Origin of the sequence: Nesterenkonia sp. E16_10 (genome assembly GCF_017347085.1) — a bacterium.
In the GTDB taxonomy this organism is placed as follows: domain Bacteria; phylum Actinomycetota; class Actinomycetes; order Actinomycetales; family Micrococcaceae; genus Nesterenkonia.
This window is the reverse complement of sequence record NZ_JADPSA010000022.1, coordinates 56,270-286,955: the sequence shown is the minus strand read 5'-3', so window position 1 is coordinate 286,955 and position 230,686 is coordinate 56,270. Positions and strand designations below refer to the sequence as shown.

The window sequence follows — 230,686 nt, the reverse complement described above, 5'->3', positions numbered from 1 at the left end:
GGCCACCGAGCAGCTCGCCGACCGCGGCTTCATCCCGATGGTCTACACCTCCGACGATCCCGCCGTCGCGCTGCGCCTGGAACAGGCCGGCGCCGCCGCGGTGATGCCGCTGGGCGCCCCCATCGGCACCGGCCTGGGCATCCTGAACCGGCACAACATCGAGCTGATCACCTCCCGGGCCAGCATCCCGGTGGTCCTGGACGCCGGCATCGGCAGCGCCTCCGAGGCCGCCCTGGCCATGGAGCTCGGCTGCGACGCCGTGCTGGTCGCCTCCGCGGTGACTCGCGCCCAGCGCCCCAGCGAGATGGCCACCGCGATGCGGATGGCCGTGCACGCCGGCTACCTCTCCGCGCGGGCGGGCCGGATCCCACGGCGCGAACATGCCCAGGCCTCCTCCGCCTTTGACGGCCGGATCGCCCCGATCGACGAACTCACCTGAGGACCCTTCCCACCATGAATGATCTCTCCCAGTTCTCCCGCTCCCAGATGGAGCGGTTCCAGCGGCACTTCTCCCTGGACGGCTTCGGCATCGAGGCCCAGGCCAAGCTGCTGAACTCCCGCGTGGTGGTCATCGGCGCGGGCGGCCTGGGTGCCCCGATCCTGACCTACCTGGCCGCCGCCGGGGTGGGCACCATCGAGGTGATCGATCACGATGTGGTGGACCGCTCCAACCTGCACCGCCAGGTGATCCACTCCGAGGCCAGCATCGGGGAGCCCAAGACTGCCTCCGCCGCTGCGGTGATGCGCGGGCTGCACCCGGAGATCGTGATCCATGAGCACCGGGAGCCGATCACCGCCGCCAACGCGCTGGAGCTGATCCATGAGGCCGATGTCGTGGTGGACGGCTCGGACAACTTCACCACCCGCTACGTGGTCGCCGACGCCTGCGAGATCGCCGGCAAGCCGATGGTCTCCGGGTCGATCCTGCGCTTCGCCGGACAGGTCAGCCTCTTCTGGGCCGGCCAAGGCCCCGCCTACCGTGATCTCTACCCCGAGGCTCCCGACGCCGGGGAGGTCCCCACCTGCGCCCAGGCCGGGGTGCTCGGCGTGCTGCCCGGGGTGATCGGCTCGATCATGGCCACCGAGACGATCAAGTTCCTCACCGGCATCGGGCGGACCCTGCTGGGCCGGGTGCTGATCTATGACGCGCTGGAGGCCAGCTTCCGCGAGATCAGCCTGCAGCCGGACCCCGAGCGGGTGCCGGTGACCAGTATCGGCGCCGACGTCGCCGGACTCGGCGGGTTCAATCCCGAGGCGCCCGCCGCGGCGGCGGAGGCCCCCGACGATGCCCCCGCGACCGAGCCCGCCACTGGCCCGTCCTCCGCCGGATCAGACGCCGCCGGACCAGACGCAGGTGGACCAGACGCCGCCGAGCAGCCAGACGCCGCCGATGACCTCGACTTCAACCCCTTCACCGGGGACCCCAAGCTCGAGGACGAGCTCACCCCCAAGCAGCTGCGGGCACTGATGGAGTCCGGAGCGATCGGCGGGATCGTCGATGTCCGGGAGCCCTGGGAGCACCAGCTGGGCACCATCGAGGGTGCGGTGAACGTCCCACTGGGCGACCTCTGGCACGACGACGCCGGAGTCTCGGGTCTCGAGGGCGGCGCAGACAGGCCGGTGGTGCTCTACTGCAAGATCGGGGTCCGCTCCCGTCAGGCGCTGGAAGTGCTGCGCCAGCGTCACCCGCAGGCACAGCTGCGCAACCTCATCGGGGGCTACGAGCTTTACAGACAGCTCTAAGCCTTCCCCGGTGCGGTAGTTTAGTACCGTGAGTGCATACCTGGCGGTCATCGGAGAATGCCTGGTAGATGTCGTCCATTCGGAGACATCTGCCCCTAAAGCGCACGTCGGGGGCTCGCCGTTCAATGTCGCGGTGGGGCTCGCCCGGCTGGAGCACGACGTGGTCTTCGCCGGTCGTCGCGGCGATGACGACTACGGCCGGATGATCGCGCGCAGCCTGCGAGCCCAGGGCATCACCGCCCTGCTCGACGCCGACGCCTCCCCGACCTCGGTGGCGCGGGCCACCCTGGACCCCACCGGGCAGGCCAGCTACGAGTTCACCCTGGACTGGACGCTTCCCAGCGCCGGGGAGCTGGAGGACAAGTTCTGCGCCCTGGCTCGGGAGAGCAAGCCCGCCGCAGCAGACCCTGAGAACGCAGACCGTGAGAACGCAGACCTTCAACATGGTGACCCGGCCCAGCCCGGTCCGCTGGAGCACCTCCATGCCGGCTCGATCGGAGCGATGCTCCAGCCCGGCGCGGAGACGGTCAAGGGGGTGCTGGATCGGGCGCGCGCCGTCGCGACCATCTCCTATGACCCGAACTACCGCCCCACCCTGGTGCCCAACCGTGAAGAGGCCCGTCGGCAGGCCGAGGAGTTCATCGCCCGCGCCGACGTCATCCAGGCCTCCACCGATGATCTCGATCTGCTCTACCCCGAGCGCAGCCACCGCGAGACCATGGAGGCCTGGCTGCAGCTGGGACCCGCCCTGGTCACCGTCACCCGCGGGCCCTCCGGGGCGATGGGGCTGACCCGAGCCGGCTTCGCCGAGCAGGAGGCCTTCTCCATCGAGGTGGCCGACACCGTCGGCGCCGGGGACTCCTTCATGGCCGCCACGCTCTCCACGCTGCGCGGAATGCACCTGCTCGGCGCCTCCCGGCGGGCCGCGCTGCGTGAGATCAGCACCGATCAGCTGGCCACCGTGCTGCGCACCGCCGCCCGTGCCGCGGCGATCAACTCCTCCCGCTTCGGTGCCCAGCCGCCCACCGCGGATGAGCTTGCCCAGGCGCTCGAGAGCTGAGCCGATGACCGAGCTCTCCTTCCCCGCCTCCGTTCCGACGCTCACCGGCGGACCGGTGCACCTGATCGCCAGCGACATCGACGGGACCATCCTCAGCTACACCCACACCCACTCCGGCACGGTCTCGATGCGCACCGTCGAGGCGTTCCAGGCCGCCCAGTCGGCAGGGGTCCGGGTGGTGCTGGTCACCGGGCGCCCGGTGCGCTGGCTCAAGCACATCAGCCAGACCCTCGGGTCGCCGGGCACCGTGATCGCCTCCAACGGTGCGGTCATCTACGACCTCGCCACCGACCGGCTGATCCACGAGTCCGCCCTGGACGCCGAGGCGCTGTTCAGCGTCAAGGACATGATCAGCCAGATCGATCCCCGCGCCTCCTTCGCGGCCGAGACCCTCCAGCACCTGCACATGGAGGAGCCCTTCATCGCGGGCTCGCTGTTCTTCGAAGCCGACCGCCGACGCGCCGCCGGCGTCACCGAGGAAGACCTGCGACTCGGACCGCTGGACGAGACCCTGGAGCGCGATGGGCTCAGCAATGCGGCCCAGACCCCGGGAAGCGACGTCACCAGCGCCCACGTGACCGACCGGGTCGTGAAGCTGCTCTGCAAGACCGACACCATGGCCCCGGATGAATTCCTGGGCCGGGTCCAGGAGCGGGTCGGAAATCTGCTCACCGTCACTCATTCCGCTCCCGGGGTCAGCCTGCTGGAGCTCTCCGCCCCCGGGGTGAACAAGGCAGCCGGCCTGGCCCGCTACGCCGCCTCCCAGCGCATCGATCAGGAACGGGTCGTCGCCTTCGGGGACATGCCCAATGACATTGAGATGCTCCGCTGGGCCGGCACCTCGTGGGCCGTCGGATCGGCCCACCCGGAGGCCCGCTCCGCCGCGAACCACACCGCAGCCTCTTGCGACGAGGACGGCGTGGCGCAGGTGATCGAGAAGCTGCTCGCCGGAGAGCTCTAGATGCCCGAGCTCTACCGCCGGCCCGCCTACCGGGAGGTTCCCTACCTGCTGAACTCCCGGCCCGGCCCGCTGCAGCACCGGCCGCTGGCCTTCGCGCACCGCGGCGCCGATCCGCGCCGGGAGAACACCATGGGCGCGTTCCGCCAGGCGGTCGACCTCGGCTATCGCTACCTGGAGATCGACGTCCGCACGGCCGCCGACGGCACCCTGGTGGTCTTCCACGATGAGGAGCTGGACCGCGCCACCACCGGAAGCGGCCGGCTGAGCGAGAAGACCTGGGCGGAGCTCGCCGAGCTGCGCGTAGGCACCGGAGGCGACCCCGGCGAACCCCTGGTGCGCTTCGAGGAGCTGCTGGACGCCTGGGACGACGTCCACCTCAACGTCGACCTCAAGGACGCCGCGGCGGTCACCGAGTTCGTGCGTCTCGTGGAGGCGCACCAGGCCCACGACCGGGTGCTCGCCGCCAGCTTCAACGATTCCCGACGCCACCACGTCCGGCGTCGGCTGACCCGGCCGGTCGCCGCCTCCGGTGGCTGGGCAGCCACCGCACTGATCGTGCTGCTGGGCCCGCTGGGGCTGATCGGCCGGCTCGGCGGGCGCATCGCCGAGATCGACTGCGTCCAGGTCCCGGTCTCCCAGGGCCGGGTCCGGGTCGTGACCCCGCGCTTCGTGCAGCGCTGCCACCGGGCGGGCCTTCAGGTCCACGTCTGGGTCATCGATGACCCCGCCGAGATGCACGAACTCTTAGACATGGGCGTGGACGGTCTGATGACCGACGACGCCGAGGCGCTCGCCGCGGTCATGCGGGAACGCTCCGTCTGGCCGCAGCGCTAGATCAGGACGGACACAGCATTGGCCACCGGGGATGAGACGTCACGTCCGACGCAGCTGCTCGGGATCGGCAAGCTGCTGCTGGGCGGCCTCAGCGTGGGTTCGGTGCTGGAGCTCCTCGGCGTGCCGGCTGGAATGCTGATCGGCAGCGTGGTGGGCGCGGCACTGGTCAACCAGCCCTGGACCCGCCGGATGAAGCCCGCCAGCCTGCCGATCGTCCTGCGACAGATCGGGCTGACCACCGTCGGACTTGCCGCCGGAGTGCTGCTCACCCTGGATTCGCTCCTGAGCACCGCAGTGATCGCACTGCCCGTGGTCCTGGCCTACCTGGCCCTGACCGCGCTGAATCTGGTCTTCATCACGGTGCTGATGATCCGCTACCAGGTGGATCCGGTCACGGCGGTGCTCGCCGTGACACCCGGAGGTCTCGCCGAGGTGACCACGATCGCCATCGACAAGGGCGCCCAGGTCGGGGTGGTGCTCAGCGTCCACGCGGTCCGACTGTTCTCACTGGTGCTCGTGATCCTGCCGATCCTGCTGCTGGTGCTCTCGTGACGGCGGTGCGCCCATGACGCAGCTGCTTCTCCAGCTGCTGCCGCTGCTTGCGGTGATGGCGGGCTCCGCCGCGGCAGCCTTGATCTTCCGCCGGTGCCGGATCCCGCTGTGGCCGATCACCGGCGGCCTGGTGGGGGCCGCTGCGATCAACCTCGGCTTCGGCCTGGCGGTGCAGGTGCCGGATCTGATCGTTCTCCTCGCCCAGCTGCTGGTCGGCACCGCCATCGGCGCGACGATCGCCCCGGACACGTTCCGCCAGTTCAGGCGATTCCTCGCCCCCGGAACCCTGGCCGTGGGCGCAGTGCTGGGGGCGGGGCTGCTCTTCGGGTGGGCCTTCGCCGCCCTGGGGATCCTCGACCCCGCCGAGGCGATGCTCTCGCTGATGCCCGGCGGGGTGGGGGAGATGGTGACCGCCGGGGTCGCGCTGGGATTCGACGGCGCGGTCATCATCGGCGCCCATATGGTCCGGCTCTTCACGGTGCTGCTGAGCCTGCCCCTCGTCCTCTGGGCGGCGGTGAAGATCCGACAGCGCTGGATCGCCGAGCCGGACGACCCTGGACCCCGGTCCTGATGAGTCCGGTGGTTCCGGCCCCGCGGCCCCGCGGCCGCAGCCTCAGATGTCCTGTCGGCTCTTCTTCCGCACTGCGGCGCGCACCGTGAACGCCAGGACCAGGGCCAGCAGTCCGTAGATGAACCAGGTGATCGGGCTGTCGATCAGCGCCGCATAGTTGCCGTCGGAGGACAGCAGGGCGTCGCGGATCGAGGTCTCGGCCAGCGGACCGAGCACCATGCCGATCATCAGTGGAGCCAGCGGGTAGCCGTAGCGGCGCATCCCGAAGCCGACCAGGCCGATGCCCAGCAGCAGCAACAGGTCGAAGACCCGCCCGGAGGTGGCGAACACGCCGAGCCCGCAGAACAGCGCGATGCCGGCATAGAGGTAGGGCTGTGGGATCAGCAGCAGCTTGGACCACAGCTGCGCGAAGGGCAGGTTGATGATCAGCAGCACCACCATCGCGATGAAGAAGCTGGCGAGCAGCGCCCAGACCAGTTCGGGGTTGCGGTCGAAGAGCAGCGGTCCGGGCTGCAGGCCGTACTGGCGGAAGGCCGCCAGCATGATCGCAGCCGTCGCGGAGACCGGGAGACCCAGGGCGAGCAGCGCGCCCATCGCCATGCCGGTCGTGGAGTTGCCCGCCGCCTCCGGTGCAGCCAGGCCCCGGATGGCACCCTTGCCGAACTGCGGGAGGCGACGACGCCGATCCAGCCGGCGCTCCACGTCATAGGCCATGAACGTGGGCACCTCGGAACCGCCGACCGGGATCACGCCGAAGGGCAGCCCGATCACCGTGCCGCGGCCCCAGGCCGGAGCGGCTTCCTTGAACTCGGCCCACTTCAGCCAGGGACGTCCGGCGGAGCGGGTCTTCAGGTCGGGGTGATCGCGTCGAGCCCTCGAGGCCACATGGAAGACCTCGCCCAGGGCGAGGATCGCCACGGTGACGGTGATCAGTGAGATGCCCTCGAACAGCTGCGGCGCACCCAGGGTGAAGCGCTGGGTGCCGGTGACCGCGTCGATGCCGACCGTGGAGAGCCCCAGGCCCAGCATCAGCGAGGCCAGCCCCTTGGGCACCGACTCGGAGACCACCGAGGAGGTCGCGATGAATGCGAAGACCGCCAGCGCGAAGTACTCCGCAGGTCCGAAGTAGCGCGAGAGCTCCGCCAGCGTCGGGGCGAAGAACACCACGATGGTCGAGGCGATGATGCCACCGATGAACGCCCCGATGGCAGCCGTGGCCAGGGCCTGGGGCGCCCGTCCGTCCAGGGCCATGCGGTGACCCTCGAAGGTCGAGGCGATCGCGGACGCCTGGCCGGGGGTGTTCATCAGGATCGCCATGGTGGAGTCGCCGAAGAGGCCGCCGAAGTAGACCCCGGCGAAGAGGATGAACGCCGCCGTCGGGTCCAGGGCGAAGGTCATCGGCAGCAGCAGCGCCACCGCCATGGAGGAACCCAGGCCCGGCATCACGCCGACCGCGGTTCCCAGCAGACAGCCCACCACGACCCAGAGCAGGTTTGCAGGTGTCAGGGCTCCGGCGAAGCCCTCCATCAGGAGTGGAAGTGAGTCCATGTCAGAAACCGCCTCCGAGAATGCCCGAAGGCAGGTTCAGGCCCAGTGCCACGCTGAAGCCGAGATATGCGACGGAACTCATGAACAGGCCCACCAGGATGTCGAAGAGCGCACGACGGGACCCGAAGCCACGCGCCACGCACCAGAACAACAGCCCTCCGGCGAGGATCCAGCCCAACCAGGGAAGCAGCACGGCGAAGGCGAGGAACCCGCCCACCGTCCAGCCCAGCGCGTTGAAGTCAGAATGGAACCGCCAGGACTTCCCGGAGCTGTTCTCCGGGTGTTCGGGCTTCCGCAGGATCCCTGCGGCGATGATGCCGGCGAGCACCAGTCCGAGCACGCCCAGGATGCTGGGAAAGAACTGGGGTCCCGGGAAGTCGGCGTCCCCGACGTCCATCGTGGCGACGCCGAAGAGGATGTAGAGGCTGAATCCGGCGATGACCACGGGCATGATGAGCCCTGAGCGACCGTGCCAGAAGGTGCCCTCCCCGGCGGGAGCAGGCCCTGGATGGTCGGGCTGGTCCGGGCCGGAGGCGGAGCTGGCCGGCGGCGCGGGGTCTTCGTGCGCTGGAGGCGAGGGGTTCATCGGGGTGCTCACTGTCCCATCTCCTCGAACAGGCCGCCGATGCGTTCGGTCTCGTCGGCGATGTACTGATCCAGCTCTTCACCCTGCAAGGGCGCCTCACGCCAGTAGTTGCGCTCCACGGTCGCCGCCCATTCGGGTGTGGCCACCGCCTCGTCGACCAGTTCTCTCAACTCGGTGACCTCTTCCTCGGTGGCGCTGGGCGGGGCGAAGAGCGCCCGCCAATTGGTCAGGGTCACGTCGTAGCCCTCTTCGGCCAGGGTCGGGATGTCGTCCTCTCCTGCGAGCCGGTCCTCGGCGGCCACGCCGAGGACCCGCAGCCGTCCCGACTCGACCTGGGGGTACATATCGGCGAATCCGCCGGCCGCGGCGACGGCGGTGCCATTGAGCAGCGCCTGGATCGCCTCACCTCCACCGTCAGAGGGGATGTAGGTGGTCTCGCCTGGGCTGATGCCTGCGACCAATGCGATCTCGGTCATCACCAGCTGGTCGAAGGATCCACCCCCGGTCCAGGGGGTCCCGCTGGGATTCTCCTGCCACGCCTCGACGAGATCGTCCATGGTCTCGTGGGGTGAGTCGGCTGGCACCACGACGATGTCGTACTCCTCAAGGACCTTCGCGACCGGAGTGACGTCTTGAAGCCGGGAGGGGGTGCCGAACTGAATCTGGGCCGCGATCTGCCCGGTGCCACCGACCATCAGGTTGTTGGCCTCGGGCAGCTGGGCCACATTGCCGATGGCGATGGTTCCCCCGGCGCCGGGGACATTGATGACCTGAACGTTGTTCACGAGATCGTTGGTCTGCATGCTCTGCTGCAGCTCGCGCTGGAAGGTGTCCCACCCGCCGCCGGCCGCCGCCGGCGCGATCAGCGTCACGTTGTTGCGCACATCCGTGCCACCCGATGCGGCTTGGATGGAGAAGAACGAGGCAGCTGCCACGCAGCCCACCGCAACGACGGCGAAGCCGCCGGTGAGGATCCTCTTGCGGCGCGACGGCGAGGCGGAATCGGGTGTGGCCTGCTGGCTCATCAGTTCCCTTCGATGCCGATCGGCGTCACTGCGGATCGGACGTTGTCTGTGGTGCGGCGCAGCCCCGATCGTTCGTGATCGCAATCACGCCATAGGGCGGTATCCTACACAGATTGGCCTCGATGCTCGCAGTCCCGAGACCGGACATCCACTCCGTGGCCCTCGCCCCGGACACCTGACCCCTAGGAGCCCCCATGACCGTCCTCGTCGCTGGCACCGACACCGCCGAAGGGCGGGCCGCCTACGCCTTCGCACTCCAGGAGGCGGCGCGCCGCGGGGAGGATCTGCTCTACTTCGGGCTCGGCGGAGAGCGCCCCGCACCGGGCGCGGCCGAGGCGGCAGGGGTGCGGGAGGCTTACGCCGAGCCGGACGCTCGAGGCAAGGACGGTGTGGGGGATCTGCTGGACACCGCGGAGCGCATCGACCCCTCGGTGATCGTGATCGGCATTCGTCAGCGCACCCCGGCGAGCAAATTCATCATGGGCTCCTCGGCGCAGCAGATCATCCTGCAGGCCAACACCCCCGTCCTCTGCGTCAAGCCGGGGCAGGTCGACGCCTGAGCCTCACTCCCAGGTCGGATCGTGGGTGTCGATGCCCTCGATGACGGACTGGATCGCCTCCAGCTGCGCCTGGCTGCGCTCATGGCCCGGAAGCACCTGCGCCCAGCCGTCCACCGCGACGTCGCCGAAGTTGTGGCCGTGGCTGGGCGGCACCGCCTCGCTGACCAGCATGTCCGCCACCAGGTGCAGGAAGGTGACACCGGGGATCCAGCGCATCGAGTCGCTGACATCGGCCCCGCGCCCACCGGACGCCGCTGGCCCGCTCAGCCATTCCGGGGATCGGTAGATCACCGCGGGATCCAGCCAGGTGATCGGGTCGGTGGCGTGCTGAAGATAGCCCAGGCGAGGCTCTCGCCAGGAACCCTCCAGCGCGGCGAAGTCACCGGGCTTGGACTGCCAGCGCACCCGCTCTCCGTCCCGATAGATCGGCTGCCAGACGGGGCTCCCGGGATCGCGGTTCGCCTGCAGGCTGCGCCACGGCTCGGAGGTCGCCGGCGGACCGGTGAACAGCGCCGCGTCGGTGCGCTCCAGCAGGTCCTCCAGACTCTCGAAGCTGCCAGACATGCCCAGGGCACCCAGGCTCAGCCCGTAGACCACCAGCCGGGGCCGCTCCGCCTCGGGCAGCGCCTGCCACCGCGCATGGACCGCGTCAAACAGCGCCTGGCTCGAGTTCTTGGGAAGTTCTGGGTCGAACAGGAACGAGACCCAGCTGGGCTGCACCGAGTACTGCATGGACGCGGCCGCGGTGTCCCCGGCATAGAGGTACTCCAACGCCGCGATCGCCTGCGGCTCGAGCCAGCCGGAGCCCGTGGGCGTGGCGACGAGCAGCACCTCACGGTCGAACCCGCCGTGGCGCTCAAGCTCCTCGACGACCAGCTCCGCCCGGGCCTGCATGTCTGCCCCCTGCGACAGCCCGGCGTAGGCCCGGACCGGTTCCTCTGCGGCGGCGCCGGTGACCTGCTCGATCTGCGCCGCGCTGGGACCGCCACCGGTGAAGGCGCGACCCTGCCGGCCCAGCCCGTCCCAGTCCACGGCCGATCCAGGTCCGCCGGAGCGCCCGGGCAGCACCGGGGGCGAGCTGCCCTCAAGCGTGCCGGCATCGCGGTCCTGATAGATCCGCCCGACGACGCTGAGCCCACCGCCGATCAGCCCCAGGATCAGGGCGAGCACCGCGACGACTGCCGTGGCCCGCGAAGCCCAGCGGAGCCGCCGCGCGGAGCCGCCTCGGCCTGCCACCCAGCGTCCCGCCGCGTCGCCCAGCGCGGCGATCGCCTTGGCGATCCCGAAGAGCGCCAGCATCGTCACGGCCATGCTTGTCAGGAACGCGGCGTGCCCGGGGCCGTCGACCGGTTCCATCTCCACCAGTTCGCGGACCTCGTTCTGCCAGGACACCACCAGCGCCCCGTAGCCGATCACGTAGAGCAGCAGCCCCACGCCGATGGCAGCCGCGAGGCCCCCCGCGCGAACCGGTGAGCGCCTTCCCCGTCCGCCGGGGGTGGAGCCGGCAGGAACCTCCGGCCCGGCCACCGATCCGGATCTCCTGCCGGGGAGACGCCGGGCCAGAGCCCGGCCCGCGGCCCGCACCGCGAACCCGAGCTGAAAGCCGACCATGAACCACAGCCCCGCCATGACGCCCTGGAACACCGTGGGGCGGGGCACCAGAGAGGGTGTCAGCGCCAGGGATGCCAGCGCCAGGGCGCAGACCAGGTGGACCAGGTGCGCTCGCAGAAAGGCGGCGCCGCGTGCAGAGAGCCTCCCCATGCCGTCCACCTCTCGGTTCCCGATCCACCACGGCGCGGCCCTGAACCACGCTCTGCCGGCGCACCACGTCGATCCGTGAGCGAAGTCTAAGCGTGCCCGGGCCCATTGCGGCAGAGCTGATCCGAATCTGGCGAGGCCTCGCCCACCCGCGCTGATCTGGTCCCGCAGGAGGAGGCCCTGCCCAGGCGCGGCTTCTAGACTGAGACTGTGAATCCCTTCAGCTCCGCGGCAGCCCTCCGCCTCCTGACCGAGAGCAACCCCGTCTGGGCCTGGGCGATTGCGGTCACCGCAATAGGGCTGCTGGTGGCGGCACTGATGGTGATGGTGCAGGACTCGGAGAAGACCGGCAGACGCACCACGATCTGGGGCGCGGTGATCTTCCTGCTGCCGATCCTCGGGCCTGCGACCTACCTGGTCTCGGAGACCGTGCGCTACCGCCGCGAGCATGGCCGCCCGGAGAAGGGCATGGTGGAGAAGTACGCCCCCGAGGAGGTGGCGCAGCGCCGTGAGGAGGCCCGGCGAGCAGCCGGGCAGGAAGCAGCCGGGCAGAATGCAGATTCGCAGGAAGAAGCCGGGCCGGCGGAACGGGGCAGAGACCGCGATGCCGCTGCTGACTGACACTCAGGAGGCCAGGACCCGCACCCGGCAGCGCCTGATCGACGCGCTGGTCAAGGTTCTCCCGCTGCTGGTGCTGATGGTCTTCTCGTACTCCGGCGGCGCGCGCTCCTTCAGCGAGATCGGGCTCGAGGTCCCCTGGTATGCGGGGATCCTTCTCGAGATCCTGTGCATCCTTCCGCTCGCGTTCTCGCGCACCAACCCCGGGGCGGCCGCCGGGTTCATGGCGGTCTGCTGCGCCGGGCAGCTGGTGATCGGCGCCGCGCCGAGCGTCTCTGCACTGGCGGTCCCGTTGGTGGTCTATGCCTGCGCCAAATACGGCACCCCACGCGTCTCCTGGGGCTACCTGGCCGTGGCGCTGCTCGGGGCCGCGGCACTGGGCGCGTACTTCGTGTACCTGGATCTGCACTACCAGCAGCAGTACCAGGGGTACGGGAACTGGACCGAGGCGCTGGCAGGAGCCGGACTCACCGGCGGTTTCGCCGGTGCCGTAGCCCTGGTCTTCTGGCTCGCCGGGCACCTGGCCGGGCGTCGTCGTCGAGAGCTCGGGGCCATCTCCGAGCGCAACCAGCTGCTGATCCGTGAGCGCGACCAGGAGGCGCGGCTCGCCGTGGATGCCGAGCGGATGCGCATCGCCCGGGAGATGCATGACGTGATCTCGCATTCGATGTCGGTGATGATCGCCCAGGCCGATGGCGGTCGGTACGTCCTGCAGCAGAACCCCGAACGCGCCGAGGCCGCCTTTGCCACGATCAGCGACACCGGGCGCGAGGCGCTCACCGAGATGCGCCGGATGCTCGGAGTGCTGCGCGATGAGCACGGGGAGCTGCAGAAGCGACCGGCGCCGGGAGTCCAGGACCTGCCCCAGCTCATCGACGATGTCAGCGCCTCGGGACTTCAGGTCCGGCTGCACATGCTCAGCGACTCGATCCCGAGGCTGCCCGAGGGTGTCGGCCTCGCGGCCTACCGGATCGTCCAGGAGGCGCTGACCAACACGCTCAAGCACGGCGGCCCGCGGGCCCGTGCCGAGGTATGGGTCGCCACGGCCGCGGAGCCCGAGCCGGCACTGATGCTGGAGGTCCGTGATTCCGGCCTGGGCGCGTCCGCGGCCAACGACGGCGCCGGCTCCGGGCTGCTCGGCATGGCCGAACGGGCCCGGCTCTATGGCGGAACGGTGACGACCCGTGCCCACTCGGGCGGCTTCGACGTGCTGGCCCGCTTCCCGCTCTCCACCGCGGTAGCCGCATCGCCGGCAGGGCCCGGCGCTGAGGCAAATCCTTCGAACCATGGCCAGGAGAACTCATGATCACCGCTCAGAATGCCTCCTCGAACCCCGAGGAGAACCCCGGGCAGGGCACCGAGGCCGAGACCGGTTCGGCGAAGATCCGGATTCTGCTCGCCGATGATCAGGCGCTGTTGCGCGCGGGCTTCGCGATGGTGATCGACTCGCAGCCGGATCTGCAGGTGGTGGAGCAGGCCGGCAACGGGCAGGACGCGCTCGCCGCCGCCGGTGTGCACCATCCCGACGTGGTGCTCATGGACATCCGGATGCCGATCATGGACGGGCTCGAGGCCACCAGGCGGATCACCGCAGATCCGGCGCTGACGAAGACCCGGGTGATCGTGCTGACCACCTTCGACACCGACGAGTACGCCCTGGAGGCGCTGCGCGCCGGCGCCTCCGGCTTCCTGCTCAAGGACGTGAAGCCCGAGGCACTGCTGGACTCCATCCGCACGGTCACCACCGGCGGAGCCGTGATCGCCCCGACCACCACCCGCCGGCTCCTGGACTCCACGCTGCGGGAGGGTGGCCGACGCCGCAGCCCCGACGCCGGGCAGCAGCAGCGGCTGGATCGGCTGACCAATCGGGAGCGGGAGATCCTGCTGGAGCTCGCCACAGGAGACTCCAACACCGAGATCGCCGCCCGGCTGTTCGTCTCCGAGGCCACCGTGAAGACCCATGTGGGGCAGGTGCTCGCGAAGCTGGAGGTGCGCGACCGGGTCCAGGCCGTGGTCTTCGCCTATGAGACCGGACTCGTGGCCTGAAGCCATCCGTGCAGCGGCGTCGTCGTGGCTGCGCTCATCCTGCAGGATGAGGTCCAGACCGGCCTGTGGTCCGATGTGGGAGCATCCCCCTCGTTCGTAATGTGAAGTCCATGATCACCACACTGACTCCCGCCCTGCGCGCCAGGGCGCTGAACAAGACCTACGGCACCGAGGACGCGGCGGTCCACCCGCTGCGCGACCTCTCGATCGAGTTCCCTGCCGCGCGGTTCACCGCGGTGATGGGCCCCTCCGGCTCCGGGAAGTCCACGCTGCTCCATGTGCTCGCCGGATTGGACACCGCCGACGACGGCGAGGTGATCCTGTCCTCGGAGCGCGGAGAGACCACGCTGACCGGGCTCAGCGAGAAACAGCTGACCCGGGTCCGCCGCGAGAGCATCGGCTTCATCTTCCAGGCCTATAACCTGGTCCCGGCGATGACCGCCGAGGAGAACATCCTGCTGCCCACCAACCTGGGCGGCGGATCCGTGGACCAGGACTTCTACGCCCAGGTCATCGACCGGCTCGGGCTCGCCGACCGACTGGCGCACCGTCCCTTCGAGCTCTCCGGCGGGCAGCAGCAGCGCGTGGCGGTGGCGCGTGCCCTGGTGGGCAGGCCCGCGGTGATCTTCGCCGACGAGCCCACCGGCAACCTGGACCAGAGAACCGGCGCCGAGGTGCTGGGGCTGCTGCGCACCGCAGTGGACGAATTCGGTCAGACGGTCATCATGGTCACCCACGACGCCAACGCCGCCGCTCAGGCCGACCGCACCGTGCTGCTGGCGGACGGCCGCGTGGCAGGCACGCTGGAGAAGCCCACCGCGGAGCAGCTCGCCGCCGCGCTGATCGAGGCCGGCCGATGAGCCGCAACCCGGTGCTCCGGGTCAACCTGCGCTCGGCGGGGAAGAAGCTCGTCGCCGCCGGCGCGGCGGTAGCCATCTCGGTCGCCTTCATCGTGGCCGGAGTGCTGATGCTGGACTCCTTCACCCGCGGCCTCAACCAGCAGATCGAGGCCGACGCTGCTGGAAGCGAGCTGATCATCGATACGATGCGGCTCTCCGCCTGGGATGAGGACACCGAGGAGTATCTGCGCGACGACGTCGAACTGGCGGAAGCCATCCGAGAGCTGGACGGGGTCGCCGTCGCCGACGCCATCGGCTCCGGCTACCTCAGTGAGGTGTCCGCGGACGGAAGCTCAACCATCGGCTTTGAGGTGGGCGAGCAGTCAGAGACCCGGGTCGGGGAGATCAGTCAGGGACGTGAGGCCGAGGCTGATGACGAGCTCGTGGTCAGCTCCGCCGCCGTCGAGGGCAGGGGCCTGGAGCTCGGTGACACCTTGACCGCGCAGAACTTCGTCTACGAGGAGGACGCCGGAGAGGGCACAGAGCCGACCGTGGAGGAAGAGGACTACACGGTGGTGGGAGTGGTGGACACCCAGGGTGTCCCGCGCGGCTTCCTCACCGCCGAGGGGATGGACCGGATGCCCTCCGGCACAAGCCCCGCGGAGATCCGCGTGCAGCTTGATCCCGGAACCGATGCTGCCCAGGTGCAGGCCCAGATCCAGCGGCTCCTCCCCGAGCAGGCGGAGGGACTGGAGTCCCAGCGGGCCGCGGAGCTCACCGGTCTCGAGGTGCAGACCACCGAAGAGATCGTCGATGCCCGCATGGCCCAGCAGTCCGGAAGCGCGAACGTGCTGGCCTACCTCGCCATCGGCTTCGGCAGCATCTCGGTCTTCGTCTCCGGGCTGGTCATCTCCAACACCTTCCAGGTGCTCGTCGCCTCCCGGCAGCGGACCCTGGCGCTGCTGCGCGCCATCGGCGCCACCTCCACGCAGCTCAAGCGCGCGACCCTGCTCGAGGGCGCACTCCTGGGTCTGATCGGCGGCGCGGCCGGGGTCGTGCTGGGTGCCGGGGCGGCACTGGGCTTCTCGCTCATCGCCCGTGCCACGTTCGCACCTGCGCTCCCGCTGGCCACGCCCACCGTGCTCGCCGCTGTGATCGGACTCGGGCTTGGCCTGGTCGTCACGGTGCTCTCCGCGCTGCTCCCGGCGATCAAGGCCGGACGCGTCTCACCCATGGCCGCCCTGCGTCCGGTCGGGCTCAGTCCGGCGTCGGCTCGGCTCTCGAAGCCGCGCCTCGTGGTGGGACTTCTGCTGACCCTGGGCGGGTTCTCCGCGGTGCTCGCCGCCGCGCTGCTCGCGACTGCTCAGAACAACCCGCTCCTCCTGCCGGCGCCGCTGGTGGGCGTGGCCGGTGCGATGATCGGCTTCTCCGGGGTCCTGCTGCTGGCGCGCCTGGTCGTGCCGCCGCTGGCGGCGCGCGGGGGACGTCTGTTGGGAGCCCTGCCCGGGCTGCGGGTCAACGCTCCGCTTGCCGGTCAGAACGCCCGGCAGGTCCCTGGGCGCACGACGGCGACGGCGTCGGCTCTGCTGGTCGGGGTCACGCTGGTGGGCACCATGATGGTGGGCGCCTCGACCGCGCAGAAGGTGCTCTACGACGAGCTGGCCGAGCAATACCCGGTGGAGGCTTCGATCAGCGCCATGGACGAGGACCTCGACGCCGACCTCGATGCGAGCTCCCTGGTGGGAGCCCACTCCAGCGCACCCGGTGCGCCGGTGACCATCACCGGCAGCCGTGGAAGCACCGAGAGTCAGGCCGTGCTCGTCGATGAGGAGACCTTCGCCGAGGTGGCCCGCACCGAAGGACTGGCGCCCGGGCGGGACGAGGCGATCGTCTCGCCGCAGCTCAACGCCGAAGGAGCGGTCTTCGACGGCGAGCAGCCCGAGCTGGAGCTGACCCCGTATGGCACCTGGAGCTCCGGTGCCGAACATCAGGCCATCACCGTCCAGGGGACCGCGGTGTCCTGGCTGCCCGCCGGTATGGTGCTGATCTCTGCGGAATCGCTGCCGGAGGAGGCTCAGGTGCAGCCCCTGGCAGAGGGCGCCGGCCCGTGGACCTTCACTGCGGAGAACGGCATCACGCTGGTGCGCACCGCCGAGGGGATCAGCTCGGACGAGTCCTACGGGCTGACCACGCTCTTCCAGGATCACGCCGAGGAGTACAACGACATCGGGGCCGTGATGCGAGCAAGCTACGGCGAGACCATCGACATGGTGCTGTTGATCGTGCTGGTCCTGCTCGGCGCCTCGGTCCTGGTCGCCGTCATCGGGGTCAGCAACACGCTCTCGCTCTCGGTGCTGGAGCGTCGCCGGGAGGCGGCTCTGCTGCGGGCGGTGGGCATGAACCGCCGCTCGGTGGGGCAGATGATCACCATCGAGGCGGTGCTGCTGGCTTCAGCGGCGCTGCTGATCGGCACCGGGCTCGCCGTCTTCTTGGGCTGGGCCGGCGTGGCCTCGATGGTCGCGATGCCGGACTGGACCGTCGCGGTGGATGTGCCCTGGCTGCGGCTGGCGATGCTCTGGGGGATCACCCTGCTGGCCGCCGCACTCGCCGCGCTGCTGCCCGCCCGGGCGCTGTCCAAGGTGGAACCTGCCGCGGGGCTCAGCGAGGACTGATCAGCAAGGATCGAACCGCGCACCCGGCGCCGCCCCCTGCGGCGTCGGGAGTGCGCTGAGTGGTTCACCACACTTTTCTACATCGTGTAGAAGAACTCTTCTACACGACGTAGAATTCGAGTACAGCGGACGTCGCGACAGCGTGACAGCCTCCGTGGACGACCAGCGTCACCCGGGATCATGACCCGCTCCCGGGAGCAGGTCTGGCGCCCGGCAGCGGAGGCCCGCCCGTGCTGTTGAGGTGGGAATGCATGGAAGAGTTCTTCGATCCGCTGGCCCTGGCCCGCTGGCAGTTCGGCCTGACCACGCTGTATCACTTCATCTTCGTCCCGCTCACCATCGGCATGGCGCTGATGGCGGCGATCATGCAGACCGCATGGTTCCGCACCAAGGACCTCAAGTACCTCCGGCTGACCCGGCTCTTCGGCAAGATCTTCCTGATCAACTTCGCCATGGGCGTGGTCACCGGCATCGTGCAGGAGTTCCAGTTCGGAATGAACTGGTCGGAATACTCCCGCTTCGTCGGTGATGTCTTCGGAGCGCCGCTGGCCATTGAAGGACTCGCGGCCTTCTTCCTCGAGGCCACGTTCATCGGCCTGTGGATCTTCGGCTGGGACAAGCTCCCGCGGCTGGCTCATCTGCTCTGCATCTGGATGGTCTTCTTCGCCAGCGCGATGTCGGCCTACTTCATCCTGGCGGCCAATGCCTTCATGCAGAACCCGGTGGGCTACACCATGAACGCCGAGCGTGGCCGGGCGGAGCTGACCAGCCTCTGGGAGGTGCTCTCGAACCCGGTGGTGCTCGCGGCCTTCCCGCACACCATTCTGGCGGCAATCATGTTCGCCGCCACGGTGATGATCGCCGTCGCCGCCTGGCACCTGCGCCGCAATCAGCACCTCGAGACCATGCGCACGGCGCTGAAGGCCGGTCTCTGGACGAATGTGCTCGCCTTCATGGGCGTGGGCCTCTCCGGCGACCAGCTCTCCCTGGCGATGGTCGACGCCCAGCCGATGAAGATGGCGGCGGCCGAAGGCCTCTATGAGACCACCAGCGCCGCGAGCTTCTCGATCTTCACACTGGGCACACCCGATGGCGCCAGCGAGCTGTTCTCGATCCGGATCCCGCACCTGCTCTCGCTGCTCTCCACCCATACCCTGGACGGCGAGGTCGAAGGGATCAACAACCTCCAGGCGCAGTACGTCACCCAGTTCGGCCCCGGCGACTACTCACCCATCATCTGGATCACCTACTGGGCGTTCCGCTGGATGATCGGGCTCGGTGCCTTCTCTGCCCTCATCAGCCTGTTGATGCTCTGGTTGACCCGGAAGAACGCTCCCCAGCGCAGCGCTCTGGTCCAGGATCGGCTCTGGAGGGTGCTGATCTGGACCGCGCCGCTGCCCATGGCCGCCTCACTGGTGGGCTGGATCTTCACCGAGATGGGCCGCCAACCCTGGATCGTCTTCGGGCTGATGAAGACCGAGGCCGCGGTCTCCCCGAATGTTGCCGGATGGCAGGTGGCGGTCTCACTCGCGGCATTCACCGCCATCTACGGCATCCTCGCCGTCGTGGAGTTCAAGCTCATCGTCAAGGCGGCCCAAGAGGGACCACCGGAGATCACCCAGGGAGACGGTGAAGATGCGGAACCTGACTCGCTCGCCATCGTCTACTGAGTCGCCGCGCGCCGCGCAGGAAATGAGGATCTTCTGATGGACATCGAACAGATCTGGTTCGCCCTGGTGGCGTTCTTCTTCATCGGTTATTTCGTGCTCGACGGGTTCGACTTCGGAGTGGGCATGGCGCTGCCGCTGCTGGGACGCGATGACACCGACCGCCGCGTCATGATCAACACCATCGGTCCGGTCTGGGACCTCAACGAGACCTGGGTCATCGTGGCCGGTGCCGTGCTCTTCGCCGCGTTCCCCGAGTGGTACGCCAGTCTCTTCTCCGGCTTCTACCTGCCGCTGCTGCTGATCCTGCTCGCCCTGATCCTCCGCGGGGTCAGCTTCGAGTACCGGCATCAGCGCAAGCACCCCGAATGGGCCGCGCGGTTCGACCTGATGATCATCATCGGGTCCTTCCTGCCCGCCTTCCTCTGGGGCGTGGCCTTCGCCAATATCGTGCGCGGAGTCCCCATGGACGCAGACCACCAGGTCAGCATCTCGCTCTTCGGGCTGTTGAACCCCTACGGCCTGCTCGGCGGGGCGACCATGGTGCTGCTGTGCCTGGTGCACGGGATGATCTTCATCGCGCTGAAGACCGAAGGCGAGATCAGGGTCCGCGCCCGGTCGATGGTCCTGCGCTTCATGGTGCCCACCATCGCGGTGGCCGCCACGTTCCTGCTCTGGACCGTGGCCATGCACGTCGAGGTGGCGCACCTGGGCTGGATCATCGCGCTCGCGGGACTCGCGGCGTCCTCCCTGGTGGCCGCGGGACTCTTCAGCCTGGGCGGCCGCGAGGGATTCGCGTTCTTCGCCATGGCGCTGAGCATCGCCTCTGCTGTGGCGACGCTGTTCGTCTCGCTCTTCCCCAATGTCATGCCCTCGACGACGACGCCGGAGGGCACCCTGACCATCATCAACGCGAGCTCCTCGGAGTACACGCTGGGGGTCATGCTCTGGGTCGCGCTGATCACCACGCCGCTGGTCATCGGCTACCAGGCCTGGACCTATTGGGTCTTCCGTCGCCGGCTGGGTCGCGACCACATCCTGGCCGCCACCCACTAGCTCGGAAGGAGACGCGATGAAACCACTGGATCCGCGGCTGCTGCGCTACGCCGCCGCCTCTCGGAGCTTCCTGGTGGTCGCGGCGCTGCTCGGCCTGGCCCAGGTGGCGCTGGTGATCGCCTTCAGCTGGCTGTTGGCCTCGATCCTGGCCCGCGCCGCCGCGTGGGCCGGGATCCTCGGAGAGCAGCCCGGGCTCGGCGACGCTGCGCTGCTGCCCGAGCTGGTGCCCGCACTTCTCGGCCTGGCGATGGTGGTGCTGGGCCGCGCGGCGCTGGCCTGGGCCATGGAGTCTGTGGCCGCGCGGGCGGCGGTGAAGGTCAAGAGTCAGCTCCGGCTCGGCTCCGCCCGGGCGCTTGCCGAGGGTGTTGCCGCCGGTCAGGGTGATGCGCCCTCTCGAGGCAGCGCTCACGCCGTCACCGTGCTGGGTGCCGGGCTGGACGCACTGGACCCCTACTTCTCCCGCTATCTGCCGCAGCTGGTGCTCACGGCACTGGCCATCCCGCTGCACCTGAGCGTGCTCGCGACCCAGGATCTCACCACCGCGGTCATCGTCGCGCTCACGCTCCCGCTGATCCCGCTGTTCATGGTGCTGATCGGGTACACCACCCGGACGGCGCAGCAGCGCCAGTGGAGACGGCTCGATCATCTCTCGCGGACCTATCTGGATCTCGTGGAGGGTCTTGCCACGCTGAAGGTCTTCAACCGGCAGCATCATCAGCGGAAGAATCTGCGCGAGCTCTCCGAGGCGCAGCGCCACGGCACCATGAAGGTGCTGCGAGTCAGCTTCCTCTCCGGGTTCGTGCTGGACCTGGCCGCGAGCCTTTCGGTGGCCCTGGTGGCCGTCTCGGTGGGGATCCGACTGATCGACGGGCAGATGGACCTGGCGGTCGGTCTCTTCGTCCTGCTGATCGTGCCCGAGGCCTACGCGCCGCTGCGCCAGGTGGGCACGAACTATCACGCGGCCGCCGAAGGCGTGGCCGCCGCCGAGGACGTCTTCGAGATCCTCGACGCCGCTCCGGCTCGCGGCGAGGCGGTGGAGGTCCCGGACGCAGGAATCGGCGAGAACCGGATCGCCGGGCCCCGGGACCTGGTCATCAGCAGGCTCCGTGTGGAGCGCGGCGGCGTCGCAGTGTTCGAGGGGCTGGACCTGGCGGCCCCTGCCTCTGAGCTCACGGTGCTGGCTGGGCCCAGCGGCATCGGCAAGTCCACCCTCTTCGCGGCGATCCTGGGGTTCCTCGACTTTCGCGGAACGATCCTGCTTCCGGCCCAGGACGCGGGGGGAACGACGGCGCAGCTCAGCGGCGCGGGGCGACGCGAGCTCATCGCCTGGAGCGGCCAGCGCCACGGGCTGCGCAGCGGAACGATCCTGGAGAACATCCTCATGGACCACGGCGGGGACGGGGCTCGGGTCCGCGGCCGGACCCTGGGTTCCAGCGCCGGGAGCCAGCAGCTGGCCCGGGAGGCGCTGAGCGATGTGGGGATCACGGCGACCGATCCCCAGCTGAGCCTGGACCGGCACCTCGGGGTACGTGGGGCAGGACTCTCCGGTGGTCAGGCCCACCGGGTCGCCATCGCTCGAGCCCTGGTCCGGGCGCGCAGCCAGGACTCTCCGGTCCTGCTCCTGGACGAGCCCAGCGCGGCGCTCGACGATGCCGCGGAGGCCCGGCTGATCCGCACCCTCAAGTCTGAGGCGGCGGCCGGTCGGACCGTGGTGGTGATCAGCCACCGCCGGGCATTCCGGGAGGCGGCGGACCGAGTGATCGATCTCGCGACGACCTCATCTGAGGTGAGGGCATGACGGTGACGACCCAGGACAAGGCAGCGCTCCGGCAGGCGCGCAGCCTGCTCTCCGCCTCACGCCCGCCCTGGCGGCAGATGGCGCCAGGAGTGCTCTTCGGGATCCTCTCCGGGCTCAGTGCCGTGCTGCTGCTGGGAAGCTCGGCATACCTGATCACCCGTGCCGCCGAGCAGCCTCCCATCCTCTATCTGGGTCTGCTGGTCGTCGGGGTCCGGGCCTTCGCCCTGTCTCGTGGGTTCTTCCGCTACCTTGAGCGACTGAGCACTCACGACGCAGCCTTCCGCGCGCTCAGCGAGGTCAGGGTGGACGCCTTCTCCCGGTTGGAGCCGCTGGCCCCGGTGAAGCTCGGGCCGCGCCGTCGAGGGGATCTGCTCACGCGAGTGGTGCGTGACGTCGATGGCCTCACCGACCTGCCCACACGGGTGATCCAGCCCCTGGCATCCTCGGCGACCGTGGTGGTGGCGACCCTGGCGGCGGTCGCCTGGTTCTCCCCGGCAGTGGCTCTCACCCTGGCCGCGCTGCTGGTGGTGACGCTGCTGCTGGGCACGGTGGCTACCGAGGCGATGACGGTGCGCGCCGAACGCCGCACGGCGCAGCTGCGCGGCGCACTGGCCGATGAGGTGGTGGACCTCGTCGCTGAGCTCGATGTCCTGATCGCCTATGACGCGGTGGATGCCCAGCTGAGCAGGGTCCAGGAGGTTGACGCGCGACTGCGTCGTGAGGCTCTGCTCGGCGCCAGGGGCGCAGGGCTGGTGGCCGCCCTGCTCGCCGGTGGTCTGGGAGCGGCGGTGCTGGGAGCACTGCTGCTGGGGATTCCCGTCCTGCAGCCCGCGGTGCTGATGGGCCCCGAGATGACGTTGGGCTTCGCCGAGGTGGACCCCGCGGTCCTCGCCACGCTGGCGCTGATCCCGCTTGCAGTCTTCGAACTGGCAGCAAGCGTGCCGCTTGCCTGGAGCGCACGGCGCAGGGTCCTCACCCACGCCCGTCGTATCGCAGAGATCGCTCCCGAACCCGAACGCTCGGAGAAGGCCCCGGTCGGGCAGAAGGGGCGAAGCTCAGCCCCCGAGGATCTCGCGCTCGAGCTGCACGACTTCACCGTGCACTGGCCCGACGCCCCCTCGGCCGTCAGTCTGCCCGTCTCGGTGAGGCTCGCCCCTGGTGAGAATCTGCTGGTCACCGGCCCCAGCGGTGCTGGGAAGAGTGCACTCGCGCTGGGACTGACCGGATTTCTCGCCTATGAGGGCCGGTATCGGACCGCGGGAGGCGCCGCGGATGCGCTCAGCCCGGAACAACTCCGAAGCCAGGTGTGTCTGATCGAGCAGGATGCCCACATCTTCGACTCCACGCTGCGGGCGAATCTCGCGCTGGCTCATCCGCGTGGACCGGAGGAGGCCGGCGATGAGGAGCTCGAGGAGCTGCTGCGCGCCGTCGGACTCTGGGACTGGGCACAGTCGCAGCACGGGCTGGACACTCCGGTGGGCATGTTCGGCTCTCTGATCTCCGGAGGTCAGGCGCAGCGCATCGCGGTCGCGAGGGGCCTGCTCTCCGGCGCAGGGGTGCTGATCCTGGATGAGCCGACAGCCCACGTGGACGAGCAGATGGCGCAGCAGCTGCTCGAGGAGCTCCTCGGCGCGGCGGGTGGACGGCGAAGTGTGGTTCTGATGACCCACACGCAGGTGCCGAGCAGGCTGTACTCGCAGTCCCTCCGGATCGAGCCGGCGCCTCGGAGCGAGGGCCCGGCCGCCGGGTGAAGGTGCGCCAGAGGCGCGGACAGCGCGTTCTCGGCACAGCAAGAGGGCGGGATCCGAATACTCGGACCCCGCCCTCTCAGGTGTTGCTCGATTCAGCGGATCACGTCACCAGGATCACGATGATCACGATGAGCAGGATGCCGGTGAGGCTGATCGGAAGAATGCGTCCCATGTTATGTCTTGCCTTTCAATGATGAATTCGTCTGGTCGGTCATGCACTTCTCCTGCGTCACCGTCTCGTCACTGCCCTGATGATGAAGAGAACCCCCACCACCACCAGGATCGCGAGGACGATGTTGAAGAACAGGTTCACGACGATGCCAAACAGCCAGAGGGCGATCCGTAGGACCACCAGCACCAGCACAATGGAAATGACAATAGACATTGCTCTATTGGCCATGGACTCCACCTTACGGGGCTCTACCTGTACAGTTCCTGAGTACTCGGGCGTCGACCCCCGGCTTCAGAGCGGTCAATCCCTTGTGACCTGGGGCGATGCTGGACTCAAAATCAGTCCTCTGCGTCGGCCAGGGCCTCCACGTCGGAGAGTGAGGCGTGCGGAGTGTGCTCCGGGACATAGCCGTTGAGGCGCAGGCCGTTCTCGACGTCGAACAGGTGCACATGGTTCGGGTTCGGTTTGATCGTGACCCGCTCGCCGCGCATGGGGGGACGGCGTCCGTCCACCCGGACGATGAAGGGCTGGAAGGTGTTGATGCCGTCGGGGGTGCCGAAGATGTAGGCGTCGGCGCCCAGCTCCTCGACCAGGTCCACGGTCATCGGCAGGCCGGATCCGTCGCTGGTGAGCTCCATGTCTTCGGGACGCACGCCCAGGATGACCTGGTCGCCGTGGGCCTTGTCCAGGTGGCCGTCGGGGATGGGGATGACGTCCTGGCCCACGACGATGCCCTGGCCCTGGATCTTGACCTGGAACAGGTTCATCGCGGGGGAGCCGATGAAGCCGGCCACGAAGACGTTGGCGGGTGTGTCGTAGAGGTTGCGCGGGGAGTCGACCTGCTGCAGCACTCCGTCCTTGAGCACGCAGACTCGATCGCCCATGGTCATGGCCTCGACCTGGTCGTGGGTGACGTAGACGGTGGTGGTCTGCAGCTCGCGGGTCAGTGCGGCGATCTGCGTACGGGTCTGCACGCGCAGCTTGGCGTCCAGGTTCGACAGCGGCTCATCCATCAGGAAGACCTTGGGGGAGCGCACGATCGCGCGGCCCATGGCCACACGCTGACGCTGACCGCCGGAGAGCGCCTTGGGCTTGCGCTCCAGGTAGGGGACCAGGTCCAGAATCTCAGCGGCCTTCTTCACCCGCTCGGCCCGCTCCTCCTTGGAGACGCCCGCGATCTTCAGTGCGAAGCCCATGTTCTCGGCCACGGACATATGCGGGTAGAGCGCGTAGTTCTGGAAGACCATCGCGATGTCGCGATCCTTGGGCGAGACGTGGGAGACGTCCTCGCCGCCGATCATGATGGCTCCCTCGTTGACCTCTTCGAGGCCGGCGAGCATGCGCAGAGCGGTGGACTTGCCGCAGCCGGAGGGTCCCACCAGGACCAGGAACTCGCCGTCGGCGATCTCGAGCTGAAGCTGATTGATGGCCGGTCGCGCGCCCGGGGTATAGATCCGGCTGGCGGAGGCATAGGTCACAGAAGCCATGATGATATGTCCCTTTCACGGGCAGGTACGTGCCCGACGATCCGTAGTGAAGGTGATTGTGGTGACACAAGACTCACGTGTGATGGGTCACATGTCTTGTGCATCACATCACAGCTCCCGGCAGAAGTCCAAAAGCGGCTCTCCCCCTCCAGCCGTCCTGGCGGGCCCGCAGGGCGCCACGGCCTGCCAGCTGGATGACCCCAGACACGCACGACGGCGCCGGCCCACCCGATCCACGTCAGTTCTGCGTGGTTCAGGCGGGCCGGCGCCGTCGTGCGCTGCGACTCGGCGCAGCGAAGAGCTCAGCTGTTCAGCGGATCAGGCGTTGTCGTCCTCGAGGATCAGAGGGTAGACGCCGTTCTCATCGTGGACCTCGCGGCCGGTGACCGGGGGGTTGAAGACGCAGACCACGCGGATCTCCTCCTCCACCTCGACCCGGTGCTTCTCCTGGCCGTCGAGCATGTAGAGGAAGCCATCGGTGATGGTGTACTTCTCTCCGGTCTCCAGGTCGGTCAGCGTGCCCTTGCCGCCCACGCAGTAGACGGCCTCCACGTGGTTGGCGTACCAGAACTCATTGGTGGTGCCGGCGTAGAGCGTGGTCTCATGCAGCGAGAAGCCGACCTTCTCCTTGGCCAGGACCATGCGCCGGGAGCGCCAGTTCTCCTGCTGGATGTCGCGGTCGGTGCCGTTGAGGGCGTCGATGTTCAAGGTGTACACGCAGATCTCCGATCAGTGGCGGCTCAGGTTGCGGGGGCGAAGGGTTTTACCGGGGTGCTCGCAGGCGGGAAGGCTCTCCGAGGTTGCCGGTGGCCGCGAGAAGGGACTCCTCGATGATGGCCAGGCCCTTCTGCAGATCTTCGGACTCGATGTTCAACGCGGGCATCAGTTTGATGACCTCGTCCTGCGGTCCGGAGGTCTCCACCAGCAGATTACGCTTATACGCCTCGGCCGCGACCTTGCCGGCCGTGTCGGGGTTGGGGAAGTGGATGCCGGTGAGGAATCCGCGTCCCCGGATCGAGGAGCCGGGGACGTGTTCGGCGATCCGCTTCAGCCCCTCGTTGAGCTCGGCGATCCGCTCGGCGAGCTGGTTCTGGAAGCTGTCGTCGGCCCAGAAGAGCTCCAGCGCGCGGGCACCGGTGATGAAGGCGAGGTTGTTGCCGCGGAAGGTGCCGTTGTGCTCCCCGCCCTCCCAGACGTCGAGCTCGGGCTTGAACAGGGTCAGCGCCATGGCCAGGCCGTAGCCGGAGATCGACTTGGACACGCAGACGATGTCCGGGTAGAGGCCGGCCTCCTCGAAGGAGAAGAACTTTCCGGTGCGTCCGCAGCCTGCCTGGACGTCATCGACGATCAGCAGGATCTTGTGCCGGCGCAGCAGGTCGGCCAGCGATTTCAGCCAGTCCATCCGGGCGGCGTTGAGGCCGCCCTCGCCCTGGACCGTTTCCACGATCACCGCGGCGGGCTTGTCCACGCCGGAGCCGGAATCCTCGAGGATCTTCTCCAGCCACAGGAAGTCCGGCATATCGCCGTCGAAGTAGTCGTCATAGGGGATCTTCGAGGAGTTCGTCAGCGGGATGCCGGCGCCGCGGCGCTTCATCGAGTTGCCGGTCACCGAGAGCGCACCCAGGGTCATGCCGTGGAAGGCGTTGGTGAAGGACAGGATGTGCTGGCGTCCGGTGACCTTGCGGGCGAGCTTCAGCGCCGCCTCCACCGTGTTGGTGCCTGTCGGGCCGGGGAACATGACCTTGTAGTCCATGTTGCGCGGTTCCAGGATGACCCGCTCGAAGGTCTCCAGGAAGCGCCGCTTGGCCGGGGTCTTCATGTCCATGGAGTGGGTGACGCCGTCGTTGGCGACGTAGTCCACCACGAGGTCGCGCAGCTCGGGGTGGTTGTGCCCGTAGTTCAGGGCGCCGGCACCGGAGAAGAAGTCCAGGTAGCGGGTGCCGTCCTCGGTCCACTGGTAGGGGCCGGAGGCCTTGGCGAAGGTGGCGGGCCAGTTCATGCAGTAGCTGCGGACCTGGGATTCGCGTGTGTCAAAGATGTCTGTAGCCATGGTGCTCATCTGTCCTTACGTTCCGGGGAAGTCGGGCGGGATAGTCACTCGGAGCGACGGCGTGGCCGCCTGAGGCGGCGCAGCGAAGCGAGCGTGCTCAATAGAGGTCTGTCGGTCAGCCGGTCAGCTCAGCGGAGCCACCGTGTAGAGGTCCTCGGCGGCATGGACCTCGCCAGACTCGTCGGCTGAGGGGAAGTCGGCTTCGGTGAAGAGCGCAGCAGTGGTGATCTCGGCTCCCTTGTCTCGTGCGAGGCCGGTGAACAGCGCGATCGAGGCCGCGTTGTCGGAGGTGATGGTCGTCTCCAGTCGGCGCGGGGCGACCGAGTCCACCAGGGTGCCCAGCATCCGGGAGGCCAGTCGGCGGCCGCGAAAGCGGGAGTCGACGGCGACCTGCCAGATGAACAGGGTCTCTGGGTCGCTCGGACGTCGGAATCCGGAGATGAATCCCGCGGGCTCCCCGTCGACCTCGGCGATCACCGAGGTTTCGGCGAAGTCCCGCGCCCACAGGATGTAGGCGTAGGGAGTGTTCACATCCAGCACGCCGGTTCCGGCGGCGAGCCTCCACAGGGAGGTGCCGTCCGCCACGGTGGGCGTGCGAATCTCAACTCGTTCCGAGCCCGTGGAGGCGTCGGTGGAGTTCTGGGCAGGAGTATCTGCGGTCTCAGGCATCGACCTCAACAGTAGTGAGCCAACATTGAGATTCAACCGAGAACCTCGTGAATATGCGGTGAAATCCTCACCCAGAGGGCTCGGAGAAGTTTAGTGCGGGGGTTATCGGTGCCGTCGCATCCCAGTCGTACCAGGGGCACTGGCGTCTGGACGACTTCTTCGCGATGAAATACTGCGAATGTAATTATCATGTGATTCAACTTATGAATACCTAAAGACCGGAACGTGACGTGTCCCATGCTCAGGGCCTGCGCTGACGGTGCTCAGGTGAAGCTAAGGTGGCTGTGATGACTACGCAGAAGAAGAGCCGCCTGCCAGGTTTTGGCTGGACGCTCCACGGTGACGGCAAGACGGTCCGACCCGGCGCGGTGGTGACCCCCGACGAGCGGCTGGGCTGGCTGCAGACCACCGGCGTGGGCATGCAGCACGTGGTCGCAATGTTCGGGGCTACCTTCCTGGTGCCGCTGATCACCGGATTCCCGCCCTCGACCACGCTGTTCTTCTCCGGCGTCGGGACCGTGCTGTTCCTGATCATCACGGCCGGTCGCATCCCCAGCTACCTCGGCTCCTCCTTTGCCTTCCTCGCTCCGGTCGGTGCCGCCACGGCGCAGTATGGCATGTCAGGAGCTCTCGGCGGGATCTTCCTGACCGGACTCGGACTCACGATGGTGGGCCTGATCGTGCACTTCGCCGGCAGCCACTGGATCCAGCGACTGATGCCTCCGGTGGTCACCGGCGCGATCGTGGCGCTGATCGGGCTGAACCTGGCGCCTGCCGCCTGGAACAATGTCAACGAGGCGCCGGTGACCGCGACGATCACCATCGTGTCGATGCTGCTGGCCGGCGTGCTCTTTCGTGGGCTGCTGGGTCGGCTCTCCATCCTGCTCGGGGTGGTCATCGGCTACCTGGTGGCCGTGCTGCGGGGCGAGGTGGACTTCTCCGGCATCGGCTCCGCCGGCTGGGTCGGCCTGCCGGAGTTCACCACTCCAAGCTTTCACATCGGCGTGCTGGGCCTCTTCATCCCGGTGGTGCTGGTGCTGGTGGCGGAGAACGTCGGGCACGTGAAGTCCGTGGCGCTGATGACCAAGCGAGACCTCGATCCGGTCACCGGCCGCGCCCTGATGGCCGATGGCGCCGCGACCATGCTGGCCGGCACCGGCGGCGGTTCCGGGACCACGACCTACGCCGAGAACATCGGCGTGATGGCCTCCTCCCGGGTCTACTCCACCGCCGCCTACTGGGTGGCTGGTCTCTTCGCTATCGCCCTGGCCCTGCTGCCGAAGGTTGGCGCAGTCATCGCCACCGTGCCGGTCGGGGTGCTCGGCGGGGCCGGGACCGTGCTCTACGGCATGATCGGAGTGCTCGGGGTGCGTATCTGGGTGCAGAACCGGGTGGACTTCGCGAACCCGATCAACCTCGCCGTCGCCGGTGTGCCGCTGATCATCGCGATCGCGAACTTCACCATGGTCTTCGGCGAGATCGTCTTCGAGGGCATCGCGCTGGGCAGCTTCGCCGCCCTGGCCATCCATCATGTGATGAGCGCGATCGCCCGGTGGCGCGGCACCGACGTCGGCTTCGCCACGGAGGACGAGGATGCCCTGGCCACTCCTTTCAACGCCGAGGACCTTGCCTCCCAGACCGAGGCCGAGACTGATGCCGAGGCCGAGCGCCGCGCGCCCGCTGCCGAACCGGAGCGGCGCGACGACTAGGTGTCGACGCGGCATCGGTTGGCTGTGAATTCCCTGGAAAATTTCCCATCCGGGTGACAGCACTGAGCGCGGTCGGTAACGTGACCAGAGACCTGTCCGCCGATGAAGGGAGTCACCCATGGGACTCGATGACAAGACGAGCAACAAGACCGAAGAAGCTACCGGCTCCGCCAAAGAGGGCTTCGGCAAGCTGACCGGCGATCGGGAGACCGAGGCCGAAGGCAAGGGCCAGAAGAACCAGGCGAAGGCGAAGGATGTTGCTCAGGACGCGAAGGACAGCGTCAAGGGCTTCGCTGAAGGTCTGAAGAAGAACAACTGAATCTGACCTCACCGCTCCGCTCACCGCGGAGTTGAGAGATTCCCAGCGCCGGGTTCGATACATCGAACCCGGCGCTGTCGTCTGCGCGGCCGCCTCCGAGGGTCGGCCCTCGCCCGAAGTCCCTGGCCGCTCAGCCCTGCGTCATGGTGCCGGCCAGCGCCAGCAGCTGCTCTTCCGACCCGGTGCGTCCGATCAGCTGGATCGACCAGCTCAGCCCTTCGGCGTCGGTGTGGGTCGGGACGTTGATCGCCGGGAGACCCATCACGTTGACCACCGAGCTGTAGGGGGTGAACCGGCACTGCTCCCGGTAGTTCTCCTTCGGATCCAGGCTGGCGAACCATCCGATCTCCGGCGGCGCGTAGGCCAGCATTGGAGTGGCCAGAATGTCCCAGGGGCCCATGAAGGCCTCGGCGTCGGCGGAGAAGTGCTCCAGGGCGGCGATCGAGTCCCGGGTCTGCTTCTCCGGGCGATGCTTGGCGAGCTCGATGAAGTAGCGCGTCAGCGGGGCCATAGCCTCCAGCTGTTCCACCGGCGGATCCAGCTCCCCCAGCGGGGTGGTCCACAGCGCCTGGAAGTGCCGGTGGTAGTCCTCGGGCCAGAAGGCCTCCGCGCCGGTGCAGTGGCTGCTGCCCTCCACGATGTGTCCACGCTGCTCCAGGGCTGCCAGACCCTGTTCCAGGGCCAGGACTGCCGATTCGGCAAGGACGATGTCCAGGTCAGGGGAGAACGGCGATTCTGTGGTCACGCCGATGCTCAGCTGGTCCATCCCATGGTTCAGCGCGTGACGCACCTGGCGCAGCGCCGGGCCTGCGGGGAGGCCGTCCGCCTCGGAGGAGGGGTGGAAGCGGTGGCCGGCCATCACGTCGAAGAGCAGGGCCGCATCTTCTGCGGTGTGGGCGATCGGTCCGGACACCGCCAGGTTGCGCACGCTGCGGGCCTGTTTGTCATCCGGAAGCCGTCCGCGCCCGGGTTTCAGCCCGATCAGGCCGCAGGCGGCCGCGGGGATGCGGACGGAACCGCCGCCGTCGCTGCCGGGCGCCATCGGGAGCATGCCCGCGGCGACCGCGGCGGCGCCGCCTCCGGTGGATCCGCCCGCGGTGCGCTGCGGCGCCAGCGGGTTCCGTGCCGCCGGGGCGAGTTCATTCTCCGAATAGCAGGGCAGCCCGAACTCGGGGACCTGGGTCTTGCCGATGCTGATCGCCCCCGCGGCGTGGACCCGGCGGGGGAGGGGGTCGTCCTGGGCGGGGGTCCGCGCGGGAAGGGCCGCTGTGCCACGGGTGGTGGGCATCCCGGCCACGTCGAGGAGGTCCTTGAATGCGGTGGGCATCCCCAGGAGCGGCGCCCGCGCCGCAAGCTCCTGCCTGGCGGCGCTCCGGGCCGAACCTGACCGGGAGTCGAGCACGGTGCGGCGGACCTGATCGATCTCCGCGGCGCGCAGCAGCGCCGATTCCGGATCCAGGTGGAGGTAGGCGCCGAGCTGGTTCTGCGACGCGGCGGCGGTGATCGCTGTGCGGGTGAGCTCCACGGCGGAGACCTCACCGGCGACGAGGTCCCGGCGCCACGCGAGGGCGCTGGCGGCGCGGAAGTCGGTCAGCACGGGCGTGGGGCGCCGAGAGGGTGCTCGGCTGTGTGGGGCGGGATCGGCTGGATGCACCATGGGCTCACTCTATGCGGACGGAACTTGGCAGGGGCTAGTCTTGACAGCGCAGCAGAGAAGATCATTCCGCACTGGAGGAGGCCGCAGATGGCAGATTTCGAGACCGTCCGCGCCGCAGAGGTCCCCGCCGATGCCGCGCTGCTGGACGTGCGCGAGGACTACGAGTTCGCCGAGGGTCACGCCCCGGAGGCCCTTCACATGCCGGTCGATGAGGTCCCGGCACGGTTCGAGGCGGAGCTCGACCCGGATCAGGACTACTACGTCATCTGCCGCACCGGTGGGCGTGCGGTGCAGATCACAGCCTGGCTGACCGCTCAGGGCTATTCCGCGGTGTTCGTCGCCGACGGCATGGGAGGCTGGCTCGAGGCCGGGCGTCCGATGGAGTCCTCCACCGGCGAAGCGCCTCAGGTTCGATGAGCCGCTCCGCCGACCCGGCCGCGACCGTCGCCGCGCAGTCCGCGACCGGCGCGTCGAGGTACTCCTTCCTCGGGCCCGCGGGCACCTTCACCGAGGCCGCCCTGCTGCAGGTGCCCGGTGCGGACCAGGCGGAGCGCGTGCCCGCCGGCTCGGTGCTGACCGCTCTGAACCTCGTCGAATCCGGTGAGGTCGACGCCGCGATGGTGCCGATCGAGAACTCGGTGGAGGGCGGGGTCACGGCGACCCTGGATGCCATCTCGGTGGCCCACGAGCTGCATATCCTGCGCGAGGAGCTGGTCGAGATCAGCTTCGTGCTGGCGGCCCCAGCCCCGCTGGCCCTGGACCAGATCCGTAGCGTCTCCACCCATACTCATGGTTGGGCCCAGGTGCGGCGCTGGGCCGAGTCCGCGATCCCGGACGCCGAGTTCGTGCCCGCCTCCTCCACCGCCGCTGCGGCCCGTGGGCTGTTGGAAGAGACCCCCGTGGCCGACGCCGCGGTCTGTTCGCCGCTGGTGGCCGAGCAGTTGGGCCTGAGCGTGGTGCAGCGCGGCATCGAAGATGTGACCGGAGCGGTGACCAGGTTCGTACTGGTCTCCCGGCCCGGTGCCATCCCGCCGATGACCGGGGCGGACAAGACGACGATCATGATCCCGCTGCCACAGGACCGGGCGGGAGCCCTGATGGAGCTGCTCGAGCACTTCGCGACCCGGGGGGTGAACCTCTGCCGGATCGAGTCCAGACCCACCGGTGACGGTCTGGGGCAGTACTACTTCTCGATCGATCTCGAGGGTCATATCGAGGAGGCGCGCGTGGCCGACGCGCTGGCCGGGATCCATCGGATCGCGCCCGGAATCCGGTTCCTCGGGTCCTACCCCCGTGCGGATCGCAAGACCCAGCTGCTCACAGCAGAAGTCTCCGACGAAGCCTTCACCGCCGCGGCCGCGTGGATCAGCTCGCTGAGACACGCGTAAGCGAGCCCGGCGAGGGCCCCGCACTCGGCGCAGCCGAGGGTGGGAGCCGGGTGAGTGGGATCAGCTCGCTGAGACACGCGTAAGCGAGCCCGGCGCGGGCCCCGCACTCGGCGGAGCCGAGGGCGGGTGCCGGGTGAGTGGGATCAGTCGTCGTCGACATGTGCCAAAAGGTCTCCACTCCTGTCCAAATGCGGTGTGAGCGTTGACACAGCGCTGATGAATTTTTAGTCTTCTGGTAATACAAAATGGTGTCCTGGATCACAACCTGGCCCTCCGGTGGCGCATAAGTTCTGATCAGCGCCTCCCCAAGGATGGCTGTCTCGGGTCACCGTCTTGTATCGCGGCATACGCCGCCGTCCATGCACGTCAATGGCGACCACGAGGAGAATGCATGTTCACCCGATCGAACCGACGAACATTGACCGCCGCGGTGGTCTGTGCGGGCGCACTCGCGCTCGGCACGCCCACCATGGCCGGAGCTGTCCCAGCACAGCAGGCCACCACGCTGACTGCGGATGCAGGCGTCAGCGCCAAGGGCGCTGAGAAGGCAGGCCAGAAGTCCCAGGGGCGCCCCGATCACGCGGGCCAGTCCGGCAGGCCGGATCACGCGGGTCAGTCCGGCAGGCCGGACCATGCAGGTCAGTCCGGCAAGCCTGACCATGCAGGTCAGCCCGGGCCCCCGGATCACGCCAAGGGCAAGGGCAAGGGCAAGGGCAAGGGTCCCGGCCACGGCGGGGGAGAGGACTCGACCGGGCAGACCCAGTGTCAGTTCGCCCCGGAGGGCGGGGAAGCCGAAGGGTCCTGGGATCGCGACTCCCTGGCCGGTGTGGCCCCCGATGACCTGCGGATCGGCAACATCGCGGCGGGCGGCGGACACCACTCCGACGCCGACTACCCCGATCCGTTCCCCTCCGATCCGCCCTACCGAGATCACCTCGCCTCCGAGTATTCATCGGTGACCCATGAGAACTACCTGAAGTGGGAGTTCGTCCAGCCGGAGCAGGGGGTCTATGACTTCGAGCAGGCCGACGCCGTCGTCGCCTTTGCCGAGGCCAACGGCATGGACCTGCGCGGCCACGCCCTGTCCTGGCACTCGCAGAACCCGGACTGGCTCGAGGAGGGTGACTTCACCGAGGCTGAGCTGCGCGAGATCCTCGAAGACCATGTCCGCACCGTGGTCTCGCGCTATGCCGGCTGCATCGACCAGTGGGACGTGGCCAATGAGATCTTCCAGGACGACGAGGCTGCCAGCATCCGCGACAGCGAGAACATCTGGATCCGTGAGCTCGGCCCCGAGATCCTCGACGACGTCTTCACCTGGGCCCACGAAGAGGACCCGGAGGCGCTGCTGTTCTACAACGACTACAACGTCGATGGCCTCAACGCCAAGGCGGATGCCTACTACGACCTGATCCGCGAGCAGCTCGAGCGCGGTGTGCCGGTGCACGGCTTCGGTGCCCAGACCCACCTGTCCATGCAGTACGGATTCGACGACAGCTATCAGGAGAACCTGCAGCGCTTCGACGATCTGGGCATCCACACCGCGGTGACCGAGATCGACGTGCGCGGCGAGGTCGATGAGAACGACATGATGTCACCGGAGGACCGGGCTGGCGCCGCGGAGCGCTACGCCACGGTGCTGCAGGCCTGCCTGGAGGTGAGCCTGTGCAACTCCTTCACCATCTGGGGAACCCTGGATGCGCAGAGCTGGGTGCCCAACACCTTCCCCGGCGAGGGTGACGCCACGGTGCATGAAGGTGACTACGAGCGCAAGCCCACCTACTGCATCATCCAGCGCACGCTGGTCGAACATGTTGAAGGTGCGTCCGCCTGGGAGGATGACGCCAGCTTCGAGGAGTGCCGCGGCATCCTTGAATCAGCAGGCCTCTGATTCCTTCCGCTCAGCGGAGCTGAACGACCATCTGGTGCCCCGGGGAGCTGTTCAGGCTCCCTGGGGCGCCTTGGTGATCCGGCCCTTCGTGAGCTTCGGCTCATCGGCCTGATCCGGAGCCTCGTCTGACTCGGTGTCTTCGTCCGGGGCCTCCTCCTGGATGCCGCGGACGGAGACGCCGTTGACCACCAGGGCATGTGGGCGGACCCGCGCTGAGACGCTGATGACCTCACCCACGGCGTCACCGTCGATCTGGAACGGCATCGGCTCGTCCATCGTGACGGTGACGCGCTTGGCCTGCCGCACGGTCATCACTGGAATGTCCGCTGCGAAGCGGGTCACGGTCTTGGCCATGATCCTCGCCCAGTCCCACGCGTGGCGGGGGGTGAAGAGCACCGCATCCATGTGGCCGTCGTCGAACTTGGCCGAAGGCACCAGCAGCATGCCGGCCTGCAGGGAGCCGCAGTTGGCGAGCAGGACCGAACGCACCCGGTGAGGCTGCGCCTCGCCGTCGTCGACCGAGATGGTGATGCTGGAACGCGAACCCATGATGTGACGCAGCCCAGCCTCGCCGTAGGCCAGCCATCCGGCGCGCTGCTTCAGCGCATCGCGGGTGTCTCCCATGACCTCGGCATCCAGCCCGCCGCCGGCGATGACCAGCGAGTTCTCCTCCTCGGTGCTGCCGTCCGCCCGTTCCAGGCTCAGGTCAAGGGTGTCCACCCGGTGACTGCGGCCGTGGAGGGCTTCATCCACGCAGGCCCGCAGATCCTGGAAGGGCAGCCCGATATTGCGGGCGAAGAGGTTTCCGGTTCCGAGCGGCACGATGCCCAGCGTGGTCTCGGTGCCTGCCAGCTCGGCGGCCACGGCACGCACGGTGCCGTCGCCTCCGGCGGCGATGACGGTGACTGCGCCGGCCTTCAGGGCCCGCCGAGTCATCTCATGGCCGGGGTCCTCTGCGCTCGAGGCCATCACCAGCGGTGCCGGCATTCCGGCACGCGAGCAGGCCGAGTGGATCTGGCGCACCACGTCGTCGGCGGAGTCCTTGATGGTGTTCACGACCACCGCGACCAGGCGCCCCGCAGCATCGGACCCCTCGGAGGGCTTCACCTCGAGTTCCTGGGTGAGCTCTGCCGTGCGGCGGCGCAGCCGGTGATGGGTGACGCCCAGCCAGACCACGGCGACGAGCAGGATCGCGGCAAGGGCGAGCGTGGACCAGAGGAAGGCGCTGAGCGTGGCAGTAGTCATCAGCTGCAGTCTACTGCCGTGAGTTCCCGGGGGAGCTGGAGCTCAGTCCGGGGCTGCTGGGCTCCCGGCGGGCGGTGACGCAGCCCCGAGCATCCACCCGCCTCCGGTGGCGATAAGCTGGGGGACGTGATCGACATCAAGGACCTCATCGAGAATCCCGAGAAGTACCGGGCCAGCCAGCGCGCGCGTCAGGCGGACGACACCGCCGTGGATGCGCTGATCGCCGCGCAGCAGTCGCGCAGCGCCGCGATCACGCGCTTCGAGACCCTGCGCGCGGAGCAGAAGTCCTTCGGCAAGCGGGTCGCGCAGGCCTCCGGGGAGCAGAAGCAGCAGCTCCTCGCCGAGGTCAAGGAGCTCTCGAACCAGGTGAAGGCCGCCGAGGCGGAGTCCCAGGAGGCCGAGGAGCAGCTGCGCAGACTCCAGGGCGCCTTCCCGAACCTGATTCATCAGGGGGTCCCCGCCGGTGGAGAGGACGACTTCGTGGTGCTCCGCGAGGAGGGTGCCGCCCGCGACTTCACCGCAGAGGGCTTCACGCCCAAGGATCACCTGGAGCTCGCCGAGTCCTTTGCCGCATTGGACATGGAGCGCGGTGCGAAGGTCTCGGGCTCCCGGTTCTACTTCCTCAAGGGCATCGGCGCACGCCTTGAGCTGGCCATGATGCAGATGGGCATGGACCAGGCGGTCGAGGCCGGCTTCACCCCGATGATCACCCCCACCCTGGTCCGTCCGGAGACCATGGCCGGCACCGGGTTCGACGTGGAGCACGACGACGAGATCTACCGGCTCGAGCGCGATGACCTCTATCTGGTGGGCACCTCCGAGGTGGCCATCGCCGGATATCACTCCGATGAGATCCTCGACCTCGACAAGGGGTCGGAACGGATCGCCGGCTGGTCCACCTGTTACCGCCGCGAAGCCGGCTCCCACGGACGCGACACCCGCGGAATCCTGCGCGTGCATCAGTTCAACAAGCTGGAGATGTTCATCTTCTGCACCGCCGAGGAGTCCGCCGCGGAGCACGCCAAGCTCCTCGCCTGGGAAGAGCAGATGCTGCAGAAGATGGAGCTGCCCTACCGGGTGGTCGACATCGCCGCCGGAGACCTCGGCCTCTCGGCCGCGCGCAAATTCGACTGCGAGGCATGGGTGCCCTCACAGCAGACCTACCGCGAGCTGACGTCGACCTCCGACTGCACCACCTTCCAGGCCCGACGGCTCAACATCCGCGAACGCACGCTCAAGGAAGACGGATCCAAGGGGCCCACCAGGCCGCTGGCCACGCTGAATGGAACCCTGGCGACGACGCGCTGGCTGGTGGCCATCCTGGAGAACCACCAGCAGGCCGACGGCACGGTCCGGGTTCCCGAGGCGCTGCGCCGCTACCTCGGCGGCCTGGAGGTCATCGAGCCGGTGGCGTGAGCGAACTCAACTGAGGATAGGCTCATCTGCCTAGCCAGCGCTTTTCTGAATCATTAGTATCAAGAGGGTCGGCGCCGAACAGCGCCAATTGCCTCAACAGCACAAGGAGTGTCACATGACTCAGAAGTACTCCGACTACACCGCTCCAGGTCTCGCGCAGGAGAACGGCCACGAGATCGCCGGCCTGCTGCAGAGCCGCCTGTACGCCCTGAACGATCTTCACCTCGTGCTCAAGCACGTGCACTGGAACGTCGTGGGCCCGAACTTCATCTCGATCCACGAGATGCTCGACCCGCAGACCGAGGTCGTCCGTGGCTTCGCCGACGAGGTCGCAGAGCGCATCGCGACCCTCGGTGGCTCTCCCTCAGGCCTCAGCGGCGAGCTGGTCTCCAAGCGCCACTGGGAGGACTACCCGCTGTTCAAGGCCGACGGAGCCACTCACCTGGCCGAGCTCGAGAAGGTCTACGACGGCGTCATCGGCGATCACCGCGATGTGCTCAACAAGGTCGGCGAGCTCGACCCGATCACCGAAGACCTGCTCGTCGGGCAGGTCAGGGAGCTCGAGCTGTTCCAGTGGTTCATCCGCTCGCACCTGGACAAGGCAGGCACCGCCTCCTGATCGACTGATCCGGAGCCGCCTCGAAGGGCCCCTCGTCAACACCTCATCGGTGCCGACGGGGGGCTCTTCCGCGTTCGGAGCCCGAAGGGTGAACAGATGTATTTGACGTTTGTTCGGCGCCACGTAGCATGGAGTCAGAGCCCCGGCACCAGTGGAGGAGACACCATGAAGAGTCAGTTTCGTATCGTCATCGGCAGCGATGAGGCCGGTCACTCCTATAAGGAGGCGCTGAAGGCGGACCTCGAGGCCCATCCACGGGTCTCTGAAGTGGTCGATGTCGGCGTCGGCGACGCCTCCGACAAGACGGCCTACCCGAACATCGCCGTGGCCGCGGCAGAGCGGGTCGCCTCAGACCAGGCCGACCGCGCCGTGCTGATCTGCGGCACCGGACTCGGCGTGGCGATCTCCGCCAACAAGGTCAAGGGAGTGCGCGCCGTGACCGCCCACGACGCCTACTCGGTCGAGCGCGGCGTGCTCTCGAACAACGCACAGATCCTCTGCATGGGTGAACGTGTGATCGGCAAGGAGCTCGCCCGCAAGCTCGTGGACGAGTGGCTCAAGCATGACTTCGACCCCGCCAGCGCCTCGGCGGAGAAGGTCGGTGCGATCACCCGCTACGAGGACACCGGCAGCTGCAGCTAGAGCTGACGATCCACGGCGCGAGCCGTTGATTCATCGGTCACCAAGATGTTGAACCATCCGGCGCTGGCTGCGGCGATGATGCTCGGAGCCTTATGCGTGCCCACCGCTGCAGCGATCCGGGTCGGCACCGCGCGCAGCGTGGGACCCGGGACCCGGACCATGCGCTCGCTGCCCGGGAAGGTGACCTCATTGCCCTGCGGGTCGTAGAAGGCCAGGCAGACGTCGCCGATCGACCTCGCCAGGTTCGGGTGGTTCCTCGGCACCGACTGGGCGATGGAGTTTCGCGAGAGCGGTGCGGCTCCAATTCCTACCAGCGCCACCTTCGCCGAGTTCCAGTCGGCGACCACCTGGCGGTACCCAGGGTCGTCCTGCAGGGCCGAGAGCAGCGCCTCCGAGGGCATCGAAGGTGCGAAGAGGTAGTGCGGGTAGCCGCCTGAGGTGGCGGCGAAGGCGCGCACCACCTCATTGGTCTGGTGCCAGGGGTCCGGCTCGGCCTGCCCCCCGACGGTCGGCGCCACCACGACGCCGGAAAAGTTCCCCAGCCTCTGCTGGGCCAGCGCGTATGTGGTCTCTCCCGAGGCCAGCAACAGCACATCCCCGGCGCGCAGGTTCGTCTCGGCCAGGGCCTGGCGAGCCACCGGTCCCAGGCCCAGCCCCACGCGCTGGGACTGATCCCCCGGCGCCAGATGCACGCCGTCGAGGCCGAGCTTCAGCGCGAGCCGCTCACCCAGCTCATCCATGCCGGTCGAGGCGGGTCGATGCACCCGGATCTCCACGATCCCCTGGGCGCGCGCCTCGGCCAGCATGCGGCTCACCGAGGGGCGTGAGACCTTCAGCTGCTCGGCCACCTCAGCCTGCGTCGCGCCCTGCTCGTAGTAGAGCTGGGCGGCGCGGTACAGGCGCTCCAGCTCGGATGTGCCCGCGGCTGCCTCCTTCGTGACCTCAGTTGCCTCCATCGGGCCATCGTATCTGGGATGGCCCGCCGACTCTGCCGCAGAAGTGGTGCCGATCACGCCTCCTGCTCTAGTGTGGCCTCAGCACATATGTCAGAGAACATCTGTACTGCCGGTCTCGGGAGTGCAGATCCGGGACCCCGAGGACAGTCATGACCTACTTGCTCAACGACGCATCCGCATTCGCCCAGGAGGCCGTGCTCGGCTTCGCGGCGGCCAACCCCCAGTACGTGACGGCGGTCCACGGCGGTGTGGTCCGATCCACCGAGACCCCCGCCGGTCAGCCGGCACTGGTCATCGGCGGCGGCTCCGGACACTACCCGGCCTTCGCCGGCTGGGTGGGGCCCGGCATGGGACACGGAGCCCCCTGCGGCAACATCTTCTCCTCACCCTCGGCCTCCCAGGTCTACTCCGTGGCGCGCAACGCCGAGAACGGCGGCGGCGTGATCATGGGCTTCGGCAATTACGCCGGGGATGTCCTGCACTTCGGCGCCGCGGCGGAGAAGCTGCGCGCCGAGGGCGTGGACGTGCGGATCATCCGGGTCAGTGACGACATCGCCTCCAACACCCGGGAGAACCACCGAGACCGCCGAGGCATCGCCGGAGACCTGCCGGTGTTCAAGATCGCCGGGGCCGCCATCGAGGCCGGGGCTGGACTCGACGAGGCGGAGCGCATCGCCTGGAAGGCCAATGACGCGACCCGCTCCTTCGGAGTGGCCTTCGACGGCTGCACACTCCCGGGAGCCGAAGAGCCGCTGTTCCACGTGCCCGAAGCCTCCATGGGAGTGGGTCTGGGCATCCACGGCGAGCCCGGCATCCGCGACATCCCGATGGGAACCGCCCAAGAGGTCGCAGACCTGCTCTTCGAAGGCCTCATGGAAGAGGCGCCGGCGGACCGTTCCGGCCGCGTCGCCGTGCTGCTCAACGGACTCGGCCGGGTGAAGTACGAAGAGCTCTTCGTGGTCTACCACCGCGTGGCCGAGCGACTCTCCGAGGCCGGCCTCACCGCCGTCGCGCCCGAGGTCGGCGAGTTCGTCACCAGCCTGGACATGGCAGGACTCTCGCTGACCATGGTCTTCCTCGACGAGGAGCTCGAAGAGCACTGGACCGCCGCCGTGGACACCCCCGCCTACCGCCGCGGCGATCTGCGCAGCCTCGACGCCCACGCCGAGCGGGTGCCGCGCACCGAGTTCTACACCCCCGGCGAGGAGCGGGTGCCGGAGGCCTCCAGCGAGGCCCAGGCCGCCGCCGCCTCGGTCCAGGGGCTCCTGGAACGCTTCGCCGAGGTGTGCGCCACCCATGAGAACGAGCTTGGTCGTCTCGACGCCGTCGCCGGCGACGGCGACCACGGTCAGGGCATGGTGCTGGGCACCCGAGGAGCCGTGGAGGCAGGCCGCAGGGCCCTTGAGCGTGGAGCCGGCGCCCGCACGCTGCTGGTCCATGCCGGCACCGCCTGGGCCGAATCTGCCGGCGGCACCTCCGGCGCCCTGTGGGGCTCGGCGCTGACCGCCGCATCCCGGGCGCTCTCGGACACCTCCGCCCCCGAAGAGGCCGACGGGGTGACGGCGCTGCACAATGCCGTGGAGGCGGTGCAGCGGCTCGGCGGCGCCCAGCCCGGGGACAAGACCATGATCGACGCCGCCGCCCCCTTCGCGCGGGCGCTGCAGGACCGATTCCAGGCCGGGGAAGGCTTCTCCGCCGCCCTGGAGTCCGCCGCGGCAGTGGCCACCGAGGCCGCGGCCTCGACCGCCGAGCTCAAGGCCCGGCTCGGGCGCTCCCGCGTGCTGGGGGAGAAGTCCCTGGGAACCCCAGACCCGGGTGCCACCTCCTTCGCGCTGCTGATGACCGCGCTCGCCGAGCATCTGGGTCGGTGAGTCGATGACGCGCTGGATCGGCACGAGCTGGAAGATGAACAAGACGCTGCGCGAGGCGCGCGCCTTTGCCGCCGGCCTGAGCTCGGCCCTCCAGGAGCACCCCGAGCTGCTGCACGGGGTGCAGCCCTTCATCATCCCCCCGCACACCGCGCTCGCGGCGGTGGCCGAGGAGCTGGCGAAGCCGAGCGGGGCTGATGTGCCTGGGCGGGGCAGCGCCGTGCGGCTCGGGGCGCAGAACGCCCACTGGGAGGACGACGGCGCCTGGACCGGGGAGATCTCTGTGCCTCAGGTCGCCGACGCCGGGGCCGAGCTGGTCGAGATCGGCCACTCCGAACGCCGCGAGCACTTCGGCGAGACCATCGAGACCACCCGGCTGAAGGTCGCGAGCACGCTGCGCCACGGCCTGGTGCCGCTGCTGTGCATCGGTGAACCTGCCCAGGTCCAGGAGCGCGGCGAGACCGCCGCGTACATCCTGGACCAGGCACGTGGAGCGCTGCGCGGTCTCCCCGCGGACCAGCTGAGCCGGGTGCTCATCGCCTACGAGCCCATCTGGGCCATCGGCGCCCAGGGCCGCCCGGCCACCCCCGCGGAGCTGCGCGAACCCTTCGAGGTGCTCAGCCGCGAGTACGCCGGCCAGGTCCAGGCGCTGCTCTACGGCGGATCCGTCTCACCCGAGAACGCGCTCGAGATGCTCCTGATCCCTGGAGTCCAGGGGCTCTTCGTCGGTCGCGCAGCCTGGACCCTGCAGGGCTATCTCCAGATTCTCAGAATCGCCGCAGCCACCGGGAAACCCGAGGTCAGCGGGCTCCAGTAGCCCCTCATGCACGCCTGTACCAAGGTGTGACGCTTGACACAGATCGCCAACTGTCCCAGGATGAACCCGCACGCACGTTTGAAGGGAACAAATGTTCACAGCAGCCTCATGGCCCATCGCCGGCAATATGCTCGCCTTCGGAGGCAAGACCTCCGAGGGTGTTCCGGTCTGGCAGGCATCGACGACCTACTGGTCCGACTGCCTGCGTCAGATGCGCGAACTCGGGTTCGATCACATCGACCCCACCGATGCATGGTTGCCCCTGCAGAAGCTCTCCCCGGCCCGCCTTCAGGAGTTCAAGAAGGTCCTCGCCGACGAGGGACTGAAGATCTCGTCCATCTCGATGACCCGAAACTCGGTGGTCGACCGCGAGCACGGCGAGGCGAACCTCGCCGATGCCCATCGGCTCATCGACATCGCCCCCGAGTTCGGCGCCACCATCGTCAACACCGGATTCATGCAGAAGCTGACCCCCGCCCAGGAGCAGGCGCTGTGGTTCTGGCTCGCCGAGGGGCACCACGACGACCCCGCCCTGCGGCCCCTGGCCGTGGAACGGGTCCGTGAACTGGGCGACCACGCGCAGGCCAACGGCATCGAGCTGAGCCTGGAGATGTATGAGGACACGTTCCTCGGGACCGCCGACGAGGCGGTCGCCTTCCACGCGGAGGTGAACCACCCCGCCGTCGGGCTCAACCCCGATCTCGGCAACTTCATCCGGCTGCACCGCCCGATGCCCGCCTACGAAGAGATGTTCGAGAAGGTCCTGCCGCACGCCAACTTCTGGCATATCAAGAACTACACCCGGGACGAAGACCCGGCGGCCGGCGGCTACTCCTCCGCGCCGATGCCGCTGAAGTACGGGCTGATCAACTACCGCAAGATCATCCGTCGAGCCCTTGAGCTCGGCTACACCGGCCCGTTCTGCTGTGAGCACTACGGCTCCGACTCCATCGGGGTCTGCGCCGAGAACAGCGGCTACATCCGGCAGGTCCTGACCTCGTACCAGGACAGTCCGCTGCGCAGCACCGCCGCCGAGAGCCACTGAGCTCCGCGGCCTCGCGCCCGCACACCAGCTGATCCACCACCGCACCACGGTGGTGCCCGAATCTCCCCCTCACGAAAGAGACTTCAGACCCATGGCTAGAACCATCAACACTGTCACCGTCGTCGGCGCCGGCTACATGGGCGGCGGCATCGCACAGTCGCTCGCGCTGGCAGACCTGCAGGTCGAGATCGTCGACGTCGACGTCGAGGCCGCCCGCAAGGGCCTGGCCCGGCTGCTCGTCGAGGCCCAGGAGTTCGAGGACCAGGGACTCTATGCCGCTGGTTCCACGGACCGGATCAAGGCCAACCTCACCGCCGGGCGCACCCTGGAGGAGGCAGTGGCCGAGGCCGACTTCATCGAAGAGGCCGTGTTCGAATCCCCTGAGGTCAAGCGGGAGGTGCTGGGCAAGATCTCCGCCCACGCCCGTCCGGACGCGATCATCGGCACCAACACCTCCACCATCCCGGTGCACGTGCTGGTCTCCGCGGTGAAGCATCCCGAACGGTTCCTCACCGTGCACTTCTCCAACCCCGCCCCCTTCATCCCCGGCGTCGAGCTGGTCTCCGGCGAGGCCACCACCCCCGACGTGGTGGACGCGGTGAAGGAGCTGCTGGCCCGCGCCGGCCGCGAGGGCGCCGAGGTGGCGGACACCCCCGGCATGGTGCTCAACCGACTGCAGTACGCGCTGCTCAAGGAGGCCGCCTCCGTGGTGGAGGAGGGCATCGCCACCGCCGAGGACGTGGACACCGTGGTGCGCACGACCTTCGGCTTCCGGCTGGGCTTCTTCGGCCCCTTCGCGATCGCGGACCAGGCCGGTCTGGACGTCTACGGGCTCGGATTCAACACGCTCTCTGAGGCCTACGGCGAGCGTCTCGCCGCGCCGGAGCTGCTCAAGGACAACGTCGACGCCGGACGCCACGGTCTGAAGAACGGCAAGGGGTGGACCGGAGACTTCGACGACGAGACCAAGGCGGAGCTCATCGCCTACCGCAACAAGGCCTACGCCCGCATGGGGGAGCTGGTGCGCGAGCTCGGCCCCGCACCTAAGGGCAAGAAGTGAACGAAGAACTGACGCTCGCCTTCGAGCTGCCCACGGCGGCCCTGCTGACCCTTGCGCTGGGCTCCATCCTCCTTCTCCTGGTGCTGATCGTGAAGGTCAAGCTCCATGCCTTCTTCTCCCTGATCATCGTCTCGCTGGTCACCGCGCTGGCGGCCGGCATCGCCGTAGGGGACGTGCTCTCCGTGGTCGTCGGCGGCTTCTCCACCACGGTGGGCAATGTGGCGCTGCTGATCGGCTTCGGCGCCGTGCTCGGACGCCTCGTCGAGGTCTCCGGCGGCGCCCAGGTCCTGGCGGACAAGATGCTGAAGACCTTCGGGGAGAAGCGGGCGCCGCTGGCGCTGGCCGTGGCCTCGCTGTTCTACGCGTTCCCGATCTTCCTCGACGCCGGCTTCATCGTGATGCTGCCGGTGATCTACACCGTGGCGCGCCGGCTCGGGGGCAGCTTCATGCTCTACGTGCTGCCCTCCATCGGTGCCTTCCTGATGATGCATGCACTGACCCCGCCGCACCCCGGTCCGACGGCGGCCGCCACGGTCATGGGCGCGGACATCGGACTGGTGCTGATCGTCGCGCTGATGGTCGGACTCCCCACCTGGTACCTGGCCGGCTACCGGCTCGGGCTTGTGATGGCGAAGGGGTACCCGAACTTCCCGGTGCCGAACCTCTTCGGCGAATCCCGGGTCACCGAGGAGCACGAACGCCCGGCCTTCGGCACCGTGATCCTGGTGCTGCTGCTGCCGCTGGCGCTGATCTTCTACAACGCGCTCTCCAACACGCTGGCCGCCGATGGTCGGATCAGCGAGGACAGCTTCGGCTACGCGCTCTCCCAGCTGATCGGCCCCACCCCGGTCGCGCTGCTGATCTCCACCCTGATCGCGATGTACCTGCTCTTCATCAGGCCGCGCAAGGGCACGGGCAAGCTCGGCGACGCACTCTCTGATCTGATCGACAACGCCCTCGCCCCGGTCTGCTCGATCATTCTGATCACCGGCGCCGGCGGCGCCTTCGGCGCGGTGCTCACCGCCACCGGAATCGGCGGCTCCATCGCCGAAGGACTCGACGCGATGGGACTGCCGGTCATCCTGGCCGGTTTCCTGGTCGCCGTGGTCATCCGCGTGGCGCAGGGCTCGGCCACCGTGGCCGCCACCACCGCCGGCGGCATCATGGCCCCCGGCGTCATGGAGCTGGGGCTCGACGGCTTCGCCCTGGCATCCCTGGTGGTCGCCATCGTGGCGGGTTCGATCACCTTCTCGCACTTCAACGACTCCGGCTTCTGGCTGGTGGGTCGCTTCTGCGGCTTCGACACGATCACCACACTGAAGACCTGGTCCGTCATGGCCACCGCCATCGGGTTCATGGCCTTCTTCCTCAGCTGGGGGGTCTACGCCATCGCCGCCTGAGGACGCGCTGCCGAGGCTGACCCGCTGAGGCGCATACATCGCAGGACGCGCGTCGAAGCACGCGCGCTTCATCACTCGACCGAATGATCACTCGCACTTTGATGAGACAGGGAATGATTTCTATGTGGGGAAGAAAAGCACAGCTGAGCACCGCAGTCCTGGCGGCAGGATCCCTGCTCGGGCTCTCCGCCTGCGGCGGCGGAGGCGACTCTGAGTCAGAGCCCGACGCCTGGGTGCTCAACGGTGGCGTCTGGACCGTCGTGGAAGAGGACTTCGAGGCCTGGAACGAGGAGAACCCCGAACAGGCCTTCACCGTGGAGAGCTTCGCCAACGACATCTATAAGGAGCGCATCCGCACAGCGGTGGGTTCCGGTGAAGCGCCCACGTTGATCGTCGGCTGGACCGGCGGCGGACTGCTGGAATACGTCGAGGGCGATTACGTCGCGGACATCACAGAGGACACCGAGGAGCTGCGCGAAGGACTCATCGATTCGGTGGTCGCCAACGGCGAGGTCGACGGCACCACGTATGCGGTGCCGATGAACAACGTGCAGCCGGTGATGATGTATTACAACCAGGAGCTCTTCGACGAGGCCGGCATCGAGGTGCCCGCCGACTGGGACGAGCTGCTCGAGGCGGTCGAGGTCTTCCAGGAACAGGGCGTGCACCCCTTCTCCCTCGCAGGCGGCTCGCTCTGGCCCATGCTGATGTGGGCCTCCTATCTGACCGACCGCATCGGCGGGCCTGAGGCCTTCGAGGCCGTGGTGGCAGGGGAGCCCGACGCCTGGTCCCACCCGGCGATCATCGAAGCCATGGAGCGCTGCCAGGAGCTGGTTGACGCCGGAGCCTTCGATCCCGGCTTCGCCTCCGTGGTGGCGGACAACAACGAGGATGCACACCTGGTGGCCGACGGCCTCTCGGCCATGGTCCTCCAGGGGTCGTGGGTCTACTCGCGGCTGCTGGAGGAGAGCCCGGAGTTCATGGAGTCAGGCAATCTCGGGGTGACCACCTTCCCGTCGATCCCCGATGGCGAGGGGGATCCCAACAGCATCGTGGGCAATCCGGCGAACTTCTGGTCGGTCTCGGCCAACGCCAGCGAGGAGGAGCAGCAGGCCGGGGTCGACTACCTCTCCGACTGGCTCTTCAACGACGACTATGTCGACGGGATGCTCGAGACCGGCAACATCCCGCCGCTGACCGGTCTCGAGGACAAGATCGCCGAGACCGAGGACCCCGAGTTCCTGAGCTTCGCCTACGACATGGTCCAGGAGGCCCCGAACTTCCAGCTCTCCTGGGACCAGGCGGTGGATCCGAGCCAGGAGCGCGCGCTGCTGGAGAACCTCGGCCAGATCTTCGAGGGAAGCATCACGCCCGAGGAGTTCGCGGAGAACATGAACGCCACGCAGCCCACCGACTGAGGTGTGGATCGATTCACTCTCCAGGGGCCTGACCAGGCGCGCAGCCAGTGCGCTCGGTCAGGCCTCTGGGCCGTGTATCGCCATGTTGCAGGACTGTGACGGTGGTCATGTGCTGTGTCTTGACACACACCCGGCGGCTATTTAGTCTTACGGCAAGACGAAATACAGATCACAGTCTGCGCCAGGTTCCTTTTTCTGGTCCCGGGCAGGATCTGGTTCGGACTTCGGCGCTGTACTGCTGAGCATCCCCCACCCGGCCGATCCGGACACCTGGGGTGCCTCGGCCAGGTACCGGTACAGAGCTGGGGCTCGCCTTGATGAGAAAGGACGCGACGATGCGTAGAACAACTCGAATTGCAGCAGCAGGCCTCGGAGTCACCTCCCTGATGGCCCTCTCGGCCTGCGGCGGCGGCGACAACGGCGGCGACGCCAATGCTGACGCATGGATCCTCACCGGAGGCGGCTGGCCCGCCATCCAGGAGGACTTCGACCGCTGGAACGAAGCCAACGAAGACGCCCAGATCGACACCGAAGCCATCGAGAACGACTCCTATAAGGGTCAGATCCGCACCGCCGTCGGCTCCGGCGAGGCGCCCACGCTGATCATGTCCTGGACCGGCGGCGCGCTGCTGGAATACGCCGAGGAAGAGCGCATCGTCGACCTCAGCGAACACACCGGCGAGCTGGAGTCCCGGGTCTTCGACTCGGTCTGGCAGAACGGCCAGGTCGAGGACAGCACCTACGCGGTGCCGCTGAACGACGTGCAGCCAGTGGTCATGTACTACAACCAGTCGGTCTTCGATGAGGCCGGCGTCGAGATCCCCGAGACCTGGGAAGACGTCGAAGCAGCGATCGAGACGTTCAACGAGAACGATGTCGCGCCCTTCTCACTGGCCGGCGGCTCCGTCTGGCCCGCACTGATGTGGCTGCAGTACCTCACCGATCGCCACGGCGGCGAAGAGGTCTTCGCAGCCGTGGTCGAAGGGGAAGAGGGCGCGTGGGACAACGAGTCCATCCTCTTCGCGCTGGAGACCATGCAGGACCTGGGTGAGAACGGCGGCTACATCGACACCTACAACTCGGTGACCGCGGACCAGAACGAGGATGCCCAGCTGCTGGCAGACGGCCAGGCCGCCATGCTGCTGCAGGGCTCCTGGGTCTACTCCACGATCAACCAGGACTTCCCGGAGTTCGCCGAGTCCGGTGACTTCGGCTTCACCTCCTTCCCGACCCTCGAGGACGGTGCCGGTGATCCCTCGAACATCGTGGGCAACCCCGCCAACTTCTGGTCGGTCTCTGCTGACGCCTCGGAGGAGGAGCAGCAGATCGCCTTCGACTACATCAGCGAGAACCTCTATAACGAGGAGACCGTGACGTCGATGCTGGAGGCCGGCTCGCTGCCGCCGCTGTCTGACATCGAGGACCAGATCGCCGAGACCGAGGACTCCGACTTCCTGCAGTTCTCCAGCGACCTGGTGGGCGAAGCCAACCACTTCCAGCTCTCCTGGGATCAGGCAGTCGCCCCTGAGGTGGCCCAGCCGCTGACGGACAACCTGTCGCAGATCCTCCGCGGGGACATGACCCCCGAGCAGTTCGTCGAAGCGATGAACTCCCTCTGATACACCCCTGAAATCGGTTCGGGGCGGCTGATGCAGTCGCCCCGGACCGATTGCCTTGCACCGACAACCAGGATCTGAATCGAGCCCATGACTGAAACCGCTGCTCGAAGCAGGACGACCGGATTGGGCCATAAGGGACCTTCATTCCTCATGGCTCTGCCTGCCGTCCTGTTCTTCGGAATATTCGCACTGATACCGCTCATCGGGGTGGTCGTGATCTCCTTCATGGAGTGGAACGTTCTGGGCTCTCCCACCTGGGTGGGTCTGAGCAACTGGCAGGCGGTGCTCTTCGACCGGCCCTTCACCTGGACCGCACTGGGCCTGACGATCACCTTCGTCATCGGCTCCTACCTCTTCCAGGCCCCTGTGGCCCTGCTGCTCGGCGTCTTCATGGCCGGACAGCAGCGCTACCGCGCCCTGCTCGCGGTCCTCTACTTCCTCCCGCTGCTGTTCTCCTCGGTGGCCGTGGGCCTGACGTTCCAGTCGCTGTTCTCCCCGAACTACGGACTCTCCGCGGCGCTGCCCTTCGAATGGCTGCCCAATGACTGGCTGTCGAACTCCGACCTGGTCATGTGGGTGATGATCTTCGTGGTCGGCTGGTGCTTCGTGCCCTTCCACGGGCTGCTCTACCAGGCAGGTGTGCGCCAGATCCCGCAGTCCATGTATGAGGCCGCCACCATCGACGGCGCCGGCCGGGTCCGCCAGTTCTTCTCGATCACGATCCCGCAGCTGCGCTACACGATCATCACCTCCTCGACGCTGATGCTCGTGGGCTCGCTGACCTACTTCGACCTGATCTTCGTGCTCACCGGCGGCCAGCCCGCCGACGCGGTGCGGATCCTGCCGCTGGACATGTACGTGACCGGCTTCAGCTCATACAACCTCGGCTACGCCTCGGTCATCGCGGTGATCCTGGTAGCCATCGGACTGACCCTCTCCTTGGCCCTGAACATCATCTCCGGTTCATCCAAGATGGAGAGCGACAAGGCAGGCGCATGATGACTCACACCGCAAGCACCCAATCCGCGACCCCCGATGCTGGCAAGGCCCTCGACCCTGAGGTGCCCGGCTTCGAGCACCGCGAGGTGAAGCAGAACAAGGTCCGCCGCACGGGCGCCCCGGGAGAGAAGCCGAACATCCTCGGCGGCCTCGGCGGCTGGCTCTGGCTGGCCATCATCATTCTGCCGATCTACTACATCGTCATCACCTCGTTCCGGACCAGCGAGGACCTGCGCTCCTCGAACCAGCTGCTGCCCACCACGAATCCGACGCTGGCACCGTTCATCAAGGTGATCCAGAACGACTTCTTCCACTACTTCACGAACTCGCTGATCGTGACGCTCTCGACGGTCGCCGTCGTGCTCGCCGTCTCGGTGATGGCCGCCTACTACATCGCCCGGTCCACCACCCTGGGTGGTCGACGGCTGTTCCAGGTGATCCTGCTGGGCATCGCGATCCCGGTGCAGGCCACGATCATCCCGGTGTACTACCTGATCCAGCAGCTGGGTCTCTATGACACCCTCTGGGCGCTGATCCTGCCGCAGATCGCCTTCGCGATCCCGTTGAGCGTGCTGATCATCGTGAACTTCGTCCGCGACATCCCGATGGAGCTCTTCGAGTCGATGAAGGTCGACGGCGCCGGGGAGTGGAAGATCCTCACCTCGCTGGTGCTGCCGATGGCCAAGCCGGCCCTGATGACCGTGGGCATCTACCAGGCGCTGCAGGTCTGGAACGGCTTCCTGTTCCCGCTGGTGCTCACCCAGAGCAGCGACGTCCGGGTGCTGCCGCTCTCGCTCTGGGAGTACAGCGGCCAGTTCGGCATCGACGTGCCGGCCACCCTGGCCGCCGTCGTGCTCTCCGCGCTGCCGCTGCTCGTGGTCTACATGCTCGCCCGCCGCCACATCGTGGCCGGACTGACCGCAGGCTTCGGCAAGTGACCCTCGGCGCCACCCCTTGATCCCCTCAGCGAAGCTGCCGGTCCTCCATGACCGGCAGCTTCGCTGTTCCCGAACCGACCGCGACAGCTGCGCTGCGGCGCACACCCTAGGAGTTCCCCTGTGAGCAACCAGAACCCAGAACGGACCACCGGCCCCTGGAACGACACCTCGCTCTCCGCCTCGGCGCGTGCGGAGGCGCTGCTGGCCGAGATGACGCTGGAGGAGAAGGTCTCCCAGCTCGGCTCGCACTGGGAGATGCGCGAGGACCCCGACACCCAGGGCGAGGTGGCCCCGATGGAGGACGCGATGTCCTCGGGCAAGCTGCCCTTCGAGTCCGAGATCCTCGACGGCGAAGGGCACCTGACCCGCACCTATGGCACCGTGGCGCTCTCGGTGCCCGAAGGGGCCGCAGATCTGCGCCAGCGACAGGCCGCCGTGGTCGCCGCCAACCGCTTCGGCATCCCCGCGATCGCTCATGAGGAGTGCCTCACCGGCTACACCGCTTACCAGGCCACGGTCTATCCGACCTCGCTGGCCTGGGGTGCGACCTTCGATCCGGAGCTGATCGAGGAGATGGCCGCTGCGATCGGCGCCGACATGGCCGCCACCGGAGTCCAGCAGGGACTCTCTCCGGTGCTCGACGTGGTCCGCGATGCCCGCTGGGGCCGGGTGGAGGAGACCATCGGCGAGGACCCGTATGTGATCGGCACGCTGGCCACCGCCTACGTCAAGGGCCTGCAGGGAAGCGGAATCATCGCCACGCTGAAGCATTTCGCCGGCTACGCCGCCTCCCGCGCCGCCCGGAACCACGCCCCGGTGCACATGGGCAGGCGTGAACTCATCGACATGATCTTCTACCCCTTCGAGCTCGCCGTGCGCGAGGGCAAGGTCGGCTCGGTGATGAACTCCTACGCCGACATCGACGGCGAAGCCCCCGCCGCCTCACACTGGCTGCTCACCGAGGTGCTGCGCGAGCAGTGGGGCTTCGAGGGCACCGTGGTCGCGGACTACTGGTCGGTGGCGTTCCTGGAGAAGATGCACCACGTGGCGGCCGACCAGGCCGAGGCCGCCCGGCTCGCGATCTCTGCCGGGCTCGACGTCGAGCTGCCGCACACCGGCGGCTACCGCACGCTGGCCCAGCAGGTCCGCGACGGGCTGCTGGAGGAATCCGTGCTGGACGCCTCGGTGCGTCGGGTGCTGCGGCAGAAGGCCGAGCTCGGGCTGCTCGACCGCCGCGAGGGCGACGCCGACTGGGAGCCCCGCATCGACGAATCGGTGGACCTGGACTCCGCGAGCAACCGGGCCCTGGCCCGCAAGGTGGCCGCGAAGTCCCTGGTGCTGCTGAAGAACGACGGCGTCCTGCCGGCCCCTGCCGAGTCGCTGGCGGGCAAGCGGATCGCCGTGGTCGGACCCTCCGCCGATGAGCCGCGCACCATGATGGGCTGCTACTCCTTCCCCAACCACGTGCTGGCCAAATACCCCGCAGGGACCTTCCCGCACAAGGGGATCGGCGTGCCGATGCCCTCGGTGCTGGAATCCCTGCGCGAGACCTACTCCGAGGCCGAGGTCACCTATAGCTACGGTGCACCCATCGTGAGCTATGACGACTCCGAGATCGCCGCGGCCGCCGAAGCCGCCGCCGCGGCAGACCTGGCCGTGGTGACCGTCGGTGACCTGGCCGGCATGTTCGGCGCCGGCACCTCCGGGGAAGGCTGCGACGTCGAGGACCTCAAGCTCCCCGGCGCCCAGCACGAGCTGGTCGAGGCCGTCCTGGCCACCGGGACCCCGGTGGTGCTCGTGGTCATCTCCGGCCGGCCCTATGCGCTGGGCGGCCTGGCACAGCGCTGCGCCGCGATCGTGCAGGGCTTCTTCCCCGGAGAGGAAGGCGGCCCCGCCATCGTGGACCTGCTCAGCGGCGCCATCGAGCCCACCGGCCGGCTGCCCATCGGCGTGCCCGTGCACCCGGGCGGACAGCCCTCGGGCTATATCGCGGCGCCGCTCGGGCTCAACAGCCAGGGCGTGTCCAACCTCGACCCCACCCCGCTCTACCCCTTCGGCCACGGCCTGAGCTACACCACCGTGGAGTACTCGGACCTCAGCGTCTCCCAGGCTCAGGTCCCGGTGGACGGCACCGTGGAGGTCTCGGTGACGCTGAGAAACACCGGTGCGCGACCCACCGAGGAGGTCGCCCAGCTCTACTTCGGTGACCGGGTGGCCTCGGTGGCCCGTCCGGTGCGCCAGCTGCTCGGCTACTCCAAGGTGGAGCTGGCTCCGGGGCAGAGCCGCACCGTGACCTTCGAGGTCCACGCGGACCGGTTCTCCTTCACCGGGGTGCACTACCGCCGAATCGTGGAGCCCGGCGCGATCGACCTCTACGCCGGTCCCTCCGTGGGGGAGCTGCCGCTGCAGGCCGAGGTGACCCTGGTCGGCGAGGTCCGAGAGATCAGCGGCCAGCGCGTGCTGACCACCCCGGCCCGCGTGAGCTGAGCCCCGGCTGCGCCGCCGCCCAGCGGCGCAGCCGGCCTGCTCGGCCTGCTCGGCCTGTTCAGCGTGCCGGCCCGCCCGGCCTGCTTGTTCAGCTCGGCGTGACCACCAGGTCCGACTGGATCTGGTGCAGCATCGGGGTCACCGTGCGGGCGAGCAGCAGCAGCAGGAACGAGGCCAGGAACACCGGCAGCCAGTCGGAGACCACCACGATCAGTCCACCCGTGAGCACGATCATCGAGATGATCCCCAGTGCCGCCAGCGGGGCGGAGGCGGCACCGTAGAGCGCGACCTTGAACAGGTCCCGGCTGCGGAAGGAGAAGTTCGCGATCACCACCAGGGCGGTGACCGCGGCGATCACCCCGGCGACGCCGAGGACGATCCCAGCGACGATGAAGCCGATCCCCACCTGGGCATAGGCGGCGTTGAAGGCGGCCAGGCCGAGCAGCGCCACCGCCGGCACCCAGATCATCAGCGACTGGCCCAGGCCGTCGACCCAGCCCTTCCAGAACCGCAGCCAGGGCACCACGTCGTGATCGGTGCGCCAGGCGTAGACCCCTGCGGTGATGGCCGGCCCGAAGAGCAGCGCGCACACCGCGTAGAGCGGGATGTTGCTGGCGTCGGGCTCGAGCAGGAAGATCCCGATCAGCGCCGGGGCGGTGGCCAGGACGAATCCGAGCTCGATGATCAGCAGCCGGTACACGAAGTTCGTGACCCGGCTGAGCGGGCCGTTGCGATCGATGTCCATAGAGCTCCAAGATAGTGCGCCCCGGCCCGTGGGGGGGGCCGGGGCGCAGCGGTGGGTCGTCAGACGCGGTCCTGCAGCACCACAGGCTCAGTCCTCGAGGATGTCACTGTCGATGTTCTCCTGGGCTCGCTGGTAGGCCTCATTGTGCAGGTCCACGAACTCGGCCATGCCGGAGGACTCCAGCTCCGCGACGAAGGCGTCCCAGTCCTCGATGTCGCGCTGTCCCAGGATGAACTGGGCGGTGGCGGTGCGAACCTGGTCGGTCAGCTGGGTCTGGCTGATCGAGGCGCGCTCGCGCTCGAGCTCGTCCAGTGGACGGGCAGGTGCGGGCGGCACGAGCTCCTTGTCGTCCATGGACTCACGGAACTCGATGACCTCGTCGCGCAGCATGGACTGCACCAGCTCTGTGGAGGAGCCGTGGGCGAGCAGGAAGACGCCGTTGTGGTAGCCGTAGTCGACGTTGAGCTCTTCCTCGGCCTCGGGGTTCAACCCATGCATGTTCACGTTCTCGGCCAGCGTGCGTGTGCCGTCGTCATCGACGGTATAGGTCTCATCCTCCACGCCCCACTTGGCGAACTCCATGCCCTCATCGGAGTAGTAGAGCCAGTCGAGGAACTGCATCAGCGCGACGAAGTCGTCTTCCTCTGCGGTGGAGGCGGAGAGTGCGATGCCTGATTCGAAGCGGCTCCCCGCCACCTTGTCTCCGGCCGGCCCGGCGGGCACCCTGATCTGTCGCACCTCCATGTCCTCGTCGCCGACCTCCTCGACCGAGGTGCGGTACTCCAGCACGGTCTGATCATTGGCGCCGATGACTGCGGACTGGCCCGAGGCGAACTTCTGGACCGCCTGGTCGTCGTCCTGGGTCAGTGACTCGGAGTCCATCAGTCCCTCGTCGACCAGTTCCGCGAAGTACCCGATCAGGTCACGGTATTCGTCCATGGCTCCGGCGTAGACGAACTCATCGGCCTCGGCGTCGTAGTGCATGCCATCGCCGTAGCCCCAGCCGGCGCTGGTGCCGAAGTTCGGAGCCGCTGTGGTCAGGGTCGCTTCCAGCGGGCCGTTCTCCGACCAGCGGTCGGAGAATGGAATCATGTCGGGGTAGGCAGCCTGGACCTCGCGCAGCTGATCAGCGAACTCCTCGAAGCTCTCCGGCTCACCGAGGTCGAGCTCGTCCCAGATGTCTCCGCGCACCGCGAAGGAGTACTGGGCCTGGGGCGCCTCATGGAGCCCGGGGAGCACATAGAACTTGCCGTCCTCCTGGTACAGCGAGGCGAGATCCTCCTCGAGCCCCCATTCCTCGACCTTCTCCAGGAAGTTCGGCATCAGGTCCACGTAGTCGCTCACCGGCAGCAGCGCGCCGCCGGCGATGAACTGGGTCTCGTCCCCGGGGTAGGTGATCGGGATGAAGTCCGGGGCGTCGCCGGCGCCGATGACCAGGGCGCGGCGTTCCGCCCAGTCCGAGAGCGGGGCGTTGCTGGTCTCCAGCGTCACCCCGTGCTCCTCCTCCAGCTGGGTGAAGAAATCCCACCCACTCTCGATCGGGTAGTTCGGGTGGTCGCGGTAGAGCAGCGAGAACTCCACCGGCTCGGTGGCGACGAAGGTGTCGCCGGCGGCGAAGTCTTCCATCGCCCCGGCTCCGGAGGCTTCCATATCGAGCTCGGCGGCACCGTCCTCGGCGTCGCCGCCGCCGCAGGAGGCCAGCAGCAGCGCCGAGGCGGCGAAGATCGAGGTGACCGGCCAGGCGTGCCGCATACGTCGACGTCGTCCCTCAGGTGTGCGGGTGACTGGAGTGTTCATGTGCGAGTGTTCCTTTCGTGCCTGACCGGATCGATCATTGATCCGGTGCGAGGTCTGGGGCCGCCTGGACTGCGCGGCGGGTTCGAGGAGGGATTAGGCCTTGACGGAGCCGAGCATGATGCCGCGGACGAAGTACTTCTGCAGGAAGGGGTAGAGACAGATGATCGGAAGCGTGGTCAGCAGCATCGTGACCGACTGGACGTTGGAGGCGATCTGCGTGCCTTCGCCGGCGGCCCCGCCCATCTGTTCGGTGCCGGTGGCGCCGGCGAGCAGGTTGCGCAGGTAGACCGTCACCGGGTAGAGCTCACGACGGTCCAGGTAGAGGAAGGCCTGGAACCAGGCGTTCCAGAAGCTCACCGCGTAGAACAGGATCATCGTCGCCATGACGGCCTTCGAGAGCGGGATCACGATCCGCCACAGGATGCCGTAGGTGGTCAGACCATCGATCTCGGCCGCCTCCTCGAGCTCTTGGGAGAAGTTCTCGAAGAACGCCTTCATCACCAGCAGGTTGAACACGCTGATCGCGTTGGGCAGCACGATCGCCCAGATCGTGTTCGTGAACCCCATCGCGTTGATCAGCACGTAGTTCGGGATCAGGCCGCCGTTGAAGAACATCGTGAACACTGCGAGCCCGATGAAGAAGCTGCGGCCCTTCAGGTGCCGCTTGCTCAGCGCATAGGCGAAACAGGTGGTCAGCACCATGGCGATCGCGGTGGCCACCACCGTGTAGACCACGGTGTTGGCGTAGTTGCGCCAGAACATCGAATCGCTCATCACCACCTCGAAGGTGGTGACGTTGAAGCCGCGTGGGATCAGATTGACCTGTCCGGCGTTGATGTAGCCCTCCGAGGAGAAGGACTGGGCGACGATGTTCAGGAAGGGATACAGCGTCACCGCACAGATCACGATGATGGCGATGCCGTTGAAGGCTCGGAACGCGGTATAGGACCTCGAGTCCTTGATCTTGATGGTCTGGGTCGGTCGGGACCCGATGCGTGGATCCTTCTCGATCTTGGTGCCGGGTTCGGCGGGGATTGTCACCACAGCGAGTTACCTCCGAGCTTGCGGGCGATGCCGTTGGCGGACAGGATCAGGACCAGGCCGATGAGCGCCTCGAAGAGACCGATGGCGGCGGCGTAGGAGAAGTTCGACGAGGTGATGCCCACCCGGTAGACGTAGGTGGCGATGATGTCGGCTGTCTCGTAGATCAGCGGGTTGTAGAGCAGCAGCACCTTCTCGAAGCCCACGGCCATGAAGGTGCCGACGTTGAGGATCAGCAGCACGATCATCGTCGGGGTGATGCCCGGGATGGTCACATGCCACATCTGCTTCCAGCGGTTCGCGCCGTCGATCCGGGCCGCCTCGTAGAGCTGGGGGTCGATCGTGGTCAGCGCCGCCAGGTAGAGGATGGTTCCCCAGCCCACGGTCTGCCAGACCTCGGAGGTGACGTAGATCGTGCGGAACCACTCAGGCAGCTGCATGAACGGCATGGACTCCCCGCCCAGGGAGCTGATCAGCTGGTTGATCGTGCCGTTCACGCTGGTCAGCTGCAGGACCATGCCGGCGACGATCACGATGGACATGAAGTGCGGCAGGTAGGAGATGGACTGGGCGATCCGTTTGAACTTGTTGCTGCGCAGCTCGTTGAACATCAGTGCGAGCACGATCGGCAGCGGGAAGCAGATCGCCAGGGTCAGCACGCCCAGGATGATCGTGTTCCAGAACACCCGCCAGAAGGTGGGGTCCTGGATGAACATCTCGATGTAGTGCATCCCGACCCACTCGTCACCGAAGATCGAGGATCCGGGACGGAAGCGGCGGAACGCGATGACGTTGCCGGCCATGGGCAGGTAGCGGAAGATCAGCAGGAACAGCAGCGGCAGGATCAGCAGCGTATAGAGCCGCCAGTCGGTCTTGAACGCATGCTTCCAGGTGTTGGTGTTGTTGGTCCCGGCATAGCCCTTCCGGTCCGCGCGGCGCTTCTTCTTCGGCGTGGAATGCGGGTCCTTGAACTCCGGCACGACGCCGGCTTCGCGCAGCGCCGGCTGACTGCTCCCCTCGGTGACACCGATGGCGCTCATGCAGCTCCCCTCAGAGTGACTCAGCTACCCTGCGGCGAGGCGATCAACCGTGATCCAGGTCACAAGGTAAGCGTTTTCCTAGAACTTAGTTGCATCACACACCTTAAGTCAAGAAAATGCGTGGCTCAGGTCACATCGGGTCACTGAAATCGCCATCGGCGGCGGGTCCAGGACCGGTGAAGGCGCGCGGAGCAGGGCAGGGCCGTGCGGGATACGACTGAGCGGGGTGCGGCGGAGCAGGGCGGGGCAGGGTCTCCGTGGAGCCTGCTCAGCGCTGCGGGGTGCTTGCGCGCAGCACCACGTGGGTCTGGACCGCCAGGTGCACCGGTTCCGTGCCGGATCCCAGCGCCATCCGCACCGCGCTGCGCCCCACCTCATGCAGCGGGATCTCCACCGAGGTCATCGCCGGGGTCACGTCCTGGGTCAGCCCGACGTTGTCGAAGCCGGCCAGCGAGATGTCGGTTCCCACGCTGAGCCCATGGTCCCGGATGGCGGTGGCGGCGCCGAAGGCCATCATGTCTGAGGTGACGAAGACGGTGTCCAGCGGAGCGCCGAGGTCTTCGCGCCGCGCCAGGAGCTCCTGCATGCCCACATAGCCGCCGTCGCGGGTGAACTCCGCCTCCACGATCGCATCATCGGCCAGGGTGTGGCCGCGCTCGGCCAGGCCCGTGCGGAAGCCGTTGATCCGGTCGGCGTTGGTGTGCAGGGTGACCCGGCCGGAGACCACCCCGAAGTTCGCACCGCCGCGATCGAGCAGCGCGTGCGCGAGCTTCCGGGCGCCGTCGTGGTTCTGGATGTCCACCAGATCGAAGGGTGAGGGTCCCTGGGAGATCACGACGACGCGCCCGCCGGTCTCGGCGTAGGCGCGCAGCGCGGCGGTGACCTCCTGTGAATGGGCGTTCTCCTCGTCCCGGGAGCCCGCGACGATGATGGCCCGGGGGTGCTGGCTGCGGAAGGTGCGCAGCATCTGCAGCTCCCGAGCGCCGCTGCGCTCCGAGGCAGCCATGGTCACCATCAGCGCCGCCTCGCTGGCCCTGGCCATGATGCCCGAGGCGATGGCGCTGAAGTAGGGGTCGGCGATATCGCTGAGCAGCACCGCCACGGTGGGGGAGGCGCCCTTGGCGACCGTCTGGGCGGAGAGGTTCGGCAGATAGCCCAGCTCCTCGGCGGTGCGCTTGACCCGCGCGGCGATGTCCTCGCTCACGCGTCGAGAGCTGCCGTTGATCGCCCGCGAGGCGGTGGCCGTGGAGACTCCGGCGGCTCGCGCCACGTCGGTCAGGGTCACCTGGCGCTGCTGGGCTGCCATGCAGCTCCTTCCTGGCTCAGCGCGTCGGCTGAGCAGCCTGCGCCGGGCAGTGCCGTGCTGCGATGCGGCTCCGACCTGCGAGAACACCACCCTGGGCGGGGTGGATCACAGACAGTGTGCCATGGCTCCGTGATTCAGGCCAGAGTGTGATCACGCCCTGGCCCGATCACGCCCGGGCCTGATCACACCCGGGCAGCGCCTCAGTGCTTCTCGGCGATCAGGGCGCGACGGGCCGCGTAGGCCTGGCGGACCTCCGGGGTCGGGGTGCCGGTGATGGTCTGGGTCTCCACGGTGGACCAGGCCGGCGGCTGGGCCGCGCCGGAGAGCACCCAGGCGGCCTGACGTGCGGCGCCGTCGGCCACGTACTCGCCCGGTGCCGGGACGCTGACCTCGCGGCCCAAGATCGACGGGGCGATCTGCTGCACGGCGGCGGAGCGGGCGGCGCCGCCGATCAGCGTGATGGATTCCACCGGGACGCCCTGGGAGGTCATCGCCTCCAGGCCGTCGGCGAGGCCGCAGAGCAGACCCTCCACGGCCGCACGGGCCACGTCCTGCGGGTTCATCGAGGCCAGGGTCAGGCCGATGAAAGAGCCGGTGGCGTGGGGAAGGTTCGGGGTGCGCTCGCCCTCGAGATAGGGCACCAGCGTCAGCCCGTTCGCACCGGGCGCAGCGGCCAGCGCGAGGTCTGCCAGACCGGCATGGTCCACCCCGAGCATCTTCGCGGCGCCGTCGAGGACCCGGGATCCGTTGAGGGTCACCGCAAGCGGGAGGAACTCGCCGGTGGCGTCGGCGAATCCGGTGACCATGCCCGAAGGGTCCTGGATCGGCTTCGGCGAGACCGCGGAGACCACCCCGGAGGTTCCGATGGAGATCGCCACGTCGCCGGTGCGCATGCCCAGCCCCAGGGCAGCGGCGGCGTTGTCTCCGGCGCCGGGGCCCAGGAGCAGGTGCGCCCAGTCGCGGGCCGCGTCACCGGTGCCCACCTGCTCCTGCGGGCCGGCGACCCGGGGCAGGATGATCGCCCGAGCGGCATCCTCGCTGATCCGCAGCGCGCGGGCCAGAAGATCGTAGCGGTAGCTGCCGGTGGCGGCGTCGAAGTAGCCGGTGCCGGAGGCGTCGGAACGGTCGGTGGCCAGATCGCTGAGCTCGGTGGAGCCTGAGAGCTTCCAGGTCAGCCAGTCGTGGGGGAGTGCGACGGCGGCCACGCGGCCGGCGTTCTCCGGTTCGGCATCAGCGAGCCAGCGCAGCTTGGTCACGGTCAGGGAGGCCACCGGCACCGACCCGGTCATCGAGGTCCAGGCCGCCGCGCCCTCGGCCCCGCCGCCGTATTCGGCGATCAGCTCGGCGGCGGCGTCGGCGGAGCGGGTGTCGTTCCAGAGCAGCGCGTCACGGATGACCTCGCCCGCGGAGTCCAGGGCAACCATGCCGTGCTGCTGCCCGCCCACCGAGGCGGCCGCGACGTCGGCGAGCCCGCCGGCGGCCGCGATGGCGTCCAGCAGGGCGTCCCACCAGGCGGCCGGGGCGACCTCGGTCCCCTCAGGGTGCTTCGCGGAGCCGGTGCGCACCAGCTCACCGGTGTGCGCGTCACGGATGACGACCTTGCAGGACTGGGTGGAGGAGTCGATACCTGCGACCAGAGTGGGCATGCAGTGTCCTTTCGTGACACCCGCCCGGGCACTCCGCCCGGTCAGGGCGGCTGTGGAGACCGGCGGGAGGAGCTGGCGGGATGGTCGGTGACGTCGTGTCGAGGATCTCACAGCCGTGGCCGGCCGCCCCAGTGTCCTGGTGCGACCGGCCACGCGGTGAGATGCAGATGAGGCTCAGTTCAGATGAGGCTAGGCAGAACCGCTGAGGCTCAGCCGAGGCTCGGCAGAACCGTTGAGGCTCAGCCGATCAGGTGCTTCATGGCCAGCTGGTTGAGGTTCACGAAGCCGTAGTTGCGCTCGGCCGCCTTGTCCACGTCGAAGTTCTCGTAGGTGGAGGTGTCGGCCAGGAAGTCGGTGAGCGATTCGCCGGCGGCCAGGGTGGTCTCGCCGAGCTCGTAGACCCCGGAGGCCTTCAGGGCGGCCTGGACCTCGGGGTCCGCGCGGAATGCCTTGGACTTGTCCGCGAGCATGGTGACCATCTCGACGTTGGCCTTCGCTGAGTCCCAGATGCCCTGGACGTAGTCGGTGCGGGAGGGCTTGTAGTCGAAGTGCATCCAGCCGTCGTAGCTGGGGCCGCCGCCGGGGAAGCCGTTGACCAGCAGGTCGATGGTGAAGAACGCCGAGGCCAGCTCGCCGTGGCCGAAGACCAGGTCCTGGTCGTACTTGATCGAGCGCTGACCGTTGAGGTCGATGTGGAAGAGCTTGCCGGCCCACAGCGCCTGGGCGATGCCGTGGGTGAAGTTCAGTCCGGCCATCTGCTCGTGGCCGGTCTCCGGGTTCAGTCCGACGATGTCGCCGTGCTCGAGCTGGGCGATGAAGCCCAGCGCGTGGCCGATGGTGGGCAGGAAGATGTCGCCGCGCGGCTCGTTGGGCTTGGGCTCCAGCGCGATGCGCAGGTCATAGCCCTTGTCCTTGATGTAGCTGGCGATGGTGTCCACGCCCTCGGCGTAGCGCTCGTGGGCGGCGAAGAGGTCCTTGGAACCGTCATACTCGGCGCCTTCACGCCCGCCCCACATCACGAAGGTCTCGGCGCCGAACTCGGCGGCGCGGTCGACGTTGCGCAGCAGCTTGCGCAGTCCGAAGCGGCGCACGGAGCGATCGTTCGAGGTGAGCCCGCCGTCCTTGAAGACCGGGTGGGAGAAGGTGTTGGTGGTGACCATCTCGACCTTCAGGCCGACCTCATCGGCGACCTCCTTGAAGCGGGTGAAGTACTTCTCCCGCGCGGAGTCATCGGTGCCGAAGGGGGCGACGTCGTCGTCGTGGAAGGTGACACCGGACGCGCCGGCCTCCTTCAGCTTCGGAAGGTACTCCCAGGGCTCGAACTCGGGGCGGGAGGCCGACCCGAACTGGTCCTGCGCGGTCCATCCGACGGTCCAGAGACCGAAGGAGAGCTTGTAGTCAGATGCTGGCGTCGATGCCATGGGGGCCTCCTGCAAGGAAAAGGTATGGTTCCGGGGTGCACCGGGAAGGCTGTGACCCGGCACTCATTTTGTTTCTAGATGTAACCTAAATCCTAATGGGGCTAAGATCAAGTCCGTGACCCAAGACACTACCCGCCGGACCGCAGGACCCAGGCCCAGCACCGCGTTCGGCGTGACCTCGCGCGGCTCGCTGGCCCGGCTGGGCCGCAGCTCCGGAGACGACCATGGCGACTTCTCCCGCGCCCCGCGCGCGGAGGGCGGCCCGAGTGACCAGTCCTCGCGTCCCGGTGCCCGTCAGGAGTCCCTGCGCGAGTCGAACCTGTTGCTGCTCACCGAGGAGATCTTCTCCGCCGTGGAGCCGCTCTCCCGGGCCGACCTGGCGACGCGCACCGGGATGACCCGTTCCACGGTCTCCCGGCTGGTCGATGACCTGCTCGCCGCCGGGATCATCCGGGAGGGCTCCCCGGCCGTGGGAGGCGGCTCCCGTGGCCGCCCCGCCGTGCCGCTGCACCCGGCGCGGGCGACCCTGGCCGGGCTCGGCGTGGAGATCAGCGTGGACTTCATGGCCGCGCGTGCCCTGGACCTGACCGGAGAGACCCTGGCCGAGGAGATCATCGACGGCGACTTCCGCGGCTCGGATCCTTCCGCGGTGCTGCCCCAGGCCGGGGCGATGGCGCTGCGCGTGGCCCAGCAGGCCACCGCCCGCGGGGCGCGCGTGGTGGGCACCGTCCTGGCGCTGCCCGGTCTGATCGGCGCCGACGAGCACTCGCTGGTGCTGGCCCCGAACCTCGGCTGGCGCGGCGTGGACGCCGTGCCGCTGCTGGTGGGGGAGCACCGTGATGCCTTCGGCGGATTCATCCACGCCGCGAACGAGGCCAAGCTGGCCGCGCTCGCGGTGGCGCAGGAGCTCGCGGCGGCGGATCAGCAGGAGCAGACCTTCCTCTACGTCTCGGCGCAGATGGGCATCGGCGCCGCCGTGGTCATCGAATCAGTGGTCGACGTCGGACAGCACGGATGGGCCGGGGAGATCGGGCACATCTCGGTGGAGCCCGAGGGCCCGCAGTGTGGCTGCGGGGCGCTGGGCTGCCTGGAGACCTACGCCGGGAAGCGATCGCTGCTCGCGGCCGCCGGGATGGAACGCACCGCCACCGCCCAAGACCTGGTGGAGCTCAGTCAGCGCGAGGACGAGGCCGGCCGGATCGCCTGCGAGGCGATCGACCGCGCCGGATGGGCGCTCGGCGTGGCCTTGGCCGGGGCGATGAACCTGCTCGACGTCCACGACATCGTGCTCGGCGGGGTCTACGGTCCACTGGCGGACATGCTGCGGCCCCGGATCGAGAAGGAGCTCAACTCCCGGGTGCTCTCGGCACAGTGGAGCACCTTCCGGGTGCGCACCGCCTCGTCCCAGGCGGCGCCGGCCGCCACCGGCGGAGCGCTGCGCGCGATGCGATGCGTGGTGGACGCCCCGCTGCAGTGGATCCCGCAGCCCGGGTGAACCGGCTCAGCCGGCGCGGATCGCTTCGATGCTGTAGCCCATGCGGAACCATTTCCCGGGTTCCAGGTGGATCAGGTCCTCGCCGCTGTTGAGTGCATTCGGCGGGCAGGTCATCGGTTCCACGGCGATGCCGGCCCGGTCGATCCGCTCACCGGTGTAGACCTGGACCCAGGGCGAATCGGCGATCATGCGCACCACGAACCCCGAAGGGCCGTGGATGAGTTCCGCCGTCCAGCCCTCCTCGGGAAGGTCGGTGAAGGCGTGATCGATGGTGCGCCCGGACAGCAGCGGACCGTGGGTGAGATCGAAGTCCTGAGCCACCGTCTTGCGACCGGTCACGGTGCCGTCGGACTTCGTCTTGAGCAGGGTCCGTGCGGGAAGCCGCAGTCGGCATTCCCGCAGCGAGGCCCCGCCGGCCGTCAGGTACGGATGGAAGCCGGCGCCGAAGGGCGCGGTCTGCGGAACCGGGGCGGGGGATGGATCGGTGTCAGTCGCCTCGGGCGCCGTGGACGAATCGGTCTCGGTGGACGCGCCCTCGGGCCCCTCGTCCTCTGTGCCCTCGTCCTCGGTCGCCTCGGCTTCTGTGTCCTCGCCCTCGGCGTCCTCGGACACCTCGGCTTCTGTGTCCGCGCCCTCGGCCTCGGCTGCCTCACCGTCGGGCGCTTCTGACTCGGTCCGGTCTGTGTCGGCGTCCTGGTTGCCCGCGTCATCCGGCGTTTGAAGGTCCGCGACTTCGAGGCCTTCGGCAGGCTCGAGGGTGTCCTCGGACTCGGCCAGCGGGGCATCCTGGTCCGGAGCGGCATCTTCGGCCAGCTCCTCGGGGCGGTAGCGCGCCATCAGCGTCGCGGCGAGGCCGAGGTCGGCGGAGACTCGGTAGGTCAGGGCGATGTCCAGGCCGAAGGGGTACCCCTCCGAGCTCTCGAGCCAGCCCGCCAGCTGCACCTCGGACTCCTTCTGCGAGACCACGCGCAGCGGAAGGTCGATGAGCAGTCCGTGCAGCGCGGCACCGGTGGCCTCTTCGTTGACCGGGAGCAGATGCTCCACCCCGTTGAAGGTGTAGCGGCCGCCCTTGGTCCGGTTGGGCCAGGGCGCGAGCACGGCCCCGGCGAAGGCGCCCTCCGTCTTGGCGGCGGGCACGATGAGCTCGTCCTCCTGATGTGTGAGGTTCAGCAGCTGACCGCCGAGAAGGCTGATCTGCGCCGCGTATCCGCCGCCGGTGATGGATACCGAGTTCGTCGCGTCCATTTGTGGTGCCTCCTACGAAGGTCGCAGACCTCCGCGTTCCCTTGGCACTGCCCCACCCGGCTGAGGACCAGGCGGACGGCGGCAGTGAAACGTGAAGTTACATGTGGGGCAACAGTACCCAAAAGGCCATAGTTCGGCCTATTCGTGCCGAACCAGGGGGTGCGACGGTGTGAGACTGATCGATGAGGCATAATGACCGGTTACCCCTTCTGAGCGAGTGTGATGACAATGAATACATCGGCAATGACAACTTCTGAAGAGTTCTCGATCCCGCCGGCCGGCGCGGGCGGCAGCTTCTCCCATACGCCTGGGAAGAAGATGGTCTGCCTCGACGTGGACGGCACGATCGTCTTCCATGACGGGCGGATGTCCGAGGCCGTGAAGCAGGCCGGTCGCGCCCTGGTGGCCGAGGGTCACACGGTCGTGGTCTCCACCGGGCGGTCGCTGCCGGCCACGCTTCCGGTGGTCGAGACCTTCGGCATCGAGCAGGGCTACGCGGTGTGCAGCAACGGTGGAGTCACCGTGCGGATCGATGTGTCTCTGGAAGACGGCTACGAGGTCCTGGACCGGAGGGTCTTCGATCCCGCCCCCGCGCTCGACGCGCTGATGGACCGGCTGCCGAACGCGCGCTACGCCATCGAGACCTCCGTCGGGGACTTCCTCTCCACCGAGCGTTTCGAAGACATGTCCTTCGGCCTCGATGCCCGTGGCGTGAGCTTCCAGGAGATGAAGGAGGCCGAGGCGGTCCGCCTGGTGGTCAACTCCACCGAGTCCACCGCCGAGGAATTCGCCACCGCGGTGCAGAGCATCGGACTCCATGGAGTCACCTACTCGGTGGGCTGGTCGGCCTGGCTGGACATCGCCGCCGCCGGCGTCACCAAGGGATCCTCCCTCGAAGCGCTGCGCGAACGGCTTGCGGTGCCCGCCGAGGACACCGTGGCCGTCGGAGACGGACGCAACGACATCGAGATGCTCGGCTGGGCGGCTCGCGGAGTGGCCATGGGGCAGGCGCCCCAGGAGGTCATCGACGTCGCCGACGAGCTCACCGCCCCGGTGGAGGAAGACGGCCTGGTGCCTGTGCTGCGGAGCCTCCTGGAACAGGACTGACGCCTGGGGTCACGCCTCTGCACGCCCGAGCCCCTGGCACCTCTGCGCCAGGGCTGGGCATATCGCCAGAAACGCATCGAGTGGGCGATCCGAGCGGATCCAGCGGGCATTCTGGCCCGAAGAATCACTCAGATCGCCCACTCGATGAGGATGGGGTGCTCGACCGCTGGCTCAGCGCAGGGGCAGCTTCTCCTCTGCGGTGAGCGCGACGTCGTCCTCGGGCTCTTTCTCTCCGCTCCAGGCCCGCTTCATGGACATGATGCACTCCGCCAGGACCCAGATCGCGGCGAAGATGATCACCACGTTGATGGAGAACAGCAGCCACTCGCCCTCGTTGAAGAAGCTGAAGACCTGGACCACCGCCGCCCAGGAGCTCATCACGAGCACGAACGCCATCGGGATCAGCACCGGCAGGAACGGGCGCTTCTTGCGCATCAGCATCACCACGATGATGCCCATGGTCAGCGAGGCCAGCAGCTGGTTGGTGGTGCCGAACAGCGGCCAGATCAGCATGCCGCCGGAGCCGTCGGCGCCCTGTGAGAAGGTCAGGCCGCCGCCGACGAGGATCACGACGACCGTCGCAGCGATGACGCCGATCCGGATCTTGGCCAGCTCGCCGATCTCTTGGACCACGAAGCGCATGAGGCGCACGCCGGTATCCATGGTGGTCGCGGCGAAGAGCACCGCCATGGTCGCCAGGATGGTGGCCGAGAGGTCCACCGGAATGCCGAGGCCGGCGTTGACGATGGCGCCGCCGCCCTCGACGAAGTTCCCGACCGGGTTGTCGTTGAAGGTGGCGTAGACCTCTTCCCACTGGGCGAGCGTCTGGAACCCGGCGGTGGTGGCGATGATCGCGCCCAGTGCCAGCAGTCCCTCACCGACGGCGCCGAAGTAGCCCACGAACCGGGCATCGGTCTCTCGATCGAGCTGCTTGGAGGTGGTGCCGCTGGCCACGGTGCCGTGGAACCCGGAGATCGCGCCGCAGGCGATGGTCACGAAGAGCAGCGGAATCATCGAGGGCGTGCCCTCCGGGATGTTCGTGTTGATCGCCGGTGCCACGATGGTCGGGGTGGCGAACATGGTGGCGCCGTAGAGGATGCCCAGACCGATGAACAGCTGCACACCGTTGATGTAGTCACGCGGCTGCAGCAGGACCCATACCGGCAGCAGCGAGGCGATGCCGGCGTAGAGGAAGAGCACGATGATCCAGACGCCGTTGGGCGCGAGACCGAAGGTGCTCTCCGGCAGCTCGATCGGATACGAGTTGCCCAGGATGATCAGCCCGTAGAGGGCGATGACGCCGACCGCGGTCACGGCCAGCAGGTTCCAGCGGAATCGGTAGATCGCCTGGCCCACGGCCAGGGCGACGATCAGCGCGCCCCAGGTGGGAATGACGGCGCCCGGCTGTGCGACCAGCAGGTTCGAGATCACCACGGCGAAGGCGGTGACCACCATCAGCAGCAGCAGGAAGACCACGACCAGGAACAGGTTGCGGCCGCGGGCGCTGATGTAGCGGCCCGAGAGCGTGCCGATCGACTGCCCCCGGTTGCGCTGTGAGGCCCAGAGCGCGCCCAGATCATGCATGCCCGCGATGAACACGGTGCCGATGGTGACCCAGAGGAACGCCGGCAGCCAGCCCCAGATCACGGCGACGGCCGGGCCCACGATCGGTGCGGCGCCGGCCACCGAGGTGAAGTGGTGGCCCCAGAGCACGTAGCGGTTGGTGGGGACGTAGTCCACGCCGTCGTTGAACTGGTGTGCAGGCGTCTTGAACTCAGCGTTGAGCTTGTAGACCTTCTTCGCGAGGAACCGCGAATATAGGAAATAGCCGCTCAGCATCATGGCGATGCCGATCACGGCGATGACCAGAGAATTGACCCCGTCCATCGTGTCCTCCTCATTGAGGGGCGCCTGCGCGCGGGCAGGCGCCGGTTACGGTGCGATTGATGTGATGCCAGACATAGTACGCGTCAACGTGTGAGCGGGGACACTGCTCGATCGCGCGCCGAGGTTAGGATCGTGGGATGTCTGAGCCCAGCGAGTCCCCGGTGACCCCCGCGACAACCCTGGAGGAGCTCTGGCCGCCCTTCGGTCTGCGCATCGCCTCCCCTCGGTTGGAGCTGCGGGTCGTGCGCGAGACCGACTTCCCCGCCTACGCTGACGCCGCGGCCTCCGGGGTCACGCAGACCAGCAGGAACCCCTTCCGCTTCGCCTGGAACGAGAAGCGCCCGGAGGAGCTGGTCAAGTCCTCGCTGCCGTTCCTGTGGTCCACCCGCTCCGCGATCGGCCCGGATCACTGGCACCTGGCACTCGGGGTCTTCCTCAAGCATCCGGCCGGCTCCGGGAGCCCCGAGGGAACAGCCCCCGGGGAGCTGATCGGGATGCAGGACTGCTATGCCCATGACTGGTCGATCCTGCGCACGATCAGCTCCGGAAGCTGGCTCCGCGCGGACCGGCAGGGTCAGGGTCTGGGCACCGAGGCCCGGGCCGCGATGCTGCTCTGGGCCTTTGATCACTTCGGCGCCGAATACGCCGAATCCGGGGCCTACACCTGGAACGAACGCTCCCGGCGGGTCTCCGAATCCCTGGGCTACTTCACCTCCGGCACCCGGCGGGTCCCCGACGCCCACGGAGTCGAGCCTGAATGGGAGCACCTGTTCCGGCTCCCGAAGAACGACCTGCTCCGCCCGCCCTTCCAGGTCCAGGTCTCCGGCAATGCAGAGCTCAGGACGTTCTTCGGCCATGACTGAGCCCGCGCTGCCGGTGAGCACCGACTGGGTGCGCGCCGTCGTCACAGCTGCCCAGCACATCCCCGCCCCCGCCGGCCCCGGGTCCTACGCCGATGCGGCCGAGGTGCTGCGCGGCATCGGACTGATCCAGCTGGACCCGCTCACCCGGGTCTCCACCGCCCAGCGGCTCACCACGCTGACCCGTCTGCCGCGCAGCGCCCGGGCCGAGGAGATCGACTCCTCGCTCTGGCCCGCAGGAGCCCCGCTGCATGGGACACCGGTCTCCTTCGAGGCCTTCACCAAGGTGGCCTGCCTGTTCCCGATCGAGGACTGGCCGCTGCTGCAGCTGCGCCGCGAACGTGTCCGCGAGACCTACGCGCAGCGCCTGGATCCGCGGATGCGCGCGCAGATCCGTGAGGTGGTCGCCGCCGCGCAGAACGGCATCCAGATCGGCGGGATCGAAGCCGCGATGGGCGCCACGCGCACCACCGGCTGGAACTGGTCGGAGATCAAGCACGCCGCAGAGCTGATGGTTCGCACCGGGGAGCTCGTGATCACCGCGCGCAACGGCATCATCCGGCTCTTCGACCTGCCCGAACGCGCGCTGCCCGCCCCGATCCTGGAGGCCGCCCAGCTGCCGCCGGAGCAGCTGCGCGGAGACCTCGCCCGCCGCGCCGCCGGCACGCTGGCGGTGATGACCGTGGCCGACTTCGCCCACCACTACCACCTCTCCACCGCCGACGCCGCTCGCGGGATCGAGCTGGCCGGACTCACGGCGCTGCAGGTCCCCGGGTGGAAGGACCTCGGCTACTGTCGTCCGGGGCTGCCCGAGCAGGCTGCGGCTGCGGCCGGCACCGCCCCGGCGGCACAGTCCCGGCTCATCGGCCCCTTCGACCCGTTGCTGCGCGACCGCGGCCGGGCGCGGCGGATCTTCGACTTCGACTACACCTTCGAGGCCTATGTGCCCAGGGACAAGCGGCGCTACGGCCACTATGTGATGGCGGTGCTCTCCGGCACCGAACTGGTCGGCAGGGTGGATCTCCAGCGCGTGGGCCCGGTGCTGCAGATCAACCGGGTCTTCCCCGAGCCCGGACACAGCACCCGTTCCGTCACCGCTCGCCTCCGCGCCGGGGCCAGGACGCTGAGCACCCAGCTCGGCACCGAGATGCAGATCCTGGGCAGCGGCGAGCAGTCGTGACCGTGTGCCACGCGGATCCATCGCCGTGTGTCACGCGGATCCATCACCGTGTGCGACGAGGACCGGCGACCGGGCGCAATGTGTACGCTTGGCCGTGGAAGCGGACGCGCGGGCCCCAGGGCCCCGACGCGGCCGCGCAGCAGTGCTCTTGACGCTCAACACTAGGAGAACCCGTGACCCTGACCCACGACGTCACCATCGAAATCCCCGAAGGCTCACGCGTGAAGTACGAGATCGATCACGAGACCCACCGTCTCCGGCTCGACCGCGTGCTCTTCACCCCCATGCAGTACCCCACCCACTACGGGTACTTCGATGACACCCTCGGTGAGGACGGCGACCCGCTGGACGCGATGGTCTGGATCCCAGGCGTGGACCTGGTCCCCGGCGTCGTCGTGGAGTCCCGCCCCGTGGGCGTGCTGAACATGACCGACGACGGCGGCGGCGACGCCAAGCTGCTCTGCGTGCCCAAGGACAAGCGCTTTGATCACATCCAGGAGCTCGAGGATGTGGACCAGTGGACGCGCCAGGAGATCGAGCACTTCTTCACCCGCTATAAGGACCTCGAGCCCGGCAAGTGGGTCAAGATCGAGGGCTGGGCCGGCCGCGCCGAGGCCGAGGCCGAGCTGACCCGCTCCATCGAGCGCTTCAAGGGCTGATCCAGCTCCACTTCTCATCGAGTGGGCGTTCTGCGGGGCTCTCCCACCGTTCTGGACCGGGAATCCGCCGCAGAACGCCCACTCGATGTGTGCCCGCGGCGCTCGCGCGCCCGCCCGCGCCCGACCCGCCCGCGCCCGACCTGCTCACCCTGTGCGCTCGCAGACCACGCCGCCACTTCACGCAAAGGCCTTCCGCATGACCTCCCCACAGCCCGTCGCCCTGGTCACCGGAGCCTCCTCCGGGATCGGCGCCGCGACCGCGCGCAGGCTCGCCGCCGCCGGGTACCACGTCTACGGCGCCGCGCGCCGAGCTGAACGACTCGAGGAGCTGCGCGGCGACGGCGTCGTGCCGCTGGTGCTGGATCTGCTCGACGAGGGTTCGTTGAACACCGCGCTCAAGCAGATTCGCGAGGACACCGGACGCCTCGACCTGCTGGTCAACAACGCCGGCTATGGCGCCTTCGGAGCCGTGGAGGACGTCCCGATCGAGGAGGCTCGCCGCCAGTTCGAGGTCAACCTCTTCGGCCTGGCCCGACTGGTGCAGCTGAGTCTGCCGATGATGCGCTCCCACGGCACCGGCACCATCATCAACGTCTCCTCCGTGGCAGGACGGGTCGCCGGACCGATGGGCGGCTGGTACCACGCCACGAAGTTCGCGCTGGAGGGTTTCAGCGACTCGCTGCGCCAGGAGGTGGCCCCCTTCGGGGTTCGCGTGGTCGTGGTCCAGCCCGGCGCGATCAAGACCGAGTGGGGCGCCAATGCGCTCCTCGCGGCGCGCACCGCCTCCGGAGAGGGGCATTATGCGCACCGGGTCGAGCGCCTGGCCCGCGGCATCCTCAACCCCGAGGGCGTGCAACGCCGCGCCTCCGGGCCCGATCTGATCGCTCGGGTCATCGAGCGCGCCGCGCGCTCCTCACGTCCTCGCACCCGCTACGCGCAGGGCCACCTGGCCTGGGCCGGACTCTTCGGCCGCCGGATGCTCAGCGACAGGCTGCTGGACCAGATCACCGGACGGGTGATGGGCTGAGTCTCCAGCTGCGGGGCCTCGGCTGGCGAGACGCTCACGCGGCCGCTGTTGTTGTGGTGTGATGGATGGATGAACAGCATCTCCGCGGCCCGAGCCAGTGACCTGATGATCAACTGGGAGCTCGCCACCACTACAGCGGCACGCGTGGCTCCGGCAGGACCCCGGTTCAGCGCCGCCCAGGTCAGCCAGGAGGTGGCCGCGCTGCGCAGCGCGGCCGCAGAGGCCGTGGACCACGTGCATCGGATCACCGGGCTCGAGGCCGCCCGGAGCCTCGGCGCCGATCCCGCCGAGACCCTCGTGGTGGACCGCGCCACCTGGTCCAAGGCCAATGTGGAGAGCTTCCGAGAGCTGCTGGGTCCGGCGCTGAAGATCGCTCTGGAGCAGAAGCCCGAGCTGGGCAAGGAAGGCTCCAGCGCGCAGGTCTACGGCTCCTCCTTCGCCGGCGCAGAGCTCGGCGCGGTGCTGGCCTTCCTCTCCGCCCACGTGCTCGGGCAGTTCGATCCGTTCACTCAGAATCGGCTGATCCTGGTGGCCCCGAACATCGCGGAGATCACCACCGAGCTCAACGTGGTGCCCGAGGACTTCCGGCTCTGGGTGTGCCTGCATGAACAGACCCACCGGGTGCAGTTCGCCGCCGCTCCCTGGCTCGCCGATCACCTCAAGTCCAAGATCACCGAGCTGAGCTCCTCCACCATGGGCATGGCCTCCGGGCTGGGGGACCGGCTCGGGGAGGTCATCGAGGCGGTCCGGGCGGGCCGCGGATTCGTCGAGGTCATCCAGACCCCGCAGGACCGCGAGACCATGTCCCACCTGACGGCCGTGATGAGCCTGCTCGAGGGCCACGCCAACGTCATCATGGACGGGGTCGACTCCTCGATCGTGCCCACCGTGAAGACGATCCGACGCCGCTTCGAGGCTCGCGGCAAGACCCGCACCCCGCTGGAGAAGTTCATCCGCAAGCTGCTCCAGCTCGATGTGAAGGCCGCGCAGTACCGTGACGGGCAGAAGTTCGTGGGCCACATCGTGGACACCATCGGCATGGACTCGTTCAACATCATCTGGGAGTCCCCGGCGCATCTGCCCACCGAGCAGGAGCTGCACCACCCGCAGGAATGGATCGAGCGCATGGGGCTGGTGTGAGCCCCCGCTTCCCCGACTCGGTCAACCGGGCGCGCCGCGCCGTGGAAGCCGCCCTGGATCCCGCGGGGCTGAACCTGGTGGCCTGCTCCGGCGGGGCGGATTCCCTCGCCCTGGCCGCAGCCGCCGCCTTCCACCAGCGGCGCCTCGCGGGGGAGAAGGACACCAAGCGCCCCGACGGCGAGCGTGCCGGCGCACCGGCCCGAGTAGGCGCCGTCGTGGTCGACCACGGGCTGCACCCGGACAGCGAGGCGGTCACCGCGACGGCGGCCGCCCAGCTGCGTGGCCTGGGACTGGATCCGGTGCTCTCGGTGCGGGCCAGCGTGGACCCCGACTCCGCGGAGGGCCCCGAGGCGGCGGCGCGCACCGCCCGCTACCGCGCCTTCGCCCAGGCGCTGACCCAGACCGGAGCCACCCGGATCCTGCTCGCCCACACCCGCGACGACCAGGCCGAACAGGTGCTGCTCGGCCTCGCCCGCGGCTCCGGGACCCGCAGCCTCGCCGGGATCCCTGCGGTGCGCGGACCGTTTCGACGTCCGCTGCTGAGCCTGACCCGGGAGCAGACCGAGGAGATCTGTGCCCACGCCCGGCTGCGCCCGTGGCAGGACCCGGCCAACTCCGACCCCCGGTTCCTGCGCTCGAAGGTCCGCACCGAGATCCTGCCCTACCTGGAGTCGCAGCTCAGTGGCTCCATCCGCGAGTCCTTGGCGCGCACCGCGCAGATCGCCGCCGAGGACGCCGACCATCTGGACCAGCAGGCCAAGGCCAGCTTCGCGCAGCTGCTCCACGACCCGGGACCGGAGGGCCAGCTGCGCATGGAGCTCGAAGCGCTGCTGGCCGCACCGCCGGCGATCCGCCGCCGGGTGATCGCGCTCGCCGTGGTCGCAGCCGGCGGCGCCAACCCCTCCTTCGAGCGGCTGATGGCCGTGGAGAAGCTGCTGGGCAGGACCGGATCGGCGGGCCCGATCGAGCTGGAGGGCGGGGTCAGTGCGCACCGAGGGACGCGGGGGAGCCCGGACTATGCGAAACTTGTCATCGTTCCACGCCTGAACTGAGGAACGCGAGACTTATCTATTAGGAGCTGGACACCACCCATGGATGCTCAGGATGTCAAAGCAGATCTCACCGAGGTGCTCTACACCAAGGACGAGATCGACGCGAAGATCAAAGAACTTGCAGCCGTCATCGACCGTGATTACGCGGATAAGGACGTCCTGCTGGTCGGTGTCCTCAAGGGCGCGGTCATGGTCATGGCCGATCTGGCCCGCGCGCTGCGCTCACACGTGACCATGGACTGGATGGCGGTGTCCTCCTACGGCTCCGGCACCAAGTCCTCCGGGGTGGTGCGCATCCTCAAGGACCTCGATGCCGACCTGATGAACCGCCACGTGCTCATCGTCGAAGACATCATCGACTCCGGACTGACGCTCTCCTGGCTGAAGACCAACCTGGAATCCCGCGGTCCGGCCTCACTGGAGATCTGCACGCTCTTCCGCAAGCCCGACGCCGTGAAGGTCGACATCGACGTGAAGTACGTCGGTATGGACATCCCGAACAAGTTCGTCGTCGGCTACGGCCTGGACTTCGCCGAGAAGTACCGCAACCTCGACTGTGTCGGGATCCTCGCTCCCCACGTCTACCAGTGAGCTGACCGCGCGAAGCCGCGAAGTCCGGGCAGCAGCCGGGCTGTGCAGCAGCAGCATCCAGGCCCTGACCCGGCCGTTTCGAACCCCGCTGCTCTCCGGAGCCAGGACGGGGCGAGTTCTCCCGGAGGCGAACGTGGTCACTGTGGGTTAGCCCCATCACCTCGAGCCCGAGTACCTTTAGATGCTAGGTATATCTGCGTCTGACGGAGCTGCATGAACTTCAAGAAGATCTTCACCGGGCCACTGTTCTGGATCGTGCTGGCAGTGGTGCTGCTGCTGCTGGTCGTGCCGATGATGTTCTCCTCCTCGGCCAACGGCCAGCGGGTGGACACCAACGTGGGCATGGAGCTCCTCGCCGAGGGTGAGGTCGTGGAGGCCTCCCTGGAGGACGGCGACCAGCGGGTCGACCTGAACCTGAGCTCCCCCTACGAGCAGGACGGGCAGGAAGTCGGCGACGTCGTCCACTTCTTCTACTCCTCGGCTCGGGCTGAGACCGTGGTCCAGGCCATCGCCGATGCTGACCTCGAGGGCTACACCGACGAGCCGGAGCAGTCGAACTGGCTGCTCTCGATGCTCGGCTTCATGATCCCCTTCCTGATCATCGCGCTGCTCTTCATCTGGCTGCTGACCCGCATGTCCGGCGGCAACTCCCGGGTGATGCAGTTCGGCAAGTCCAAGGCCAAGATGTTCGACAAGGACATGCCGCAGGTCGCCTTCGGTGATGTCGCCGGGGCCGAGGAGGCCGTGGAGGAGCTCCACGAGATCAAGGAGTTCCTCTCCGAGCCCGAGAAGTTCCAGCGCCTCGGGGCCAAGATCCCCAAGGGCGTGCTGCTCTACGGCGCCCCCGGCACCGGCAAGACGCTGCTGGCCAAGGCCGTGGCCGGAGAGGCCGGCGGTGCCTTCTACTCCATCTCGGGCTCAGACTTCGTCGAGATGTTCGTCGGCGTCGGCGCCTCCCGGGTGCGTGACCTCTTCAAGCAGGCCAAGGAGAACGCCCCGGCCATCATCTTCGTCGACGAGATCGACGCCGTGGGCCGCCAGCGCGGCGCCGGCGTGGGCGGCGGCAACGACGAGCGCGAGCAGACGCTGAACCAGCTGCTGGTGGAGATGGACGGCTTCGACGCCAACACCAACATCATCGTCATCGCCGCCACCAACCGTCCCGACGTGCTGGATCCGGCGCTGCTGCGCCCCGGGCGCTTCGACCGGCAGATCCCGGTGGAGGCTCCCGACTTCGCCGGACGCCGCGCGATCCTCGAGGTCCACGCCAAGGGCAAGCCGATGGTCGAAGACGTCGATCTCCAGGCCGTGGCCCGCAAGACCCCCGGCTACACCGGCGCGGATCTGGCCAACGTGCTCAACGAGGCGGCGCTGCTCACCGCGCGCTCCAACGCCGACCTGATCGATGACCGCGCGATCGACGAGGCCATCGACCGGGTCATGGCCGGACCGCAGAAGCGGACCCGGATGATGAAGGACCACGAGCGCCGGGTCACCGCCTATCACGAGGGCGGCCACGCGCTGGTCGCGGCGGCGCTGAACTACTCGGCGCCGGTCACCAAGATCACCATCCTGCCGCGCGGACGCGCCCTGGGCTACACCATGGTCGTGCCCGAGGAGGACAAGTACTCCACCACCCGCAACGAGCTGCTGGACACCATCGCCTACGCGATGGGCGGGCGGGTCGCCGAGGAGATCGTCTTCCACGATCCCTCCACCGGGGCCGCGAACGACATCCAGAAGGCCACCGAGACCGCGCGCCGCATGGTCACCGAGTACGGCATGAGCGCACGGGTCGGCTCGGTGAAGCTCGGCTCCGGGGACTCCAGCCCGTTCCTGGGCCGCGAGATGGCCCAGGGCAAGGAGTACTCCGAGGATCTCGCCGCCATCATCGACTCCGAGATCCGCGCCATCATCGACGAGGCCCACGACGAGGCCTATCACGCGCTGCACGAGAATCGCCATGTGCTGGATCGCCTCGCCGAGGAGCTGCTCCGCGTGGAGACGCTCAACGCCAAGGAGGTCGCTGCGATCTTCCACGACGTGATCAAGCGCCCGGTCCGCCAGGTCTGGGAGTCTTCACCGGGGCGCCCGGTCACCATCACCTCCGAGGTGGTGCCAGAGAACGAGCGGGACCCGGAATACCAGTTCGGCGGCGAGAACTCCGATGCCTGATCACCCTGGACCGCCCCTGACCGAGCCGGTGGATCTGCCGCGGATCGAGGCAGCGGTGCGCGAGATCCTGCTCGCCGTGGGCGAGGACCCGGAGCGCGAGGGCCTCAAGGGCACGCCCGCTCGGGTGGCCCGGGCCTATGAGGAGGCCTTCCTGGGGCTGCGCGAGGACCCTGCGGAGCTGATGTCGACCACCTTCGACATCGGCCACGAAGAGCTCGTGCTGGTCCGCGACGTCCCGTTCTACTCCACCTGTGAGCACCACCTGGTGCCCTTCTTCGGCCACGCCCATATCGGTTATATCCCCTCCCCGGAGGGCAGGGTCACCGGACTGAGCAAGCTGGCCCGGCTGGTCGACATCTTCGCCAAGCGCCCGCAGGTCCAGGAGCAGCTCACCACCCAGGTGGTCGACGCCCTGGTCCAGCACCTGACCCCGGGAGGGGCGATGGTCGTCGTCGAGGCCGAGCACCTGTGCATGTCCATGCGCGGAGTCTCCAAGCCCGGCGCACGGACCATCACCTCCGCGGTGCGCGGGCAGCTCCGGGACCCCGCCACCCGCGCCGAGGCGATGAGCCTGATGCTCCACGGACGACCCCGTTAGCACGCCGCCTGATTGAATCGGAGAGCCAGATGAGCACTTCCATCATGGGGATTCTGAACCTCACCCCGGACTCCTTCTCCGACGGCGGCCGGTTCGACGACGGCGCCGGCAGCCCCGATGTGGCGGCTGCGGTCACCGAGGCGCTGCGCATGACCCAGACCGGGGCCGACCTGATCGACGTCGGCGGGGAATCCACCCGACCGGGCGCAGAGCCCACCCCCGTGGCCGAGGAGCAGCGCAGGATCCTGCCGGTGCTCGAGGAGCTGCTGGGCTGCGGGATCACGGTCTCGGTGGACACCAGACGAGCCAGCACCGCGCTGGCCGCGCTGGAATGTGCGCAGCGCCGCGGCCTGGATCCGCGGAGGCTGACCATCAACGACGTCTCCGGTGCGCTCACCGATCCCGCGATGCCGGAGCTGATCGCCGAATCCGGGGCGCAGATCGTGATCACGCACAACCGCGGCGACTCCCAGACCATGGGGGCCCTGACCGAATACGAGTCGCTGCTCGAAGACGTCACCGCCGAGCTGCTCGCCGTACGGGACCGCTACCTCGACGCCGGCGCCCGCCGCGAACAGCTCATCCTGGATCCAGGAATCGGGTTCTCCAAGACCCATGAGCAGAACTGGGAACTGATCCGCAGCCTCGAGAGCTTCGTCCGGCTCGGGCACCGGGTGCTCTTCGGAGCCTCCCGCAAGGGGTTCCTCGGCTCGGTCACCTCCGAGGGAGACCGAGACACCGCCACCGCGGTGCTCTCCGCCCTGGCCTCCCAGGCCGGGGTCTGGGGCGTGCGGGTCCATGACGTGCAGGGAAGCCGAGATGCTGTGCAAGTGGTCTCCAAGCTGAGAAGGTAGAGCAATGTCCAGCAGGAGCAGCCCCCGTGACACCATCCGGCTCACCGGACTCACGGCCACCGGCCACCACGGGGTCTTCGACTTCGAGAAGCGCGAGGGTCAGATCTTCCGGGTCGACGCCGAGCTCACGCTGGACCTGCGCGCCGCAGGCCGCAGCGACACCCTCGGCGACACCGTCTCCTATGTGGAGATCGCGGAGCTCATCCACGCCGCCATCACCGGCGAGCCCTTCGACCTGATCGAAGCCCTCGCCGATCACCTGGCTCGAGAGATCCTGGCCACCGATCGGCGTCTGCTCGCGGCGGAGATCACCGTGCACAAGCCGCAGGCCCCGCTGGCCCAGACCTTCGAAGACGTCTCGGTGACCACCCGCCGGGACCGCAGCGATCTGCCTGCGGCGGAAGACCCCGCGACGGAGGGCGGGTCCGCCGCCGCGCCGGGACCCAGCCTGGACCCCGACGCCGCGCCCGCCGGGGAGGTGACCGCGGTGCTGGCGCTGGGATCCAACCTCGGAGAATCCGCCGTGACGCTGGCCTCGGCAGTCGCCGCACTGGACCGCGCCGAGACGGTGCGGGTGCTCCGAACCTCCCCGGTGGCCAAGACCAGCCCGGTGGGCGGGCCGGCGGGACAGCCTGACTTCCACAACCAGGTGCTCGAGGTCGCCACCACGCTGAGCCCGCATGCGCTGCTGGCCTGCACCCAGGCGATCGAGCAGGACCATCATCGGGCCCGCGGTGTGGAGAACGGCGAGGTCCGCTGGGGCCCGCGCACGCTGGACATCGACATCATCACCTACGGCCGCGCCCGGATCTCCTCGATCACGCTTCAGGTTCCGCACCCGCGGGCCGGCATCCGGGGATTCGTGCTGGTCCCCTGGACCTGGATGGACCCGCGGGCCGAGCTGGACGGGACGCCCGTGGCAGAGCTCGCCCGGCACGCCGCCGACGCGCAGAGCGTGGAACCGCTGGAGAGCCTCCGATGAGCCGACTCTCGGCGCTGCGGCTGCTGATCATCGCGGCCCTCACCGCCCTGGCCGGGTTCATCACCACCGTCTACATGTCTGCCCAGGGGATGAGCTCCCCGGTCCTGCCGCGCACCTCTCTGGTGACCCTGCTGGGGATCGCGCTGATCGTGCTGACCCTGGGGCTGCTGGTCTGGCGCGATCAGCGCCGGATCGCCTCGGCCGCAGCCAAGGGTCGACGCGGGCAACGCAGCCTGCACCCGCTCCACGCCGTCCGGGTCCTGACCGCGGGGCAGGCCGGCGCCTATGCCGGTGCGCTGATCGCCGGCTGGCATGCGGGTATCCTCGGTGACCTGGTGCCCGCCGCGGCGCTGAGCGCCCCGAACGTGAACTCATCCCTACTGATGATCACGGGGGGCATGATCTGGGTGATCATTGGGTTTGTCGTCGAGCTGCTCTGCAGGATCCCACCAGACGAGAACCCGCCGGATGAGAACCCGCCGGGAGAGCGGCGCCGCGGAAAGCCCGAACGCAACACAGGACCGATACCGGAGGAGGGCTATGCCCGCGGAACCCATTGATCCCACAGGTGTCACCTGGACCCGAGTCGACGAGCGGTACATCACGGTGAAGTACATCACCGGGATCCTCGGCTGGGTGATCACTCTGGCGGTGATCGCCACCCCGATCGTGCTCGACGCCATCGGCGTCTTCAGCGGGATCCCGCTGTGGATCAAGATCTTGGTCCCTGGTGTGGTGCTGATCTGGGCGGCAGTGGACCTCTGGCTGATTCCGCGAAGGATCCGAGCGATCGGCTACCACGAGCGTGCCGATGATCTGCTGATCCGCCGCGGAATCCTGTTCCAGCGGGTGGTTGCGGTGCCCTACGGGCGGCTGCAGTACGTCGACATCGAGGCCGGTCCGCTGATGCGCCGCTACGGGCTGTGCACCGTACAGCTGAAGACCGCGGCCGCGGCCACCGATGCCGTCATCCCGGGAGCCTCCCGCGAGGAGGGCGCGCGGCTGCGTGAAGAACTCTCCGTCCGTGGCCAGGCTCGCCTGGCCGGTCTGTGAGCCGGGGCATGGAGGATCACGCCGCCGGGAACCAGCCCGGAACCCAGGCCGGGAACCAGGCCGCCGAGGGGCGGGCGACTGGGGCGCACGCCCCGGACCAGGCCGCCGGGGAGCCCAAGGGCACCTCTGAGCGGTGGTTCGATGCGAGCTGGACCAAGGTCCACCCGCTGAGCCCGATCGTGCGCGGCGGGCTCGCCGTCATCGCGATCCCCGGCATCTTCCTGAGCTACAACTGGCAGAGCTGGATGGACGCCTGGGAGGCGTTCCGCAGCGGTGAGATCCAGCGCAATCTGGAATCCAACCCCACCCCGTTCCTGTTCGGCGCCGGCGGCGTGCTGCTGGTGATCGCGGTGATCTTCTCCAGCTTCGTGCTCTCCTGGTGGTTCACCCGTTACAAGATCACCTCCGAGCACGTGATGGTGAAGTCCGGGATCTTCGTGCGCCAGCACCGCCAGGCCCGGATCGATCGGGTCCAGGCCGTGGACCTGCGCCAGCCGCTGCTCGCCCGGCTCACCGGCCTCGCCGAGCTCAAGTTCGAGGTGGCTGAGGGCGACGGCACCGCCGCCACCCTGGCGTTCCTGAAGAAGTCCCAGGCAGAAGAGCTGCGCTCCGAGATCATGGACCGCGCCTCCGGCAGGGACGCGCCGCTCACCGCGGCCGAAGGTCTCGGGGCGACGCACGGTGACGCGGGGCCCGGCCCTGCAGGCCCTGGCGAGGCATACGCCGGACACACAGACCCCGGCCACGCATACGCCGGCCACACGGACCCCGGTCAGGCATACGCCGGCTACGCGTACGCCGGCCAGGCGGACCCGGCCCGGTCCCATGACTCCTCCAGCGCGCAGCACCCCCACGCCGGCGGCCCGACCCCTGAGTCCCACCACATCGCGCGCCAGGACCGGTTGATCGCCAAGGTCCCCACCGGGCGGCTGATCGGCTCGGTGCTCAGCGGCTGGGGGACCGTCTTCGTGCTGGTCATCCTGATCACGGCGATGGTGTCCATCGGGATCGGTCTGGCCGTCGGCTCGGATGCCGATTCGGTCTCGATCTGGGCCGTGCTCACCGGCGTCGGACTCCCGGCGGTCATCCCGATGGGCATCGCGGCCGTCACCATCTATTACCAGCAGTTCAGCTCCGGCTTCGGCTTCACCTCCACGGCGACCAGCTCGGGGCTGCGCGTTCGCTATGGGCTGCTGGAGACCACCAACCAGACCATCCCGCCGGGCCGGGTGCAGGCGCTGCAGATCCAGCAGCCGGTGCTCTGGCGTCCCTTCAAGTGGTTCAGGATCGTGGTCACCGTGGCCGGCTACGGCATCGGCGAGAAGCGTTCGGTGCTGCTGCCCGTGGGCCGGCTTGAGGACGTCATGGCCACCGCCGCAGAGATGTTTCCCGATCTGCAGGTGGAGAACCCCGAGGAGGTCTTCACCGCCGGGCTGACGGGCACGGGGACCGAGCTGGGCTACACCGAGGTGCCACGTCGTGCCCGGTTCTTCGACCCGATCGTTCGCCGTCGTCGCGGGTTCCGCACCACGCCCACCGCTCTGATGTTCCGCGACGGGCGCGCCTCCCGGCAGCTGACGATGGTCCCGCATGAGCGGATCCAGTCGCTGAGCCTGACCCAGGGCCCGCTGCAGCGCCGTCGGTCGATCGCCGACATCTTCATCCACTCCCCGGCCGGCCCATTCGCTGCGAAGCTGAAGAACCAGGACCTCGACGCGGTCAAGGACCTCTTCGAATACGAGTCCGACCATGCCGCCCAGGCCCGGCGCTACAGCGACCGCAACCAGTGGATGCGCCCCGAGGAGCTGCGCGAGTTTGAGCGCAAGGCCGCGGAGGCGCTGGCCGCACCGGAGGCAGCCGCCGCCGGAGAATTCCCGGTGCGCGCCGCCCCGACGGGCCTGCCGCATCCTCACGCCGCCGTCCACCCCGCAGACCTTCCGACCCACCAGGAACAGGACCCCCGTGACCGCTGAGCAGCCCGTGGACCCTTACGCCGCGGAGCTTCCGCCCTCCCAGCGGGAAGGTCGCCTCGGCATCGGCGTGATCTCGGCCGGGAAGGTCGGCTCGGTGCTGGGCGCGGCGCTGCGTGGAGCCGGGCACTCGGTGATCGGCGCCCACGCGGTCTCCGAGGACTCCCGCAACCGGGCGGAATCGCTGCTGGGCGGGGTGCCGGTGCTGGAGATCCCGGAGATCATGCGCCGGGCCGAACTGGTGCTGATCGCGGTGCCCGATGACGCCCTGGCCGAGCTGGTCGCCGGTCTGGCCGAGGCCGGTCACATCCAAGCAGGTCAGCTGATCGTGCACACCTCCGGCCGCTACGGCACCGAGGTGCTCGCCCCCGCGCAGCGCAGCGGCGCCATCGGGCTGGCGATCCACCCGGCGATGACCTTCACCGGACTTAGCATGGACCTGCAGAAGCTGCACACCTGCGCCTTCGGAGTCACCGCCCCGGCCCCGGTGCTGCCGATCGCCCAGGCACTGGTGGTGGAGATGGGCGGGGAGCCGGTGGTGATCCAGGAGGCGGACCGGCTGACCTATCACGCGGCTCTCGCGCACGCCTCGAACCACCTGAACACCATCACCGGCCAGTCCGCCGAGATGCTGCACCGGATCGGGGTGGAGCGCGCCGAGACCGTGCTGCGCCCGCTCATGCAGGCCTCGCTGGACAACGCGCTGGCCTCGGGAGAAGGTGCGCTGACCGGACCGGTGGCCCGCGGCGACGTCGGCACGCTCCGGCACCACGTGCAGCTGCTGGCGGGCTCGGAGCTGCCCGCCGACATCCGCACGGCCTATATGGCCATGGCTCGCGCCACCACCCAGCGTGCGCTCGACCGCAGCCTGATCACCGCCGCGAAGGCCACCGAGCTTCTCAGGGTCCTCGACGCCTGAGCCGCCCACCTGGAACGGTCCGCGGCCCGCAGGCGGAGCCCCCACGGGAAGGGACCAGAGCCGGAGGAGACGGGCACTCGGCGCGCGGACCTAGACTGTTCCGGTGACTCCACCGCAGGTCCTGACCACCGTTGCCAGCTTCCGCGCCGCGCTCGCCGAGGCGGTCGCCGCCCACCTCCGTGAACACGGAAGCGCCCCCACCGTCGGGCTGATCCCGACCATGGGTGCGCTGCACTCCGGGCACGCCGGCCTCATCGACGCCGCTCGAGAGGCCTCGGACATCGTGATCGCCTCGATCTTCGTGAACCCGCTCCAGTTCGACGACGAGTCCGACTACCTGCACTATCCGCGCACGCCGGAGCTCGACGTCGCGCTGCTCGGTGCCCACGGGGCCGATCTGGTCTTCGTCCCCGACATCGCGACGATGTACCCCGGCGAGTCCCGCGCCCCGCTGGTGCGGGTCAGCGCCGGGGAGCTCGGAAGGCGCTGGGAGGGGGCCGCGCGGCCCGGGCACTTCGACGGAGTGGTCACCGTGGTGGCCAAGCTCTTCAACATCATGAGCCCCCCGGCGCCGGCCAGTCTGCAGGCCTGGTTCGGTGCGAAGGACGCCGAACAGGTCGCCATCATCACCCGGATGACTCAGGACCTGAACCTCCCGGTGGAGATTCGCACCGTAGCCACGGTGCGCGATGAGCTTGGACTCGCCCGCTCCAGCCGGAATCAGCGTCTGGACGAGGCCGATTACGCCGCCGCGCTCGCACTGCCCGGCGCGCTCTTCGCGCTGCGTGAGGACGCCGCCTCCGAGCGCCCGCTGGGGCTGGCCGATCAGGTCGCGGAGCTCAGCTCGGCCGAGGGCGTGGAGCTGGACTACCTGGTCGTCGTCGACCCCGCCTCGCTCCAGGAGCTCCAGCCCGGCGGCGCGCTGTTGGATGGGCAGGGGATCCTGCGTGCGCCGGCGCTCGCGCTGATCGCCGCCCGAGTCGGCCCGGTGCGGCTGATCGACAACGTCATGCTGACTCCGGGCAGGTCACAGCCCCGGGAGTAGGCTTGAGCCATGACCGACACCGCGAGCAGCAGCCCGAACGCACCCGCCTCCTTCCCGTACCTCGACCACGACGTGCGCCCGCAGGATGACCTGCAGCGCCACGTGAACGGCGAGTGGCTCAAGACCGCCGAGATCCCCGCCGACATGGACGCCTACGGGTCCTTCCATGAGCTGCGCGACCGAGCCGAGGCGGATGTGCGCCAGATCTTGGAGCAGGCCGCGGCCGGGAACCTCGAGGCTGCGGAGCTCGACGGAGCCGGGGAGGGCATCGCCGCCCGGATCGGGGCCTTCTACACCTCGTTCATGGACGCAGACGCCGCCCAGCGGCGCGGTTTGGCCCCGATCCAGACCATGTTGGAGAAGCTCGAGGCGGTGAGCAGCGTGGAGGATCTCGTCCGGCTCTCCGCCGCCTGGCAGCGCCAGGGGGTGGACGGGATCTTCGTCGCCGGATCCATGCGCGACGCCGGGGACCCCACCCGGATGCTCTGGCACGTGATGCAGTCCGGCCTCGGCCTGCCCGACGAGTCGTACTACCGCGAGGAGAAGCTCTCCGAGATCCTCGCGGCCTACCAGGACCACCTGGTGCGGGTGCTGGAGCTCAGCGGAGTCGAGGACGCCGCCGAGGCCGCGGCCGCCGTCGTGGCCCTCGAAGGTGTCATCGCGGCCGAGCACTGGGACAAGGTGACGCTGCGTGATGCCCAGAAGCGCTACAACCTGGTCACCGACGAGGAGGCCGAGACGCTCATGCCGCTGCTGCGCGAGGCGTTCGCCGGCTGGGGTCTGCAGCCGCAGCACACCAAACAGCTCGTGCTCGCTCAGCCCGAGGTGCTCCCCGGGATGCAGGCCGCGCTGACCACCCAGCCGCTGCAGACCTGGAAGCTCTGGCTGCGGGTGCAGCTGCTGCGCTGGGCAGCCCCGCTGCTGCACGAGGAGCTGGTCAACGAGAACTTCGACTTCTACTCCAAGCGGCTCTCCGGGGCCCAGCAGCTCAAGGAGCGCTGGAAGCGCGGGGTCGCGCTGACCAACGCCCACCTGGGCGAGGATGTGGCGCAGATCTATGTGGCCCGGCACTACCCGCCCGAGGCGCGCGCCGCGATGGATGAGCTGATCGATGCGCTGATCCAGGCCTACCGCGAGTCGATCAGCGAGCTCAGCTGGATGGGGGAGGAGACCAAGGGTCGCGCGCTGGAGAAGCTCGACGCGTTCAAGCCGATGGTCGGCTTCCCCGAGCGCTGGATCGACTACTCCAGCGTCGAGGTGGACCCCGAGGACGTGGTGGCCAATGTCCGCCGGGCCGCCGCATTCGAATGGCAGCGTGACATCGCCAAGCTTGAGGAGGGACCGGACCCTGATGAATGGCACATGCATCCTCAGACGGTCAACGCCTATTACTCGCCGCTGGAGAACGTGATCTGCTTCCCGGCCGCAATCCTGCAGCCGCCGTTCTTCTCCGCCGAGCGGGACATGGCGCAGAACTTCGGCGCCATCGGCGCCGTGATCGGCCATGAGCTTGGTCACGGCTTCGACGACCAGGGGTCTCGCTATGGCGCCGACGGCTCGCTGAGCAACTGGTGGACCGAGGCTGATCGCAGCGCCTTCGAGGAGCGCACCGCGAAGCTCGTCGAGCAGTACAGCGTGCTCACCCCCTCGCAGGCGCCGGAGCACACGGTCAACGGGGAACTGACCCTGGGGGAGAACATCGGTGACCTCGGCGGTCTGGGCATCGCGCACAAGGCCTACCGGGTGTGGCTGCAGGCCCAGGGCGCTGAAGCCGCCGAGGTCGAGGGCCTCAGCGCCGACCAGAGGTTCTTCTTCGCCTGGGCGCAGGCCTGGCGAAACCTCACCCGCCCCGAGCGAGCGGTCACGTTGATCAGCATCGACCCGCATGCGCCGGCGGAGTTCCGCGCCACCCAGGTGGTCAAGAACCTCGACGCCTTCCACGCCGCGTTCCAGACCCAGCCCGGGGACGGGATGTACCTGACCCCGCAGGAGCGCGTCACGATCTGGTGACCCGGAGGTCGGGCAGCGGGGCTGCGTGCACCTTCGGGCAGCACGCAGCTTCGCCGGGCTGCATGCGCGATCTCCGCGGTGCGCAGGGCACGTAGAATGGCCGACTGTGACTGCCCAGAACTCCGCCGCCTCCGGCGCCAATGACCTTGACACCAACGACCAGCGCGCCGTGCGCCTGGACAAGCGGGATCGACTGCTCGCCGCCGGGGTCCAGCCCTATCCGGTGACCGTGGAGCGCTCGGCCTCGCTGGCCGAGGTCCGTGAGCGCTTTCCTGACCTGGAGCCCGGGGCCTCCACCGGGGAGACCGTGGCGGTGACCGGACGCGTGATGTTCGTGCGCAACACCGGCAAGCTGTGCTTCGCCACGCTGCAGGAGGGTGGACCCGATGGCAGCGGGGTGCGGCTGCAGGCGATGATCTCCCTGGCGGAGGTGGGGGAGGCCGCGCTCGCGGACTGGAAGGCGCTGGTGGACCTCGGTGATCACGTGCGAGTCAGCGGCGAGGTCATCGCCTCGCGCCGCGGTGAGCTCTCCATCATGGCGAGCTCCTTCGAGATCGCCTCCAAGGCGGTGCGCCCGCTTCCGGTGCTGCACGCGGAGCTCAACGAGGAGACCCGGGTGCGTCAGCGCTATGCGGACCTCATCGTCCGGGACGAGGCGCGGCAGATGGTGTTCCGCCGGGCCGCGATCACCCGCTCCATCCGCGACACGCTGCATGATCGCGGCTACGTGGAGGTCGAGACCCCCATGCTGCAGCTGATCCACGGCGGCGCCCAGGCGCGGCCATTCCAGACGCACCTGAATGCCTTTGATCAGGACATGACGCTGCGCATCGCCACCGAGCTCTACCTCAAGCGCGCCGTGGTCGGCGGCATCGACCGGGTCTTCGAGATCGGCCGGGTCTTCCGCAATGAAGGCGTGGACTCCACGCATTCCCCGGAGTTCACCACGCTGGAGTCCTATGAGGCCTGGGCGGATATGTATGTGATGGCGGAGCGGATGCGCGAGATGATTCTCAATGCCGCAGACGCCGCCGGATCCAGTCATCAGATCCAGACGGATCAGGGCGTCATCGACCTCGACGGCGAGTGGGCCTGGGTCTCGGTCTACCCCGGTCTCTCCGCGGCGGTGGGAGAAGAGATCACCCCTGCTACCTCGGCCGAGAGGCTGCGCGCCGTCGCCGCCGCACACGAGGTCTCCGTGGACCCGGCCTGGGATGCGCAGAAGCTGGTGATCGAGCTCTTCGGCGAGATCGTCGAGCCCACACTCATCCAGCCGACCTTCGTCTGTGACTACCCGCCCGCGGCGCAGCCGCTGGCTAGAGCCCACCGCGACAAGCCCGGCGTCATCGAAGCCTGGGACCTGATCATCGGGGGCATGGAGCGCGGAACCGCGTTCTCCGAGCTGGTGGACCCGGTCCTGCAGCGCGAACGCCTGGTGGAGCAGGCGCGAATGGCCGCCGCCGGCGACGACGAGGCCATGGCGCACGACGAGGACTTCCTGCGAGCCCTGGAATATGGTGCGCCGCCCATGGGTGGAATCGGTCTGGGCATCGATCGTCTGGTGATGCTCTTCACGGGGACCGGCATCCGCGAGACGATTCTCTTCCCGCTGCTGAAACCTGAAGCACAGGCTTGAACGTTTCACCGTCGAAAGACGTAGCATGATGAGCGCCGTCAACGACATTTTTTCAACCTGAGTGCAAGCAAGGAATGTAATGGAAAACTTCTGGACGTACTTCGAAGTTCTCGCCCCTTCCATCGGCGTCGGGTTGGTCTTCTGGCTCGCCATCCGCGCGATATTCCGGGCAGATCGGAACGAGCGTGCAGCCGAGGCTCAGGTCCGCGATGAGGCCTCTGATCAGGGGTTTAAGCGTGATGAACCGCCTGCTGGGCCACGCAGCTGACCCTCTGGCTCACCGCAAAAAAGGTTGCTCGAAGCACAAAGTCCTGACTGTCTTGACTCAGGAAACTGGTTCCCAATGAGAATTATCTTCCGGGCCCGTGGAAGTCAAAAACTATCCGGCTTGACCGCCAATTGTATTTCTTGAAATACTCAGCTTCACATAGATCGTTCTTGATCTGTCGCAGTGAGAAAAGCGTCGCAAGAGATGAAGCCCGTTGAGTCTCGACGTGTGAGTGAGCAGTGAGGTGTATCAGATGGCCCAGAAGGTAGAAGTAGTTCTCGTCGATGATCTTGATGGCAGTGAGGCAAAGGAGACGGTCACGTTCGGACTGGACTCCCGCTTCTATGAGATTGACCTCAGCGAAGAGCACGCCAAAGAGCTGCGCGAGACGCTGAAGAAGTACATCCGCAAGGGTCGGGCCATTGCCCCGCCATCCCCGCAGAATGAAGCCCGTCAGATTCGTGACTGGGCCGTGAAGAACGGTTATCAGGTCTCCAGCCGAGGTCGCTTGCACCGCGACATCGTGGAGGCCTACCGAAACGCCAAGAAGCGCTGATCCTGCGCACCGCTCGCGGTGCCGCGGAGACGACCGGCGCAGGTCGTGGAGAAGCCCGGAGGCAGCATCGCGCTGCGTCCGGGCTTCTCTGGTGTCAGACTCGGCGCCGCCGTCGAGGGGCAGAACTTTTCCCTACGGCGAACAGCGGCGACGGGACCGCTCGATGCCCGTAGCCTTGGGGGCAGAGCACCAACGCTAGGAGTGTCTGTGGCTATGTTCGAGAGATTTACTGATCGCGCCAGGCGCGTGGTTGTGCTTGCCCAAGAAGAGGCACGCATGCTGAACCACAACTACATCGGCACCGAGCACATTCTGCTCGGCCTGATCCATGAGGGTGAGGGTGTCGCGGCCAAGGCCCTTGAGTCGCTGGACATCTCCCTCACCGGAGTGCGCGAGAAGGTGCAGGAGAAGATCGGGCCCGGGCAGAATGCCCCGAGCGGCCACATCCCCTTCACCCCGCGCGCCAAGAAGGTCCTGGAGCTCTCGCTGCGCGAGGCGCTGCAGCTGGGCCACAACTACATCGGCACCGAGCACATCCTGCTGGGCCTGATCCGCGAGGGCGAGGGTGTCGCAGCCCAGGTGCTCGTGGAGCTCAATGCTGACCTGAACAAGGTCCGCCAGCAGGTCATCCAGCTGCTCTCCGGCTACTCCGGAGGCGGCCAGGAGAAGGCAGGCGCCGGCGTCGGCCAGGGCGGTGCGAATGAAGGCACCCCGGCAGGCTCCGTCGTGCTCGACCAGTTCGGCCGAAACCTCACCGCCGCAGCCCGAGAGGCGCAGCTGGACCCGGTGGTCGGCCGCGACTACGAGCGTGAGCGCGTCATGCAGGTGCTCTCCCGCCGTACCAAGAACAACCCGGTGTTGATCGGTGAGCCCGGCGTCGGCAAGACCGCCGTCGTGGAGGGTCTGGCACAGGCCATCGTCAACGGCGATGTGCCGGAGCTGTTGAAGGACAAGCAGCTCTACACCCTGGACCTCGGGTCCCTGGTGGCCGGTTCCCGCTACCGCGGTGACTTCGAGGAGCGCCTGAAGAAGGTGCTCAAGGAGATCCGCACCCGCGGCGACATCATCCTCTTCATCGACGAGATCCACACCCTGGTCGGCGCAGGTGCGGCCGAGGGTGCGATCGACGCGGCGAACATCCTGAAGCCGCTGCTGGCCCGAGGTGAGCTGCAGACCATCGGTGCCACCACGCTGGATGAGTACCGCAAGCACATCGAGAAGGACGCCGCGCTGGAGCGCCGCTTCCAGCCGATCCAGGTCGAGGAGCCCTCCGTGGAGGTCACCGTGCAGATCCTGCGCGGACTGCGTGACCGCTACGAGGCCCACCACAAGGTCTCGATCACCGAAGAGGCCCTGGAAGCCGCCGCCTCACTGGCCAACCGGTACATCAACGACCGGTTCCTCCCTGATAAGGCCATCGACCTGATCGATGAGGCCGGCGCTCGGCTGCGGATCCAGAAGATGACCGCGCCGCCGGAGCTCAAGGAGTTCGACGCCAAGATCGAAGACGTCCGGCGGGAGAAGGAATCCGCCATCGACGCCCAGGACTTCGAGGGCGCCGCCAGCCTGCGCGACAAGGAGCAGAAGCTCGTCGAAGAGCGCCAGGCCAAGGAAGATGCCTGGAAGTCCGGGCAGATCGACGAGATCGCCGAGGTCGATGCCGACCTGATCGCCGAGGTCCTCGCGTTCTCCACCGGCATCCCGGTCTTCAAGCTCACCGAGCAGGAGTCCGACCGCCTCCGCCGCATGGAGGAGGAGCTGCACAAGCGGGTCATCGGTCAGGACGAGGCGGTGAAGTCGCTCTCTCGGGCGATCCGCCGCACCCGCGCCGGCCTGAAGGACCCCAACCGGCCCTCTGGTTCGTTCATCTTCGCCGGGCCCACCGGCGTCGGCAAGACCGAGCTGGCCAAGTCTCTGGCCGAGTTCCTCTTCGGCGACGAAGACGCGCTCATCACCTTGGACATGTCGGAGTTCTCCGAGAAGCACACGGTCTCCCGGCTCTTCGGAGCCCCTCCAGGCTATGTGGGCTATGAGGAGGGTGGTCAGCTCACCGAGAAGGTGCGTCGCCGTCCGTTCTCGGTGGTGCTCTTCGACGAGGTCGAGAAGGCCCACTCGGACCTGTTCAACTCGCTGCTGCAGATCCTGGAGGACGGTCGCCTGACCGACTCCCAGGGCCGCGTGGTGGACTTCAAGAACACCGTGATCATCATGACCACGAACCTCGGCACCCGGGACATCTCCAAGGGCGTGATGACCGGCTTCACCTCCAGTGAAGACACCACGACGAACTACGAGCGGATGAAGGCCACGGTCAGCCAGGAGCTGCGCCAGCACTTCCGGCCCGAGTTCCTCAACCGTGTCGATGACACGATCGTGTTCCCGCAGCTGAAGCAGGAGGAGATCGTCCAGATCGTGGATCTGTTCGTGAACCGACTCCGTTCCAGGCTCGCCGAGCAGGCCATGACCCTCGAGGTCACCCAGCCGGCTCGAGTGTTCCTGGCCGAGACCGGCTACGATCCGGCGATGGGTGCCCGGCCGCTGCGCCGCACCATCCAGACCCTGATCGAGGACGAGCTCTCCGAGCGGATCCTCTACGGCGAGATCCCCCACGGCGCCGGCATCTCGATCGGCGTCGAGGGCGAGGGCAAGGAGCGCAAGCTCACCTTCGAGTGGCACGATCCGCAGGATCAGATCGAGGCCGCCGAAGAACCCGCCGCCATCGAGGGCTGATCATCACCGAACATCTATGTTCAGCCTAGAAGGCCCGCACCCGTGGACAGGGTGCGGGCCTTCCGCGTTCGGCGGCCCGGCTGTGGCATTCTGGGCTGGTGACATCAGATGACGAACTGGCCCGCCAGGAAGCCGAAGCAGCCGCGCTGGACCGCGAACTGAAGATGGTTCAGGAGGCGGGTGAGGGACAGAGCGCCTCCGCTCGCTTCTACCGGACACAGATCCAAACGCTCAATGAGGATATTTTGCAGGCAAGTAACCGGTGGCGGCGTGGGCGGAAGGCAGCCGGTACCGTGCTCGCGGTGACGTTGCCTGTGGCAGTGCTCGGAATCGGAGTCGCCATGGTCCTTGACCGGTTGGACGTTGGCCTGGAGGACGTCTTCGATGGGGTGATCAGTCTGATCACTGTCACGGGGATCATTCTCGCGGGTCTGAGCTACGTCGTCTGGACGTTGCTGCGCGACGCGCATCTGATGAGCATGCGTCGGGCCGGCTTGCGGCTCACGCGTCCTGGGATGCCCGGGGGAGAGGCCATGGTCGCACTGTATAGGAGCTGGTGGGATCGGTTGGAGGCGCAGAGGAACCCACGCTGGGGCTCCGGAGGGGACACGGAGCTGGTTGACCCCAGGGACCCTGAATGGAGCGCGGAGCTCATCATGACCCAGTCGGGGGCTGTGCCAGAGACGCTCCAGGAGTCCTATCGGCTGAATCCCCGCCGGTCATGGCTGATCGGGGTTGCCGTCGCGGGGCTCGGCGGCATGGGTCTCACCCTGGTCGGCTTGGATGACGGTCGCAGCGACTGGAGCCTGTTCGGTGGCCTGGTGATGCTCCTGGCGGGGCTGGGTTGGGTGTTCATCAATCGCAACGACGGATCCTTCCCCAAGGATCAGCGCCGATTCGCCCACCGCCTGGACCAGATGCGGCTGGACCGGTCCTACACCTCCACGGTCTCCTGAACGGGGCCTGCCCGCACGGCAGATATCCTCCCGACCGGACCGGACCGGACCGGGGCAGCGGCTGTTAGCCTCCCGGCGGCCCGATGATCAGCAGCACCACGAAGACCACGACGACGCCGGCCGCCAGCACTCCGCCGACCAGCGCGGGCCGGTTCAGCAGCACCCGCAGGGCGCGGTCGTGCCAGCTCCGATCCCGTGGGTCCGAGGTCACCTCGGTGCGCCAGGGTCCCTCGAGCCGGCCGCTGCGCTTGAGCCAGAGATCCACCGGAATCGTGGCGTAGGGAATCACCGCGCTGATCACCGCGATCGAGGTGGGTCCGGCGCTGAAGCGCTGGTTCTTCGCCACGATCACCGCGGTGGCCGCGTAGGCCAGGAACACGAAGCCGTGGATGCCGCCGCCGATGCTCACCGCGATGTCCAGGTCGTTGGTCGCGCGCAGAATCATCCCGCCGATCAGCAGGGTCCAGGAGACCGCCTCGGCGAAGGCCAGCACGCGGAAGAAGGTCTTGGGGGAGCGGAACACGGATCTCCTGGGAATCAGCGAGGGATGGTGGGCTTCGAGCATCGTACGGGGTCGGTCTGGGCTGCGGCTCGGGTGCGCCGGAATATGTCAGGCCCCGGCGGTAACGTAGAGGCCATGGCAACTCGCACCGCGTCACGGAGCACGGGGAAGTCCCGCTCCAAGGGGTCCCCGTCCTTCGAATGCACCGAATGTGGCTGGCAGACGGTCAAGTGGGTCGGCCGCTGCCCGGAGTGCCAGGCCTGGGGCTCGGTGGAGGAGAAGGGCCAGGTCACCGCCAGGACGACGGCGGCCAGTCAGCTCGCCCAGCCCGCCCGGGTGATCCACGAGGTCGACGCCTCTGAGGCGGAGTTCCGCCCCACCTCTATCGGCGAGCTCGACCGGGTGCTCGGTGGAGGGCTGGTGCCCGGCGCGGTGATCCTGATGGCCGGTGAGCCCGGTGTCGGGAAGTCCACGCTGCTGCTGCAGGTGGCCTCGGCGGTGGCCAGGGCCCACCCCGACTCCCCGGTGCTGTATCTGACCGGTGAGGAGTCCGCCGCGCAGGTCAAGAAGCGCGCCGAGCGCATCGACGCGATCTCCGAGGGCCTCTATCTCGCCGCCGAATCCGACCTGGGCCAGGCGCTGGGCCAGGTGGAGAAGCTCTCGCCCCAGCTCACGATCATGGACTCGGTGCAGACGTTTTCCTCGGCCGAGGTCGACGGCGCCCCCGGCGGAGTCACCCAGATCCGCGAGGTCACCGCCTCGATGATCGAGTCCGCCAAGCGCAAGAACATGACCATGATCCTGGTGGGGCACGTGACCAAGGATGGCAGCATCGCCGGGCCCAGGATGCTGGAACACCTGGTGGACGTGGTCTGTCAGTTCGAGGGGGACCGGCACTCCCGGCTGCGGCTGCTGCGCGCGGTGAAGAACCGCTACGGGCCCACCGATGATGTGGGCTGCTTCGATCTCAACGAGGACGGTCTGACCTCGCTCGCGGATCCCAGCGGGCTCTTCGTCTCAGCGATGACCGAACGCGTCCCCGGCACCTGCATCACCATCACCCTCGAGGGCCGCAGACCGCTGACCGCCGAGGTCCAGGCGCTGGTGGCTGAATCACAGGCCTCCCAGCCCCGCCGGGCGGTCTCCGGTCTGGACTCGCCCCGGGTCTCGATGCTGCTCGCGGTGCTCCAGCGCCGCGCCAAGCTCACCGCGCTGATGAAGTCCGAGGCCTATGTGGCCACCGTGGGCGGGGTCAAGATCACCGAACCGGCGGCGGATCTCTCGATCGCCCTGGCCGTGGCCTCCGCGGCGCTGGAGAAGCCGCTGCCGAACCGTTTTGTGGCCTTCGGGGAGGTGGGCCTCGCCGGTGAGGTCCGCCCGGTCCCCGGGCTGCGCCAGCGCCTCGAGGAGGCCCAGCGGCTGGGCTTCACCCATGCGATCGTCCCGCGGAAGTCCACCGGCACGGAGAAGGAGGCCACCCCGGAGGGGATGCGGGTCCGCGAGGTCGGTTCACTCACCGAGGCGCTGAGCCTGGTGCTCGACGGCGGCCAGTCAGGCTGAGCCAGCTCCGGGAAGGCTGATCTGCCCGCCAGCATCGGCGGCGAGGCCGTCGCGCAGCAGCGAATCCAGGCAGCGGCTCCGCTGCTCCGGGGAGGCGTCGGGAAGCGCGAGCCCGTCCAGCAGCTCGGTGCGCCCCACGGTGGCTCCCATGCGCAGCACCGCCATGATCGCCCCACGCACCTGACGATCCGTGCCCGCCCATCCCTGGCCGCGGGTCTGCTGCTCCTGCGTGGCCGGCGGTGACCCTGCGGCCCGCCAGGCGCAGAGGTCCGCCACGGGGCAGACCTGGCACTGTGGGGCGCGGGCCGTGCAGATCAGCGCCCCCAGCTCCATGGCCGAGGCGTTCCAGGCACAGGCGGTGGCGCCGTCGTCGGGCTCGGCGGCGGGCATCAGCTCGTGGGCGAGCCGACGCTGCGCCGAGGTGTAGGTCTTGCCAGGCAGGGCGTGCCCGGTGAAGGCACGCGCATGGACCCGGCGGATATTGGTGTCCACCACCACCTCGGGTTCCAGAAACGCGAAGCAGGCCACCGCGGCGGCGGTGTACTCACCCACACCCGGCAGTGCGCGCAGCTGCGCGGCGGTGCGGGGCACCTCCCCGTCATGGCGCTCCACCATGGCCTGCGCGGCGGCCTGCAGCCGCAGCGCGCGGCGTGGATACCCCAGCCGGTCCCAGGCGGTGAGCACCTCTGAGGTCGGTGCCGCGGCGAGATCGGCCGGCGTCGGCCAGCGCTGCATCCAGAGCTCCCAGCGCGGCAGCACCCGCACCACCGGGGTCTGCTGCAGCATGATCTCGCTGACCATGACCCCCCATGGGGTGCACTCAGGCTCCCGCCAGGGCAGCCGGCGGGCGTTGCCCTCGAACCACTCGATCACTCGCTCGTGGACCAGCGTGGGCTCCGGGGTGAAGCCGATCTCCGGGCGGAGGGATCCCTTTGGAGCGGCGCTGATCGAGCCGGTGAGGGGTGTGGTGGCGGAAGGCTCGGCGGTGGGTCTCATCGCCATGAGTCTAGAGACTCCCGGCCACCGCTGCTCCCCGCTGCTGAGGTGCTCCGGCAGTCGCTGCGCGCCGACGCCGTGGCAGACCTGCTCGGACGGCGCAGGTTCAGGCCTGCACGTTGAGGCTGCCGATCAGCTCCTGCACGCGGGCGCGGATGTCGTCGCGGATCACGCGGACCGACTCGATTCCCTGTCCCGCCGGGTCATCGAGCTTCCAATCCTCATACCGCTTGCCCGGGTAGAACGGGCAGTCGTCCCCGCAGCCCATGGTGATCACCACGTCCGACTCCTTCACCGAATCATCGGTGAGCCGCTTCGGGGTGTGCTCAGAGATGTCGATGCCGAGCTCGGCCATGGCCTCCACCGCGATCGGATTGACCGAGTCCTTCGGTGCCGTGCCGCCGGAGAACACCTGCACGGTGTCCCCGGCGAGGTCACGCAGGAATCCGGCGGCCATCTGGGAGCGGCCTGCGTTGTGGACACAGACGAAGAGGACTGTGGGCTTGGAGGTGCTCATGGGGTTCCTTCCGGGGGCTTGCCGATCATGGGGGAGGGGAGGGTCAGAGGCTCTGCGGGGCGGCTGCGGCGATCGGGCTCTCCTGCTTGGCCGGGATGTTCGAACCGGTGAAGAACCGACGGGCCCACAGGGCCACGTAGACCAGTGCGACCAGGACCGGAACCTCGATCAGTGGGCCGACCACTCCGGCCAGCGCCTGGCCGCTGGTGGCGCCGAAGGTGGCGATGGAGACGGCGATGGCGAGCTCGAAGTTGTTTCCGGCCGCGGTGAAGGACAACGTGGTGGTGCGCTCGTAGCCCATCCGCAACATCCAGCCGATGACCATGGAGGCGGCGAAGATGACCACGAAGTAGACCAGCAGCGGCACCGCGATCCGGACCACGTCCATCGGATTGGTCAGCACCTGTTCGCCCTGCAGCGCGAAGAGCACCACGATGGTGAAGAGCAGGCCGTAGAGCGCCCAGGGGCCGATCTTCGGCAGCACCTTGGCCTCGTACCATTCGCGACCCCGGGCTCGTTCGCCCAGGGTCCGGGTGAGGTAGCCCGCCAGCAGCGGAATGCCCAGGAAGACCAGCACCGAGACGGTGATCGCGACGATGGAGAACTCGGCCGAGGTGGTCTCGAGCCCGAGCCAGGTCGGCAGCACCTGCAGGTAGAACCAGCCCAGCACACCGAACATGAAGACCTGGAACACCGAGTTGATCGCCACGAGCACCGCTGCCGCCTCACGATCACCGCAGGCCAGATCGTTCCAGATCAACACCATGGCGATGCAGCGGGCAAGCCCCACGATGATCAGCCCGGTCCGGTACTCCGGCAGATCAGCCAGGAAGACCCAGGCCAGGACGAACATGAACGCCGGGGCCAGGATCCAGTTGATCAGCAGCGAGGTGATGACCAGCTTCTTGTCCTTCAGCACCCGCCCGGTCTCGTTGTACCGCACCTTCGCCAGCACCGGATACATCATGACCAGCAGGCCCACAGCGATGGGCAGCGAGACGCCGGCCACCTCCATGGACTCCATGGCCACCCCCACCGCAGGGACGACGGCGCCCAGCGCGAGCCCCAGCCCCATGGCGGCGATGATCCAGACCGGCAGGAAACGATCCAGCACCGAGAGCTTGGCCACCACGGCCGAAGCATCGGGGACGGATGGGGCAGACTGGTTCACAAGCACTCCTGGGAAGATCGACAAACTTCGATGCCCCGAGTATCGTCAGGAATATCGACGGATGTCAATCCATGAGATGTGCGGCGGAGAATGTGCGCAGAAGCCGACCCTGGACAGAGAATGGATCTCGAGCAGACCAGGCCGAACCTTGGAGGAGAAGCGATGACCGCCCAGATCGACTGCAAGGTCCCGCAGGGTTCGCAGAATCCGCAGTCGCCGAAAGATCGTGTCGCGCTGGACCCCGAGGGCGCCGCCGAGCTTGCCGTGGGATTCAAGGCGCTCGCAGATCCCAATCGCCTCACGCTGCTCACCCTGATCGCCGCCGAGGCCACCGGGGAGGCCTGCGTCTGTGACCTCACCGAGCCGCTCGGCCTGGGTCAGCCCACGGTCTCCCATCACCTGAAGGTGCTGGTCGATGCCGGGCTTCTCGCGCGTGAGAAGCGCGGGACCTGGTCCTACTACTCGGTGGTGCCAGGAGCCCTGCAAGACCTCTTCCACTCCCTGACCGATTGGACCACACCCTGATGCCCGAGCCCACGACGAACCATGCAGCACCCGAGACCACCCCGGAGGGCTCCACCAGCCCCTCCGATCAGCCGGTCCGCGGCGCCGAGGAAGAGATCGCCCCGGTGGCACAGTCCACCGAACGCACCCAGAATACGGCGGTGCTCTTCGTCTGCGTGAAGAACGGCGGCAAATCTCAGATGGCCGCCGGACTGCTGCGCCAGGACCTTGCAGCGGCAGGACTCGAGGGCGCCGTCGTCGTCTCCTCGGCCGGCACACAGCCAGGCTCGAAGGTCAACGCGCTCGCTGCAGAGGTGCTCGCGGAGGTCGGCGCCGACATCGCGGGTGAGACTCCCACGCAGCTGACGCCGGAGGCGATGCGTGAGGCTGGGCACGTCGTGATCCTCGGTCCCGAGGCCCAGGTCGAACCGCTCGAAGGCGTCAAGATCGAACGCTGGGAGCTCGACGAGCCCAGTGCGCGCGGCATCGAGGGGCGCGAGCGGATGGAGCTGGTCCGCGATGACATCCACCTGCGCGTGCGTGAGCTCCGGGAGCGCCTGCTCGGCTGAGAAACAGCCTCAGTCTCCTCCGCTAACCTGGGGCCATGGGTTCCCAGCGAAGGCGGCAGTCTGCCGAGGTCTACAGGCGTCGTCGCATCCTCGTCGGGGTGCTCGCAGTGGTGCTTCTCGTCCTCGTCGGATGGCTCGCTGGCCTTGCGATGGGCGGCGGACCGGGGTCACAGGAGGATGAACCGGGGCCGGACTCGGCAGGCCAGGACGCTGACGCGGGTCCCGATTCCACCGGTTCCGCGCCAGGGGACGAGGATGGCTCGGGTCCCGACACGGAAGACTCCCAGGAGGCCGAGGATCCGGACTCCGATCCCGAACCCTCCCCGGACCAGCCCCCCGAGGACGGCAGCTGTCGCTCCGGCGATCTCGAGGTCCGCGCCTCCACCGGTTCCGAGGCCTACGGGCCTGGCTACGCCCCGATGCTGGTGATGGAGGTGGAGAACACCGCCGACTACGCCTGCGAAGCTGATCTGGGCACCGAAGAGCAGGAGTTCCTGGTCGAACATGGCGGAGCCGTCATCTTCTCCACGGCCGAATGCTCCGTCTCCCGCGAGTCGCTTCCGGTGCAGCTCGAACCCGGTCAGGTCGAGCAGGCGCATTTCAGATGGCCACGCTCGGACTCGGCCGAGGACTGCGCCGAGCCCGCCGCGCTGAATCCAGGCCGCTATGAGCTGACCGTGAGCCTCAGCGGCGTCCGGTCGGAGCCGCATGACTTCAGCCTGAACGAGGGCTGATCCCACCAGGTCCACCGGCCGCGCCGGCGTCGCCCTGACCAGGTGACGTCGACGCATAGACTGTGCCGATGGGTTCCTTCATCATCAGGCCAGCGCGTACCGCCGATGTCGCCGCCATCATGGGCATGGCGGAACCCCTGGTCGATCAGCGCGTGCTGGTGCCCAAGGAGGCCGTCGCCTACTACGAGGCGATCCAGGAATTCGTCGTGGCTGAGGCTCAGGACGGCAGCCTGATCGGTTTCGGAGCCCTGCATGTGATGTGGAAGGACCTCGCCGAGGTGCGCACCCTGGCCACCGATTCCCGTTGGCGCGGACACGGCGTGGGATCCGGGCTGCTCAAGGAGCTCACCGCGCGAGCCCAGACCCTCGGCGTGAGTCGAGTGTTCTGTCTGACCTTCGAGGTGGAGTTCTTCACCCGACATGGTTTCGGGATCATGGATGACCAGGCCGCGGTGGACCCGGAGGTCTACACCGAGCTGCTGCGCTCACCCGATGAAGGCGTCGCGGAGTTCCTCGACCTCGCCCGGGTCAAGCCCAACACCTTGGGCAACACCAGGATGATCCTGCAGCTCTGATCTCCATGCTCTGATCTCCATGCTCTGACCACCAGAGCTCTCCGCTCAGCGCTGCGAACTCAGCGCCCAGCGCTGCGGCACTTGATCGGCGCCCGGCGCCTCAGAGCTCAGGGAGCTGTTCCCGAGCATCCTCGTGGCTGGACCCGGCGGCCTGCAGCATGTCCACCACCAGGGTGCGCAGCAGCAGCACCACCGTCTCGCCCTCCAGCGTCCCGATCCCCAGGGACTTCGGGTGCAGCCTCTGGGCCAGCAGGGAGAGCGCCTCCTGGGCGGTGTCCATCCGACGCGTGTAGGCCGAGCCGGGTTCCGAGACCGCCTGGGAGAGCAGCAGCGAACATTCGGCGAACTCGTCCAACACCGCCGCGAGGTTCTCCACCGCCTCGTCGCTGAGGCTGGCGTGGTCCACGGTGCTGATGATCCGGCGCGCCACCACGCGCATGCTGCGCACCGAGAGGTCCACCTGGTCCGCGACCTCGGCCATATGCCGGACGTAGTGGCGGTGCTTGCGGTAGGCGGGGGAGAAGACGGTGAGCTCCTTGGCGGAGCTCACCGCACTGCGCAGCTCGTCGATCTGCGGCTGCAGGCCGCGGCAGCGGATCAGCGAGTGCCAGGCCTGGCGGGAATCCGAGTTCCGCACCGCTTCGGCGACGTCGCGCAGCGAGGCGGTCATCGCGTCCACCACGCTCTTGAGCTCAGCGATCGGCTCGCGGCGCGGATCCTTCGGGGTCAGCAGCGTGATCACCATGGCGAACGCGCCGCCGACGATGGCGTCCAGGCTGCGCGTGAACGGCCCGAGCGCGGCGGCCTCCGGGGGCGGGATCAGCACCACCAGCAGCGCCTGCAGCCCCATCTGCATCGCCAGCACCGGCCCGGAGTCCAGGAAGCGGGCCAACATGATGGACAGGAACAGCACCAGCGCGGCGGTGCCCAGGTTGGAGCCGAGCTGATGCAGCAGCAGGTCGCCGATCAGGATGCCCAGGGTGCAGCCCACGCTGACCTCGAGCACCTTGCGCATCCGGGGTTCCTTGGTGAAGCCCAGCGCGATCAGCGCGGCGATGGCGGCGAAGAGCGGATCATCGTGGCCCAGCACCCGCTCTGCGATCGTGTAGGCGCCCACGCCGGCCACGGTCATCTGCAGCGCAGGAATCACCGAGCGTCGCATCCTGCGGACCCCGACCCGGACTCGGCGTCGGGTGAAGCGGCGCGCCCGGTCCAGCGGGCGGGAAGTGGAGCGCTCGGTCGTCACCCCACGAGTCTAGGCGGCACACACCTACGGGGATACGAGGTGCCTCACACCTGGCGGTTCGCTGCTATGTCATCGGACACACCAGCACGGCACACCAGTTCACCAAGCGTTCACCTTAAGTGAGTGCCACAGTCACCTGTTCAGCGGTCCAGGGTCACCTGTGGTGCCTAGTGTGATGCGAGGTTCGCCGGACGCACCCACGGCAAATCTCATACGTCTTAAGGCATGGCGCTTCCGCGCGCTTTGATGAATCACTCAGAGAGGCACTAATAACGTGAAGATGAAGAGCTTCGGTCGCGCAGCGGCCATCCTGTCCGTATCAACCCTTGCCCTGGTGGGCTGCGGCGAGTCCAACAACCCCGATGCTGGGGGCGACACAGACAGCGGCGAGAACGGATCCAGCAGCGATGTCGCCGGCACCCTTGTGGGTGGCGGCGCATCCTCGCAGGAGGCAGCGATGACCGCGTGGACCGACGGCTTCACCTCCGTGGCCCCCAACGCTCAGGTCAACTACGCCTCGGTCGGCTCCGGCGGCGGCCGCGACGGATTCCTCGGCGGCGAGTACGACTTCGCCGGCTCCGACGCCGCGATGAGCGACGAGGAGTGGGAGTCCACCCAGGAGATCTGCGGCCCCGAAGGCGCCTTCCACATCCCCTCCTACATCTCCCCCGTCGCCGTGGCATTCAACGTCGAAGGCATCGACGAGACCCTGAACCTCGACGCGGACACGATCGCTTCGATCTTCGCCGGTGAGGTCTCCAGCTGGGACGACGAGGCCATCGCCGAGCACAACCCCGACATGGAGCTGCCCTCCACCCCGATCTCCGTGGTGCACCGCGCAGATGACTCGGGAACCACCGAGAACTTCGTGGACTACCTCGCGACCGCCTCGGACGTCTGGGACTACGAGGTCTCCGGTGAGTGGCCCGGCGAGATCGCCGCAGAGTCTGCCCAGCAGACCTCCGGCGTGGTCGGTCTGACCTCAGAGACCGACGGCGCCATCACCTATGCCGACGCCTCCCAGATCGGTGACCTGACCACTGTCGCCGTGCAGGTCGGCGAAGAGTACGTCGAGTACTCCCCAGAGGCTGCCTCCCAGGCAGTGGCCTCATCGACTCCGGTCGAGGGTCAGGCGTCGAACAACATGGCCTATGAGCTGGATCGGCGCACCGAAGAGTCCGGCGCCTACCCGGTGGTCCTGGTGAGCTACCACATCTTCTGCAACGAGTACCCCGACCAGGAGACCGCTGACCTGGCGCTCGCCTTTGGTGAGTACGTCATCTCCGAAGACGGCCAGGCCACCGCCGAAGGTGCAGCCGGCAACGCTCCGATCTCGGATGAACTGCGTGACGGAGCCATGGAGTCCCTCTCCGCGATCACCGTCTCCGAGTGAGCCTGATCAGTCACTTCAACGCATGAAGCACACGGACGTCGGGTGGTCGGGTCGGGGTTCAGACTCCGGCCGCCCGGCGTCCGTCCGTGCTGCATCACGCTTCAACCAACAGATCTGAGAGGCAGACCAGGTGACCAGCTCACTGACTCAGTCCGATAAAAGGGGAGTCGCAGGAGACCGTGTCTTCTCGGCGCTGACGGTATCCGCCGGCGTCCTCATTCTGCTCACCCTGGCCTTCGTGGCACTGTTCCTGACGGTGAACTCCCGGGATGCGGTCTATCAGGAGGACCAGGGAGGCTGGATCCTCACCGCCTTCTTCGACTACGCATACCCGCTGGTCATCGGCACGCTCATCGCCTCGTTCATCGCGCTGATCCTGGCGGCGCCGGTCGCGGTCGGCGTTGCGCTCTACATCTCGCACTACGCTCCGCCCAGGTTCTCCAAAGGCATCGGATATGTGATCGACCTCCTGGCCGCGATCCCCTCGGTGGTCTATGGGGCCTGGGGCATGAGCTTCCTCGGGCCGGCCCTGATCCCGGTCTATGGGTGGCTGCACGAGAACCTCGGGTTCATCCCGCTGTTCGCCGGAGATCCCTCACAGACCGGTCGCACGATCTTCACCGCCGGCGTCGTGCTCGGCGTCATGATCCTGCCGATCATCACCTCCGTCTGCCGCGAGATCTTCATCCAGACCCCCAAGCTGCACGAAGAGGCGGCGCTTGCGCTGGGTGCGACCCGCTGGGAGATGATCAAGATGTCGGTCTTCCCGTTCGCCCGCGCCGGCATCATCTCCGGCATCATGCTCGGTCTCGGCCGCGCGCTGGGAGAGACCATGGCCGTGGCCCTGGTCCTTTCTCCGGGGATGCTCACCGCCTCGCTGATCTCCAGCGGCAACAGCACCATCCCGGCTGAGATCGCTCTGGGCTTCCCCGAAGCTCCGCCGGGCTCGGAACGTCAGGCCCAGCTCATCGCCATCGGCCTGGTGTTGTTCCTGATCACGCTGCTGGTGAATATGACAGCGCGCTGGATCGTCAGCCGCCACAAGGAATTCTCGGGAGCCAACTGATGACACAGACCCCCACTCCGACGCCGGCCTCCGTCCAGGGCCCCTCAGGTGCGTCTGGGCTCACAGAGCCCAGCAGCAACGGGGTGCCGCGACGCAGCTCCCTGACCCAGAACACGTTGCCGTCCTGGCTGTGGATCGCAATGCTCGGCGGGTCCCTCGTCCTGGGCGCTGCGCTCTCAGCACTGTTCGGGTTCAACCTGGCCACCTGGTTCATCTTCACCGCGGTGATCTACATCCTCAGCAGCTACTTCCTCACCCGCACCAAGGTGAACGGCAGACGCGCCACCGACGGGCTCTGGACCAACCTGGTCTACCTCGCCTTCCTCATCGCGCTGATGCCGCTGATCTCGGTGATCTGGTCGGTCGCATCTGTCGGCATCCAGGGGCTCATGGCTCCGGGCTTCCTGAGCTCCGACATGCAGGGAATCACCGGACTGGTGGACGAGGCCTCACAGACCGAAGGCACCCCGGTCCTCGGCGGGATCTTCCATGCATTGATCGGCTCGCTGCTGATCACCCTGGCCGCCACCGTCATCTCGGTGCCGATCGGGCTGCTGACCTCGATCTACCTGGTGGAGTACGCCAAGGGAGGGCCCCTCTCCCGCGCCATCACGTTCTTCGTCGACGTGATGACCGGAATCCCCTCCATCGTGGCCGGGCTCTTCGCCGGTGCCGCCATGGCCTGGTTCCTCTCGGTCTTCAGCGGGGTGACCGGACTGCTCACCACCCAGCGCTCCACCCTGGGCATCACCGCGGCCATCGCGCTCTCGGTGCTGATGGTCCCGGTGGTGGTGCGGACCACCGAGGAGATGCTCCGGGTGGTGCCCAACGAGCTCCGCGAGGCCTCCTATGCCCTGGGTGTGCGCAAATGGCGGACCATCCTGAAGGTGGTCCTGCCCACCGCCATCTCCGGCATCGCCTCCGGCGTGACCCTGGCCATCGCCCGGGTGATCGGTGAGACCGCACCGATCCTGGTCACGGCAGGATTCGTGGTCAACACCAACTGGAACCTGTTCCAGGGATGGATGACCGCCCTGCCGGTGTACATCTTCCGGCAGTTCCAGAACCCGACCTCGCCGAACTTCTCGGACCCCTCCGAGCAGCGGGCCTGGGCGGCCGCTCTGGTGCTGATCCTGATCGTGATGGGGCTGAACCTCTTCGCGCGGCTCATCGCCAAGTTCTTCGCGCCCAAGCAGACCGGCCGCTGACCGCCGCTCCCGCGGTCCCCATCGTTCTTCCAGAGAAAGTGTGAATATCAGATATGTCTAAGCGAGTAGATGTCGTCGACCTCAACGTCTATTACGGCGATTTCCTGGCGGTGGAAGGCGTCAACATGAACATCGACGCCCAAGCGGTGACCGCGTTCATCGGCCCCTCCGGCTGCGGCAAGACCACCCTGCTGCGCTCGCTGAACCGGATGCATGAGGTTCTCCCGGGCGCCCGGGTGAAGGGCCAGCTGCTGCTGGACGGAGAGGACATCTACGAGTCCGGCGTGGACCCGGTCACCGTGCGCACCCAGGTCGGCATGGTGTTCCAGCGGCCGAACCCGTTCCCGACCATGACCATCCGAGAGAACGTGCTTGCCGGCTACAAGCTCAACGGCGCCCGACTCTCGAAGTCGCAGTCCGAGGAGATCGTGGAGACCTCGCTGCGCAGCGCGAACCTCTGGAACGAGGTCAAGGATCGTCTGGACCGGCCGGGCTCGGGCCTCTCGGGTGGGCAGCAGCAGCGACTGTGCATCGCACGGACCATCGCGGTGAAGCCGGATGTCATCCTCATGGACGAACCGTGCTCGGCACTGGACCCGATCTCCACGCTCGCCATCGAAGACCTCATCGGTGAGCTGCAGCAGGACTACACCGTGATCATCGTGACCCACAACATGCAGCAGGCGGCACGGGTCTCGCAGAAGACCGCGTTCTTCAACATCGCCGGCACCGGCAAGCCGGGCAAGCTCATCGAATACGACGACACCACCTCGATCTTCAACACCCCACAGGAGAAGTCCACCGAGGACTACGTCTCCGGACGCTTCGGCTGAGCACCGGGGGGCCGGCCGGTACAGGCTGACCCCGGTGGAGGGTCCGCCCTCGGCCGGGGGCTCCTGGCTCAGCCCAGCAGCGGACTGAGCGCAAGCGTGAAGACCGCCGTGGCAGTGCCCGCGGCAATCGGGGTCAGCACCCAGTAGCGGCAGATACGGCGGAACTGCCGCCAGTGCACGGTGGTGAAGCGCTGGTTCGACCCGGCCCCGATCACCGTGGAGGCCGCGGTCAACGATGTGGACAGCGGGAGCGCGAAGCCGAGCGATCCGATGAACAGCAGCGCCGAGGTGGACGTGGTCGCCACCATTCCGCGCAGCGGATCTATCTCCACCAGGCGGTGACCCAGCGTGTGCCCGATCCGCCAGCCGCCGTTGAGGCAGCCCATGCCGATCACCAGGGCGAAGCCGAGATAGGCGTAGGGCAGCCACATCTGTGCATCATCGACCTCTGCCGCGACCAGGGCGGTGAGCAGCACGAAGGAGAACCGCTGTCCCTGCTGCAGCCCGGTGCCCAGGGAAGTCACGCCCACACTCACCGATTGAGTCATCCGCGAGGCCGTGTTGACCGCATCCGGGTCCTCGCCGCGCGCGAAGCGCACGGCCACAAACACCAGCAGGTAGGCGAGCCCGAAGGCCGCCAGCGGAGAGAGCAGCAGCGTCAGCGCCGCTCCGGCCCAGGGCATCGCAAGGACTTGTTCAAAGTCGAGATCCGCGACGGCGGCGGCGGCCAGGGTGCCGCCGAGGAAGCCCGCCAGCAGGGCGTGAGTGGTCGAGGTAGGCATCCCGCGCAGGTAGGTGAAGAGGTTCCAGCCCAGCAGCGCCAGGGCCGCTGAGAAGACGACGGCGAGCAGCAGCTGCGGCTCCATCTGCGGGAACTCGAACCAGGTGTAGAGGTAGATTCCCAGGGGCAGGGCCAGCAGCACGCCGAGCGTGTTGAACCCCGCCGCCAGTCGTGTGGCCGCCCGAGGTGTCAGTGCTCTGGTGCGCACCGGAATGGCGATGGCGTTGGGTACGTCGTGGAGTCCAGCGATGAATGCATTGGGAACCAGCGTCAGGCAGATGAGCCCGAGCAGAATCATCTCCACGAGGGTGCCTCAGGACTCGCGCACGATGATGGAGCCGGCGGTGACCGCGACGGCTCGCTGGTCGTCGATCGCGGCGAGCAGCGCATCCGCGATCTGCGCCTGCTGCAGCGCGATGTTCGGCTGAAACGCATTGTCGGTGCTGGTCATCCACGCCCGGTGGGTTCGATTCGCCTGTTTGGTCAGACGCTGCATCTGGATCCAGTAGTCCTCGAGCAGGTCGAAGTCCTCGAGCCGCGACATCGCGGCCACCGTGAGGTCCAGCTGACGGCTCAGCGTCTCCAGCTGGTCGGCGCTCTGACTGGGCAGGCTCAGGCGCGGTCGGGCCAGGATGAGATCACCGGCTGCGACCACGTGCTCCATGGTCCGGTTCAGCTGCTGGGAGAGCGCGTAGATGTCGTGCCTGGGCAGCGGAGTCAGGAAGACGCTGCGAATATGGGTCATCAGGTTGAAGTGCAGGTCCACTGCCCGGCCCTCCAGGCCGAGCAGCTGTTCGCGCAGCACGGCACGGTCCTCGTTCGGGCTGCCCAGCAGCTGGGAGATCAGCTGTACCCCGGCACGCACCTCACGGGCGATGCTCGCCAGAAGGTCTGTGGCTTCAGGCTTGCGCTGGCCTCTGCGTGCGATCATGCGGTGAATTTCCCCAGGTGAACGAGTGACGACGTGTCGGCCATGAGTGTATAGCGCGAAGATGAACTCGGCCGCCCGGCCTGAAAAGGTTCGCCGTGAGGGCAAGAGGGGATCTCCCGAGTGCGCGGTCTCAAGAGAGTAGAGGTGTGCCGGGCCGGGAACGCCTCACGGCGCGGGGCCGCTCGAAGCGGCTCAATAATGGAGCCCGGGGGTTACCGCGGCCCGGCACACCTCCAGTGTGCTCCCTGTCCCCGCATGCGGTCAACCGAGCGCCAGGACCAGCTCTGAATCCGAGCCTCCAAGAGATATACCCAGGTCTACGCTGAGCGCTGACCTGGGTATATCTGTCTCCAACGGAGGACTATGGTGGGCCCTGCGGGACTCGAACCCGCGACCAGCGGATTAAAAGTCCGATGCTCTACCAACTGAGCTAAAGGCCCCTGTGGAGCCGCTGAAGACCTCCCCTATGGTATCGCCGCCGGGGCCTGCGGCATAATGACGGACACGATGTGGACCGGCAGTTCAGCGGCCCACGGACCGCAGCGAATCTCTCCAAGGAGGACGCGATGACCAGCCAGCCCCGCCACCGCCGGCCGCGCTACACCGAGCCGGCAGCCTTCGATCAGCGAGAAGGCGGCGCGGATCCTGCCATCATCTCCCAGGCGGCCCACGACACCGCGCACGCGCTGGTCTTCCACGGTCGCGATTCCGATGATCCCGAGGTGACCGAGCGCTTCATCCGGCTGGCCGAGACCGAGGGCATCGAAGCGATCGCCGAGCTCTGGTCCGATTCCCCGGCGCACTCGCTGGCCGGTGGCCTCTGGAGGATCTACGCGATCCGAGCTGCGGTGAACAAGGACCCGCAGCGGATGAGCGAGTACTACCAGCTGGGTAAGACCGACTCCGCGCCGCACGCGATCGCTGGGGTGGCCGAGCCGCCCACAGCACAGGAGATGGACCGGCTGGCCGATCTGGTGCTGGCCGGCATGTACCGCGGCGACATCGATTCGGCCTTCGACCGGGCCGGGGCATTCTGCCGAGTGATCGCCCGCGGTCAGGCGCTCTGGGCGGGGGGCTCCGAGCGGCACAGTCCCGAATCCGCTCAGCGGCTCACCGAGCGCGCAGACCAGCTTCTGCGCACCGCGGAGGAGCTGGAGAGCGCCGCCCGGGGCTGCCGCGCCGGAACCCTCGATTGATCAGGGTTTTTCCACGAAATCTAGGTAAATTTATTGGCGCTTCAACGCTGTTTCTGGAATTTCTGACGATACTGTGAGATTTGCGATGCGCGCGTCCATCAGACGCCGTGTCTCGCCGACCGGGCCCGGGGGGCATCGGCGTACAGAACCAGCTATGACCAGCTCTCGCTGGCACCATCAAGGGGCGCACCATGACAGATCAGCAGCCGAACTCTGGCCGGGAACCAGAGCGGGATCGCTTCACGCCGCCAGGCGGAGACCATCCGGCCGACGGCCAGGCGGGACCCGGCCAGCACGGGTACGGCCAGCAGGGCCAGCCCGGATTCGAGCAGGGCTATGGCCAGCACGGCCAGCCCGGGTACGGCCAGGGTTATGGCCAGCAGGGCCAGCAGGGCCAGCCGAGCTACGGCGAGGGTGGTTACGGCGAATCGGCTTACCCGCAGTCTCCCGGCGGCCCCGGATACCCTCAGGGCCCGCACGGTCCCGGTGGGCCCAGCTACCCCGAGGGTCCCGGGGGCCCGATGTACCCGCAGGGTCCGGGTGGGCCCAGCGGTGGAGGCAAGGGTCCCGGCAAGGGCCTGCTGATCGCGCTCATCGCGTCCGGCGTCGTCGTGGTGGGCGTAATCATCGCCCTGGTCATGATGCTCACCGGCGGCGGGTCCGCCGAGGCCGAGGATCAGACCGGCGACGCCGAGGCGGCCAGTGACACCGAGGCCGCCGATGAGTCGGGAGACTCCGGGAGCGTCGAGGCCGATGCCGAGACCCCCTTCTCAGCGGTCGAGTCCTACTTCACCGCGCTCGCCGAGGGCGACGCGGAAGCCGCACGTTCACTGGTCTACGACGCCGGAGACACGACCTACCTCACCGAGGAGGTGCTCGCGGCCTCGCTGGAGCTGGCGCCGATCACCGAGGTCGAGGTCACCGAGGAGGAGATGACCGAAGACCTCTCGTTCTCCCACCAGGTCCAGGTCAGCTACTCCCTCGGGGACACCGGTGTGACCAAGCGGATCTACACCTACCAGAACAACGACACCGACGCCTGGGAGATCGACGGCGCCGCGACGCTGATGCAGCCAGACCTGGGTGACCTGGAGACCACGGTCAACGGCGAGCCCGTCTCCGGCTCCGAGGCCACCGTCTTCCTCGGGCTGATGTACGAGATCGCCATCGACGACGAGAACTTCACCATCGACGGCGACGGCCTGGTCGAGGTGACCGAGAGCTACGCCAGTGCCAGCACGCTCGACGTCGGACTCACCGAGGAGGCCACCGAGACCTGGCGCGAGCTGATCCTCAGCGAGGTCGAGGAATGCGTGGCCTCCACGGACCTGGAAGCCGGCTGCGGCCTGGACATGCCCGAAGACGCCTCGGGAGCCACCGTGATCGAAGGCAGCATTTCACGGTCACTGCCGGCAGAGACCGACCAGGAGCTTCAGCGACTGACCCCGGAGCCCAGCTACAGCACCCCGACCCTGGTCGGCGCCGAGTACTTCAGCGGCCGCGTCGATGTGGAATACGAAGCCGAAGAGGACGGCGTGACCAGCCTCTACGAGCTGTACTTCGGGGATCCGGGCACGCTGGGGAGCCCCATGGTGGACATGACCGCCGAGGAGCTGGAGGTCATCTGGGAGTAGTTCCGGCTCCCGCGGGCTTACACTCTCTTCGTGCATCAGAACACTGCGAGCTCCTCCACGGCGCTGCCCACCGGTGAGTCGGTCCTCCAGGGCCTGCCCTGGCGATGGAACACCCAGGGCCGGATCTTCCTCATCGGCGGGCTCGGCTTCATGTTCGACGCCTGGGACGTCTCGCTCAACGGCATCCTGATCCCGCTGCTCTCCGAGGAGTGGAACCTCACCGCCTCGGATGCGGCATGGATCGGCACCGCAAACCTGATGGGCATGGCGGTGGGTGCGGTCATGTGGGGCACGATCGCTGACCGGATCGGACGCAAGAAGGCGTTCGCCTGGACGCTGCTGATCTTCTCGCTGTTCACCGTGGCCGGTGCCATGACCGGAAGCCTGGAATGGTTCGTGCTCTTCCGCTTCCTGGCCGGCGTCGGCCTCGGCGGCTGCATCCCGGTGGACTACGCCCTGGTGGGTGAGTTCACCCCGGCCAAACAGCGCGGGCGGGTGCTCACCGCCATGGACGGCTGGTGGCCCATCGGGGCGGCCCTGGCCGGATTCGTCTCGGCCTGGCTGGTGGGCACCTGGGGTGATTGGCGACTGCCCCTGCTGGCGATGATCCTGCCCGCGCTGCTGGTCTTCGCGGTGCGACTCTTCGTGCCTGAGTCCCCGATGTATCTGATGCGCCAGGGGCAGATGGAAGAGGCGCGCAAGGTCATCGACTCCATGGTCGCCCGCACCGGGGCTCCGGTCCGGGCGTACAGCCTTCAGACCACCCAGGCCCCGGCGAAGCTGAGCTTCCGTGCGGTGGGGGAGCAGCTGAGGCTCGTCTGGGCGCATGGCTGGCGAGTCACCACCGTCTCCTGGGTGCTCTTCCTGGCCATCATGACCGTCTACTACATCGCGATCCAGTGGATGCCCACGCTGCTCATCGAGGCGGGGTATGAACAGGACCAGGCATTCATCCGCACGGCAGGAATGGCCGCCGTCGGCCTCATCGGGGTGGTGATCTCCACGGTGCTGGTCGAGATCACCGGACGCCGGGTGCTGCTGGCGATCTCCGCGCCGCTGGCCACCGCGATGCTGGTGATTCTCGGACTGAGCATGCACCTGCCCACGGCGGTGCTGATCCTGCTGCTGGGCTTCGGCATGGTGATTCAGATCGCGATCCCGGTGCTCTATACCTACGTCTCGGAGCTCTACCCCACGGAGCTGCGCGGATCCGGCTTCGGCTGGGCCTCGACCATCTCGCGGATCGGCGCCGGACTGGGCCCGCTGCTCTTCATCGCCTGGATGGAGCCGACCTTCGGTCTGGCCGGAGCCTTCGGGATCTGCTTGATCGGCGTGGTGCTGGCGGTGCTGCTGATGCTCAGGCTGGCTCCCGACACCACCGCCAGACAGCTCGACTGAGCGCGGTTCTCCCTGCTCAGACCGGTGAACATCGCGGAAACATCCGGGCAATGTTTGAGGTGGAAATGTGACGTACTATTGCCTGCATCACTCGTTTCTCGGCACCCGTAGAGGTGCCGTTCTTGCACCATGAGGAGAGCCCCATGAAGAGGTCCTTCAAGACCCGCGGCACCATCGCCGCGACGGCCGCCGCAGCACTGCTCCTGTCCTCCTGTGGAGAGGCCCCCGAGGAGGACGGCGAGGGCGCCGCCGCCGAAGAGGTCGACTACAAGGCCTGCCTGGTCTCCGATGAGGGAGGCTGGGACGACCGTTCCTTCAACCAGTCCGCCTTCGAGGGCCTGGAGATGGCCATCGAGGAGCTCGGCGTCGACTCCGCCGACGCGCAGTCCACCGCAGAGTCCGAGTACGGCCCCAACGTGGACACCATGGTCCAGCAGAACTGCGACGTCGTCTTCGGCGTCGGCTTCCTGCTCGAGGAGGGTCTGCGCGAGGCTGCTGAGGCGAACCCGGAGACCGATTTCGCGCTGATCGACTCCTACTTCAACTTCGAAGAGGGCGAAGAGCTCGAGAACGCCAAGCCGCTGGTCTTCAACACCGGTGAGGCCGCCTACCTGGCCGGCTATGTGGCCGCCGCGATGAGCGAGACCGGCGTCGTCGGCACCTGGGGCGGCATTCAGATCCCCTCGGTGACGGTCTTCATGGACGGTTACGCCGACGGTGTGGAGCGCTACAACACGGACAACGACGGCGACGTCGAGCTGGTCGGCTGGGACAAGGAGGGCCAGTCCGGGTCCTTCTCCGGTGACTTCAGCGACCAGACCCAGGGCCGCGAGGTCACCGAACAGCTGCTGAGCCAGGACGCTGACATCATCATGCCCGTGGCAGGCAACGCGGGCGTCGGCGCAGGCCCCGCCCTGGAGGCGGCCGAGGCCAAGATGATCTGGGTCGACTCCGATGGCTACGAGTCCACCGACTACGGCGACATCGTGCTGACCTCGGTGCTCAAGGAGATCGGTCAGTCGGTCTACGCCACCATCGATGAGGGCGTCCAGGACGGCTTCACCAGCGAGTCCTACGTGGGCACCCTGGAGAACGAGGGTGTCGGCCTGGCGCCGTTCCACGACTTCGAGGACGAGGTGCCCTCCGAGGTCGCAGACGCCATCGAGCAGCTGCGCCAGGAGATCATCGATGGCGACACCGTCATCGACTCCGAGAACGCCCCGTCCTGACCCGTTCCTGAACGACGAATAACTGATTGGCGACACCGCAGCGATGAAGCTTGAGCTCAGAGGGGTCACTAAGCGTTTCGGCTCCTTCACTGCCAACGACCGGATCTCCCTCACCGTTGCACCGGGCGAGATCCACGCCCTGCTCGGCGAGAACGGGGCCGGCAAGTCCACTCTGATGAACACCATCTACGGGCTCTACAGCCCTGACGAGGGTGAGATTCTGTTGGATGACCGGGAGGTCAGCTTCAACGGGCCCGGTGACGCAGTGGCCGCCGGGATCGGGATGGTGCACCAGCACTTCATGCTGATCCCGGTGTTCACCGTCACCGAGTCCGTCGCGCTGGGCTACGAGCCCACCCGCGCGGCGGGAATCATGGACATGGCCGTGGCCCGGGCGAAGGTGCTGGAGATCTCCGCGCGCTTCGGCTTCGACGTGGACCCCGATGCGCGCATCGAGGACCTCCCCGTCGGTGCCCAGCAGCGCGTGGAGATCATCAAGGCGCTCTCCCGCGACGCGAGGGTGCTCATCCTCGATGAGCCCACCGCGGTGCTGACTCCGCAGGAGACCGACGAGCTGATCACCATCATGGGCCAGCTGCGCGACTCCGGCACATCCATCGTCTTCATCACCCACAAGCTGCGCGAGGTCCGCGCGGTGGCAGACCGGATCACAGTGATCCGGCGCGGCGCCGTGGTGGGGGAGACCTCGCCACAGTCCACCGAGACCGAGCTGGCCGGGCTGATGGTCGGCCGTGAGGTCAACCTGACCACCGCCAAGGAGCCGGCTGATCCCGGCGAGGTCAGCTTCGAGGTGCGCGGGCTGACCGTGCTCAGCAGTGCAGACAAGGTCGTGGTCGACGACGTCGATCTCTCCATGCGGCGCGGCGAGATCCTGGTGATCGCCGGGGTCGACGGCAACGGCCAGAGCGAGCTGGCTCAGACCATCCTCGGGCTCCGCACCCCGGTGGCGGGCAGCATCCTGCTCGACGACCAGGATCTCGCCCCGCTCAGCGTCAAGCAGCGCCTGGCCGCGGGACTGGGCTTCGTGCCCGAGGACCGCAGCACCGACGGCGTCATCGGCGCGTTCACCATCACCGAGAACTATGTGCTGGACATGTATGACCGTCCCCCCTACGCCGGAGGTCCCGGCAACGTGGCGCTGCGCCTGCCGGTCATGCGCGAAGCCGCGCAGACCCAGGCCGAACGTTTTGACGTGCGCATGGGCACCGTCGACGACCCGATCTCCACCCTCTCCGGAGGCAACCAGCAGAAGGTCGTGCTGGCCCGTGAGATGAGCCGCGACCTGCGGCTCTTCGTGGCGAGCCAGCCCACCCGAGGCCTCGACGTCGGCTCGATCGAGTTCGTGCACCGTACGATCATCGAGGAGCGCGACAAGGGCACGCCGTGCCTGATCGTCTCCACCGAGCTTGACGAGGCGCTGAACCTTGCCGACCGGATCGCGGTCATGTACCGCGGGAAGGTTGTAGGAATCGTGCCGGCCAGCACCAGCCGGGACGTGCTCGGCCTGATGATGGCCGGGGTGCCTGCCGATGAGGCGCAGGCCCAGGCCGCCACCCACCACACCGTGCTGGCCGAGGCCGATGAGCAGGCCGAAGCAGAGGAGAACCAGTGAGCGCATCAGGGTCCCAGCAGGGGATGACCCCTGCCCCGAAGCCCGAGCATCAGAGCCCCTGGGCCGAGGCTGAGGGTCGACTCTCGCGTGCCCTGCGCGAGCTGGGCCAGACCTCCTGGGTGGTCACCGTGCTGGCCGTCGTCGTCGCCCTGGTGGTCGGCGCGGTGCTGATCCTCGCGGCCAACCGCGATGTCCAGGCCAGCCTGAGCTACTTCTTCGCCCAGCCCACCGCATTCCTGGAGACCGCCTTCCAGGTGCTGCGCGAGGCCTACTCCGCGCTGTTCCGCGGCGCGGTCTTCGACTGGCAGGCCCCCTCGGCCGCTCGCTCGATCCGGCCGTTGACCGAGACCATGGTCTACTCGGTGCCGCTGATCCTCGCGGGGCTGGGCATCGCCATCGGCTTCCGCTCCGGCATGCTGAACATCGGCGGGCAGGGCCAGATCATCCTGGGTGCCACCTCCGCAGGTTTCCTCGGCTACGCGCTGTCGCTGCCCGTGGGGCTGCACGTGCTGCTGGCGCTGGCCGGCGGCATCCTCGGCGGCGCGATCTGGGGCGGGATCGCCGGTGTGCTCAAGGCACGCACCGGGGCCAACGAGGTGATCGTGACGATCATGCTCAACAACATCGCCATCTACCTGCTCGCCTATCTGCTGCAGCAGCAGTGGTACAAGCAGACCGGCTCCAACCAGCCGCTTTCGAGCTCGGTGGATGAATCAGCCCAGCTCTTCTCACTGCTGGGCTCGGGCTTCCGGCTCCACGCCGGTTTCCTCATCGCGATCCTGGCCACCCTCGGCGTGTGGTGGCTGCTGGAACGCTCCACGCTGGGCTTCGAGTTCCGCGCCATCGGGGAGAATCCCGAAGCGGCGCGCACCGCGGGGATCAACGTGCCCAAGGCCACCGCGCTGGTGCTCGTGATCGCCGGAGGCCTCGCCGGCCTCGGCGGCGCAGCCCACGTGCTGGGCACCGAATATCGACTCGCCGGCGGTGTCGCAGGCACCCTGGGCTTCGATGCGATCACCGTGGCTCTGCTGGGTCGCTCCAAGCCCCTGGGCACCTTCCTGGCCGGCCTGCTGCTGGGCGGGCTGCGCGCCGGCGGCGTGCTGATGCAGGCGCAGACCGGCACCCCGATCGACATCGTGCTGGTCCTGCAGGCAGTGATCGTGCTGATGATCGCCGCCCCGCCGCTGGTGCGGGCGATCTTCTTCCTGCCCCACGCCGATGGGCGCCCCCGGATCCGCCGACGCAGCGCACGGCGCAAGACCGAGGCTGCGGCCGGCACATCCTCAAGCCGGCAGCCGGAGCTGCAGACCGCCTCCACCTCGGGGGCATCCAGCGCCGAACCTCCGAGCGCCGAGTCCTCGAGCAGCGAGTCCCCGAACAGCACGACACAGGAGCCTGGCAAGTGAGCGAACAGACCGTGAGCACCGCTGCCGTCCAGGCCGACCCGCTCAAGCAGACTGCCACCGGAGTCCGCCCGATCTCCTGGAAGTACCCGATCACCTACGCAGTGCTGGCCGCGCTCGCAGTGCTCTTCGTGCTGACTATTCCGGCGGGTGCGCGGACCCACTTCCGGCTCTCCTCGGGTGGAGACTTCTTCGAGATCCCACTCGTGGAGCTGCCGTCCCGTCCAGCCGGCTGGATCCTCGCGGTGATCCTGGTCGCGCTGGCCGGCCTCGCGATCTGGCAGGCGTCACGTCGCATACGGACCCGCCTGTGGCTGCCGCTGCTCTTCGGCGTGCTCTTCGTGCTCGCGTTCCTGGTCTGGGCCGGCGCCGACCGAGGTGCCGTCATCCCGCTGGTCACCATGCTCACCGGAGCGCTGGCGCTCTCGGTGCCGCTGATCTTCGGGGCCATGTGCGGGCTCGTGGGGGAGCGCTCCGGCGTGATCAACATCGCGATCGAGGCCCAGCTGCTGGCCGGCGCCTTCCTGGCCGCCGTCGCCGCCTCGGTGTTCACCAGCGCCTATATGGGACTGGTCTTCGCGCCGATCGCCGGCGCGCTGGTCGGGGCGCTGCTCGTGTTCTTCTCGGTGAAGTACCAGGTCAACCAGATCATCGTCGGCGTGGTGCTCAACGTGCTGATCATCGGGCTGACCGGATACCTCTTCTCCACCGCACTGACCCAGAACCCCGAGCTGTGGAATGCCCGACAGCAGCTGCCGCGACTGCCGATCCCGGGACTCTCGCAGATCCCGATCATCGGACCGGTGCTGTTCAACCAGACCATCCTGGTCTACCTGATGTACCTCATCGTGGGACTGCTCAACATCTTCCTGTTCCGCTCGCGCTGGGGCCTGCGCACCCGTGCGGTGGGCGAGCACCCCAAGGCCGCGGACACCGTGGGCATCAAGGTCAATCGGATGCGGGTCTACAACGTGATCCTGGGTGGGGCGATCGCCGGACTCGGCGGTGCGTTCTTCACCATCGGGCAGGGGCTCGCCTTCGGCAAGGAGATGTCGGCTGGCGCGGGATTCATCGCCCTGGCCGCGATGATCCTGGGCCGCTGGCACCCCATCGGGGCCCTGCTGGCGGCGCTGCTGTTCGGCTTCTCCACGTCGCTGGGCAACACGCTGGCCACCATCGGCACCCCTGTCCCCTCGGAGGCGCTGCTGATGCTGCCCTATGTGATCACGATCTTCGCGGTGGCCGGCTTCGTCGGGCGGGTCCGGCCCCCTGCCGCCAACGGCACCCCGTATGTGAAATGACCCCGGTGGTGATCGCTCGTCTTTACCACGGCCGAGCTTGCGTATAGGCTCTGACCAGCTCAAGCAACGGGCTCTTGATCCACTATTCAAGGGTTGCTTATGGAGCATTTTTCAGATCCGACCGCCCGGTTCTCTGGCGGACACACCACTCTTCCCGCACAAGGTTCCCGCACCATGCGCGTCCTGGACCTCATGTCGCGCGTGGAGTCGGTCGTCTCGGTGACCGCACCGCTGCGCGATGCCGCAGCCTTGGTGCGTGGAATGGATGCGGCCGTGCTGGTCGTGGGGCTCTCGCACCAGCCGCTGGGGCTGATCACCGAGGCCGCGCTGAGCGAGGTGTCCGGGAGGCACCCCGAGCAGTGGGAGAAGAAGCGGTGCGCCGCACTGCTGGGCGCCGCACCCGAGCCGCTGGGCCCGGAGGACCCGATCGAGGCGGTGCTGGCCCGCTACCGCGTCTCCGGAGCGCAGCCGCTGCTGGTGCTCGAGGGAGACGAAGCGGTGGGCATCATCTACCCGGACCCGGTCTTCAGCTGGTGCCTGACCCAGCCCTCCGCGGTGTTCGACGCGCTCGGCCTGGGGCGTGACCCTCGCTGATCTGCGACCCTCGCTGATCCGCGCCCCAGCCCCACCGGGCCGCACCGGGCCTGTACCTGGACCCTTCGTCATGCCCTGATCAGCGGCTGCGGTGGATTACTGTGGGCACTGGATTGCATGAGACCCACGACACACCAGAATGAGGCGCTATGAGAATCGCAGTCACCGGGTCCACCGGCAAGCTCGGCACAGTTGTGGTGCGGGAGCTCCGATCGGCCGGCCACGAAGTCATCGGCCTCGACGTCGAGGGCGCCCGTGGCCCCGGCTTCGTGAAGCTCGACCTCACCGACTACGGCCAGGTCATTGATGCGCTCGGCGGAGTCGGGGATCAGCACGACGGCGTGGAGGCGGTCGTGCACCTGGCGGCCGTTCCGGCGCCCGGGATCCGCACCGACGCGGCCACCTTCCACAACAACATCAACGCCACCTTCAACGTCTTCTGGGCCGCGGCCCGGCTCGGGATCGAGCGCATCGTCTACGCCTCCTCAGAGACGGTGCTGGGGCTTCCCTTCGACACCCCGCCGCCGTACATCCCGGTGGACGAGCAGTACCCCGCCAGGCCCGAATCCACCTACTCGCTGGTCAAGCATCTCGAGGAGCAGATGGCGATCGAGCTGGTCCGCTGGAACCCGCGGCTGGCCATCACCGCGCTGCGCTTCTCCAACGTGATGAACCCCGAGGACTACGCCGAGTTCCCCGGCTTCGACGCCGACGCGACGCTGCGCAAATGGAACCTCTGGGGCTACATCGACGCCCGCGACGGCGCCCAGGCGATCGAGCGCGCCCTCGCCGTCGCCGGCCCAGGGTTCCAGCGCTACATCATCGCCGCGGCGGACACCGTGATGTCCCGGCCGAACGCCGAACTCGTCGCCGAGGTCTTCCCCGAGGTCGAGCTGCGCGGGGATCTGGGCATCCATGACACGCTGCTCTCCATCGAGAAGGCCCGCCGGGAGCTGGGCTACGCGCCGAAGCACTCCTGGCGCGAGCACTGAGCAGACAGGCCTGCGGCCCCGCTCCAGTCATGGAGCGGGGCCGCAGGTTCAGCGTGGGGACTGCCGTGGCAGCCCGGTTCAGGAACGCACAGCCGCCTTTCGGGTCTGCGGGTACCGGATGTCCTCGACCATCTCCTGGACCTTGGCGCTCGGTGGTGCGGTGAGCTTCGAGACCACGATCATCACGATGGCGTTGACCGCGGCGCCCACGGCGCCGATGCCCTCAGGCGAGACGTTGAAGATGTGCTCGTTGGCGCTGGTGCCGAAGACCTCCAGGGTGTAGACCATGTAGGTTCCGGTGAACGCCAGACCGGTCAGCATGCCGGCAGTGGCACCCGGACCGTTGGCCTTCTTCCAGAAGATCCCGAGGATCAGGATCGGGAAGAAGCTGGCCGCGGCGAGGCCGAAGGCGAACGCGACCACCTGGGCCACGAACGCCGGCGGGTTGATGCCGGCCCAGATGGCGAACAGGATCGCGACGCCCATGGCGAGGCGTCCGACCAGCATCTGCTCCTTCTCCGAGGCTCCGGTCTTCTTGAAGACCCGGAAGTACAGGTCGTGGGAAGCCGCGGAGGAGATGACCAGCAGCAGGCCCGCCGCGGTGGACATGGCGGCTGCCATGCCGCCGGCGGCCATCAGGCCCACGATCGGAGCGGGGAGCCCGCCGATCTCCGGGGACGCCAGGACCAGGATGTCGTTGTTGACGATCAGGTCAGCCCCGGAGGTGGCCAGGTTGGAGACGGTCTGAATCGTCTCGGCATCGTCGTTCACGGTCACCAGGCCCGTCGGAGCCCAGGTGTTGATCCAGTCGGGCAGACTGTCTGGCCCCTGGCCCTGCACACCCTGGAGCAGGTTCAGCTTGGTGAAGGCGCCCACGGCAGGAGCCGTGAGGTAGAGCAGCGAGATGAAGAACAGTGCCCAGAAGGCCGAGTAGCGAGCACCGCGGACCGTCTTGGTCGTGTAGAACCGGATGATCACATGCGGCAGACCCGCGGTGCCCAGCATCAGCGAGAGCGTCACCAGGAAGACGTCGATCTGACCGCCGGCGCGGCCGGAGAACGCCTCGGTGAACTCGTTGAGCCCGAACTCCACGCTGAGCGAGTCCAGTTCCGCGAGGATCTGCCCGTAGGAGATCTGCGGAACCGGAATGCCCGTGGTCTGGTAGGCCACGGCGAAGGCCGGGATCAGGTAGGCGATGATCAGCACGGTGTACTGCGCTACCTGGGTGTAGGTGATTCCCTTCATGCCGCCGAGGACCGCGTAGATGAAGATGACGACGGCGACCAGCACCACGCCCCATTCGATGCTCAGTCCCAGGAACCGGCTGAAGACGATGCCACCGCCGGCCATCTGGCCGACCACGTAGGTGAAGGAGACCACGATCGCGGCGATCGCTGCGACGATGCGCACCGACTCCGAGTATCGGTCGCCCACAAACTCGGGCACCGTGAACTTGCCCCATTTGCGCAGGTAGGGGGCCAGCAGCAGTGCAAGCAGGACGTAGCCGCCGGTCCAGCCCATCAGGTAGACCGAGCCGTCGGAGCCCAGGAACGCGATCAGGCCAGCCATGCCGATGAAGCTGGCGGCGCTCATCCAGTCCGCCGCGACCGCGGCGCCGTTGGCGAGAGTCGGCACACCCTGAGAGGCGACGTAGAACTCCTTGGTCTCCTTCACCCGAGAGCGCCACGCGATGATGATGTAGATGCCGAAGGTCAGGATGATGAAGAAGAAGGTCCAGAACTGGGTCTCGTTCACTTGTAGCCACCTTCTTCGTTGCGCTCGGCCACGCCGAACTCGTCATCGATCCGGTCCATCCACAAGGCGTAGACCAGGATCAGGATCACGAAGACGTAGATGGATCCCTGCTGAGCGAACCAGAGGCCCAGGGGGAAGCCGAGGATGACGATGTTGTTGAGCGGCTCGATCAGCAGGATGCCGAAGCCGAATGAGACGGTGAACCAGATGACCAGCAGCGTGATCATCAGACGGAGGTTCTTCTTCCAATAGCGCTTGCGCCAACTGGTGTCCTCCGCCTCTGGCGGAGCGCCGGAGGTTCCCTCATGTGCCACATCGGACATGGGAGGCTCCCTTCTTCCTAGTGCGAGTGATGCGGGGCGATTCGCCCACGCGGATGCGCGGGCACTGCTCCAAGCCAGCCAAAATGTGGCCCAGATCACAAGACCAGACACCTTCAGCGGTGTATCTGTGTTTGCCAACGGCATGAATCCCGCGCCGAACGGGGAATCATGCCGCGGTGACCGCTCATCCGGCCGAGCCTGCCGCTCAGCGCCGGAACACCGTCGCTGGGCAGATTTCCCGGCACAGGCTTCGCCTGTGGCGCCGATCACACTTAGGATGACGGCATGACCACGACAGCGGACAAAGGGATCTACGGCGGGATCACCGCGCGGCTGAAGGCTGGCAGCGCCACCGGCTGGGGCGTGTTCCACCCCGGCAGCAAGGCGATGATCCTCGGCGGACTCATGCTGATCGTCTCGGCCTTCCTGCCCTGGGTCTATCTGCCCTTCATGGAGCAGATCACCGGCGAGGTCTACGCGCTGCGCGGCACCGATGGCCCGGGGGTGATCACCCTCGCGGTGGGCTTCCTGGCCTTCGCCGGCGCCTTCGTGCCGCGCCGCAGGCTGGCGATCGCCCATGCCGGGGTCGCGGGTGTGATCGTCGCAGGGATCGTGCTGCTGCAGGCCTGGAACATCCTCGCGTTCTCGGCCAGCTCCGGCGCCTGGGGCGGACTGCTGCCCGGCATGGGCCTGGTGCTCGCCGGCGGCGGCGCCGTGGTCCTGCTCAAGTCCTCCTGGAACATGTACCGGACGTGGCTCCCCGCCTGAGCGCACCCGGGCCTGGGGCGGAGACACCCACCCCCTCGGGCTCGACGCCGGACCCTGTCCGCCCCGCCCCTGTCCACGCTGATCGTGCTCGCCCCGCTCCTGCGCACCCCGCTCCGGGGCCCGAGCTCGACTTTCCTCCCGACACCGAGGTCCGTGACACCCCCGCCGAGGTCGACGCCGCCTTCCGCGCCCAGCGCGGGGTGGCGCTGGCCTATTTCCTGGTCTTCCTGGTGCTGGTGGCGGCGTTCCCGGTGTTGACCATGACATTGCCGTGGTGGACCGAGGCGCGGGTCTTCGGTGAGCTGAGTCCGGGCTTCGTCGCCGCGGCCGGAGGGCTCTACCTGGCGTTCGCCGTCATCGGCATCGCTGCGGCCCGGCTCAGCGCCTCGGTGGAGTCGCGCATGCTGGGCGGCCAGCAGACCCTCGAGGAGGGCTCGCCCGGCCCCACGCAGGGCGCGGAGGATCCTCGATGACCTCGACGGCGGTGGTGACCCTGGCCGCGGTGCTGATCGTCGTGCTCGGGGTCTCCTTCATCAGCCGGCCTCGGGGCCCCTCCACAGTGGACTTCTATCTCGCGGGCCAGCGGGTCGGTGTCATGACCAATTCCTGGGCGATCTGCGGGGACTACCTCTCGGCCGCCTCCTTCCTCGGGGTGGCCGCAGCCGTCTACGTCTCGGGGCTGGACGGGGCCTGGTACGCCGTGGGCTTCGCCGCCGGCTTCGTACCGGTGCTGCTGCTCGTCGCCGCGCCGCTGCGCCGCTTCGGGGAGTTCTCACTGGCCGACTTTCTCGGCCGCCGGATGGACTCGGGCCCGGTCCGGCTGGCCTCGGTGGGTGTGGTCCAGCTCGTGATCCTCTGCTATCTGGTGCCGCAGTCGGTGGGCGGCGGCATCACCTGGGAGCTGCTGGTCGGGCAGGGCCTGCTGGGACTCTCGCCCTATGCGACCGGGGTGCTGCTCTCCACGGCCGTGGTCGCCGTCGTCGTCGCCTTCGGTGGGATGCGCGGGACCACCTGGAACCAGGCCGTGCAGTTTCTGCTGCTCTTCGCCGCCCTGGTCTGGCTCGCCGTGGTGGTCACCGCGGACGGCTTTCGCTATGGGGAGGCGGTGCAGAGCCTGAGTGAGGCCCCGCTCGCGAACCCGACGCTCGGCGGCGCCGAGGGGCAGGAGTGGACGCTGACCGAGGAGACCAACCACATGCACCCGGGGGAGCCGGCGCTCTTCGGCGAGCCCGGGGCCCGCTACGGGCCGCTGGGCCAGGTGGCGCTGGTGGTCACCCTGGGGCTCGGCACCGCCGGGCTGCCGCATGTGATGAACCGATACTTCACCTCCCCGACCGGAAAGGCCGCGCGCACCACCACCGTCTGGGTGCTGGCGCTGATCGGCGCGTTCTACGCGATGGCGATCATGCTGGGCACCGCCGCCCGGGACATCATCCCCGACGCCGTGGCGGGCCGGCCCTGGCTCCAGGAGCTCACCGTGAACGGGGTGCTGCATACCCCGGAGCACGCGCTGCCGGTGCTCGGCCGGATCTACGGGGAGCAGACCGGGTTGGGGCTGATCGCAGCCGCCGCGCTGATCGCCGCGATGTCCACCGTGGCCGGACTGCTGCTGGCCTCGGCGGCGACCTGGGGCCACGACGTCTACGAGCGCCACATCAACCCGCGCGCCACGCAGCGCCAGGCGGTCTGGGCCGGGCGGATCACCACACTCCTGGGCGCCGCGCTCGCGGCGGGCCTGGCCATCGCGCTGCGTCCCGAGGCCTTTGTCCCGGCGATGCCCTCGCTGGTCGCGACCATGGTGACCTGGGCCTTCGCCGTGGCCGGGTCAGCCTTGACCCCGGTGCTGGTGCTTGCGATCTGGTGGCACCGCACGACGGCGGCAGGGTCCCTGGCCGGCCTGCTCACCGGGGCGGTGCTCTCGGTGTCGATGTTCATGACCGCCGGGCTGATCACCACCGACTGGCTGCGGGAGCTGCTGGCCGCGCCGACCCTGGTGGTCGCACCGATTACGGTGGCGGTGGTGGTGCTGGTCTCGCTGCGCACCAGGGCCCCCGACGGGGTGCAGGCACACTGGGTGCGGATGCATGGAACTGCCGCGGACCGCCGCGCAGAGCGTATGGCCCGACTGACCCGAGGAGGCATGGATGCGCGGTAGCGCGATGCTGGCGGCCGGAGTGACGCTGATCTGGGTGCTGGTCTATCTCGGCACCCAGGTGTTCGCGGACCCGGCTCTGCCGATGCTGCCCACCCTCGGACTCGGACTCGGGCTCACGGTCGCAGCGGTGCTGGGCTATCCCTCGGCGCTGCGTGGGGCCACCGGTCGGCGTCGTCAGCGTCCGGTCTCCCCCCGGGAGGTCGAGGTCAGCCGCGGGGTGCGCAACCTGGCCGCGGCGGGGCGCTCCATGCCGCTGCGCGCCGGGCTGACCCCGGAGGCCGCCCGCCGGACCTGTGAGCTGCTGCGCCCGATGCTCTCCGGTGACGCGGTCTCGATCACCGACCGCGAGCAGATCCTGGCCTATGTGGGGCCTGGCGCCGATCACCATCGCGAGGGGGCCCAGATGCAGACCTCCGCGGCCCCGCGCACCATCGCCAAGGGCAAGACCCAGGTGGTCCGCGACCGCGCCGGGGTCGGCTGTCGGAAGCCCGACTGCGAGGTCACCTCGGCGGTCATCGTGCCGCTGCGCGTAGGTGCCCGGGTGATCGGGACCCTCGGGGTCTACCAGGCTGAGGCCGAGATCCCGCCGCGTCAGCTGGTCGAGGACATGGCCTCCATGCTCTCGCTGCACCTGGAGCTCGCCGAGCTCGACCGCGAGAAGCAGCTGGCCACCGACGCGCGGCTCAACGCGCTGCGCGCCCAGATCAACCCGCACTTCCTGTTCAACATCCTCAACACCATCGCCTCAAAGGCCCGCACCCGGCCCGATGAGGCCCGCGAGCTGCTGCTGCGACTCTCCGAGTTCTTCCGCTACGCGGTGCGCCAGGAGGGGCACTACGCCGAGTTTGCTCAGGAGTACTACTTCGTGCGCACCTATGTGTCGCTGGAGCAGGCGCGCTTCGGGGATCGGCTCAAGGTCCGCTACGACATCGACCCCCAGGTGCTCACCACCCGGGTGCCGGTGCTGATGATCCAGCCGCTGGTGGAGAACGCGGTCAAGCATGGCATCGCGGGCAAGCCTGCCGGTGGGACCGTGCATCTGCGCGCCAGAGTGGATCCGCTGGCCCGCACCACGAGCATCCGGGTCAGCGACGACGGCGTGGGGATGGCCCCGGAGGTGCTGGCGCAGATGGCCGACGGTGCCGGTCGCCTCGGGGGAGGGGAGCCGCTGCCGGATGATCCGAACCACGCCGGCGTCGGTCTGCAGAACATCACAGAGCGGCTGAACTCGCTGTTCGGGGACCGCTATGACCTCTCGATCTCGACCCCGCGCTCCGGCGGCACCGTGGTGGAGCTGCAGATCCCACTTCGGTGACCGCAATCACAATATCCTGAATGTTCCCCCTATACTGAGTGGATGCATCCACGCGCTCTGATCGTGGACGACGAGGCTCCTGCCCGCGAAGAACTCCGGTTCCTGCTCGAGGAGATCGGCGGCGTCCAGGTGGTGGGAGAAGCCACCAATGGTGAAGAGGCGCTCCTGCTGCTGAACTCCCTGGCCTATGACCTGGTCTTCCTCGACATCCGCATGCCCGGGCTCAGCGGCCTTGAGGTCGCACAGCGGCTGCGCGGTGCCAGCGCCCCCGAAGGGGTGCGGCGACCTCAGGTCATCTTCACCACTGCCTACCCGGATCATGCCGTGGAGGCCTTCGACCTGGCGGCCGCGGACTACCTGGTCAAGCCGTTCTCCGCCGACCGGCTCCAGCGATCGGTGCAGCGGGCGCTCGCCGGCGCCGAGGCCGCCTCCTCACCCGTGACCGCCCCGGCGCCCACGGTCCCCGCTGCTCCGGCCATGCGTACGGCGCAGCAGCTGGTGCGGATCCCGGTGCAGAAGGACGGCAGGACCGTGCTCGTCGACGGCGAGGCGATCGTCTACGCGGTGGCGGCGCGCGGCTATGCCTCGCTGAAGCTCACCGACGATCGCGTGCTGGTCTCCTTCTCGCTCAATGAGCTCGAACGTCGACTCCAGGGGCACTTCTTCCGGGTGCACCGCTCATATCTGGTCAATCTGCGCTACGTCCGGGAGCTGGTGCCAGACTTCCGCGGCGCGCTGGTCCTGGTGCTCAACGACCGTCAGCGCAGCCGCGTGGAGGTCTCCCGCCGGCACGCGCCTGAGCTGCGCCGTCGCCTGGGGGTATGAGCGCTGCGGCTAGCGCTGCGGGTGATCCTCGGGGAACTCCTGCGGCATCGGCCTGGTCGCCGCGGTACCGGTCCGCCCCTGGGGAGCAGCGCCCGGCTTCGCCGTAGGCTCAGAGCCCCGGTCCAATCCGCGGGGGCCGCTCTCCGCCGCCTTGCCTCGGTCCTGCTGCCCCTTCGCCGGGGAGCTTCCGGAGGCCACGGGACCTCGCGCGTCCTCGGGTCGCTTCGCCGGTGCGGATGCCGGTGCTGAGGCAGGCCGCTGTGCCGCGGGCGCACGCCTCCAGGCCTTGATGCAGCCCAGGACCACATAGGCGACGAGCAGGGCCAGGGCGAGCAGGCCATGCAGGATCATGGTCGCCGTCGCGCCGGCCGCATCCTGATTGGTCAGCGCCAGCACGAACATCCCGATGCTGTGCACGATGGTGAGTTCCATCAGGCCGGGGTAGGCCTGGGGGCGCCAGGCGACGAGGGCGAAGAGCCCCGCGAAGACGATCAGCCCGAACGCGTGCCAGGCCTCCGAGAGGAACGTCTCGGAGGTGGTGAGCTGGAGCTGAGCCAGCGACCAGCCGGCGAACCCCGCGGCGCCCAGCGCTGAGATGATCAGCAGGGTGCGCCCGGTGGCTCGTCGTCGTGATGCGGTGATCTCTGCGGCCATGATGAATCCTCTGATCTGCGCTGGGGGAACAGCCCCGGGGACGATGTGCTCCTATGGTCTCAGCTTAGGCCCGCGCTCAGCGGCTGACCAGTGAGGGGAGTCCTTCAGGGGGCATCTGGACGGTGCTCCCGCTGGGAATGATCCTGACTGTTGCGTGGTTCACACAACACGAGGGCATGGTTGCCCTCAGACACAGACGCAGGATGAGAGAGGTTGCCGATGGCTACTGTTCCCACGATCACACTCAATGATGGAACCGCGATCCCCCAGCTCGGCTTCGGGGTCTGGCAGGTCCCGGCCGACGACGCCGAGAAGGTGGTCGCTGAAGCGCTGAAGGTCGGATACCGGCATATCGACAATGCCGCCGTCTACGGCAACGAAGAGGGCGTGGGACGCGCCATCGCCGCCTCCGGGATCCCCCGCGAGGAGCTCTTCATCACCACCAAGGTGTGGGTGAACGACTTCAAGGCCGGAAACACCAAGCAGGCGCTGCGCACCTCGCTGGAGAAGCTGGGCCTGGACTACGTGGATCTGTACCTGATCCATTGGCCCGCACCGGCGGACGAGGCCTACCTGGATGCCTGGAAGGCGATGGAGGAGCTGCAGGCCGATGGGCTGACCCGCAGCATCGGTGTGTCGAACTTCCTGCCCGAGCACCTCGAGCGGGTGGCCGAGGCGGGCACCGTGATCCCCGCGATCAACCAGGTGGAGATCCACCCTGCGCTGCAGCAGCGTGAGATCCAGGAGGCCAACGAGCGCCACGGCATCAAGACTCAGGCCTGGAGCCCGCTGGCCCAGGGCGCGGTCTTCGAGGATCAGCCCGTGGTCTCCGCGGCCCAGGCGCACCAGGTGTCCCCTGCGCAGGTGGTCATCCGCTGGCACCTGCAGCGCGGACGGATCCTGTTCCCGAAATCTGTGACTCCGGAGCGCATCGCGTCGAACTTCGACGTCTTCGGCTTCGAGCTCACCGAGGAGGAGCTGGCCGCCATCGACGGACTCGAGCGCGACGGTCGGACCGGGCCCAACCCGGGAGAGTTCAACCCCTCCTGACCCGTTGCCGCGCAGCTCGGACCGAGGCGCAGAGCCTGGCCGAGGCGATCCTGTGCGAGCTGCAGATCCTGCGCGGCGCAGAAAAGAGCAGGGCCCCAGTTCAGATCGAACTGGGGCCCTGCTCTGTCTCAGCCCAGCGCCGGTGTGGAGGCGCTCGACCGACACCCGCGGATCAGCGCTGGGTGTTCTCTTCGGTCGTATTCGGCTTCGGGTCGGTCTCAGCGTTGCCCACGGCCTCGTCGTAGATCTGCTCAGACTCCCACTGCTGGCCGGTGGCAGACTCGGCGAACTCCGGAGTCTCGAACACCTCATCGGCAATCGGATCGTGGAACGCCACGTCCTCGTCCCAACCGATGGTTCCCGTCTCGGGATTGACCACGGTGGAGTGGGCTGGCACGTCCTGGATCGCGAACACCATGTCATCGGAGTCGAACGGTGTGGAGATTGCCGACTCCTTCGAGCTCGGCTTGTCCAGTCCTGCCAGAGTGGCGGAGGTGCCGCCCAGGAAGCCCTTCAGCGCGCTGCGCTGACCGCTGAGGATCGAGCGCAGGTTCCGGTGCACACCGGGAGCGGAGTCACCGCCGCCGGCGGCGCTGCGTGCTGTGTCGACCAGGGCCGACTTGCTGGCAGTGGGTCGGATGCGCACATAGCGAGGCATCGTCGCGGTCTCGTAGTTGAACATCTTGACCTGCGCGACGACGGCCAGCACCATGACGATCGACAGCGGAGCCGCCGCACTGATGGCAGCCACCTGCAGCACGCGCAGCGAGGCGTCTGCCGCCTCGCCGCCACCGGCTGCCAGCAGCACGATGGCGGTGATCGCGATGAAGATCGTCCAGAACACGCGGGTCAGCTTGGGAGTATCGGTGCGTCCGCCGAAGGCGAGCACATCGGTGACCAGCGAGCCGGAGTCTCCGGAGGTGATGAAGAAGATCGCGATCACCAGGATGGCGACAACTGCGGTGATCGACGCCAGGGGCAGCTGCTCGAGCAGCGTGAAGGTGGCTCCGACGGTGTCGACGCTGCCGTCCTCGCCGACCATGACGCCCTCGGTCATCTGGAACCAGATGCCGGAGGATCCGAAGATGGTGAACCACAGGATGCTGACCAAGGTCGGTGCCAGCAGCACGCCCATGACGAACTGGCGGATGGTGCGTCCGCGGGAGATCCGCGCGATGAACATGCCCACGAATGGGGACCAGCTCATCCACCAGCCCCAGTAGTAGATGGTCCAGTCTGCGGACCAGCCGCCCTCGTCGCCGCCGACATAGCTCGCGCTGGACTCGAACATGAGGTTGGCGAAGGTCATGGCGTACTCGCCGAGGTTGCCCACGAAGGCCTGCAGCAGGAACAGCGTCGGGCCGGCGATCAGCACGAAGAGTGCCAGGATCGCGGCCATGACCATGTTGAAGTTCGAGAGCCACTTCAGGCCCTTGTTCACACCGGAGATCACCGAGAAGGTCGCGATGGCCATGATGACGACCACGATCGCCGTGAGCAGGCCCGTGTTGGCGGGATCTTCGATCCAGCCCATGAAACCCAGCCCGGCGGCGATCTGCTGTGTGCCGATGCCCAGTGAGGTGACGATTCCGAAGACGGTGCCCACGATGGCGACCACATCGATGATGTGACCCACCCAGGATTCGATGAGCTTGCGGCCGAAGATCGGCTCCAACAGCCAGCGGATGGAGAGTGGACGTCCGCGCCGGAAGGTCATGTAGGCCAGGCCCAGACCGATGACGACGTAGATCGCCCAGGCGTGCAGGCCCCAGTGGAACATCGACTGTCCCATCGCGTCGCCCATCATGGCGGACTCCGTGGCGGAGATGGGGTCACCGTTGGCATCCATACCGGTGGTGCCGGTGACCTCCGGGGGTGCGATGAAGTGACCCAGCGGTTCTGCCACGCCCCAGAAGACGAGCCCGATGCCCATGCCTGCTGCGAAGAGCATGGTGAACCAGGAGCCGAGCGAGAACTCAGGCTTCTCGTCGTCGCGGCCCAGGCGGATGTTGCCTGCCTTGGACAGTCCGGCCCAGAGGGCGAAGACGACGAATCCGGTGCCGATCAGCACGTACCACCAGCCGACGGTCTCCACGATGGTGGAGTTCAGCGTCTCGAACGCCTCGGCACCGTTGGACGCGCCCCAGATGGTGGCGAAGATCAGGCCGGCGACGATGATGAGCACGGCGGGGATGAATACGGGTTTGTTCAGGCCGCGCCAGGCATCAGCCGGCGACCAGTCCCGTAGTCGAGCTTCGGGTTGCGAAGCCATGAAGTCCTCCTCAGTCAGGTGAGAGTGTTCTCTAGTTGTGTGCGAGATGATTCAGCGCAGCGTGTCATTCGTTCCAGACACAGAAAACGACGACGCCGGCTCCGTGGTCGCAGCGGCGGGATGATTCCCATGGTCCCGGTGCGGCAGTCAGCGAAGCTCTGCGTCGTCGTCAGAAGTGTCGTGCACTCACGAATGTCTAGCGTTCCTCTACTATTTAGACACTGTATGCCCTTATAATGCAACTGCTGCGGCCCCGAGAGACCTGCATCACCGTCCGATTCGGCTCCGCAGCGCGAGCTCCCACATCTCGCCGCCCGACTATTACGCCTTGGTAACTGTTTGTCGTTGCAGCGTTCTGGGGTTGGCACGGCCGGGGTGCCCCACTACGGTGTAACCCATGCCCCATGGCCAGCAACGATCTGAGCTGCGGGCCCGAGGATCCATGCGCAGCGGCTTCGCCGGCTGCCTCGTGGCCGGCCTGATGGTGGCCGGATCTTCCGGCGCGCACGCCGCACCTCCCACAAGCGGCCCCAGCAGCAGTGACCCCTCCGGCAGCGACTCCACCGGCAGTGGTCCCGCCAGCAGCACCATTGACAGGGGCGGGAGTGCGAACAGCACCCCCTTCTATCCGACCCCGGGACAGCCTCTGGCAAGGGCTGAGCCCCAAGAGCCGGCGACGACCGTGGAGAAGACCTCAGGCGACATCCGGGTCGCGACCCTGCATGCCCAGATCCGCGGCGGCTCCTCCGCCGAGGTGCTGGAGGAGCTCGACGGCGGCATGCATCCTCAGGCCCGGGTCTTGGCCGAGACGGTTCAGGTCAATGCCCCCGATGTGCTGGTGCTGACCGGACTCAGCTATGACGAGCAGCAGCAGATCGCGGCGACGGTCAACGAGGAGTACCTCTCCCGCGGTCAGAACGGCCAGTCCGGCCTCGAGTACCGCCATGTCTACACCGCACCGACCAACTCCGGCATCGAGTCTGGCGCGGATCTCGACGGCGATGGACGGATCGGCGGGCCCGCCGACGCGCTGGGCTATGGGCGCTATGCGGGGGAGCGCGGCATGGCTGTCTTCTCCACCTACCCGATCGCCGAGGATGAGGTCCGTACGTTCCAGGACTTCCTCTGGCAGGACATGCCGGAGAACTCGATCCCTGAGGATGAATTCTCAAAGCTGGAACAGTCGGTGATTCCGCTGCCCAGCACCAGCCTGTGGGACATTCCACTCGAGGTTCCCGGCGAGACCGAGCACGTGCATGTCGTGGCCACCGATCTCAACAGCCCCCCAGGCCCCACCGGCCCCGATGTGGCCCGCAGCGAGGACCAGCGTCGAATGGTCGCGGAGTTCATCTCCGGAGCCTCCTGGTACCTCTACGACGACGAAGGCACCTACGGCGGTCTCGGGTCCGGCACCCCGTTCGTGCTCGCTGGCAGTCTCGCCGACGCGCAGGAGCTGCAGACCTGGCCGGACGATCAGGTTCCGGCGCTCGCCTCGCTGCTGGAGGGCGGCGCCATCCAGGACCCCGGGCCTGAGGCGATCACGGAGGAGCCTCTGCCGCAGCGCCGCGACGCTGCGGTCGACCCCCAGGCAACCCACGGCCTGGCCGGCGGGGATGCCGTGCGGTCCTCCTATGTATTGCCCGCAGCCGACCTCGATATCGACAGCTCCGGCGTCTTCTGGCCCTCGGAGGGAGAGTTCGGCTTCGACCTCGTGGATCCGGCAGACCCAGACGCCCCGGTCGGCCGGCTCGTCTGGCTGGACATCGCCGGCAGCTGAATGGCTTCCCGCCTCCTCGGGGTCACGCTCTAGACTGAGGCTATGAAGAAGTCCTCAGCGAACGCGAAACTCATGGGCACTGCGGCCACCGGCTTCTTCGCCCAGCAGACGGCGTCGATGGTCAAAGGTCACGCCTTCGACGACTCCGGAAAGCTGACCCCGCGGGCGGAGACCTGGTTGACCCGGGCCGTGACCGTGCAGCGACCGCTGGTGCTGGCGAATCTGCGCAGGCTGCGCAAAGCGCACCCCGGGCTCTCCAACCGAGCGCTGGCCGCCCAGCTGGACAAAGACTTCACCCGCGCGATGACCGGCGGCGGCGCCCTGATCGGGGCCACCGCAGCGGTCCCGGCCGTCGGCACGGTCACCTCGCTGGGACTCTCCGCGGCGGCCACCGGCAGCTTCCTCGAGGCCTGCGCGCTCTACGCCCAGTCGATCGCCGAGCTCTCAGGTATCAGCACCGCAGACCCGGAACGGGCGAAGCTGCTGGTGATGGGCGTGATGCTCGGCGATCAGGGCCGCAAGCTCCTGGGGGAGCTCTCCCAACAGGCCGGCGGCAAGGGGACCGGCCCGTTCTCCTCCCTGGTGCCGATGAACATCTCCTCCAGCTCCACCGGGGTCTCGGGGCTGGTGGTCAACCAGATCAAGCGCCAGTTCATGCGCCGATTCTTCATCCGTTCCGGCACCTCGATGCTGGCTCGCGCCATACCCTTCGGCATCGGAATGGTCGTTGGCGGCGCCGCGAACCACCGACTGGCCAGCCAGATCGTGAAATCCGCCCACAAGACGTTCGGGGAGCTGCCGGAGCAGACACCAGCGGCCCTGGCGGCCGATATGGAGCGCGCGCTGGAGCGCGAGCGGCTGCGAGCCGAGCGCAAGGCGCGCCGCGGACGGAAGCGTGAGATCCTCGCCGAGCGCCGGTCCAAGAGCCATTCACAGGACGAGACGCCGGCCGAGGCGCTGGAAACCAGCCGCGCCACGTCCGACGCGAAGCGGCCCTGAACAGATTCCACCACCGAGACCGGCTTCATGCCATGTTCACCGAGGCTTCTCCGAATGTGCCCCACGATCGTCGCAGCCCGTTGTCCCGACGGGTCCAGTCTGGAACCGTGATGACAGAACTCGCGCAGAACCAAGATCCCGCAGGCCCGCTTCGACGGGCCGCTCCGATCAGCCTGGACGCGGCGCCGATGAGCGCTCCCTCTCCGGCAGACCCGTTCGATGCGAGTGAGCCAGCGGCACTGCGCCGTCGGCGTGCCAAGATCTTCGCGCACCGGGGTGCCTCCGGGCTGTTCCCGGAACACACCCGAGCGGCGTATCGCCGGGCCATCGAGGAGGGTGCAGACGGCCTGGAGATCGACCTGCACCTGACTGCGGACGGTGAACCGGTCTGCTTCCACGACGCCACGGTGGACCGCACCAGCAACGGCACCGGTTCGGTGGCGGAGCTCAGCCTGGCTCATATGCGCACCCTGGACTTCACCAGCTGGAAGACTCCGAGGCTTCCCGGTGACTATGGCGGACGCCACCAGCAGCTGATGACACTCGCCGATGTCCTGGAACTGATGGTGCAGGCAGGACGTGACCTTGAACTGGCTGTGGAGCTCAAGCACCCGTCGCCTTATGGGGACCGGCTGGAGAACAAGACGCTGCGCACCTTGCTGCGCTTCGGATGGGACCCCGAGACCTCTGTGATCCCGGCGGGTGAATCTGGCGAGCACGCGGTGACCGTCTCCTTCATGAGCTTCTATCCCGGGTCCCTGGTCTACCTCGCGGACATGGTGGCCCCGGACAAGCTCTGCGCCCTGCTCAGCTCGGTCACCGAGGCGCAGGTGCAGAAGCGGCTGGAGAGGCTGCCCCTGGCGATGGCGGTGCGGCCCGTGGTGGCTGCTGTGATGCGCGGGACCCTCCGCGACTCCGAGGCGCTGGTCTGGAACGGACGGGCAGGGATCGCCGGTCCCGGTCTCACCTATGTGAAGGATCACCGCGCCGAGGTCAAGGCCTGGGTGGCTCGTGGCTCTCGACTTCGAGTCTGGACGGTGGATGACTCGCAGGACGCCGGCCTGCTCCTGGAGCTCGGGGTTCAGGAGATCACCACGAACTACCCCGCACGCATGCTGCAGGCGGTCACCCCCGTCGGCTGAGCCGGATGAGCCTTCGCCGGGGATGCTGCACCGGCTGCTGCCGCACACAGGATGAGCGGTGCCCGCACTGTGTGGTCCCGCGCAGATGTGCCGGTGGACATGGAGCGATATCATGAGCCCACGCTGACCGTTACGGCCTTCAGGAGCTCCCATGAACCCCACACCGCACCGTGAAGCCCCCGACAGCGCCTCACCGCGCAGCGGCCGCGCTGCACCCCCGCCGGCACCAGAAGCGTCGAGGAGCCCCGCCGGTTCGTCACGCGGGAGGACCCGCGGCGTCGTCGTCGGTGTTGACGGCTCGGAGCAGTCGCTGCGCGCGGCGCACTGGGCCGCGGCTGAGGCGCACCGCCGACAGCTTCCGCTGACCGTGGTCACGGCCTATTCGATCCCGGCATTCGCCGCCTCCTCGATGGACGGCGGCTACGCGCTGATGGATGACTCGGCGCTGCGCCAGGGCTCGGAGAAGGTCATCGAGCAGGCCGCCGAGTTCCTGCGTGACTATCCCGGCGAGGTCCGCTACGAGGTCGAGTCCGGGGACCCCGCCGGGGTTCTGCTGGACTACTCCCACGACGCCGTGGTCCTGGTGGTCGGCAGTCGTGGCAGGGGAGGGTTCCTGGGGCGCCTGCTCGGCTCGGTCTCCTCGGCGCTTCCGGCGCACGCGAAGTGCCCCACCGTGCTGGTCCCGCTGAAGTTCTCCTCGAAGGAGTCCAACGCGGTGACCACTGCCACCGGAGCGATCCCGATTGTGGGCGCATCGCCGCAGCAGGGGAGCGCCGCGTCCCAGCCGGGCGGCGCCGCGCCGGCCTCGATGATCGCCGAGGGCGCCCAACCGATTCGGGCCAAAGATACTCGTCCGGTGGCCGCCGGGGTCGACGGCTCGGACTTTGGCCGGGTCGCGGCGCTGGTGGCCGCGCGCGAGGCCAGCGAGCGGGGGACCAGCCTGAGGATCGTGTGCGCGCTGCCGCCGGTGGGTGCGACGCTGGTCTGGATCCCGACCAGCATCGACAACGACGCGGCGCTCCAAGAGCTGCGCGAGAAGCTCGATGCAGGTCGAGACTGGCTGCACAGCCACTACCCGGATCTTCAGATCGACGCCCAGGTGATCGACGGCACCGCCGTGGACGTGCTGGTCCAGGAGACCCGCGGCGCGCAGCTCACCGTCATCGGGACGCGGGGCCGGGGAGGATTCGCGGGGATGCTGTTGGGATCCACCTCCCAGGGCGTCTTGCACCATGCGGAGGGCCCGTTGATGGTGGTGCCCCAGAATGAGGACACCCGGCTGGAGAACCGTCCCGAGTTCGGACCGGTGCTCGGCGACTGACACGATTCGCGCGAGGCAGACATGAAGAAAGAGGGCTCCCGGTGTCCGACGCCGGGAGCCCTCTTCATCTTCATCTTCAATCGATCTCTCCGCCCTACCGCGAGCGGGAGAACCAGTGAGAGGTTATTCGGTGGTGCGTGTGCTGGTTCAGATCACTCGACGCACCGCTGACGGGGTCTGGTAGACCGACCGTACGGTGATGCCGCGGCTCGGGTTGGAGGCATCGACCATCTGGCCGTTGCCCAGGTAGATGCCCACGTGGCCCGGTGCGGTGGCGCTGCCGAAGAAGACCAGATCTCCGCGGCGCATGTCGCCCGCAGATACTGCCTGCCCCTCGTTGACCTGGCTGAACGTGGTGCGGCTCAGGCTGACACCGGCCTGGCCGAAGGCCTGCTGGATCAGCGAGGAGCAGTCGAAGGCATTGGGGCCGTTGGCGCCCAACACGTAGCTGACATCGCCGCGGTTGGCCTGGGCCACCGCCCAGTTGATCGCGATCTCAGCGCCGTTGGAGTTGCTGCTGGCCGGGACCACGGTCGAGGACTGCTGCCGGGCCGACGCCTGGCTCTGTGACTGGTTCTGCGACTGGCTCTGTGACTGCGTCTGCGCCGGAGCAGGCGCGGGGGCCTGTGTGCGCTCTGGGGCGGGTGCCGGAGCAGGTGCGGGGGCCGGCGCCCGAGTGGGCTCCGGTTCTGGCGTCGGCTCAGGCTCAGGTTCTGGTTCGACCTGGGCTGCGAGGTAGTCCACGTGCCAGCGCATCTTGTTCCAGGAGGCGTTGCCGTCGGCGTTGGTCAGTGCTCCGTTGCTCAGCACCGCCCGGTAGTAGTCCTGAGCGCCTCCGCTGAAGGAGGACTCCAGCTCAGCGCCCTGGCTCATGAGCGTCTGCATGCTGGTGCTCAGATCGCTGAAGGACGCGATCGTGGGCTCCGGAGCAGGCGCCGGCTGTGGCTCCTCGGAAGGTGCGGCTTCCCCGTCCGCACCTTCCGAGGAAGTCTCTTCCGCGGCTGCTGCCTCTTCGGCGGCTGCCTGCTCAGCTGCTGCTTCTTCGGCGGCTGCCTGCTCGGCTGCTGCCTCTTCAGCGGCGGCCGCTTCGGCAGCTGCCGTCTCAGCGGCGGCGGCCTCGGCTGCTTCTTCTTCAGCTGCTGCTGCCTCTTCGGCGGCGGCCTCAGCGGCGGCCTCTGCCTCAGCCTCAGCGGCGGCCTCAGCGGCGGCCTCTGCCTCAGCCTCAGCGGCCTCCTCAGCGGCGGCCTCTGCCTGTGCTTCTGCCTCTTCCTCGGCTGCTGCCTCGGCGGCCTCGTCAGTGATGCGAGCCTGCTCGGCATCTGCACGAAGCGCGGTGATCCGGTAGCTCAGCTGCTCATGATCGACCTCGCCGTTCTCATCGACGAAGTCACTGTTGCCGAGGATCTGGTCGAAGAAGCTCTGCAGATCGCCTTCCCAGCCCTCAAGCTCCATCAGGTTCTCGAGGAGCCCCTGGAGCGTCTCGCCGACCTGTTCGACGTCGGTGCGGGTGGTCTCGGTGGCGCGATCGGCATTCTCGCTTGCTTCGGCAGCGCTGGTGGAGTTCTGGCGAGCCTGTTCGGCCAGGCTCTCGGCCTCAGCGGCCTCCTGCTCAGCGTCGACGGCGTCCTGTTCGGCCTGCTCCTGGAGCCGGGTGTCCGTCGCGGCATCGGCGAGGCTGTCCTCTTCGGTAAGCAGGACCTCCGCGACAGAGGTCTCGGGCTCCTGGTACTCCTCCACGGCAGCCGCCTGAGTCTCCTCGGCGGCGGCGCGGGCCTCGTCGGCTGCGGCTGCGGCCTCATCGGCCTCGACCTGAGCCTGAACTGCGGTCTGGTGTTCCGCCTGCATGGCGGATTCCAGTTCCAGTGCACGCTGGCTGGCCTGGGAGATGCGATCCGAGATCTCATCGATCATCTGTTCGGTGGCCTGGGATGAATCCCGGGCCGTAGAGATCTCTTTGGCGGAAGGAACCGCCGGAAGCTCAGTCACAGTGACCGAGTCTGCGGAATTCTTGTCATTCTGTTCGACGGCGTTGGCGGCACGATCGGCCACCAGGTCGGGGAGCGTTGTCCCGACCAGCGCTGTCGTCACGACGGCGGCAGTAACTGCGGCCACCGCAAGATTGCGACGATATTTCACGGTAGATCCTCACTTAGTCCTCACTGGGGGAAGCGCCGCAGCCCGTCTCATGGGGCAAGGTTCGAATCGCGGTGCCTCAGCTCTTGGACTCACGTGGCCAGGCGGACCTGAGGAAAGGCGGTTTTAATGCCGTCAATCAAAAAGAAGATCGCCCTGCAGTGATAGCCGTGTGATCCAGAGGCCGAAGCGTAACGATGGGAAACGCGATTCGAGCCTTTTGGCGCTACGCCGGTAACGATAGTTGTGGATTTGTCATCTTGGCAACAGGTCGTGTCGTTCCTGTGATCAAGCTGTGAGGGCTACTTCCCTGTCATTCCGGGGCTAAAAAGGGATAAAGGCTTAGGCTCAACCTTCAAGTAGGTTGAAGGTTGAGCCTCCCGGGGATTGCAATGGGACTGTGCTAATGGATTATCGCCTCGGGTAAATTTCGCGAATCCGAGGTCTTCATCCCCAGCCAAGGCGATGCAGGGTTTCGTCATCGATGCCGAAGAAGTGCGCCACTTCGTGGACGACGGTGATGGTCACCTGGTTGATTACGTCCTCGCGGGATTCGCACATCGCCAGGATCGACTCCTTATATAGGGTGATGTGATCCGGCATGGACCAACCCTCTCCGCCGCGCTCGGTGAGCGGAATCCCCTCGTAGAGCCCGAGCAGCACGGTGGAAGGGTCCTCCCAGGGCTGGGGCTCATACCGGTCCTCGACAAAGACCGCCACATTCTCGAGCTGGCCGGACAGGTCCGCGGGAATGCTGTCCAGGGCCTCTATGGTGGCGGCGTCGAACTCCTCGTCGCTCATGGGAAAGGGCATGGACCTATCCTAAGGAGACTCGCGCCTGGCGCGGGGAGCGCCGTGGGCGGATTTGCTCTGTGAGGGTGCTGGACCTAAACTTCTAGAGGTTCCCACCAGGGATCGGGCCCCCATCGTCTAGCGGCCTAGGACACCGCCCTTTCACGGCGGCGGCACGGGTTCGAATCCCGTTGGGGGTACTCCGGTGAAACGGAGTCTGCAGCGATAAGCTGCAGAGGGTTGTTCGAAGCTTGCGGAAGCGGGATTTGGACAGCAGGGGTGAGACTGGTAAAGTTTCTCTCCGTGCCAAGCGGCACAAAGTAAGGCCCTGTAGCGCAGTTGGTTAGCGCGCCGCCCTGTCACGGCGGAGGTCGCGGGTTCAAGTCCCGTCAGGGTCGCTTCACTCTCTGTACAGAGAATCTGGTCGGAGAGCGAGTCGTCGCTCAGTTTGGCGATCATGGCTCTGTAGCTCAGTTGGTAGAGCGTTCGACTGAAAATCGAAAGGTCACCGGATCGACGCCGGTCGGAGCCACCTTTACCCGCTAGCGGGAGAGAAAACCCCTGGATCTCCAGGGGTTTTCTTGTGTCTGAGGTCAGGACCGAAAGTACTTTCAGTCAGCCGTTCCGCATAAATTCCGTGAATTCAGATCAGTCCAACGAGCTGCTTCTCCATAACTCTGGCTGCTTCCGTCGTCCCCTTCGCGGTGTTCATGTAGACGTCCTGGGTCCTGGACGGGTTCTCGTGGGCTCCGGATGCGTGCATTCCGTTTGTAGCTCTTCTGTCTCGGCTGTTCATGGGGGTTCGCATAACCGCCGGGGTCAGCAGAAGCGCCGCCGGCAGAGCGTTGCGACGCCTCGGCGGGCAACGCCTCAGCGGTCGCCGCGTGATCAGCACCGCGGGCAATCGAGTGCCGGGACGCTGCGCGCGCGGCGACTCGCCCCGGTCACCTCACGGAGTCTCTGGTCCCACCGGTCTCATGGGGAGAGTCCCCGGATTGGACCGTGTCAGACCCAGGGCGAAGGGCGACCAGATCACGGTCGCCAGGTTGGTCCCTGGTGGTCCGAGTCTGGCGCCGAGCAGCATCACATCCACCACTACGGTGACCACTACGGTGAGACTCAGCAGTGCGGTCGTGCCGGCGTCGTTGCATATTCGGGAGCCCTTATGGATTACCGGTCCGCTCCCGTCGTCGGCCTCGTAGACCCGTCTTCGCGGAAGCCAGATCCCCCGGGAAAGAAGGCTTGCCGGGTAGGCGAGAATCGCGCCTGATTGGTGTTCGGTGAAGGCCTGAGGCCTGAGCCGCGCCGGAGCAGAAGACGTCGCCCAGCCGTGCGGGAGATCGTCCGGAACTCATGGCTTCGAGCCTGCTCGGCTGTCGACATGGTCATCGTTGACCGTGCAGCACCGCACCGAGGCCTCCACGGCGGGCGACCGAGCCGCCTGCAGAGATGAATGGTGCCGGACCGCCGAACTCGATGCTTTTGTTGACTCAGGGCTTCTAAGTCGAAGGATTACCATTTGCTTGTCTCAGAGATGCTCCGCTGCGCAATGAAAGAATGGACGCGTGACGACTGGTGTATCTGCCACTAGCGCGAGCGTGGTCGTTGATGGCTGCTGGATCACTGGCATTCGCTGATCAAGGGGTGAAGATGAGTATCTGGAAATTTCGAACAGCCTATTTCTTGGTCATATGCTTGGGCGCCGGTCTTCTGGGAATCATGTTGCCGGTAAGTGACTGGAGCCACGCTGTCTTCGGTCTCTACGGAATTTTTGTCTTGGCGCTAGCCCGCCCCGCAGGCCGGAAGTTCGGCTTTCACGACGTCTTCGGGGCACAGGGAAATCGAGAGTGAAGACATTCGGGTCTCTATTCTGTAGGGACCCGGGGGTCTCTGCTGTTCGATCTGCTGGCAATGTGTCGAGGAACTGGATCCGGGCCTCCTTGCGCCCGCCCCGCCGCGGGTGCTTCACCGGCGACGAGGCGTGGTGGGCCTGGCTCACTGCTCAGCTGACCTGCATCTCGCCCATCTCGTCCCACCCCTCACCCTCGACCTGCCGGGAGATGATCTTCGGCGTGGAGGCCAGGGCCTGGTGCATCGGTGAACCCGGGGCGGTTGCCGCCTGAAAGTGCGCGGATTGCACGTGCGGCTCGGCGCCCTGGTTCTCGAATGCTTCGACCAGCACGTACTCGTTGGGGTTCTCGAGGCTGCGGGACCATTCGAACCACTTGTTACCTGGCTCGGCGCGGGTGGCTTGGGTGAACTCCCGGGTGATCCCGGGCCACTGCTCCGCGTACTCCGGCCGCACGTCAAACTTCACGACGATGAGAATCATGCGTCTCGTCCCTTCTGGTAGATCGTGTCTCTTGGATCTTGCCGCCCGGGGTCTGAGTGAGCCCGGGCGGTCGAGCATCAGGTGTCAGGAGAACTGCATCCCGCCGTCCACCAGCATCGTCTGTCCCGTGACGTAGTCGGAATCCTTCGACGCGAGGAAGGACACCAGGCTGGCTACGTCGTCAGGGACCGAGACCCGCCCCAGCAGGATGTCTCCGGCATACTTCTTGATCGCCTCGCCCTTCTGCAGTCCCTCCTCCTCCGCCAGCTTCTCGTCGATCAGGTCCCACATCGCGGTGCCCACGATCCCGGGGCCGTAGGCATTCACGGTGATGCCGTACTTGGCCCATTCCATGGCGGCGGCCTGGGTCATCCCGCGGACCGCCCATTTGCTCGCGGAGTAAGGGGAGAGCAGCGCGAAGGGGCGGAATGCCACGATCGAGGCGGCTCCGATGATCTTCCCGCCCGAGCTCTGCTCCTTCATCTGCCGCGCCGCCGCGCGGTAGGAGAGGAACACCCCGGTGACGTTGACATCCATGACCTTCTGGAAGTCCTCCACGGAGTAGTCGAGCAGCGACTGGACCTGCGCGATGCCGGCATTGGCGACGAACACGTCCAGCGAGCCCCCGGCCGCCACCGCCGAGCGGACCAGCGCGTCGGTGGAGGCCTCGTCGGTCACATCGACCTCGGCGGCGCTGGCCTGACCGCCCGCCTGACGGATGGTCTCGGCGGTCTCCTCGGCCCCCTCCTGCATCCCGGGCAGATCAGCGACGACGACATGGAGTCCGTCCCGTCCGAGTCTCTCCGCGATGCCGCGACCGATGCCGCGTCCTGCTCCGGTGACGACGGCGACCCTCTGATGTGTGCTCATGAGCGGTTCTCCTTCTGCTTGATGGTGAGCACAGTCTGTGACGCAAGACACACTCGGAGCCAGGTGGCTTCTCGCCCAGTGAGAATCAGCCGGAGCGCATGTACCTGCTGCACCGGCCGGCATACTCCCGCAGCGCGGACTCGATCTGCGGCTCCTTCCCCGCGGCGCTGCGGCTGGGCATGCTGATCGCGATGGCGCCGACGTTGAGGCCGCTGCTGTTGCGCACCGGCACGGCCGCACAGGTGGTCCGGGGCAGGAACTCCTCGTGCTCCCACGCGATTCCCCGGGTGGAGACGGCTTCCAGGTGCTCGTCGAGCAGGTCCTCGCGGGCGATCGTGTGCGAGGTGAGCACCGGCATCCCGCGCGCCCGGATGTAGGAGCTTCGCTGCTCCTGGGTCATCCCGGACAACAAGATCTTCCCGAAGGCGGTGGCGTGGGCCGCTTCGTGGAAGCCGAATCGGAGCGGGCGCAGCCGCGGGTGCTTCTCGCAGTCCGAGAGGTAGGTGAGCAGAATGTCCGAGCCTCGGTAGACGGCGAAGTAGGACGCCGTCTGCAGGGTTCGGTGCAGATCGTCGGTGGCCCGTCTGATCGCCGCGGGGGCGACCAGGCGCTGACGGAAGGAGAGTCCGAGGTCAAAGCACTTGGGGCCCAGCTCGAAGCGGCTCTCCTCCTTCAGGTGCACCAGGTACTGCGTGGCCACCAGTTCATTGAGCAGTCGGTACACGCTGGGCAGCGGGATCTCGAGCCGCTCGGCGACCTCGCGGGCTGTGGCACTTCCGGAGGCGGCGACGGCCTCCAGCACGGCGAAGGTGCGGTGGATGACGGCAATGGCGGGCATGTGTGCTCTTTCCGGGCAGCAGAGGGGCCTCTGAGAGACGTTCTCGTACGGTGATAATCACCCTGTCGCTCAGTGTTGCAGATCACATAGCGTGGATGGACGATCACATCATGACCATGCCCGTCCCGCAGCGTCCGGAGCAAGAGATCCTCGCCGGACCGGGGACAGCTGGAGCAGCCTAAGGAGCGTCCCGATGGTTTTCCCCGCGAAGTATCCCTCGCTCAATGCGACAGAGATGACTGAGGAGGCCCGACAGACCCTGATCCGGGTGCTTCGAGTCGCATTCCCCCATGAGCGCGTGCCCGACGGCCCCTACGAGCGCACCGCGGACACGATACTGACCGAGGCTCAGAACGAGACCTGGTTCCGGGTGGCGCTCACCCAAGGGCTGCTCTCACTGAACCAGTTGGCTGACGGTGACTTCCGCAGTCTCGACGACGCCGCGGCGCTGCGGGTACTCCGCCGGGTCGAGGGGACCGAGTTCTTCGGCTTCGTCCGCCGCACCGCCGTGCTGAACCTCTACGACGACGCCGAGGTGTGGACGGAGCTGGGCTACGAGGGCGCCTCCTATGACAAGGGCGGCTATCTCAGCCGCGGGTTCAACGACCTCGACTGGCTGCCGGACCCCCGGGTCGAGTTCCCCGAGGGGGAGACGATGCCGGAGATGGCCCCGGGTGCGGCGAGGAACCCGCGGCCTGCGGTCACCGGACCGCAGAGTGACAGCACCAATCAGCCCGGCTCCACCAGCTCAGACATGGAAGAGGTGAAGAAGTGATGCCCACCGCTCCTGAGAACCACACGCCAGGCAGAAGCGTCACCGCACACGAGATCGATCAGGACGAGGAGGCCGTCGTCATCATCGGCTCCGGCGCCGGAGGAGGCACCCTCGCCTACGAGCTCACGGCGCAGGGCATCCCGGTGGTGGTCTTGGAGGCAGGGCCGTATCTGACCCACGACGACTATGTGAACAACGAGTGGGAGTCCTTCAACCAGATGGCCTGGCTGGATCCGCGCACCACCTCAGGATCCTGGCGCGTGGCGCGCGACTTCCCCAACCTCCCGGCCTGGATCGTCAAGGCCGTCGGCGGAACCACCACGCACTGGTCCGGGGCGACGCCCCGCTTCAAGGAGCACGAGTTCCGGACCCGCAGCGTGTACGGCAGAGTCGACGGCGCCAACCTGCTGGACTGGCCGATCGGCCTGGAGGACCTCGCCCCCTACTACGACCGTGCCGAGAAGGCGATGGGGTCTACCCATGTGCACGGACGCCCGCCGCTGCCGGGGAACAACAACTACAAGGTGTTCGCCAACGGCGCCGAGCGCGTGGGCTATAAGTACTACGCCACCGGCCCCTACGCCACCAACGCGGAGGAGTACGACGGCCGTCCGGCGTCGATCCAGGACGGGTTCAACTTCCAGGGCGACAAGAACCGGTCCAAGTGGTCCACCCTGGTGCGCGAGATCCCTCGGGCGGAGAAGACCGGCCTGCTGGACCTGCGCCCGGAGTCTCAGGCCGTGCAGATCACCCACGACGCCCAGGGACGGGCTGATGCGGTGCTCTACCTGGACAAGGAGGGCAACCTGCACCGCCAAGCGGCGAAGGCGGTGTGCCTGGCGGCGAACTCGATCGAGACCCCCCGGCTGCTGCTGCTCTCCGCTACGCCGACTTTCCCGGAGGGCCTTGCCAACTCCTCCGGACAGGTGGGTCGCAACTACATGCGACACCTCACGGGCACGGTCTGGGGCCATTTCGAGCAGCCGGTGCGGATGTACCGAGGTGAGACCATGGCCGGAATGATCGGTGACGAGTCGCTCTATGATCCGGATCGTGGCTTCGCCGGCGGCTACTACCTGGAGACGATCTCGCTCGGGCCGGCCTTCATGGCCGCGTTCGTCGAGCCCGGCTCCTGGGGGCCTGACTTCGCGAGGCTGCTTGATGCCTACACGAACTCGGCGGGGATGTGGATCGTCGGAGAGGACATGCCGCAGGAGACCAACCGGGTCACGCTGAACACCACGCTCAAAGATGAGAGCGGCCTCCCGGTGCCCAACGTGCATTACGACGACCACCCCAACGACATCGCGATGCGCGAGCACGGCTATGCCTCCGGCGAGAAGATCTATAACGCGGTGGGTGCGACGTCCACGCACCGGACCCCGCCGTACCCCTCTACACACAACCTCGGTACGGCGCGGATGAGCGCGCGCCCGGAGGACGGAGTGGTCGACGGCTGGGGGCGCTCCCATGATGTGCCGAACCTGTTCATCTCCGACGGCTCGGTGTTCACCAGCGGCGCCGCGGCGAATCCCACGCTGACCATCGTGGCGCTGGCCATCAGGCAGGCGGAGCACATCGCAGCAGAGCTCAAGGCGCAGCGGCTCTGACCGTGGCGGCCGCGATCAGCCCGACGGCGCAGCCCGGCGCCTCCACGCTGGCAGAGACCCCGGCCGGTCTCGTCGAGGTGCTGCGCGGCGTCGTCGGCGAGGTCGGGGTCCGGGCCACCGACCGTCTCGGCTCCGCCCACGACGCCTCCCACTACCTGCTGACGCCGCAGGCCGTGCTCCGGCCGAACTCCGTGCAGGAGGTCGTCGGTCTCTTCCGGGAGGCTCAACGAGCTGGCGCCCCGGTGACCTTCCGCTCGGGAGGCACCAGCCTCTCCGGGCAGGCCGTCACCGAGCACCTGCTGGTCGATGTACGTCGGCACTTCGGTTCCATCGAGGTGCTCGACGGCGGAGACCGGGTACGGTGCGGGCCGGGCGCGGTGCTGCGGCAGGTCAACGCACGGTTGCGGCGTCACGGTCGCAAGCTGGGCCCAGACCCGGCGAGCGAGATCGCCTGCACCATCGGCGGCGTGGTGGCCAACAACTCCTCCGGGATGGCCTGCGGCATCGAGGCGAACACCTACCGGACGCTGGACTCCTCGGTGTTCGTGCTGCCCAGCGGCACTGTGGTGGACACCTCCCGCCCGGAGGCGGACTCGGAGCTGGCCGCGGCCGAACCCGAGCTCCACCGGGGACTCCAGGACTTGCGCGAGGAGCTGCGAGCGGATGAGGAGTCGGTGCAGCGGATCACCAGGCTCTACTCGATCAAGAACACGATGGGCTACGGACTCAACTCGTTCCTGGACCACACAGAGCCGGTGCGCATCCTGGAGCATCTGGTCATCGGCAGCGAGGGGACGCTGGCCTTCCTGGCCCAGGCCACGCTGCGCACCCTGCCGATCCTGCCGCATGTTGCCACCGGGTTGCTGATCTACCCGGACCTGCGCTCGGCCACCGCGAGCCTCCCCGAGCTGGTGGCCGCGAAGCTGGCCACGGTGGAGCTGATGGACGCCACCAGCCTGCGGGTCTCCCAGCGGGATCCGAAGTCGCCCGAGGAGATCCGCGCCCTCGCCGTCGAGGATCACTGCGCGTTGCTGGTGGAATTCCAGGAGGCCGATGAACAGGCGCTGCAGGGGCGGCTGCACAGCGCGGCGCCGTTGTGGGAACGGCTCCCGCTCGCAGCGCCGGCGCAGCTGACCACGGACGCCGCGCGCCGCGCCGCATTCTGGCACACCCGCAAGGGCCTGTTCACCGCCGTGGCCGGCAACCGGCCGCAGGGGACGACGGCGCTGCTCGAGGACATCGCGGTTCCCGTGGAGCGGTTGGGCGAGACCTGCGAGGCGCTGAACCGGCTCTTCGACACTCACGGCTACGCCGATACGGTCATCTTCGGCCACGCCAAGGACGGCAACATCCATTTCATGGTCACCGAGTCCTTCGGAGACGGCTCCATCACGGGGGTGGACCGCTACGCTGCGTTCACCGAGGACATGGTGGAGTGCGTGCTGGCGCGCGGGGGCACCTTGAAGGCGGAGCACGGCACCGGCCGGATCATGGCGCCGTTCGTGCGTCGTCAGGTGGGGGACCAGCTCTACTCGGTGATGCACCGGATCAAGACGCTGGTAGACCCGCACGGGATGCTGAACCCGGGTGTGCTGCTGAGCGAGGATCCGCAGGCGCACCTGAAGCACCTCAAGATATCCCCCGAGGTCGAGGAGGAGGTCGATCGATGCGTGGAGTGCGGATACTGCGAGCCGGTGTGTCCCAGTCGACGGCTGACCACGACCCCGAGGGAGCGGATCGTTCTCAGGAGGGAGATCGCGCGCGCCGAGCAGGCCGGGGACTCCGCGCTGGCGCATACGTTGCGTGAGGAGTACGAATACGACGCGGTCCAGACCTGTGCCGCGGACGGCATGTGCGAGACCGCCTGCCCGGTGTTCATCAACACCGGGGACCTGGTGCGCCGGCTGCGGGCGGAGAGCAGCTCCGCCGCGCAGCAGAAGCTGTGGAAGACGGCGGCCACTCACTGGGGCTTCTCGACCCAGGCTGGCGCGCTCGCCCTGACGGCCGCCAGCCTGAGCCCCGCCGTGCTGCCCCGGGCAGGCTCGAACGTCGCACGGAGCCTGCTCGGCCACGAGAACGTCCCAGGCTGGACCGCGGACCTGCCGCGTGGGGGTCGACGTCGGCCGCTCAGCCGTGACCCGCAGGCCGAGGTCGTCTGGTTCGCCAGCTGTACCCAGACCATGTTCGGCGCGGCACAGGAGCCGGCGGAGCGGGAGCTCGGCGGCGTGGGGCAGGCGTTTTTGCGGCTCTGCGCGGCGGCCGGGGTGCGTGTACGCACGCCGGAGACGCTGCCCTCGCTGTGCTGCGGCACGCCGTGGAAGTCCAAGGGGATGACCCAGGGTTATGGGCAGATGCGGCGCACCGTCGTCGAGACGCTCTGGGAGGCGACCGAGGGCGGCAGGCTGCCCGTGGTCAGCGATGCCAGCTCCTGCACCGAGGGCCTCGAGGTGCTGATGGCCGAATCTGGGCGGATGGAGCGCCCGATCGAGGTGCTGGACGCCATCAGTTTCACCTCGGAGAGGATCCTGCCGGCCCTGCGCGAGCAGGGAGCGCAGTTCTCGCCTCCGCTGAGCTCAGTGGCGCTGCACCCGACCTGCTCCTCCACTCGGCTGGGCCTCAATCCCGCGCTGGAGGAGCTGGCTTCCGCCGTGGCGAGGGAGGTTCATGTGCCCCAGTCGTGGGACTGTTGCGGCTTCGCCGGAGACCGCGGGATGTTGCACCCGGAGCTGACCGACTCCGCTACGGCGCTCCAGGCGGCCGAGGTGCGGGAACTGCGGGCGTCGGCGCATGCCTCCACGAATCGGACCTGCGAGATCGGGATGACTCGGGCCACGGGCCAGCCCTACCGGCATATCCTCGAGCTGCTGGCTTCTGCGCTCTCCACCCGATGAGCGGCGAGGGGCACCGAGACCCCGCCCGAGGGGTGAGGGGTGAGACGAGCTGGGCCGTGCTCGGTTCGTGGGAGAGGGATCGTGGCGCGGAGTAATTGCGAGGACTGATTCCCTGGGTGAGGCTGACGAAGTCGACAGTTTGGCAGGCGGTGTCGGGGCCCACCTCCTGGTGAAGGTGAGCCCCGTCCTGCTTCGCTGAATCTCAGCGGCCCTGCACCTCGATCAGCGATCTCGGTGGGCTGTTGTGGAGCCGGTTCAGTTCTTGATGTAGCCGTTGGGATTGAGCACGAACTTCTTCGCCGCGCCCTTGTCGAACTCCGCGTAGGCAGCCGGGGCGTCTTCAAGCGCAATCGCAGTGGCGCTGACCGCCTTGGCGATCTGCACCTTGTCTTGAAGAATCGCCTGCATGAGGTGGCGGTTGTACTTCATCACCGGGCACTGTCCGGTGGTGAAGGACAGGGACTTCGCCCAGCCCAGTCCCAGACGAATCGAGAGGGACCCAACCTGGGCCGCCTCGTCGACCCCGCCCGGATCTCCGGTGACATAGAGACCCGGAATGCCGAGTGCGCCACCGGCTTCGGTGAGGTTCATCAGCGAGTTCAGGACGGTTGCCGGGGCCTCCTGCGCTGAATCCGCGCCGTGCCCACGCGCCTCGAAGCCGACCGCATCCACGCCGCACTCCACCTCCGGCACTCCGAGGATCTGCTCGATCTGGTCTCGGGGATCGCCCTTGGAGACATCCACGGTCTCACAGCCGAAGGAACGGGCCTGCGCCAGTCGCTCCTCGTTGAGGTCCCCGACGATCACCGCCCCCGCACCGAGCAGCTGGGCACCGACCGCAGCCGCGAGCCCGACGGGGCCTGCGCCGGCGATGTACACCGTGGATCCTGGTCCGACGCCGGCCGAGTAGGCGCCGTGGAATCCGGTCGGGAAGATGTCCGAGAGCATGGTCAGGTCCAGGATCTTCTCCAGCGCCTGATCCCGGTCCGGGAACTTCAGCAGGTTCCAGTCGGCATAGGGTGTCAGCACGTACTCCGCCTGTCCGCCGACCCAGCCGCCCATGTCCACGTACCCATAGGCGCTGCCCGGGCGGTCCGGGTTCACGTTGAGACAGACTCCGGTCTTGCGCTCCTTGCAGTTGCGGCATCGCCCGCAGGAGATGTTGAACGGCACCGAGACGATATCGCCGACCTTGATGAACTCGACATCGGGGCCCACTTCGACCACCTCGCCGGTGATCTCATGACCGAGCACGAGGCCTGCAGGGGCGGTGGTCCGGCCGCGCACCATGTGCTGGTCGGAGCCACAGATATTCGTCGCGACAGTGCGGAGAATGGCGCCGTGCGGCACCTTGCGGCCGATGTTGGCGGGATTGACGCCAGGTCCGTCCTTGAGCTCGAACTCGGGGTAGGGGGTATCGACGACCTCCACCACACCCGGACTCTTATACGCGATTGCACTGTTTGTAGACATTGCTATCCTCTCCTTGGGCCGCGACGGCAAGATTCCGCCACATGGTTTAAGTCTCTATTTGGGTGTGAGTCTTCTCAATGACACTTGTGGTTGGCCGCAGCCCTACCTTCGAGTAGGTCGCCTCAGTAGGATGAGAAGTATGGAACGCGTCACACTGCCCGACGGTCAGCTCCACCCGCTCTTCGAGGTTCTCGCTTCGCCGCTCGGCCTGATCGTTCGCGGGCTCTCCGATCTGCTGAGCCCACTGGTGGCCCACTCGGCGTTGATCACGCTCACCGCCGATCCCAGCGGCGGACGCATCCAATGCTGCGGTGATCCGACCGTCCAGCGCGGGGTGCGTGGACTGGATCTTGATGGGCTCAGAAACAAGATCGGCAGCGTCGAGGGCGTGCATCGAACCACACTGCTCGTCGGCGATGACCGGCGCCCAGCGATCCAGGTGGTGGCCCGCAATGGCGCGCTCCTGGTGCTCACCGATCCAGGCCCGATGGAGGATCTCGACCCGCTGCTGGACATCTGGAACATCGTGGCGCTGCACGTGCAGGAGCGCGCAGATGAAGCCGCCCCCGACTATCTCCGACACGCACGCTCCACCGCAGGGCTGCGCCTGCAGGTGCTGAGCGAGATCAAGGACGAGTACTCTGCGACCCTGGACAGCATCCTGGTTCCGCTGCGGTCGGGGCAGCTCTCCGATGCCTCCGCGCGAGACGCCGCCATCGCAAGGTCCGCCGCGGGACTGAAACGACTTCGTGGGATGACCGAGCAGGCACACACCGTGGCGGCGGAGTCGGTGACGCTGGCCTTCGCGCGCCTGAAGGAGGAGCTCTGGTCCGCTGCGCGGTCCTGGCAGGTTGAACTGGAGTTCATAGAACCTCCTGAGGGTGACCATCTGATCCCCGACGACGTGGCCCGTGGCGCCAGGGCCGTGGTCCACCGGTTTATTCTCAGCCGGATGCAACGCTCCGAGATCAGCCGGGTGCGCGTGCAGTGGTCCTGTGACGGAACCGGCCTGATCCTCAAGGTTCGGGATGACGGCGATGGCGGGACCGCAGATGCAGAGACTCTGCTGCAGAGCGTTCAGCAGCGCATCCATGCCCTCAGGGGCCAGCTGGCGGTCAACTCCACGTCAGGATGGGGGGCAGAGCTCTCAGCGGTGCTGCCCCTGGAGCCTCCCTTGGTTCGGCCCTCCACGGCCGCCATAGCGGGTCTGCGGCCCCGGGAGATGGAGGTGGCGAACCTGCTTGCCTCAGGCAGCCGGAATCGCGCCATCGCTGAAGAGCTGGGTATCAGCGAGAACACGGTGAAGTTCCACATCTCACGGATCCTGCACAAGCTGAAGGCGGGTTCTCGTGCGGAGGCGATCGCCACGCTCCTCACGGAGCAGCAGACCTGAGAATCCCGGATCCGGTTCACCCTCGCGGAGATTCGAGCCGGTGGGCTACTGTGCGAGCGCCTCGTCCAGGATCCGTGCCTGCTGCAGTGAGAAGTGATCCTCGCCCTCCGGATACTCGGCCCGGACCTGCTCGAATCCCTGCTGGCGGTACCAGGCCGAACCTTCTCGGGCGGCTGTGACGGCGTCGAACGGGGCGTAGGGGACCGAGCCGTCATCCAATGTTCCGGTCACCCAGATCAGGTCCAGGAACTGTCGCTGCTCCGAGGTGGGTTCTTCAACCGCTGCCTCTGGATCTCCTCCACCCCCGATCATCACGGCGCCTCCTGTGACCAGCTCGGGGGTCCGGGGAAGCACGCCATAGGTGATCATCTCGGCTCCGCCCGAGTACCCCATCCACCAGATCCGCTCAGGATCGACGGGGAAGGACTGTGTCACGCGTTGGGTCAACAGGTCGTTCAGCCACGGAAGGTTCGTGGAGATGTCCTCCCACCAGGTGACCTCGCCCTGCACATCCGGCGTCAGTGGAGCCAGCAACATCATGTTCTGGGACGCGGCGACCGCGGCGAGACAGTTCAGCAGACCATCGGGGTCCTCGAATTCAGCTCCGCCGTCTCCGTGCAGCCTCACCACGACCCCGACCGGCTCATCGAAGTCCACGCCCCGGGTGAACAGGTGGTAGCGGCTGGTCGTGTCACCCGAGGTGAACTCCTGATGGAGCTGGACCGCATCCGCGGAGCCAGCAGACTCACCGGGCTCGTCGGCAACGCCGATACCGGTCACGGAGTCCGGTTGAGCGCGCGGGTCCGGCGGCACGATCCCGTGGGGCTCGCACCTGGCCGGTGAATTCTCCGCAGTCTCGGTGGCCTCGTCCTCGCCCAGGAGCAGGCTCATCGCGAAGAGCCCGAGGAGGCCGGCGAGCACAGCTGCCAGCAGTCCACACAGCAGCACCCAACGCGTGGTCATAGTGGTCATCCTTGCGCCTGCGCCATGCTTCGGCCCCGATGTGCTCTCGGAGACTCTTGCCGACGGATCTGATCGGGGTCATGCCATGCCCCGGGTGGGCTCTGCCATGAGTGTAGGAGATGTTCGGTCGCAGGGAAGCGAAAAGCCGGGCGGGTCACCGTGATCAAGGAGGGATCTTCCACTCAGCGCAGACCGGGCAGCGTCGGCTCGAACAGCCAGCCATGCAGCAGCGACCGCGCGGGTTGCCCGGTGACTCGCTCGGCATGGTCGAGGAAGTCTGCGGTGGTCACGGAGCCATATCGATTCTCCGTCGTCCATGAGCGCAGCACTCGGAAGAACATCTCGTCACCGGTGGACCTGCGCAGCGCGTGCAGCGTCAGCGCCCCGCGCAGGTAGACCCGGTCGTCGAACATGTCGGGTCCGCCGGGATCGGCGAGCACGATGTTCTGCGGCAGGGACGCCAGCCGGTCGTGCGCGGAGCGAGCATGCGCGTCGGCGCCGAGCTGGCCGGAGGCTTCCGACCACAGCCACTCCGCGTAGCTGGCAAAGCCTTCGTTGAGCCAGATGTCGGTCCAGCGTCGCGGAGTCACGGAGTTGCCGAACCATTGGTGGGCGAGTTCGTGGGCGATCAGGCGCTCGGAGTCCCAGCCCGGGCTCAGGTGATTCGCCCCCAGGATGGACAGCGGCTGGGATTCAAGGGGAATTTCCAGCTCATCGTCGGTCACCACGACCGTGTAGTCGTTGAAGGGATACTCGCCGAAGTCTCGTTCGAAGACCGTGAGCATCGCATGTTGTTTCGCCAGGGCGTCCTGTGCCCGCTGCCACTGGTGCTCCCCGCAGGCCAGCTCCAGCGGCACTCGGGCCGGAGGGTGCTGAGCTGGTGCGATCCGACCGCGCCGGTATGCTCCGATCTGGACCGTCGCAAGGTAGGTCGCCAGCGGTCGGTCGGACTCCCAGGTCCAGGCCGTGCGGCTGCCCTCAGCGGTCACCTGGCGCAGCGCACCGTTGCTGATCGCGGTGTAGTCCGAGTCGAGCACGACCTTGCAGCGGTAGGTGGACTTGTCGCTGGGATGGTCGTTGCAGGGGAACCAGGTGGCTGCCCCATTGGGCTGTCCCGCCACCAGCGCGCCGTCGCTGAGTTCCTCCCAGCCGACGGCGCCCCACGGGCCCTTCCGTGGTCGGGGCCGTCCCCGATAGTGCACGTCGATGATGAGCGCCTCGTCTGCGGCGAAGCGACCTGGGAGCACCAGTTTCGTGCGGGTCTGTTTGTACCGGGTCTGGGTGCCGTCCAGGAGCACCTGGCTGACCTTCAGGCCGCACAGATCAAGCTCGATGCTGGAGGTCTCGGTGAGCACGCGCACGTGGAGCTTCGCGTGGCCGGTGAGGCGGTTCGGCCGGACCTCGTAGTCGAGATCCAGGTCGTAGTGCGCGACCTTCAGCTCCGCCGAACCTGAGGTGGGGGTGTAGGGATCTGGCTGGCTCATGGTGAAACACGTGTCCTTCTACAAGGTCGAATTTCCAGGCTGCGGCCCCGACCGCCGGGAAGCGGTGTGAGAATGAGCTGACTCGATGACATGCAGCGCTCAACACAGGTTTCGGGAGGTGGGTCGGTGGAATGGACGTATGGGGCTGACCGCGATGCGGACTCGGCCGTCCGCGCCCTGGTGGCGCAGACCTACGGCGTGGATCCGCTCCGGGTGGAGCTGCCCCGGCGGCGCGGAGCGCCCGAGGCCAGGATCGACGGCCACCGGGTGGAGCTCTCCCGGTCCCGCTCGAACGGATACCTCGCAGCGGCCTGCGCCGGCCCAGGGGAGGAGTGCTCCCTGGGGATCGACATCGAGGTCGTCCGGCCGTTCCTTGATTCGGTCACCGAGCCCGCCGAGTTCGCCGAGCTGGTGCTGGCACCCGAGGAGCTGAAGTGGTTCCGTGAGACGAAGGGTGCGGCCCGGGCCCGGCGGCTGGCCTGGCTGCTGCGCACCTGGGTGCGCAAGGAGGCGGTGCTCAAGTCGCTGCACACCGGGTTCGACACCGGGCGCGGCGGCCTGCCGCCCGGCGCCGTGGTGCTGAACGAGCCCTGGGATGCTCCGGTCTGTCTCAGCCACGACCACATCACGGTGACCGATCTGCGCACCCCACCCGGGCCCGAAGGCAAGATCGCGACTGAGGGCCCGACGGGGGAGAACACCCGGGACAGTGGTCTGCTGATGCTGGCTCTGGCGCGGAACCCCGGCCCGGTCACTCGTCCGGGTCGATGAGACACCAGGCCGGAGCAGAGCTCGCTCGGGCGCGGCCTTCCCCCTTTGCCCTGGGCTCAGGGCCTGGGCACTCCAGGGTCTTCGGAGGTTCCGGGGCTCTCGGACTTGCCCCGCCAGCGTTCCTTCACATCCTCGGGCAGGTCTTCCCATGGCTCCGCTTCAGACATCATCAGGCCGGCGAGCAGCTTTCTGCGTTCTTCATACAAGGCTTTGGCCGCGTCGTCGCGATTGCTGCGCACGTACCCCTCCGGCACCTTGGAAGACAAAGGACAGTATGCGCGCACATATGGCTGCGCCTGGTTCTCGAACGTCAGTCTAGTGGACCGAGAATCACAGGACGCTCAGTGTCTTGATCGCGGTGTCCTCTCCTCCAGGCGTGTGCCGACCCGGTCCCGCACGGTCTTGGTGGCCACAGAGATGCCGTGTTCCAGCGGGCCCGGGCCTCGGAAGTGTCTCCAGGCCACCGCGAACCCGGTGGCCGCGAGCAGCTGGATGATCAAAGACGCCCATGGCGCATCGGCGAGGAAGCCGGTGGCCAACATCAGCAGATGCGCACAGTACAGCGTCAGCGTCATGCTGCCGATCGCCGCCAAGGGCTGCACCACGCGTGCGGCCCAGCGGCCCAGCAGCAGCATCGCTCCCAGCACGGCCGTCGCGATGCCCAGCGAATGCAGGACCTCGAACGGCGTCGAGGTATAGGGAGCCAAGACGGTGAGCCACCACCAGGTGGTGCTCGGAAGGTCCGGTGGCGGACCCCAGGTGAGGAAGTTCTCGATCTCGCCCGCCGACCACGGCGTCGCCCAGAACAGCTGATCACGGCCGCCCAACGGACCCTGCAGCAGCGCCGAGCTCAACCAGACGACGACGGCGACCGCGGCTCCGGTGATGAACAGCCGCGCAGCCGTGGACTTCGCCTTCAGATCGAGGCGACCGATCGCCATGCCGGCACACACGTAGGCCATCCACGGGATGACCGGGAAGCTGCCGGTGAACAAGACGACGCTGAGGAACGTGATCGGGTCCGTGACCAGCGTGGTGAGGGTCGGATCGTAGCCGTCGAGGGTCGGCAGTGAGTTCTGCGTCAGATGCACCAGCATCGGGCCCAGTACCGCGATCCCCAGGGCCACGGCCACCAGCGCCCGGAATGAGAGCCGGAGCAGCGGAATGGCCAGCAGGAACATGGCGCCGTAGTAGACCAGGATGATGGATGCCGGCGGGTCGACGTAGGCCAGGAGCAGCCCCAGGGCGGCGATCAGCACCGCCCGCACCGCGAGCGCCGCCTTCGCCGAGGTCATCGCGTGGCCCCGCAGCGGACGTCGCCCGCCCGTCAGGAAGGCCAGCGTCACGCCTGCCAGCAGCGCGAACAGCGTTGCCCCGACACCGGAGAAGGCAGACCAGATGAAGGTCGGATCCCCGTTCTGCGTCCAGGAGGGAAGCACGTGGATGGCCACCATGAAGACCAGCGCGAGGCCCCGCGCAGCATCGACCGCCATCAGGCGGCGCTTGGGCTTCTGCCCGGCCGAGGTGGCCGAGGCGAGGGCTGGGGCGCCTCGGGTTGCCCCCCTCATGGCAGTCTCAGACTGAGCACGGGCCGTGCCCCGCCGGACTGGGACACCGTGGCCTCCGCAGAGACCATGGCTCGAGCCGGCATGGCGCGGTTCGGGATCCCGGACTCCGCCAGGTCCAGCGAGAGCAGCTGGCCTTCGGCGTCGTCGAGTGCCACCAGCGGCAGGCGCACAGGCCCGCCGGGCAGGCCCTGCATCGCCAACGCAGCCTTGACCGAGGCGGCTGCGGGCGCGCGGAACATGCCCTCATAGACGGCGAGCAGCTGACGGTGGATGCCGGCGGCCTGAACGGTTCTTCCCTGCTGGTGACAGCGTTGCAGGTGGCGCAACAGGTCTGCGGCGACGTGGCCGACCACAGATACGAATCCGGTTGCCCCGATCGAGAGCAGCGGCAGGTTCAGCATGTCGTCCCCCGAGTAGTAGGTCAGGTCCGTGTGCCGCATGACCCAGGAGCTCGATGCCAGATCGCCCTTGGCGTCCTTGACCGCCACGATCTGCGGGTGCCCCGCGGCTGCGGCGAAGGTCTCTCGGCTGATCGCGACCCCGGTGCGTTTCGGGATGTCGTAGAGCATCACGGGCAATGAGGTGCTTTCTGCGACCGCGGTGAAGTGCCGCAGCAGCCCGGCCTGACTGGGACGGCAGTAATAGGGTGCGACCACCAGCAGGCCATCGGCGCCGGACTCCGCGGCAGCCTGCGCCAGGTCGATGCTGTGCTGGGTGTCGGCCACCCCCACTCCGGCGATCACCGTGGCCCGTCCACCGACCGCGGCGGCCACCGTCCTGACCATGGCCGTCTTCTCCGCGTCGGTGGTGGTGATCGATTCCCCGGTCGTGCCGTTGACGACCAGGCCGTCGTTCCAACCATCACGGGTGAGCCAGCAGGCCAGGTCCCTGGCGCCGTCGAGGTCCAAATGACCAGACGGGTCGAAGGGGGTCACCATAGCGGTCACCACGGTGCCGAAGGGGGGAGCGAGCCGAAACCTGAGATCGGGTGTCGAATCCATCGGGTGTCCTTCTTCCGTTCTCAACGAAGCGTCCCGGCGGGCGCCAGGGATTCTCGGGTACCGGCGCTGACCTGAGTCCGCCGGATCGGGTTCCCGTTCCACGTGGTGGATTCCGGGATGGATTCCGAGCGCATCACCAGAGACCCTGCACCCACGCTGGCGTGGGCACCCAGGGAGCTTCCGGGGAGCACGATGCTGTTCGGCCCGAGTGAGGAGCCTTCCTCGAAATGGACGCGGTCCAGCCGCATGATGCGATCGTGGAACAGGTGGGTCTGCAGGACGGTGCCCCGGTTGATCGTGGCCGCCTTGTCGAGCTGGATCAGGTCGAACTCGGGCAGCCACCAGGTCTCACACCAGACGCCGCGACCGATGCGCGCGCCCATTCCGCGCAGCCACAGGTTCAGCAGGGGGGTGCCCAGGCTCATCCGGATCAGTCCGGGAACGGCAAGCGCCTCGGAGAAGCAGTCGGCCAGCTCGTTGCGCCAGACGAAGGAGCTCCACAGCGGTTTCTGGGTCGCCTTGAACCGACCGACGAGGAGCCACTTGGCCGCCATCGGGATGAGAGCAGCGACGATTCCGCTGGCCAGCAGCACCGGTCCGGAGAACAGCACGGCGACCAGGAGGCCATAGGCGTCGAAGATCGTCGAGAGCACGAAGACCGTGATCAGAGCCAGCCAGGCGGTGATGAACATCGGCACCATCCGGCACAGCTCCACGGTGGCGCGGGCGAGCTTGAGCCGGCGGCTGGGCTCGTAGGTCAGTGAGGCATCGACCGGCTCAGGGGCCCGCGGCAGCTCGATCGGCGGGTTGCCGAGCCACAGGGAGTTTGCCGGCATGCTCTTCGGTGCACTGGAGAGCACGGCGACCAGCGAGTTCGAGGGCATCCTCTGGTCTGGACCGAGGATCGCCGAATTGCCGAGGAACGCCTTCTGCCCGACGCTGCCGCTCTCGAGCCGCACCCAGCCGTGACGCACGTACTTGGAGGAGACCAGCGAATGGTCGGCCAGGAACGCCTTGTCACCGACGCTGGTCAGGTGTGGAATTGCTTCAACGGTGGCAGCTTCCACGTCCTTGCCCACATGTGCGCCGAGCAGGCGCAGCCAGAACGGGGTCGCCATGCTGGAGTAGAGCGGGTACATGTTGATCAGAGACTTCGACATCAGCTGCCCGGACATCCAGGCGGCCCATGCGGGAACGCTGTGCACCGAGTGGGTGCCTCGAGGCATGAGTCGACCCATGAGCCGGACGGATCCGGCGAGCAGGCCGAGGTACGTCACCACGGTGAGGAGCACGAACACCGGTGTCCACGCGGCCAACGTCCACAGCGCGGGCGCCAGGGCCTCGAAGTCGGAGATCAGGTAGAACATGAGGGCTGCGCCGGGCAGCGGTGCCGCCAGCGCCAGGAGCCCCAGCAGGACGAGTCCGAGCGGGTACAGCAGGTCGGTGCCGCGGGAGTGCGGGCTCTCCTGCTGCGTCGACTCCGGCCAGTCCTGTCCTGAGGTGCCGACCCGCTCCAGCGGTGAGCCTGCCCAGTATTCGTTCTTCGGGACCATGCCGGTGACCACGCTGGCGGGGGCGATCTCTGCGTCGTCGCCGATCACGGCGCCGCCTTGCAGGGTCGCCCTGGTGCCCACGCGGGCGTTCTGGCCGATGCGTACGATGCCGATGTGCAAGGTGTCGCCCTCGAGCCAATGCCCGGCGAGGTCCACGTCGCGCTCGATGGACGCCCCGGACTCGATCGCGGCCAGGCCGGTGACCGGCGGAAGCGCGTCCAGGTGGACGTCCTTGCCGACTCCGGCACCCAGGGCTCGCGCGAATGCGGGTGCCATGGGGGTGCCCATCAGTCCGTCCAGCTGGCAGAAGGTCATGATCCGCTCTGCGGCCCAGAGTCGGATGTGTATCACTCCGCCGCGCGGATAGATGCCCGGCCTGACCTTGAACAGCAGGAGCCGGGAGGAGCCGATGGCTGCCAGTGCTCGCGCGGGCAGGCTGAACAGGACCGCCCAGGCGATGATGGTCGGGATCAGTGGTGGGTTCGGGACCCATGGGGTCTCACCGATCTGGAACAGCACCAGGCAGACGATGGCGATTCCGGTGACGTAGCGCAGGCCGATGATGCCGTAGAGGCTCGCGATCAGCGGCAGCTGCAGGAAGCCGGTCCACCGCGGCGTGGGACGAGTCGTTCGTTCCACCGCGGATGTCGGATCCAGCTGCCGCAGGTGTGAGGACATCGCGGAAAGCGTGGGGTGGGCGTAGAGGTCTGCGATCGAAACATCGGGGTAGCGCTTGCGCAGCATCGAGACCAGCTGGGCGGCGCTCAGGCTGGAGCCGCCCAGCGTGAAGAAGTCGCTGTCTGCACTCATCGGCACCGGTCCGAGCAGGCTGGTCCACTTCTCGGCCAGCCAGACGAAGTCGGTGTGCAGCGTGGCGGCTGCGGCCGCCGCGCTCGGGTCTGCTGGCAGCGGCCAGGGCAGGGCCTTGCGATCGACCTTGCCGGAGGTCTTCACCGGCAGTTCATCGATCACCGCAAGTGCTGGGACAAGACGTCCCGGCAGCTGCTCGCTGAGCCGGGCGCGGGCCTCGGCCAGGTCGATGACCTTCCCCGCGGCGGGCACCAGGTACCCGGCGAGGATTCCATTGCCGTCCGGGCTCTTCTGCACGGCGCTGGCGCCGGCGGCGACATTGGGCAGGTGGCTCAAGGCATCATCGACCTCACCCAGCTCGATCCGCTGGCCGGCAAGCTTGACCTGATCATCCGCTCTGCCCACGAAAATCAGCCCCTCGATCTCGGCACGCACCAGATCCCCGCTGCGATAGGCGCGCGGCCAACCGAGCGTGGTCATCGGTGCGTACTTCTCGGCATCCTTCTCCGGGTCCAGATAGCGGCCCAGTCCGGCTCCGCCGATCACCAGCTGTCCTACCTCGCCCCAGGGCACCGGTTGATCCTCGGCGTCCACGACTGCCAGCTGCCAGCCGCGCAGCGGAAGCCCGATGCGCACCGGAGTGGCACCGTCGACCAGCGCTGCCGTGGAGACGACGGTGGCCTCGGTGGGTCCGTAGGTGTTCCAGACCTCCCGGCCGTCGGTGGCCAGGCGTGCGGCGAGCTCGGGCGGGCAGGCCTCTCCGCCGAAGATGAGCAGCCGGATGTTGTCCAGGGACTCCGCGGGCCACATCGCGGCCAGCGTCGGGACGGTGGAGATGGCGGTGATGCCGCGTGCAGCCATCCAGGGTCCGAGGTCTTCGCCGGACCGGACCACCTCGCGGGGCGCCGGCACCAGGCAGGCGCCGTAGCGCCAGGCCAGCCACATCTCTTCACAGGACGCGTCGAAGCCCACCGAGAGTCCGGCAAGCACCCGGTCGCCCGGCCCGAGCGGTGCATCCACGCAGTAGACCGAGGCCTCGGCGTCCACGAATGCAGCCGCGGACCTGTGTGAGATCGCGACTCCCTTGGGCTTCCCGGTGGAGCCGGAGGTGAAGATGATCCAGGCATCGTCGTCGCCGGTGGGGCGATGGTATTTCCCATGCGGGGGAGACTCTGGCCGGAGGTGGACGTTCAGACCGGAACCGATCACGGCGCTGACGCTGGCCTCTTCCCAGACCAGGGTGGCGCGCTCCTCGGGTTCGTCGTGGTCCACCGGAACGTAGGCCGCACCACGGTTCATGGCGGCCAGGACGGCGATGTAGAGATCATTCGTCCCGGACGGCACGCGGATGCCTACTCGGTCTCCGGTGCCGATGCCGGACTCACGCAGGATCTGCGCCACCGATTCGATGCGTCCCAGCAGGTCCATGTAGGTCAGCGCGACGACGCCGTCGTCGAGCGCGATCGCGTCGGGGTAGTTGTCCACGGTGGTGAAGAAGATGTCCAGAAGGGTTCGTGGGGCCGCTACGGCCCCGCCGGAGTAGACAGCGGTCGAAGGCGCAAGGTGTCTCCGGTGGTCACTGAGCTTCGGAGGTCCGGCGGGTGCGGTCAGTGCAATGACCTCACCCGAGTTCTCTTCGCGTCGGACTGGGGCAGGAGAAGCTTTCGATGCAAGCTCCGGGGTCACCGAGGGGAGGGCCTGCGGCGAGCCTTCATATAGAACCATGAATCACCTTTTCGGCGGATAGCGTCAACGTCCTGTCGTTTCCAGGCGCGACCAATGGGTCCCGGTCCGGATGGCGGATCGGTTGTAACAGGGGATACGCGAGGATCGGGAGCGGCGTTCAACGCAGGGCCAAAGAATCTGCGACCCCTGACTCGGGGAGGTCTCTGCTCGACGACGCGCAGGCGTCTTGACGAGGGGCTCAGGCCACGGGATGCGTCGACGCGAGAGAGCGTATTGGCGACGGGAATGCTCAGTCTGAATTGTGATTCTCATCACATCTTGTGGAAACAGAGTGAGCGGGGCTACTCTACTAGAGGCTCAGCACTTAAGGACCGTCCCCGGTTGAAATCCTTGCACCGGACGCGATAGGGGACCAGGAAGGTGAGTTCTTATGCCTGTTTCTTCCTCCGTTCAGCACCACACCCCCGTGAAGCTGCTCGCCGGTCGCACCCGTCCGCTCCGTGGTTCCGTCATGGCCCGGGAAGCCGCCTGGCACCGGGTAGCGCCGGAGTTCTCGGTGAGGTCCACGGCGGAGGAGGAACCTTGCTCACCTCCTGCCAGATCGGGCAGAGGTGTCTTCTATGCGCGCCGATGACGACTCGCCCTTCGAGGTGCAGGTAGCTTTCGCCGAACATGGTGGTGCGCTCTATTCGTTCGCGCTCAACGCGCTCGGGGACCGCACCGAGGCTGAGGACTGCGTCCAAGAAGCCTTCATCCGGGCCTGGCGGAGCAGGGATCGGTACCGCACCTCACGGGGATCCGTGCGGACCTGGCTGTTTGCCATCACCCGGAATCTGGTCATCGATGCGCTGCGCGCTCGCGCCCGGCGCCCGGCGCCCTCGGATGCGGAGAAGATCGAGTGGGCGAGCGAGCCCGTGACCGAGGACCTGCTCATCGTGGAGCGTCTGGTCCTCTATGAGTCCCTCGCGACCCTCACCTACGAGCACCGAGAGGTGATTGCCGCAGTTCAGCTGGACGGCGTAGGCTACCAAGAGCTTTCGGAGCGGACCGGGATTCCGGTCGCGACCCTGCGGACGCGGATGTATTACGGGATGAGGTCCCTTCGGGCTGCCATGGGAGGTGACGCGCACGATGACGGAACGGCCTTCGCGGCGCGCGGAGCTCATCGCCGGGGCGCTGACGGGCGGTCTCAGTGACCAGGAGTGGCTTGAGCTTGACCAGGCCCGAGCCGCAGACCCCTCGATCGACGTGGAGCTCGCAGAGCTTGGCTCGACTGCGGCCCGCCTGGACGCTGCGGAGATGACCTGGGACGAGGAGGAGCCGCCTGCATCGCTCGCCGAGCGCATCCGGGCCGCAACCTCTGAGGCTTCCCCTGACTCCGAGGATGGGGATAGGCGCTCGTCCTGACCTGCGGGTGGAATGCTCGACTGTTCAAGATCGCCTCGTATAGGTTGAGAACGACGCGGAGCGACCGCACATCATAGGAGGCGCCATGACTCAGCACCCAGGCCAGGACGAACCTTCCGAGGGCAAGGACCAGAATCCGGGCCAGCGCCGGGAACAGACCCCTGAAGACGCCGACTCACCGGGTCACCAGCCCACCAGACCATTGGGCGCTGCTCCGAACGAGCCCGGCGTCCCCGGGCGTCCCCCTGGCCAGTCGCCGAACCCGCCCGGAACGGTCCCAGGTCAGCCCGAGGCGGGTCGTTACGGCCAGCCAGCGCCGCCGCACCAGCAGGCGCCAGGTGCCGGTCCCTCCGGCTACGGCCCTTCGGGCTATGGGTATGGACAGCAGCAGAGCGGCTACCCCGGTCCCAACCAGCCCAACCAGCCCAACCAGCCCAACCAGCCTGGTCAGCCCGGCCAGGGCCCCGGCCAGGGTCAGCCCGGTCCGGCCGGTCAGCAGTACCCCGGCCAGTACCCCGGTCAGCCGTACCAGCAGCCGTACCCGCAGTCTCAGGGAGCCCCGACGAAGCACAGGTCGCCAGAGGGCAAGAACTTCTTTGCGGCGCTCTTCGACTTCTCGTTCCAGAGCTTCGTGGCCGTGAAGTTCGCCAAGTTCATCTACGCGATCCTGATCGCGTTCATCGCATTGGGCTACCTGGTCGTGGTCATTGCGGCGTTCAGCGACGGCGCTGCGGAAGGCATGATCGTTCTGCTGCTGGGCTGGATTCCCGCGGCGATCTACCTGATCCTGATCCGGATCTCGCTGGAGTTCATGATCGCGCTGGTCCGCACCTCGCAGAACACCGCCGGGACCCGGAGCGAGATCGAAGCGCTGCGATCTGAGCTGAAGAACAGCCGCTGAGCCTCCGCCTCCTCCTGGCACAACGACGACGGCGCCTGATCCTCCACGTGGAGGACCAGGCGCCGTCGTCGTTCAGTCGCTGTTCCGGCTCTGCTGGATCAGCCCAGCTCCACCAGCACGGGAGCGTGGTCGGAGGCGCCCTTGCCCTTGCGCTCCTCACGGTCGATCGAGGCGGAGGTGACGCGTTCGGTCAGCGCGGGCGAGCCCAGCACGAAGTCGATCCGCATGCCTTCCTTCTTGGGGAAGCGCAGCTTGGTGTAGTCCCAGTAGGTGTAGACCCCGGGGCCGGGGGTGTGGGGCCGGACGACCTCGGTGTAGCCGCTGTCCAGGAAGCCCTGAAACGCCTCGCGCTCGGGTGCTGAGACGTGGGTCAGGCCCTGCTCGCGGAAGAAGTCGATGTCCCAGACGTCCTCGTCCTGCGGGGCGATGTTGAAGTCGCCCATCAGCGCGATCTGGGCCTTGGGCTCCTCGTTCAGCCAGGACTGCGCGTGCTCGTTGAGCTGCCGCAGCCAGGCGAGCTTATAGCTCATGTGCTCGTCCTCGAGGGAGCGCCCGTTGGGGACGTAGAGGCTCCAGATGCGCACTCCGCCGCAGGTCGCGGCGATGGCGCGGGCCTCCTGGATGGGGTCCTTGCCGCCCTTGCCGAACACCGGCTGGTCCTGGAAGGTCCGTTCCACGTCCTTCATGCCGACTCGGGAGGCGATGGCCACCCCGTTCCACTGGCTCAGCCCGAAGTGCGCGACGTCGTAGCCGTTGGCCTCGAAGAGCTCCCAGGGGAAGTTCTCGTCCTTGCACTTGGTCTCCTGGATCGCCAGGACGTCCACGTCCGATCGATCCAACCAGGCCTCGACCCGGTCGGCCCGGGCCCGCATCGAGTTCACATTCCATGTCGCAATCCGCATGGGTCCAAAACTACCAGCGGCCCCCGACGACGACGCCGCTCGGCGTCACCGGCGGCGGTCACCGCAGAGGCTGATGCTCAGCCGTGGCGCCACCAGTCGTCCTGGATGGTCACCGGGACGGTGCGCTTGTGTCGGGTGCGCAGGTAGTGCTCTTCAAGGACAGCCGCCTCGCTGTCCGGGATCTCGCGGCCCTCGAGGTAGTCATCGATGTGGTCGTAGCTGATCCCGAGCTCGGTCTCATCGAGCTGGCCGGGCTTGTCATCGAGGAGGTCCGCGGTGGGGGCCTTGGACCAGAGCGTCTCGGAGGCGCCGAGGTGGCGCAGCAGCTGGCGGACCTGGCGCTTGTTCAACGTGAACAGCGGCAGCACATCGGCGCCGCCGTCGCCGTACTTGGTGAAGAACCCGGTGATGGATTCGGACCCGTGATCGGTCCCGATCACCAGCGCGTCGTTCTCCCCGCCGATGGCGTACTGCACGGTCATCCGCAGCCGGGCCTTGACGTTGCCGCGGTGGTAATCGCGCATCGGCCGGCCCAGAGCCTCGTCGAAAGCGGCGTTGACCCCGTTCACGGCCTTCTCGATATTGAAGGTATGTGTCTGATCGGGTGCGATGAACTCCAGCGCGGCGTCGGCGTCGTCGGCGTCATGCTGGACCCCGTGGGGCAGGCGCACGGCGTGGAACTGGGCTTCGTGGCCCTGCTCGCGCAGCCTCTCCACCGCGAGCTGGCAGAGCCTGCCCGCCAGCGAGGAGTCCACGCCCCCGGAGATGCCCAGCACGAAGCCTTTGGCCCGAGCGGTCTTGGCGTATTCCACCAGGAACTCGACCCGCCGACTGACCTCCGCCGCAGGATCGATCTCGGGCTTGACGCCCATCTCTTCCACGATGTCTGTCTGTAGATCACGCATGCCCTGATTCTACTCAGGGGCAGGTTTCGCTCAGATGACTGACGGCTATGTGTCCCACGGATCCGACTGCGGAGCCCGCGGATAGGCTGACCGTGACCCTGGAGCTGCACCTTCCGGTGTGCCAGGCATGGCCGTCGGAACGAGCCGCTGGGTACGCTGGATCGACACCACCCCGCGGGACCGAGGGGGACGCTCTGATGGCACCAGACGAGGCATCCGCACCGGGGTCCCGCGGAACCCGGACCCGTTCCGAGGTCGACTTCGGGGATCGGTATCGCCGGTGGGAGAAGGCCTCAGAGCTTCCGCTGACGATCGTGGCGCTGGTCTTCCTGGCGGTGTACGCGTATCTCGTGCTGGCGAACACCCGGGCCGCCGAGGTCTCCTGGCCGCGGACGCTTATGTTCGGGGTCTGGGCGATCTTCGCTCTGCACTACCTGATCAGTCTGATGCTGGCGCGGAACCGAGGACGCTGGTTCCTGACCCACCTGCACGAACTCGCGATGGCGGTGCTGCCGTTCCTGCGGCCGCTCCTGCTGCTGCGTCTGGTCAAGGTGGTCGCGGTGCTGCACCGCACGGTGGGCTCTGCGCTGCGCGAGAAGGTGTCGATCTACCTGGCTGGCGTCTCGATGATGCTGGTGCTGGTGGCCTCCTTGGCGGTCCTGGACGCGGAGCAGAATGCCGAGGGGGCGAACATCACCAGCTTCGGGGACGCGATCTGGTGGACCTGCGTCACGATGAGCTCGGTGGGCTACGGCGACTACTATCCAGTCACCGGGCTTGGTCGTCTGATCGCGATCGGGCTGATGATCGCCGGCATCGCACTGCTCGGTTCCGTCACCGCGACGATCGCCTCGTGGTTCGTGGAGCGGATCGTTCAGGCGCAGCACGAGGTCTCGGAACCCCCAGCCACTGGACGAGACGGCGGGGCAGGACCGCGTCACGAGGACGTCGACCCGGATCCGGGGACCGGGTCGGATTCGGCGGCAGGGCCAGGTGTGGGGACTGACCCGGATTCCGGGCCAGGCCGGGGCCGGGCCGATAGCTAGGATGGGGGTCATGACTGAGACCGCCGGAACCCCCCAGCCCTCCGCCACCTCCGCTGAGCATGCCGCTGATCGTCAGCGGCTGCAAGAGCTGATCAGTGAGCTCGCCGTGGTGCGCGGGAAGGTCACGCTCTCCTCGGGCAAGGAGGCCGACTACTACATCGACCTGCGCCGGATCACCCTGCAGCACGAGGCCGCCCCGCTCGTCGGCAGGGTCATCCGGCAGCTCCTGGCGGAGGCCGGCATCGACTACGTCGCCGCCGGCGGGCTGACCATGGGGGCCGACCCCGTGGGGACCGCCGTGATGCATGCTGCGGCGCGGGACGGCGCCGCCACGGATTCCTTCGTGGTGCGCAAGGCGCAGAAGTCCCATGGCATGAACCGTCAGGTCGAAGGCCCCAGCGTGGAGGGCAAGAAGGTGGTCGTCCTGGAGGACACCTCGACCACCGGCGGCTCCGCGCTGACCGCCGTCGAGGCCGTGCGGGCTGCCGGCGGGATCGTGCAGGCGGTGGCCGTGATCGTGGACCGCGACACCGGTGCCAAGGAGCACATCGAGGCCACGGCCGGGGTGCCGTATCTCTTCGCGTACTCCAAGAACGACCTCGGGCTGGACTGAGGCGGGCTGAGCCCGGCTGAACCAGGCTGATCCGCGGTGCGCGAGACCGAGCAGACTCACCCCTCCAAGCGGGCAGTCCTGATCGGTCTCTGCCTCACCCAGATCACCTCCTGGGGTGTGCTCTTCTATGCGTTCCCGGTGTTGCTGCCGCGCATCGCCGCGGACACCGGTTGGTCCGCCACCGCGTTGACGGCTGCGTTCTCTGCGGCACTGGTGGTCTCCGGACTGCTCGGGGTGCCGCTGGGACGGGTGTTGGACCGCCGCGGACCCCGGCACATCATGACCCTCGGGGCGGCGCTCGCAGTCCTGGGGCTGCTGGGCGTTTCCGTCGCACCGTCGTACTGGGTGTTCCTGATGGGCTGGCTGGTCATCGGTGTGGCGATGTCAGGGACGCTGTATCCGCCGGCCTTCGCGGCGCTGACCCGGTGGTACGGGTCTCGGCGAATCTTCGCTCTGACCATGGTGACCTTGGCCGGGGGCCTGGCGAGCACGGTCTTCGCACCGGTCACCGAGGCGCTGGCCACGCAGCTGGACTGGCGCGAGACCTATCTGGTGTTGGCGCTGGTGCTCGGTGTGCTGGTGGTCCCGGTCCACGCACGGGTGCTGCGCAGGCCCTGGCCTGCGCAGCACGTGGACGAGTCGGCCGACCTCGTCTCCGCCGCCGAGACCACCGCCGCCGAGACCACCGAGGTCGCCGGGGGCGTCGTCGACCCGACCTCCCTGGAGCCTCCGGTCCAGCCACCCAGGCGGGACTACGCCGCCACGATCATGCGCAGTCGCGCCTACATCCTGCTGGTGGTCGGGATGTCTCTGGGCGCGGTGGCGATGTACGCCGGGTTGATCAACCTGGTGCCGATGCTCGTTGAGCGCGGGGTGTCCCCGATGGTGGCGGCCTGGGTGCTCGGTCTGGGCGGGCTTGGCCAGGTCATCGGCCGCGTCTTCTACGCGCGGCTGGATCGCGGCACCACCCTGCGGCAGCGCAGCGCGTTGATCTACGCGCTGCTGGCCCTGACCACAGCGGCGCTGGCCTGGAACATCACTGCGGCGGTGCTGCTGGTCGTGATCTCCATGGCGGCCGGCGTCGCCCGAGGGATCGTGACGCTGCTGCAGGCCACCGCGGTCACCGACCGGTGGGGGACCCGTGAGTACGGCCGGCTCTCGGGGGTGCTCAACGGTCCCATGATGCTCGCCGTGGCGGTCGCTCCGTTCTTGGGTGCCATCCTGGCCGAATGGCTGGGCAGCTACGAAGCGATGTTCGGCGTCCTGGCGGGACTGGCAGCGCTTGGACTGGGGTCGATCGTGGTCAGCATCCCTGCGCGCCATCCAGTGGTCGATATGAGGGAAAAATAGGGCCGAATTTACGGAAGAAGTCCCTCAAATCGTCCACTAGATGATGCTGTGTGGATAACCAGAGGTTCATCCGGGGTCCTTGGGCACACTGGCCCTGTGCACCCACTGCCGAAGGAGCTCACCGGACGTGCCTTCACTGCTGCCGAGGCGCTTCGCGGGGGAGTGCCCCGGGAACGCCTCCGACGCAAAGACATCGTCGCACTGGGGGCTGGTGTCTACGCGGTCCGGGTGTTCGTAGCTCGACGCACCCCACGGGAGACGCTTCAGCTCAAAGCTGCCGCACTCCTACGGGAGCGTCCAGACGCATGGCTCTCCCACTCGAGTGCGGCCCAGATCCACGGCCTATGGCTCCCCAACCGCCTCCTGACGGATCACCGACTGCACCTGTCCCATGCGCCGGAGCCCGGCCTGTGGACCCGCCGGCAAGGGGTCTGTGGGCATCGTGTCTCGGCCGGGGCGCAGAACGTGACCACGCGCGGGGGCGTCCGAGTGAGCTCACCCGGGAGAACGTGGCTCGATCTCGCCAGCCTCTGCAGCGTGCGCGAGCTGATCATCCTGGGGGACCAGCTGGTGCGCCTTCCCTATCAACGCTTCGAGAGCCGGAGGGAACCGCACACGACCCCCGAGGAGCTCGCGGCCCTCGTAGATCGCTCCCGCGGAGTCCCGGGACGACGACGTTGCCTCGCCGCCCTGACCTGGGTGCGGGTGGGCGCGGATTCCATCCAGGAGACGCTGCTCCGGCTCGCGCTGATCCGGGCGGGGCTGCCGGAACCAGAGCTCCAGGTCCCCGCCCAGCCCGGACACCGCTGGTCCCCGCGGGCGGATCTGGGCTACCCGGTGCGGAAGATCGCGATCCAGTACGAGGGCGACACCCACTTCACCCCGCAGCAGCAGCGCGCCGACCAGCGACGCGACAACATCTTCCTCGCGGAAGGGTGGAAGGTGCTGCGCTTCAACTCGGAGGACTCTCGGGAGGGGTTTCAGCGTGCCGCGGCCCAGGTTCGCGCGGCTCTCGGCGGCCTCGGCCGGAACTCAGCTCCCCAGTGAGCGCTGCATCAGCACCGTGCTCAGCGTCTGCCCGCGTTTGATCCCCACATCGCCCAGCCGTCCCACCTCGGTGAACCCGAGCTTCACGTGCAGCGCATAGGAGGCGGCGGTGGAGGCGTCGTCGGTGAGCACCGCGATCACCTGGCGGTGCCCGGCGGCCTCGCACCGGGCGAGCAGCTCGGTCAACAGCGCACGCCCGACGCCGCGTCCCTCTGCGCCGGGACGCAGGTAGATCGTGTCCTCCACGGTGTGCCGGTAGGCGGATTTCCGTCGCCAGTGCCCGGCATAGGCGAAGCCCAGAATGATCCCATCCTGTTCCGCGATCAGGAACGGATGCGCCGCCGCTCGCTTCTCCTGCAGACTCTGCGCCCACTCCGCCACGCTCATCGGCTCCTCGCTGAACGTGGTCACCGTGTGATGCGCATAGTGCGCCTGGATCTCGACCACCGCGTCAAGATCGGGCAGCTCGGCCTCCCGGATGCGCACGGAGGGGGCGGGGGAAGCGGGCACGGCAGCGTCAGGCATAGCAGGAGCCTAATCCCCGCATCCGCCCCAACCGCATCCGCCCCAACCGCATCCGCCCTCCCGCAGACACCCCGCCCTGGTCCGCGCCGGCTTCGAGGACCTAGGGTGCTTTCATGGGCACAGCACAGGATGACTTCGCCGCCGTCGACACCTACCTGATCGACCACCTGGTGCGAGAGGACCAGGCGCTCGCGGACACCCGGCGCAGCTCCGCGGAGACCGTGACCCCGGGGATCGATGTCACCCAGAGCATGGGCGCCTTCCTCGGTCTGCTGGTGCAGATCACCGGCGCCTCCCGGATCCTGGAGTTCGGCACCCTTGCCGGGTACTCAAGCATCTGGATGGCCCGAGCCATGGACGACGACGGCGCCGTGGTCACCCTGGACATCGACCCTGCGGCCGCTCAGGTGGCCCGGCGGAACTTCCACGCCGCCGGGGTGGCCGAACGGGTCCAGGTCCGGGTCGGCCCGGCGCTTGAATCGGCGGAGGCGCTGATCCAGGAGCAGGCGGAACCCTTCGACCTGGTGTTCATCGACGCGGACAAGGCCAATAATCCGCATTATCTGGAAGCCTCCCTGGCCCTGTCACACCCGGGGACGGTGATCGTCATCGACAACGTGGTGCGTTCCGGCGCGGTGCTCGAGCAGGACAGCACCGACCCGGATATTCAAGGGATCCGCACTCTGATGACAATGATCGAGGCCGATGAGCGACTCAGCGCGACCGCGCTGCAGACCGTGGGGCTCAAGGGGTGGGACGGATTCCTGCTGGCGCGGGTGAACTGACTCCGAGGTTCTGGCCACGGATCACCGCATTGCGGGGTCTCACCGGTGGGATAGCCTCGAATCCATGGATGAACAGGGGCATGCCGGGGGCGCGGGACAGACGCCCACCGAACGCGAGATCGGCGTGGGCCCGTGGGACGGACCCTGGCCAGCGGGTGAGCACTACGACCCGGAGCTGCTGCGTGAGGGCGATCGCCGCAACGTCACCGATGAGTACCGCTACTGGTCTCACGAGGCGATCGTCGCGGACCTCGATGTGCGCCGGCATGACTTCCACGTGGCCATCGAGAACTGGCAGCACGACTTCAACATCGGCACCGTGGTGCGCACCGCCAACGCGTTCTTGGCCAAAGAGGTCCACATCATCGGTCGCCGCCGCTGGAACCGCCGCGGCGCCATGGTCACCGATCGCTATCAGCATGTCCGCCACCACCCCTCTGTAGAGGACTTCGTGGCCTGGGCCGAGTCCGAGCGGCTGCCGGTGCTCGGCGTCGACCTGTTCCCGGACTCCAGGCCGATCGAGACCTATGCGCTGCCCCAGCGCTGCGTGCTGGTCTTCGGTCAGGAGGGGCCCGGGCTCAGCGAGGAGGTGCGGGAAGCCGCCACGGACACGCTCTCCATCGCGCAGTTCGGCTCTACCCGGTCCATCAACGCCGGCACCGCGGCCGGGATCGCGATGCATGCCTGGATCCGGCAGCACCGGTTCAGCGGCTGAGCAGCTGAGCGGCACCTGCGGCTGGTCCACCCAGGCCGCTGAGTCGGCGCAGAGTCGCAGACCTACGGCGTCTCCCCGCGGCTCAGCTGCTCCGTGAACCTCTCGATCCGCCGGGTCCGCGTCGCCGGATTCCCCGCGATCATCAGCTGATGCAGCACGTGATACCTGCCCTGACTGCTCAGCGCCTCGAAGGTCGCCTGCGCCGCGGGGGAGACCTCCAGGGCTGCCGCGAGATCGGCCGGCACCTCGGCGCCGGCCTGGCCCGCGTAGGCCCGATCCCAGCGGCCATCCGCCTGGGCCCGCTCGATCTCCGCGAAGCCGCGTGCTCGCATCCGGCCTTCAGCGATCAGCGCCTGAACGTATCCGACGTTGCGCTGCGACCAGATCGAGGCCTTCCGGCGCGGGGTGAACCGCTGCAGGAACGTGGTCTCATCCCGGGCCCTGCGCTGCCCGTCAATCCACCCACTGCACAGCGCCTCCTGCAGCGCCTCGCCGTAGCCCAACGAGGTCGGTGAGGTGACGCCCTTCTTGGCCATCACCAGCCAGACGCCGTCGGAATCGTCCTCGTGCTGATCCAGCCAGGCGCGCCAGGCGGCGACGTCGGGCAGAGTCAGCTCAGGCGGCTCAGTCACCGCGGCCGGCCCTGGTGTTCTCCGGATCGGCAGCCCAGCGGCTGAGGAACTCGGCCCCGGCCTCGTCATGGATCGCACCGGTGGAGGAGGTGAGCACCTCGTACTCGGTCTCCGGGACGCCGTCCTCGGGGCGCACGTCCACGTGGCTGACCGGCAGTCCGCGCTCATGCAGCCAGGTGGCCATGGCGTAGTCGGTCCGGGAATCCCCCATGGTGAACCAGGTCTGGGCGGTGATCCCACGCGCCTCGAGCAGCCTCAGCGAGCGCTGCGCACCGACGTCCTTGCCCACGCCCTTGTGCTCCACGTCCGTGGAGATGATGGTCGGGTCGATCCGGACATGCTCCAGCTGGTGCTTGCTCAACAGGGCCGGGATGGCGGCGTCGAACTCCTTCTGCGCCTCCAGGTAGTCCTTGTTCTCCACCTCGGTGGACTGCTCCACGGAGACCATGGAGCGCTTGGTCTCATCGAAGAACATGTGCCCGCTGAACCGCTCGGCCACCAGGTCCCGGACGTCATCGAAGAGAGCGGTGGGCAGTGTGAGCTCCTCGTCGATGTGGATCTCTCCGAGGCCCTCGGGGGTGATCTCGGCCCAGACCGCGCCCTTCTCGCTGATCGTGAAGACCGGCGCGTCAGGCAGCAGTCCGGCGGCGCGCATCGGCGGGATCACCTGCTGGGCGATGAAATCGTCGGAGCGTCCGGTGTTGAAGATGACCGGGATGCCCTGATTGGCCATGCCGGCGAGGTCGCGGGCGATGGACTCGATGGCGACGGAGCGGCTGACCGGAGAGGCGATGGGCCCGTCGACATCCAGCAGCAGTCCGAAGGGCGGGGTGGGATTGAAAGAGGCAGTCTCAGCAGAAGAAGTCACACATCCATTATCCTGGAAGCGCCGACGCCGCGGGTCCGGCTGGCTGGAGAAGTCCGGTCTTCAGGGCGAGCGGCAGGTCACGGGGCTATAGCTCAGCTGGTAGAGCGCGTCGTTCGCATCGACGAGGTCAGGGGTTCGACTCCCCTTAGCTCCACCGCTGCGGATTCCCCCTCTACTTGACCGCACCCATGGAGAGTCCGCGCACCAGCTGCTTCTGCGCGAGCCAACCGGCCAGGACCACCGGCAGTGAAGCCAGGACCGAGGCGGCCGAAAGCCGGGCGAGGAACAGGCCTTCGGAGGTCATCGTGCTCATCAGGTAGATCGGGGCCGTGGCCGCATTCGCCGCGGTGAGGTTCAGTGCGAAGAAGAACTCGTTCCAAGCGAAGATGACACAGATCAGCGAGGTTGCGGCAATGCCCGGGGCCACCATAGGAATCAAGACCCTGCGCATCGTGCCCAGCAGCGAAGCTCCATCCAGTGAGGCGGCCTCCAGGACCTCGCCCGGGACCTCCAGGAAGAAGGAACGCATCATCCAGACGGCGATCGGCAGGTTCATCGCGGTGTAGAGGATGATCAGCGTCGCGATGTTGTCCAGCATCTTGATCTGGCCTGCGATCACATAGATCGGCATGATCACCGCCACCACCGGAAGCATCTTGGTGGAGATGAAGAAGAACAGCGCATCCTGCGTCCGCTCCACCGGTCGGATGCTCAAGGCGTACGCGGCCGGGATCGCGAGCAGCAGCACCAGGATGGTGGAGGTGACCGTGGCGATCACCGAGTTCATGAAGTACGGACCGGCATCCGAGGTGAAGATGGCCCGGTACTGGTCCAGAGTGGGTTCGAAGAAGAAGCTGGGAGGCGAGCTCGCGGCGTCGGTCTCCTGTTTGAAGCTGGTCAGCACCATCCACGCCACCGGGGCGAAGAAGATCAGCGCGATGATCCAGGTGGCCACGGATAGGAAGCGGCCCCATACCGGATTCTTCATGACTGCTCCTTCGCGTTGATGCTTGTGAAGATGAGCCGCAGCGCCAGCAGCGCCAGCGCGATGGTGGCGATCACGGTGACCACGCCCATGGCCGCAGACTGACCGATGTCGAAGCCGAGGAACGCGCGCTGGTAGATGTAGAACGGCAGGTTGGCGCTGGCCGTGCCGGGGCCTCCGGCGGTCATCAGGTAGATGTGATCAAAGGTGTTGACCACGTAGATCGCGCCCAGGAGCACGGAGAGCTCCAGGTAGAAGCGCAGGTGCGGCAGGGTGATGTAGCGGAAGGTCTGCCAGGCCGATGCGCCGTCCACGGAGGCTGCCTCCAGGGCATCGCGGGCCTGGGACTGCAGTCCTGCCAGAAGCAGCAGCATCATGAAGGGCGTCCACTGCCACACCAGGGCGACGATCACGGAGAACATCGGATACTCGCTGGTCCAGTCCACCGGTGAGATCCCCACCAGTCCGATCAGCCAGTTCACCAGCCCGTAGGTCGGGTTGAACATGGAGATGCTCCAGAGCAGTGCTCCGGCCACCGGCATGATCAGGAACGGCGTGATCAGCAGGGTGCGCACGATCCCGCGACCGAAGAACTTCCGGTCCAGCAGCAGCGCAAGTCCGAGTCCCAGGAGCATCGCGAGGAACACGCAGCCAAGGGTGATCAGCACCGAGTTCAGCGCCGCCTGCCTGAAGGTGGAGTCGAGGAAGATGTCGCCGTAGTTGCTCAGGCCGACGAACTGTTCACCCTCGGGGCGCAACAGGTTGCGCGAGCGCAACGAGTACCAGATGGTCAGCAGGAACGGGACCTGGGTGACGATGATCAGGAAGATCAGCGCCGGCATCAGTGGAGCGCGCCGACGCCAGGCTTCTGCGCGGTCAGCCTTTGTCCGTGAACTCTGCTGCGGTGCCGGTTTCGTCGCGGCGTGAGTGTCAGCCGCGACGGCGGGAGGCGGGTTCTTCGTCGTCGTCATCTCAAGCCTCCCATCCGTAGGTCTGGGCAACGGCTTCCGCGAAGCGTTGCGATTGGTCCAACGCTTCCGTCACGGTCTGCTGACCGGCGATCGCGGCTGAGATCTGCTGCCCGACGCGGGTGCCGAGGTCCTGGAACTCCGGTATCGCCACGAACTGCAGCCCGTCGTAGGGCACCTCGTGGACCATGCAGTTCTCCTGGTTCGCGTTGCCCATGGCATTCAGCGTCGGCTCGGCGTAGTTGCTGGCGATCTCGGCGTACTCCGGGATTTCGTAGGTGGAGTCGCGAGAGCCCGGAGGCAGCCCCTCCCAGCCGAGCTCATTGCCGACCAGCTGGAAGTATTCGGGGTGGGTCATCCAGGCGATGAAGTCCCAGGCGGCCTGTTTGCGTGGGCTGGTCGCCGGGACGGCGAGGCTCCAGGCGTAGAGCCAGCCGGCGTAGTCGGTCTCCATGGTGGGGGCCAGGGCGTAGTTGACCTTATCCGCGACCAGCGAGGATCCGGGGTCCTGGATGCCGTTGACCATGGAGGAGGCGTCGTACCACATGGCCGCGTTGCCCTGGGCAACCTGGGTGAGGCAGTCGCCGAACCCGGCGGTGGCGGCGCCGGGCTGGCCCCAGGTCCGCACCGTGTCCACATAGGTGTTCACGGCCGCTTCGACCTCGGGGGAGTCCAGCATGGGGCGCCAGTCCATATCGAACCAGCGGCCACCGTAGGTGTTGATCACCGTGTTCAGCGGCGCGAGGTTCTCGCCCCAGCCGGCCAGACCACGTAGGGCGATGCCCGCACGTCCCTGATCGGGCGCGTGGAGGACTTCGGCGAACTCGCGGACCTGATCCCAGGTGGGCCGTTCCGGCATGCTGAGCCCGGCCTCTTCGAAGAGGTCCTCGCGGTAGACCATGAAGCTGGACTCCCCGTAGAAGGGAACGGCGTACTGCTTGTTCTCGTAGGAGAGGGCATCGCTGATGGTGCTGATGAAGTCATCGGGGTCATACCCCTGAGTCTCTGACATATAGGGATCGAGGTTCGTGAGCCAGCCGTTGGCCGCCCAGATGGGGGTCTCATAATTGGAGATCATCACGACGTCGAACTCGCCACCACCGGAGGCGACCGAGGCGGTGATCTTCGCCCGGGCTTCGTTCTCCGGCAGCGAGACGAAGCGGACATCGATGCCCGGGTGGGTGCTCCTGAAGTTCTCGATCAGCCCGATGGCATCCTGCATCTGCGGGTTCGAGACGATGGCGACGACGATCGACTCGCGTCCCCCGGCGCCGGTTGTCCCTCCGCCGCAGCCGCTCAGCGTCAGCGCCGCACCGCCGAGGCCGGCGCCGAGCAGCGTCCGCCTTGTCAGCCGTGGTCCGTTGCTTCCCATAATGTCATCCGTTCTGCGAGGTCCAGCAAAAGAGTGCGCTCATTTGATCGAAGTAGTTTGCTCACTTGTTAGGTGACTGTAGTCACAATATGTAACCGGGGCAATGCGGATGGGTGATCTCTAGGCGGCTCGGGGCCTGGATGAGACGGGTGGCAGCCGCGGAGTTCAGCGGCGGCGTGAGTGGCCGTTATGCTCACAGGAATTGAGCATGGAGGAACAATGGCTGCGGATCATCTGGTGCTGCTGGCGACGATCGCCACCGAGCACTACCGGGAGGGGCTCTCCAAGGTCGAGATTGCCCGTCGACATGACGTCTCCCGCTTCCAGGTGGCGCGTCTTCTGGACGAGGCGCTCGCCAAGGGCATAGTGCGCATCACCATCGAGGACCCCACAGACCCCAACCCCCAGTTCGCCGGTCTTCATGAGTCGCTCGGGATCAACTCGGTGACCGTGGTGCCCCCGCGCCCCGGCGAATCGATGCGCCCGGCTCTGGCGCGGCACGCCGCAGGTCTCCTGCCACACCGGCTGCATGAGGGTGGTCGGCTGGGTGTTGCCTGGTCCCGGACGCTGATGCACCTGCCGGAGTTCCTGACCGATCTGCCCCGGGTGGACGTCGTGCAGCTGGTGGGGGCGCTCAGCGCCCCGGGCACCTCGACAGCGGCGGCCTCAGCGCTGATCCATTCGCTCGGTGCTGCGGCAGGCGGGGAAGTCTGGCCGCTCCCCACTCCCTTGATCATGGATACGGCGGAGCTTGCGGCGGCGCTGCGCGGGGTGGATGAGGTGAGCGCGGCCCTGAGTGCGGCAGATGAGCTCGACGTCGCGGTGGTCGCCATCGGCGCCTGGGGTCCTGGCACCTCCACGTTCTGGGGGCGACTGAATGCCGAGGAGCAGGCGCAGGCGCAGAAGGGCGGCGTGGTTGCCGAGTGTTCCGGGATTCTGATGGACCTCAACGGTGAGATCGCACTCTCGGGGATGGAGGATCGAGTGATCGGCGTGAGTCCGGAGCAGCTGCGCAGGGCTCATGTGGTGGCCGTTGCTGCGGCGGTGGAGCACCCGGAGGCCGTGATCGCCGCGGCCCGAGCAGGTTTTGTCGACGATCTGGTGATTCCGGCTGAGCTTGCCGCGCGGATCAGCGAGTCGCTCAACTGATCTCAGATGAGAAACTTGTAGTGCTCAAATGAGTGCATGATTGATACAGTGTGGCCATGATCACGCTCAGCACCTCCGCCCTGAATCAGATTTCCGCTGCTCCAGGCGCCCCGGCGGCGCCTGGTTACGACCTCGCCGAACGGCGCGTAGGGATCGTGCATTTTGGGGTGGGAGGCTTCCACCGAGCGCACCAGGCGCTGTATCTCGACCGGTTGATGAGCGCTGGTGATGCCATGGACTGGGCCATCTGTGGCGTCGGGCTGCTTCCCGGAGATGTGCGGATGCGTGACGCCCTGGTCCCGCAGGGCGGGCTCTACACCTTGGTGACCAAAGCGCCCGACGGAACTCGTGATGCCCGGGTGATCGGCACGCTGGCGGAGTATCTCTTCGCTCCCGATGACCCCGAGGCGGTTCTGGCTCGGATGACGGATCCGGCAGTGCGGATCGTCTCCCTGACCGTGACCGAGGGCGGATATAACTACAACGCCTCCACCGGGGAGTTCCAGTTCGAGACTCCTGCGGTCGCGGAGGACCTGGCGGCGGACTTCGCCTCCGGTGCGACTCCGAAGACCATGTTCGGCTATGTGATCGAGGCGCTGCGCCGTCGTCGTGACGCGGGGGAGCAGGCATTCACCGTGCTCTCCTGCGACAACGTGCGCGGCAACGGCGACCTGGCTCGGCGGATGCTGCTCGCCTACGCCCAGCACAAGGACCCGCAGCTGGCGGAGTGGATCGCCGAGCACGTCGCCTTCCCCAACTGCATGGTGGATCGGATCACCCCGGTCACCGCCGACGCTGACCGTGCCATGGTGGCCGAGAGCTTCGGGGTGCAGGACGCCTGGCCGGTGGTCAGCGAGGACTTCATCCAGTGGGTCCTGGAAGACCGCTTCCCGGCGGGCCGGCCGGCGTTCGAGCGGGTCGGAGTCCAGATGGTCGACGACGTCGAGCCCTACGAGCTGATGAAACTTCGGCTGCTGAACTGCAGTCACCAGGCCATCGCCTACTTCGGCCTGCTGCTGGGGCACACCTACGCCCACGAGGCAGTCAACGACGAGGACCTGGCCAGGTTCACCCGGAAGAGCTACATGGATGACGAGGGCACCCCCGCCGTGGGTGAGGTCCCCGGAACCGATCTGGAGCAGTACAAGGACCAGCTCATGCAGCGTTTCGGCAATGAGTACGTGGCCGACGCTTTGGCGCGCCTGGCGGCGGAGTCCAGCGACCGAATCCCCACCTGGCTGGTGCCGGTCATTCGGGAGAACCTCGCCGCCGGACGTGATGTCACGGCCTCGGCGGCGATAGTGGCCTCCTGGGCGCGCTATGCCGAGGGCGTCGGCGAGAACGGGGAGAAGTGGGAGGTCGTGGACCGGCATCGTGAGCGCGTGATGGATCGTGCTGCGTCCCACGATGAGGACATCTTGGCATTCCTGCGCGACGAGGAGCTCTTCGGTGACCTGGTGGACCAGCCAGCCTTCACCGGGCCCTACGCCGATGCCCTGCAGACCCTGCGGGCAGAGGGCGCACGGGTGCTCTTGCAACGGATCCTGGCCTAGGCCCGCGGGTCCAGCGGATCTAGACGGTGCCGTAGAAGCTGAGCGTCGACTCAGCTCCGCGCAGGTGGGGCTGGGGCTCCCCGGGGCGGTTCGATCTTCGGATACTGACCATGGGTGCCGGCCACGGGGGCCTCGGTCGAGGACCCTTCGGCCTGCTCGGGTCGATGCGGCGAGGCATCCCAGTTCCGGTCGACGACGCGACGCTGGACCAGGATCGCTGCACCGAGGATCAGCAGTCCCAGGGCGGCGACGACCACGATGCCCCCGATCGAGCCGATGCCTGCTCCATAGCCGACGAGGATGCCGAACCAGCCGAAGTCGGTGTCTCCGAACGTCGTGTTGGCGCTTCCGAAATCGCCGAGGACCAGGAGCAGAAGTGCCGGCAGGAACGTGATGAGGAGCCCGTTGACGAAACCGCCTGCCACTGCGCCGCGCCGACCACCGGTGGCGTTGCCGTAGACACCCGCTGCGCCGCCGGTGAAGAAGTGCGGCACCAGACCCGGCAGGATCAGCGCCAGCCCGAGCGCCGGGTTGAGCCAGAGGGTCAGCGCTGCGAGCCCCACCAGTCCTCCGGTGAAGCTGGAGAGGAACCCGATCAGCACGGCGTTCTGCGCGTAGGGGAAGACGATCGGTGCATCCAGGGCGGGGATGGCGCCGGGGACGATCTTGGCGGCGATGCCCTGGAACGCAGGGACGATCTCGCCCAGGATGGTGCGCACACCGAAGAGTATGACTGCTACGGCAATGCCGAACTGCAGTCCCTGGGTCACCGAGAGCATGATGAAGTTGCCGAAGTTCTCGGCCCCACCGTCGAACGCCTCGTACGCCGCCTCACCTTCGCGGGCGAAGTAGATCATGGCGACCACGACGTACATGATCACCATGGACAGCGCGGTCGCGACCATGGAGTCTCGCAGGAACCGCAGGCCTTCGGGCAGCTTCAGGTCTTCGGTGGATCGGCTCGACCTGCCACCGACCAGGCGTCCCACAGTTCCTGCCGCGACGTAGCCAGCAGTGCCGAAGTGCCCCATGGCAATGCTGTCATCACCGGTGATCTTCCGGGTGAAGGGCTGAGAGAAGGCCGGGAGGGAGACCATCAGAATGCCCAGCAGAACGCCGCCAAGTCCTACGGTGAGTGGCCCTGAGTACCCGGCGGTGGCCAGCACGATGGTCAGCAGCGTCGCCATGAAGAGGATGTGGTGGCCGGTGAGGAAGACGTAGCTCAGCGGCGTGAACCGCGCCAAGACCAGGCTGATGGCGAATCCGAGGATCATCAGCCATGCCACCTGCGCGCCGTAGGTCTCTTGGGCGATGCCGACGATGGCTTCATTGGTGGGTATGACGCCCTGGGCGCCGGTTGCCCCCTGGATCATGACCCCCAGCGGGTCCAGGGACGCCACGACAAGCCCGGCCCCTGCGCCGATCAGCAGGAAGCCGAGTATCGCCTTCATGGCACCACCGATGATCTGTCCGGTGGATTTCTTGAGCGCGATCAGTCCGACGGCGACGATGATGCCGATCAGGAACGCTGGAACGGAGAGAATCTCGTTGACGAGGAACTCTGGGATTGCGACGAGCCAGTCCATATCTGTTCCTTAGACGTTGTAGAGCTCGCGCAGTGCGTTGTCGAGCTCGTCCTTGCTGGTGAAGTTTTCGATCACCTTGACCGGGACGCCGACGTCGCCCAGGGACTTGGCGATCTCGCCGGAGGTGAGAATGGCCTTCGCCTCCGAGGCCCGCCCGCGAGCGGAGATGGTGTCGGTGGCTTCTACGTTCAGGTGTCGACCCCACCCCCAGGTGTCTAGAACGCCCTCAAGGGTGTTCTTCAGGAACAGGGAGGTCCCGAGGCCGTTGCCGCAGACCGTGAGGATCAGGTGCTGTTCGTCGCCGCCCGAGGACCGGCTCTTGGTGTCTGCAGCGGGAGTGGGTTCGTCTTCTCCTCTGAGGATGGCGGAGATGGCGGCGGGGGAGGGGGCGGCGTCCAGAGCGGCACGGGTGTCTTCATCACCCAGAACGCCGCTGAGCTCGGCCAGGGCATGTGTATGGTCCTTGGAATCTACGGCGGCAAGAGCCACGATCAGAGAGACCGGATCGTTCTCGCCGCTTCCGAAATCCACCGGTTCCTTCAGTCGCACCCAGGACATGCCGGTGTGGTGGACGGCCTCAGAGGGGCGGGCATGCGCGAACGCGAAGCCAGGGGCGATCACGATATAGGGGCCGTTCTCGACGACACTGTCGATCATGGCCTGGGTGTACCGGGCAGAGGCGATGCCTGCCTGTTCCAAGAGGCCACCGGCGAGACGGATCGCGGACCGCCAGTCGGACGCCTCGGCATCCAGTGCGATCGAGTCCTGGTGGATGAGTTCAGGGAGGGATGAGGTCATGGTGATCCGTTCTGCTCAGATCTGATCGTGGGCCGTATCCTCGGTGGTGAAGGTCACATGCCCATATTCTATAAATGGCCGACGCCGCGGGTCCACCTGGCCGCAGGGGTTCGACTCCCTGAGCTCCACTCTTCGACGTCGAGGTGCAGCGGCTGCGCAGGAGGGACCCGACGTGAAGCTGCTGGGTTCGCTGCGACGACGCTTCATCCACGCGCTCAGGGCGCTTCTGCCGATCCTGCTCGTCGTCGTGCTGTTCCAGGCGGCGGTCTTTCGCCAGATCCCCGAAGGAGCGGGCTCCATACTCCTTGGCCTGGTGATCGTCGCGGCGGGGATCGCGCTCTTCCTCGAGGGCCTGGAGCGCAGCGTCTTCCCGGTCGGGAAGTCGATCACCAACAAGCTGGTGAAGACGGCGTCGCTATGGAAGCTTCTTCCCTTCTGCTTCTTCATCGGGTTCGCGGCGGTCATTGCTGAGCCCGCCCTGATCTCGGTCGTGGACCAGGCGGAGCTGGTCAGCGAGGGTCGGATCAACAGCATGACCCTCCGATTCGTGATCGCGCTGAGCGTGGGCATGGTGATGGTGCTCGGTGCGCTGCGGGTGTTCCTGGGCTGGGCCCTGCACCGGGTCCTGCTCATCGGCTATTCCGTGGTCATCGGGCTCACGCTGATCTCACCGGAGGAGGTCGCCAGTCTGGCCTATGACTCGGGCGGGGTCACCACAAACATCGTGACGGTGCCGCTCATCGCTGCCATCGGGATCGGCATGGCCGCCTCGATCCGTGGTCGGAGCCGTCTGGGAGACGGCTTCGGTCTGGTGGCGCTGTGCGTCATGGTCCCCATGATCAGTGTCCAGCTCTACGGAATCGTGGTGTACCGGTTCAGCGATGCCGGGTCAGTGGCTCCCACCGGTTCAACAGATGAAGCGCCCTGGTGGCTGGAGCTGTTTGTGGGACTTATGACCGTGGTCCGTGACGTGCTTCCGGTGATCGCCGTGGTGCTGTTCTTCCAGTTCGTGGTGCTGCGCAGGCGCCTGGGCAATCCCATCGGGGTCACGGTCGGTTTCGGGATGGTCATCCTCGGGCTCTATGGGTTCATCGTAGGGCTGGAGATCGGACTCCTACCGATGGGCAGCCAGATGGCGGCGCAGCTCATCGAGACGGATCAGACCCTGCTCATCATCGCCTTCGGTGTCCTGATCGGATTCGCCACCACCATGGCCGAGCCTGCCTTGATGGCCATCAGCGAGGAGGCGCAGGAGATCTCCGAGAAGCGGCTGAACGCGAACACGCTCAGAGTCCTGGTGGCCTGCGGTGTAGCGGCGGGGATCGGAGTCGGCGTGCTGCGGATCCTTGCCGGGGGTTCCTTCGTCGCGATCATCATCGGGCTCTACCTGCTCGCGCTGTTCCTGCTGCTGCTGGCGCCGAAGGACCTCGTGCCCATCTCCTTCGACCTTGGTGGAGTCACCACCAGTGAGATCACCGTCCCGCTGATCACGGCCCTGGGAATCGGCCTGGCCACCGCCACTCCGGGAAGGGACATGCTCATGGATGGTTTCGGGCTCATCGCGTTCGCCTCGGTCGGCCCGGTCATCGCGGTCCTCGCCTATGCTTGCGTCGTGAGATTCGCCGCCATGGCGCGAACTCGAGATTCCTCATCGACGTTCCCCGAGGAGACATGATGTCGCACAGAGTGGTCTTTGTCGTGATCCCCGACGATCAGGAGGAGAGAGCGATCTCGCTGGTCGAGGACGCTGGGGCCACCGGAGTCACGGCGCTCTCGGCGCGCGGCGTGGGGGCTCATCCACACAAGACGTTCTTCGGGGTCCGCTTCACGGGCGCGCAGTCGGTGCTCATGATGGTCGTGCCCGAGGAGAAGGTCCAGCCCATCACCGACTCCCTGCATGAGGTCCTGTTCAAGCGCGGAGAGTCCCACGGGATCTGCTTCTCTGTGCCGGTGGACCAGGTCTCGATGCCCGGACACTCCGAGGGGTCCTGAGCTCGCCACTGCGCTGCTGAAGCACCGTCTCGACGGAATGGATCCGGCGAGGACACCTGCGCGGTGTGGGACGACGAGTCGATGCTCGCCTTCGGCACGGTACGGGTTCCGCTGACCGGCGCCACCCGGCCCCAGGAGCGGCTGGGCTTCACGCTCACGCTCACCCAGGCGGCCATGCGTCGCGCACCGGACTCACCGCACCAGACGGCGGACCGGGTCCCCCAATCCCACCACCCGGTAGGATCGCCCCAACGCCGCCACAATGAGGTGGCGGCGCCATGAGTTGAGGGAGATTGCACCTATGTTCTCGAAGATCCTGGTCGCCAACCGCGGGGAGATCGCCATTCGGGCGTTCCGTGCCGGCGTCGAACTTGGGGCGCGCACCGTCGCCGTGTACCCCCATGAGGACCGCAACTCCTTTCACCGCCAGAAGGCCGATGAGGCCTACCGGATCGGCGAAGAGGGCCACGCGGTCCGCGCCTACCTGAACATCGAGGAGATCATCCGCGTCGCCAAGGACGCCGGCGCCGACGCCATCTACCCCGGCTACGGCTTCCTCTCGGAGAACCCCGACCTGGCCCGCGCCGCCGAGGCCGCCGGGATCACCTTCATCGGCCCGCCCGCCGACGTCCTGGAGTCCACCGGCGACAAGGTCAAGGCCCTGCGCGCCGCGAAGAAGGCGGGCGTGCCGGTGCTGCAGAGCTCCGAGCCCTCCAAGGACACCGAGGAGCTCACCCGGGCCGCCGAGGAGATCGGCTTCCCGATCTTCGTCAAGGCCGTCGCCGGCGGCGGCGGTCGCGGCATGCGCCGGGTGGACAAGCGTGAAGACCTCGCCGAATCCCTGCGCTCGGCCATGCATGAGGCCGAGACCGCGTTCGGGAACCCCACGGTCTTCCTGGAACAGGCCGTGCTGCGCCCCCGGCACATCGAGGTCCAGATCCTCGCCGACGGCGAGGGCAATGTGGTCCACCTCTTCGAGCGCGACTGCTCGCTGCAGCGCCGCTACCAGAAGGTCGTGGAGATCGCCCCGGCCCCGCACCTGGACGAGGAGATCCGCCAGGCGCTGCACCGCGACGCCGTGGCCTTCGCCAAGGCCATGAACTACCGCAACGCCGGCACCGTGGAGTTCCTGGTCGACACCGTCGGGGAGCGCGCGGGCGAGCACGTGTTCATCGAGATGAACCCGCGCATCCAGGTCGAGCACACGGTCACCGAAGAGATCACCGACATCGACCTGGTCTCCGCACAGATGCGCATCTCCGCAGGTGAGACCCTCGAGGACCTCGACATCCGCCAGGAGGACCTGCGCGTGCGCGGCTCCGCGATGCAGTGCCGGATCACCACCGAGGACCCGGCCAACGAGTTCCGCCCCGACATCGGCACCGTCACCGTCTACCGCTCCGCCGGCGGCTCCGGCATCCGGCTCGACGGCGGCACCGTCTACGCCGGGGCTGAGATCAGCCCGCACTTCGACTCGATGCTGGTCAAGCTCACCGCCCGCGGTCGCAACCATCAGACCGCCATCGCCCGGGCCCGCCGCGCGCTCTCCGAGTTCCGGATCCGCGGAGTGGCCACCAACATCCCGTTCCTGCTCAACGTGCTGGACTCCAAAGAGTTCCTCGCCGGAGACGTGGCCACCGACTTCATCGACGCCCACCCCGAGCTGGCCAAGATCAACCGGTCCCAGGATCGCGGCTCCAAGGCGCTGCAGTATCTGGCAGACATCACCGTGAACCAGCCGCACGGGCCCCGCGTGGAGGGCATCGACCCGCGGGACAAGCTCCCGCACTTCCCCGGAGACAAGCACGACGAACCCGACCGCAGCCCCTTCGACGGGCCCTCGGATCACCCCAAGCCCGAGGGCTGGCGCCAGGTGCTGCTCACCGAGGGCCCCGAGGGTTTCGCCAAGAAGCTTCGCGAGCAGACTGCGCTGGCCGTCACCGACACCACCTTCCGCGACGCCCACCAGTCCCTGCTGGCCACCCGGGTGCGCACCCGTGACCTGCTGGCCGCCGCGCCCGCCGTCGCCCACGTGACTCCCGGGCTGTTCTCGGTGGAGGCCTGGGGCGGCGCCACCTACGACGTCGCGCTGCGCTTCCTCACCGAGGACCCTTGGGACCGGCTGCGCCTGCTGCGCGCGGAGCTGCCGAACATCCCGATCCAGATGCTGCTGCGTGGCCGCAACACCGTGGGCTACACCCCCTACCCGCTGGAGGTCACCGACGCCTTCGTGGCCGAGGCCGCCGCCACCGGGGTGGACATCTTCCGGATCTTCGACGCGCTGAACGACGTGAACCAGATCGTGCCGGCCATCGAGGCGGTCCGCAAGACCGGCACCGCCGTGGCCGAGGCCGCCATCTGCTACACCGGCAACCTCTCCGACCCGGCCGAGGACCTCTACACGCTGGACTACTACCTCGACCTGGCCCAGCAGATGGTCGACGCCGGGGCCCATATCCTCGCGATCAAGGACATGGCCGGACTCCTGCGCCCCTCGGCCGCAAAGACCCTGGTCACCGCTCTGCGAGAACGCTTCGAGGTGCCGATGCACCTGCACACCCACGACACCGCCGGGGGCCAGCTGGGGACCCTGCTGGCCGCCGCCGAAGCCGGAGTCGACGCCGTCGACGTCGCCGTGGCCTCGATGGCGGCGACCACCTCCCAGCCGCCGGCCTCCGCGCTGGTCGCGGCACTGGAGCACACCGAACGCGACACCGGTCTGGGCCTGGAAGCAGTGGCGTCCATGGAGCCCTACTGGGAGGCCGTGCGCTCGATCTACCGGCCCTTCGAGTCCGGGCTGACCAGCCCCACCGGCCGGGTCTACCGGCACGAGATCCCAGGAGGGCAGCTCTCGAACCTGCGCCAGCAGGCCATCGCACTGGGCCTGGGGGAGCGGTTCGAATCAATCGAGGACATGTACCACGCGGCCGACACCATGCTGGGTCGGCTGGTGAAGGTCACCCCGTCCTCGAAGGTGGTCGGGGACCTGGCGCTGCAGCTGGTCGGGATGGACGTGGACCCGCAGGAGTTCGAGGCGAATCCGCAGAGCTTCGACCTGCCCGATTCGGTGATCCAGTTCCTCGCCGGTCAGCTCGGGGACCCGCCAGGCGGCTGGCCCGAGCCGTTCCGCTCCAAGGCGCTTCAGGGCCGCACGGTCAAGCCCCTGGACCAGGAGCTCAGCGAAGAAGACTCCGCAGCCCTGCGCTCCGCCGACGCCGCCGAGCGGCGTCGCACGCTGAACCGGCTGCTATTCCCGGGACCGACCAAGGACTTCGAGGCGGCTCGGGAGAAGTACGGCGACGTCCAGGTGCTCCATACCCGGGACTTCCTCTACGGGATGCGCACCGGGTACGAGCACGTCATCTCCCTCGGCAAGGGTGTGCGCCTGTTGGTCACGCTGCAGACCGTCTCAGACCCTGACCCCAAGGGGATGCGGACCGTGATGTGCACGCTCAACGGTCAGGCCCGCCAGGTGGGCGCCCGGGATGACTCGGTGGAGGCCTCCGTGGCCATCGCGGAGAAGGCCGACACCTCCAAGGCCGGTCACGTGGCCGCGCCCTTCGCCGGAGCGGTCTCGCTCACGGTTCAGGAGGGTGACACCGTGGAGGCCGGTCAGAACGTGGCCACCATCGAGGCGATGAAGATGGAGGCCGGGATCACCACCCACGTCGCGGGCACCGTGACCCGGGCCGTGATCAGCGGCGTGCGGCAGGTCGACGGCGGGGATCTGCTCGTCGTCGTCGAGTAGCCGGGTCGTAGAATACCCGCCGCACCGGAGGGGTCTCCGACCTCACGCGCCCCAGGAGGTCGTGATGTCGGTGATCTCCTCGGGGGTGCGCGCGGCGACTGCCGCGGCGTAGCCCGGCGGCGCGGGAATCAGGCACCCCCAGAGACCCTGGACCCGAGCGTCCGGGGTCTCGGCGACGGGCGCCCAGCGCAGCCGCTCCGGGCCGGCGTGGCCGTGCCAACGCGTCCCGGGATCCCGGGACCCGAGATTCTGGTCGCCGAGCAGCAGCTCCGCCGGGGGATGATTCAGCCCCACCCCGGCGGCCTTGAGCACGGCTTCCTTCAGCACCCAGCTCTCTATCAAGGACCGGGTTCTTGAATCGGGGGAGAGCCGGCGCAGGGCTGCGCGCTCCGCGCGGTGCAACGCGTACTCCGCGAACCCGGGGGCGAGCCGCTCGGGTATCGCTTCCAGGTCCACGCCGACCTGCTGGCCCGGGGCTGCGGCTCCAGCGAGCACATGCCGAGCCGAACTCGAGCTGCTCAGACTCACCCCGTGAAGCTCCGGGCGCCCATGCGGTCCACCGCACTGCTGGCATGAGCGCCGGATTCCCAGCCGCGCCGCGTCCTGCAGCCGGTCCCCGCGGTGAGCGGCGGCGAGCAGCCGCAGCGCCGCCCGCGCGGTCAGCGTTCGCCGCTGATCTAAGGGATCACGCTTGGCCGAGGCGGCGGCATGATCCTCCGGGGCCGCGGCCTCACCCAGCTCACCGAGCGCCCCCGACGTCAGACGGGGGAGCTGCGCCTCGAGCTCGGCGCTGGAGGTCAGCAGGACCGAGATCATCGCCGGCTGATGCGCCGGTACTGGGTCACCGCGATCGGGGCGAAGATGGCGATGATGCTCAGGCAGCACAGCGTGGCGTAGAGCGCGGCGTTCTCCGCCGGCCAGCCTCCGGCCACCTCGAACTGCGCCGGGGCGGTGTTGCCGAAGCCTTGTCGGGCCGCGGTGGCGATCGCGGTGACCGGATTCCACTCCGCGATCCCACGCAGCGGACCCGGCAGCGTGTCCGCTGAGACGAAGGCGCCGGAGATGAAGCAGACCGGGAACAGCCAGAGCAGCCCGAGGCTCTGCGCCACCTCCACGCTGCGCGCGGTCAGTGCGACGACGGCCCCCACCCAGGCGATGGCGAAGGCGTAGAGCAGCAGCAGCAGGAAGGTCAGGGTGATCGTGAGCGGATCGGTGGTGGCCCGCCAGCCGATCGCCAGTCCGCAGAGCACCAGCACCACCGTGGAGATCACGCTGGTGATCAGGTCGGACCAGGTGCGTCCCAGCACGACACCGACCCGCGACATCGGCAGCACCCGGAATCGGTCCACGATCCCCTGGTGCAGATCCTTGGCCAGGTAGACCGCGGTGAAGGAGGAGTTGAACGTCAGCGTCTGCGCGAGCAGCCCGCCGATCAGGAACTCCCGGTAGTCAGCTCCGCCCAGAGCCCCGCCGAAGACGAAGGCCATGATCAGCACGAAGATGATCGGCTGCGCCACACCGGTGACCAGGGCTCCCGGGGTCCGTCGAACATTGGTGAAGTTCCTGCGCGCGATGATTCCGCCATCGCGCACTGCGGTGATCACACTCATGAGCGGACCTCCTCTCGGGCGGCGGCGTTGTCGGGGACCGGGTCCTCGGCAGGCGCCTCGGTCGGTGACACAGCCGGGTCCTCAGCAGAGTCCTGACCCGAGCGGACTCCCGCGGGCTTCTGGGTGATCTGCAGGAAGACGTCGTCCAGCGTGGGCTGCCGCAGCGAGGCCTCGATGACCTCGATCTCGGCCTCGCGCAGCGCGGCCAGTGCCGCGCGCAGGCTCTCCTGCCGCCCGGGCGCGGTCGCGCTGAGCCGCAGGGCGGAGTCATCGGCGCTGACCTCCAGGCCGATCGAGCTCAGTGCGGCGCGAGCCGCCGGAACCGTGCCGGGGCGTTCGAAGCTCATGTCGAGTCGAGCGCCGCCGGCCTGGGCCTTCAGCGTCGCGGGGGTGCCTTCGGCCACGATGCGACCGCCGTCGATCACCGCGATGGAGTCCGCAAGCTCGTCGGCCTCCTCGAGGTACTGGGTGGTCAGCAGCACGGCGGTGCCGTCATCGGCGAGTGCCGAGATGGCGTCCCAGGTGTCGCGGCGGCCGCGGGGATCGAGCCCTGTGGTGGGCTCGTCGAGGATCACCACAGGAGGCCGTGCCACCAGCGCGCCGGCGAGATCGAGTCGACGCCGCATCCCTCCGGAGTACGAACCAGCACGCTGACCCTTGGGCACGCCGTCGAGCCGAAAATGCTCCAGCAGCTCATGCGCCCGTGCCTTCGCGGCCTTGCGGCGCATGCCGTAGAGCTGACCGACCAGGGTGAGGTTCTCGAGCCCGGTGAGCTTATCGTCCACTGCGGCGTACTGTCCGGAGACCCCGAGGCTCCTGCGCGCGGCGTCACCCTCGGTGCGCACGCTGTGCCCGGCGATGAACGCGTCACCGCCGTCGGGCTCCAGCAGCGTGGTCAGCACGCGCACCGTCGTCGTCTTGCCCGCGCCGTTGGGTCCGAGCAGTCCTTGGACGGTGCCCGCCGGGACCTCCAGGTCCACGCCGGCCAGGGCCTGGAACTTGCCGAAGCTCTTGGTGATCGACTGCAGCGAGATCAAGACACGGCCAGGTCGCGCTCGAACACCGGGGTGATGTCCGCCCAGTGCTCTTCGACGTAGTCGAGGCAGTCCTGGCGGGCGGCGGACCCGAAGACCGCCACCCAGCCGCTGGGGACATCGGCGAACTCGGGCCAGAGCGAATGCTGGCCGAGCTCGTTGATGACTACCCGGAACTGCACATCATCTCGGTCAAAGGGGTTGGTCATCGCTGCACTCCTGGGTCGGTTTCTCATCGCTCGCCGCAGTGGTTCTTGCGGCATCATGAGGAGTTCGTAACCGGCCCGTGATCAGATGGTCGTCTTCTGCAATTTTTTACAACCCGCCGGGGACATCGCTCCCGGTGAGCTGCGCAGGCAGCACCGCGGCAAGCGCGCGGACTCCGGCGGGCTCCAGCATCCGCTCGTGCGGAAGCTCCGCACGTTCGACGATGACCTCTCCGGAGACATGCGGCGCCCAGGCGCTGGGCGCAGGACGGTCCGCCGGGACGTCCACCGTGGCCTCCACCAGGTGCAGGTCGCCGCGGTACACCGGCACCGGGCTGCGATCGAAGAGACCCCCGATGGTGCGGAAGCGTGTGGCGCTGCGCCGCATCGTCTCCTCCGGCACCGAGGCCAGCGGACTCCCGGCCTCACCCAGCAGGGCCCGGGCACGACCCGCGGAGAGCCGCTCATCGGCCGGGGCCTGCACACCCTGGGCGCCGAGGAACGCGCGCCAGAGGCTCTGGTCATCGGTGATCCCGGCCGTGGATTCCTCAGCGGGGTAGGCATCGAGCACCGCGAGCGTGCCCACCTCGTGTCCGCGCTCCTGCAGCGCCGCCGCGATGGCATGGGCCAGCCGACCGCCGAAGGACCAGCCCACCAGATGGAACGGGCCCTCGGGCTGTTCGCTGAGGATCACCTCCACGTACTGGCTGATCAGCTCGTGCATCGTGGCCGGCTCGTCGGGCGTGGGCTCATCCGCGGCGATGCCTGGCATCTGCAGGCCCAGGATGGGCCGCCGGGTGTCCAGGTGCGTCACCAGTGAGGAGAACGACCAGCTCAGACCGCTGCCCGGGTGTACGGCGAAGAGCGGGCTGCCTGTGCCGTTGCGGCGCAGCGGAAGCACCGCGCGCAGGCTCTGCGCCACGTCGGCCTCGCCGGACTGCACCAGGGCGGCCAGACCTTCCACGGTCGGAGCCTGGAAAATCACTTGGACCGGCAGGTCCGCGCCCAGCGCGGCGTTGATCGCCGAGATCACGGGTTGGGCGAGGAACGAGTGACCGCCCAGATCGAAGAACGAGTCCTCGGCCGTCACCTCCGCGGCGCCCAGGACATCCGAGAAGGCGGCGGCCACGGCCTGCTCCGCAGGGTTCTGCGGTGCTCGGCCGGTGCGATCTGCCCCGGACGCCTCTGGCATCGGCAGCGCACGATCATCGACCTTGCCGTTGGGGGTCAGCGGGATCGCGTCGAGACCGCTGATCGCCGCCGGGACCATATAGCCCGGCAGCGCGGCCCGGAGCCGACGCATCAGCTCGGCCTGCAGCTCCGCCGTCGGAGCTGCCTCGGACTCCGGAGCGGAGTCAAGGGTCACCCAGGCCATCAGCTCGGTCCCGCGCTCCAGGGCGCGTGGGCGCACCACGGCCTGGGAGACCTCGGGCATCCCGCGCAGCAGCGACTCCACCTCGGCGGGTTCCACGCGGTAGCCGCGGATCTTCACCTGGCTGTCCGCCCGTCCCAGGGACCGGATGCGCGGACGCGTCCGGTCCTGGCCGGCTTCGACGACGACGAGGTCGCCGGTGCGGTACATCCGAGCCCCCGTGGTGGAGAACGGATCAGCGACGAAGCGGCTGGAGGTCTCTGCGGACCTGCCGCGGTAGCCGTCGGCCAGCTGCGCGCCGGCCAGCCAGAGCTCGCCCACCGAACCGTCGGGGACCGGGCGAAGCCGGTCATCGAGCACGTAGGCGATCGAGCCGCAGGTCGGAGCGCCCAGTTCAGGGAGCGGGTCACCCGCGAGGTCGGCGATCAGAGAATCCACTCCCACCTCGGTGGGTCCGTAGAGGTTCCAGGAGGTGGTGGTGGCGCTGCGCTCACGCAGCCAGTCCCACAGATCCGGGTCCACCGGTTCCCCGCCGAGCAGCAGCACGAAGGGATCCTCGGGTCCGCTCGCGTCGAGGTGTTCTCCCAGGTCAGCGTGGGCCGTGAGTGCCGTGACGTAGCTCGGCGTGGTCTCCCAGGCGGTGATCCGGTGCTTCTGGAAATATCCCACCAGGGCCTGCGGGTCACGCCGGGTCGTGTCATCGACCAGGTGGACCTCGTGGCCGTCGGCGAGCCAGAGGATCGGATCCATAGCGGCGTCGAAGCCGACCCCGGTGGTGTGTGCCAGCCGCTTCGGCTGCAGCTGAGCCTGTGGCATCAGCGTGGCGCGGTGGGACATCAGCAGGTGGCCCAGCGCGCGGTGCGGCACCTGCACGCCCTTGGGCACACCCGTGGTCCCTGAGGTGAAGATGAGATACGCCGGGTCCCGGAGCCTCGCCGGGGCCGGGAGGGAGTCCTGCTCAGAGGCGGGGCCTCCGAGCGCGGAGGAGGCCGCCAGCAGCGAGCCCATTCCATGCAGCCGCTGCGGGCCCAGCTCGGCCTGCTCGGCCGCAGCCCGAGCCAGCTGCGCCGAGGTTCGCGTGGAGTCCCCGGTGTCCGCCTCGTCTGCGTGCAGCACCACAGCGGGTGTCGCCGCGGTGAGCATTGCGGCCACCCGCGCCTCCGGCAGCGTGGTGTCGATCGGCATTGCGACGGCGCCGGCCCGCCAGCTGCCGAGCAGCCCGGCCACGGTGTCCACCGAACGCGGCAGGCAGAGCGCGACCACGTCTCCCGGTCCGATCCCCTGGGCGGTGAGGCCCGCCGCGATGGCCCGGGCCCGTTCGTCGAGCTCGCTGAAGCTCAGGCTTGCCCCGGCCGCAACCAGGGCCGGCTGGGCCGGCTGGCGGCGCACGGCCTCGGCGAAGGCCTCGAGCACGGTGACCGGTTCTGCCCCTGTCGCACCGGCGTCGACCGGCCAGGGGCTCAGCGCAGTGGCGGTCCCCGCGAGCTCAGCGTCCATGAGCGGCCGCTCCGGGGCCTGTCCGGCCTCGTGGAGGAACTGCATCCATCCCTGGACCAGGGCGTCGGCGGCGCGCTGGGAGAACAGCGAGGCGTTGAACTCCAGCACCGCATCCACCGCCGCGTCCTGTCCGGGCCGTGGGCGCAGTGTGAACGAGAGGTCCACCTTGGCGCTGCCCGTGGTACCGGGGTCCAGCGGGGTCGCCGTCACATTCGGCAGCTCCAGGCTGAGGTCCGTGGGCTGCTCCACCGAGAGCATGGTCTGGAACAGCGGGTGGCGTCCGAGCTGGCGCTGCGGTCGCACCTGTTCCACGATCTGCTCGAAGGGCACGTGTTCGTCCTCGAGCGCGGTCAGCGTCTGCTGCCGTGCCATCCGCACCGCGCCGGCGAAGCTCAGCGACTCATCGGAGAGGTCCAGGCGCAGCGGCAGGGTGTTCACGAAGAAGCCGATCAGGTCCTCGACATCCGGGTCTGTGCGACCCGCCGAGGGGGACCCGATGACCACGTCCTCACCGGCGCCGATCCGGCGCAGGTAGCCGCCGAGCCCGGCGAGCCAGCCGTGGAAGCTGCTGGCGGACTGGGCGGCGGAGAGGGTGTTGAGCTTCGCGGCGAGTTCCGCCGGAATGGTGAAGCTGAGCATGCCGGCCGGCTGGCTGGCGCTCGGGGCACGTTCGCCATCCGTGGGCAGCGCCAGTTCGGTGGGTGCCGAGTCCAGGCGCTGGACCCAGCGCCGCAGCGCGGGGTCCTCTTCGCCGCGACGCCGGATCTGCTCCTGCAGGTGTGCTTCACGGCGGGCGACATCACCGAACTGCACCGCAAGCGGGCGGCGCAGGGCAGTGCCTCCGCAGGCCCGTGCGGTGTAGGAGGCGGCGAGATCGCGCACCAGAGGTGCCAGTGAGGCGCCGTCGGTGGCGATGTGGTGCAGGACCAGTTCCAGGCGCCAGGCCCGGGAGTCCTCACCCGTCTCGTGATCATCGATCGGCACCAGGGCAGCGCGCAGCGGCTGTTCCTTGCTCAGGTCGAACCCGGCGGAGATGTCCAGCGGCTGGCTGCCGAGCACCCCCGGCCTCGGTTCATGCACCAGCTGCACCGGTCGTGACTCGGCGTCGGCGCCCGGTGTGCCCGGCGCGGACTCTGGTGCCGCGCCCTGTGCCGGGAAGCGGGTGCGCAGCACCTCATGCCGGGCGACCAGATCGTCGATGGCCCCGCTCATCGCCGTGGCGTCCAGGTCTCCGCGCAGCTCGACGTGAAGCACGACGTTGTACTCGGCGGAGGAGGGATCCAGCTGATTGAGGAACCACAGCCGGGACTGACCAGCGGTCAGCGGCAGTTCGGCATCGTCGACCCGGGGATGCTCCTTCACCCAGGTCTTCAGTGGGGTGTTCAACGGGGTGCTCACCGGCGCGTTCAGCGGTGTCGTCGAGGTGGAGCTGGTCGTGCCTTCCAAGGGCGCCTCGAGGGCAGGCTCCACCGAGCGTGCCGCGGCGCGCAGCAGTTCGGCGGGAGTCCCGGCCTCGAAGACCGTCCGCAGCGGAATCGACATGCCGAGCTGCTGTTCGAGCCTTCCGACCAGCGAGACCGCCAGCAGCGAGTGCCCGCCGAGCGCGAAGAAGTCGTCGTCGAGCCCGACGTTCGAGGCTCCGAGCACCTCGCCCATGACCTCGCAGACCGCCTGCTCCTGTTCCGTCTTGGGCTGCCTGGCACCGCCGGTGACCTGGGGCTCCGGGAGCGCCGCGACGTCGACCTTGCCGTGGGAGGTCAGTGGGATCTCGCTGACCCCGATGATCCGGGTGGGGACCATGTACTCCGGCAGCAGCCGGGAGGCGGCGGACCGGATGTCCTCGGCATCCCGCGAGGTGACCAGCCAGGCCGCGAGCTGCGCGGTATCGGCGGCGCCGGGGGTCACGACCCGCACGACGGCGGACCCGACGCCCTCCAGCGCTCCGAGGACCGATTCCACCTCGGCCACCTCGATCCGGTGCCCCCGGATCTTCACCTGGTCATCGTCCCGGCGCAGGAACTGCAGGGTGCCGTCCGGCCTGCGGCGCACCACGTCTCCGGTGCGGTACATCCGTCCGCCGGCGGTCCAGGGGTCGGCGACGAACGCCGAGGCGGTCTCCGCCGGGCGTCCTCGATAGCCGTGTGCCTCCGAGATGCCGGAGAGGTACAGGTCGCCTTCTACCCCAGGCGGGACCAGGGCCAGCGAGGCGTCCAGCACCCGGGCGGTGAGGTTGGGGATCGGCCGCCCGATATGGGGTTCCAGCCCCGTGATGGGGGTCAGCACCGAGTCCACGGTGAACTCGCTGGGACCGTAGAGGTTCCAGCCCTCGAGCCGGGGCGACTCGGCCACGGCTCGCCAGAGCGACGCGGAGACGGCCTCGCCGCCGAGCGCCAGGGTCAGCGTCTGATCCTGCGCCTCGAGAGCCTCCAGAAGCCCCAGCGCGAGAAGCTGCTGGGCGTAGGACGGCGTGGTCTCGACCACGTCGACCCCTTCCGAGCTCAAGCCGCTCGGCGCCTGATCCTCGGAGGCGGTGGGCGCCTCTGTTCCGGCGAGCAGCCCGACGACGATCTCCGCGTCCACTCGCTGCTGCTCATCCGGGATCAGCAGGGTGGTTCCCGAGACGAGCCAGAGGATCGGGTCCCAGGCCGCGTCGAAGCCCAGCCCGCTCAGGTGCAGCATCTTCGGCAGCGCCGGCGCACACCTCTGCTGGCATGGGCCGATCAGTCGGTCCTGATGGTGGTCCAGGACGTTGCGCAATGCCGAATGTGGCACCTGCACGCCCTTCGGGGTGCCCGTGGTCCCGGAGGTGTGCACCAGGTACGCCGCAGCCTCAGGTCCGGGCGCCGATGGCACCTCGGCCCCGGAGGCACGGGAGAGCTCCGCAGGCCGCAGACGCAGGATCTCCGGATTGTGCTCCAGCAGCGTCTGGTCCAGCTCGGCGAAATCTGGGCTCTCGAGCAGGATCGCGGCGCGGGGTGCGGCGCTGGCAGCGATCTGTGCGATCCTGCCGACCGGGTAGCTCACGTCCACGGGAACCGCGATGGCCCCGGCGCGGATGACGCCCAGCAGGGCGCTGAGCGCCTCGACGCTGCGCGGCAGGGCTAGCAGCACCGGGTCACCGGGGCGAACCCCCGCATGGTGCAGGTTCGCAGCGATGGTCTCCACGCCCTCGAGCAGCTCCGCGAAGGTCATGGACCGGGTGGAGTCCTGCAGGGCAGCCGAGCCGGGGTGGTGCCGGGAGGTCTGCTCGAGCGCGTCCAGGATCGTGCCGGTGCTCGGAAGCGTCGGCGCGATGCTGTGCCGTTCGAGCCAGTCACGGGTGTCCTCGTCCACAGCGGTGAGACCCGAGAGACGCGTCTGAGGGGCCTCGACCATGGTGTGCAGTCCGCGGAGCATCGTGTCCAGGACGCGCTGGGCGCTCGCGGCAGAGAACAGCGCCGCGTCGTAGGCCAGGGCGAGGTGCAGCGGTCCAGCATCGCCCGCAGGTGCGCTGACATCGAGCATCAGGTCCGTCTTGACCCCGGCGCTGGTCATCTGGGCGGGCACCGTGATCTCCACGCCGTCGAGCTCCACCTTCGCGGGCTCGGTGTTCTGCAGGGTGAGCATCACCTGGAAGATCGGGTGCATCGCGGCGGTGCGGGGAGGGTTCACCGCATCGACCACCGCATCGAAGGGCAGTTCCTGATGGGCGTAGGCCCGGGTGTTCGACTCTCGCACCCGGTCCAGCACCTCGCCCAGCTCCGGGTCCTGCTGCAGCTGCGTGCGCAGCACGAGCGTGTTGACGAAGAACCCGACCAGTTCATCGAGTGCTGGGTCGCTGCGGCCGGCCACCGGAGTGCCCACCACGATGTCCTCTCCGGCGCCGTGCTGCTTCAGCGTCACGGCGAGAGCCGACTGCAGCACCATGAACAGGCTGGCGCTGTGGCCCGCGGCAAGCTGCCGCAGCCGAGCATGCTGGGCCGGATCGATCACTGCGTCGAGCTGCCGGACACCGGCGGCGAGGTTCGCCTCCGACGCGACGCCTCGTGCCCGGTCTCGGGGCAGGGCGATCTCGGAGGGGGCGCCCTCGAGTTCGCGCCGCCAGAACTCCGCCTGGCGGTGTGCCTCACTGCCGGCGTCGGCGGGATCGCCGAGGTGTTCGCGCTGCCACAGGCTGAAGTCGCTGTATTCGATGGCGAGCTCACCCAGGTCGGGGTGCTCGCCTCTGGCCCGGGCGGCGTAGGCGCGAGAGAGGTCCTGGGCGAAGGGCCGCAGCGACCAGCCGTCGGAGGCGATGTGATGCATCACGGCCACCAGGGTGTGGTCCGTGGCGGAGGTGCTCAGCAGCAGCCCGCGCAGCGGGGTCTCTCGCGTGATGTCGAACGGGCGCCGGGCTTCCTGGGCCACCACGTGATCGACGCGCTCCGCCGGAACAGAGACCGCCAAGAAGCTGGGTCGTGCCGCCTCACCGTCGAGCACCTCCTGCACCGGTTCCCCCTCGCGCAGCGGAAACACCGTGCGCAGCGGCTCATGCTTGGCCGCGACGTCGGAGAACGCGTCACGCAGGGCTTGGGTCTCGACCTGGCCCTTCAGTCGCAGCACCACCGGGATGTTGTAGGCCGCGGAGGCCGGTTCCAGCTGGTTGAGGAACCAGAGCCGGCGCTGGGTCAGTGAGACCGGCAGCGTCTCGGGGTGCGCCATGCGGTGCAGCGGGGCGGGTCCGCCCGCCGATTCGCCCTGCTGGAGCCGTTCCGCGAGGCCGGCCACGGTGGGACGCTCGAACACGTCCCTGACCGTGATGTGAGACTCGGCCGGGGTGGAGAGCACCGAGGCCAGCGCGGTGGCCAGCAGAGAGTGGCCCCCGGCGGCGAAGAAGTCCTCGTCCATTCCGATGCCTGCGACCTCGAGGTGCAGCACCTCGGCGAACGCCTCGGCCACGCGCCGCTGCATGGCGGTGCGGGGACGCTGTGAACTTGCCGCGGCCGTGGCCTGCGGGCTGGGCAGCGCCTTGCGATCGAGCTTGCCGTTCGGGGTCAGCGGGAAGCCGTCTAAGACCATGATGACGCTGGGCACCATATAGTCCGGCAGCGTCGCGCGAAGCTGATCCCGCATGGCGTGGCCGTCCGGGGCGGCGTCGCCTCCCGCGGCTCCTGCGCCGGCGACGTATCCGGTGAGTCGGGCGGCGGGTCCCTCCCCGTGGATCAGTGCCGCCGCCTGGGCGATCCCTGGCTGGCTCCGCAGGGCGGCTTCGATCTCGCTGAGCTCGACCCGGTAGCCGCGGATCTTCACCTGATCGTCCATCCGGCCCAGGAAGCGCAGCGAACCATCGCTGCGACGCCGGACCACATCTCCGGTGCGGTACATCCGGGATCCATCGGCGGCGAAGGGATCCGCCACGAAGCGGGCGGAGCTCATCCCCGGCTGCCCCACATAGCCCCGGGCCACGTTGGTGCCCGCGAGGTAGAGCTCTCCCACGGCGCGGTGCGGGACGGGCTGGAGCGCGCCGTCCAGGATGTAGTGGCGACTGTTGCGCACGGATCCGCCGATGTGCGGCTGGGTGTCTGCGGTGATCGGCGCCACCAGGCTGTCCACCGTGGTCTCGGTGGGTCCGTAGAGGTTCACGGCGAGGACTCCGTCCAGCGCGGCCAGACGGTCCCACAGGTCGGGGCCCACCTCCTCGCCGCCGACGGCGATCACACTCGGGTGGCTCCCTGCGGCGAAGCTGCCGCTGCCATCAAAGAGTCCGGTGCCCAGCAGCGCCTCCGCGAAGGAGGGAGTGGTCTCGATGGAGTCGATCTCGCGCTCGCTGAGCAGCTGCGCCAGGCGCTGCGGGTCACGGCGGTCCTCGTCGCCGACCATGTGCAGCTCGTGGCCGGCGAAGAGCCACAGCAACGGATCCCAGGCCGCGTCGAAGGACAGGCCGGCAGTGTGGGCGACCCGGGCGCGCCGACCGAGCCGCTCCTGGGTGGGGTCGAAGAGCTCATCCCGGTGCTCCTGGAACAGGTTGCGCAGCGCGAGCCGCTCCACACCCACTCCCTTGGGGCGCCCGGTGCTGCCCGAGGTGAACACCACGTAGGCGAGATCATGCTGGGACACCAGCGGAAGCGTGCTGGGGTCCTCGGTCGCCCGGCGCCAGGACTGTTCGGTATCGGCGTCGACCGCCATGGTCGGCAGATCCCAGTCGGCACCGGCGGCTCGATCGGACTCCGCCTGAGCCCGGCTGGTGAGCAGCATCGCCGGGGCAGAATCGACGATCATCCCCTTGACCCGGTCGATCGGGTACTCCGGGTCCAGCGGCACGTAGGCGGCCCCCGACTTGAGCACGGCCAGCACCAGCAGCGGCAGGTTCACGCTGCGCTCGATCCGCACGGCCACCAGCTGCCCCGGTCCGACTCCCCGGTGACGCAGGTGGTGGGCCAGACGTGTGGAGTCCGCATGGAGCGTTCGGAAGTCCAGGGATCCGTCGTCGGCCACGACGGCGAGCGCCTCGGGATGCGCAGCGGCCGCGGCGGCGAAGGCCTGCAGCGCGGTCTCCGCGGTGATCGAGCGGTCCGGACCCTGGCCGTGGTTCAGCAGGTCGGCGGTCTCCGGACCTGCGGTGAGCGGGAGCTGCCCCACCGTGGTGCCGGGCTCCGCGGTCAGCCCCGTGGTGATCAGTGAACGCAGGCGCTCACCGTGCTCCTGCAACGTCTCCACGGTGTGCAGCTCCGCGTCACCCTCCAGCTGGAGGGTCGGAGTGGCGGCCTGGCTGTCGATCCCGGAGATCACGAAGGAGAGATCGTGCACCGGGCCGGTGGAGAGGATATGCACCTTGCCCGTGGTGCTGCCGAACTTCAGGTCCGCGACCACGGGCAGCAGGTTCACCGAGGGTCCCGCCATGCCCGAGGCGCCGGGAAGGGTCTCGACCCGGAAGCGCTGGTGTCGCACCGCGGCGCGGACCGTGTCACCGGCGGATCCGATGATCCCGGTGATCTCGGCGTTCGGGGTGATGTCCATCTGCAGCGGGAGGATGTTGGAGAGCATCGACGGCGTCGACTTCGCCACCCGTCCGCGGCGAGCGGTCACGGGCAGTCCCACCGAGACCTGGTCCTGGCCGGTGACTCGGGCGAGGTAGATGCTGATGATGCCCACAAGGGTCTTCGGCACATCCCGGCCGAGTCCGCGGAGCAGATCCGTCTGCGCCGGATCCAGCGGAAGGGTCACGCGGACCACCCGGTGGGCCGGACCGCTGGGCGTGCCTTCCAGGCCCTCGACCGAGGACTCGCGCTGCACCTGGGTCTGCCAGAACGCCTGGTCCTCGGTGTGCTGATCGGAGGTGGTGTAGTCGTGCAGATCGGTCAGCAGGTCCTGATGACTGGGGAAGGGGGAGTCCTTCCGGGCGGCGACCTTCGCGAGCACCTTCGCCACGGGGCCGCGGACCAGGCCGTTCGGGATGCGGGCAGTGAGCGCGGAGTAGACGCGCGCGAGGTAGTGCAGCGCGATCACCGCGGAGTAGCCGTCCAGCATGATGTGGTGGACGCGCTGGAACAGCCAGCTTCGGCCCTCGGGTAGCCGGAAGAGCACCGCGGCGCAGAGATCGGCGGAGTCGAGCGCCCGTGCCGTCTCCATCTCCTGATCGATGCGTCGACGTGCCTCCGCCCGGGCCTGTTCGGAGTCCGAGATTCCGGAGAGGTCCACGATCGTGAGCAGATCCGCCTCAGGGGCGGGCCTCTGGAGCGTGGCGTGGGGGCCCTTGGCGTCCTCGGAGAAGCGCATGGAGAGTGAATCGATGTCCCGAATCACCTTCGTCCAGGCCAGGCTCATGACCTTGGTGTCCACAGCCCCGTCCAGTTCGAGGTACTGGCCGATCTGATAGGTCGCGTTCTCCGGGTCGAGCTGCTGGGCGTACCAGATGCCGCGCTGCGCCGGCGTCAGCTCGAGAGGTGAGCCAGACGAGGAATCAGATGTGGGCAGCGCGGGGTCGACCATGGGTGATGCTCCTTGAAGACTGGGTGATAGAGGTCTGGCTCTGCGCGCCCGCAGGGGCGCGCAGACCGCTTACTGCTGGAACTGGCCGATCTGCAGATCGGTGAGCGTGTCGCCCAGGTTCAGCAGCGGGCCCTCGATCAGCGGGCCGTTGATCAAGGTGAGTCCAGCCGTGGCGTAGTCCAGCAGGGCGCCGTTGCCGGCCATCACGACCAGGGCGGCGAGCGCCAGCAGACCTGCGGCTGCGAGGGCCTGGAACGAGGTGCGCTGGTGGGTCGGGGCTTCAGCGGCGGCAGCGTGGGCGGCGATGGTGGTCATGACGGGCTCCTCTGAGTTGCGGACTCGAACGGTGAGCCCGCTTCACTGGGGGAGGGGCTCCGGTCCATGTTCGGAGCGACTCGCACTCTGGATGGGATTCTCCAGAGATCGAGGATCAGGCCATCTGCCGTGAAGCTCAGCCGGCGCTGCCCTCGCGCCAAGGGTCCGGCTCAGTGCCCGGTGAGCGAGTTCAGCAGGAAGCTGCGCAGCTCGTGATACTTCGGGTCCTGCTCCAGGTTCTCCACATCACGCGGCCGGGGGAACGGGACCTTCATGTCGTGGACGATCTGCGCATTCGGCCCGGCCCCCATCACCAGAATCCGGTCGGAGAGCAGCAGCGCCTCGTCCACGTCGTGGGTGACCATGATGAAGGTGCGCTTCTGCTGTTCACACAGCTGCAGCAGCTGAAGCTGCAGCTCGTGCCGGGTGAGCGCATCCAGCGCGCCGAGAGGCTCGTCGAGCAGCATCACCTTGGGCTCCAGTGCGAAGGCCCGGGCGATTCCCACGCGTTGCTGCATGCCGCCGGAGAGCTGGGTGGGCCGCCGGTCTGCGGCGTGGGAGAGGTTCACCAGCTCCAGGTATTCATCGGCCAGCGACTCGAGTTCCTGCTTGCTGCGCTTCTGGTGCGGATCGGTCTCCAGCGCGAAGATCACGTTCTGTCGGGCGGACATCCAAGGCAGCAGCACGTGCTGCTGGAACACGATGCCCAGTTCCCGGCTCGGTGCGGTGATCGGCCTCCCGGCCAGTGAGATGCTGCCCTCATCGACGGATTCCAGGCCGGCGATCATCTTCAGGATGGTGGACTTCCCACAGCCCGAGGGGCCGATGATGGTGATGAACTCGCCTTCGTCGATATCGACGTCGGTGGTGCCGACGATCCGCTGGAAGCCCTTCTTTCGATCGGGGAACCCCTTGGTGATGCCCTCGAGCTTCACCACCGGTTCGGAGCTGGTGTGCGCTGCGGTCAGAGTTTCGGCGGTCATGTCTGTGTCTCCTGGTTTCTCAGGCTTGGGTCTCAGGGGTGGGTGGCGCAGGCTCAGGTGCCCCGGGAGGGACGCTCAGGATTTCGGGACCAGGCGCTGCAGCTGGGCGATCGAACGGTCCAGCAGGAAGCCGACGCCGCCGATGATCACGATCGCCACCACGATGCTGGGGGTGTTCAGCGCGTTCCATTCGTTCCAGACGAAGTGCCCCATCCCGCGGCCGCCGACGATCATCTCGGCCGCCACGATCACCAGCCAGGCCGTGGAGAGCGCGGTGCGCAGACCCGTCACGATGGCGGGCAGCGTGGCCGGGAGCAACACCTTGAACACCCGGGTCCTGGTGTCGGTCTCCAGGGATTTCGCCAGATCCAGGAACAGCGGGTTGACCCGGCGCACCCCGTCGATGGTCGAGACCAGGATCGGCCAGAGCGCGGCCATGAAGATCACGAAGATCGCGGTCATCTGCGAATCCCGCAGCAGCGCCAGGCCCAGCGGTAGCCAGGCCAGGGGTGAGACCGGGCGCAGGATCTGGATGAACGGGTCCATGCCATCGTGGATCACCCGCGAGGTTCCCAGCAGCAGCCCCAGCGGGACGGCGATGAGCGCGGCCAGGCCGAAGCCCAGGAGCACCCGCTGGATGGAGGCGAGCAGGTGGTAGAAGATGCCCACATTGTTGGGCCCATCCAGCAGGAAGGCCGTGCCGAGCATCTCCAGCAGTCGGTCCCAGGTGGCCCCGGGAGTGGGGGCCAGGCCGCCGTCGTCGAGACCCACGGTGGCCAGGTGCCAGATGCCGATGAACCCGAGGAAGAAGATCACGAAGAGTCCGGTGGTCTGGATCCGGTCCCGGGTGCGCTGGGCCTTCGCCCGCCGCTGCAGCGCCTCCGGGGCGGTGTTGGTGTGCGGATGCTGCGCCGCACCGGTGGCGTCGGTGGTCTCAGCGGGCTGAGTGGTCTGGGTGCTCATAGGTTCACCTGTTTCTCGGTCCAGGGCAATGGGTCCGCCGGGTCGAATCTGCGCCCGATGATGGTCTCGGTCTCCCGTGGGGTGGTGTCGGCGCCGAGCGCCTCCAGGATCGGGGTCGCGACGTCGGGGTCCAGGACCTGGCGCACCGCAGACTGGTAGTCCGCCGCGGAGTCATAGCCGGCCCTGGGGGCGAGGTCCCAGCGCTGGAGCTGGGTCAGCGCCCAGATCGCGTAGGACTCGTGGGGGTAGGGGCGGAAGCCGATGCGGTCTTCCACGGACTGGGTGGCGCCTGTGCCGTCCTCGAACTCGCCGGTGAGCACCGCAGCGATGACCGCCGGGTCCTGGCTGAGGAATGCCCGCCCCGCCATGGTCTCTGCCGCGGTGGCGCGATTCTCCTTCCTGTCGGTCCACATGGCGGAGTCTCCGATGGCTCGCAGCAGCGTGGTGTAGGTGTTCGGATACGCGGAGGCGAATTCATCGGCCACGGTGAAGCTGCAGCAGGGGTGCCCGTCCCAGAGGTCCTTGGAGAGCATGTGCAGGTAGCCGGCTCCGAGGGCGACGGCGCGCTGGTTGAACGGATCCGGGGCGAGGAAGCCATCGATGTCGCCGACGTTGAGCGAGGCGACCATGTCCGAGGGGCGCATCACCTGGATGCCGACGTCGTAGTCCGGGTCCAGACCGCCCAGGGCGAGGTAGTCCCGCAGCAGCAGGTTATGCCCGGAGTAGTCGAAGGGCACCGCAATGGTCAGGCCGCGGAAGTCCTCCGCGCCGCGCACCCGATCCATGTGCGCGGTGCCCAGCGTGATCGCCTGCCCGTTGATATTGGTGATGTAGGGCATCCGAGAATCCCGCTGACCGGCGGCGAAGTTGTGATGGATGCCCAGCGGCATCGGGCTGAGCATCTGAGTGGCGTCGAGCTCTCCGGCGACATAAGCGATCCACAGCTCACCCCACCCGGTGTAGCGCTGCAGCGTCACATTGAGCCCATACTGCTCGAAGATCCCCATCGCGGCGGCGTTGATGATCGGGGAGGAACACGTGATCGGCACGAAGCCCAGCGTGACGTCGCGGACCTCAAGGTCCCCGGCGGGCTCCAGTGCCGCGCTGAAATCGATTCCCAGCGGGTTGGTGTTCGGGGCGCCCCCGGTGGGGGTGCAGCCGGCGAGCAGGCTCGCTCCGAGGGCCCCGCCGCCGAGGCCGAGCAGGTTGCGCCGGGAGAGGTGGCGGTGTCCCACGGTCACCACTTGTAGTCGAGGAACTTGCCGTCCAAGGTCACGACGACGCGGTCTCCCTCGGGGTCGGTGCGGCGTGCGACGTCGAGCTGGAAGTTGATGGCGCTCATGATCCCGTCGCCGAACTCCTCATGGATCAGTTCCTTGATCGTGGGGCCGTAGACCATGACGGCCTCCTGAAAGCGATAGATGGTCGGATCCGCCAGCACGTCCTCACTCAGAGGTCCCCGGTAGGGCTGCATCTGCAGGGCCTCTGCGACGGTGTCGTCCAGGCTCAGCAGCTCCTGCACCAACCTGGCCTGGGCGGCGGTCATGGGGTGGCTGCCGAGCAGGGCGGCGGTGCTCCATTCCTTGGCCACCCCCAGCTGTTCGGCAATCTGCGCCCAGGTGATTCCTGCCCGGTGGCGGGCCACCCGAATGTGCTCGGCGGCTTCTCTCTTGCTGATGAACGGCTCCACGTGTCTGGTCCTCCTCGTTTCGACGGCGCCAGCCCGGAATGGTCCCGGCGCGATTCCGAACCTAGGTCGGTGCGGAACCGGCCAACAAGGCGATCTGCGCGGATCATCCGACGATTCGCGCAAACGGCAATGGTTTAACCCGGCTGAAATATTCGGGCCTCTTGAGGGAAACAGCGTGGTCCTAAAATTGTGGAACAACGGTCCCGGCGCCGGAAGGAGATGCTCTTCACGATGACCTTCGACGGCGAGGGAGTCCTGCGCTCCCTCATTGACGCAGCCCCCACTCCGCTCTGGCTCATCGAGCCCGACGGGTCGGTCGCACTGGTCAACGAGGCCGCGGCCACCGTGCTCGGCTATAGCCAGGGCAGCACGCTGGTGGGCCGCTGCAGCCACGAGGCGCTGCACCCGCGCCACGCCGACGGGTCGCCCTACCCGCGGGAGGCCTGCCCGATCGTGACCGCTCCCGGAACGGTGAGCCACAGCCACGCGGAGGAGTTCATCGACCGTCGCGGCCGCCCGCTGCGGGTGCGCTGGAGGCTCCGGGCGCTCGAGGACTCCGACCACAGGCTGCTCACCTTCACCCCGCGCCAGTCCCGGGGTTCCGCCGGGTCGCCGGTCTCGACGGGGGCCCGGCTGGACGCCGAGTCCAGCCGCAGCTTCGCCGAGATCAGGAGCTACATCGAGTCTCACTGCCAGGATCCGACGCTGACCCCCGACCGCGTGGCCGTGCGGGCCGGTGTCTCGCTGCGAACTCTGCAGACCCTGTTCGCGCAGGCGAACACCTCACCGGCTCAGGAGATCCGCCGGGCCCGGCTCGAGCGGGGTCACCTGCTTCTGACCCAGGGGGCCGGCGTGGCCGAGTCGGCCTTCTCCAGCGGGTTCAACGATGTCGGGACCTTCAGCCGCGCGTACCGGCGCACCTTCGGCAGGGCGCCCGCCCAGACCAAGGCCATGCTTGGGAGCCTGAGCACCCACTGAGGCCGCGCCCTCACGTGACCGGGGTGAGACGACGTGTTCCGTGTCGACCCGGGCAGTAGAGTTGTCCGGTAAGAAAGCCGCCGCTCCCTCAGCACCTTGCACCAGAGGAAGCGGCGGCTCTGATTCAGGACCTGACCCAGGATGCTCGCGCAATGACGCGCGGCGGATCACGCGGTCCGGCGGTAGCGATAGCGAGAATGACGTGACGACGAAGACCGCGACGACGAAGAGCCCCGGGCGCAGCCGTCCCCAACCCGGTTGGATCAGGATCCTGATACCCGCCATTCTGGTGCTGGTCTGGCTCGGCGTGACCGCCGTGGGCGGTCAGACCTTCGGCAAGGTCGCCGAGGTCACCACGAACGACCAGACCACCTTCCTGCCCGCCGACGCGGAGTCCACACGGGCGCTGGAGGTCGGCGAGGGCTTCTCCGACGACGACTCCATCCCCGCCACCCTGATCGGAGAACCCGCCAGCGGCGAGGTCGATGACCAGGCGCTCGGTGAGCTGGAGACCCTCGTGGGGCAGATCAACGAGCTCGACGGCGTCGACCGCTCGCTGCCGCCGCAGATCTCCGAAGACGGCGAGGCCTTCCAGGTGCTGGTGCTGATGGAGGAGGCCGCCGTGGAGGATGGCGCGGTCGCAGAGCTGCGTGACCTGGTGGACGCCGAGCTCTCTGCCCAGGAGTGGACCACCCACGTCACCGGTCCGGCGGCGCTCTCCGATGACTTCGCCAACGCCTTCGCCGGCATCGACGGGCTGCTGCTGCTGGTCGCGGTGATCACCGTCTTCGTCATCCTCGTGGTGGTCTACCGCTCGGTGCTGCTGCCCTTCCTGGTGCTGCTCTCCTCCATCGCTGCCCTCTCCAGCGCCATCACCGTGATCTTCCAGCTGGCCAAGATGGAATGGATCACGCTCAACGGCCAGGCTCAGGGCATCCTCTCGATCCTGGTCATCGGCGCCGCCACCGACTACTCGCTGCTCTTGGTGGCCCGCTACCGCGAAGAGCTGCTCGCACGGGAGAACCGCTTCGACGCGCTCTGGATCGCCTGGCGCCGCTCCACCCCGGCGATCCTGGCCTCCGGCGGCACCGTGGCCGCCGCGCTGCTCTGCCTGCTCTTCTCCGACCTGAACTCCAACCGGGCGCTGGGCCCGGTGGCCAGCACCGGCATCGTCTTCGCGATGCTCGCCACGCTGACCTTCCTGCCCGCGATGCTCGCGCTCTTCGGCCGCCCGGTCTTCTGGCCCAAGGTCCCGCACGCGCCCCGGCCCGCGGTGGAACAGGCTCAGGCGGCGAACCCGGACCTTCAGACGCGTCGCACCAAGCACACCTCACGGCGCCGGACCCTGTGGGCCGTGGTCGCCGAGAAGGTCCGCGCCCGCCCCCGAGTCATCTGGCTGGTGGTCACCGGCCTGCTGCTGGTCGCCTCGGTCGGCGTGCTCGACCTGAAGGCCGAAGGCGTCCCGCAGTCCGAACAGGTGCTGGGCCAGACCGACGCCAAGGACGGCCAGGCGATGCTCCAGGAGCATTTCGACGCCGGCACCGGGGCCCCCGCCAACGTCTTCGTCCCTGCCGAGGAGCTTGCCGAGTCGCTCGAGATCGTCGAGGCCAGCGACGGCGTCGGCGAGGTCTACGCCGTGGCCGAGACCGGGGCGCCGGCCCAGGGTCCGCAGGACGCCAACGAGGTGGACGGCTACAACCAGCTCTCGGTCACGCTGACCGACTCCGGAGACTCCCTCGAGGCCGAACGCACCATCAGCGAGCTGCGCGGGGAGCTCGGTGCGCTTGAAGGGGACGCGCTGGTCGGCGGCACCACCGCCACCCAGCTGGACACCAATGAGACCGCGCAGCGGGACCTGATCACGATCATCCCGATCGTGCTGCTGGTCATCCTGGCGTTCTTGATCGTGCTGCTGCGCTCGGTCACCGCCCCGGTGATCCTGCTGCTCACCACGGTGCTCTCCTACACCGCGGCACTGGGCATCTCTGCGCTGGTGTTCAACTACATCCTCGGATTCCCCGGCGCCGACCCGACGGTGCCGCTGTTCGGCTTCGTCTTCCTCACCGCCCTGGGCGTGGACTACAACATCTTCCTGGCCACCCGCGCCCGGGAGGAGACCGTCCGGCGCGGACCGAAGGAGGGGCTGCTGTACTCGCTGGTGATCACCGGCGGCGTCATCACCAGCGCCGGGATCGTGCTGGCCGCGACCTTCGCCGCCCTGGGCGTGCTGCCGCTGATGTTCATGGTCCAGCTGGCGTTCCTGGTGGCTCTGGGCGTGCTGATCGACACCTTCATCGTGCGCACCCTGCAGGTCCCCGCAATCGGCGTCGATCTCGGCCACCGTTTCTGGTGGCCCTCGAAGATCGGCAGGGGTGACCACTGGGCCAAGCAGGATGCGACCACGCCCGGCCCGGAGGATTCCGATCCTGATCAATCCGCAGATCTCTCGGAAGATTCCTCGGTTCCGGCCGCTCAACCCCGATAGGATGACGGCAGCGCACCAATGATGTTGCCGTCTCTGACTTATCGCAATAAGGAGCTCACACGTGGCTATCGCAACCCCGGACAAGTACAACCAGATGATCGATTCCGCGAAGGCTGGCGGCTACGCCTACCCCGCGGTGAACGTCACCAGCTCACAGACCCTGAACGCCGCCATCCGCGGCTTCGCGGAGGCCGAGTCTGACGGCATCATCCAGGTATCCACCGGCGGTGCCGCGTACTGGTCCGGCGCCAGCGTCAAGAACATGGTCACCGGCTCGCTGGGCTTCGCCGCCTTCGCCAAGCAGGTCGCCAAGAGCTACGGCGTGAACATCGCGCTGCACACCGACCACTGCCCCAAGGACAAGCTCGACGCCTTCGTGCTGCCGCTGCTGGAAGCCTCGGAGGCCGAGGTCAAGGCCGGGCGCGACCCGATCTTCAACTCCCACATGTGGGACGGCTCCGCGGAGACCCTCGAGGAGAACCTGCGCATCGCCGCCGAGCTGCTGCCCCGCAGCGCCGCCGCCAAGCAGATCCTTGAGGTCGAGATCGGCACCGTCGGCGGTGAAGAGGATGGTGTGGAGAACGAGATCAACGAGAAGCTCTACACCACCATCGAAGACGCCACCGCGACCATCGAGGCCCTCGGCCTGGGTGAGCACGGCCGTTACATGACCGCGCTGACCTTCGGCAACGTCCACGGCGTCTACAAGCCAGGCGGCGTGAAGCTGCGCCCGGAGATCCTCAAGGACATCCAGGACCAGGCTGCCGCCAAGTACGGCAAGGACGCCCCCTTCGACCTGGTCTTCCACGGCGGCTCCGGCTCCTCCGAGCAGGAGATCTCCGACGCCGTGTCCTACGGCGTGATCAAGATGAACATCGACACCGACACCCAGTACGCCTTCACCCGCCCGGTGGCCGGTCACATGTTCGCCAACTACGACGGCGTGCTCAAGATCGACGGCGAGGTCGGCAACAAGAAGACCTACGACCCGCGCGTCTGGGGCGCCAAGGCCGAAGAATCCATGGCCGCTCGCATCGTCGAGGCCTCCCAGCGCCTCGGCTCCGCAGGCAAGTCCATCAAGTAACCCTCAACGCCTGGCGTCCCGCGCCGAGCAACGACGACGGCGGCCGGCCCCTCTTGCGTGGAGGGCGGTCGCCGTCGTCGTGTCTGCCCTCGGCTCAGTTCGAGGTGACCTTCTCCGCGGGCACGGTGAAGATCCAGGCACTGTCGGCGTCGCTGCCATAGCCGCGGACCATGAGGTCACCGAGCGGCTGGCCGTCGAAGAGTCCGGCCTCGAGAACATGGGGGCTTGCGGCGCAGTCCAGCGGTCCCATCTCCGTGGTGATTCCTGTGGTCTCTCGATTTCCCTCCACGGAGGCTTCCAGTCCCAGGGTCATGGAGCCCTCGCCGTAGCAGGAGAACTCGACACCTGAGATCGTCATCGGGTCCTCGAAGTCGATCCCCACATGCCCGGAGTCCTCCCGCGTGGTGTCCGCCGAGACCTGGCTCGACATCACCAGCTCGTATTCATGGTCATCTGCGCTGGGCTGATGCTCGTCCTGCCACTGACTGATGGCCTGGGGATCACTCGGCTCCTCAGAACACGCGGTGAGTCCGGTCAGAAGAACGGCGGCGAAGACCCCGATTGCCGCACGGCGGAAGCCCCTCATCGGCGGAATCCACCCTCGGTGTTGATGGTCTGACCCGTGATCCAGCAGGCCTCGTCGGTGCTCAGCCAGGCGATCAGCCGCGCCGGGTCATCGGGCTCACCGAAGCGGCCCAGCGGGAACATCGGGGCGATGTCCTTCCAGAGTTCAGGTCCCAGGTAACCGGTGTCCACCGGGCCCGGGTTCACCGTGTTGACCCGGATGCCCCGGCCGATCAGCTGCTCCGAGAGCGTGGCCGTGATTCCGGCCAGCGCCGCCTTCGACGCGGCGTAGGCCACCTCGCCGGGCATGGGTCCCAGCCCCTGCCCCGAGGTCAGGAAGACGATGGATCCGGCGGCTGCATCGGGGTGCTGCCGCATATAGGCCTGGGCCAGCAGGATCGAGGCTCGAGCGTTCACCGCCCAGTGCTGATCCAGCTGCGCCGCGGTGAGCTCGCCGAGCGCCCCGTCCTGGCCGCTGAGCGCCCCGTCCTGGCCGCTGAGCGCCTGATTGCAGACCAGCGCATCGACCGAGCCCAGCGCGGAGACCGCCGCACCCATCACCTGCTCCGGACCTGTCGGATCGGCCAGATCAGCATGGACATCGGCGACCTGGGCATCGCCGACCAGGTGGCTGTGGACGCCTTCGAGCACCAGCGAGATGTCGTCGGCACCCCAGGACTGCTCGCGGTCATGGGGTGCGTAGTGGTGACAGAAGACGCTGGCCCCATAGCCGGCCATCCGGCACGCCGTGGCATAGCCGATTCCGGCCCGCCGACTCACCCCGGTGACCAGCACGTTCCGGCCCCGCAGGGGGAGCGGGTCACGGGAGAGGTCGGTGGTGGGGGAGGGCCGCATGGAGTCATTGCACCACATCAGACCTCCCAGCTGGAGCTGTAGCTGCGCGGCGCGAGCAGCGCTGCGAGCTCCGCGTGGACGCTGACGGTCTTCTCGAGTCGGCCCTGCCGGTCAGGGCTCAGGGCTCAGGGCTGCGGGCCACGCGCCGACCCGCCAGGAAGCCCGTGACCAGCAGCCCGATGATGAGCAGGAGCATTCCCCCTGCGGTGATGGCCAGAGTGGCCCCTGAGGTGCCGGGCGAATACGTGGTGTCAGTAAGTGGCGCGTAGGCGAACCAGCCGAAGGAGGCAACAGGACGTGTCATGGTGTGCCTCAGGACGATGACGCCGGCGATCACAAGTCCTGCCGCGGCAGCCCAGCCGAGCAATTCCCTGCGGGGCGTGCTGGGGCGTCCCGCGCGGCTCACGCGCAGCCCTGCCATGACCCCGGCCGCCATCAGGCCCAACAGCACGACGCCTGCCGAGCCGAGGTTCAGCCTGTGCGTCATGTCAGGGGCCCCGGGCATATATGCGCCGCCGAAAAGCGGTGCCGGAGCGATATACGCGAAGTCGGTCGAGAGGCTCCTGATGACCAGCAACGCAACGACACCGGCGATGACGAGTCCCGCCGAGGCGGCCCACCCGATCACTTCTCTGCGCGAGACTTCCATGCCCCGATCGTAGCCACGCCTCCGCCGATCAGGCAGAGGCTCGCAGCTGCGGTCGCCATGACCGCCGGATCCCAGCTGCCCTGGACCAGACCGAACCCTGCAGAGCCGAGCGCCTGTCCGGTGGCCAGCGCGATGAACAGCATGGAGGTGCCGGCCCCGGCGTGATCGGGCCAGACGCGCCGCGCCCAGAGGATCAGCACCCCAGACAGCGCCATATACCCGGCTCCGAAGATCGTCATGCTGGCGTAGGCGCCCGACACGGAACCCATCAGCAGCGCCCAAGCCAGGACTCCGCTGGCGACGGCGAGAACAGCCCCCGTGATGCTGAAGCCGACGGGTTCACCCACGCGGGTCACCAACACCCCGGTGATGGTGCCCAGCAGTCCGCCCGCGCCCAGTGCGATCCACAGCCAGCCCACCTGATCCGCAGCCACCACGCCGGAATCTGTGACGAGCAGCGGACCGAAGGTCCAGATCAGCGCAGATCCGATGCCGGCAACGACGGCGGCGAATCCCGGCACCACGAGCTTCCCCCACGCGGGCCGTGTCGCTCTGGAGGAGGCTGGCTTCGAACTGGAGCTTTCGTCCCGAGGTGCGTTGCCGTCTGGATGCCGGCCGGAGTCCAGCGTCGAGTGTCCGCGCAGCGGGAGGATCACCGCCGCGGCCGCTGTTGCGGAGAGCCCAGCCATCACCGCCCACGCCGACCCCACCGACGGTGCGAGAAACGCCACCAGTCCGGCGCCGATCACGCCCACGCCGGTTCCGGTGTTCACCACTGATTGCGCGGTGGCCCTCGCTCGCAGGGCTACCACCGCGTCGATCACCGGCACCAGCGCGGGGGAGGCAAAGCCCCCACCCATGCCAGCGGTCACCACCGAGGCGATGAAGAACATGGGCTCGCTCGCTGCCGCCACTCCGAGTGATCCCACGGTTGCGGTCGCTCCGGCGAGGAGAAGTCCCACACGTGGACGGCGATCCACCAGCCGTGCGGCGATCACCGCGGCCACTGAATAGGCGATGAACTGGGCCGCCGCCGCCCAGCCAAGCACCTCGATGAGTTCAGGCCGCTCGGCCGCCAACCTCGGAGCGAAGAGTCCGACGCCGAAGCGGGCCATTCCATATGTCGCGGCGATCAGCAGCATGCCCGCCACCGCGATGCCAAGGCCGGAGTGTCGCGGAACCTGCCCACGGGCTGGTCCAGCGGCAGGGGCGGCAGTTGGCCGGTCGGTATCGAGCATGATGGTCCTCCGAGGTCTGAAGACGAGCGGTGTATAACGAACGTTTCACTGAAGCGAACGTTATACTACTCCCATGGCCAACCCACAGATGACCCGCACGCGGATCCTCGACGCGGCAGAGGGTCTCTTCTTCCAAGAAGGCATCGCGACCACCGGAGTTGATCGCACCGCCGCTGCCGCCGGAGTCTCGATCGTCACGCTCTATAAGCATTTCGGCTCCAAGGACAACCTGCTGCGTGAGATCCTGGCCCGGCGGCTGCAGGACTGGGGTGCGCACTGGGAGGCTGCGATCGCGGCGGCAGGATCGCCGCGCGAGCGCCTGCTCGCGATCTTCCACGCGGTCGAGGCCTTCCGGGCATCGGCGGGGCAGACCCAGTGGTGCTGCTTCCTGGCTACCGCCTCGGAGCGCCCGGCGCCCGCACCGGGCAGCGAGGACCCGGTCTTCGACCTGATCCGCCAGGACACCGACATGGTCACCGAGAGGCTGACTCTGCTCGCAGAAGAGGCGGGCTGCCCGTCACCGGTCAGTGGGGCCGCGTCGATCCTGCTGGTCTACAACGGGGTGCTTGCCAGCCTGCTGCGCGGCGAACCTCAGGAACCGGTGGCCCAGGGCCGCGCCACGGCCGGTCTGATCATCGATGCCTGGAGCGCCTCGGCCGCCGTCGCCGGTTGAGTGGCCCTGGCGCGGGAATGGCCGCGCCCTCGGTAGGGTTGAGCCTTGGGAAATCGTCTTCACCGGCCGCCGCCTCAGGCGGCCGGGCGTCCACAACAGTCGGAGAACCTCATGAACATGTCGACCATCGCACTGCGCACCGTCCCCGGAGCCTTCATCCTCAACGCCGGAATCGGCAAGCTCGGCCTGGATGCCGACTCCGCCGCCGGCATGCAGGGCATGGCCGCCACCGGTGTGCCCGCGGTCAAGCAGCTCTCTCCCGAGCAGTTCGGCAAGGCCCTGGCCTGGGGTGAGATCGCCCTCGGCGGCGCACTGCTGGCACCCTTCGTGAGCAACCGCGTCGCCGGCCTCGCGCTGGGCACCTTCACCGCCGGCATGCTCAGCATGTACTTCCGCAACGACGGCATGACGGAGTCCGACGGCGTCCGCCCCACCCAGGACGGCACCCCGCTGGCCAAGGACACCTGGCTCGCCGCCATCGCCATCTCGCTGATCAGCTCCGGCAAGAAGGCCGACCGCAAGAAGAAGTGAACCGCCCAGCCCGCAATCGGCTGACCAATGAGCGATCGCGGGGCACGGCTCCCGTGGAACCGGCTCGGGACGCTGAGACCTGCAGAAAGCGACGTGCATGACCCGCCAGAAGCTGCTCCTGCTCGATTTCGACGGCACGCTCTGCCTGGGCGACGCCCCGGTGCTCTTCTATGCCGACCGCGTCGATGCCCTGCTGGCCGAACGTGGCCTGAGCGGACGCCTGGCGGGGAGCAGCGTCCACGAGATCGTCACCCGGGCGTTCGCCACGGACTCGCTGCTGGTGCCGCAGATCCAGTACGACGAGGCCGGCACGCCGCTCACCGTGGGCAGCGAGGCCACCCACGAGGACGCCAAGGCGCATCCGGTCTCCTGGCCGCTGCAGGACGGCTATCAGCTCGTCCAGCTGCTCGCACGCCAGGCGGGTCTCACCGACGCCGACTCCGGGCAGTCCTTCCGGGCGGCACGGAGGGACCTGCTGGCCCATGGGCTGGAGAACACCGACGTGCACGCGCCCTCCGGGGCGTCGGAGCTGCTCGCCGAGGCGCGACGGCGCGCCGTCGTCGTGCTGGTGACGAACTCGCCGGCTGACGCCTTCGCGCCCTGGCTGCAGGCACTGGGGCTCACCGACGCCTTCGACCTGGTCATCAATGATGCCCGCAAGCCCCTGGGCATGCCCGCGGCGCTCGAGCGCGCCAGGGTCGCCGGTGGGGAGGCTGACGCTCAGGTGCCCGCGGACCAGGTGCTCTCCGCCGGGGACATCTGGGCCAATGACCTCGAGCACGTGCATGCCCTGGGCGGAACCACCGTGCTGATCGACCGATTCGGCACCGGCCTCGGCACTCCCGATCATCGCGTGGAGGACTTCGACGCCCTCGCTCAGGCCATCGATGCGTGGTCCGAGAGCACCGCAACGGTCTGAGAAGAGGTCCTGCTCAGCGCGACAGACCCGCTTCATCATGTAATCTGCGTCACAGGAAGAACACCACTGTGTTAACAGTGCGTGACAGGTTGACCAACTGGCCTGTTCCAGGTTGGAGGGCGCAGAATGCGCCCCCTAGAGTGAAACGTGGAATCGCACGAGGTCAGCGGCGTGACTCAGTTGACCCGGTGCTGACTCTCCGGAATTCTCCACCCCTCGGTGCGGTGAGGCGCAGCACCGAGGTCGCCCTGGCACCTTGATGAAGAGGAAACTCCATATGCGTAAGAAGACCCTGTCCACGTTCGCGCTGGCGAGCGTGCTGACCCTGACCATGGCAGGCTGTGTGGCCGATGAGGGCGAGACCGGCGGCGACGAGGATGCTGGGGCCGGCGACTCCGAGGCGGCGATCACCAGCGTCGATGAGATCGTCATCGCGCTCGTCCCGTCCAACGACGTCGACAACATCGTGGAGAGCGCGGAGCCGCTGGCGGATGCGCTCAGTGATGCACTCGACGGCTTCCCGGTCCGCGCCGAGGAGACCCAGGACTACCTGGGTGCCATCACCGCCATGCAGACCGGTGATGCTCAGGTCGTCATGTCGGGCCCGGTGGGCATGATCCAGGCCGAGGAACAGGCCGATGCCGTGCCGATCACCCAGTCGATCCGCTACGGCTCCGACGTCTACGTCACCCAGTGGTTCACCAATGACCCCGACACCTACTGCATGGACGAGCCGGTGGACGTGCCCGATGACGAGGGCAATACCATGCTCTTCTGCAACGGCACCGATGAGGCCGAACCCGGCGCCGTGGGTGAAGAGGCGCTCGAGATGATCGAAGAGGGCACCACGGTCTCCTACGTGGACCAGGGCTCCGCCTCGGGCTACTACTACCCGGCCACCCAGCTCAACGACCTGCTCGGCTTCGCCCCGGGCGAGGGTGACATTGATGAGCAGTTCGCCGGCAGCCACGACAACTCGGTGATCAACGTCTACAACGACAGCGCCACGATCGGCACCTCCTTCGACGATGCTCGCGAGAACGTCGTCGCCGAGAACCCCGATGTGGGTGAAGAGGTCGTCGTCTTCGCCTGGGCCGGACCGATCCCGAATGACGGCATCGTGGTCTCCTCCGAGTTCACCGAGGACGAGCAGGCCGCGCTGACCGAGGCCTGGCTCGCGGTCGCCGAGGACGAGGACGGCCTGGCGGCACTCGACGAGGTCTACGAGATCGAGGGCATGGTCGAGGCCGACCAAGAGGCGCTCGACGGCGCTCGCCAGGTCTACAACGACTTCGGCGATGAGTGACCTCTAGCATCCCCTTCTGAGAGGAAACAGTCCTGCTTCCGTCGGCAGTCCGGGTACGCAGCTCATACGCTTGAGGCGTGAGCTGCGCACCCGGACCCGGCGAGGACACCAGATCATGATCACATTCGAGAACATCGACGTCGTCTACCCCAATGGCTACAAGGGGCTGAGCAACGTCAACCTGCAGATCAACAAGGGCGAGTTCGTGGCCATCGTCGGGCTCTCCGGCGCGGGCAAGTCCACGCTGATCCGCACGGTCAACGGCCTGGTCCCGTTCACCTCGGGCACCCTGAGAGTCGGAGACGAGGTCGTGGACCCGCGCAGCAAGGCCAAGCTGCGCCGGCTGCGCTCCCGGGTAGGCATGATTTTCCAGTCCTTCAACCTGGTCACCCGGGTCTCGGTGCTGAACAACGTGCTGGTGGGACGTTCCGCAGAGACCCCCACCTGGCGTTCGCTGCTCGGCTGGTACCGCGCCGAGGACAAGGAGCTCGCCTTCCAGTCCCTGGAGCGTGTCGGGATCGTGGACAAGGCCTATATGCGCGCCTCCTCACTCTCCGGCGGCCAGCAGCAGCGCGTGGCCATCGCCCGCGTGCTCGCCCAGGACCCCGAGGTGATCCTCGCCGACGAGCCGGTCGCCTCGCTGGATCCGCCCACCGCGCACAAGGTGATGCGTGACCTGCGCCGGATCCAGCAGGAGCTGGGCATCACCACCATCGTGAACATGCACCACCTGGACCTGGCCCGCAGCTACGCCGACCGGATCATCGGAATGCGCGCCGGCGAGGTGGTCTTCGACGGCCCCGTGGAAGAAGCCACCGATGCGGTCATCGAAGAGGTCTACCAGCGCTCGCTGACCGCTGAGGACATCGTCGCCGGAGACGCCGTCCCCGGACGCGCCGTCCCCGGACGCGCCGTCCCCGCCGCGAAGCTCCAGGACTGACGCGTGAGCACCACCGCCGATGCCACCACGCGTGGCTCCGCCACGCTCGAGGTGACACCCCGGCCCGAAGCACCGAGGCCCAGCGGACTGGTCTACCTCGGCCTGGCCGGGCTCGCCGTCCTCGCGTTCATCCTCTTCTGGGCCACCCGGGACTCCGGCGACATCCTGCTGATCCCGCTGGGCTTCGTGACCCTCTGGGCTCCGCTCTACCCGGTGATCGGGCTGGCGGTGATGCTGCTGACCCTGCTGGTCTGCTACCGCGCCCGGATCGGCACCATGGGCGGCTTCGGCGCGCTGGCCTTCATCACGATGAGCTACTGGGCCGGCTCCACGGTGAACTTCACGCTCTTGGAGATCCCCAGCCGCTGGTCCAACGTGGAGCCCCGGCTCCGCGCGTTCCTGGATCCGAACTGGAGCTACATCTGGACGGTCCGGGACCAGTGGCTGATCACCATCTCCATGGCCGTGGTGGCCACGCTCATCGGCTGCGCCATCGGCCTGGTGCTCGCCATGCTCGCCTCCCCGGTCTCCAGCCCGAACAAGGGCGTCTCGCAGGCGATCAAGGCGGTGAACTCGGTCGTGCGCTCCATCCCGGACGTCGGCTGGGCGCTGCTCTTCGTCGCCTTCATCGGCGGCACCGCCCACGGGCTGGGCCCGATGGCCGGCGTCCTGGCGCTGCTGATGTTCAACATCGGCATCGTGGCCAAGCTGCTCAGCGAGACCATCGACTCGGTGAATCCGGGCCCGGTGGAGGCCGCCGACGCCGCCGGGGCCAACCTGACTCAACGCAATCGGCTCGCAATCCTGCCCCAGGTGCTGCCAGGCTTCGTGTCCTACGGGCTCTATGTCTTCGAGCTGAACATCCGTGCCTCGGCCGCTCTGGGCATCGTCGGGGTGGGCGGCATCGGCTCGGCCATGATGCTGCAGCTGAACCGCTTCGCCTTCGAGAACGTCGCCGCCATCCTGATCGCACTGATCCTCGTGGTGCTGCTGGTCGACATGTTCTCCATGTACATCCGGAGGAAGCTGCTGTGAGCACTAGAAAGATCAACGCCGGACCGGGAAGCACCTCGCGCCCCGAGCATCAGCGGCCCGCCCAGAACTCCGAAGCAGGCCAGCCCCGATTCGCCCCGGACGCGCTGGACCGGCGCCCCGTCCGGCCCTCCAGGCTCGGATACAACGCCGGGATGCTCGTGGTGGGCATCCTCTTCATCGCCGCGATCTACGGGACCGGCATGGACGTCCGCGCGCTGCTGGATCTGCCGGCGAGCATCATCCAGTACGGACAGCTCATGGCCTCCGGCGTCTTCCAGATCCCGGAGGAGACCGTGGCCGGCTACTGGAGCCAGTCCTTCGACGCGATGTTCGAGTCCGTGGCGATCGCCTGGGTCGGCACCATGGTCGGCGCGCTGTTCTCCCTGCCGCTAGGCTTCATGGCAGCACGGAACATGTCCCCGCTGCCGGTCTACGTGATGGTCCGCTTCATCCTCTCGGTCATCCGCGCGGTGCCCGAGATCATCTTCGCCATCGCCATCATGCTCCCGCTCTTCGGCTTCGGCTCCGGCGGCGGCGGAGCCCTCGCCGGCGCGATGGCGCTGGGCATCAGCTCCATCGGAACCCTCTCGAAGCTGATCTCCGAGGCCATCGAAGCGGTCGACGGCGGCCCGCTGGAGTCCTCCCGGGCCTCGGGCAGCAACCACCTGCAGCTGATCCGCTGGGCCGTGCTGCCGCAGGTCATGCCGGAGGTCATCGCGATCTGGCTCTACCGCTTCGAGGTCAACATCCGCGCCTCCGCGATCCTAGGCGTGCTGGGTGCCGGCGGCATCGGCTCGCTGCTCTCCACGGTCTTCGGCGCCCGTGATTGGGACCGGATCGGCATCGTTCTGGTCGTCATCATCTTGGTCACCATGGTGGTGGATCAGATCTCCGCATTCATCCGACACCGCGTGATCCATGGCCCCACGGTCCGCAACGGTGGGGGAGAGCCCCAGGAGGACGACGACGACGGCGCCCCCAGCCCCGGCCCGGTCAGCGGCTCCCACTCGGACACATCGGTCGAGCAGGACCCGGCGCCGAAGTCGGCCCGGGCCGCTGCCGGACTCTGACCGAGATCCTCCCTCGGAGCGGGCGCTGCGGCCCCTGCCGGAACCGTCCTGGATGCGAATTCTGCGAGGGATTCTTGGCAGTAGGATGTGCCCATGAGCATCGTTGGTCAAAATTTGATGGAGCCGGAGCCCACGCTGCTTCCGGCAGAGCCCGAAGTCTCCGAATCCCTGGCCACCGGCGAGGAGCCGGTAGACCTCGCGGCCAAGCACCCGGAGTCCTCTCTGGTCTGGGCGCTGCTCGCAGAGGACGCGCTGGATCAGGGCTACACCGTGGAGGGCTACGCCTACGCCCGGGTCGGTTATCACCGCGGCCTCGATACTCTGCGCCGCTCCGGCTGGCGCGGCGCCGGACCCGTGCCGTGGAGCCACGAGCCCAACCGCGGTTTCCTGCGTGCCCTGGGTGCCCTGGGCCAGGCAGCCGCCGCGATCGGCGAGACCGCCGAGGTGGAGCGCATCACCACGCTGCTGCGCGACTGCGACCCCTCCGCACCCGAGGCGATCAGCCGGCTTCGCTGACCCCTGCGGTGCCCAGCTGAAGGGTTATTCTGAGAATGGCGAAGCTCTACTTCCGCTATGGCGCGATGAATTCAGGCAAGTCCACCGGGCTGCTGCAGGCCGCGTTCAACTACGAGGAACGCGGCCAGCGGGTGCTGCTGGCAAAGCCCCAGGTCGATACCAAGGGCGAGGATGAGATCGTCTCCCGCCTCGGGGTGACCCGCAATGTCGACTTCCTGATCCCGCCGCAGGCTCCGCTGCGCGAACTGGTGGCCCAGCACGCCGCAGGGACCACACCGGGGACGCTGCTCGATGACATGGAAGCCGAGTCCGGGGCGCTGAACCGACAGATCAAGCCGGTGGCCTGCCTGCTGGTGGATGAGGCCCAGTTCCTCACCCCGGCGCAGGTGGAGGACCTGCTGCGCATCGCCGTGCTCGATGACGTCCCGGTCCTCGCCTACGGCATCCGCACGGACTTTCGCACGATGACCTTCCCCGGTTCGGCCCGGCTGATGGATCTCGCCCACGCTCTCGAGGAGCTCAAGACCATCTGTCGCTGCGGGCGCAAGGCCGTGTTCAACACGCGACGGGCAGGGGATGCGATCATCTTCGATGGTGATCAGGTCGCGATCGACGGCACCGACATCTGGTATGAATCGCTCTGCGCCGCCTGCTATCTGGAGGCCTCGGGCGGCCGGCTGGGCTGAGTGGCACCGCTGACGATGTCAGGACCAAACCTGGTGTCGAACGACGTTGGTAGGATCTACAGGGACGCCTTTGCGGTTGCGGGTGCTCCCAGACCAGCTCAGCTCGGGAAAGGACTGCCATGCCAGCCATTGTGATCGTCGGAGCCCAGTGGGGCGACGAGGGTAAGGGCAAAGCCACGGACCTGCTCGGTTCACGAGTCGACTACGTGGTGAAGCCCAATGGCGGCAACAACGCAGGCCACACCGTCGTCGTCGGCGGCGAGAAGTTCGAGCTCAAGCTCCTTCCCGCCGGGATCCTCTCCCCGAACGCCGTGCCGGTGATCGGCAACGGCGTCGTGGTCAACCTCGAGGCGCTCTTCCACGAGATCGACGGCCTCGAGGCGCGCGGCGCGGACACCTCCAAGCTGAAGATCTCGGCGAACGCCCACCTGGTCGCGCCCTATCACCAGACCATGGACAAGGTCACCGAGCGATTCCTGGGCAAGCGCGCCATCGGCACCACCGGCCGCGGCATCGGGCCCACCTACATGGACAAGGTGGCCCGCCTGGGCATCCGAGTCCAGGACATCTTCGATGAATCGATCCTGCGGCAGAAGATCGAAGGCGCGCTGCGACAGAAGAACGAGCTCCTGGTCAAGCTCTACAATCGCCGGGCCATCGCCGTCGATGAGATCGCTGAGTACTTCCTGGACTTCGCCGAGCGGCTGCGGCCCATGGTCGTGGACACCACCATCCTGCTCAACGACGCGCTGGACCGGGGCGAAGTGGTCCTGATGGAGGGCGGCCAGGCGACCTATCTCGACGTCGACCACGGCACCTACCCGTTCGTGACCTCGTCGAACCCGACGGCGGGCGGCGCCTCCGTGGGTTCGGGCATCGGTCCGACCCGGATCAGGCGCTCGATCGGCATCGTCAAGGCCTACACCACGCGGGTGGGCGCAGGACCGTTCCCCACCGAGCTCTTCGACGAGTGGGGCGAGTACCTGCAGAAGACCGGCGGAGAGTTCGGCGTCAACACCGGACGTCCGCGGCGCTGCGGCTGGTACGACGCCGTGATGGCACGCTACGCCTCCCGCATCAACGGCTTCACCGACTTCTTCCTGACCAAGCTCGACGTGCTCACCGGCATCGAAGAGATCCCGGTCTGCGTGGCCTATGAGATCGACGGGGTCCGTCACGACGAGATGCCGATGACCCAGACCGAGTTCCACCACGCAAAGCCGATCTTCGAGAACTACCCGGGCTGGACCGAAGACATCTCCGGTGCCCGCACGCTCGAGGATCTGCCGGTCAACGCACGGAACTACGTGCTCGCGCTGGAGAAGCTCAGCGGCTGCCGGATCTCTGGCGTAGGCGTCGGCCCCGGCCGCGACCAGGTGATCGCGATCCACGACCTGATCGAAGACTGATCCGCCGGAACCCCAGGATTCGCCGGTCATAGAAGGCGCTGTTCGGATGGAATCTTTCATCTGGGCAGCGCCTTTCGCGTTCCACCCAGATTTCTGTTACATAATCTATCGATCAAAAGAATCCGAGTATTCTCAGTATCGCGCTGGAATGCCTGATAATCTTCCGGCGCTGAATATTTTGTCTAAGTTGTCAGAAGTTGTAGATAAATGACAATGGGGCCTGTAATGTGACTCAAGTTTGCTTTCGACAGCTTGAGGAGATTCTGTGAGTGCATCCAGTCCTCGCGTTGGTCGGGATGATGAGACCGCCATGATTCGGAGGGCCGCCGGTCAGGCGGCCCGACGTCGAGCCCAGGTCGTCTATCTCGAGGGGTTCGCCGGGGTGGGCAAGGGGACTCTTCTTCGCGATGCCTTGGCAGGTCATGAGGACTGGCGAGAGGTCGTCATAGTCCTGGAGCGGGAACAGAGCGATGTCTGCGGGGAGCTCCTGCGGCGTCTGGTGCTGCCTCCGGAGACCGCTCTGGATGGTCAGAGCGTCGACGAATGTGTCGCCGAGGGGCTGCAGCGCGCGCAGAGCCTGCGCCGGCCCACCGTGATCACGCTGATCAACACGCAATGGATCGACGCCGAGTCAGCCGAAGCGCTGTTGCGCATCTGCATGCTGCTGCGCGAGGCTCCGATCCTGGTGGTGATGTCTGGCCGACCGTCGGCTCGGCCAGAGGTCAATCGACTCAGCGCCTTCGCACGGAACACGCCCAACGGCACCTACATCAGGGTGGATCCTTTCAACTCCGCGCAGACCCGGGCGCTTCTTCAGCAGTACCTGAACACGCCGCTCAACACCGGAGCCATCGAGGCGGTGCAGCAGGAGACCTCCGGCTACCCGCTGCTCGTCCACGAGATCGGACAGCATCTTGCCGCCACCCCCATCGGCAGCCGGAGACTCGCGGTCTCACTGGCCGCGGCCAAGGCGGGAGGCGCAGCCCAGCGGATGCGCAGAGGGTTCGAAGACGCACTCGCGCCGCTCTCCGAGGAGACCCTCAGGGTCCTGCGGATTCTCGCCGTGTCGCCGGTGCCGCTCAGCAAGCACCAGATCGCCCAGGTGTTGGATTCACCGGCAGATCTCTCGGGCGTGCTGGAGTCGGGACTTGCTGCCTGGGATGAGCGTCTCTTCGGTCACACGATTCGCAGCGAGCTCATCGGCGAGGCGCTCCTGGAGCTGATGTGCCCGAACGAGCTGGTCGAACTCCACCGTGAACTGACCGGCTTGGGTGACGAGGTTCAGAGTCTCCACCACCGGGTAGAGATCGCCCGACTGCTCCCGGGTGCTGAACCGGTCCGCGGGCTGGCGCTGGATCTGCGCCGGGCAGCCGCCGAGGCTCTGCTGCGCGGAGACCTCGAGGCGGCGTTCCAGCAGTTTCTGAGCGTGGCCAGGATGTCTCCTGACGCAGAGGCTCTCCAGGACCTGCTCCACCTGGGAGTGCCCCTGGGGCACCTCGACTGCGTCACCGCCTTCGAGCCTGCGATTCGCCGGCTCCTGCCCGGGCCGCTGCGTCAGGCCGGTCTGGCCCTGGTTGCGCTCGACCGCGATGATCTGCAGGAAGCCGTCGCGTCATTGGAGCGGCAGGCCCAGGTGGCGATGGAGGACCCGGCGGCCTTGATCTACGCCCATGCGGTGGGACTGGTCTCGGCGCAGCTGGGAATCAGCGGACTCCCCGGGCGCGCGACGGCGGTGAAGCGGGCCACCATGCGTCTGCTCACGCTCAAGGAAGAGCGCGTCCGCCAACTCCTCGAGGAAGACCGCGGCGGGGATCTCCCGCGAGTGACACTGGAACGGGAGCGCGCGCAGGCTGCCGGGCTCCGCGCATTCATCATGGTGTGGCAAGACTTCGACGGTGCAGAGCCGGGCGGAAGCCGGGAGGCGTTGGAAGATGCCTCCCGCGAGATTCAGCGCCTCCAGAGCATCCCGCATTCCAGAATCTTCGAAGTGGGCCTGCGGGCCGCAAGGGGGGCGCGGCTCCATCAGCTGGGTGATCCTGTCGGTGCCTATGCGGATCTGAGCTCCGTCACGACAGTGTCACCGAATGTGCCGTTTCTGACCTACGCCAAGGCGCAGCTGGCTGAGGTCCTGTTCATGGCGGGTCGATGGGAGGAGTCCCAGGACATCGCCGCCTCCGCCGCAGACCGCGCGCTCTTGGGCCGGGAGGACGCCACGGCGCTCGTGGCTTACCTCACCTGGGCGTTGGTCCCGATCAGCAGAGGTCGATACGACGAGGTCGCACCGATGGTCGCCGAGATCACCGCCGTGCGCAAGGATGCCGGGGTTTTGGTCGCGGCGGGCCTGGAGCGGCTCCACGCATGGAGGGCGATGATGGAGGCCGATCACGAACAGGCCGTGCAACACCTGCTCCGTCTGCGAGATGAATCCGGAGGGTGGTGGAACGTCGGAGCGCACTCCATCTTGCTGCTGGTTCGAGCCGCGCACCACGCCGGTCTCGGTTCACTGATACCCCCGCTTCAGCGCCTGATCCGGAGTGGAGACTGTCCAGTGAGCGGCGAGTTCCAGGACACCGTCCTCGACTACATGGAGGCGTTCCGGGCGTGGGAGTCGCATGACCCCACAGAAGCAATGAGACGGTTCCTGCGTGTCTATGCCTGGCTCGATGCGCGGCCGCCGATCCACCCCGTCCAGCAGGTCTCCGAATGCGGCGGTCACCAGTTGTTCCAGGCCTTCAACTTCCTGGACATGGGAGCATTGATCACGGCCTATCCACACGAGCTGAAGCGCCACCGCGCCACGGTCATCGACGGCCTGGAGCGCAGCGCGACCCTGTTCACCAGCCTGGGTTCACCGGCTCTGTTGAAGCTTGCGGTGGAGCAGCTCTCCGTCCTGAGGCCGCGTCTCGCCTCGCCTGCCGCCCAAAGAGGGTCGCTGCGCGTCCAGAAGTCAGCTGTGGTCCAGGCCTCGACGACGCCCAGATCGGCGATCTCGACGACTGCGGTTCGCACCGAGATCGCGGGTGGAGTCGCCGGGCCCCTGGAGGGCCTGTCCGCGCGTGAACGCCAGGTCGCGGTCCTCATCGCCGATGGCTGGACCAACCGCGAGATGGCCGAAGAGCTCGGGGTCTCGGTGCGAACCGTGGATTTCCATGTGCGCAATGCGCTGACGAAGTTTGACGTCACATCGAGGCATGAAATCCGACACAGGCTCCGAGAGGGCTCCTACGGATACTGAAATTCCGCTGGTCCCCGACGAGCTCCGATGATCCATCAATCGGGCCTGCGTGGGCCCGGTGATCTTTACCAGGTTCGAACACAAAACCTGGCAATTTCTGCCGGACTTATGCGAATTTGGCTACTTTAGTCCATATTTACCCTGGTGTTTTCCTAGTCTGAAGCTGCGAATCGAAACGGCTGTGCGTTTCTGATCGGCACGAAGAGACGGGCAGGCGCTATGGCAGCAGGATACTCCACCACGAGGGCGGCCTGGGCGACCCTCCTGTTGGTTGCAGTCCTGGCCGTGAACCCGGGAGCCGTCACACCAGCTGCGGCGGCATCCGCCGCCCAGGAAACGGAATCCACCGCCCCTGCCGCTCCAGGGACCGACATGGAGCAGTCTGAGGCAACCCCGTCCCCGTCGCCGGACCCGACCTCAACCCCGACCCCAACCCCGACCTCAACCCCGACCCCAACCCCGACTGAGGGTGAAGCGGCAGAGCAGCACGTGGAGTCGGAACCGGGTCCCAGTGAGCGTCCGGAGTCGACGGCATCTTCTGAACCCGAGGGGGCCGCTTCGGAGGAATCCGCCTCGGAGTCGGCCGAGTCGGCCGAATCGCAGAGCCCTGCCGAGGGCGGGGCAGACGACATCGGGAACGACTCTGCTCCGCAGCAGATGCAGCGAAGCGTCCCGTCTGCGGCGAACACCGCAGCGGTCCAGGTGCGAGTGGGCGGCTCACGAACCAGTTCCGGCGTGGACGATGTGGCTGGTGTCCAACTCGGGCTGTACAGCTCGTTGACCGCCACCCGGCCGGTCAACCTCGACTGGGCCGTCTGCACCTCGACGCCGGAAGGGATATGCGCGTTCGATGTCCCCGGAACCGCAAGTGGTGAGGAGAATCGCACCAGGCCGCTCTTTGTCAGAGCCTACTCGGCCCCCAAGGGTTACACCTCGGTGACCAGCCTGGCCACAGGCACCGTCGGTGCGGTCGCCAGTTCGACCTACGGCTTCCCCGTCGGCGAGGAGGTGCGGGTCTGCACCGCCCATTGGGGCAGCTGGTGTTTCTCTTCTCGTCTGCAGTGGCAGGTCCATGGCGGAAAGACCTACACGCCGTTGACGAGCCCCGGGAGCGGCTCCGATGGGGTCTTTCCGGTCATTCGGGAGAACCCGGAGCTGCCGGATCAGTGTGGTCTCGACATCGCGGTCATCCTGGACTTCTCGAGTTCGATGCGCGACTCGGAGAACGCGTTGGCACGGACCACGACGACGCTCGTCAACGAGCTCGAAGGCACCCCCTCCAGCGTCTCCCTCTATAACTTCGGCTCCTCGAGTCCCGCCGCCTCGGTGAGCGGTCAGCCGAACCGCACTCAGCAGCAGTCTGTCGCGAGCCGGGCCGGGGCGAATACAGTGCGCAGCTGGTACTCCCAGTGGGACCTGGGGTCGTGGCCGTGGCAGCGTGTCGCGAACTTCCGGATTCCTCAGAACACCGAGGGCAGGAACTGGGACCGCGGCCTGTATGCGCCGGCGGCCAGCGGCAAGTCCTACGATGCCGCGGTCCTCCTCACCGATGGCAACCCCACATTCCACGGCAGCCCCAGCGGTAATGGGAACCAGACCAGTTTCGAGAACATGGAACACGCCATCTTCTCCGCCAACGCGCTCAAGGCCCAGGGGGTCCACGTGCTGGCAGCCGGTGCCGGCACCGCCGAGATCGCCAACTCCGCTTCCAGGACCAACCTGGACGCCGTCTCTGGCGGCGGCGCAGCGATCCAGAACTCCAGCTTCGATGCGGCCGCACAGACCCTGGCGTCAACGATGGCCCGGAACTGCCAGAATTCCGTATCGGTGGTCAAACAGGTCATCCCCGAGGGTCGCGATCTCAGCCAGGCCGTCCCCTCCGCCGGGTGGGAGCTCTCGGCCGAGTCCAGCGGCATGCCGCTCACCCGCGCGGGAAGCAGTGCACCGGCAGCCTCGAGGGTCACCGGAGTCACGAACTCGGACGGCGCGTTCGAGGTCGACCTGAACTTCTCGGGTGAGCGTGCCGGGACCACAGACCTGAGCTTCCGGGAGACCCCGCGATCCGGGTTCACCCTGGAGCAGGTCGACGGCCGCAACGCACGCTGCACCGACGGCTCGGGCCGACGCATCCCGGTCAGCAACGTCGAGCACGGATTCACGCTCAACGATGTCGGTGTCGGAGTCGGCATCAGCTGCGTCCTGGTCAACCGCGAGCTGCCCCCCGCCGCATCGGTGATCGTGGAGAAGACCTGGCTCATCAACGGCACGGAATACGACCATGGAGCCCAGCCCGAGGGGATCGACGCGGAGCTCGCGATCTACCCGGCAGATGACACCGAGAAGACCTCCGGTGAAGCGTCCTGGGGTGAAGAGCACGAGGGCCACTTCGCCGGTGACCAGGTCCAGATCAAGGAAGACGTGCAGCTCAGCGACGCCCGATCTGGCTGCAGGCTCACCTCGGCGCAGGTGACCAGCGCCGACGGCAAGGCGCTGGATCCAGCCGCCTCACTCACGGGCCAGGGCTACCGCTCGAGCGCCCTGGGCTCCGGGATCACCCGTTTCGCGGTGACGAACACGGTGGAGTGTGAACAGCGGCTCACGCTCACCCAAGACATCCTCGGGGGCGCCGCGAGATCCAGCGACTGGGCGTTGAGCATCTACTCCACGCCGCAGGATCCCGGAGCGGGAACGAGGCTCTTCAGCGCAGACGAGGGCTCCCTCACCGCCTCCGTCGAGGCCGAGGCGACCTACCAGCTTGCTGCCACGGGAGGTCCGGCGGTGTACGTCCAGGACGACGAACGCACCGACCCGTCCCGTTCACCGATGGCCAGCGGCTCCTGGAAGTGTGTCCAGACCGACGATCAGGGTGAGGCGCTGGGATCGGGCATGGCCACCGGGGGAGCAGAGGGGACCGTGAGGATTCCTCTGGGCGGATCCGCGGAGTGCACGGCGAGCAGTCGGACGGCACAGCTCACACTGCTCCCGCATGTGATCAACAACAACCAGGGCGCGCTCCTCCCCGAGGACTTTGAACTCCGAGCCGAGTCTGAGCTGGGCGCAACGGCGTTGACCGCGGGCCCGGTCACCGGAGACGGGACTCGCACAGAGGACTCCACCGTGCTCGTTCGGCCGGGACTGAGCTACTCCGTGGCAGCGCAGACCGTGGAGAAGGATCTCGCATTCCGCCGTGGTGAGCTCCAGCGCTATCTGGGCGATCCAGACCCGGAACAGCCGGTGGACCACCGAGACGACCAGCTCTGGGAGACCGTCTCCGGTGACGAGCTCCAGGTCGCCGCAGATCGTCACGAGACGTACCGCCTGATCAGCTACGACCTTGCCCCCTCGATACTTCCCCAGACCGGGGGTCTCGGCACACTGCCGTACCTGCTTGGCGGCGCAGCGTTGATCGCGCTGGCCGCCCTCGCAGCACTCCGACTCCGAAACCCTTCGCAGAACCATGGGGGGCGAGCATCCTAGGACCGTTCAGAGCCGCTCAGCACACGGCCTCCGCATCCACCCGAGGCTTCACTCACACCGCTCCGCCCACGGAATGACCCTGAAAGGTACACCATGTCTCCCATTCGCAGCGCCGCCAGGCGCTCCACCGCCCCGGTGGCGACCCTGCTCGGAGTCTTCGCCCTGCTCCTGAGCAGCGCAGCTCCGGCCGCATCGGCCCCTGGACCCGGCAATATCGACGACGGCCGCAGCGGCTCCATCACGATCCACAAGTTTGCCGAACCCGAAGGCGGCGGAACCGCGCACAACGGGCAGAAGCTGGACCCCACGACCACCGCTGGACTCACCCCGCTGCAGGGCGTTGAGTTCAGCATCACCAACCTGGGGCTGGACCTGGACACCGCCGAGGGGTGGCGGGCTGCGGAAGCTCTGCGCGACGACGACATCCTCAAAGTCGTGGACAAAGTCGGCAGGGACTCCTCACTCGCGCGTACCGAGGCAATAACCGGCGCGCTCGGTTCCGTCGAGACGAACCTGCCGCTGGGGCTCTACCTCGTGGAGGAGATCACCTCGGGTTCCCACAGGGTCGTCGCGCCGGTTGATCCCTTCCTGGTCAGCCTGCCCACGGCGGTGGACGACCGGTGGCTCTACAACGTCCACGCCTATCCCAAGAACTCCGTGGTCACCCTCGGGATGTCGGTTCAAGAGGACAAGGCCTTCGGCCTCGGGGACGTGGTGACCTGGGAGATCGACGCCTCCATCCCGCGTCTCCCCGCTGAGAGGTCCTTCACCGGCTTCTCGCTGAGCGTCGCCGTGGATCCTCGGCTCAGCCTCACCTCCAAAGACGAGGTCGTGCTCTCGCTGGTGGACGGAGACGAGGTGCCCAGGGAGGCCTACGAACTCCTCCACGACCCCGAGAACGGGACCTTGACCATCAAGCCTCATCCGGAGGCTCTGAGCTATCTCCGAGAGTTCCAGGGACACAGTGTTCGATTGACGGTCCCCACCTCGGTCACCTCCAACACCAACGGCGAGGGTGTCATCAAGAACACCGCCACGATGACCGTGAACGGCAATACCGTGGCCCCAGCAACGGCCAGCACGAGCTGGGGCGCGGTCAAGGTCGTCACCCGGGCTGGAGGAGGGGGTCTCGCTGGTGCGCAGTACCAGGTGCGACGCGGGTCAGACAACGGAGAGATCATCACAGTCGCAGGTCAGGACACCTTCACCTCGGACTCCAACGGAGAGGTGATCATCCCCGGCCTTCGCGCGGGGGGTGACTACGTCCTCGTGGAGACCAAGGCGCCGCAAGGCTACACCGCAATGTCCGAGTCGCGGTCTGTCAAGGTGGTCGCAGCAGACGTGGAACAGGTGAAGCGGGCACAGAGCGCGCACTCCAACGTGATCACCATCGACAAGGAACAGGTCTCCGGGTTCGTCCTGCCGAGCACAGGTTCCTTCGGCTCGCTGCCCTTCCTCCTGGCAGGGCTGCTGCTGGTGGCCACCGCGCTGGTCGTCAATCGACGCCGTCGTCGTCGGCTGGCCCAGGCGGTCTGACGTCTCATGTCGGCCCTGGCACCTGCTCCTCGGCATGCCGCCCCTGCACCCGTCTCTGCCCAGAGACCGGCGCAGGGCGGCTTCCGAGGAGCCCTCGTGGTCTCCACACTGATAGTGCTGGGTGTGGCGCTGATGCTCTACCCCAGCGCGGCCCAGTGGGTCAGCGCGTGGGAACAGCGCGGCCAGGTGCAGGACTATTCGGATGCCATCGAAGAGACGCCGTCGGAACAGCTCGCCGAGCAGCTTGATCGGGCCCGGACGTACAACCGCGACCTGGCCTCGGGGAGCGGGATCATCGACCCGTTCTCCGCAGAGGTCGTGCAGGAGAACCGCTTCGGCGTCGGCGAGGGAGGCCTGTATCGGGAGCTCCTCGCCGGCGGTCCGGCCGGTGTGATGGCCCGGCTGAGCATCCCCGGGATCGAGATCGACCTGCCGGTGTTCCACGGCACCAGCGAGGCGACCCTCAGACGCGGCATCGGCCACCTCGAGGGCACCGCGCTGCCGGTGGGCGGCGCTGGCACACATTCGGTGCTCACCGGGCACCGCGGACTGCACTCGGCCGAGCTGTTCACGCACCTGGACGAGCTGGGGGAGGGGGACGCCTTCTCCATCGAGGTCTTCGGCGAGAACCTGAGCTACGAGGTCATCCGCACCCAGGTGGTGGAACCGCATGAGACCGAGTCGCTCTACCCCGAAGCCGGACGGGACCTCCTCACTCTGGTCACGTGCACGCCCTTGGGGCTGAACACGCACCGGATCCTGGTCACCGCAGAGCGTTCCTCCGAGGCCGCCCCGGAGGCCGAGACCGCGCCATGGGCGCCCCGTGACCTGCCGATGCCGTGGTGGGCGCTGATCCTTTTCGGCGCACTTCTTTTGCAGGTCATCTATCTGTGGAGGATCAAGGCGAAACAGGTTGTGGGATCCCAGGCGGACCTGCCCCCATCACACTGACCTTGGCGTTTTCTGAAAAACCCTTTTCGATCTGCAGTCTGCACCGTAATCTGATTTCAAAGCCGTCATTTCTCTCTAGGAGCAGGTCTTGCAATGGAGCTCCAACAATATGTCCGGGTCCTCAAGCGGGGATGGCTGACCCTGGTCCTCGCGGTGGTGGTGGTGGTCGGGGCCGCGGCCGCTCTGCTCGTGCTGCTGCCGGCGACCTACGAGGCCGAGACGCGCATCTATGTCTCGGTGGAGGACGCCGAGGCCTACGACCTCAGCCAGCGGTCGATCTACAGCCAGGAACTCGTGCGCAGCTTCGTCGAGCTCGCCCAGAGCTCAGCCGTGCTCGGTCCCGTGGTGGAGGAGCTGGCGCTGGAGGACAGTCCGCGCGAGCTCGCCGAACGGGTCAGCGTGGCGGCGCAGACCGGCACGGTGATCCTGGAGGTCACCGTCGCCGACGAGGACCCCGAGCAGGCCGCCGCGATCGCGTCCTCGATGACCGCGGCGCTCGACGACGTGGTCCAGGGCCTCACGACCTCGACGGAGGGCGGCGGAAACGTCACCCTGACCACAGTGGAGGAGCCCTTCGCCCCGGATGGGCCCAGCTTCCCACAGCCGATCAACCTCTTGGGACTCGGTCTGCTGGCCGGCCTCGCCCTGGGAATCGTGATCCTGGCGCTGCGTGAGGTCCTGGACACCCGGGTGCGCAGCGAGGCAGACCTCGCCGAGGTCAGCGATCTGGCGCAGCTCGGAGGCGTGCCCTTCGACCACCAGCTTCAGAAGGGTCAGCTCGTCGTGCAGGCCGAGGTGGGGAGCCCCCTGGCCGAGTCCTTCAGCACGCTGGGCACCAACCTGCAGTTCCTCGCCGTCGGAGCGTCTGCGCGCAGCTTCGTGATCACCTCCTCGGTCCAGGGGGAGGGAAAGTCCTCGATCGCGGTCAACCTTGCGATCAGCCTGCGCGCCGCCGGTCATCGGGTGCTGTTGGTCGACGCTGACCTGCGCAGGCCCCGAGCCGCGCAGATGCTGGGGCTCGAGGGCGCGGTGGGGCTCACCGATGTGCTCCGCGGACGCGTGGAGCTGCCCGAGGTCATCCAGCACTGGGGACCTGACGGGCTGGAGATGCTCCCGGCCGGCACGGTGCCCCCGAATCCCCTCGAGCTTCTCGGCTCCGAGGCCATGGCGGAGCTGGTCGCGGCACTGCAGCACGAGTACGAGATCGTGATCTTCGACGCCCCGCCGCTGCTTCCGGTCAGCGATGCCCGCGTGCTCGGGGCCCTGTGCTCCGGACTGCTGATGGTCGTAGGGATGGGCAAGGTGCATAAACC

192 protein-coding genes and 5 tRNA genes (2 of these 197 cut by a window edge) are annotated in these 230,686 nt (G+C 67.7%); 128 read left to right on the top strand and 69 right to left on the bottom strand.

Going from position 1 to position 230,686, the window contains the following annotated elements; genetic code table 11:
* The 7 genes in view from I2487_RS07590 to I2487_RS07560 are tightly spaced (at most 28 nt apart) and all read left to right on the top strand, a layout consistent with a single transcriptional unit that may run on beyond the window.
* On the top strand, positions 1-439 hold the 3' portion of the coding sequence (locus tag I2487_RS07590) for a thiazole synthase (RefSeq protein ID WP_207171228.1). The gene continues 371 nt to the left of window position 1, outside the view; only the last 439 of its 810 coding nucleotides appear in the window; its start codon lies beyond the left edge, outside the window; the stop codon is at positions 437-439.
* A gap of 14 nt (positions 440-453) precedes the next feature.
* Complete coding sequence (gene moeB, locus I2487_RS07585) at positions 454-1,743, top strand: molybdopterin-synthase adenylyltransferase MoeB (protein WP_207171229.1); 1,290 nt, start codon at positions 454-456, stop codon at positions 1,741-1,743.
* A 28-nt stretch (positions 1,744-1,771) separates the two neighbouring features.
* The gene (locus I2487_RS07580; protein WP_207171230.1) at positions 1,772-2,803 is read left to right on the top strand and encodes a PfkB family carbohydrate kinase; all 1,032 of its coding nucleotides are present in this window, start codon (positions 1,772-1,774) and stop codon (positions 2,801-2,803) included.
* A 4-nt stretch (positions 2,804-2,807) separates the two neighbouring features.
* Positions 2,808-3,764, top strand: a complete 957-nt coding sequence (locus I2487_RS07575) for an HAD family hydrolase (RefSeq protein ID WP_207171231.1) — start codon at positions 2,808-2,810, stop codon at positions 3,762-3,764.
* On the top strand, positions 3,765-4,598 hold the full coding sequence (locus I2487_RS07570; protein ID WP_207171232.1) for a glycerophosphodiester phosphodiesterase family protein: 834 nt from the start codon (positions 3,765-3,767) through the stop codon (positions 4,596-4,598).
* A gap of 18 nt (positions 4,599-4,616) precedes the next feature.
* Positions 4,617-5,150, top strand: coding sequence for an AbrB family transcriptional regulator (locus tag I2487_RS07565; RefSeq protein WP_207171233.1), 534 nt, complete (start codon positions 4,617-4,619; stop codon positions 5,148-5,150).
* Positions 5,151-5,163: 13 nt separating this feature from the next.
* Positions 5,164-5,721, top strand: a complete 558-nt coding sequence (locus tag I2487_RS07560) for an AbrB family transcriptional regulator (RefSeq protein ID WP_207171234.1) — start codon at positions 5,164-5,166, stop codon at positions 5,719-5,721.
* Positions 5,722-5,763: 42 nt separating this feature from the next.
* Here the strand turns inward: I2487_RS07560 and tctA are convergent, their stop codons facing one another.
* Genes tctA through I2487_RS07545 form a run of 3 tightly spaced genes read right to left on the bottom strand, consistent with a single transcriptional unit; the run spans position 5,764 to position 8,880 of the window.
* Positions 5,764-7,269, bottom strand: a complete 1,506-nt coding sequence (gene tctA / locus I2487_RS07555; protein WP_207171235.1) for a tripartite tricarboxylate transporter permease — start codon at positions 7,267-7,269, stop codon at positions 5,764-5,766.
* A 1-nt stretch (position 7,270) separates the two neighbouring features.
* Positions 7,271-7,867: a tripartite tricarboxylate transporter TctB family protein gene (locus I2487_RS07550; protein WP_345941359.1), complete on the bottom strand. Its 597-nt coding sequence runs from the start codon at positions 7,865-7,867 to the stop codon at positions 7,271-7,273.
* Positions 7,864-8,880, bottom strand: coding sequence for a tripartite tricarboxylate transporter substrate binding protein (locus I2487_RS07545; RefSeq protein WP_207171236.1), 1,017 nt, complete (start codon positions 8,878-8,880; stop codon positions 7,864-7,866). Before I2487_RS07545 ends, I2487_RS07550 begins: the two co-directional genes overlap by 4 nt.
* A 194-nt stretch (positions 8,881-9,074) precedes the next feature.
* Here I2487_RS07545 and I2487_RS07540 point away from each other — a divergent pair, with 194 nt between their 5' ends.
* Entirely contained in the window at positions 9,075-9,440 is a 366-nt protein-coding gene (locus tag I2487_RS07540; protein WP_207171237.1) for a universal stress protein, read from the top strand.
* A 3-nt stretch (positions 9,441-9,443) separates the two neighbouring features.
* On the opposite strand, the gene I2487_RS07535 is transcribed toward I2487_RS07540, so the two are convergent.
* Entirely contained in the window at positions 9,444-11,201 is a 1,758-nt protein-coding gene (locus tag I2487_RS07535) for an alpha/beta-hydrolase family protein (RefSeq protein ID WP_207171238.1), read from the bottom strand.
* A gap of 207 nt (positions 11,202-11,408) precedes the next feature.
* Between I2487_RS07535 and I2487_RS07530 the strand changes: the two genes are divergently transcribed.
* The 9 genes from I2487_RS07530 to cydC all read left to right on the top strand — a co-directional run bounded on the left by I2487_RS07530 (position 11,409) and on the right by cydC (position 23,645).
* Positions 11,409-11,819, top strand: coding sequence for a PLDc N-terminal domain-containing protein (locus tag I2487_RS07530; RefSeq protein ID WP_207171239.1), 411 nt, complete (start codon positions 11,409-11,411; stop codon positions 11,817-11,819).
* Complete coding sequence (locus I2487_RS07525) at positions 11,803-13,122, top strand: sensor histidine kinase (RefSeq protein ID WP_207171240.1); 1,320 nt, start codon at positions 11,803-11,805, stop codon at positions 13,120-13,122. The genes I2487_RS07530 and I2487_RS07525 overlap by 17 nt, the downstream gene beginning before the upstream one ends.
* Positions 13,123-13,250: 128 nt before the next feature.
* Positions 13,251-13,862, top strand: a complete 612-nt coding sequence (locus tag I2487_RS07520; protein WP_518523710.1) for a response regulator — start codon at positions 13,251-13,253, stop codon at positions 13,860-13,862.
* A gap of 110 nt (positions 13,863-13,972) precedes the next feature.
* On the top strand, positions 13,973-14,722 hold the full coding sequence (locus I2487_RS07515; protein WP_207171242.1) for an ABC transporter ATP-binding protein: 750 nt from the start codon (positions 13,973-13,975) through the stop codon (positions 14,720-14,722).
* A complete protein-coding gene (locus I2487_RS07510; RefSeq protein WP_207171243.1) occupies positions 14,719-17,373 on the top strand; it encodes an ABC transporter permease in 2,655 nt (884 codons plus the stop codon). The genes I2487_RS07515 and I2487_RS07510 overlap by 4 nt, the downstream gene beginning before the upstream one ends.
* Before the next feature lie 251 nt (positions 17,374-17,624).
* On the top strand, positions 17,625-19,043 hold the full coding sequence (locus tag I2487_RS07505) for a cytochrome ubiquinol oxidase subunit I (protein ID WP_207171244.1): 1,419 nt from the start codon (positions 17,625-17,627) through the stop codon (positions 19,041-19,043).
* A gap of 36 nt (positions 19,044-19,079) precedes the next feature.
* On the top strand, positions 19,080-20,096 hold the full coding sequence (gene cydB / locus I2487_RS07500; protein ID WP_207171245.1) for a cytochrome d ubiquinol oxidase subunit II: 1,017 nt from the start codon (positions 19,080-19,082) through the stop codon (positions 20,094-20,096).
* A 16-nt stretch (positions 20,097-20,112) separates the two neighbouring features.
* Positions 20,113-21,894: a thiol reductant ABC exporter subunit CydD gene (gene cydD, locus I2487_RS07495; RefSeq protein WP_207171246.1), complete on the top strand. Its 1,782-nt coding sequence runs from the start codon at positions 20,113-20,115 to the stop codon at positions 21,892-21,894.
* Positions 21,891-23,645: a thiol reductant ABC exporter subunit CydC gene (cydC, locus tag I2487_RS07490; RefSeq protein WP_207171247.1), complete on the top strand. Its 1,755-nt coding sequence runs from the start codon at positions 21,891-21,893 to the stop codon at positions 23,643-23,645. Before cydD ends, cydC begins: the two co-directional genes overlap by 4 nt.
* 229 nt (positions 23,646-23,874) lie before the next feature.
* On the opposite strand, the gene I2487_RS07485 is transcribed toward cydC, so the two are convergent.
* The 5 genes from I2487_RS07485 to ectA form a co-directional block, all read right to left on the bottom strand.
* The gene (locus I2487_RS07485; RefSeq protein ID WP_207171248.1) at positions 23,875-24,045 is read right to left on the bottom strand and encodes a hypothetical protein; all 171 of its coding nucleotides are present in this window, start codon (positions 24,043-24,045) and stop codon (positions 23,875-23,877) included.
* A 110-nt stretch (positions 24,046-24,155) separates the two neighbouring features.
* A complete protein-coding gene (locus I2487_RS07480; RefSeq protein WP_207171249.1) occupies positions 24,156-25,304 on the bottom strand; it encodes an ABC transporter ATP-binding protein in 1,149 nt (382 codons plus the stop codon).
* Between the two features lie 318 nt (positions 25,305-25,622).
* The gene (locus I2487_RS07475; RefSeq protein ID WP_106122196.1) at positions 25,623-26,021 is read right to left on the bottom strand and encodes an ectoine synthase; all 399 of its coding nucleotides are present in this window, start codon (positions 26,019-26,021) and stop codon (positions 25,623-25,625) included.
* A gap of 46 nt (positions 26,022-26,067) precedes the next feature.
* On the bottom strand, positions 26,068-27,354 hold the full coding sequence (ectB, locus tag I2487_RS07470) for a diaminobutyrate--2-oxoglutarate transaminase (protein WP_207171250.1): 1,287 nt from the start codon (positions 27,352-27,354) through the stop codon (positions 26,068-26,070).
* 123 nt (positions 27,355-27,477) lie between these two features.
* Complete coding sequence (gene ectA, locus I2487_RS07465) at positions 27,478-28,023, bottom strand: diaminobutyrate acetyltransferase (RefSeq protein ID WP_207171251.1); 546 nt, start codon at positions 28,021-28,023, stop codon at positions 27,478-27,480.
* 287 nt (positions 28,024-28,310) lie between these two features.
* On the opposite strand from ectA, the gene I2487_RS07460 reads away from it, so the two are divergent.
* On the top strand, positions 28,311-29,732 hold the full coding sequence (locus I2487_RS07460) for a uracil-xanthine permease family protein (RefSeq protein WP_207171252.1): 1,422 nt from the start codon (positions 28,311-28,313) through the stop codon (positions 29,730-29,732).
* A gap of 118 nt (positions 29,733-29,850) precedes the next feature.
* Positions 29,851-30,051 (top strand): CsbD family protein, encoded by a 201-nt coding sequence (locus I2487_RS07455; protein WP_036475668.1) that lies wholly within the window; start codon positions 29,851-29,853, stop codon positions 30,049-30,051.
* A 130-nt stretch (positions 30,052-30,181) separates the two neighbouring features.
* Here the strand turns inward: I2487_RS07455 and I2487_RS07450 are convergent, their stop codons facing one another.
* Positions 30,182-31,708: an amidase gene (locus tag I2487_RS07450; protein WP_207171253.1), complete on the bottom strand. Its 1,527-nt coding sequence runs from the start codon at positions 31,706-31,708 to the stop codon at positions 30,182-30,184.
* Positions 31,709-31,795: 87 nt separating this feature from the next.
* Between I2487_RS07450 and I2487_RS07445 the strand changes: the two genes are divergently transcribed.
* The 3 genes from I2487_RS07445 (at position 31,796) to I2487_RS07435 (ending at position 34,987) form a co-directional block, all read left to right on the top strand.
* A complete protein-coding gene (locus I2487_RS07445) occupies positions 31,796-32,125 on the top strand; it encodes a rhodanese-like domain-containing protein (RefSeq protein ID WP_207171254.1) in 330 nt (109 codons plus the stop codon).
* Entirely contained in the window at positions 32,122-33,096 is a 975-nt protein-coding gene (gene pheA / locus I2487_RS07440) for a prephenate dehydratase (RefSeq protein ID WP_207171255.1), read from the top strand. The genes I2487_RS07445 and pheA overlap by 4 nt, the downstream gene beginning before the upstream one ends.
* A 391-nt stretch (positions 33,097-33,487) precedes the next feature.
* A complete protein-coding gene (locus tag I2487_RS07435; protein WP_207171256.1) occupies positions 33,488-34,987 on the top strand; it encodes an endo-1,4-beta-xylanase in 1,500 nt (499 codons plus the stop codon).
* 51 nt (positions 34,988-35,038) lie between these two features.
* Here I2487_RS07435 and I2487_RS07430 read toward each other — a convergent pair whose 3' ends face one another.
* Positions 35,039-36,232 (bottom strand): diacylglycerol/lipid kinase family protein, encoded by a 1,194-nt coding sequence (locus I2487_RS07430; protein ID WP_207171257.1) that lies wholly within the window; start codon positions 36,230-36,232, stop codon positions 35,039-35,041.
* Positions 36,233-36,358: 126 nt separating this feature from the next.
* Here I2487_RS07430 and serS point away from each other — a divergent pair, with 126 nt between their 5' ends.
* The 3 genes from serS to I2487_RS07415 all read left to right on the top strand — a co-directional run bounded on the left by serS (position 36,359) and on the right by I2487_RS07415 (position 38,909).
* The gene (gene serS, locus I2487_RS07425) at positions 36,359-37,648 is read left to right on the top strand and encodes a serine--tRNA ligase (protein WP_207171258.1); all 1,290 of its coding nucleotides are present in this window, start codon (positions 36,359-36,361) and stop codon (positions 37,646-37,648) included.
* A gap of 115 nt (positions 37,649-37,763) precedes the next feature.
* The gene (locus I2487_RS07420) at positions 37,764-38,267 is read left to right on the top strand and encodes a Dps family protein (protein ID WP_207171259.1); all 504 of its coding nucleotides are present in this window, start codon (positions 37,764-37,766) and stop codon (positions 38,265-38,267) included.
* A gap of 165 nt (positions 38,268-38,432) precedes the next feature.
* Positions 38,433-38,909: a ribose-5-phosphate isomerase gene (locus tag I2487_RS07415; protein ID WP_207171260.1), complete on the top strand. Its 477-nt coding sequence runs from the start codon at positions 38,433-38,435 to the stop codon at positions 38,907-38,909.
* Here the strand turns inward: I2487_RS07415 and I2487_RS07410 are convergent.
* Entirely contained in the window at positions 38,906-39,865 is a 960-nt protein-coding gene (locus tag I2487_RS07410) for a sugar-binding transcriptional regulator (RefSeq protein ID WP_207171261.1), read from the bottom strand. The genes I2487_RS07415 and I2487_RS07410 overlap by 4 nt on opposite strands.
* A 149-nt stretch (positions 39,866-40,014) precedes the next feature.
* Between I2487_RS07410 and I2487_RS07405 the strand changes: the two genes are divergently transcribed.
* From I2487_RS07405 to I2487_RS07360, 10 genes are all read left to right on the top strand, one after another.
* On the top strand, positions 40,015-41,736 hold the full coding sequence (locus I2487_RS07405) for a dihydroxyacetone kinase family protein (RefSeq protein WP_207171262.1): 1,722 nt from the start codon (positions 40,015-40,017) through the stop codon (positions 41,734-41,736).
* A 4-nt stretch (positions 41,737-41,740) separates the two neighbouring features.
* Complete coding sequence (locus I2487_RS07400; RefSeq protein WP_207171263.1) at positions 41,741-42,550, top strand: triose-phosphate isomerase; 810 nt, start codon at positions 41,741-41,743, stop codon at positions 42,548-42,550.
* Positions 42,551-42,641: 91 nt separating this feature from the next.
* On the top strand, positions 42,642-43,595 hold the full coding sequence (locus I2487_RS07395; protein WP_207171264.1) for a sugar phosphate isomerase/epimerase family protein: 954 nt from the start codon (positions 42,642-42,644) through the stop codon (positions 43,593-43,595).
* A 91-nt stretch (positions 43,596-43,686) separates the two neighbouring features.
* A complete protein-coding gene (locus I2487_RS07390; protein WP_207171265.1) occupies positions 43,687-44,655 on the top strand; it encodes a 3-hydroxyacyl-CoA dehydrogenase family protein in 969 nt (322 codons plus the stop codon).
* On the top strand, positions 44,652-46,055 hold the full coding sequence (locus I2487_RS07385) for a GntT/GntP/DsdX family permease (protein WP_207171266.1): 1,404 nt from the start codon (positions 44,652-44,654) through the stop codon (positions 46,053-46,055). The genes I2487_RS07390 and I2487_RS07385 overlap by 4 nt, the downstream gene beginning before the upstream one ends.
* A gap of 122 nt (positions 46,056-46,177) precedes the next feature.
* On the top strand, positions 46,178-47,473 hold the full coding sequence (locus tag I2487_RS07380) for an extracellular solute-binding protein (RefSeq protein WP_207171267.1): 1,296 nt from the start codon (positions 46,178-46,180) through the stop codon (positions 47,471-47,473).
* A 335-nt stretch (positions 47,474-47,808) separates the two neighbouring features.
* Positions 47,809-49,092 (top strand): extracellular solute-binding protein, encoded by a 1,284-nt coding sequence (locus I2487_RS07375; protein WP_207171268.1) that lies wholly within the window; start codon positions 47,809-47,811, stop codon positions 49,090-49,092.
* 150 nt (positions 49,093-49,242) lie between these two features.
* Positions 49,243-50,091, top strand: a complete 849-nt coding sequence (locus I2487_RS07370) for a carbohydrate ABC transporter permease (protein WP_106122214.1) — start codon at positions 49,243-49,245, stop codon at positions 50,089-50,091.
* The gene (locus I2487_RS07365; protein ID WP_255546019.1) at positions 50,088-51,029 is read left to right on the top strand and encodes a carbohydrate ABC transporter permease; all 942 of its coding nucleotides are present in this window, start codon (positions 50,088-50,090) and stop codon (positions 51,027-51,029) included. Before I2487_RS07370 ends, I2487_RS07365 begins: the two co-directional genes overlap by 4 nt.
* 120 nt (positions 51,030-51,149) lie before the next feature.
* Positions 51,150-53,516, top strand: coding sequence for a glycoside hydrolase family 3 N-terminal domain-containing protein (locus I2487_RS07360; RefSeq protein WP_345941358.1), 2,367 nt, complete (start codon positions 51,150-51,152; stop codon positions 53,514-53,516).
* Between the two features lie 88 nt (positions 53,517-53,604).
* On the opposite strand, the gene I2487_RS07355 is transcribed toward I2487_RS07360, so the two are convergent.
* From I2487_RS07355 to xylA, 7 genes are all read right to left on the bottom strand, one after another.
* Positions 53,605-54,261, bottom strand: coding sequence for a hypothetical protein (locus I2487_RS07355; protein ID WP_207171270.1), 657 nt, complete (start codon positions 54,259-54,261; stop codon positions 53,605-53,607).
* Positions 54,262-54,348: 87 nt separating this feature from the next.
* Complete coding sequence (locus I2487_RS07350; protein ID WP_255546017.1) at positions 54,349-56,058, bottom strand: ABC transporter substrate-binding protein; 1,710 nt, start codon at positions 56,056-56,058, stop codon at positions 54,349-54,351.
* A gap of 93 nt (positions 56,059-56,151) precedes the next feature.
* Complete coding sequence (locus I2487_RS07345) at positions 56,152-57,051, bottom strand: carbohydrate ABC transporter permease (protein WP_518523709.1); 900 nt, start codon at positions 57,049-57,051, stop codon at positions 56,152-56,154.
* 44 nt (positions 57,052-57,095) lie between these two features.
* On the bottom strand, positions 57,096-58,139 hold the full coding sequence (locus I2487_RS07340; RefSeq protein ID WP_207171271.1) for an ABC transporter permease: 1,044 nt from the start codon (positions 58,137-58,139) through the stop codon (positions 57,096-57,098).
* A gap of 268 nt (positions 58,140-58,407) precedes the next feature.
* Positions 58,408-59,445, bottom strand: a complete 1,038-nt coding sequence (locus I2487_RS07335) for a LacI family DNA-binding transcriptional regulator (protein WP_207171272.1) — start codon at positions 59,443-59,445, stop codon at positions 58,408-58,410.
* A 200-nt stretch (positions 59,446-59,645) separates the two neighbouring features.
* On the bottom strand, positions 59,646-61,091 hold the full coding sequence (gene xylB, locus I2487_RS07330; protein WP_207171273.1) for a xylulokinase: 1,446 nt from the start codon (positions 61,089-61,091) through the stop codon (positions 59,646-59,648).
* A 239-nt stretch (positions 61,092-61,330) separates the two neighbouring features.
* Positions 61,331-62,512: a xylose isomerase gene (gene xylA, locus I2487_RS07325; protein WP_133725684.1), complete on the bottom strand. Its 1,182-nt coding sequence runs from the start codon at positions 62,510-62,512 to the stop codon at positions 61,331-61,333.
* 115 nt (positions 62,513-62,627) lie between these two features.
* Here xylA and I2487_RS07320 point away from each other — a divergent pair, with 115 nt between their 5' ends.
* Positions 62,628-64,007: an ROK family protein gene (locus tag I2487_RS07320; protein WP_207171274.1), complete on the top strand. Its 1,380-nt coding sequence runs from the start codon at positions 62,628-62,630 to the stop codon at positions 64,005-64,007.
* A gap of 6 nt (positions 64,008-64,013) precedes the next feature.
* Here I2487_RS07320 and I2487_RS07315 read toward each other — a convergent pair whose 3' ends face one another.
* The gene (locus I2487_RS07315; RefSeq protein WP_207171275.1) at positions 64,014-65,252 is read right to left on the bottom strand and encodes an aldose epimerase family protein; all 1,239 of its coding nucleotides are present in this window, start codon (positions 65,250-65,252) and stop codon (positions 64,014-64,016) included.
* Positions 65,253-65,495: 243 nt separating this feature from the next.
* Between I2487_RS07315 and I2487_RS07310 the strand changes: the two genes are divergently transcribed.
* Entirely contained in the window at positions 65,496-66,359 is an 864-nt protein-coding gene (locus tag I2487_RS07310) for an HAD family hydrolase (RefSeq protein ID WP_518523706.1), read from the top strand.
* A gap of 171 nt (positions 66,360-66,530) precedes the next feature.
* Here the strand turns inward: I2487_RS07310 and I2487_RS07305 are convergent, their stop codons facing one another.
* Positions 66,531-68,246, bottom strand: a complete 1,716-nt coding sequence (locus tag I2487_RS07305) for a carbon starvation CstA family protein (RefSeq protein WP_207171276.1) — start codon at positions 68,244-68,246, stop codon at positions 66,531-66,533.
* Between the two features lie 137 nt (positions 68,247-68,383).
* Between I2487_RS07305 and I2487_RS07300 the strand changes: the two genes are divergently transcribed.
* The 22 genes from I2487_RS07300 (at position 68,384) to I2487_RS07195 (ending at position 92,507) form a co-directional block, all read left to right on the top strand.
* Positions 68,384-69,109, top strand: a complete 726-nt coding sequence (locus tag I2487_RS07300; protein WP_207171277.1) for a GNAT family N-acetyltransferase — start codon at positions 68,384-68,386, stop codon at positions 69,107-69,109.
* Positions 69,102-70,286 carry a DNA glycosylase AlkZ-like family protein gene (locus I2487_RS07295; RefSeq protein WP_207171278.1) on the top strand — a complete coding sequence of 395 codons (1,185 nt, stop codon included), beginning with the start codon at positions 69,102-69,104 and terminating at the stop codon, positions 70,284-70,286. The genes I2487_RS07300 and I2487_RS07295 overlap by 8 nt, the downstream gene beginning before the upstream one ends.
* 179 nt (positions 70,287-70,465) lie before the next feature.
* A complete protein-coding gene (locus tag I2487_RS07290) occupies positions 70,466-70,945 on the top strand; it encodes an inorganic diphosphatase (RefSeq protein WP_058888177.1) in 480 nt (159 codons plus the stop codon).
* A gap of 196 nt (positions 70,946-71,141) precedes the next feature.
* Positions 71,142-71,972 (top strand): oxidoreductase, encoded by an 831-nt coding sequence (locus I2487_RS07285; RefSeq protein ID WP_207171279.1) that lies wholly within the window; start codon positions 71,142-71,144, stop codon positions 71,970-71,972.
* 69 nt (positions 71,973-72,041) lie between these two features.
* Positions 72,042-73,112, top strand: coding sequence for an Rv3626c family coenzyme F420 biosynthesis-associated protein (locus I2487_RS07280; RefSeq protein WP_207171280.1), 1,071 nt, complete (start codon positions 72,042-72,044; stop codon positions 73,110-73,112).
* Positions 73,109-74,164, top strand: a complete 1,056-nt coding sequence (tilS, locus tag I2487_RS07275; RefSeq protein WP_345941357.1) for a tRNA lysidine(34) synthetase TilS — start codon at positions 73,109-73,111, stop codon at positions 74,162-74,164. The genes I2487_RS07280 and tilS overlap by 4 nt, the downstream gene beginning before the upstream one ends.
* A 39-nt stretch (positions 74,165-74,203) precedes the next feature.
* Positions 74,204-74,755: a hypoxanthine phosphoribosyltransferase gene (gene hpt, locus I2487_RS07270; protein WP_207171282.1), complete on the top strand. Its 552-nt coding sequence runs from the start codon at positions 74,204-74,206 to the stop codon at positions 74,753-74,755.
* Between the two features lie 213 nt (positions 74,756-74,968).
* Positions 74,969-76,930, top strand: a complete 1,962-nt coding sequence (gene ftsH, locus I2487_RS07265; RefSeq protein ID WP_207171283.1) for an ATP-dependent zinc metalloprotease FtsH — start codon at positions 74,969-74,971, stop codon at positions 76,928-76,930.
* Entirely contained in the window at positions 76,923-77,528 is a 606-nt protein-coding gene (folE, locus tag I2487_RS07260; RefSeq protein WP_207171284.1) for a GTP cyclohydrolase I FolE, read from the top strand. Before ftsH ends, folE begins: the two co-directional genes overlap by 8 nt.
* 29 nt (positions 77,529-77,557) lie before the next feature.
* Complete coding sequence (gene folP, locus I2487_RS07255; protein ID WP_207171285.1) at positions 77,558-78,382, top strand: dihydropteroate synthase; 825 nt, start codon at positions 77,558-77,560, stop codon at positions 78,380-78,382.
* Between the two features lie 4 nt (positions 78,383-78,386).
* Entirely contained in the window at positions 78,387-79,364 is a 978-nt protein-coding gene (gene folK / locus I2487_RS07250; RefSeq protein WP_207171286.1) for a 2-amino-4-hydroxy-6-hydroxymethyldihydropteridine diphosphokinase, read from the top strand.
* Positions 79,361-79,924, top strand: coding sequence for a DUF3180 domain-containing protein (locus I2487_RS07245; RefSeq protein ID WP_207171287.1), 564 nt, complete (start codon positions 79,361-79,363; stop codon positions 79,922-79,924). Before folK ends, I2487_RS07245 begins: the two co-directional genes overlap by 4 nt.
* Positions 79,905-80,417, top strand: coding sequence for a PH domain-containing protein (locus tag I2487_RS07240; protein ID WP_207171288.1), 513 nt, complete (start codon positions 79,905-79,907; stop codon positions 80,415-80,417). The genes I2487_RS07245 and I2487_RS07240 overlap by 20 nt, the downstream gene beginning before the upstream one ends.
* Before the next feature lie 8 nt (positions 80,418-80,425).
* On the top strand, positions 80,426-82,390 hold the full coding sequence (locus I2487_RS07235; protein ID WP_207171289.1) for a PH domain-containing protein: 1,965 nt from the start codon (positions 80,426-80,428) through the stop codon (positions 82,388-82,390).
* A complete protein-coding gene (locus tag I2487_RS07230) occupies positions 82,380-83,306 on the top strand; it encodes a DUF2520 domain-containing protein (RefSeq protein WP_207171541.1) in 927 nt (308 codons plus the stop codon). Before I2487_RS07235 ends, I2487_RS07230 begins: the two co-directional genes overlap by 11 nt.
* A gap of 103 nt (positions 83,307-83,409) precedes the next feature.
* Positions 83,410-84,351, top strand: coding sequence for a pantoate--beta-alanine ligase (gene panC / locus I2487_RS07225; RefSeq protein ID WP_207171290.1), 942 nt, complete (start codon positions 83,410-83,412; stop codon positions 84,349-84,351).
* Positions 84,352-84,360: 9 nt separating this feature from the next.
* Complete coding sequence (locus I2487_RS07220; RefSeq protein ID WP_207171291.1) at positions 84,361-86,361, top strand: M13 family metallopeptidase; 2,001 nt, start codon at positions 84,361-84,363, stop codon at positions 86,359-86,361.
* 106 nt (positions 86,362-86,467) lie between these two features.
* Positions 86,468-87,997: a lysine--tRNA ligase gene (gene lysS / locus I2487_RS07215; RefSeq protein WP_207171292.1), complete on the top strand. Its 1,530-nt coding sequence runs from the start codon at positions 86,468-86,470 to the stop codon at positions 87,995-87,997.
* A gap of 79 nt (positions 87,998-88,076) precedes the next feature.
* Entirely contained in the window at positions 88,077-88,265 is a 189-nt protein-coding gene (locus I2487_RS07210) for a hypothetical protein (protein ID WP_207171293.1), read from the top strand.
* A gap of 253 nt (positions 88,266-88,518) precedes the next feature.
* Positions 88,519-88,821: a histone-like nucleoid-structuring protein Lsr2 gene (locus tag I2487_RS07205; RefSeq protein WP_036474614.1), complete on the top strand. Its 303-nt coding sequence runs from the start codon at positions 88,519-88,521 to the stop codon at positions 88,819-88,821.
* 213 nt (positions 88,822-89,034) lie between these two features.
* Positions 89,035-91,551, top strand: coding sequence for an ATP-dependent Clp protease ATP-binding subunit (locus I2487_RS07200; RefSeq protein ID WP_207171521.1), 2,517 nt, complete (start codon positions 89,035-89,037; stop codon positions 91,549-91,551).
* 98 nt (positions 91,552-91,649) lie between these two features.
* On the top strand, positions 91,650-92,507 hold the full coding sequence (locus I2487_RS07195; protein WP_207171294.1) for a hypothetical protein: 858 nt from the start codon (positions 91,650-91,652) through the stop codon (positions 92,505-92,507).
* A 64-nt stretch (positions 92,508-92,571) separates the two neighbouring features.
* Here the strand turns inward: I2487_RS07195 and I2487_RS07190 are convergent, their stop codons facing one another.
* Positions 92,572-93,030, bottom strand: coding sequence for a DUF3817 domain-containing protein (locus tag I2487_RS07190; protein ID WP_207171295.1), 459 nt, complete (start codon positions 93,028-93,030; stop codon positions 92,572-92,574).
* Between the two features lie 114 nt (positions 93,031-93,144).
* On the opposite strand from I2487_RS07190, the gene radA reads away from it, so the two are divergent.
* Positions 93,145-94,569 carry a DNA repair protein RadA gene (radA, locus tag I2487_RS07185; protein ID WP_207171296.1) on the top strand — a complete coding sequence of 475 codons (1,425 nt, stop codon included), beginning with the start codon at positions 93,145-93,147 and terminating at the stop codon, positions 94,567-94,569.
* Here the strand turns inward: radA and I2487_RS07180 are convergent.
* The 3 genes from I2487_RS07180 to arsB form a co-directional block, all read right to left on the bottom strand.
* Positions 94,561-95,565 carry an iron-sulfur binding domain-containing protein gene (locus I2487_RS07180; RefSeq protein WP_207171297.1) on the bottom strand — a complete coding sequence of 335 codons (1,005 nt, stop codon included), beginning with the start codon at positions 95,563-95,565 and terminating at the stop codon, positions 94,561-94,563. The two genes, radA and I2487_RS07180, sit on opposite strands and share 9 nt — an antisense overlap.
* 106 nt (positions 95,566-95,671) lie before the next feature.
* On the bottom strand, positions 95,672-96,082 hold the full coding sequence (locus I2487_RS07175) for an arsenate reductase ArsC (RefSeq protein ID WP_207171298.1): 411 nt from the start codon (positions 96,080-96,082) through the stop codon (positions 95,672-95,674).
* A gap of 43 nt (positions 96,083-96,125) precedes the next feature.
* Positions 96,126-97,157, bottom strand: a complete 1,032-nt coding sequence (gene arsB / locus I2487_RS07170; protein WP_218624284.1) for an ACR3 family arsenite efflux transporter — start codon at positions 97,155-97,157, stop codon at positions 96,126-96,128.
* 258 nt (positions 97,158-97,415) lie between these two features.
* Between arsB and I2487_RS07165 the strand changes: the two genes are divergently transcribed.
* The 4 genes from I2487_RS07165 (at position 97,416) to I2487_RS07150 (ending at position 99,635) form a co-directional block, all read left to right on the top strand.
* Positions 97,416-97,778 (top strand): ArsR/SmtB family transcription factor, encoded by a 363-nt coding sequence (locus I2487_RS07165; RefSeq protein WP_207171299.1) that lies wholly within the window; start codon positions 97,416-97,418, stop codon positions 97,776-97,778.
* Positions 97,778-98,326, top strand: coding sequence for an arsenate reductase/protein-tyrosine-phosphatase family protein (locus tag I2487_RS07160; RefSeq protein ID WP_207171300.1), 549 nt, complete (start codon positions 97,778-97,780; stop codon positions 98,324-98,326). Before I2487_RS07165 ends, I2487_RS07160 begins: the two co-directional genes overlap by 1 nt.
* 35 nt (positions 98,327-98,361) lie before the next feature.
* A complete protein-coding gene (locus I2487_RS07155) occupies positions 98,362-99,060 on the top strand; it encodes a hypothetical protein (RefSeq protein ID WP_207171301.1) in 699 nt (232 codons plus the stop codon).
* A 68-nt stretch (positions 99,061-99,128) separates the two neighbouring features.
* Complete coding sequence (locus tag I2487_RS07150; protein ID WP_207171302.1) at positions 99,129-99,635, top strand: amino-acid N-acetyltransferase; 507 nt, start codon at positions 99,129-99,131, stop codon at positions 99,633-99,635.
* A gap of 100 nt (positions 99,636-99,735) precedes the next feature.
* Here I2487_RS07150 and I2487_RS07145 read toward each other — a convergent pair whose 3' ends face one another.
* The gene (locus tag I2487_RS07145; protein ID WP_345941355.1) at positions 99,736-100,881 is read right to left on the bottom strand and encodes an FUSC family protein; all 1,146 of its coding nucleotides are present in this window, start codon (positions 100,879-100,881) and stop codon (positions 99,736-99,738) included.
* Positions 100,882-101,155: 274 nt separating this feature from the next.
* Here I2487_RS07145 and pstS point away from each other — a divergent pair, with 274 nt between their 5' ends.
* The 4 genes from pstS to pstB all read left to right on the top strand — a co-directional run bounded on the left by pstS (position 101,156) and on the right by pstB (position 105,381).
* On the top strand, positions 101,156-102,274 hold the full coding sequence (pstS, locus tag I2487_RS07140) for a phosphate ABC transporter substrate-binding protein PstS (protein ID WP_518523705.1): 1,119 nt from the start codon (positions 101,156-101,158) through the stop codon (positions 102,272-102,274).
* Between the two features lie 130 nt (positions 102,275-102,404).
* Entirely contained in the window at positions 102,405-103,340 is a 936-nt protein-coding gene (gene pstC / locus I2487_RS07135) for a phosphate ABC transporter permease subunit PstC (RefSeq protein ID WP_207171304.1), read from the top strand.
* Positions 103,340-104,548 (top strand): phosphate ABC transporter permease PstA, encoded by a 1,209-nt coding sequence (pstA, locus tag I2487_RS07130; RefSeq protein WP_207171305.1) that lies wholly within the window; start codon positions 103,340-103,342, stop codon positions 104,546-104,548. The genes pstC and pstA overlap by 1 nt, the downstream gene beginning before the upstream one ends.
* A 53-nt stretch (positions 104,549-104,601) precedes the next feature.
* Positions 104,602-105,381, top strand: coding sequence for a phosphate ABC transporter ATP-binding protein PstB (gene pstB / locus I2487_RS07125; protein ID WP_207171306.1), 780 nt, complete (start codon positions 104,602-104,604; stop codon positions 105,379-105,381).
* A 68-nt stretch (positions 105,382-105,449) separates the two neighbouring features.
* Here pstB and I2487_RS07120 read toward each other — a convergent pair whose 3' ends face one another.
* The 3 genes from I2487_RS07120 to I2487_RS07110 all read right to left on the bottom strand — a co-directional run bounded on the left by I2487_RS07120 (position 105,450) and on the right by I2487_RS07110 (position 107,533).
* Positions 105,450-106,460 (bottom strand): inorganic phosphate transporter, encoded by a 1,011-nt coding sequence (locus tag I2487_RS07120; protein ID WP_207171307.1) that lies wholly within the window; start codon positions 106,458-106,460, stop codon positions 105,450-105,452.
* Between the two features lie 15 nt (positions 106,461-106,475).
* Positions 106,476-107,093, bottom strand: coding sequence for a DUF47 domain-containing protein (locus I2487_RS07115; RefSeq protein ID WP_207171308.1), 618 nt, complete (start codon positions 107,091-107,093; stop codon positions 106,476-106,478).
* Between the two features lie 364 nt (positions 107,094-107,457).
* A tRNA-Lys gene (locus I2487_RS07110) sits at positions 107,458-107,533 on the bottom strand.
* A gap of 126 nt (positions 107,534-107,659) precedes the next feature.
* Here I2487_RS07110 and I2487_RS07105 point away from each other — a divergent pair.
* The 9 genes from I2487_RS07105 to I2487_RS07065 all read left to right on the top strand — a co-directional run bounded on the left by I2487_RS07105 (position 107,660) and on the right by I2487_RS07065 (position 118,473).
* A complete protein-coding gene (locus I2487_RS07105; protein WP_207171309.1) occupies positions 107,660-108,289 on the top strand; it encodes a hypothetical protein in 630 nt (209 codons plus the stop codon).
* Positions 108,290-108,480: 191 nt separating this feature from the next.
* Complete coding sequence (locus I2487_RS07100) at positions 108,481-109,923, top strand: hypothetical protein (protein ID WP_207171310.1); 1,443 nt, start codon at positions 108,481-108,483, stop codon at positions 109,921-109,923.
* 30 nt (positions 109,924-109,953) lie between these two features.
* Positions 109,954-111,321, top strand: a complete 1,368-nt coding sequence (locus I2487_RS07095) for an MFS transporter (RefSeq protein ID WP_345941354.1) — start codon at positions 109,954-109,956, stop codon at positions 111,319-111,321.
* Between the two features lie 143 nt (positions 111,322-111,464).
* Entirely contained in the window at positions 111,465-112,550 is a 1,086-nt protein-coding gene (locus tag I2487_RS07090) for a BMP family lipoprotein (RefSeq protein ID WP_207171311.1), read from the top strand.
* A 43-nt stretch (positions 112,551-112,593) separates the two neighbouring features.
* Positions 112,594-114,183, top strand: coding sequence for an ABC transporter ATP-binding protein (locus I2487_RS07085; RefSeq protein ID WP_207171312.1), 1,590 nt, complete (start codon positions 112,594-112,596; stop codon positions 114,181-114,183).
* A 23-nt stretch (positions 114,184-114,206) separates the two neighbouring features.
* Entirely contained in the window at positions 114,207-115,589 is a 1,383-nt protein-coding gene (locus tag I2487_RS07080; protein ID WP_207171529.1) for an ABC transporter permease, read from the top strand.
* Positions 115,586-116,887 (top strand): ABC transporter permease, encoded by a 1,302-nt coding sequence (locus tag I2487_RS07075; protein WP_518523704.1) that lies wholly within the window; start codon positions 115,586-115,588, stop codon positions 116,885-116,887. The genes I2487_RS07080 and I2487_RS07075 overlap by 4 nt, the downstream gene beginning before the upstream one ends.
* A 174-nt stretch (positions 116,888-117,061) precedes the next feature.
* Positions 117,062-117,481, top strand: coding sequence for a CBS domain-containing protein (locus I2487_RS07070; protein ID WP_207171313.1), 420 nt, complete (start codon positions 117,062-117,064; stop codon positions 117,479-117,481).
* Between the two features lie 149 nt (positions 117,482-117,630).
* Positions 117,631-118,473, top strand: coding sequence for an NAD-dependent epimerase/dehydratase family protein (locus tag I2487_RS07065; RefSeq protein ID WP_207171314.1), 843 nt, complete (start codon positions 117,631-117,633; stop codon positions 118,471-118,473).
* A 78-nt stretch (positions 118,474-118,551) separates the two neighbouring features.
* On the opposite strand, the gene I2487_RS07060 is transcribed toward I2487_RS07065, so the two are convergent.
* Both I2487_RS07060 and I2487_RS07055 read right to left on the bottom strand, forming a co-directional pair.
* Complete coding sequence (locus I2487_RS07060; RefSeq protein WP_207171315.1) at positions 118,552-120,228, bottom strand: VC_2705 family sodium/solute symporter; 1,677 nt, start codon at positions 120,226-120,228, stop codon at positions 118,552-118,554.
* The gene (locus tag I2487_RS07055; RefSeq protein ID WP_207171316.1) at positions 120,225-120,551 is read right to left on the bottom strand and encodes a DUF4212 domain-containing protein; all 327 of its coding nucleotides are present in this window, start codon (positions 120,549-120,551) and stop codon (positions 120,225-120,227) included. Before I2487_RS07055 ends, I2487_RS07060 begins: the two co-directional genes overlap by 4 nt.
* Before the next feature lie 285 nt (positions 120,552-120,836).
* On the opposite strand from I2487_RS07055, the gene I2487_RS07050 reads away from it, so the two are divergent.
* The 5 genes from I2487_RS07050 to I2487_RS07030 are packed head-to-tail and all read left to right on the top strand — an operon-like array spanning position 120,837 to position 125,614.
* The gene (locus I2487_RS07050) at positions 120,837-121,319 is read left to right on the top strand and encodes a hypothetical protein (RefSeq protein ID WP_207171317.1); all 483 of its coding nucleotides are present in this window, start codon (positions 120,837-120,839) and stop codon (positions 121,317-121,319) included.
* Positions 121,304-121,792, top strand: coding sequence for a hypothetical protein (locus I2487_RS07045; protein ID WP_207171318.1), 489 nt, complete (start codon positions 121,304-121,306; stop codon positions 121,790-121,792). Before I2487_RS07050 ends, I2487_RS07045 begins: the two co-directional genes overlap by 16 nt.
* Complete coding sequence (locus I2487_RS07040; protein WP_207171319.1) at positions 121,789-123,474, top strand: sodium/solute symporter; 1,686 nt, start codon at positions 121,789-121,791, stop codon at positions 123,472-123,474. Before I2487_RS07045 ends, I2487_RS07040 begins: the two co-directional genes overlap by 4 nt.
* Positions 123,464-124,789 (top strand): histidine kinase, encoded by a 1,326-nt coding sequence (locus I2487_RS07035; protein ID WP_207171320.1) that lies wholly within the window; start codon positions 123,464-123,466, stop codon positions 124,787-124,789. The genes I2487_RS07040 and I2487_RS07035 overlap by 11 nt, the downstream gene beginning before the upstream one ends.
* Before the next feature lie 42 nt (positions 124,790-124,831).
* Positions 124,832-125,614 carry a LytR/AlgR family response regulator transcription factor gene (locus I2487_RS07030; RefSeq protein WP_207171321.1) on the top strand — a complete coding sequence of 261 codons (783 nt, stop codon included), beginning with the start codon at positions 124,832-124,834 and terminating at the stop codon, positions 125,612-125,614.
* A 9-nt stretch (positions 125,615-125,623) separates the two neighbouring features.
* On the opposite strand, the gene I2487_RS07025 is transcribed toward I2487_RS07030, so the two are convergent.
* Positions 125,624-126,268: a hypothetical protein gene (locus I2487_RS07025; RefSeq protein WP_207171322.1), complete on the bottom strand. Its 645-nt coding sequence runs from the start codon at positions 126,266-126,268 to the stop codon at positions 125,624-125,626.
* A gap of 219 nt (positions 126,269-126,487) precedes the next feature.
* Here I2487_RS07025 and I2487_RS07020 point away from each other — a divergent pair, with 219 nt between their 5' ends.
* Entirely contained in the window at positions 126,488-127,318 is an 831-nt protein-coding gene (locus tag I2487_RS07020; RefSeq protein ID WP_207171323.1) for an aldo/keto reductase, read from the top strand.
* Between the two features lie 172 nt (positions 127,319-127,490).
* Here the strand turns inward: I2487_RS07020 and I2487_RS07015 are convergent, their stop codons facing one another.
* Entirely contained in the window at positions 127,491-129,590 is a 2,100-nt protein-coding gene (locus tag I2487_RS07015) for a BCCT family transporter (RefSeq protein WP_207171324.1), read from the bottom strand.
* Between the two features lie 682 nt (positions 129,591-130,272).
* Here I2487_RS07015 and I2487_RS07010 point away from each other — a divergent pair.
* The 4 genes from I2487_RS07010 (at position 130,273) to I2487_RS06995 (ending at position 134,829) form a co-directional block, all read left to right on the top strand.
* Positions 130,273-131,367, top strand: coding sequence for an endonuclease/exonuclease/phosphatase family protein (locus I2487_RS07010; protein WP_207171325.1), 1,095 nt, complete (start codon positions 130,273-130,275; stop codon positions 131,365-131,367).
* Between the two features lie 42 nt (positions 131,368-131,409).
* Complete coding sequence (locus tag I2487_RS07005; protein ID WP_207171326.1) at positions 131,410-132,366, top strand: hypothetical protein; 957 nt, start codon at positions 131,410-131,412, stop codon at positions 132,364-132,366.
* Positions 132,367-132,476: 110 nt separating this feature from the next.
* Entirely contained in the window at positions 132,477-133,508 is a 1,032-nt protein-coding gene (locus I2487_RS07000) for a glycerophosphodiester phosphodiesterase (protein WP_255546040.1), read from the top strand.
* A gap of 151 nt (positions 133,509-133,659) precedes the next feature.
* A complete protein-coding gene (locus tag I2487_RS06995; RefSeq protein ID WP_207171327.1) occupies positions 133,660-134,829 on the top strand; it encodes a universal stress protein in 1,170 nt (389 codons plus the stop codon).
* A gap of 147 nt (positions 134,830-134,976) precedes the next feature.
* Here I2487_RS06995 and I2487_RS15715 read toward each other — a convergent pair whose 3' ends face one another.
* Both I2487_RS15715 and I2487_RS06985 read right to left on the bottom strand, forming a co-directional pair.
* On the bottom strand, positions 134,977-136,965 hold the full coding sequence (locus I2487_RS15715) for an NlpC/P60 family protein (protein WP_207171328.1): 1,989 nt from the start codon (positions 136,963-136,965) through the stop codon (positions 134,977-134,979).
* 444 nt (positions 136,966-137,409) lie between these two features.
* Positions 137,410-137,775 carry a metallopeptidase family protein gene (locus I2487_RS06985; RefSeq protein ID WP_255546013.1) on the bottom strand — a complete coding sequence of 122 codons (366 nt, stop codon included), beginning with the start codon at positions 137,773-137,775 and terminating at the stop codon, positions 137,410-137,412.
* 106 nt (positions 137,776-137,881) lie between these two features.
* Here I2487_RS06985 and I2487_RS06980 point away from each other — a divergent pair.
* The 3 genes from I2487_RS06980 (at position 137,882) to I2487_RS06970 (ending at position 138,286) form a co-directional block, all read left to right on the top strand.
* A tRNA-Glu gene (locus tag I2487_RS06980) sits at positions 137,882-137,954 on the top strand.
* 124 nt (positions 137,955-138,078) lie between these two features.
* Positions 138,079-138,152, top strand: a tRNA-Asp gene (locus I2487_RS06975).
* A 61-nt stretch (positions 138,153-138,213) separates the two neighbouring features.
* A tRNA-Phe gene (locus I2487_RS06970) sits at positions 138,214-138,286 on the top strand.
* A gap of 1,470 nt (positions 138,287-139,756) precedes the next feature.
* On the opposite strand, the gene I2487_RS06965 is transcribed toward I2487_RS06970, so the two are convergent.
* From I2487_RS06965 to I2487_RS06955, 3 genes are all read right to left on the bottom strand, one after another.
* Entirely contained in the window at positions 139,757-140,086 is a 330-nt protein-coding gene (locus I2487_RS06965; RefSeq protein ID WP_207171329.1) for a putative quinol monooxygenase, read from the bottom strand.
* Between the two features lie 84 nt (positions 140,087-140,170).
* Complete coding sequence (locus I2487_RS06960; protein ID WP_207171330.1) at positions 140,171-140,956, bottom strand: acetoin reductase; 786 nt, start codon at positions 140,954-140,956, stop codon at positions 140,171-140,173.
* Positions 140,957-141,041: 85 nt separating this feature from the next.
* The gene (locus I2487_RS06955; protein WP_207171331.1) at positions 141,042-141,794 is read right to left on the bottom strand and encodes an IclR family transcriptional regulator; all 753 of its coding nucleotides are present in this window, start codon (positions 141,792-141,794) and stop codon (positions 141,042-141,044) included.
* Between the two features lie 193 nt (positions 141,795-141,987).
* Between I2487_RS06955 and I2487_RS06950 the strand changes: the two genes are divergently transcribed.
* The 3 genes from I2487_RS06950 to I2487_RS06940 are packed head-to-tail and all read left to right on the top strand — an operon-like array spanning position 141,988 to position 147,070.
* Positions 141,988-142,569, top strand: a complete 582-nt coding sequence (locus tag I2487_RS06950; protein ID WP_207171332.1) for a hypothetical protein — start codon at positions 141,988-141,990, stop codon at positions 142,567-142,569.
* Complete coding sequence (locus I2487_RS06945; RefSeq protein ID WP_207171333.1) at positions 142,569-144,179, top strand: GMC family oxidoreductase; 1,611 nt, start codon at positions 142,569-142,571, stop codon at positions 144,177-144,179. Before I2487_RS06950 ends, I2487_RS06945 begins: the two co-directional genes overlap by 1 nt.
* A gap of 2 nt (positions 144,180-144,181) precedes the next feature.
* The gene (locus tag I2487_RS06940) at positions 144,182-147,070 is read left to right on the top strand and encodes an FAD-binding and (Fe-S)-binding domain-containing protein (RefSeq protein ID WP_345941352.1); all 2,889 of its coding nucleotides are present in this window, start codon (positions 144,182-144,184) and stop codon (positions 147,068-147,070) included.
* 255 nt (positions 147,071-147,325) lie between these two features.
* Here I2487_RS06940 and fdhA read toward each other — a convergent pair whose 3' ends face one another.
* Positions 147,326-148,543: a formaldehyde dehydrogenase, glutathione-independent gene (gene fdhA, locus I2487_RS06935; protein WP_207171334.1), complete on the bottom strand. Its 1,218-nt coding sequence runs from the start codon at positions 148,541-148,543 to the stop codon at positions 147,326-147,328.
* A gap of 139 nt (positions 148,544-148,682) precedes the next feature.
* Here fdhA and I2487_RS06930 point away from each other — a divergent pair, with 139 nt between their 5' ends.
* Positions 148,683-149,936 (top strand): helix-turn-helix transcriptional regulator, encoded by a 1,254-nt coding sequence (locus I2487_RS06930; protein ID WP_207171335.1) that lies wholly within the window; start codon positions 148,683-148,685, stop codon positions 149,934-149,936.
* Positions 149,937-149,981: 45 nt separating this feature from the next.
* Here the strand turns inward: I2487_RS06930 and I2487_RS06925 are convergent, their stop codons facing one another.
* Positions 149,982-150,899: an alpha/beta hydrolase family protein gene (locus I2487_RS06925; protein WP_207171336.1), complete on the bottom strand. Its 918-nt coding sequence runs from the start codon at positions 150,897-150,899 to the stop codon at positions 149,982-149,984.
* A gap of 182 nt (positions 150,900-151,081) precedes the next feature.
* Positions 151,082-152,383, bottom strand: a complete 1,302-nt coding sequence (locus I2487_RS06920) for a M1 family metallopeptidase (protein WP_207171337.1) — start codon at positions 152,381-152,383, stop codon at positions 151,082-151,084.
* 126 nt (positions 152,384-152,509) lie between these two features.
* Here I2487_RS06920 and I2487_RS06915 point away from each other — a divergent pair, with 126 nt between their 5' ends.
* Positions 152,510-153,154: a 4'-phosphopantetheinyl transferase superfamily protein gene (locus I2487_RS06915; RefSeq protein WP_207171338.1), complete on the top strand. Its 645-nt coding sequence runs from the start codon at positions 152,510-152,512 to the stop codon at positions 153,152-153,154.
* Positions 153,155-153,210: 56 nt separating this feature from the next.
* Here I2487_RS06915 and I2487_RS06910 read toward each other — a convergent pair whose 3' ends face one another.
* The 4 genes from I2487_RS06910 to I2487_RS06895 all read right to left on the bottom strand — a co-directional run bounded on the left by I2487_RS06910 (position 153,211) and on the right by I2487_RS06895 (position 159,811).
* Positions 153,211-153,393 (bottom strand): hypothetical protein, encoded by a 183-nt coding sequence (locus I2487_RS06910; protein WP_207171339.1) that lies wholly within the window; start codon positions 153,391-153,393, stop codon positions 153,211-153,213.
* 102 nt (positions 153,394-153,495) lie between these two features.
* A complete protein-coding gene (locus tag I2487_RS06905; protein WP_207171340.1) occupies positions 153,496-154,722 on the bottom strand; it encodes a heparan-alpha-glucosaminide N-acetyltransferase domain-containing protein in 1,227 nt (408 codons plus the stop codon).
* Positions 154,719-155,723, bottom strand: coding sequence for a 4-hydroxy-tetrahydrodipicolinate synthase (dapA, locus tag I2487_RS06900; RefSeq protein WP_207171341.1), 1,005 nt, complete (start codon positions 155,721-155,723; stop codon positions 154,719-154,721). Before dapA ends, I2487_RS06905 begins: the two co-directional genes overlap by 4 nt.
* A 20-nt stretch (positions 155,724-155,743) precedes the next feature.
* Positions 155,744-159,811, bottom strand: coding sequence for a Pls/PosA family non-ribosomal peptide synthetase (locus I2487_RS06895; RefSeq protein WP_207171342.1), 4,068 nt, complete (start codon positions 159,809-159,811; stop codon positions 155,744-155,746).
* A 581-nt stretch (positions 159,812-160,392) separates the two neighbouring features.
* On the opposite strand from I2487_RS06895, the gene I2487_RS06890 reads away from it, so the two are divergent.
* Positions 160,393-160,968, top strand: a complete 576-nt coding sequence (locus I2487_RS06890; RefSeq protein WP_207171343.1) for an RNA polymerase sigma factor — start codon at positions 160,393-160,395, stop codon at positions 160,966-160,968.
* A gap of 296 nt (positions 160,969-161,264) precedes the next feature.
* A complete protein-coding gene (locus I2487_RS06885; protein ID WP_207171344.1) occupies positions 161,265-162,080 on the top strand; it encodes a DUF4282 domain-containing protein in 816 nt (271 codons plus the stop codon).
* Between the two features lie 98 nt (positions 162,081-162,178).
* On the opposite strand, the gene I2487_RS06880 is transcribed toward I2487_RS06885, so the two are convergent.
* Positions 162,179-162,982: an exodeoxyribonuclease III gene (locus tag I2487_RS06880; RefSeq protein ID WP_207171345.1), complete on the bottom strand. Its 804-nt coding sequence runs from the start codon at positions 162,980-162,982 to the stop codon at positions 162,179-162,181.
* 77 nt (positions 162,983-163,059) lie between these two features.
* Entirely contained in the window at positions 163,060-163,887 is an 828-nt protein-coding gene (gene nadE, locus I2487_RS06875; protein ID WP_207171346.1) for an NAD(+) synthase, read from the bottom strand.
* Positions 163,888-164,084: 197 nt separating this feature from the next.
* Here nadE and I2487_RS06870 point away from each other — a divergent pair, with 197 nt between their 5' ends.
* The 4 genes from I2487_RS06870 (at position 164,085) to I2487_RS06855 (ending at position 167,943) form a co-directional block, all read left to right on the top strand.
* Positions 164,085-164,933: a potassium channel family protein gene (locus tag I2487_RS06870; protein ID WP_207171347.1), complete on the top strand. Its 849-nt coding sequence runs from the start codon at positions 164,085-164,087 to the stop codon at positions 164,931-164,933.
* A 1-nt stretch (position 164,934) separates the two neighbouring features.
* A complete protein-coding gene (pyrE, locus tag I2487_RS06865) occupies positions 164,935-165,546 on the top strand; it encodes an orotate phosphoribosyltransferase (protein ID WP_207171348.1) in 612 nt (203 codons plus the stop codon).
* Between the two features lie 36 nt (positions 165,547-165,582).
* The gene (locus I2487_RS06860) at positions 165,583-166,896 is read left to right on the top strand and encodes an MFS transporter (protein WP_207171349.1); all 1,314 of its coding nucleotides are present in this window, start codon (positions 165,583-165,585) and stop codon (positions 166,894-166,896) included.
* Between the two features lie 96 nt (positions 166,897-166,992).
* Positions 166,993-167,943 (top strand): PDDEXK family nuclease, encoded by a 951-nt coding sequence (locus I2487_RS06855; RefSeq protein ID WP_207171350.1) that lies wholly within the window; start codon positions 166,993-166,995, stop codon positions 167,941-167,943.
* Here the strand turns inward: I2487_RS06855 and I2487_RS06850 are convergent.
* Positions 167,929-168,468: a GNAT family N-acetyltransferase gene (locus tag I2487_RS06850; RefSeq protein ID WP_207171351.1), complete on the bottom strand. Its 540-nt coding sequence runs from the start codon at positions 168,466-168,468 to the stop codon at positions 167,929-167,931. The genes I2487_RS06855 and I2487_RS06850 overlap by 15 nt on opposite strands.
* A gap of 113 nt (positions 168,469-168,581) precedes the next feature.
* On the opposite strand from I2487_RS06850, the gene I2487_RS06845 reads away from it, so the two are divergent.
* Complete coding sequence (locus tag I2487_RS06845) at positions 168,582-169,253, top strand: O-methyltransferase (protein ID WP_207171352.1); 672 nt, start codon at positions 168,582-168,584, stop codon at positions 169,251-169,253.
* Positions 169,254-169,317: 64 nt separating this feature from the next.
* A complete protein-coding gene (locus tag I2487_RS06840; RefSeq protein WP_207171353.1) occupies positions 169,318-169,968 on the top strand; it encodes a TrmH family RNA methyltransferase in 651 nt (216 codons plus the stop codon).
* 62 nt (positions 169,969-170,030) lie between these two features.
* On the opposite strand, the gene I2487_RS06835 is transcribed toward I2487_RS06840, so the two are convergent.
* Together I2487_RS06835 and I2487_RS06830 are read right to left on the bottom strand one after the other, a co-directional pair.
* Positions 170,031-170,600 carry a YdeI/OmpD-associated family protein gene (locus I2487_RS06835; protein ID WP_345941351.1) on the bottom strand — a complete coding sequence of 190 codons (570 nt, stop codon included), beginning with the start codon at positions 170,598-170,600 and terminating at the stop codon, positions 170,031-170,033.
* The gene (locus I2487_RS06830; protein WP_207171355.1) at positions 170,593-171,468 is read right to left on the bottom strand and encodes a Cof-type HAD-IIB family hydrolase; all 876 of its coding nucleotides are present in this window, start codon (positions 171,466-171,468) and stop codon (positions 170,593-170,595) included. The genes I2487_RS06835 and I2487_RS06830 overlap by 8 nt, the downstream gene beginning before the upstream one ends.
* A gap of 81 nt (positions 171,469-171,549) precedes the next feature.
* Between I2487_RS06830 and I2487_RS06825 the strand changes: the two genes are divergently transcribed.
* A tRNA-Ala gene (locus tag I2487_RS06825) sits at positions 171,550-171,622 on the top strand.
* Between the two features lie 18 nt (positions 171,623-171,640).
* On the opposite strand, the gene I2487_RS06820 is transcribed toward I2487_RS06825, so the two are convergent.
* Genes I2487_RS06820 through I2487_RS06810 form a run of 3 tightly spaced genes read right to left on the bottom strand, consistent with a single transcriptional unit; the run spans position 171,641 to position 174,793 of the window.
* Positions 171,641-172,456: a carbohydrate ABC transporter permease gene (locus I2487_RS06820; protein ID WP_207171356.1), complete on the bottom strand. Its 816-nt coding sequence runs from the start codon at positions 172,454-172,456 to the stop codon at positions 171,641-171,643.
* Complete coding sequence (locus I2487_RS06815) at positions 172,453-173,424, bottom strand: carbohydrate ABC transporter permease (RefSeq protein WP_207171357.1); 972 nt, start codon at positions 173,422-173,424, stop codon at positions 172,453-172,455. Before I2487_RS06815 ends, I2487_RS06820 begins: the two co-directional genes overlap by 4 nt.
* A gap of 1 nt (position 173,425) precedes the next feature.
* Positions 173,426-174,793 carry an ABC transporter substrate-binding protein gene (locus I2487_RS06810; RefSeq protein WP_207171358.1) on the bottom strand — a complete coding sequence of 456 codons (1,368 nt, stop codon included), beginning with the start codon at positions 174,791-174,793 and terminating at the stop codon, positions 173,426-173,428.
* 219 nt (positions 174,794-175,012) lie between these two features.
* Between I2487_RS06810 and I2487_RS06805 the strand changes: the two genes are divergently transcribed.
* Positions 175,013-175,942: a sugar-binding transcriptional regulator gene (locus I2487_RS06805; RefSeq protein ID WP_255546010.1), complete on the top strand. Its 930-nt coding sequence runs from the start codon at positions 175,013-175,015 to the stop codon at positions 175,940-175,942.
* Between the two features lie 56 nt (positions 175,943-175,998).
* Entirely contained in the window at positions 175,999-177,495 is a 1,497-nt protein-coding gene (locus I2487_RS06800; RefSeq protein WP_207171360.1) for a mannitol dehydrogenase family protein, read from the top strand.
* A gap of 50 nt (positions 177,496-177,545) precedes the next feature.
* Here I2487_RS06800 and ulaA read toward each other — a convergent pair whose 3' ends face one another.
* Complete coding sequence (gene ulaA / locus I2487_RS06795) at positions 177,546-179,081, bottom strand: PTS ascorbate transporter subunit IIC (RefSeq protein ID WP_207171361.1); 1,536 nt, start codon at positions 179,079-179,081, stop codon at positions 177,546-177,548.
* Positions 179,082-179,090: 9 nt separating this feature from the next.
* Positions 179,091-179,879, bottom strand: a complete 789-nt coding sequence (locus I2487_RS06790; protein ID WP_207171362.1) for a PTS sugar transporter subunit IIAB — start codon at positions 179,877-179,879, stop codon at positions 179,091-179,093.
* Positions 179,880-180,051: 172 nt separating this feature from the next.
* Here I2487_RS06790 and I2487_RS06785 point away from each other — a divergent pair, with 172 nt between their 5' ends.
* From I2487_RS06785 to I2487_RS06770, 4 genes are all read left to right on the top strand, one after another.
* Positions 180,052-181,554 (top strand): DUF1538 family protein, encoded by a 1,503-nt coding sequence (locus tag I2487_RS06785; RefSeq protein ID WP_207171363.1) that lies wholly within the window; start codon positions 180,052-180,054, stop codon positions 181,552-181,554.
* Positions 181,551-181,871, top strand: a complete 321-nt coding sequence (locus I2487_RS06780; RefSeq protein WP_207171364.1) for a P-II family nitrogen regulator — start codon at positions 181,551-181,553, stop codon at positions 181,869-181,871. Before I2487_RS06785 ends, I2487_RS06780 begins: the two co-directional genes overlap by 4 nt.
* Before the next feature lie 63 nt (positions 181,872-181,934).
* Complete coding sequence (locus I2487_RS06775; RefSeq protein WP_207171365.1) at positions 181,935-182,153, top strand: hypothetical protein; 219 nt, start codon at positions 181,935-181,937, stop codon at positions 182,151-182,153.
* Between the two features lie 19 nt (positions 182,154-182,172).
* The gene (locus I2487_RS06770; protein WP_207171366.1) at positions 182,173-185,619 is read left to right on the top strand and encodes a pyruvate carboxylase; all 3,447 of its coding nucleotides are present in this window, start codon (positions 182,173-182,175) and stop codon (positions 185,617-185,619) included.
* A 42-nt stretch (positions 185,620-185,661) separates the two neighbouring features.
* On the opposite strand, the gene I2487_RS06765 is transcribed toward I2487_RS06770, so the two are convergent.
* The 10 genes from I2487_RS06765 to cynS all read right to left on the bottom strand — a co-directional run bounded on the left by I2487_RS06765 (position 185,662) and on the right by cynS (position 203,236).
* Positions 185,662-186,435 carry a 4'-phosphopantetheinyl transferase family protein gene (locus I2487_RS06765; protein WP_207171367.1) on the bottom strand — a complete coding sequence of 258 codons (774 nt, stop codon included), beginning with the start codon at positions 186,433-186,435 and terminating at the stop codon, positions 185,662-185,664.
* Complete coding sequence (locus I2487_RS06760) at positions 186,432-187,229, bottom strand: ABC transporter permease (protein WP_207171368.1); 798 nt, start codon at positions 187,227-187,229, stop codon at positions 186,432-186,434. The genes I2487_RS06765 and I2487_RS06760 overlap by 4 nt, the downstream gene beginning before the upstream one ends.
* Complete coding sequence (locus I2487_RS06755) at positions 187,226-188,266, bottom strand: ABC transporter ATP-binding protein (RefSeq protein ID WP_207171369.1); 1,041 nt, start codon at positions 188,264-188,266, stop codon at positions 187,226-187,228. Before I2487_RS06755 ends, I2487_RS06760 begins: the two co-directional genes overlap by 4 nt.
* Entirely contained in the window at positions 188,263-188,472 is a 210-nt protein-coding gene (locus I2487_RS06750; RefSeq protein ID WP_207171370.1) for an MbtH family protein, read from the bottom strand. Before I2487_RS06750 ends, I2487_RS06755 begins: the two co-directional genes overlap by 4 nt.
* Positions 188,473-188,578: 106 nt before the next feature.
* Positions 188,579-199,285, bottom strand: coding sequence for a non-ribosomal peptide synthetase (locus tag I2487_RS06745; protein WP_207171371.1), 10,707 nt, complete (start codon positions 199,283-199,285; stop codon positions 188,579-188,581).
* Positions 199,286-199,354: 69 nt separating this feature from the next.
* On the bottom strand, positions 199,355-199,600 hold the full coding sequence (locus tag I2487_RS06740) for a hypothetical protein (protein ID WP_207171372.1): 246 nt from the start codon (positions 199,598-199,600) through the stop codon (positions 199,355-199,357).
* A 170-nt stretch (positions 199,601-199,770) separates the two neighbouring features.
* Positions 199,771-200,583: an ABC transporter ATP-binding protein gene (locus I2487_RS06735; RefSeq protein ID WP_207171373.1), complete on the bottom strand. Its 813-nt coding sequence runs from the start codon at positions 200,581-200,583 to the stop codon at positions 199,771-199,773.
* Between the two features lie 75 nt (positions 200,584-200,658).
* Positions 200,659-201,546 (bottom strand): ABC transporter permease, encoded by an 888-nt coding sequence (locus I2487_RS06730; protein WP_207171374.1) that lies wholly within the window; start codon positions 201,544-201,546, stop codon positions 200,659-200,661.
* A complete protein-coding gene (locus tag I2487_RS06725; RefSeq protein ID WP_207171375.1) occupies positions 201,543-202,787 on the bottom strand; it encodes an ABC transporter substrate-binding protein in 1,245 nt (414 codons plus the stop codon). Before I2487_RS06725 ends, I2487_RS06730 begins: the two co-directional genes overlap by 4 nt.
* The gene (gene cynS / locus I2487_RS06720) at positions 202,784-203,236 is read right to left on the bottom strand and encodes a cyanase (protein WP_207171376.1); all 453 of its coding nucleotides are present in this window, start codon (positions 203,234-203,236) and stop codon (positions 202,784-202,786) included. The genes I2487_RS06725 and cynS overlap by 4 nt, the downstream gene beginning before the upstream one ends.
* A 219-nt stretch (positions 203,237-203,455) precedes the next feature.
* Between cynS and I2487_RS06715 the strand changes: the two genes are divergently transcribed.
* From I2487_RS06715 to fbaA, 3 genes are all read left to right on the top strand, one after another.
* Positions 203,456-204,214, top strand: a complete 759-nt coding sequence (locus I2487_RS06715) for a helix-turn-helix domain-containing protein (RefSeq protein ID WP_207171377.1) — start codon at positions 203,456-203,458, stop codon at positions 204,212-204,214.
* 202 nt (positions 204,215-204,416) lie between these two features.
* Positions 204,417-206,699: an MMPL family transporter gene (locus I2487_RS06710; RefSeq protein ID WP_207171378.1), complete on the top strand. Its 2,283-nt coding sequence runs from the start codon at positions 204,417-204,419 to the stop codon at positions 206,697-206,699.
* A 61-nt stretch (positions 206,700-206,760) separates the two neighbouring features.
* Positions 206,761-207,783 (top strand): class II fructose-bisphosphate aldolase, encoded by a 1,023-nt coding sequence (gene fbaA / locus I2487_RS06705; protein ID WP_207171379.1) that lies wholly within the window; start codon positions 206,761-206,763, stop codon positions 207,781-207,783.
* Between the two features lie 94 nt (positions 207,784-207,877).
* Here fbaA and I2487_RS06700 read toward each other — a convergent pair whose 3' ends face one another.
* From I2487_RS06700 to I2487_RS06685, 4 genes are all read right to left on the bottom strand, one after another.
* The gene (locus tag I2487_RS06700; RefSeq protein WP_207171381.1) at positions 207,878-208,369 is read right to left on the bottom strand and encodes a hypothetical protein; all 492 of its coding nucleotides are present in this window, start codon (positions 208,367-208,369) and stop codon (positions 207,878-207,880) included.
* On the bottom strand, positions 208,366-209,202 hold the full coding sequence (locus I2487_RS06695) for an SDR family oxidoreductase (RefSeq protein ID WP_207171383.1): 837 nt from the start codon (positions 209,200-209,202) through the stop codon (positions 208,366-208,368). Before I2487_RS06695 ends, I2487_RS06700 begins: the two co-directional genes overlap by 4 nt.
* A 118-nt stretch (positions 209,203-209,320) precedes the next feature.
* A complete protein-coding gene (locus tag I2487_RS06690) occupies positions 209,321-209,851 on the bottom strand; it encodes a hypothetical protein (RefSeq protein ID WP_207171385.1) in 531 nt (176 codons plus the stop codon).
* The gene (locus tag I2487_RS06685) at positions 209,827-211,089 is read right to left on the bottom strand and encodes an MFS transporter (RefSeq protein WP_207171387.1); all 1,263 of its coding nucleotides are present in this window, start codon (positions 211,087-211,089) and stop codon (positions 209,827-209,829) included. Before I2487_RS06685 ends, I2487_RS06690 begins: the two co-directional genes overlap by 25 nt.
* A 73-nt stretch (positions 211,090-211,162) precedes the next feature.
* On the opposite strand from I2487_RS06685, the gene I2487_RS06680 reads away from it, so the two are divergent.
* From I2487_RS06680 to I2487_RS06610, 15 genes are all read left to right on the top strand, one after another.
* Positions 211,163-211,762, top strand: a complete 600-nt coding sequence (locus I2487_RS06680; RefSeq protein ID WP_207171388.1) for a TetR/AcrR family transcriptional regulator — start codon at positions 211,163-211,165, stop codon at positions 211,760-211,762.
* A gap of 117 nt (positions 211,763-211,879) precedes the next feature.
* A complete protein-coding gene (locus tag I2487_RS06675; RefSeq protein ID WP_345941350.1) occupies positions 211,880-212,293 on the top strand; it encodes a hypothetical protein in 414 nt (137 codons plus the stop codon).
* A gap of 97 nt (positions 212,294-212,390) precedes the next feature.
* The gene (locus I2487_RS06670; RefSeq protein ID WP_207171392.1) at positions 212,391-213,212 is read left to right on the top strand and encodes an HAD family hydrolase; all 822 of its coding nucleotides are present in this window, start codon (positions 212,391-212,393) and stop codon (positions 213,210-213,212) included.
* A gap of 277 nt (positions 213,213-213,489) precedes the next feature.
* Positions 213,490-214,518: a phosphate/phosphite/phosphonate ABC transporter substrate-binding protein gene (gene phnD, locus I2487_RS06665; protein ID WP_207171397.1), complete on the top strand. Its 1,029-nt coding sequence runs from the start codon at positions 213,490-213,492 to the stop codon at positions 214,516-214,518.
* Positions 214,519-214,633: 115 nt separating this feature from the next.
* Positions 214,634-215,458 carry a phosphonate ABC transporter ATP-binding protein gene (phnC, locus tag I2487_RS06660; RefSeq protein WP_207171400.1) on the top strand — a complete coding sequence of 275 codons (825 nt, stop codon included), beginning with the start codon at positions 214,634-214,636 and terminating at the stop codon, positions 215,456-215,458.
* Positions 215,459-215,461: 3 nt separating this feature from the next.
* Entirely contained in the window at positions 215,462-216,493 is a 1,032-nt protein-coding gene (gene phnE, locus I2487_RS06655; protein ID WP_207171402.1) for a phosphonate ABC transporter, permease protein PhnE, read from the top strand.
* Entirely contained in the window at positions 216,490-217,563 is a 1,074-nt protein-coding gene (phnE, locus tag I2487_RS06650; protein WP_207171404.1) for a phosphonate ABC transporter, permease protein PhnE, read from the top strand. The genes phnE (I2487_RS06655) and phnE (I2487_RS06650) overlap by 4 nt, the downstream gene beginning before the upstream one ends.
* Before the next feature lie 93 nt (positions 217,564-217,656).
* Complete coding sequence (locus I2487_RS06645) at positions 217,657-218,079, top strand: DUF3151 domain-containing protein (RefSeq protein WP_036474557.1); 423 nt, start codon at positions 217,657-217,659, stop codon at positions 218,077-218,079.
* Positions 218,080-218,114: 35 nt separating this feature from the next.
* Positions 218,115-218,765, top strand: a complete 651-nt coding sequence (locus I2487_RS06640) for a thymidine kinase (RefSeq protein WP_207171406.1) — start codon at positions 218,115-218,117, stop codon at positions 218,763-218,765.
* A 119-nt stretch (positions 218,766-218,884) separates the two neighbouring features.
* A complete protein-coding gene (locus I2487_RS06635) occupies positions 218,885-220,174 on the top strand; it encodes an adenylosuccinate synthase (protein WP_207171408.1) in 1,290 nt (429 codons plus the stop codon).
* A 265-nt stretch (positions 220,175-220,439) separates the two neighbouring features.
* A complete protein-coding gene (locus tag I2487_RS06630; RefSeq protein WP_345941349.1) occupies positions 220,440-223,409 on the top strand; it encodes a helix-turn-helix transcriptional regulator in 2,970 nt (989 codons plus the stop codon).
* A 489-nt stretch (positions 223,410-223,898) separates the two neighbouring features.
* Positions 223,899-226,886 carry a hypothetical protein gene (locus I2487_RS06625; RefSeq protein ID WP_207171412.1) on the top strand — a complete coding sequence of 996 codons (2,988 nt, stop codon included), beginning with the start codon at positions 223,899-223,901 and terminating at the stop codon, positions 226,884-226,886.
* 93 nt (positions 226,887-226,979) lie between these two features.
* Complete coding sequence (locus I2487_RS06620; RefSeq protein ID WP_207171414.1) at positions 226,980-228,422, top strand: SpaH/EbpB family LPXTG-anchored major pilin; 1,443 nt, start codon at positions 226,980-226,982, stop codon at positions 228,420-228,422.
* Between the two features lie 96 nt (positions 228,423-228,518).
* A complete protein-coding gene (locus I2487_RS06615; RefSeq protein ID WP_207173024.1) occupies positions 228,519-229,373 on the top strand; it encodes a class C sortase in 855 nt (284 codons plus the stop codon).
* A 93-nt stretch (positions 229,374-229,466) separates the two neighbouring features.
* On the top strand, positions 229,467-230,686 hold the 5' portion of the coding sequence (locus I2487_RS06610) for a tyrosine-protein kinase domain-containing protein (RefSeq protein WP_207170261.1). Its footprint extends 148 nt past the window's final position; 1,220 of the gene's 1,368 nt are visible here — the first part of the coding sequence; it begins with the start codon at positions 229,467-229,469; the stop codon falls past the right edge of the window.

Coding starts and splice junctions, on each gene's coding strand:
- moeB (WP_207171229.1), top strand. CDS start 454: ATGAATGATCTCTCCCAGTTCTCCCGCTCCCAGATGGAGCGGTTCCAG.
- I2487_RS07575 (WP_207171231.1), top strand. CDS start 2,808: ATGACCGAGCTCTCCTTCCCCGCCTCCGTTCCGACGCTCACCGGCGGA.
- I2487_RS07570 (WP_207171232.1), top strand. CDS start 3,765: ATGCCCGAGCTCTACCGCCGGCCCGCCTACCGGGAGGTTCCCTACCTG.
- I2487_RS07560 (WP_207171234.1), top strand. CDS start 5,164: ATGACGCAGCTGCTTCTCCAGCTGCTGCCGCTGCTTGCGGTGATGGCG.
- tctA (WP_207171235.1), bottom strand. CDS start 7,269: ATGGACTCACTTCCACTCCTGATGGAGGGCTTCGCCGGAGCCCTGACA.
- I2487_RS07545 (WP_207171236.1), bottom strand. CDS start 8,880: ATGAGCCAGCAGGCCACACCCGATTCCGCCTCGCCGTCGCGCCGCAAG.
- I2487_RS07540 (WP_207171237.1), top strand. CDS start 9,075: ATGACCGTCCTCGTCGCTGGCACCGACACCGCCGAAGGGCGGGCCGCC.
- I2487_RS07535 (WP_207171238.1), bottom strand. CDS start 11,201: ATGGGGAGGCTCTCTGCACGCGGCGCCGCCTTTCTGCGAGCGCACCTG.
- I2487_RS07525 (WP_207171240.1), top strand. CDS start 11,803: ATGCCGCTGCTGACTGACACTCAGGAGGCCAGGACCCGCACCCGGCAG.
- I2487_RS07520 (WP_518523710.1), top strand. CDS start 13,251: ATGGTGATCGACTCGCAGCCGGATCTGCAGGTGGTGGAGCAGGCCGGC.
- I2487_RS07515 (WP_207171242.1), top strand. CDS start 13,973: ATGATCACCACACTGACTCCCGCCCTGCGCGCCAGGGCGCTGAACAAG.
- I2487_RS07510 (WP_207171243.1), top strand. CDS start 14,719: ATGAGCCGCAACCCGGTGCTCCGGGTCAACCTGCGCTCGGCGGGGAAG.
- I2487_RS07505 (WP_207171244.1), top strand. CDS start 17,625: ATGGAAGAGTTCTTCGATCCGCTGGCCCTGGCCCGCTGGCAGTTCGGC.
- cydB (WP_207171245.1), top strand. CDS start 19,080: ATGGACATCGAACAGATCTGGTTCGCCCTGGTGGCGTTCTTCTTCATC.
- cydD (WP_207171246.1), top strand. CDS start 20,113: ATGAAACCACTGGATCCGCGGCTGCTGCGCTACGCCGCCGCCTCTCGG.
- cydC (WP_207171247.1), top strand. CDS start 21,891: ATGACGGTGACGACCCAGGACAAGGCAGCGCTCCGGCAGGCGCGCAGC.
- I2487_RS07485 (WP_207171248.1), bottom strand. CDS start 24,045: ATGGCCAATAGAGCAATGTCTATTGTCATTTCCATTGTGCTGGTGCTG.
- I2487_RS07480 (WP_207171249.1), bottom strand. CDS start 25,304: ATGGCTTCTGTGACCTATGCCTCCGCCAGCCGGATCTATACCCCGGGC.
- ectB (WP_207171250.1), bottom strand. CDS start 27,354: ATGGCTACAGACATCTTTGACACACGCGAATCCCAGGTCCGCAGCTAC.
- ectA (WP_207171251.1), bottom strand. CDS start 28,023: ATGCCTGAGACCGCAGATACTCCTGCCCAGAACTCCACCGACGCCTCC.
- I2487_RS07460 (WP_207171252.1), top strand. CDS start 28,311: ATGACTACGCAGAAGAAGAGCCGCCTGCCAGGTTTTGGCTGGACGCTC.
- I2487_RS07455 (WP_036475668.1), top strand. CDS start 29,851: ATGGGACTCGATGACAAGACGAGCAACAAGACCGAAGAAGCTACCGGC.
- I2487_RS07450 (WP_207171253.1), bottom strand. CDS start 31,708: ATGGTGCATCCAGCCGATCCCGCCCCACACAGCCGAGCACCCTCTCGG.
- I2487_RS07445 (WP_207171254.1), top strand. CDS start 31,796: ATGGCAGATTTCGAGACCGTCCGCGCCGCAGAGGTCCCCGCCGATGCC.
- pheA (WP_207171255.1), top strand. CDS start 32,122: ATGAGCCGCTCCGCCGACCCGGCCGCGACCGTCGCCGCGCAGTCCGCG.
- I2487_RS07435 (WP_207171256.1), top strand. CDS start 33,488: ATGTTCACCCGATCGAACCGACGAACATTGACCGCCGCGGTGGTCTGT.
- I2487_RS07430 (WP_207171257.1), bottom strand. CDS start 36,232: ATGACTACTGCCACGCTCAGCGCCTTCCTCTGGTCCACGCTCGCCCTT.
- I2487_RS07420 (WP_207171259.1), top strand. CDS start 37,764: ATGACTCAGAAGTACTCCGACTACACCGCTCCAGGTCTCGCGCAGGAG.
- I2487_RS07415 (WP_207171260.1), top strand. CDS start 38,433: ATGAAGAGTCAGTTTCGTATCGTCATCGGCAGCGATGAGGCCGGTCAC.
- I2487_RS07410 (WP_207171261.1), bottom strand. CDS start 39,865: ATGGAGGCAACTGAGGTCACGAAGGAGGCAGCCGCGGGCACATCCGAG.
- I2487_RS07405 (WP_207171262.1), top strand. CDS start 40,015: ATGACCTACTTGCTCAACGACGCATCCGCATTCGCCCAGGAGGCCGTG.
- I2487_RS07400 (WP_207171263.1), top strand. CDS start 41,741: ATGACGCGCTGGATCGGCACGAGCTGGAAGATGAACAAGACGCTGCGC.
- I2487_RS07395 (WP_207171264.1), top strand. CDS start 42,642: ATGTTCACAGCAGCCTCATGGCCCATCGCCGGCAATATGCTCGCCTTC.
- I2487_RS07390 (WP_207171265.1), top strand. CDS start 43,687: ATGGCTAGAACCATCAACACTGTCACCGTCGTCGGCGCCGGCTACATG.
- I2487_RS07380 (WP_207171267.1), top strand. CDS start 46,178: ATGTGGGGAAGAAAAGCACAGCTGAGCACCGCAGTCCTGGCGGCAGGA.
- I2487_RS07375 (WP_207171268.1), top strand. CDS start 47,809: ATGCGTAGAACAACTCGAATTGCAGCAGCAGGCCTCGGAGTCACCTCC.
- I2487_RS07370 (WP_106122214.1), top strand. CDS start 49,243: ATGGCTCTGCCTGCCGTCCTGTTCTTCGGAATATTCGCACTGATACCG.
- I2487_RS07365 (WP_255546019.1), top strand. CDS start 50,088: ATGATGACTCACACCGCAAGCACCCAATCCGCGACCCCCGATGCTGGC.
- I2487_RS07355 (WP_207171270.1), bottom strand. CDS start 54,261: ATGGACATCGATCGCAACGGCCCGCTCAGCCGGGTCACGAACTTCGTG.
- I2487_RS07350 (WP_255546017.1), bottom strand. CDS start 56,058: ATGAACACTCCAGTCACCCGCACACCTGAGGGACGACGTCGACGTATG.
- I2487_RS07340 (WP_207171271.1), bottom strand. CDS start 58,139: ATGAGCGCCATCGGTGTCACCGAGGGGAGCAGTCAGCCGGCGCTGCGC.
- I2487_RS07335 (WP_207171272.1), bottom strand. CDS start 59,445: ATGGCAGCCCAGCAGCGCCAGGTGACCCTGACCGACGTGGCGCGAGCC.
- xylB (WP_207171273.1), bottom strand. CDS start 61,091: ATGCCCACTCTGGTCGCAGGTATCGACTCCTCCACCCAGTCCTGCAAG.
- xylA (WP_133725684.1), bottom strand. CDS start 62,512: ATGGCATCGACGCCAGCATCTGACTACAAGCTCTCCTTCGGTCTCTGG.
- I2487_RS07315 (WP_207171275.1), bottom strand. CDS start 65,252: ATGGACGCGACGAACTCGGTATCCATCACCGGCGGCGGATACGCGGCG.
- I2487_RS07310 (WP_518523706.1), top strand. CDS start 65,496: ATGACAACTTCTGAAGAGTTCTCGATCCCGCCGGCCGGCGCGGGCGGC.
- I2487_RS07305 (WP_207171276.1), bottom strand. CDS start 68,246: ATGGACGGGGTCAATTCTCTGGTCATCGCCGTGATCGGCATCGCCATG.
- I2487_RS07300 (WP_207171277.1), top strand. CDS start 68,384: ATGTCTGAGCCCAGCGAGTCCCCGGTGACCCCCGCGACAACCCTGGAG.
- I2487_RS07295 (WP_207171278.1), top strand. CDS start 69,102: ATGACTGAGCCCGCGCTGCCGGTGAGCACCGACTGGGTGCGCGCCGTC.
- I2487_RS07285 (WP_207171279.1), top strand. CDS start 71,142: ATGACCTCCCCACAGCCCGTCGCCCTGGTCACCGGAGCCTCCTCCGGG.
- I2487_RS07280 (WP_207171280.1), top strand. CDS start 72,042: ATGAACAGCATCTCCGCGGCCCGAGCCAGTGACCTGATGATCAACTGG.
- hpt (WP_207171282.1), top strand. CDS start 74,204: ATGGATGCTCAGGATGTCAAAGCAGATCTCACCGAGGTGCTCTACACC.
- ftsH (WP_207171283.1), top strand. CDS start 74,969: ATGAACTTCAAGAAGATCTTCACCGGGCCACTGTTCTGGATCGTGCTG.
- folE (WP_207171284.1), top strand. CDS start 76,923: ATGCCTGATCACCCTGGACCGCCCCTGACCGAGCCGGTGGATCTGCCG.
- folP (WP_207171285.1), top strand. CDS start 77,558: ATGAGCACTTCCATCATGGGGATTCTGAACCTCACCCCGGACTCCTTC.
- folK (WP_207171286.1), top strand. CDS start 78,387: ATGTCCAGCAGGAGCAGCCCCCGTGACACCATCCGGCTCACCGGACTC.
- I2487_RS07245 (WP_207171287.1), top strand. CDS start 79,361: ATGAGCCGACTCTCGGCGCTGCGGCTGCTGATCATCGCGGCCCTCACC.
- I2487_RS07240 (WP_207171288.1), top strand. CDS start 79,905: ATGCCCGCGGAACCCATTGATCCCACAGGTGTCACCTGGACCCGAGTC.
- I2487_RS07235 (WP_207171289.1), top strand. CDS start 80,426: ATGGAGGATCACGCCGCCGGGAACCAGCCCGGAACCCAGGCCGGGAAC.
- I2487_RS07220 (WP_207171291.1), top strand. CDS start 84,361: ATGACCGACACCGCGAGCAGCAGCCCGAACGCACCCGCCTCCTTCCCG.
- I2487_RS07210 (WP_207171293.1), top strand. CDS start 88,077: ATGGAAAACTTCTGGACGTACTTCGAAGTTCTCGCCCCTTCCATCGGC.
- I2487_RS07205 (WP_036474614.1), top strand. CDS start 88,519: ATGGCCCAGAAGGTAGAAGTAGTTCTCGTCGATGATCTTGATGGCAGT.
- I2487_RS07200 (WP_207171521.1), top strand. CDS start 89,035: ATGTTCGAGAGATTTACTGATCGCGCCAGGCGCGTGGTTGTGCTTGCC.
- radA (WP_207171296.1), top strand. CDS start 93,145: ATGGCAACTCGCACCGCGTCACGGAGCACGGGGAAGTCCCGCTCCAAG.
- I2487_RS07180 (WP_207171297.1), bottom strand. CDS start 95,565: ATGAGACCCACCGCCGAGCCTTCCGCCACCACACCCCTCACCGGCTCG.
- I2487_RS07175 (WP_207171298.1), bottom strand. CDS start 96,082: ATGAGCACCTCCAAGCCCACAGTCCTCTTCGTCTGTGTCCACAACGCA.
- arsB (WP_218624284.1), bottom strand. CDS start 97,157: ATGGGGCTGGGGCTCGCGCTGGGCGCCGTCGTCCCTGCGGTGGGGGTG.
- I2487_RS07165 (WP_207171299.1), top strand. CDS start 97,416: ATGACCGCCCAGATCGACTGCAAGGTCCCGCAGGGTTCGCAGAATCCG.
- I2487_RS07160 (WP_207171300.1), top strand. CDS start 97,778: ATGCCCGAGCCCACGACGAACCATGCAGCACCCGAGACCACCCCGGAG.
- I2487_RS07155 (WP_207171301.1), top strand. CDS start 98,362: ATGGGTTCCCAGCGAAGGCGGCAGTCTGCCGAGGTCTACAGGCGTCGT.
- I2487_RS07150 (WP_207171302.1), top strand. CDS start 99,129: ATGGGTTCCTTCATCATCAGGCCAGCGCGTACCGCCGATGTCGCCGCC.
- pstA (WP_207171305.1), top strand. CDS start 103,340: ATGACACAGACCCCCACTCCGACGCCGGCCTCCGTCCAGGGCCCCTCA.
- pstB (WP_207171306.1), top strand. CDS start 104,602: ATGTCTAAGCGAGTAGATGTCGTCGACCTCAACGTCTATTACGGCGAT.
- I2487_RS07120 (WP_207171307.1), bottom strand. CDS start 106,460: ATGATTCTGCTCGGGCTCATCTGCCTGACGCTGGTTCCCAATGCATTC.
- I2487_RS07115 (WP_207171308.1), bottom strand. CDS start 107,093: ATGATCGCACGCAGAGGCCAGCGCAAGCCTGAAGCCACAGACCTTCTG.
- I2487_RS07105 (WP_207171309.1), top strand. CDS start 107,660: ATGACCAGCCAGCCCCGCCACCGCCGGCCGCGCTACACCGAGCCGGCA.
- I2487_RS07100 (WP_207171310.1), top strand. CDS start 108,481: ATGACAGATCAGCAGCCGAACTCTGGCCGGGAACCAGAGCGGGATCGC.
- I2487_RS07090 (WP_207171311.1), top strand. CDS start 111,465: ATGAAGAGGTCCTTCAAGACCCGCGGCACCATCGCCGCGACGGCCGCC.
- I2487_RS07085 (WP_207171312.1), top strand. CDS start 112,594: ATGAAGCTTGAGCTCAGAGGGGTCACTAAGCGTTTCGGCTCCTTCACT.
- I2487_RS07080 (WP_207171529.1), top strand. CDS start 114,207: ATGACCCCTGCCCCGAAGCCCGAGCATCAGAGCCCCTGGGCCGAGGCT.
- I2487_RS07070 (WP_207171313.1), top strand. CDS start 117,062: ATGCGCGTCCTGGACCTCATGTCGCGCGTGGAGTCGGTCGTCTCGGTG.
- I2487_RS07065 (WP_207171314.1), top strand. CDS start 117,631: ATGAGAATCGCAGTCACCGGGTCCACCGGCAAGCTCGGCACAGTTGTG.
- I2487_RS07055 (WP_207171316.1), bottom strand. CDS start 120,551: ATGTCCGATGTGGCACATGAGGGAACCTCCGGCGCTCCGCCAGAGGCG.
- I2487_RS07050 (WP_207171317.1), top strand. CDS start 120,837: ATGACCACGACAGCGGACAAAGGGATCTACGGCGGGATCACCGCGCGG.
- I2487_RS07040 (WP_207171319.1), top strand. CDS start 121,789: ATGACCTCGACGGCGGTGGTGACCCTGGCCGCGGTGCTGATCGTCGTG.
- I2487_RS07035 (WP_207171320.1), top strand. CDS start 123,464: ATGCGCGGTAGCGCGATGCTGGCGGCCGGAGTGACGCTGATCTGGGTG.
- I2487_RS07030 (WP_207171321.1), top strand. CDS start 124,832: ATGCATCCACGCGCTCTGATCGTGGACGACGAGGCTCCTGCCCGCGAA.
- I2487_RS07025 (WP_207171322.1), bottom strand. CDS start 126,268: ATGGCCGCAGAGATCACCGCATCACGACGACGAGCCACCGGGCGCACC.
- I2487_RS07020 (WP_207171323.1), top strand. CDS start 126,488: ATGGCTACTGTTCCCACGATCACACTCAATGATGGAACCGCGATCCCC.
- I2487_RS07015 (WP_207171324.1), bottom strand. CDS start 129,590: ATGGCTTCGCAACCCGAAGCTCGACTACGGGACTGGTCGCCGGCTGAT.
- I2487_RS07005 (WP_207171326.1), top strand. CDS start 131,410: ATGAAGAAGTCCTCAGCGAACGCGAAACTCATGGGCACTGCGGCCACC.
- I2487_RS07000 (WP_255546040.1), top strand. CDS start 132,477: ATGACAGAACTCGCGCAGAACCAAGATCCCGCAGGCCCGCTTCGACGG.
- I2487_RS06995 (WP_207171327.1), top strand. CDS start 133,660: ATGAACCCCACACCGCACCGTGAAGCCCCCGACAGCGCCTCACCGCGC.
- I2487_RS06985 (WP_255546013.1), bottom strand. CDS start 137,775: ATGCCCTTTCCCATGAGCGACGAGGAGTTCGACGCCGCCACCATAGAG.
- I2487_RS06965 (WP_207171329.1), bottom strand. CDS start 140,086: ATGATTCTCATCGTCGTGAAGTTTGACGTGCGGCCGGAGTACGCGGAG.
- I2487_RS06960 (WP_207171330.1), bottom strand. CDS start 140,956: ATGAGCACACATCAGAGGGTCGCCGTCGTCACCGGAGCAGGACGCGGC.
- I2487_RS06955 (WP_207171331.1), bottom strand. CDS start 141,794: ATGCCCGCCATTGCCGTCATCCACCGCACCTTCGCCGTGCTGGAGGCC.
- I2487_RS06950 (WP_207171332.1), top strand. CDS start 141,988: ATGGTTTTCCCCGCGAAGTATCCCTCGCTCAATGCGACAGAGATGACT.
- I2487_RS06945 (WP_207171333.1), top strand. CDS start 142,569: ATGCCCACCGCTCCTGAGAACCACACGCCAGGCAGAAGCGTCACCGCA.
- fdhA (WP_207171334.1), bottom strand. CDS start 148,543: ATGTCTACAAACAGTGCAATCGCGTATAAGAGTCCGGGTGTGGTGGAG.
- I2487_RS06930 (WP_207171335.1), top strand. CDS start 148,683: ATGGAACGCGTCACACTGCCCGACGGTCAGCTCCACCCGCTCTTCGAG.
- I2487_RS06925 (WP_207171336.1), bottom strand. CDS start 150,899: ATGACCACGCGTTGGGTGCTGCTGTGTGGACTGCTGGCAGCTGTGCTC.
- I2487_RS06920 (WP_207171337.1), bottom strand. CDS start 152,383: ATGAGCCAGCCAGATCCCTACACCCCCACCTCAGGTTCGGCGGAGCTG.
- I2487_RS06905 (WP_207171340.1), bottom strand. CDS start 154,722: ATGAGGGGGGCAACCCGAGGCGCCCCAGCCCTCGCCTCGGCCACCTCG.
- dapA (WP_207171341.1), bottom strand. CDS start 155,723: ATGGATTCGACACCCGATCTCAGGTTTCGGCTCGCTCCCCCCTTCGGC.
- I2487_RS06895 (WP_207171342.1), bottom strand. CDS start 159,811: ATGGTTCTATATGAAGGCTCGCCGCAGGCCCTCCCCTCGGTGACCCCG.
- I2487_RS06890 (WP_207171343.1), top strand. CDS start 160,393: ATGCGCGCCGATGACGACTCGCCCTTCGAGGTGCAGGTAGCTTTCGCC.
- I2487_RS06885 (WP_207171344.1), top strand. CDS start 161,265: ATGACTCAGCACCCAGGCCAGGACGAACCTTCCGAGGGCAAGGACCAG.
- I2487_RS06880 (WP_207171345.1), bottom strand. CDS start 162,982: ATGCGGATTGCGACATGGAATGTGAACTCGATGCGGGCCCGGGCCGAC.
- nadE (WP_207171346.1), bottom strand. CDS start 163,887: ATGCGTGATCTACAGACAGACATCGTGGAAGAGATGGGCGTCAAGCCC.
- I2487_RS06870 (WP_207171347.1), top strand. CDS start 164,085: ATGGCACCAGACGAGGCATCCGCACCGGGGTCCCGCGGAACCCGGACC.
- pyrE (WP_207171348.1), top strand. CDS start 164,935: ATGGGGGTCATGACTGAGACCGCCGGAACCCCCCAGCCCTCCGCCACC.
- I2487_RS06850 (WP_207171351.1), bottom strand. CDS start 168,468: ATGCCTGACGCTGCCGTGCCCGCTTCCCCCGCCCCCTCCGTGCGCATC.
- I2487_RS06845 (WP_207171352.1), top strand. CDS start 168,582: ATGGGCACAGCACAGGATGACTTCGCCGCCGTCGACACCTACCTGATC.
- I2487_RS06840 (WP_207171353.1), top strand. CDS start 169,318: ATGGATGAACAGGGGCATGCCGGGGGCGCGGGACAGACGCCCACCGAA.
- I2487_RS06820 (WP_207171356.1), bottom strand. CDS start 172,456: ATGAAGAATCCGGTATGGGGCCGCTTCCTATCCGTGGCCACCTGGATC.
- I2487_RS06815 (WP_207171357.1), bottom strand. CDS start 173,424: ATGACGACGACGAAGAACCCGCCTCCCGCCGTCGCGGCTGACACTCAC.
- I2487_RS06810 (WP_207171358.1), bottom strand. CDS start 174,793: ATGGGAAGCAACGGACCACGGCTGACAAGGCGGACGCTGCTCGGCGCC.
- I2487_RS06805 (WP_255546010.1), top strand. CDS start 175,013: ATGGCTGCGGATCATCTGGTGCTGCTGGCGACGATCGCCACCGAGCAC.
- I2487_RS06800 (WP_207171360.1), top strand. CDS start 175,999: ATGATCACGCTCAGCACCTCCGCCCTGAATCAGATTTCCGCTGCTCCA.
- ulaA (WP_207171361.1), bottom strand. CDS start 179,081: ATGGACTGGCTCGTCGCAATCCCAGAGTTCCTCGTCAACGAGATTCTC.
- I2487_RS06790 (WP_207171362.1), bottom strand. CDS start 179,879: ATGACCTCATCCCTCCCTGAACTCATCCACCAGGACTCGATCGCACTG.
- I2487_RS06780 (WP_207171364.1), top strand. CDS start 181,551: ATGATGTCGCACAGAGTGGTCTTTGTCGTGATCCCCGACGATCAGGAG.
- I2487_RS06770 (WP_207171366.1), top strand. CDS start 182,173: ATGTTCTCGAAGATCCTGGTCGCCAACCGCGGGGAGATCGCCATTCGG.
- I2487_RS06765 (WP_207171367.1), bottom strand. CDS start 186,435: ATGATCTCGGTCCTGCTGACCTCCAGCGCCGAGCTCGAGGCGCAGCTC.
- I2487_RS06760 (WP_207171368.1), bottom strand. CDS start 187,229: ATGAGTGTGATCACCGCAGTGCGCGATGGCGGAATCATCGCGCGCAGG.
- I2487_RS06750 (WP_207171370.1), bottom strand. CDS start 188,472: ATGACCAACCCCTTTGACCGAGATGATGTGCAGTTCCGGGTAGTCATC.
- I2487_RS06745 (WP_207171371.1), bottom strand. CDS start 199,285: ATGGTCGACCCCGCGCTGCCCACATCTGATTCCTCGTCTGGCTCACCT.
- I2487_RS06740 (WP_207171372.1), bottom strand. CDS start 199,600: ATGACCACCATCGCCGCCCACGCTGCCGCCGCTGAAGCCCCGACCCAC.
- I2487_RS06735 (WP_207171373.1), bottom strand. CDS start 200,583: ATGACCGCCGAAACTCTGACCGCAGCGCACACCAGCTCCGAACCGGTG.
- I2487_RS06730 (WP_207171374.1), bottom strand. CDS start 201,546: ATGAGCACCCAGACCACTCAGCCCGCTGAGACCACCGACGCCACCGGT.
- I2487_RS06715 (WP_207171377.1), top strand. CDS start 203,456: ATGCTCTTCACGATGACCTTCGACGGCGAGGGAGTCCTGCGCTCCCTC.
- I2487_RS06700 (WP_207171381.1), bottom strand. CDS start 208,369: ATGAGGGGCTTCCGCCGTGCGGCAATCGGGGTCTTCGCCGCCGTTCTT.
- I2487_RS06695 (WP_207171383.1), bottom strand. CDS start 209,202: ATGCGGCCCTCCCCCACCACCGACCTCTCCCGTGACCCGCTCCCCCTG.
- I2487_RS06690 (WP_207171385.1), bottom strand. CDS start 209,851: ATGGAAGTCTCGCGCAGAGAAGTGATCGGGTGGGCCGCCTCGGCGGGA.
- I2487_RS06685 (WP_207171387.1), bottom strand. CDS start 211,089: ATGCTCGATACCGACCGGCCAACTGCCGCCCCTGCCGCTGGACCAGCC.
- I2487_RS06680 (WP_207171388.1), top strand. CDS start 211,163: ATGGCCAACCCACAGATGACCCGCACGCGGATCCTCGACGCGGCAGAG.
- I2487_RS06675 (WP_345941350.1), top strand. CDS start 211,880: ATGTCGACCATCGCACTGCGCACCGTCCCCGGAGCCTTCATCCTCAAC.
- I2487_RS06670 (WP_207171392.1), top strand. CDS start 212,391: ATGACCCGCCAGAAGCTGCTCCTGCTCGATTTCGACGGCACGCTCTGC.
- phnD (WP_207171397.1), top strand. CDS start 213,490: ATGCGTAAGAAGACCCTGTCCACGTTCGCGCTGGCGAGCGTGCTGACC.
- phnC (WP_207171400.1), top strand. CDS start 214,634: ATGATCACATTCGAGAACATCGACGTCGTCTACCCCAATGGCTACAAG.
- I2487_RS06645 (WP_036474557.1), top strand. CDS start 217,657: ATGAGCATCGTTGGTCAAAATTTGATGGAGCCGGAGCCCACGCTGCTT.
- I2487_RS06640 (WP_207171406.1), top strand. CDS start 218,115: ATGGCGAAGCTCTACTTCCGCTATGGCGCGATGAATTCAGGCAAGTCC.
- I2487_RS06635 (WP_207171408.1), top strand. CDS start 218,885: ATGCCAGCCATTGTGATCGTCGGAGCCCAGTGGGGCGACGAGGGTAAG.
- I2487_RS06620 (WP_207171414.1), top strand. CDS start 226,980: ATGTCTCCCATTCGCAGCGCCGCCAGGCGCTCCACCGCCCCGGTGGCG.